At 63.5% G+C, this 230686-nt stretch carries 204 protein-coding genes, 1 tRNA gene and 1 pseudogene (1 of these 206 running past the window's edge); 97 read left to right on the top strand and 109 right to left on the bottom strand.

From position 1 onward, the window contains the following. Window positions 1–83: 83 nt before the first annotated feature. Window positions 84–1424 carry a sigma-54 dependent transcriptional regulator gene (locus XM1_RS17975; RefSeq protein ID WP_068435915.1) on the bottom strand — a complete coding sequence of 447 codons (1341 nt, stop codon included), beginning with the start codon at window positions 1422–1424 and terminating at the stop codon, window positions 84–86. A gap of 72 nt (window positions 1425–1496) precedes the next feature. On the opposite strand from XM1_RS17975, the gene XM1_RS17970 reads away from it, so the two are divergent. Beyond that, the gene (locus tag XM1_RS17970; protein WP_068435913.1) at window positions 1497–3296 is read left to right on the top strand and encodes an ATP-binding protein; all 1800 of its coding nucleotides are present in this window, start codon (window positions 1497–1499) and stop codon (window positions 3294–3296) included. 159 nt (window positions 3297–3455) lie between these two features. Beyond that, window positions 3456–3722, top strand: coding sequence for a septum formation initiator family protein (locus XM1_RS17965; RefSeq protein ID WP_068435911.1), 267 nt, complete (start codon window positions 3456–3458; stop codon window positions 3720–3722). A gap of 96 nt (window positions 3723–3818) precedes the next feature. Here XM1_RS17965 and XM1_RS17960 read toward each other — a convergent pair whose 3' ends face one another. Beyond that, complete coding sequence (locus XM1_RS17960; RefSeq protein ID WP_068435909.1) at window positions 3819–4277, bottom strand: hypothetical protein; 459 nt, start codon at window positions 4275–4277, stop codon at window positions 3819–3821. A gap of 98 nt (window positions 4278–4375) precedes the next feature. Between XM1_RS17960 and XM1_RS17955 the strand changes: the two genes are divergently transcribed. The 4 genes from XM1_RS17955 to bfr (XM1_RS17940) all read left to right on the top strand — a co-directional run bounded on the left by XM1_RS17955 (window position 4376) and on the right by bfr (XM1_RS17940) (window position 6907). Further along, a complete protein-coding gene (locus XM1_RS17955; RefSeq protein ID WP_068435907.1) occupies window positions 4376–5353 on the top strand; it encodes a bile acid:sodium symporter family protein in 978 nt (325 codons plus the stop codon). 74 nt (window positions 5354–5427) lie between these two features. Then, window positions 5428–5835, top strand: coding sequence for a Fur family transcriptional regulator (locus XM1_RS17950; RefSeq protein WP_068435905.1), 408 nt, complete (start codon window positions 5428–5430; stop codon window positions 5833–5835). Window positions 5836–5936: 101 nt separating this feature from the next. Further along, window positions 5937–6428 (top strand): bacterioferritin, encoded by a 492-nt coding sequence (gene bfr, locus XM1_RS17945; protein WP_068435904.1) that lies wholly within the window; start codon window positions 5937–5939, stop codon window positions 6426–6428. After that, window positions 6425–6907, top strand: a complete 483-nt coding sequence (gene bfr, locus XM1_RS17940) for a bacterioferritin (RefSeq protein WP_068435901.1) — start codon at window positions 6425–6427, stop codon at window positions 6905–6907. The genes bfr (XM1_RS17945) and bfr (XM1_RS17940) overlap by 4 nt, the downstream gene beginning before the upstream one ends. Before the next feature lie 148 nt (window positions 6908–7055). On the opposite strand, the gene XM1_RS17935 is transcribed toward bfr (XM1_RS17940), so the two are convergent. Further along, complete coding sequence (locus XM1_RS17935) at window positions 7056–8315, bottom strand: MFS transporter (protein WP_068435899.1); 1260 nt, start codon at window positions 8313–8315, stop codon at window positions 7056–7058. A 98-nt stretch (window positions 8316–8413) separates the two neighbouring features. On the opposite strand from XM1_RS17935, the gene gor reads away from it, so the two are divergent. Then, complete coding sequence (gor, locus tag XM1_RS17930; RefSeq protein WP_068435897.1) at window positions 8414–9766, top strand: glutathione-disulfide reductase; 1353 nt, start codon at window positions 8414–8416, stop codon at window positions 9764–9766. 84 nt (window positions 9767–9850) lie between these two features. After that, window positions 9851–10726, top strand: a complete 876-nt coding sequence (locus XM1_RS17925; RefSeq protein ID WP_068435895.1) for a radical SAM protein — start codon at window positions 9851–9853, stop codon at window positions 10724–10726. 129 nt (window positions 10727–10855) lie between these two features. On the opposite strand, the gene XM1_RS17920 is transcribed toward XM1_RS17925, so the two are convergent. Beyond that, entirely contained in the window at window positions 10856–12031 is a 1176-nt protein-coding gene (locus XM1_RS17920; RefSeq protein WP_068435892.1) for an amidase, read from the bottom strand. Window positions 12032–12143: 112 nt separating this feature from the next. Then, complete coding sequence (locus XM1_RS17915; RefSeq protein WP_068435890.1) at window positions 12144–13826, bottom strand: EAL domain-containing protein; 1683 nt, start codon at window positions 13824–13826, stop codon at window positions 12144–12146. A 274-nt stretch (window positions 13827–14100) separates the two neighbouring features. Here XM1_RS17915 and XM1_RS17910 point away from each other — a divergent pair, with 274 nt between their 5' ends. The 5 genes from XM1_RS17910 (at window position 14101) to XM1_RS17890 (ending at window position 18637) form a co-directional block, all read left to right on the top strand. Beyond that, window positions 14101–15255: an ABC transporter substrate-binding protein gene (locus XM1_RS17910; RefSeq protein ID WP_068435888.1), complete on the top strand. Its 1155-nt coding sequence runs from the start codon at window positions 14101–14103 to the stop codon at window positions 15253–15255. 80 nt (window positions 15256–15335) lie between these two features. Beyond that, on the top strand, window positions 15336–16211 hold the full coding sequence (locus XM1_RS17905; RefSeq protein WP_068435887.1) for a branched-chain amino acid ABC transporter permease: 876 nt from the start codon (window positions 15336–15338) through the stop codon (window positions 16209–16211). A 4-nt stretch (window positions 16212–16215) separates the two neighbouring features. After that, the gene (locus tag XM1_RS17900) at window positions 16216–17163 is read left to right on the top strand and encodes a branched-chain amino acid ABC transporter permease (RefSeq protein WP_068435885.1); all 948 of its coding nucleotides are present in this window, start codon (window positions 16216–16218) and stop codon (window positions 17161–17163) included. Further along, window positions 17160–17921 (top strand): ABC transporter ATP-binding protein, encoded by a 762-nt coding sequence (locus XM1_RS17895; protein ID WP_068435883.1) that lies wholly within the window; start codon window positions 17160–17162, stop codon window positions 17919–17921. The genes XM1_RS17900 and XM1_RS17895 overlap by 4 nt, the downstream gene beginning before the upstream one ends. Window positions 17922–17932: 11 nt before the next feature. Then, window positions 17933–18637, top strand: a complete 705-nt coding sequence (locus XM1_RS17890) for an ABC transporter ATP-binding protein (RefSeq protein ID WP_068437998.1) — start codon at window positions 17933–17935, stop codon at window positions 18635–18637. A 40-nt stretch (window positions 18638–18677) separates the two neighbouring features. On the opposite strand, the gene XM1_RS24595 is transcribed toward XM1_RS17890, so the two are convergent. Further along, a complete protein-coding gene (locus XM1_RS24595) occupies window positions 18678–18842 on the bottom strand; it encodes a hypothetical protein (RefSeq protein ID WP_172821940.1) in 165 nt (54 codons plus the stop codon). Window positions 18843–19102: 260 nt separating this feature from the next. On the opposite strand from XM1_RS24595, the gene padE reads away from it, so the two are divergent. The 5 genes from padE to padI are packed head-to-tail and all read left to right on the top strand — an operon-like array spanning window position 19103 to window position 23817. Further along, window positions 19103–19675, top strand: coding sequence for an NADH-dependent phenylglyoxylate dehydrogenase subunit gamma (gene padE, locus XM1_RS17885; protein WP_068435881.1), 573 nt, complete (start codon window positions 19103–19105; stop codon window positions 19673–19675). Beyond that, a complete protein-coding gene (padF, locus tag XM1_RS17880) occupies window positions 19672–19941 on the top strand; it encodes an NADH-dependent phenylglyoxylate dehydrogenase subunit delta (RefSeq protein WP_068435879.1) in 270 nt (89 codons plus the stop codon). Before padE ends, padF begins: the two co-directional genes overlap by 4 nt. A 2-nt stretch (window positions 19942–19943) precedes the next feature. Further along, entirely contained in the window at window positions 19944–21164 is a 1221-nt protein-coding gene (gene padG, locus XM1_RS17875) for an NADH-dependent phenylglyoxylate dehydrogenase subunit alpha (RefSeq protein WP_068435877.1), read from the top strand. A gap of 5 nt (window positions 21165–21169) precedes the next feature. Beyond that, window positions 21170–22405 carry an NADH-dependent phenylglyoxylate dehydrogenase subunit epsilon gene (padH, locus tag XM1_RS17870; protein WP_082700594.1) on the top strand — a complete coding sequence of 412 codons (1236 nt, stop codon included), beginning with the start codon at window positions 21170–21172 and terminating at the stop codon, window positions 22403–22405. A gap of 2 nt (window positions 22406–22407) precedes the next feature. Further along, window positions 22408–23817, top strand: coding sequence for an NADH-dependent phenylglyoxylate dehydrogenase subunit beta (gene padI / locus XM1_RS17865; protein WP_068435875.1), 1410 nt, complete (start codon window positions 22408–22410; stop codon window positions 23815–23817). A 256-nt stretch (window positions 23818–24073) separates the two neighbouring features. Here the strand turns inward: padI and XM1_RS17860 are convergent, their stop codons facing one another. From XM1_RS17860 to XM1_RS17850, 3 genes are all read right to left on the bottom strand, one after another. Beyond that, window positions 24074–26179 (bottom strand): 3-hydroxyacyl-CoA dehydrogenase NAD-binding domain-containing protein, encoded by a 2106-nt coding sequence (locus XM1_RS17860; RefSeq protein ID WP_068435872.1) that lies wholly within the window; start codon window positions 26177–26179, stop codon window positions 24074–24076. A 53-nt stretch (window positions 26180–26232) separates the two neighbouring features. Next, entirely contained in the window at window positions 26233–27438 is a 1206-nt protein-coding gene (locus XM1_RS17855) for a thiolase family protein (RefSeq protein WP_068435871.1), read from the bottom strand. Between the two features lie 180 nt (window positions 27439–27618). Further along, window positions 27619–28122: a MarR family winged helix-turn-helix transcriptional regulator gene (locus XM1_RS17850; protein WP_068435869.1), complete on the bottom strand. Its 504-nt coding sequence runs from the start codon at window positions 28120–28122 to the stop codon at window positions 27619–27621. Between the two features lie 174 nt (window positions 28123–28296). On the opposite strand from XM1_RS17850, the gene XM1_RS17845 reads away from it, so the two are divergent. After that, a complete protein-coding gene (locus XM1_RS17845) occupies window positions 28297–29073 on the top strand; it encodes a DUF2189 domain-containing protein (RefSeq protein ID WP_068435867.1) in 777 nt (258 codons plus the stop codon). 114 nt (window positions 29074–29187) lie between these two features. Continuing rightward, a complete protein-coding gene (locus tag XM1_RS24245; protein WP_156428780.1) occupies window positions 29188–29382 on the top strand; it encodes a hypothetical protein in 195 nt (64 codons plus the stop codon). A 7-nt stretch (window positions 29383–29389) separates the two neighbouring features. Here XM1_RS24245 and XM1_RS17840 read toward each other — a convergent pair whose 3' ends face one another. From XM1_RS17840 to XM1_RS17820, 5 genes are all read right to left on the bottom strand, one after another. Continuing rightward, a complete protein-coding gene (locus XM1_RS17840) occupies window positions 29390–30763 on the bottom strand; it encodes an FAD-binding oxidoreductase (protein WP_068435865.1) in 1374 nt (457 codons plus the stop codon). Between the two features lie 32 nt (window positions 30764–30795). After that, window positions 30796–31974, bottom strand: coding sequence for a CynX/NimT family MFS transporter (locus XM1_RS17835; protein WP_068435863.1), 1179 nt, complete (start codon window positions 31972–31974; stop codon window positions 30796–30798). Further along, the gene (locus XM1_RS17830) at window positions 31975–32256 is read right to left on the bottom strand and encodes a hypothetical protein (protein WP_068435861.1); all 282 of its coding nucleotides are present in this window, start codon (window positions 32254–32256) and stop codon (window positions 31975–31977) included. A 121-nt stretch (window positions 32257–32377) separates the two neighbouring features. Next, the gene (locus tag XM1_RS17825) at window positions 32378–32707 is read right to left on the bottom strand and encodes a four-helix bundle copper-binding protein (protein ID WP_068435859.1); all 330 of its coding nucleotides are present in this window, start codon (window positions 32705–32707) and stop codon (window positions 32378–32380) included. A 71-nt stretch (window positions 32708–32778) separates the two neighbouring features. Next, window positions 32779–33879, bottom strand: a complete 1101-nt coding sequence (locus XM1_RS17820) for a branched-chain amino acid ABC transporter substrate-binding protein (protein ID WP_068435857.1) — start codon at window positions 33877–33879, stop codon at window positions 32779–32781. 171 nt (window positions 33880–34050) lie between these two features. Between XM1_RS17820 and XM1_RS17815 the strand changes: the two genes are divergently transcribed. Next, entirely contained in the window at window positions 34051–34497 is a 447-nt protein-coding gene (locus XM1_RS17815; protein WP_068435855.1) for a hypothetical protein, read from the top strand. 28 nt (window positions 34498–34525) lie between these two features. On the opposite strand, the gene XM1_RS17810 is transcribed toward XM1_RS17815, so the two are convergent. Then, a complete protein-coding gene (locus XM1_RS17810; RefSeq protein ID WP_068435853.1) occupies window positions 34526–37018 on the bottom strand; it encodes an EAL domain-containing protein in 2493 nt (830 codons plus the stop codon). 10 nt (window positions 37019–37028) lie between these two features. Beyond that, window positions 37029–37475 carry a response regulator gene (locus XM1_RS17805; RefSeq protein ID WP_068435851.1) on the bottom strand — a complete coding sequence of 149 codons (447 nt, stop codon included), beginning with the start codon at window positions 37473–37475 and terminating at the stop codon, window positions 37029–37031. Window positions 37476–37696: 221 nt separating this feature from the next. Between XM1_RS17805 and sodC the strand changes: the two genes are divergently transcribed. Further along, a complete protein-coding gene (gene sodC, locus XM1_RS17800; protein ID WP_068435849.1) occupies window positions 37697–38227 on the top strand; it encodes a superoxide dismutase family protein in 531 nt (176 codons plus the stop codon). Window positions 38228–38297: 70 nt separating this feature from the next. Here sodC and XM1_RS17795 read toward each other — a convergent pair whose 3' ends face one another. From XM1_RS17795 to XM1_RS17765, 7 genes are all read right to left on the bottom strand, one after another. Then, window positions 38298–38987 carry a cyclic nucleotide-binding domain-containing protein gene (locus XM1_RS17795; RefSeq protein WP_231920573.1) on the bottom strand — a complete coding sequence of 230 codons (690 nt, stop codon included), beginning with the start codon at window positions 38985–38987 and terminating at the stop codon, window positions 38298–38300. A gap of 231 nt (window positions 38988–39218) precedes the next feature. Next, window positions 39219–40103 carry an ROK family protein gene (locus XM1_RS17790; protein ID WP_068435845.1) on the bottom strand — a complete coding sequence of 295 codons (885 nt, stop codon included), beginning with the start codon at window positions 40101–40103 and terminating at the stop codon, window positions 39219–39221. After that, a complete protein-coding gene (locus XM1_RS17785) occupies window positions 40100–41308 on the bottom strand; it encodes a citrate transporter (protein WP_068435843.1) in 1209 nt (402 codons plus the stop codon). The genes XM1_RS17790 and XM1_RS17785 overlap by 4 nt, the downstream gene beginning before the upstream one ends. Before the next feature lie 118 nt (window positions 41309–41426). Then, complete coding sequence (locus tag XM1_RS17780; protein ID WP_068435841.1) at window positions 41427–42680, bottom strand: class I SAM-dependent methyltransferase; 1254 nt, start codon at window positions 42678–42680, stop codon at window positions 41427–41429. Between the two features lie 6 nt (window positions 42681–42686). Then, window positions 42687–43034: a DUF86 domain-containing protein gene (locus XM1_RS17775; protein WP_068435839.1), complete on the bottom strand. Its 348-nt coding sequence runs from the start codon at window positions 43032–43034 to the stop codon at window positions 42687–42689. Then, the gene (locus tag XM1_RS17770) at window positions 43031–43324 is read right to left on the bottom strand and encodes a nucleotidyltransferase family protein (RefSeq protein ID WP_068435837.1); all 294 of its coding nucleotides are present in this window, start codon (window positions 43322–43324) and stop codon (window positions 43031–43033) included. Before XM1_RS17770 ends, XM1_RS17775 begins: the two co-directional genes overlap by 4 nt. Window positions 43325–43448: 124 nt before the next feature. Continuing rightward, entirely contained in the window at window positions 43449–43850 is a 402-nt protein-coding gene (locus XM1_RS17765) for a RidA family protein (protein WP_068435835.1), read from the bottom strand. A gap of 208 nt (window positions 43851–44058) precedes the next feature. Here XM1_RS17765 and XM1_RS17760 point away from each other — a divergent pair, with 208 nt between their 5' ends. Together XM1_RS17760 and XM1_RS17755 are read left to right on the top strand one after the other, a co-directional pair. Further along, a complete protein-coding gene (locus tag XM1_RS17760) occupies window positions 44059–46311 on the top strand; it encodes a bifunctional salicylyl-CoA 5-hydroxylase/oxidoreductase (RefSeq protein ID WP_172821939.1) in 2253 nt (750 codons plus the stop codon). 134 nt (window positions 46312–46445) lie between these two features. Beyond that, on the top strand, window positions 46446–48080 hold the full coding sequence (locus XM1_RS17755) for an AMP-binding protein (RefSeq protein ID WP_068435833.1): 1635 nt from the start codon (window positions 46446–46448) through the stop codon (window positions 48078–48080). Between the two features lie 102 nt (window positions 48081–48182). Here XM1_RS17755 and XM1_RS17750 read toward each other — a convergent pair whose 3' ends face one another. From XM1_RS17750 to XM1_RS17725, 6 genes are all read right to left on the bottom strand, one after another. Then, the gene (locus XM1_RS17750) at window positions 48183–48656 is read right to left on the bottom strand and encodes a MarR family winged helix-turn-helix transcriptional regulator (protein ID WP_068435831.1); all 474 of its coding nucleotides are present in this window, start codon (window positions 48654–48656) and stop codon (window positions 48183–48185) included. Between the two features lie 214 nt (window positions 48657–48870). Next, complete coding sequence (gene gatB, locus XM1_RS17745) at window positions 48871–50328, bottom strand: Asp-tRNA(Asn)/Glu-tRNA(Gln) amidotransferase subunit GatB (RefSeq protein ID WP_068435829.1); 1458 nt, start codon at window positions 50326–50328, stop codon at window positions 48871–48873. A 1-nt stretch (window position 50329) separates the two neighbouring features. Further along, entirely contained in the window at window positions 50330–51802 is a 1473-nt protein-coding gene (gene gatA / locus XM1_RS17740; protein ID WP_068435828.1) for an Asp-tRNA(Asn)/Glu-tRNA(Gln) amidotransferase subunit GatA, read from the bottom strand. 2 nt (window positions 51803–51804) lie between these two features. Next, window positions 51805–52092, bottom strand: a complete 288-nt coding sequence (gene gatC, locus XM1_RS17735) for an Asp-tRNA(Asn)/Glu-tRNA(Gln) amidotransferase subunit GatC (protein ID WP_068435826.1) — start codon at window positions 52090–52092, stop codon at window positions 51805–51807. Between the two features lie 84 nt (window positions 52093–52176). Beyond that, window positions 52177–52587 carry a hypothetical protein gene (locus XM1_RS17730; protein WP_068435825.1) on the bottom strand — a complete coding sequence of 137 codons (411 nt, stop codon included), beginning with the start codon at window positions 52585–52587 and terminating at the stop codon, window positions 52177–52179. A gap of 30 nt (window positions 52588–52617) precedes the next feature. Beyond that, window positions 52618–52923, bottom strand: coding sequence for a winged helix-turn-helix transcriptional regulator (locus XM1_RS17725; RefSeq protein WP_068435823.1), 306 nt, complete (start codon window positions 52921–52923; stop codon window positions 52618–52620). A 200-nt stretch (window positions 52924–53123) separates the two neighbouring features. On the opposite strand from XM1_RS17725, the gene ruvX reads away from it, so the two are divergent. Beyond that, the gene (gene ruvX, locus XM1_RS17720) at window positions 53124–53591 is read left to right on the top strand and encodes a Holliday junction resolvase RuvX (protein WP_068437990.1); all 468 of its coding nucleotides are present in this window, start codon (window positions 53124–53126) and stop codon (window positions 53589–53591) included. A gap of 69 nt (window positions 53592–53660) precedes the next feature. Beyond that, window positions 53661–54095 (top strand): hypothetical protein, encoded by a 435-nt coding sequence (locus XM1_RS17715; RefSeq protein ID WP_068435821.1) that lies wholly within the window; start codon window positions 53661–53663, stop codon window positions 54093–54095. A 154-nt stretch (window positions 54096–54249) separates the two neighbouring features. Here the strand turns inward: XM1_RS17715 and aroC are convergent, their stop codons facing one another. The 5 genes from aroC to XM1_RS17690 form a co-directional block, all read right to left on the bottom strand. After that, window positions 54250–55341 (bottom strand): chorismate synthase, encoded by a 1092-nt coding sequence (aroC, locus tag XM1_RS17710; RefSeq protein ID WP_068435819.1) that lies wholly within the window; start codon window positions 55339–55341, stop codon window positions 54250–54252. Window positions 55342–55345: 4 nt separating this feature from the next. Next, on the bottom strand, window positions 55346–56164 hold the full coding sequence (gene fabI, locus XM1_RS17705; protein WP_068435817.1) for an enoyl-ACP reductase FabI: 819 nt from the start codon (window positions 56162–56164) through the stop codon (window positions 55346–55348). 90 nt (window positions 56165–56254) lie between these two features. Further along, window positions 56255–56692, bottom strand: coding sequence for a cyclic nucleotide-binding/CBS domain-containing protein (locus XM1_RS17700; RefSeq protein ID WP_068435815.1), 438 nt, complete (start codon window positions 56690–56692; stop codon window positions 56255–56257). A 121-nt stretch (window positions 56693–56813) separates the two neighbouring features. Further along, complete coding sequence (locus XM1_RS17695) at window positions 56814–57023, bottom strand: cold-shock protein (protein WP_008621996.1); 210 nt, start codon at window positions 57021–57023, stop codon at window positions 56814–56816. A gap of 166 nt (window positions 57024–57189) precedes the next feature. Further along, a complete protein-coding gene (locus XM1_RS17690; protein WP_068437987.1) occupies window positions 57190–57657 on the bottom strand; it encodes a hypothetical protein in 468 nt (155 codons plus the stop codon). A 193-nt stretch (window positions 57658–57850) separates the two neighbouring features. Here XM1_RS17690 and XM1_RS17685 point away from each other — a divergent pair, with 193 nt between their 5' ends. The 3 genes from XM1_RS17685 to XM1_RS17675 all read left to right on the top strand — a co-directional run bounded on the left by XM1_RS17685 (window position 57851) and on the right by XM1_RS17675 (window position 60766). Further along, a complete protein-coding gene (locus XM1_RS17685; protein WP_068435814.1) occupies window positions 57851–58186 on the top strand; it encodes a rhodanese-like domain-containing protein in 336 nt (111 codons plus the stop codon). A 106-nt stretch (window positions 58187–58292) separates the two neighbouring features. Further along, window positions 58293–60032: a signal peptide peptidase SppA gene (gene sppA / locus XM1_RS17680; RefSeq protein WP_231920572.1), complete on the top strand. Its 1740-nt coding sequence runs from the start codon at window positions 58293–58295 to the stop codon at window positions 60030–60032. Then, window positions 60029–60766 carry an SDR family NAD(P)-dependent oxidoreductase gene (locus XM1_RS17675; protein WP_068435810.1) on the top strand — a complete coding sequence of 246 codons (738 nt, stop codon included), beginning with the start codon at window positions 60029–60031 and terminating at the stop codon, window positions 60764–60766. Before sppA ends, XM1_RS17675 begins: the two co-directional genes overlap by 4 nt. Window positions 60767–60772: 6 nt before the next feature. On the opposite strand, the gene XM1_RS17670 is transcribed toward XM1_RS17675, so the two are convergent. The 6 genes from XM1_RS17670 to XM1_RS17645 all read right to left on the bottom strand — a co-directional run bounded on the left by XM1_RS17670 (window position 60773) and on the right by XM1_RS17645 (window position 66427). Then, entirely contained in the window at window positions 60773–61099 is a 327-nt protein-coding gene (locus XM1_RS17670; RefSeq protein WP_068435808.1) for a hypothetical protein, read from the bottom strand. Window positions 61100–61198: 99 nt separating this feature from the next. After that, window positions 61199–62422 (bottom strand): hypothetical protein, encoded by a 1224-nt coding sequence (locus XM1_RS17665; RefSeq protein WP_068435806.1) that lies wholly within the window; start codon window positions 62420–62422, stop codon window positions 61199–61201. A gap of 217 nt (window positions 62423–62639) precedes the next feature. Next, window positions 62640–63776: a hypothetical protein gene (locus XM1_RS17660; RefSeq protein WP_231920571.1), complete on the bottom strand. Its 1137-nt coding sequence runs from the start codon at window positions 63774–63776 to the stop codon at window positions 62640–62642. A 242-nt stretch (window positions 63777–64018) separates the two neighbouring features. Beyond that, the gene (gene map, locus XM1_RS17655; protein WP_068435802.1) at window positions 64019–64822 is read right to left on the bottom strand and encodes a type I methionyl aminopeptidase; all 804 of its coding nucleotides are present in this window, start codon (window positions 64820–64822) and stop codon (window positions 64019–64021) included. Between the two features lie 7 nt (window positions 64823–64829). After that, window positions 64830–65540 carry a DNA/RNA nuclease SfsA gene (sfsA, locus tag XM1_RS17650; RefSeq protein ID WP_068435800.1) on the bottom strand — a complete coding sequence of 237 codons (711 nt, stop codon included), beginning with the start codon at window positions 65538–65540 and terminating at the stop codon, window positions 64830–64832. Continuing rightward, window positions 65540–66427: a methyltransferase domain-containing protein gene (locus tag XM1_RS17645; protein ID WP_068435798.1), complete on the bottom strand. Its 888-nt coding sequence runs from the start codon at window positions 66425–66427 to the stop codon at window positions 65540–65542. The genes sfsA and XM1_RS17645 overlap by 1 nt, the downstream gene beginning before the upstream one ends. A 46-nt stretch (window positions 66428–66473) precedes the next feature. Here XM1_RS17645 and XM1_RS17640 point away from each other — a divergent pair, with 46 nt between their 5' ends. Genes XM1_RS17640 through XM1_RS17630 form a run of 3 tightly spaced genes read left to right on the top strand, consistent with a single transcriptional unit; the run spans window position 66474 to window position 68331 of the window. After that, window positions 66474–67202, top strand: coding sequence for a ComF family protein (locus tag XM1_RS17640; protein WP_068435796.1), 729 nt, complete (start codon window positions 66474–66476; stop codon window positions 67200–67202). A 41-nt stretch (window positions 67203–67243) separates the two neighbouring features. Then, a complete protein-coding gene (gene grxC, locus XM1_RS17635) occupies window positions 67244–67507 on the top strand; it encodes a glutaredoxin 3 (RefSeq protein WP_068435794.1) in 264 nt (87 codons plus the stop codon). Then, entirely contained in the window at window positions 67504–68331 is an 828-nt protein-coding gene (locus XM1_RS17630) for a carbon-nitrogen hydrolase family protein (protein WP_068435792.1), read from the top strand. The genes grxC and XM1_RS17630 overlap by 4 nt, the downstream gene beginning before the upstream one ends. A gap of 1 nt (window position 68332) precedes the next feature. Here XM1_RS17630 and XM1_RS17625 read toward each other — a convergent pair whose 3' ends face one another. Beyond that, window positions 68333–68863 (bottom strand): bifunctional 2-polyprenyl-6-hydroxyphenol methylase/3-demethylubiquinol 3-O-methyltransferase UbiG, encoded by a 531-nt coding sequence (locus XM1_RS17625; RefSeq protein ID WP_068435789.1) that lies wholly within the window; start codon window positions 68861–68863, stop codon window positions 68333–68335. Between the two features lie 55 nt (window positions 68864–68918). On the opposite strand from XM1_RS17625, the gene XM1_RS17620 reads away from it, so the two are divergent. After that, window positions 68919–69332 carry a DUF1178 family protein gene (locus XM1_RS17620; protein ID WP_068435787.1) on the top strand — a complete coding sequence of 138 codons (414 nt, stop codon included), beginning with the start codon at window positions 68919–68921 and terminating at the stop codon, window positions 69330–69332. Between the two features lie 65 nt (window positions 69333–69397). Continuing rightward, window positions 69398–70171, top strand: a complete 774-nt coding sequence (locus tag XM1_RS17615; protein WP_068435785.1) for a YoaK family protein — start codon at window positions 69398–69400, stop codon at window positions 70169–70171. Between the two features lie 9 nt (window positions 70172–70180). On the opposite strand, the gene ubiG is transcribed toward XM1_RS17615, so the two are convergent. Further along, window positions 70181–70915, bottom strand: coding sequence for a bifunctional 2-polyprenyl-6-hydroxyphenol methylase/3-demethylubiquinol 3-O-methyltransferase UbiG (gene ubiG, locus XM1_RS17610; RefSeq protein WP_068435783.1), 735 nt, complete (start codon window positions 70913–70915; stop codon window positions 70181–70183). 188 nt (window positions 70916–71103) lie between these two features. On the opposite strand from ubiG, the gene XM1_RS17605 reads away from it, so the two are divergent. The 10 genes from XM1_RS17605 to XM1_RS17560 all read left to right on the top strand — a co-directional run bounded on the left by XM1_RS17605 (window position 71104) and on the right by XM1_RS17560 (window position 83376). Then, a complete protein-coding gene (locus XM1_RS17605) occupies window positions 71104–72324 on the top strand; it encodes an aspartate kinase (RefSeq protein ID WP_068435781.1) in 1221 nt (406 codons plus the stop codon). Window positions 72325–72349: 25 nt separating this feature from the next. Continuing rightward, a complete protein-coding gene (locus XM1_RS17600; RefSeq protein WP_156428779.1) occupies window positions 72350–73384 on the top strand; it encodes a nitronate monooxygenase family protein in 1035 nt (344 codons plus the stop codon). Then, window positions 73384–75657 (top strand): phosphoenolpyruvate--protein phosphotransferase, encoded by a 2274-nt coding sequence (gene ptsP, locus XM1_RS17595; RefSeq protein WP_068435777.1) that lies wholly within the window; start codon window positions 73384–73386, stop codon window positions 75655–75657. The genes XM1_RS17600 and ptsP overlap by 1 nt, the downstream gene beginning before the upstream one ends. 68 nt (window positions 75658–75725) lie before the next feature. Continuing rightward, window positions 75726–77048 carry a helix-turn-helix domain-containing protein gene (locus tag XM1_RS17590; RefSeq protein WP_082700593.1) on the top strand — a complete coding sequence of 441 codons (1323 nt, stop codon included), beginning with the start codon at window positions 75726–75728 and terminating at the stop codon, window positions 77046–77048. Between the two features lie 117 nt (window positions 77049–77165). Then, window positions 77166–78278, top strand: coding sequence for a flavodoxin-dependent (E)-4-hydroxy-3-methylbut-2-enyl-diphosphate synthase (gene ispG / locus XM1_RS17585; protein ID WP_068435775.1), 1113 nt, complete (start codon window positions 77166–77168; stop codon window positions 78276–78278). 2 nt (window positions 78279–78280) lie between these two features. Then, window positions 78281–79519, top strand: a complete 1239-nt coding sequence (hisS, locus tag XM1_RS17580; protein WP_068435773.1) for a histidine--tRNA ligase — start codon at window positions 78281–78283, stop codon at window positions 79517–79519. 13 nt (window positions 79520–79532) lie between these two features. Next, entirely contained in the window at window positions 79533–80780 is a 1248-nt protein-coding gene (hemA, locus tag XM1_RS17575; RefSeq protein WP_068435771.1) for a glutamyl-tRNA reductase, read from the top strand. 6 nt (window positions 80781–80786) lie between these two features. After that, window positions 80787–81851, top strand: coding sequence for a peptide chain release factor 1 (prfA, locus tag XM1_RS17570; protein WP_068435769.1), 1065 nt, complete (start codon window positions 80787–80789; stop codon window positions 81849–81851). Continuing rightward, on the top strand, window positions 81851–82702 hold the full coding sequence (prmC, locus tag XM1_RS17565; RefSeq protein ID WP_068435768.1) for a peptide chain release factor N(5)-glutamine methyltransferase: 852 nt from the start codon (window positions 81851–81853) through the stop codon (window positions 82700–82702). Before prfA ends, prmC begins: the two co-directional genes overlap by 1 nt. A gap of 209 nt (window positions 82703–82911) precedes the next feature. Further along, window positions 82912–83376 carry a DUF4167 domain-containing protein gene (locus XM1_RS17560; RefSeq protein ID WP_068435766.1) on the top strand — a complete coding sequence of 155 codons (465 nt, stop codon included), beginning with the start codon at window positions 82912–82914 and terminating at the stop codon, window positions 83374–83376. Window positions 83377–83433: 57 nt separating this feature from the next. Here XM1_RS17560 and XM1_RS17555 read toward each other — a convergent pair whose 3' ends face one another. The 4 genes from XM1_RS17555 to XM1_RS17540 all read right to left on the bottom strand — a co-directional run bounded on the left by XM1_RS17555 (window position 83434) and on the right by XM1_RS17540 (window position 86732). Beyond that, a complete protein-coding gene (locus XM1_RS17555; RefSeq protein WP_068435764.1) occupies window positions 83434–83811 on the bottom strand; it encodes a hemerythrin domain-containing protein in 378 nt (125 codons plus the stop codon). 99 nt (window positions 83812–83910) lie between these two features. Beyond that, window positions 83911–84876, bottom strand: a complete 966-nt coding sequence (locus tag XM1_RS17550) for a molybdopterin-binding protein (protein WP_068435762.1) — start codon at window positions 84874–84876, stop codon at window positions 83911–83913. Next, entirely contained in the window at window positions 84873–86057 is a 1185-nt protein-coding gene (locus tag XM1_RS17545; RefSeq protein WP_172821938.1) for an NnrS family protein, read from the bottom strand. The genes XM1_RS17550 and XM1_RS17545 overlap by 4 nt, the downstream gene beginning before the upstream one ends. A gap of 168 nt (window positions 86058–86225) precedes the next feature. Beyond that, complete coding sequence (locus tag XM1_RS17540) at window positions 86226–86732, bottom strand: MarR family winged helix-turn-helix transcriptional regulator (RefSeq protein ID WP_068435758.1); 507 nt, start codon at window positions 86730–86732, stop codon at window positions 86226–86228. A gap of 220 nt (window positions 86733–86952) precedes the next feature. Between XM1_RS17540 and bcrB the strand changes: the two genes are divergently transcribed. The 3 genes from bcrB (at window position 86953) to XM1_RS17525 (ending at window position 90529) form a co-directional block, all read left to right on the top strand. Then, entirely contained in the window at window positions 86953–88254 is a 1302-nt protein-coding gene (gene bcrB, locus XM1_RS17535) for a benzoyl-CoA reductase subunit B (RefSeq protein WP_068435756.1), read from the top strand. Between the two features lie 70 nt (window positions 88255–88324). Further along, complete coding sequence (locus XM1_RS17530; RefSeq protein WP_231920570.1) at window positions 88325–88687, top strand: RidA family protein; 363 nt, start codon at window positions 88325–88327, stop codon at window positions 88685–88687. Between the two features lie 219 nt (window positions 88688–88906). Next, window positions 88907–90529: an ABC-F family ATP-binding cassette domain-containing protein gene (locus XM1_RS17525; RefSeq protein ID WP_068435752.1), complete on the top strand. Its 1623-nt coding sequence runs from the start codon at window positions 88907–88909 to the stop codon at window positions 90527–90529. A gap of 514 nt (window positions 90530–91043) precedes the next feature. Here XM1_RS17525 and XM1_RS17520 read toward each other — a convergent pair. Next, complete coding sequence (locus XM1_RS17520) at window positions 91044–92315, bottom strand: site-specific integrase (protein ID WP_068435750.1); 1272 nt, start codon at window positions 92313–92315, stop codon at window positions 91044–91046. An 89-nt stretch (window positions 92316–92404) separates the two neighbouring features. After that, the gene (locus XM1_RS24240; RefSeq protein WP_156428778.1) at window positions 92405–92953 is read right to left on the bottom strand and encodes a helix-turn-helix domain-containing protein; all 549 of its coding nucleotides are present in this window, start codon (window positions 92951–92953) and stop codon (window positions 92405–92407) included. A 374-nt stretch (window positions 92954–93327) separates the two neighbouring features. Here XM1_RS24240 and XM1_RS23575 point away from each other — a divergent pair, with 374 nt between their 5' ends. Both XM1_RS23575 and XM1_RS17515 read left to right on the top strand, forming a co-directional pair. Then, window positions 93328–93807, top strand: coding sequence for a response regulator (locus XM1_RS23575; RefSeq protein WP_158497756.1), 480 nt, complete (start codon window positions 93328–93330; stop codon window positions 93805–93807). A 261-nt stretch (window positions 93808–94068) separates the two neighbouring features. Then, window positions 94069–94458 carry a hypothetical protein gene (locus XM1_RS17515; protein WP_156428777.1) on the top strand — a complete coding sequence of 130 codons (390 nt, stop codon included), beginning with the start codon at window positions 94069–94071 and terminating at the stop codon, window positions 94456–94458. Window positions 94459–94487: 29 nt separating this feature from the next. On the opposite strand, the gene XM1_RS24235 is transcribed toward XM1_RS17515, so the two are convergent. The 5 genes from XM1_RS24235 to XM1_RS23570 all read right to left on the bottom strand — a co-directional run bounded on the left by XM1_RS24235 (window position 94488) and on the right by XM1_RS23570 (window position 99743). Continuing rightward, entirely contained in the window at window positions 94488–94637 is a 150-nt protein-coding gene (locus tag XM1_RS24235) for a hypothetical protein (RefSeq protein WP_156428776.1), read from the bottom strand. Between the two features lie 252 nt (window positions 94638–94889). Beyond that, window positions 94890–97004 (bottom strand): ferrous iron transport protein B, encoded by a 2115-nt coding sequence (feoB, locus tag XM1_RS17510; RefSeq protein WP_068435746.1) that lies wholly within the window; start codon window positions 97002–97004, stop codon window positions 94890–94892. A gap of 35 nt (window positions 97005–97039) precedes the next feature. Further along, window positions 97040–97294, bottom strand: a complete 255-nt coding sequence (locus XM1_RS17505) for a FeoA family protein (protein WP_231920569.1) — start codon at window positions 97292–97294, stop codon at window positions 97040–97042. A 74-nt stretch (window positions 97295–97368) separates the two neighbouring features. Next, window positions 97369–98766 carry a carbohydrate porin gene (locus XM1_RS17500; RefSeq protein WP_081608856.1) on the bottom strand — a complete coding sequence of 466 codons (1398 nt, stop codon included), beginning with the start codon at window positions 98764–98766 and terminating at the stop codon, window positions 97369–97371. 281 nt (window positions 98767–99047) lie between these two features. Continuing rightward, window positions 99048–99743 carry a Crp/Fnr family transcriptional regulator gene (locus XM1_RS23570; RefSeq protein ID WP_082700589.1) on the bottom strand — a complete coding sequence of 232 codons (696 nt, stop codon included), beginning with the start codon at window positions 99741–99743 and terminating at the stop codon, window positions 99048–99050. 140 nt (window positions 99744–99883) lie between these two features. Here XM1_RS23570 and XM1_RS23565 point away from each other — a divergent pair, with 140 nt between their 5' ends. The 3 genes from XM1_RS23565 to XM1_RS17485 all read left to right on the top strand — a co-directional run bounded on the left by XM1_RS23565 (window position 99884) and on the right by XM1_RS17485 (window position 104896). Continuing rightward, complete coding sequence (locus XM1_RS23565) at window positions 99884–100735, top strand: CZB domain-containing protein (protein WP_082700588.1); 852 nt, start codon at window positions 99884–99886, stop codon at window positions 100733–100735. A 1005-nt stretch (window positions 100736–101740) separates the two neighbouring features. Further along, complete coding sequence (locus XM1_RS17490) at window positions 101741–103585, top strand: ATP-binding protein (RefSeq protein WP_172821937.1); 1845 nt, start codon at window positions 101741–101743, stop codon at window positions 103583–103585. 357 nt (window positions 103586–103942) lie between these two features. Next, entirely contained in the window at window positions 103943–104896 is a 954-nt protein-coding gene (locus XM1_RS17485) for a hypothetical protein (protein WP_068435740.1), read from the top strand. Window positions 104897–105216: 320 nt separating this feature from the next. On the opposite strand, the gene XM1_RS17480 is transcribed toward XM1_RS17485, so the two are convergent. From XM1_RS17480 to XM1_RS25050, 3 genes are read right to left on the bottom strand one after another with little or no spacing between them, the layout of a single operon-like run. Next, on the bottom strand, window positions 105217–106596 hold the full coding sequence (locus XM1_RS17480) for a hypothetical protein (protein ID WP_156428775.1): 1380 nt from the start codon (window positions 106594–106596) through the stop codon (window positions 105217–105219). Next, window positions 106488–107681: a DUF4347 domain-containing protein gene (locus tag XM1_RS17475; protein ID WP_082700587.1), complete on the bottom strand. Its 1194-nt coding sequence runs from the start codon at window positions 107679–107681 to the stop codon at window positions 106488–106490. Before XM1_RS17475 ends, XM1_RS17480 begins: the two co-directional genes overlap by 109 nt. A 29-nt stretch (window positions 107682–107710) precedes the next feature. Continuing rightward, window positions 107711–108298 (bottom strand): hypothetical protein, encoded by a 588-nt coding sequence (locus XM1_RS25050; protein ID WP_231920568.1) that lies wholly within the window; start codon window positions 108296–108298, stop codon window positions 107711–107713. On the opposite strand from XM1_RS25050, the gene XM1_RS17465 reads away from it, so the two are divergent. After that, complete coding sequence (locus XM1_RS17465) at window positions 108275–109858, top strand: malate synthase G (RefSeq protein ID WP_369816009.1); 1584 nt, start codon at window positions 108275–108277, stop codon at window positions 109856–109858. The genes XM1_RS25050 and XM1_RS17465 overlap by 24 nt on opposite strands. Before the next feature lie 546 nt (window positions 109859–110404). Here XM1_RS17465 and XM1_RS17460 read toward each other — a convergent pair. The 3 genes from XM1_RS17460 to XM1_RS17450 are packed head-to-tail and all read right to left on the bottom strand — an operon-like array spanning window position 110405 to window position 113712. Continuing rightward, on the bottom strand, window positions 110405–112432 hold the full coding sequence (locus XM1_RS17460; RefSeq protein WP_068435731.1) for an AAA family ATPase: 2028 nt from the start codon (window positions 112430–112432) through the stop codon (window positions 110405–110407). A gap of 52 nt (window positions 112433–112484) precedes the next feature. Next, complete coding sequence (locus XM1_RS17455) at window positions 112485–113150, bottom strand: hypothetical protein (protein WP_156428773.1); 666 nt, start codon at window positions 113148–113150, stop codon at window positions 112485–112487. Beyond that, window positions 113107–113712 (bottom strand): hypothetical protein, encoded by a 606-nt coding sequence (locus XM1_RS17450; RefSeq protein ID WP_068435728.1) that lies wholly within the window; start codon window positions 113710–113712, stop codon window positions 113107–113109. Before XM1_RS17450 ends, XM1_RS17455 begins: the two co-directional genes overlap by 44 nt. 56 nt (window positions 113713–113768) lie before the next feature. On the opposite strand from XM1_RS17450, the gene XM1_RS23560 reads away from it, so the two are divergent. Then, a complete protein-coding gene (locus XM1_RS23560) occupies window positions 113769–114074 on the top strand; it encodes a helix-turn-helix domain-containing protein (RefSeq protein ID WP_369816008.1) in 306 nt (101 codons plus the stop codon). Between the two features lie 345 nt (window positions 114075–114419). On the opposite strand, the gene XM1_RS17445 is transcribed toward XM1_RS23560, so the two are convergent. The 3 genes from XM1_RS17445 to XM1_RS17435 form a co-directional block, all read right to left on the bottom strand. Beyond that, window positions 114420–115697, bottom strand: a complete 1278-nt coding sequence (locus tag XM1_RS17445) for a site-specific integrase (protein WP_068435726.1) — start codon at window positions 115695–115697, stop codon at window positions 114420–114422. Window positions 115698–115786: 89 nt separating this feature from the next. Beyond that, window positions 115787–116269 (bottom strand): helix-turn-helix domain-containing protein, encoded by a 483-nt coding sequence (locus tag XM1_RS17440; protein ID WP_068435724.1) that lies wholly within the window; start codon window positions 116267–116269, stop codon window positions 115787–115789. Between the two features lie 349 nt (window positions 116270–116618). Further along, window positions 116619–118904 (bottom strand): ATP-binding protein, encoded by a 2286-nt coding sequence (locus tag XM1_RS17435; RefSeq protein ID WP_068435722.1) that lies wholly within the window; start codon window positions 118902–118904, stop codon window positions 116619–116621. A gap of 261 nt (window positions 118905–119165) precedes the next feature. Between XM1_RS17435 and XM1_RS17430 the strand changes: the two genes are divergently transcribed. After that, window positions 119166–120965, top strand: a complete 1800-nt coding sequence (locus XM1_RS17430; protein ID WP_068435720.1) for an ATP-dependent endonuclease — start codon at window positions 119166–119168, stop codon at window positions 120963–120965. Between the two features lie 819 nt (window positions 120966–121784). On the opposite strand, the gene XM1_RS17425 is transcribed toward XM1_RS17430, so the two are convergent. From XM1_RS17425 to XM1_RS17375, 11 genes are all read right to left on the bottom strand, one after another. Further along, window positions 121785–123023, bottom strand: coding sequence for a benzoate/H(+) symporter BenE family transporter (locus XM1_RS17425; RefSeq protein ID WP_068435718.1), 1239 nt, complete (start codon window positions 123021–123023; stop codon window positions 121785–121787). A 94-nt stretch (window positions 123024–123117) separates the two neighbouring features. Next, window positions 123118–123417 (bottom strand): hypothetical protein, encoded by a 300-nt coding sequence (locus XM1_RS17420; RefSeq protein ID WP_156428772.1) that lies wholly within the window; start codon window positions 123415–123417, stop codon window positions 123118–123120. Window positions 123418–123455: 38 nt separating this feature from the next. Then, window positions 123456–125561, bottom strand: a complete 2106-nt coding sequence (locus XM1_RS17415) for a site-2 protease family protein (protein ID WP_068435714.1) — start codon at window positions 125559–125561, stop codon at window positions 123456–123458. 2 nt (window positions 125562–125563) lie between these two features. Next, on the bottom strand, window positions 125564–126874 hold the full coding sequence (locus XM1_RS17410) for an efflux RND transporter periplasmic adaptor subunit (RefSeq protein ID WP_068435712.1): 1311 nt from the start codon (window positions 126872–126874) through the stop codon (window positions 125564–125566). After that, the gene (locus tag XM1_RS17405) at window positions 126871–127614 is read right to left on the bottom strand and encodes an efflux RND transporter periplasmic adaptor subunit (RefSeq protein WP_068435710.1); all 744 of its coding nucleotides are present in this window, start codon (window positions 127612–127614) and stop codon (window positions 126871–126873) included. Before XM1_RS17405 ends, XM1_RS17410 begins: the two co-directional genes overlap by 4 nt. Next, window positions 127614–127841, bottom strand: a complete 228-nt coding sequence (locus tag XM1_RS17400) for a hypothetical protein (protein ID WP_068435708.1) — start codon at window positions 127839–127841, stop codon at window positions 127614–127616. The genes XM1_RS17405 and XM1_RS17400 overlap by 1 nt, the downstream gene beginning before the upstream one ends. After that, on the bottom strand, window positions 127838–134002 hold the full coding sequence (locus tag XM1_RS17395; RefSeq protein WP_068435706.1) for a putative Ig domain-containing protein: 6165 nt from the start codon (window positions 134000–134002) through the stop codon (window positions 127838–127840). The genes XM1_RS17400 and XM1_RS17395 overlap by 4 nt, the downstream gene beginning before the upstream one ends. Before the next feature lie 29 nt (window positions 134003–134031). Beyond that, window positions 134032–135771, bottom strand: coding sequence for a TolC family protein (locus tag XM1_RS17390; protein ID WP_231920567.1), 1740 nt, complete (start codon window positions 135769–135771; stop codon window positions 134032–134034). A 19-nt stretch (window positions 135772–135790) separates the two neighbouring features. Beyond that, complete coding sequence (locus XM1_RS17385; protein ID WP_172821936.1) at window positions 135791–139936, bottom strand: DUF4347 domain-containing protein; 4146 nt, start codon at window positions 139934–139936, stop codon at window positions 135791–135793. A gap of 4 nt (window positions 139937–139940) precedes the next feature. Continuing rightward, a complete protein-coding gene (locus tag XM1_RS17380) occupies window positions 139941–140618 on the bottom strand; it encodes a helix-turn-helix transcriptional regulator (RefSeq protein ID WP_172821935.1) in 678 nt (225 codons plus the stop codon). Between the two features lie 139 nt (window positions 140619–140757). Beyond that, complete coding sequence (locus XM1_RS17375; RefSeq protein WP_068435701.1) at window positions 140758–141723, bottom strand: helix-turn-helix transcriptional regulator; 966 nt, start codon at window positions 141721–141723, stop codon at window positions 140758–140760. A gap of 308 nt (window positions 141724–142031) precedes the next feature. On the opposite strand from XM1_RS17375, the gene XM1_RS17370 reads away from it, so the two are divergent. Both XM1_RS17370 and XM1_RS17365 read left to right on the top strand, forming a co-directional pair. Next, on the top strand, window positions 142032–143039 hold the full coding sequence (locus tag XM1_RS17370) for an AraC family transcriptional regulator (protein WP_068435699.1): 1008 nt from the start codon (window positions 142032–142034) through the stop codon (window positions 143037–143039). A 140-nt stretch (window positions 143040–143179) separates the two neighbouring features. After that, the gene (locus XM1_RS17365; RefSeq protein ID WP_156428771.1) at window positions 143180–143794 is read left to right on the top strand and encodes a hypothetical protein; all 615 of its coding nucleotides are present in this window, start codon (window positions 143180–143182) and stop codon (window positions 143792–143794) included. A gap of 141 nt (window positions 143795–143935) precedes the next feature. Here the strand turns inward: XM1_RS17365 and XM1_RS17360 are convergent, their stop codons facing one another. Further along, entirely contained in the window at window positions 143936–144952 is a 1017-nt protein-coding gene (locus XM1_RS17360) for a helix-turn-helix domain-containing protein (RefSeq protein ID WP_172821934.1), read from the bottom strand. Window positions 144953–145171: 219 nt separating this feature from the next. Between XM1_RS17360 and XM1_RS17355 the strand changes: the two genes are divergently transcribed. From XM1_RS17355 to XM1_RS17340, 4 genes are all read left to right on the top strand, one after another. Then, the gene (locus XM1_RS17355) at window positions 145172–146980 is read left to right on the top strand and encodes a TolC family protein (protein ID WP_231920566.1); all 1809 of its coding nucleotides are present in this window, start codon (window positions 145172–145174) and stop codon (window positions 146978–146980) included. Window positions 146981–147060: 80 nt separating this feature from the next. Next, entirely contained in the window at window positions 147061–152487 is a 5427-nt protein-coding gene (locus XM1_RS17350) for a DUF4347 domain-containing protein (protein ID WP_068435693.1), read from the top strand. Continuing rightward, window positions 152484–153215 (top strand): efflux RND transporter periplasmic adaptor subunit, encoded by a 732-nt coding sequence (locus XM1_RS17345; RefSeq protein ID WP_231920565.1) that lies wholly within the window; start codon window positions 152484–152486, stop codon window positions 153213–153215. The genes XM1_RS17350 and XM1_RS17345 overlap by 4 nt, the downstream gene beginning before the upstream one ends. Next, window positions 153212–153526, top strand: coding sequence for a hypothetical protein (locus XM1_RS17340; RefSeq protein ID WP_068435692.1), 315 nt, complete (start codon window positions 153212–153214; stop codon window positions 153524–153526). Before XM1_RS17345 ends, XM1_RS17340 begins: the two co-directional genes overlap by 4 nt. On the opposite strand, the gene XM1_RS24220 is transcribed toward XM1_RS17340, so the two are convergent. Together XM1_RS24220 and XM1_RS17335 are read right to left on the bottom strand one after the other, a co-directional pair. Further along, entirely contained in the window at window positions 153480–153887 is a 408-nt protein-coding gene (locus tag XM1_RS24220; RefSeq protein ID WP_156428770.1) for a hypothetical protein, read from the bottom strand. The two genes, XM1_RS17340 and XM1_RS24220, sit on opposite strands and share 47 nt — an antisense overlap. A gap of 214 nt (window positions 153888–154101) precedes the next feature. After that, the gene (locus XM1_RS17335; protein WP_068435690.1) at window positions 154102–156057 is read right to left on the bottom strand and encodes an ATP-binding protein; all 1956 of its coding nucleotides are present in this window, start codon (window positions 156055–156057) and stop codon (window positions 154102–154104) included. A gap of 462 nt (window positions 156058–156519) precedes the next feature. On the opposite strand from XM1_RS17335, the gene XM1_RS17330 reads away from it, so the two are divergent. Then, window positions 156520–156948, top strand: a complete 429-nt coding sequence (locus tag XM1_RS17330; protein ID WP_068435688.1) for a DUF123 domain-containing protein — start codon at window positions 156520–156522, stop codon at window positions 156946–156948. A 67-nt stretch (window positions 156949–157015) separates the two neighbouring features. On the opposite strand, the gene XM1_RS17325 is transcribed toward XM1_RS17330, so the two are convergent. The 4 genes from XM1_RS17325 to XM1_RS17315 form a co-directional block, all read right to left on the bottom strand. Continuing rightward, the gene (locus XM1_RS17325; RefSeq protein ID WP_068437980.1) at window positions 157016–157507 is read right to left on the bottom strand and encodes a helix-turn-helix domain-containing protein; all 492 of its coding nucleotides are present in this window, start codon (window positions 157505–157507) and stop codon (window positions 157016–157018) included. A gap of 20 nt (window positions 157508–157527) precedes the next feature. Continuing rightward, a complete protein-coding gene (locus XM1_RS17320; RefSeq protein WP_068435686.1) occupies window positions 157528–157941 on the bottom strand; it encodes a MucR family transcriptional regulator in 414 nt (137 codons plus the stop codon). Continuing rightward, window positions 157931–158209, bottom strand: a complete 279-nt coding sequence (locus tag XM1_RS23555) for an HU family DNA-binding protein (protein ID WP_082700581.1) — start codon at window positions 158207–158209, stop codon at window positions 157931–157933. Before XM1_RS23555 ends, XM1_RS17320 begins: the two co-directional genes overlap by 11 nt. Window positions 158210–158874: 665 nt before the next feature. Further along, window positions 158875–160953: a hypothetical protein gene (locus XM1_RS17315; RefSeq protein ID WP_068435684.1), complete on the bottom strand. Its 2079-nt coding sequence runs from the start codon at window positions 160951–160953 to the stop codon at window positions 158875–158877. Window positions 160954–161792: 839 nt separating this feature from the next. On the opposite strand from XM1_RS17315, the gene XM1_RS17310 reads away from it, so the two are divergent. Next, on the top strand, window positions 161793–162179 hold the full coding sequence (locus tag XM1_RS17310) for a phasin family protein (RefSeq protein ID WP_068435682.1): 387 nt from the start codon (window positions 161793–161795) through the stop codon (window positions 162177–162179). A 307-nt stretch (window positions 162180–162486) separates the two neighbouring features. Here the strand turns inward: XM1_RS17310 and XM1_RS23550 are convergent, their stop codons facing one another. Both XM1_RS23550 and XM1_RS17305 read right to left on the bottom strand, forming a co-directional pair. Further along, complete coding sequence (locus XM1_RS23550) at window positions 162487–163101, bottom strand: response regulator transcription factor (protein WP_082700580.1); 615 nt, start codon at window positions 163099–163101, stop codon at window positions 162487–162489. A 150-nt stretch (window positions 163102–163251) separates the two neighbouring features. Beyond that, on the bottom strand, window positions 163252–163464 hold the full coding sequence (locus XM1_RS17305) for a hypothetical protein (RefSeq protein ID WP_231920564.1): 213 nt from the start codon (window positions 163462–163464) through the stop codon (window positions 163252–163254). Window positions 163465–164348: 884 nt separating this feature from the next. On the opposite strand from XM1_RS17305, the gene XM1_RS17300 reads away from it, so the two are divergent. The 4 genes from XM1_RS17300 to XM1_RS17285 all read left to right on the top strand — a co-directional run bounded on the left by XM1_RS17300 (window position 164349) and on the right by XM1_RS17285 (window position 168540). Continuing rightward, window positions 164349–164927, top strand: coding sequence for a PAS domain-containing protein (locus XM1_RS17300; protein ID WP_082700579.1), 579 nt, complete (start codon window positions 164349–164351; stop codon window positions 164925–164927). A 16-nt stretch (window positions 164928–164943) separates the two neighbouring features. Further along, window positions 164944–166275 (top strand): methyl-accepting chemotaxis protein, encoded by a 1332-nt coding sequence (locus XM1_RS17295; RefSeq protein WP_068435678.1) that lies wholly within the window; start codon window positions 164944–164946, stop codon window positions 166273–166275. Between the two features lie 61 nt (window positions 166276–166336). Then, window positions 166337–167500 carry an ATP-binding protein gene (locus XM1_RS17290; protein ID WP_068435676.1) on the top strand — a complete coding sequence of 388 codons (1164 nt, stop codon included), beginning with the start codon at window positions 166337–166339 and terminating at the stop codon, window positions 167498–167500. Between the two features lie 77 nt (window positions 167501–167577). Continuing rightward, window positions 167578–168540 (top strand): response regulator, encoded by a 963-nt coding sequence (locus tag XM1_RS17285; protein WP_082700577.1) that lies wholly within the window; start codon window positions 167578–167580, stop codon window positions 168538–168540. 11 nt (window positions 168541–168551) lie between these two features. On the opposite strand, the gene XM1_RS23545 is transcribed toward XM1_RS17285, so the two are convergent. Continuing rightward, a complete protein-coding gene (locus tag XM1_RS23545) occupies window positions 168552–169046 on the bottom strand; it encodes a response regulator (RefSeq protein WP_082700576.1) in 495 nt (164 codons plus the stop codon). A 597-nt stretch (window positions 169047–169643) separates the two neighbouring features. Between XM1_RS23545 and XM1_RS17275 the strand changes: the two genes are divergently transcribed. From XM1_RS17275 to XM1_RS17255, 5 genes are read left to right on the top strand one after another with little or no spacing between them, the layout of a single operon-like run. Continuing rightward, window positions 169644–172295, top strand: coding sequence for a bacteriohemerythrin (locus XM1_RS17275; protein ID WP_068435670.1), 2652 nt, complete (start codon window positions 169644–169646; stop codon window positions 172293–172295). Window positions 172296–172306: 11 nt separating this feature from the next. After that, the gene (locus XM1_RS17270; RefSeq protein WP_068435668.1) at window positions 172307–173542 is read left to right on the top strand and encodes an HDOD domain-containing protein; all 1236 of its coding nucleotides are present in this window, start codon (window positions 172307–172309) and stop codon (window positions 173540–173542) included. After that, window positions 173539–174696 (top strand): HD domain-containing phosphohydrolase, encoded by a 1158-nt coding sequence (locus XM1_RS17265; RefSeq protein WP_068435666.1) that lies wholly within the window; start codon window positions 173539–173541, stop codon window positions 174694–174696. Before XM1_RS17270 ends, XM1_RS17265 begins: the two co-directional genes overlap by 4 nt. A gap of 14 nt (window positions 174697–174710) precedes the next feature. Next, window positions 174711–175547, top strand: a complete 837-nt coding sequence (locus tag XM1_RS17260; protein WP_068435664.1) for a phosphate/phosphite/phosphonate ABC transporter substrate-binding protein — start codon at window positions 174711–174713, stop codon at window positions 175545–175547. Continuing rightward, the gene (locus XM1_RS17255; protein WP_068435662.1) at window positions 175544–177406 is read left to right on the top strand and encodes an ATP-binding protein; all 1863 of its coding nucleotides are present in this window, start codon (window positions 175544–175546) and stop codon (window positions 177404–177406) included. Before XM1_RS17260 ends, XM1_RS17255 begins: the two co-directional genes overlap by 4 nt. A 46-nt stretch (window positions 177407–177452) precedes the next feature. On the opposite strand, the gene XM1_RS17250 is transcribed toward XM1_RS17255, so the two are convergent. Continuing rightward, the gene (locus XM1_RS17250; RefSeq protein ID WP_068435660.1) at window positions 177453–179003 is read right to left on the bottom strand and encodes an HD domain-containing phosphohydrolase; all 1551 of its coding nucleotides are present in this window, start codon (window positions 179001–179003) and stop codon (window positions 177453–177455) included. A gap of 1377 nt (window positions 179004–180380) precedes the next feature. Next, the gene (locus XM1_RS25165; RefSeq protein WP_255360603.1) at window positions 180381–180515 is read right to left on the bottom strand and encodes a hypothetical protein; all 135 of its coding nucleotides are present in this window, start codon (window positions 180513–180515) and stop codon (window positions 180381–180383) included. Between the two features lie 193 nt (window positions 180516–180708). On the opposite strand from XM1_RS25165, the gene XM1_RS17245 reads away from it, so the two are divergent. The 4 genes from XM1_RS17245 (at window position 180709) to XM1_RS24210 (ending at window position 183913) form a co-directional block, all read left to right on the top strand. Beyond that, complete coding sequence (locus tag XM1_RS17245; protein ID WP_068435658.1) at window positions 180709–182316, top strand: ATP-binding protein; 1608 nt, start codon at window positions 180709–180711, stop codon at window positions 182314–182316. A 408-nt stretch (window positions 182317–182724) separates the two neighbouring features. Further along, window positions 182725–183201, top strand: coding sequence for a Spy/CpxP family protein refolding chaperone (locus XM1_RS17240; protein WP_068435649.1), 477 nt, complete (start codon window positions 182725–182727; stop codon window positions 183199–183201). 283 nt (window positions 183202–183484) lie between these two features. After that, window positions 183485–183652: a hypothetical protein gene (locus XM1_RS24215; protein ID WP_156428769.1), complete on the top strand. Its 168-nt coding sequence runs from the start codon at window positions 183485–183487 to the stop codon at window positions 183650–183652. A gap of 3 nt (window positions 183653–183655) precedes the next feature. Then, on the top strand, window positions 183656–183913 hold the full coding sequence (locus tag XM1_RS24210; RefSeq protein ID WP_156428768.1) for a hypothetical protein: 258 nt from the start codon (window positions 183656–183658) through the stop codon (window positions 183911–183913). 147 nt (window positions 183914–184060) lie between these two features. Here the strand turns inward: XM1_RS24210 and XM1_RS24590 are convergent, their stop codons facing one another. Next, complete coding sequence (locus XM1_RS24590; protein ID WP_068435645.1) at window positions 184061–184618, bottom strand: hypothetical protein; 558 nt, start codon at window positions 184616–184618, stop codon at window positions 184061–184063. Here XM1_RS24590 and XM1_RS25315 point away from each other — a divergent pair. From XM1_RS25315 to XM1_RS23530, 5 genes are all read left to right on the top strand, one after another. Further along, on the top strand, window positions 184553–184993 hold the full coding sequence (locus XM1_RS25315; RefSeq protein ID WP_369816053.1) for a multiprotein-bridging factor 1 family protein: 441 nt from the start codon (window positions 184553–184555) through the stop codon (window positions 184991–184993). The genes XM1_RS24590 and XM1_RS25315 overlap by 66 nt on opposite strands. 172 nt (window positions 184994–185165) lie before the next feature. Beyond that, window positions 185166–186023, top strand: coding sequence for a tyrosine-type recombinase/integrase (locus XM1_RS17225; protein ID WP_068428055.1), 858 nt, complete (start codon window positions 185166–185168; stop codon window positions 186021–186023). Window position 186024: 1 nt separating this feature from the next. Further along, the gene (locus XM1_RS17220; RefSeq protein ID WP_369815998.1) at window positions 186025–187233 is read left to right on the top strand and encodes an IS91 family transposase; all 1209 of its coding nucleotides are present in this window, start codon (window positions 186025–186027) and stop codon (window positions 187231–187233) included. Continuing rightward, complete coding sequence (locus tag XM1_RS17215) at window positions 187230–187478, top strand: hypothetical protein (RefSeq protein WP_068428062.1); 249 nt, start codon at window positions 187230–187232, stop codon at window positions 187476–187478. The genes XM1_RS17220 and XM1_RS17215 overlap by 4 nt, the downstream gene beginning before the upstream one ends. Before the next feature lie 150 nt (window positions 187479–187628). Continuing rightward, a protein-coding gene (locus tag XM1_RS23530) for an IS630 family transposase (RefSeq protein WP_156428594.1) occupies window positions 187629–188580 on the top strand; the annotation gives its coding sequence in 2 pieces (ribosomal slippage) (window positions 187629–187966 and window positions 187965–188580; 954 coding nt in all). 340 nt (window positions 188581–188920) lie between these two features. On the opposite strand, the gene XM1_RS17205 is transcribed toward XM1_RS23530, so the two are convergent. From XM1_RS17205 to thiE, 3 genes are all read right to left on the bottom strand, one after another. Beyond that, window positions 188921–188995, bottom strand: a tRNA-Val gene (locus XM1_RS17205). 259 nt (window positions 188996–189254) lie between these two features. Next, window positions 189255–189836 carry a TIGR00730 family Rossman fold protein gene (locus XM1_RS17200; protein ID WP_068435643.1) on the bottom strand — a complete coding sequence of 194 codons (582 nt, stop codon included), beginning with the start codon at window positions 189834–189836 and terminating at the stop codon, window positions 189255–189257. A gap of 1 nt (window position 189837) precedes the next feature. Continuing rightward, a complete protein-coding gene (gene thiE, locus XM1_RS17195; protein WP_156428871.1) occupies window positions 189838–190491 on the bottom strand; it encodes a thiamine phosphate synthase in 654 nt (217 codons plus the stop codon). A gap of 182 nt (window positions 190492–190673) precedes the next feature. On the opposite strand from thiE, the gene XM1_RS17190 reads away from it, so the two are divergent. Next, entirely contained in the window at window positions 190674–190967 is a 294-nt protein-coding gene (locus XM1_RS17190) for a hypothetical protein (protein WP_068435641.1), read from the top strand. 67 nt (window positions 190968–191034) lie between these two features. Here XM1_RS17190 and fliD read toward each other — a convergent pair whose 3' ends face one another. The 5 genes and pseudogenes from fliD to XM1_RS25045 all read right to left on the bottom strand — a co-directional run. Then, window positions 191035–192315, bottom strand: coding sequence for a flagellar filament capping protein FliD (gene fliD, locus XM1_RS17185; RefSeq protein WP_068435639.1), 1281 nt, complete (start codon window positions 192313–192315; stop codon window positions 191035–191037). A 146-nt stretch (window positions 192316–192461) separates the two neighbouring features. Then, a complete protein-coding gene (locus XM1_RS17180) occupies window positions 192462–194021 on the bottom strand; it encodes a hypothetical protein (protein ID WP_068435637.1) in 1560 nt (519 codons plus the stop codon). A gap of 2 nt (window positions 194022–194023) precedes the next feature. Continuing rightward, window positions 194024–195262, bottom strand: coding sequence for a RimK family alpha-L-glutamate ligase (locus tag XM1_RS17175; protein WP_231920563.1), 1239 nt, complete (start codon window positions 195260–195262; stop codon window positions 194024–194026). A 52-nt stretch (window positions 195263–195314) separates the two neighbouring features. After that, window positions 195315–196730 (bottom strand): pyridoxal-dependent decarboxylase, encoded by a 1416-nt coding sequence (locus tag XM1_RS17170; protein WP_068437972.1) that lies wholly within the window; start codon window positions 196728–196730, stop codon window positions 195315–195317. A gap of 15 nt (window positions 196731–196745) precedes the next feature. Beyond that, window positions 196746–197474 (bottom strand): annotated as a pseudogene (locus tag XM1_RS25045) (alpha/beta fold hydrolase); the annotation flags it as partial. A gap of 93 nt (window positions 197475–197567) precedes the next feature. Here XM1_RS25045 and XM1_RS17165 point away from each other — a divergent pair. After that, the gene (locus tag XM1_RS17165; RefSeq protein ID WP_068435633.1) at window positions 197568–197975 is read left to right on the top strand and encodes a CoA-binding protein; all 408 of its coding nucleotides are present in this window, start codon (window positions 197568–197570) and stop codon (window positions 197973–197975) included. 138 nt (window positions 197976–198113) lie between these two features. Here the strand turns inward: XM1_RS17165 and XM1_RS17160 are convergent, their stop codons facing one another. The 5 genes from XM1_RS17160 to purM are packed head-to-tail and all read right to left on the bottom strand — an operon-like array spanning window position 198114 to window position 203463. Next, window positions 198114–200141 carry a PAS-domain containing protein gene (locus XM1_RS17160; RefSeq protein ID WP_068435631.1) on the bottom strand — a complete coding sequence of 676 codons (2028 nt, stop codon included), beginning with the start codon at window positions 200139–200141 and terminating at the stop codon, window positions 198114–198116. A 9-nt stretch (window positions 200142–200150) separates the two neighbouring features. Next, complete coding sequence (locus XM1_RS17155) at window positions 200151–200675, bottom strand: adenine phosphoribosyltransferase (protein WP_068435629.1); 525 nt, start codon at window positions 200673–200675, stop codon at window positions 200151–200153. Between the two features lie 55 nt (window positions 200676–200730). Beyond that, window positions 200731–201702: a glycosyltransferase family 9 protein gene (locus XM1_RS17150; protein ID WP_068435627.1), complete on the bottom strand. Its 972-nt coding sequence runs from the start codon at window positions 201700–201702 to the stop codon at window positions 200731–200733. Next, window positions 201695–202312: a phosphoribosylglycinamide formyltransferase gene (gene purN / locus XM1_RS17145; protein WP_068435625.1), complete on the bottom strand. Its 618-nt coding sequence runs from the start codon at window positions 202310–202312 to the stop codon at window positions 201695–201697. Before purN ends, XM1_RS17150 begins: the two co-directional genes overlap by 8 nt. 56 nt (window positions 202313–202368) lie before the next feature. Continuing rightward, entirely contained in the window at window positions 202369–203463 is a 1095-nt protein-coding gene (gene purM, locus XM1_RS17140; protein WP_068435623.1) for a phosphoribosylformylglycinamidine cyclo-ligase, read from the bottom strand. Between the two features lie 63 nt (window positions 203464–203526). Here purM and XM1_RS17135 point away from each other — a divergent pair, with 63 nt between their 5' ends. Genes XM1_RS17135 through XM1_RS17120 form a run of 4 tightly spaced genes read left to right on the top strand, consistent with a single transcriptional unit; the run spans window position 203527 to window position 207128 of the window. Continuing rightward, window positions 203527–204603, top strand: coding sequence for a DUF2066 domain-containing protein (locus XM1_RS17135; RefSeq protein ID WP_068435620.1), 1077 nt, complete (start codon window positions 203527–203529; stop codon window positions 204601–204603). A 2-nt stretch (window positions 204604–204605) separates the two neighbouring features. Further along, a complete protein-coding gene (locus XM1_RS17130) occupies window positions 204606–205682 on the top strand; it encodes an AI-2E family transporter (protein WP_068435618.1) in 1077 nt (358 codons plus the stop codon). Next, a complete protein-coding gene (locus tag XM1_RS17125; protein ID WP_068435617.1) occupies window positions 205679–206374 on the top strand; it encodes a DNA replication protein in 696 nt (231 codons plus the stop codon). Before XM1_RS17130 ends, XM1_RS17125 begins: the two co-directional genes overlap by 4 nt. Then, window positions 206349–207128 carry an SDR family oxidoreductase gene (locus XM1_RS17120; protein ID WP_068435615.1) on the top strand — a complete coding sequence of 260 codons (780 nt, stop codon included), beginning with the start codon at window positions 206349–206351 and terminating at the stop codon, window positions 207126–207128. The genes XM1_RS17125 and XM1_RS17120 overlap by 26 nt, the downstream gene beginning before the upstream one ends. Here the strand turns inward: XM1_RS17120 and XM1_RS17115 are convergent. Then, the gene (locus tag XM1_RS17115; protein ID WP_068435613.1) at window positions 207125–209311 is read right to left on the bottom strand and encodes a tetratricopeptide repeat protein; all 2187 of its coding nucleotides are present in this window, start codon (window positions 209309–209311) and stop codon (window positions 207125–207127) included. The two genes, XM1_RS17120 and XM1_RS17115, sit on opposite strands and share 4 nt — an antisense overlap. Before the next feature lie 40 nt (window positions 209312–209351). Continuing rightward, entirely contained in the window at window positions 209352–209897 is a 546-nt protein-coding gene (locus XM1_RS17110) for a histidine phosphatase family protein (RefSeq protein ID WP_231920562.1), read from the bottom strand. Window positions 209898–209986: 89 nt separating this feature from the next. Between XM1_RS17110 and XM1_RS17105 the strand changes: the two genes are divergently transcribed. From XM1_RS17105 to XM1_RS17090, 4 genes are all read left to right on the top strand, one after another. After that, window positions 209987–212125, top strand: a complete 2139-nt coding sequence (locus tag XM1_RS17105; protein ID WP_068435609.1) for an RNA degradosome polyphosphate kinase — start codon at window positions 209987–209989, stop codon at window positions 212123–212125. A 6-nt stretch (window positions 212126–212131) separates the two neighbouring features. Then, entirely contained in the window at window positions 212132–213616 is a 1485-nt protein-coding gene (locus tag XM1_RS17100; protein WP_068435607.1) for a Ppx/GppA family phosphatase, read from the top strand. Window positions 213617–213739: 123 nt separating this feature from the next. Next, on the top strand, window positions 213740–214201 hold the full coding sequence (locus XM1_RS17095) for a YaiI/YqxD family protein (RefSeq protein WP_068435605.1): 462 nt from the start codon (window positions 213740–213742) through the stop codon (window positions 214199–214201). 93 nt (window positions 214202–214294) lie between these two features. Next, window positions 214295–215683 carry an ATP-binding protein gene (locus tag XM1_RS17090; protein WP_156428766.1) on the top strand — a complete coding sequence of 463 codons (1389 nt, stop codon included), beginning with the start codon at window positions 214295–214297 and terminating at the stop codon, window positions 215681–215683. On the opposite strand, the gene XM1_RS17085 is transcribed toward XM1_RS17090, so the two are convergent. The 3 genes from XM1_RS17085 to XM1_RS24200 are packed head-to-tail and all read right to left on the bottom strand — an operon-like array spanning window position 215667 to window position 218134. Next, complete coding sequence (locus XM1_RS17085) at window positions 215667–216296, bottom strand: YkgJ family cysteine cluster protein (RefSeq protein ID WP_068435601.1); 630 nt, start codon at window positions 216294–216296, stop codon at window positions 215667–215669. The two genes, XM1_RS17090 and XM1_RS17085, sit on opposite strands and share 17 nt — an antisense overlap. 1 nt (window position 216297) lies before the next feature. Continuing rightward, entirely contained in the window at window positions 216298–217491 is a 1194-nt protein-coding gene (gene rnd / locus XM1_RS17080; protein WP_068435599.1) for a ribonuclease D, read from the bottom strand. 49 nt (window positions 217492–217540) lie between these two features. Further along, window positions 217541–218134: a response regulator gene (locus XM1_RS24200; RefSeq protein ID WP_068435597.1), complete on the bottom strand. Its 594-nt coding sequence runs from the start codon at window positions 218132–218134 to the stop codon at window positions 217541–217543. 184 nt (window positions 218135–218318) lie between these two features. Here XM1_RS24200 and aspS point away from each other — a divergent pair, with 184 nt between their 5' ends. After that, on the top strand, window positions 218319–220115 hold the full coding sequence (gene aspS, locus XM1_RS17070; protein WP_068437971.1) for an aspartate--tRNA ligase: 1797 nt from the start codon (window positions 218319–218321) through the stop codon (window positions 220113–220115). A 549-nt stretch (window positions 220116–220664) separates the two neighbouring features. Further along, window positions 220665–221348 (top strand): hypothetical protein, encoded by a 684-nt coding sequence (locus tag XM1_RS24195; protein WP_156428765.1) that lies wholly within the window; start codon window positions 220665–220667, stop codon window positions 221346–221348. Window positions 221349–221510: 162 nt separating this feature from the next. Here XM1_RS24195 and XM1_RS17060 read toward each other — a convergent pair whose 3' ends face one another. Together XM1_RS17060 and XM1_RS17055 are read right to left on the bottom strand one after the other, a co-directional pair. Beyond that, window positions 221511–221996, bottom strand: coding sequence for a hypothetical protein (locus XM1_RS17060; protein ID WP_068435593.1), 486 nt, complete (start codon window positions 221994–221996; stop codon window positions 221511–221513). Then, window positions 221993–222253, bottom strand: a complete 261-nt coding sequence (locus XM1_RS17055) for a hypothetical protein (RefSeq protein WP_068435591.1) — start codon at window positions 222251–222253, stop codon at window positions 221993–221995. The genes XM1_RS17060 and XM1_RS17055 overlap by 4 nt, the downstream gene beginning before the upstream one ends. Before the next feature lie 221 nt (window positions 222254–222474). On the opposite strand from XM1_RS17055, the gene XM1_RS17050 reads away from it, so the two are divergent. Together XM1_RS17050 and XM1_RS17045 are read left to right on the top strand one after the other, a co-directional pair. Then, entirely contained in the window at window positions 222475–223281 is an 807-nt protein-coding gene (locus tag XM1_RS17050) for a cell envelope integrity EipB family protein (RefSeq protein WP_068435589.1), read from the top strand. 85 nt (window positions 223282–223366) lie between these two features. Next, window positions 223367–224434 carry a hypothetical protein gene (locus tag XM1_RS17045; protein WP_068435587.1) on the top strand — a complete coding sequence of 356 codons (1068 nt, stop codon included), beginning with the start codon at window positions 223367–223369 and terminating at the stop codon, window positions 224432–224434. Window positions 224435–224601: 167 nt separating this feature from the next. On the opposite strand, the gene XM1_RS17040 is transcribed toward XM1_RS17045, so the two are convergent. The 3 genes from XM1_RS17040 to XM1_RS17030 form a co-directional block, all read right to left on the bottom strand. After that, a complete protein-coding gene (locus XM1_RS17040; protein WP_231920561.1) occupies window positions 224602–225555 on the bottom strand; it encodes a GGDEF domain-containing response regulator in 954 nt (317 codons plus the stop codon). 127 nt (window positions 225556–225682) lie between these two features. Continuing rightward, window positions 225683–226573, bottom strand: coding sequence for a response regulator (locus XM1_RS17035; RefSeq protein WP_231920560.1), 891 nt, complete (start codon window positions 226571–226573; stop codon window positions 225683–225685). A 174-nt stretch (window positions 226574–226747) separates the two neighbouring features. After that, window positions 226748–228574 (bottom strand): long-chain fatty acid--CoA ligase, encoded by a 1827-nt coding sequence (locus tag XM1_RS17030; protein ID WP_068435577.1) that lies wholly within the window; start codon window positions 228572–228574, stop codon window positions 226748–226750. Between the two features lie 66 nt (window positions 228575–228640). Here XM1_RS17030 and XM1_RS17025 point away from each other — a divergent pair, with 66 nt between their 5' ends. Together XM1_RS17025 and XM1_RS17020 are read left to right on the top strand one after the other, a co-directional pair. Then, the gene (locus tag XM1_RS17025) at window positions 228641–230428 is read left to right on the top strand and encodes a M3 family oligoendopeptidase (RefSeq protein ID WP_068435569.1); all 1788 of its coding nucleotides are present in this window, start codon (window positions 228641–228643) and stop codon (window positions 230426–230428) included. A gap of 58 nt (window positions 230429–230486) precedes the next feature. Continuing rightward, window positions 230487–230686: the start of a fumarylacetoacetate hydrolase family protein gene (locus XM1_RS17020; RefSeq protein WP_068435567.1), read on the top strand. Its footprint extends 823 nt past the window's final position; 200 of the gene's 1023 nt are visible here — the first part of the coding sequence; it begins with the start codon at window positions 230487–230489; its stop codon lies beyond the right edge, outside the window.

Raw genomic sequence — 230686 nt, 5'->3', positions numbered from 1 at the left:
AAGGCTTTGAATTAATTCGCATGTCTAGGGTTTGATCGGCGGAATTCCGCCGAACGCCCAGGATGGGATCGGCGGAATTCCGCCTATTCCAGGAAGTGGCGGCGGTCGATGCCGTACCTGGCCATCTTCTCGTTCAAGGTGCGGCGCGGCAGGTCGAGGCGGGCCATGACCAGGGCGACGTCGCCCCTGGCCGCCCGGAAGGCCTCCTCGATGCGGCGCTTCTCGAAGGCGGCGACGCTGGCCTGCAGGCTTTCCCCGTCGCCGGGGGGATCGGGCGGGCGCCCGAGCCGCAGGCCGAGGCCCAGCGCGAAGCGCTCCGCCTCGTTGCGCAGCTCGCGCACGTTGCCGGGCCAGCCATGGGCCAGCAGCGCCCCGGAATCGCCTTGGGACAGTTCGGGCGGCGTGCGCCCATGGGCCCCGGCGGCGCGGGCGGCGAAGGCTTCGAACAGCGGCACGATGTCGTCTTGGCGCTCGGCCAGGGGCGGCAGGCGGATTTCCGCCACATGCAGCCGGTAGTACAGATCCTCGCGGAAACGGCCCGAGCGGACCTCGTCTTGCAGGTCGGCCTTGGCGGCGGTGATCACCCGGATGTCGACGGGAAGGCTGCGGTTGCCGCCCAGCGGTTCGACGCATTGTTCCTGCAGGACGCGCAGCAGCTTGGCCTGGAGCGCCAGCGGCATGCTTTCCACTTCGTCCAGGAACAAGGTGCCGCCGTCGGCGTGCTCGATCTTGCCGGCGCGGCGCTGGGCCGCCCCGGTGAAGGCCCCCGCCTCGTGGCCGAAGAACTCGCTTTCGAACATGGTTTCGGGGATGGCGGCGCAGTTGACCGCCACGAAGGGCTTGGGCGCGCGCGGGCCGTAATCGTGCAGGCAGCGGGCCGCCAGCTCCTTGCCGCAGCCGGTGTCGCCGAAGATCACCACGTTGAGCGGCAGACCGGCCAGCGCCTGAATCTCGGCGCGCACCCTTTCCATGGCCCGGGACGGGCCGATCAGGCGGCGCGCCATGTCGTCGCCGGCCCCCATGGCGCGCAGGCGGCGGTTCTCCATCACCAGCCGCCGCTTCTCCGCGGCGCGGCCCACCGCCTCGGCCAGGCGTTCGGGGACGAAAGGCTTCTCGATGAAGTCGTAGGCGCCGAGCCGCATGGCCTCCACCGCCAGGGGAATGTCGCCGTGGCCGGTGACCAGGATCACCGGCAGGTCGGCATCCTTGGCCTGGGCCGCCTTCAGGAGTCCCAGCCCGTCCATTCCGCCCGGCATGCGCACGTCGGTGACCAGGATGCCGGGAAAGTCCGGGGACAGGCGGGCCAGCGCCGCTTCGGGCCGCGCCAGCACGGCCACGTCGAAACCCGCCAGGCCAAGCCACTGCTTGACGGCGATCCGCATGGGTTCTTCGTCATCGACGAACAGAATCTGGCCGGCGCTCATCCTTAGGACCATAACCGAGCCGGGGCGAAAATCAAATTGCCGGGGGAAGGCGCCTGTGATTGCCTCTTGCCCATGACCTCGCCCGACACCCCTTCCGCCGCACCGCCCAGCCGTCCCGTTGTCGGGATGCTGGCGCTGGCGGCCTTGCTGGGCGGGCTGGTGGTGGCCTGGGTCTACCAGCGCGCCCGCGCCGAGGCGCTGGACGGCGCCCTGGTCATGGGGCAGCAGCGGTTGGGCCTTTATGCCTCGACCATCCGCGCCGCGCTCGACCGCTTCTCCTACCTGCCCGCCACCATCGCGCTGGACCGCGAGGTGATCGAGGTACTGGAGGGCGAGCCCGACCGGGCCGATGCCTTGAGCGCCAAGCTGGAGACCATCAACGCCGGCGCCCGCTCGGCCTCGCTCTACGTCATGGACCGCAAGGGCGTGACCGTGTCGGCCAGCAATTGGCGCACGCCGCTCTCCTATGTGGGCAACGATTACAGCTTCCGCCCCTATTTCACCCAGGTGATGAGCGCCGGTGCGGGCCACTTCTTCGGCATCGGGGTGACCACCAAGCTGCCGGGTTATTTCCTCGCCTCGGGCGTGCGCGGCCGGGCGGGCGACATCATCGGCGCCGTGGTGGTCAAGATCGACCTGGAGACCCTGGAGGAGGATTGGGGGCGGGGCGGCGACGCGGTCATGGTTACCGACGAGGACGGCGTGGTGATCCTGACCAGCCGGCCGGAGTGGAAATACGCGGTGGACGGGCCGGTCACCGAGGAGCTGCGCCGCAAGCTTGACGCCATCCAGCGCTACGGCGCCGTGCAGCTGCGGGCGCTGGAGCGGCGGGTCCTGCTCTCCCTGGGGGACGCCGCCCGGCTCGAGCGCAACGGCGACGCCCGGTTCGTCGCCCAGGCCCAGGCGCTGGACGAGGAGGGCTGGACCATCCACTACCTGGCCGACTGGGAGGCCATGGAAAGCAACGTGCGCTCCACCGCCGCCCTGGCCGGGCTGGGCTGGATCGCCTTCATCCTGCTGCTGCTCTATCTGCGCCAGCGCCGCCTGGTGCTGAAGGCCAAGCTGGACGCCCGCGACACTCTGGAAGCGCTGGTGGCCCTGCGGACCGAGGCGCTGAGCGCCGAGATCGTCGAGCGCCAGCGGACCGAGCACCATCTGCGCGAGACCCAGGACGAACTCATTCATGCCGGCAAGATGGCGGCGCTGGGCCAGATGTCGGCGGCCATCGCCCACGAGTTGAACCAGCCGCTGGCCGCCATCCAGACCTTCGTCGCCAGTTCCCGCATCTTCGTCGAGCGCGGCGACGCGGCGACGGCGGGAACCAACCTGTCCATGATCGACGATCTGTGCCGCCGCATGGCCGAGATCATCCGCCACCTGCGGGTCTTCGCCCGCAAGAGCCCGGTGACGCCCCAGGTCACCGATCCCGCCGCCTCGGTCAGCCGGGCCGTGGCGCTGCTGGCGGTGCGGCTGCGCCAGGCCGAGATCGATCTGGTCTGGAACCCGCCCGAGGGGCTGATGGTGTCGGGCGATCCCGGACGTCTCGACCAGGTCTTCGTCAACCTGCTGGCCAACGCCATCGACGCGGTGGCCGATGCTCCGGCGCGGCGCATCGTGATCGACGCGGTGCGGGTGGGAGGCGAGGTGGCGGTCTCCGTCGCCGACAGCGGTCCCGGCCTGCCCTCCGACGTGGCCGACCGCGTGTTCGAACCGTTCTTCACCACCAAGGAGGTGGGCGAGGGGCTGGGGCTCGGCCTGTCGCTGTCCTACGGCATCATCCGTGACATGGGCGGGTCCATCCGGGCCGACAACCGGGCCGGAGGCGGGGCGGTCTTCGTCATCACGCTCCCCAATGTGAGCGTCTCCACATAGCCATGAGAAAAGTGAGTCATTTATGCAACACCGGTGACTCGCCCGATGGAAAAGTGAACGTGGTGTGAATGCATGTGTTGACGCAATGAATCAGCATGTGATTCCATCCCCTTCATGTTGCAAGAACTTCTCAGCCGTTGTCGTCGTGTCGTCGGACCGATGATCGGGCTTGGCGCCGTGGCGTATTTCACCTACCACACCGTTGAAGGTGATCGCGGAGTGCTGGCCTACTTTCGGCTGCAGGCAGAGATTCTCGAGGCCGAGATGCACCTGTCCCGGGTGGCGTCCGAACGCACCGAGATGGAACACCGGGTACAGCTTCTGCGGCCCGACCACCTTGACCCCGACATGCTGGAAGAGCGGGCGCGCATCATGCTGAACATGGGGCGCGAGGGCGAGGTGGTGGTGTTCGACAAGCGGCGCTGACGCGCTCTTTGCTTGCCCCTTGGCCTTAGCGCTCGCCTCCGCGAGCTTGGCCGCCGCCGCAATGGCGGCCGGGCACGATCTAGGATCGTGCTCCAACTAGCCGCTTTTCTTCGGAACCTTCCTGCACTTGGCCCGGCCCATGCCGGTGATCCGGCATTCGGTGGTCTCCTCCCACAGGCGGATGACCAGGAAGATTTCCTGTCCCCGATATTCGATCAGCACGTTCTGGAACGAGGTGGTTTCCAGGATGGGCCGCGCCGTCAGGTCGCGGAACACCAGCAGCGGGCAGGCCTTGACCCGGTCGCAGACGGCCACCGATTCCAGGCTGATCAGGGTGGTCCCGCGCGAGCGGCCGACGCTGACGCGGATGGGCCGTCCCGCCGCCTTGGCCTTGGCGAAATGGGGCCGCGCCCATTTCTCGGCGGCGGCCATTTCCGGCGTGCTGGCGTCGTAGGCGAATTCCACGAAGATGCGGTTGCCCTCGATGGTCTCGGCCCTGGCCGGGTGAATGGTCAGAGCCAAGGCGGCCATGACGGTCAAGAGAAGTCCTCGCATGCCTCCCTCATGCCAGAGCGGGGGGTAAAAGTCGATGACATTGGGGGGGGCGGTTGGGGTAGTGTCGCCGCCACGGCGCAGCCAGTTCGAGGTCCGGTGTGTTCAAGCTTCTCGCCCGTATCGGTATCGACGGCTTTCTGCTGGGACTGGTGTCCATGGTCGCGCTGGCCTGGGTGCTGCCCGATTTCGGCAAGAGCGGCGGGCATCTGCACATGGATGCCATCACCGTCTACGGCGTGGCGCTGGTCTTCCTGCTCTATGGCCTGACGCTCCCGCCCGAGCGCATGAAGGCCGGTCTGGTCAACTGGCGTCTGCATCTGGTGGTCCAGACCTCCACCTTCCTGCTGTTTCCCGCCCTGGCCTGGGGGGCGGCCCTGGCGCTGGGCGGGCGGGTTTCCCCCGACCTGATGCTGGGCTTCTTCTTCCTCGCCGCGCTGCCGTCGACCATTTCCTCCTCGGTGGCCATGACCTCCATCGCGCGGGGCAACGTGGCGGGCGCCATCTTCAACGCCACCCTGTCCAGCCTGCTCGGCGTGGTGCTGACGCCGCTCTGGGTCAACTGGTACCTGTCGTCCAGCGGCGCCTCCCTCGACCTCGGCAAGGTGCTGCTCAAGATCGTGCTGCTGGTGTTGCTGCCCATCGTGCTGGGCCAGGTGCTGCGGCCGTGGCTGCGCGGTTGGCTCGAGCGCAACATGAAGTGGCTGAAATCCCTCGACCGCCTGACCATTTTGCTGATCGTCTTCAATTCCTTCTCGGATTCCGTGGCCGAAGGTGTGTGGGAAGGGCAGGGGAGTGGTTTCGTCCTTCAGGCGGTGGGCGGGGCGGCTCTGCTGTTCGCCTTCGTCTTCCTGTTGCTGCGGCTGGTCTGCCGGGGGCTGGGCTTCAACCGCGAAGACGCCATCGCCGGGGTGTTCTGCGGCACCAAGAAGTCGCTGGCCACCGGCGTGCCCATGGCCAAGATCATGTTCGGCGCCTCGCCCGTCCTGGGACTGATCATCGCCCCCACCATCCTTTACCACCTGATCCAGCTGATCGCCGCCGGCATCATCGCGCGGAAGTGGCAGGACGAGGTCTGACCGGCAAAAGCGCCTTGCCGGGAGGAGGCGTTCGGGTTAATTAGTGCAAGTCACTCGCAATTGCACATGAGCCCATGACGTCCTCCGACTCCACGCTCCGCGATGCCGGTCTGCGTCCCACCCGCCAGCGGCGGGGCATGCTCGACGTGCTGGGCGGCCTGGGGGCCTGCAACATCTCGGCCGACGAGGCCCACCGGCTGTCGGCGGAGCAGGGGCTGCGGCTGTCGCTGGCCACCACCTACAACATCCTCAACCAGTTCGCCAAGGCGGGGCTGGTCCGCCGCATCGACCTGGGCGAGCGGACGTGGTTCTGCACCTGTCCGGCCGGGCATCATCATTTCCTCGACCTCTCCACCGGCCGCCTGAGCGATATCGCCGGACGCCAGCCGGTGCTCGACCACCTGCCCGAACCGCCACCCGGCTATGAACTGGACGGAGTGGATATCCTGATCAGGATAAGACCGGCCGAGAATCGCGAATAAGTCTTAGATGTATGGCGATCTATTTGATTTTAAATGAAAAATCTTGATAACCCGCAGGGTGCGCCGCATCATCCCTCCAACAGTTGAAGGAGGGCATTGCCATGCAGGGCAGTAAGAAGGTCATCGATTGTCTCAACAAGCTGCTGACGGCCGAGCTGACCGCCGCCGACCAGTACTTCGCCCATTCGCGGATGATGGCCAATTGGGGCTTCAACCGCCTCTTTGAGCGCATCGCCCATGAGCGCGAGGAAGAGCTGGAGCATGCCGACAAGCTGATCCGCCGCATCCTGTTCCTGGAAGGCACCCCCGACGTGGGCAAGCGCGGCAAGCTGGCCATCGGCAAGGACGTCGAGGAGATGCTGAAGAACGACCTGGCCTACGAGATCATGGTGGTGGGCGAGCTCAAGGCCGCCATCGCCCTGGTCGAGAAGGAGCAGGATTACGAGACCCGCGCCATCCTGCGCGAGCTGCTGTCCGACACCGAGGAAGACCATACCCACTGGCTGGAGCAGCAGGTGGGGCTGATCAGCCGCCTGGGCCTGCAGAACTACCTGCAATCGGCGGCCGGCGATCTGGTCGGAGGTGCCTCATGAAGGGCGACAAGGCCGTCAACAAGGCGCTGAACGAGGTCTTGAAGGTCCAGCTGACCGCCATCAACCAGTTCTTCCTGCATGCCCGCATGCTGAAGAACTGGGGCATCAAGGACCTGGGCAAGGCCGTCTACAAGCTGTCCATCGAGGAGATGAAGCACGCCGACGAGGTGATCGAGCGCATCCTGTTCCTGGAGGGGCTGCCCAACCTGCAGGATTTGGGCAAGCTCTATATCGGCGAGGACGTGCCCGAGATCATCGCCAACGACCTGGCCATGATGGTCAAGGAACGCACCGCCCTGGTCGCCGCCATCGCCCTGGCCGAGGACAAGCAGGATTTCGTCACCCGCCACGAACTGGCGGAAGTCCTGGAAGAGGCGGAGGAGGCCATCGACTGGCTGGAAAACCAGCAGGGCCTGATCGCTTCCATGGGCCTGCCCAACTACCTGCAATCGGCCATGGGCGAACTGGCCGGGGGCTGATGACGACGGGACTGCCTCATGGCGAGGAATCTCGTCATGAGGCGGCTAGGCCCAAGGGGCCGCGCGGCTTATGCCGCGGACCGCAGGGAACGCGCAGCGGACAAAGCCAAGGGTTTCGGAGAAATCCGCCCGGCGCATGAGGGACATATCAATGCTTCTTCGGGCTGGGCAGGAAGGCCGAACCGGCCAGGCCCAGCCCCGCCACCGCCGACGCCATGACGAAGGCGCCGGAGAAGCCGCCCCAGGCATCGGCCATCCAGCCGGCGATGGCCGGGCCGACGATCTGGCCAAGCGCGAAGACCATGGTGATGGTGCCAAACGAGGCGGCCGCCTGTTCCGGGCCGAGATAGTCGCCCACCGCCGCCGCCATGATGGACGGCACCGCCCACAGCGCCAGACCGTACAGCAGGATCGAGGCGTAGAGGAAGGGCTCGGGCAGCGGCGCCGCCACCAGCGCGTAGGCGCAGGCCTGGAAGCCGAACACGATCATCAGCCCGGCCCGGCGGCCCAGCCGGTCCGACAGGCTGCCGAATACCGGTCCCGAGGCCAGGGACAGCAGGCCGATCCACGACCAGAAAATCCCAGCGGTGGACTCGGGAAAGCCGCGTTCGCGCACCAGGGCGGTGACGATGAAGGTGGCGTAGATGACGTAGCTGAAGCCGAAGGCGGCGTAGACCAGCCCCAGATGGGCGAGGATGCGGCGCTTGGCCCCGGGCGGCGCGGCGGCGGCGCACAGCGGTGCGGCTTCTTCCGTCGCGGCCTGGCTTTTACCCGTCACCGGTCCCAGGCCCAGTTCGGAGGGGTGGTTGCGGATCACCAGCCAATCCACCAGGGCGGCCGCCAGGACGATCAGGCCGATGACCAGCCAGGACAGACGCCAGCCCTCGGCGCCCTGGACGGCATTGATGGCGGGGACCAGGGCGCCCGCCACCATGATGGCGAAGCCCGATCCGATGACCGCGAAGCCGGCGGCGCGGCCCCTGACCCGGCGGCCGAACCAGTGGGCGATCAGGCCCATGATGGGCACATTGCTGCCGCCGCTGCCGAAGCCGGTCAGGGCATAGAGGATCAGGACCTGAGAAAAGCTCTGGGCGTAGGACACCGCCATCATGGACAGGGCGACCAGCACCAGCCCCGCCGCCACGGTGCGCCGCGCTCCCAGCCGCGCCACCATGCGCCCGCCCAGGGTGACGGCCGACAGGTAGCCGATGAAATTGGCGGTGGAGATGGCCCCCATCTCCGAGCGCGAAAGGTCCAGCGACGCCCCCATGGAGGGCAGCAGCATGCCGAGCGCGAAACGCCCCATGCCGAGGCACGCGAACAGGCCGAGACAACCGGCGGCGACGATGGCCCAGCCGTAATGGAACGGCAGGCGGGCGACGAGGGGATGCTCTGGGCGTTCCGACATTGTTGTCCTGGTCAACGAATCCTCTCGCACCTTGGCACGGCCGTTCCGACATGCCAAGTTGAATGCGACGACCGCATTGCAGCAACCGGGGACGTCCCATGACCGCCTATGATTTCGACCTGATCACCCTGGGTGCCGGCTCCGGCGGCGTGCGGGCCTGCCGCATGGCGGCCCAAGCGGGGCGCAAGGTGGCGGTGGTGGAAAGCAGCCGGGTGGGCGGCACCTGCGTCATGCGCGGCTGCGTGCCCAAGAAGCTGCTGGTCATGGGTGCCAAGTTCGCCGAGGACCTGACCGATTCGCTGGGCTTCGGCTGGAGCCTTGAGGGCGCCGATTTCGACTGGGCGCGGCTGGTCTCGGCCAAGAACGAGGAATTGCAGCGCCTGGAAGGCGTCTACATGCGCCTGCTGAAGGATTCGGGCGTCACGGTGGTGGAGGGCAGGGGCCATCTGCTCGACGCCCACACCGTGCAGGTGGGGCTCAAGGTCTATACCGCCGAGACCATTCTGGTCGCCACGGGGGGGCGTCCGGCTTTGCCTGAGGTGCCGGGCATCGAGCATGCGGTGACCTCCAACGAGGCGCTGGACCTGATGCAATTGCCGGAGCGCGTGGTGATCGTCGGCGGCGGCTATATCGCGGTGGAATTCGCCGGCATCTTCAACGCGCTGGGCAGCGCCGTCACCTTGGTGCTGCGCGGCGACACCCTGCTGCGCGGCTTCGATTCCGACATCCGCGCCACCCTGGCCGAGGAGATGGCGAAAAAGGGCGTGATGCTGCGCACCACCACCCAGGTGCGCGGCATCGAGCGGCGCGGCCACGGCTATGGCGTCGAGCTGTCGGACGGCCAGACCATCGAGTCCGATCTGGTGATGTACGCCACCGGAAGGGTGCCCAACACCGAAGGCCTGGGCCTGGAACAGGCCGGGGTGGTGCTGAACGCCAAGGGCGCCGTCATGGTGGACCGCCTGTCGCGCACCTCGGTGCGCAACATCTGGGCGGTGGGCGACGTCACTGACCGGGTCAACCTGACGCCCGTCGCCATCAACGAGGCCATGGCCTTCGTGCGCACCGCCTTCCTGGGCCAGAGCACCGCCATGGATTACGACAACATCCCGTCCGCGGTGTTCTCGTTGCCGCCGGTGGGCACGGCGGGGCTGACCGAGGCTGAAGCGGCCAAGCGCTATGGCGTCGTCGATGTCTATCTCACCCGCTTCAAGCCCATGCGTAACCTGTTGGCCGGCCGGGACGAACGCACCATGATGAAACTGGTGGTCGACCGCGCCACCGACCGGGTGCTGGGCCTGCACATGGTGGGCGCCGACGCCCCGGAAATCGTCCAGGGCTTCGCCGTGGCGCTGAAATGCGGCGCCACCAAGGCCCAGTTCGATTCCACGGTGGGCATTCACCCCACGGCGGCCGAGGAATTCGTCACCATGCGCGACAAGCGCCCTTAGACGTCGTCGGCGGGCAGGATGCCCGCGCTCCACGGATGCACGGAGCGCGGCCGTCCCGGCCGCATCCCGGCGAAGGATAGGACTATGCTTGAGTACGATTTTCCCCTGTGGCGTCCGCCGTCGGAAGGCGACAACCTGATCATCCAGGCGACGCTGGGCTGCCGCTACAACCAGTGCAGCTTCTGCTCCATGTACAAGACCAAGACCTACCGGGCGCGAAGCCTGGACGAGGTCTTCGCCGACATCGACGAGGCGGCGCGCGACTGGCCCGACGCGCATCGGGTCTTCCTGGCGGACGGCGACGCCTATTGCCTGCCTACCGCGACGCTGGCCGCCATCTGCGACCATCTGGCGCTCCGCTTTCCTGCGCTGCAGCGCATTTCCGCCTACGCTACCCCCTTCGACATCCTGGGCAAGGGCGAGGACGACATCGCGCTGTTGAAGTCCAAGCGGCTGGGGCTGGTCTATCTCGGCATCGAGACCGGCTCGGACGCGCTGTTGAAGCGCATCGCCAAGGGCTCGGCCAGGCAGATGGAGGCGGCGCTGGCCAAGGCCCGCCAATGCGGCCTCAAGGTTTCGGCGACGGTGATCCTGGGCCTGGGCGGCAAGACCGGCTGGGAGGCGCATATGGACGAGACGGCCGAACTGGTCAGCCGGGCGCCGCCCACCTATCTCTCCACCCTGCAATTGGGCCTGGAAACCAACGTTGCGCCCCGCTTCTTCGAGCGCTTCGGCGAGGAGTTCCAGTGGCAGGACGATCGCGGCGTTCTGGTGGAACTGCGCCGCCTGCTCGAACGCCTCGACCCGCCCGCCCCGGTGATCTTCCGCTCCAACCACGCCAGCAACGCGCTCGCCCTGGCCGGCAATCTGCCCCGGGACAGGGACAAGCTGCTGGCCCGCATCGACGCCGCCCTGGACGAGGGCGCGGGCGTGCGGCCCCGGTGGATACGGGGGTTCTAGGGGGGCGCTGCGCTGATCGCGTCATGCGCGGGCTTGACCCGCGTATCCACGTGGTGCCGCAATCTTCGGACAATGACCGTGCGGGCGGGCGTGGATGCCCGGCACAAGGCCGGGCATGACGAAATGGAATTAAGCCTTGCCGATCCGCTTGGCCGCCGCCAGCAGCATTGCGTCGGAGCCGCGCGGGCCGATCAGCGACAGGCCGACCGGCAGGCCGCCGGCCTTGCACAGCGGCAGGCTGATCTGCGGGCAGCCGGCCATGCCGGCGATGGTGGTCAGGCTGACGATGCGATGCCTGATCTCCCACATCACCGAGCGCGGCGAGTGGACGGGCGGCGCGGTCACGGGCGTGGTAGGCAGCAGCAGCACGGCGTTGCCTTCCAGCGCTTCCTGTACCCAGCGCTTGGCGCGCAGGCGAAAGCCCCGGGCCGCCGAAAGCGTGCGCTGCGACACCTTGGAGCCGCGCAGGAAATTGTCCGCCACCTCGAAGCCGAAGCGGGGATTGGAATTGTTGATCCACTCGCCGAAGGTCTCCCAGGCCTCGCGGCCCTGGATGGCATTCTGGTGCTCGACCCAGTCGGCCAGCGGCACGGGCGAGAGCTTGCGGCCGCGCACGATGGGGGCCACAGCCTCCTTGATGCGGGGCAGCACAGCCTCGATGGCGGCGGCCACCGCCGGGTCCGAGGCTTCCATGGCGTCTTCCAGCACCACGACCTGGGCGGGGCGGACGTCCTTGATCTTCTTGCGCAGCAGCGCCTCGCCCATACGGCTGAGGATCTCCGGGTCGTCGGCCAGCAGGCCGACGGTGTCGAAGGTGTTGGACTGGGAGAGCACGCCGTCCATGGGAATGACGCCCAAGGTCGGGCGCAGGCCGAACACGCCGCAGAACGAGGCCGGCACGCGGGTCGAACCGGCGGTGTCGGTGCCAAGCGCCATGGAGCAAAGCCCGCCCGCCACCGCCGCGGCCGAACCGCTGGAGGAGCCGCCGGGCACGTGGCCGGGGGCGCGGGGGTTGTCGGGGGTGCCGTAATGGGAGTTGTCGCCGAAGATACCGCGCGTCAGCTCGTCGGTGTGGGTCTTGCCCACCAGGCGGGCGCCCGATTCCAGCAGGGCGCTCACCGCCCAGGCGGTGTGCTTGGCGGGCTCGGCCAGTCGGCGCCAGTCGGGATTGCCCGCCCCGGTGACATAGCCCGCGACGTCGAAGACGTCCTTGGCGGCGAAGGTGAGGCCAGCCAACGGCCCGGTCTCGGCGCCGTTCAGGTAGACGTCGCCGCCCAGGGCGAATGCGTTCAACGGATCATGCATGTCGGAAAGCCCCCACTACATCGCCGCCGGCGCGGCCTGTAGGGAAAAATACCAGATCACCGGACGGGGTCCAGTCCCATGGAGGCATTGCGGGGATGTCGGATGGGCAGGGCTATTCGGCGGCGGTCGTTTCGGCCACCTTGATATGGTCCTTGTAGTACTTGATCTTGCGCGCCGCATCCACGGCGGGCGGCGCGAAGAAGAAGCCCTGGGCGTATTCGACGCCCACGTCCTTGAGGATGTTCAGCATGGTGCTGTCCTCGATGCATTCGCCGATGGCGGTCATGCCCAGTTCGTGGGTCAGGCTGACCATGGCGCGCAGCACCGAGCGGCCGCGCTTTTCCCGCGCGTCGAAGATGTAGTCGCGGTCGATCTTGACGTAATCGGCGGGCAGGATCTTCAAGATGTCGAAGGCCGCGCCGCCCGAGCCGAAATCGTCCAGCGACAGGCGCACGCCCATGCGCTTGATGCGGGCCAGCAGCCGCCGGGCCTCGTCCAGGTTGTAGATCCGGGCCACGTCGGTGATTTCCAGCACCAAGCGGGCGAGAACCGGCTTGTTCTCCTCCAGAATCTTGATCAGCGAGTGGTAGAAGGCGGGATTGCCCAGCGAGGTGCCCGACACGTTGACGGCGACGGAGGCCAGCGACGAGATGTCGGCCCCGGCCTTCATGGCGTCCACCGCCTTTCTCACCGCCATCAGGTCGAACTCGCCGATGACGCCCACGTCGGTGGCGAAGGGGATGATCTGGGACGGCGCGAAGAACCCCTTGTCATGGGCGATGCGGCCGAACGCCTCGTAGGCCAGTACCGTGCCGGTCGACACGTTGACCATGGGCTGGAAGAAGAAGGTCAGCTTGTCCGAGCGGATCATCTTGCGGAAGTTGCGCACCCGGACCAGGGTGTCCTCCACCGCCACCTTGGCGCCCTCGGCCAGGGATTTGATGGCGAACTTGGCGCTGTCCCTGACGAATCCGTTGATGATGAAGGTCAGCGCCTTGCCCAGGTCCTCCTCGGACATGGCGGAATCGTCCATGTCCAGCGAGGCGCTGTGCATCTTGAGGCTGGCGCCCTTGACCTTGCCGCTGAACTGCCGGAAGACCTCGTTCACCTTCTCGTGGACGTCGCCCGAGCTCATGCCCTTGTCGTGGACCAGGCCGAAGGCCCGCTCGTTGAGCGCGCCGGCCGAGGACTGGCGCACCGAACAGCCCTCCAGGGTGTGGTGCAGGGTGGAGAAGAAGCTCTGCAGCAGGGCCGGCTCGGTGCCGCCGAACTTGGACGCCGACAGGTCGAACATGGTCAGCGTGTAGTCCTCGCCCAGGCGGTTGGCCTCGTTCAGGCGCTGGCGCACCATGTCGACGAAGCGCACCCGGGGGTCGGCGGTCTGGCCGGACTGGTCGTTCTCGCTGGTGGCAAGCGGCGAGATGCGCGACAGCACCAGATGATAGCCGGTGGGGAACTGGGGCAGCTTGATGCCGGCCATGCGCATGCGCGACACCGCGCCCGACGCGCCGATCATCGACAGCGGCGTATGATCCAGGCGGCCGGAGTTCCGAAGGCGCTGGATGGCGTCGCTGAACTTGTCCTTGTCGCGGGTGAAGATGAAGTCGGACAGCGGACGTCCCAGCAGTTCCGCGTCGGAAATGCCGTACAGCGCCTCGCCCGCCCCGGCGGAATAGGTGACGACGTCCTCGTCGTTCAGTTCCAGCAGCAGGTCGGCCCCGGCGAACGCGAAGGCGATGAAGCGGTCACGCTGCAGCTTCAGCTTTTCAACAAGTGATGCATCCCCGCTTCCCATAGCCTTCCCGACCTCCGAAGCATTTTCGCCCAAGGTACTAATCCCCCAGAAGTAAGTTACAAAATGACACATATCGTTTCAACATGATTACGCATTCCGGAGGGTGGGGCATACGGATGGATGGGCGGCAGATTGTCGCGGATTCGTCAATAAGCAATCCGGTACTCAAATGCGTATTTTTTTCCTGGCGTAATGCGTTGCTCTCGGGTTAAATAGCTCATTAGATAGGCTACGCGGCGGAACAAGCCGTGAGCTGCTTCTGGGAGGAAAATGAATGCGTAACCTCATGAAATGGGGCGCGACGGCCGTCGTCGTCGCCGGTTGCTCCACCTTCGCCGGTCTGGCTCAGGCCGCCGATCCCATCAAGATCGGCTCCATCCTGTCGGTCACCGGTCCGGCCTCCTTCCTGGGCGAGCCCGAGAAGAAGACGCTGGAAATGTACGTCGAGCGCATCAACAAGGAAGGCGGCGTCATGGGCCGCAAGATCGAGCTGGTCGTCTATGACGACGGCGGCGCCGGCGAGAAGGCCTCCACCTTCACCAAGCGTCTGATCGAAAGCGACAAGGTCGACCTGCTGATCGGCGGCTCCACCACCGCTACCACCATGGCGGCCGTGCCGCTGGCCGAGCGCAACGAGATTCCGTTCATCTCGCTGGCCGGCGCCGTGGTTATCGTCGAGCCGGTGAAGAAGTGGGTGTTCAAGACTCCCCACACCGACAAGATGGCCGCCGAGAAGGTGTTCTCGGACATGAAGAAGCGCGGCATCACCAAGATCGGCATGATCTCCGAGGATGCGGGCTTCGGCAAGTCGGGCCACGACCAGTCGCTGGCCGTGGTGAAGAACTATGGCATCGAAGTGGTCGCCGACGAGATCTACTCGCCGAAGGACCCCGACGTCACCGCTCAGCTCACCAAGATCAAGAATGCCCCCGGCGTCCAGGCGGTGTTCAACTTCGGCTTCGGCCAGGGTCCGGCGATCGTGACCAAGAACTTCAAGCAGCTGGGCATCGCCCTCCCGCTGTATCAGTCGCACGGCGTCGCCTCCAAGGACTTCATCAAGCTCGCCGGCGACGCGGCCGAGGGCATCCGCCTGCCGGCTGCCGGCCAGGTGGTCCCCGACCAGCTGCCCGCCTCCGACCCGCAGAAGCCGGTGGTGACCGCCTTCAAGAAGGATTACGAGGCCGCCTTCAAGTCGGATGTCTCGACCTTCGCCGGTCACGCCTATGACGGTCTGCAGATCGCGCTGGCCGCCATCAACCGCGCCAAGTCCACCGACAAGGCGAAGGTCCGCGACGAGATCGAGAAGACCTCGGGCTATGTGGGCACCGGCGGCTTGGTTTCCATGAGCCCCACCGACCACATGGGCCTGTCCCCGTCGGCTTTCCACATGCTGGAAATCCGCAAGGGCGATTGGGTCCTGATCGACTGATCCCATGGTTTGCCGGCGGTTTCGTCCCCATGTTCGGGGCGGGCCGCCGGACGACCCCGCCGATTAGAGTTGGGGGAAGCATGTTCGCCGCATTCCTGCAGTATCTGTTCTCCGGGCTGACCTCGGGCGCCATCTACGCGCTGGCCGGTCTCGGTTTCGCCATCATCTACAACGCCAGCCACGTGATCAATTTCGCCCAGGGCGAGTTCATCATGATCGGCGGCATGGCAACGGCCACCATGGTGGCGGCCGGCGTGCCCATCTACCTGGCCATTCCCCTGGCCATGGCCGCCTCCATGCTGGTGGGCGTCGCCATGGAGAAGTTCGCGGTCGAACCGGCGCGCAACGCCGACGTGGTCACCATCATCATCATCACCATCGGCGCCTCGATCTTCCTGCGCGGCGCCGCCCAGATCATCTGGGACAAGGAATTCCACTCCCTGCCGGCCTTCTCGGGCGAGACGCCCATCGCCGTGCTGGGCGCCACCCTGATGCCTCAGAGCCTGTGGGTGTTCGGCATCTCGGCGGTGGCCATCGCGGGGTTGTGGTACTTCTTCAACCGCACCATGTTCGGCAAGGCCATGCTGGGCACCTCGCACAACCGCCTGGCCGCCCAGTTGGTGGGCGTGGCGGTGAAGAAGGTGCTGCTGGCCAGCTTCGCCCTCTCGGCCCTCTTGGGCGCGGTGGGCGGCATCGTGGTCACCCCCATCACCTTCACCAATTACGAGGCGGGGATCATGCTGGGGCTCAAGGGCTTCTCGGCGGCGGTCCTCGGCGGACTGGGCAACGGCACCGGCGCCATCGTCGGCGGCCTGATCGTCGGCATCGCCGAAGCCATGGCGTCAGGCTACCTGTCGTCAGCCTACAAGGACGCCATCGCCTTCATCATCATTCTCTTCGTTCTGTTCTTCATGCCCAGCGGCTTGTTCGGCAAGCGCGGCACGGATCGGGTCTGACGCCATGAATCTCATGACAGCACGAACCGGCGGGCTGGCGGCCCTGGCGATCATCATCACCGTCGCTCCCGTCGGCTTCTCCAACAGCTATTTCTACGACGTCGCCGTCAACGCCATGTTCAACGCCATCGTCTGCGTCGGGCTGAACCTGCTGATCGGCTATGCCGGCCAGATCAGCCTGGGCCACGCGGGCTTCTTCGCGCTGGGCGCCTATGGCAGCGGCATCCTGACCGAGAAGTACGGCATGCCGGCCATCGGCGCGCTGACCCTGTCGGCGGCGGTGGTGGGCGTCCTGGCCTTCGCGGTGGCGCGGCCCATCCTCAAGCTCAAGGGCCATTACCTGGCCATGGCGACGCTGGGCATCGGCATCATCATCCACATCGTCTTGAAGACCGAATCCGGCATCACCGGCGGTCCCGACGGCATGAGCCTGGGCAATTTCAAGATGCTGGGCTTCACCATCAAGGGCGACCAGATGTGGTACTGGGTGGTCGGCTTCCTGCTGGTGCTGGCGGTGTGGCTGTCGCTCAACCTGATCGAATCGCCGGTGGGCCGCGCGCTTAGGGCGGTGCATGGCTCGGAGGTGGGGGCCGAGGTGGTCGGCGTCGACACCTCCAGCTACAAGGTCCTGGTCTTCGTGGTCTCGGCGGTGTTCGCCTCGGTGGTCGGCTCGCTGTTCGCCCACAAGAACGGCTTCATCACGCCGGACATCGGCAGCTTCTTCCACTCGGTGGAACTGGTGACCATGGTGGTGCTGGGCGGCATGGCCTCCATCTACGGCGCGCTGATCGGCGCGGTGATCCTGACCCTGCTGCCCCAGGTGCTGGCGGCGGTGGAGCAGTACGAAGCCATGATCCTGGGCGCCATCATGATGGGCACCATGATCTTCATGCCCAAGGGCCTGCTGCCCAGCCTGCTGGTCAGCCTCAAGCGCCGGGGAGGCGGGAAATGAGCCTTCTCAAGGTCGAAAAGCTCTCCAAGGAATTCGGCGGCGTGCATGCGGTCGAGGACCTGTCCTTCACGGTGGAGGCGGGGCACATCCACTCCATCATCGGCCCCAACGGCGCCGGCAAGACCACCCTGTTCAACCTGATCACCGGGGTCTACACCCCCAGTTCGGGCCGGGTGCTGTTCCAGGACCGTCTGGTGTCGGGCATGAAGCCCTATGAGCTGGCGGCTCTGGGCATGAGCCGCACGTTCCAGAACCTGCAGATCTTCTTCAACATGCAGGCCATCGAGAACGTGATGGTCGGCCATCACCTGCATCTGGACCGCCGGTTCCTGCCCTCGCTGCTGCGCCTGCCCAAGGTGACGCGCCGCGACCGCGAGTGCCGCGACTACTGCGCCGGGCTGATGGAGTTCGTCGGTCTGGCCAAGTACATCGACGCCGACGCCGCCTCCATGCCCTACGGGGCGCTGAAGCGGCTGGAAATCGCCCGGGCGCTGGCCGCCCAGCCCAAGATGCTGCTGCTCGACGAGCCGGCGGCGGGCCTGAACGCCACCGAAAGCCGCGAGATCGACGAGGTCATCAAGAAGGTGGCGTCGTCGGGCATTACCGTGGTCCTGGTGGAACACGACATGAAAATGGTGATGGGCATCTCCGACCAGATCACGGCTTTGGATTACGGACGCAAGTTGGCCGAGGGTACTCCGGCCGAAGTGCGCGCCAATCCGGAAGTGGTCAGCGCCTATCTCGGCACGCACGGGTGATGGACATGGGAATGCTGCTCGAAATCTCCAATCTCACCAGCCATTACGGCCGCATCCAGGCGCTCAAGGGCATCGACGTCCAGGTGGCCGAGGGCGAGCTGGTCGCCCTGGTGGGCGCCAACGGCGCCGGCAAGACCACCATGCTGCGTTGCATCTCGGGCGTCCAGCCGGTGAGCGGCGGAACCATCAAGTTCGCCGGCCAGGACATCACCAGGATGGCCCCGGAAAAGCGGGTGGGCCTCGGCATCTGTCAGTCGCCCGAAGGCCGCCAGGTGTTCGGTCCCATGTCGGTGGAGGACAATCTGCGCCTGGGGGCCTATCGCCGCCACGGTCCGGACGTCAAGGCCGACATGGACCGCATGTACGAGATGTTTCCCATCCTGCACAAGAAGCGGGACCTGCCGGCCGGCACCTTGTCGGGCGGCCAGCAGCAGATGCTGGCTATCGCCCGGGCGCTGATGGCCAATCCCCGCGTGCTGCTGCTCGACGAGCCCAGCATGGGTCTGGCGCCGCTTCTGGTGGCGGAAATCTTCCGCACCATCCAGGCGCTGAAGGATCAGGGAACCACCATCTTCTTGGTGGAGCAGAACGCCTATGCCGCGCTGGCCATCGCCGATCGCGGCTATGTGCTGGAGACCGGCTCCGTGGTCCTGACCGACCAGGGTTCGCGTCTGCTCAATGACGACAAGGTGAAGGAAGCCTATCTGGGGCTGTGACGGCGCCCCGCCTTAAGGCTTGAAGGCTAACAGATCGCCGTCAGCGTCCGCTGGCGGCGATTTGCTTTTGCGACGGGCCGAGATCGTAGAGGCCCGCGGCCGGCGAGAACAGCACCGTGATGGCCAGGGCGCCCAGGCCGACGATGCTCAGCGCGATCCAGTTGCGCTTATTGGATTCATTCGAGTTGATCGCGGATTCGTACATGCTTACAGATCTCTACGTAAAGTTACCTACCCGAAGGAAGTATTAAACTATCCAGAAGGAGTAGCTACCCCATATCGCCCCGGAAAATCCACTAAATTCGTTCATCTGCGCGCCGCGGGAGGGGTTGCGGATTTTGCAACGCAACGTGATACGAAACTTGCTTTTCCGATGTGAAATCTGTAATAGGTAATGAAATACCGAATTAACCGGCCGCCAAGTGCCGGTAACGGCTTAGAGGTCTACGGGAGGATCGGGAAACCATGCATGAAGTGCGCCTTCATGGCCGTGGCGGACAGGGTGCCGTCTTGGCTTCCGCCATTCTTGCCGCCGCTCTGGTGGAGGAAGGCCGACACGTCATGGCCATTCCCGCCTTCGGCTTCGAACGCCGCGGCGCGCCGGTCGTGGCGTTCCTCCGGCTGTCCGATACGGAGATCCGCCGTGTCACGAACATCTACACTCCCAACATCGTGGTGGTGATCGATCCCACGGTGGCCCGGGCGGTGGACGTGTTCGCCGGCATGCCCAAGGGCGGAACCCTGATCATGGCGACCTCCAAGCCGCCGGGCGACATCGAGGTGCCTTCCATGGTCAACCGGGTGGCGACCTGCAACGCCATCCATATCGCCATGGACATCTTCAAGCGCCAGATCACCAACACCATCATGCTGGGCGCCTTCGCCAAGGCCACCGGGCTGGTGAGCGTGGAATCCCTGGAGAAGGCGCTGGAAGAGGCCCATTTCCGCGATGCCGGCCTCAAGCAGAATATCGAGGCGGTGCGGCGCGGCTACGCCGAAACCGTTGTGCTGGACCTCGGCAAGGAGAAGGCGGCATGAGCCTCCGCAACGTTCCCGACAACATGTGTCCCATCGCCACCGAGTACACCACCATGCTCACCGGCGACTGGCGGGCGCTGCGTCCGGTGGTCGACCGCGACCGCTGCGTCAAGTGCGCCACCTGCTGGCTGTATTGCCCGGTGCAGTGCGTGGTCGAGAAGGCGGCGTGGTTCGACTTCAACTACGACTACTGCAAGGGCTGCGGCATCTGCGCCGAGGAATGCCCGCATCGCGCCATCAAGATGGTTGAAGAGGCGGAGGGCTGACCATGAACAAGGTTTCGACCGGCAAGGTCATCGTCTGTGACGGCAACGAGGCGGCGGCCTGGGGCGCCTGCCTGTCGCGTCCCGACATGGTCGCCGTCTACCCCATCACGCCGCAAAGCTCGCTGGTGGAGTATCTGGCCCAGTTCATCGCCGACGGCCGCATGGACGCCGATCTGATGGACGTGGAGGGCGAGCATACCGTGCTTTCCGTGCTGCACGGCGCGGTGCTGGCCGGGGCCCGGACCTATTCCGCCACATCGGCGCAAGGCCTGGCCTTCATGTTCGAGCCCTATTTCCGCACCCCGGGCCTGCGCCTGCCCATGGTGGTGTCCCTGGTCACCCGCGACGCGGTGTCGCCCACCTGCGTGTGGGGCGGCCAGCAGGACGCCATGACGGTGAAGGAAGTGGGCTGGATCCACATGTACTGCGAGACCCAGCAGGAAATCCTCGACACCATCCCCATCGCCTACAAGGTGGCGGAGCATCCCGACGTGATGCTGCCCGTCAACGTCAACCATGACGGCAATTACCTGTCCTATGGCGTGGCGCGGGTGGAATTGCCCGAGCAATCGGTGGTCGACGCCTTCCTGGGCGAGAAGCAGGTCAACTGGCATGCCTGCCTCGACCCCGAGCGCCCCATGGCGGTGGACCCGCTGACGGGCGGCGCCGGCGGTATCGGGCCAAGCATGTTCGTCAAGTACCGCAAGGGTCTGTGCTCGGGCATGCAGACCGCGCTGCAGGTGATCGAGGACGCCCACGCCGATTGGGGCAGGCGCACCGGGCGCTACTGGTCGCCCCTGATCGAGGAATACCGCATGGAGGACGCCGAGGTGGCGCTGGTCACCATCGGCTCCATGACGGGCGCCGCCAAGGACGCGGTGGACGAGGCGCGCCTCGACGGCAAGAAGGTCGGTCTGGTCAAGATCAAGACCTTCCGCCCGTTCCCCGCCGCCCGCATCGCCCAGGCGCTGTCCAAGGTCAAGGCCATCGGCGTGGTCGACCGCTCGGTCAATTTTGGCTGGAACTGCGGCCCGGCCTTCCAGGAGGTGCTGGCGGCGCTCTACGCCCACCAGACCGCCCGCATCCCCATGATGAGCTTCATCGGCGGACTGGCCGGGGCCGACATCACCGTCGAGCATTTCGCGAGCGTGGTGCGGCGTACCTTCCGTCTGGCCGGGGGCGAAGCCGCCGCCGGTCCCGTGTGGCTGAACGAGAACGATTGAGGTCGATGATGCCCGAGGCCAAATACCTTCTCGTCGGCTCCAGCCATGCGGCGCTGGAAGCCTTGCGCGCCATCCGTCTGGTCGATCCCGACGGCACCATGGCCATGCTGACCCGTGACGGGCGGCTGCCCTACTCGCCGACCATCCTGCCCTATGTGGTGTCGGGACGCTCGGCCCCGGAACGGGTGCTGCTGCGCGATCCGGCGTTCTTCGCCGCCAACAACTGCACCTATGTGCCCAACGCGCGTGTGGTGTCGCTCGACCCCAAGACCAAGGCGGTCAGCCTGGAGAGCGGCGAGGTCTGGCGCTACCAGACCCTGCTGATCGCCACCGGCGCGGCGCCGGCCATTCCCCCGGTCAAGGGGCTGGACAGCGTGCGCTATCACGTGCTGCGCACCCTGGCCGACGCCGAGGGCTTGCGCTCGGCCATGGGCGCGGCCAAGTCGGCCGTGGTGCTGGGCGCCGGCCTGGTGGGCCTGCACGCCGCCGAGAACCTGGCCGAAGCCGGCCTCAAGGTGACGGTGGTGGAGATGCAGGACCACGTCCTGCCCGGCTATTTCGACGCCAAGGCCAGCACGCGGATCGAGGAGGCCTTCACCAAGCACGGCGTCAACCTGCTGCTGGGCCGTAGGGTCACCGAGGTGGCTCCGGGCAAGGTGACGGTGGACGACGGCGGCGTGCTCGACGCCGACCTGCTGCTGGTCGCCACCGGCGTGCGCCCCGTGACCGACTGGCTGGAAGGCTCGGGCGTCACGGTGGACAAGGGCGTCCTGGTGGACGAGGCCATGCGCACCAACATCGACGGCGTGTGGGCGGCGGGCGACGTGGCCCAGGCCACCGACTTCGCCAGCGGTAAGCCGGCCCTGATCGGCATCATTCCCACGGCGGTGGAGCAGGGCAAGATCGCCGGCCAGGGTATGGCCGGGGATTCCTACCGCAAGGATTACGCCGGCGGATTGCCGGTCAACACCTACCGCTTCTTCGGCCGGGTGGCGCTGTCCATCGGCCGGGCCGCCGCCACCGAAGGCGTCGAGGCGGTGGAAACCGATGGAAGCGCCTATCGCCGCCTGGTCCTCGAGGACAACCGGCTGGTGGGCTATGCCAGCGTGGACGAGCCCTTCGATGTCGGCATCATGGGTGAACTGATCCGCCGCCGGGTGGATCTGAGCGCGTGCAAGGACGCCTTCCTGGCCCGGCCGGTGGAAACCGGACGGCGCCTGATGAGCGAGCAGTGGAGGTAAGAATGGGCGCGGCATTCGACAGCATCAGCTTCAAGGCCTCGCTCTGCGACGGCTGCGGCGACTGCATGACGGCCTGTTCCACGGCCAAGCAGGGCGCATCGCGCATCTCCATCGTGCCCGGCGCCAAGGTCGGGACCTTCGAGACCGCCATCTGCCGCCAGTGCGGCGATCCCAAATGCGTCCAGGTCTGTCCCTCGGGGGCGCTGGACAAGGACGGCGGCAACGGCGTCATCGGGTGGGACGCGTCCAAGTGCGTGGATTGCCTGCTGTGCACGGCGGGCTGCGCCTATGGCGGCATCGCGGTGGACGAGACGGTGGCCCGCGTCGCCAAGTGCGACCAGTGCGACGGCGACCCGGCCTGCGTCAAGGTCTGCCCGACGGGGGCGCTGGAGTACCGCAAGGCGGGAACCATCTTCAATCAGTACGGGGACAAGGAAGACCTGTTCGTTCCCGGCCTGTCCGGCTGCCAGGGCTGCAATTCCGAACTGATCATGCGCCACACCATGCGCAAGATCGGCCGCAACTCGGTGCTGGCCACGCCGCCGGGCTGCATCCCCGGCATGGGCTCGGTGGGCTATAACGGCAAGACCGGCACCAAGGTGCCGGTGTTCCACCCGCTGCTGACCAACACCGCCTCCATGCTGTCGGGCATCCGCCGCTATTACGACCGGGTGGGGCGCAAGGACATCGTGGTGATGGCCCTGGCCGGCGACGGCGGCACGTCCGATTGCGGCTTCCATGCGGTGTCGGGCGCCGCCGAGCGCGGCGAGAAGGTTCTGTATGTCTGCGTCGACAACGAAGGCTACATGAACACCGGCATGCAGCGCTCCGGCACCACGCCCTACGGCTCGTGGACCTCGACCACTCCGGTGGGCGAGCACATGAAGGGCAAGACCCAGGACGCCAAGAACCTGCCGCTGATCATGACGGCCCACAAGTGCCGCTACGTGGCCACGGCGTCGACCGGCTACATGGAAGACCTGTACGAGAAGCTGGACCGCGCCGCCAAGGCGTCGTTCGAGGGCTTCGCCTATCTTCACATCTACTCGCCGTGCCCCACCGGCTGGCGTGTTCCCTCGTCCAAGGTGATCGAAGCCTGCCGCATGAGCGTGGACAGCAACTTCAATCCCCTGTGGGAATACACCAACGCCACGGGCCTGCGCTTCACCCACTCGCCGGATAACGCCTATCCGGTCTCCGAATACGTCAAGATGATCGGCAAGTACCGTCATCTTTCCCCCGACCAGCTCGCCCACATCCAGGCCAAGGTGGACGAGCAGGTTGCGCTGCTCAAACTGATGGCGGCGGAGTCCCCTCCGCCTCACGCGGCGCACAGGGCTCCGGCCGGATTCTCCACCCCGGCCGGAGCCGAACCTACCCAGTCCGTACGGCGAGAAATCGCCCGGAACTGACATTCAACTCCCCGCTTCGGCGGGGAGTTTTTTATGTGGGTTAAGAAGATGCCGCCTTTCCATTTCATTCGTCATCACCGGGCTTGACCCGGTGATCCACGTGACGCCGTTCGGCACAGTGCCGGATGGATGCCCGGATCAAGTCCGGGCATGACGAGGGGATGGGTGGTGCAGATTTACGCCTCGACGGCCCTCAGCCGAAAAAAAGGACCCGCGGCCGAAGCCTGCGGGTCCAGTGTTCATCCGGGAGGATGATCTATTTGCCCTGGGAGGCATCCCATTGGGCGAAGGTCGATCCGGCCTTGGCCAGCTTCTCCAGCAGGGGCGCGGGCGTCCAGTAGCGCGGGTCCAGGGTCTTGCCGAACTCGACGATCTTGTCGTAGATGACCTTGAGACCCACGGTGTCGGCATAGAACATCGGGCCGCCGCGATAGCGCGGGAAGCCGTAGCCGGCGGTGTAGACCACGTCGATGTCGGAGGCGCGCAGCGCGATGCCTTCCTCCAGCAGCTTGGCGCCTTCGTTGATCATGGAGTACAGGCAGCGCTCCAGGATCTCCTGCTTGCCGGGCTTCCTCGCCGGCACGTTTAGACGCTTGCCTTCGGCGTGCATCATCTCGATGACCTCGGGGCAGGAGGCGCGCTTGCCGCCGTCATAGCGGTAATAGCCACGGCCCACCTTCTGGCCCAGCCACTTGTTGGCCACCAGCAGCGAGGAGCAGCGGTAGAAGCTGGGGTCGTCGGGAACCATGTGCGGATTGGCGATGCGGGTGTTGTCGCCCACCTCGACGCCGGCCATGTCGTAGACGGCCAGGATGCCCATGGCCATGCCCCATTCCTCGAGCGCGCCGTCGATCTCGACCGGGGTGGCGCCTTCCAGCACCATGCGCTCGGCCTCGCGGCCGTAGGGGTCCATCATGCGGTTGCCGATGAAGCCGTAGCAGACCTTGGAGACCACGCCGGTCTTCTTGATCAGCTTGGCCATGTCGAGAGCGGTCAGCAGCACGTCCATGGAGGTCTTGGCGCCCTGGACGATCTCCAGCAGCGGCATGACGTTGGCCGGGCTGAAGAAGTGCAGGCCGATGACGTCGGCGGGGCGCTTGGTGATATTGGCGATCTCGTCGATGTCGAGCGTCGAGGTGTTGGTGCCGAGGATGGCGCCGGCGGGCAGCACGGCGTCGAGCTTGGTGAAGATGTCCTTCTTCAGCTCCATCTTCTCGAACACCGCCTCGATGGCCAGATCGGCATCCTTGAGGGCGGCATAGTCGGTGGACGGGGTCAGCAGGGCCATGCGGCCCTCAAGCTGTTCCTGGGTCAGCGAGCCGCGCGACACCGAACGCTCGTAGTTCTTGCGGATGACGGCGAAGCCGCGGTCCAGGTTCTCGGTGGACACGTCGATGATGGTCACCGGCACGCCGATATTGGCGAAGCACATGGCGATGCCGCCGCCCATGGTGCCGGCGCCGATGATGCCCACCTTGCGGATGGGGCGCGCCTTGATGTCCTTGGTGATGCCGGGGATCTTGCGCACTTCGCGGTCGGCGAAGAACAGGTGGCGCATGGCGCGGGCCTCGACCGCATGCTCCAGCTGCTTGGAGATGTCGGCTTCCAGCTTCAGCCCTTCCGCGAAGGACAGCGTGGCGGCGGCGGCCATGGCCTCCAGCGCCTTCAAGGGCGAGGTGCGGTTGCGCATGGTCTTGGCCACCTGGGCCTGACGGGCGGCGATGATCTCGGCGGCCTTGGCGGCATCCTTGGGCGTCATGTCGCACGTGCGGCGCACACCCTTGCCCTCGGCCACCAGCTTCTTGGTGAAGGCCAGCGCGGCGGCGTTGACGTCGGACGCGACGACCTCGTCCACCAGACCCAGCTCCAGGGCCTTGGCGGCGGGGGCCGGCTTGCCCGACAGCACCAGGTCCATGGCGGCGTCCAGGCCGATCAGGCGGGGTGCGCGCTGGGTGCCGCCGGCGCCGGGGATGATGCCCAGCGACAGCTCGGGCAGGCCGATGCGCGCACCCTTGTCGGCGACGCGGTAATGACAGGCCATGGCCAACTCGGTGCCGGCGCCCAGCGCGGTGCCGTGCAGGGCGGCGACCACCGGCTTGGCGCAGGCTTCCACCAGATTGAACAGGTCCTGGTGGTGGGGGGCCTTGATACCGGTGTCGAATTCGCCGATGTCGGCGCCGGCCATGAAGGTGCGTCCGGCGCAAATGACCACCACCGCGTCGAAGTCGGAGCGGCCGGCCAGGTCGTTGAAGGCCTTCTGCAGCCCGGCGCGCACCGGATGATCGGCGGCGTTCACGGGCGGAGAATCGATGGTGACGGTGGCGATACGGTCAGAGACGGAAAGAGTGACGACGTCGCTCATGATGTCGGTTCCTTGGAAGAATGCGATTCGGTTCGAAATCAGGCGCCCGTGAATCAGGCGTCCGTGACCTGGAGGACCACGGCCATGGCGGAATCACCGGCGGCGCAGCCGGAGAACAGGCCGTAGCCGCCGCCCTTGAGGGCCAGCTCCTCGATCACCTCGATGATGCCGCGGGTGCCCATGGGCGACTGGGGATGGCCCCACAGCAGCGACGAGCCGAAATTGTTGAAGCTCTTCACGTCGATCTCCAGCGCGCGGGCGAAGGCGAAATCGTTGGCGGTGAAGGGGTTGTGCAGCTTGATGACACTGACCTGGGACAGGCTGATGCCGGCCTGCTTCAGGGCCATCTGGGCGGCGGGCGCCGGGGCCTTGGGCATGTAGGCGGGCTCGACCCGCTTCTGGCCGAAGCCCAGGACGCGGACCCGGATGGCCTTGTTCTTCGACAGCTCGCGCGCACGATCGGGATTGGCGACGATGATGGCGGCGTTGCCGTCGGCCGGATGAGTCTGGCAGCCGAAGGTGATGGTGCCGTCGGGCATCACCGGCTTCAGCTTGGCCAGGCCTTCGGCGGTGGAGACGCTGACGCCCTCGTCGCCCGACAGGGTGGCGACGGTCTTCTTGAAATTGGGGGCGGGCACGTCGAAGGGCAGGGTCATGAAGCGCTTGAGGAAGGCGCTGTCGTTGGCGGTGGCCGCGGCGTACTGCTCCTGGCGATAGAGCACCAGATCGTGCTGTTCCTGGGTGTTGAGGCCGAATTCCCGGGCGGTGTTCTCGGCGGTGACCAGCATGGACTTGGTGGTCACCGGGTCATAGCCGAAATTGTCCATCACCCAGTTCTCGGCATCGCCGGTGCCGCCGGGGGCGGCGGGCTTGGGATAGAACACGTGCGGGCCGTTGGAGGTGCGGTCGCAGGTCAGCACCAGGGAAACGCCGGCGATGCCGTCGTTCACTTCCTGGGTCGCGGCCTGCAGGCAGCGCACGCCGGTGGCGCAGGCCTGGGAAATGGTCGGGCCGCCCACCTGTCCGGCGCCCAGCATGGCGGTCAGCCAGGGGGTGCCGAAGAACGAGTGCTTCTGCGGCACCGAGATGCCCATCACCGCCGCGTCGAACACGGAAGCCGGGATCTGGCGCTTGGCCAGTTCCGCCTTGGCCACGTGGGCGGCGAATTCCATGGAATGCAGGTTGGCATAGGCGCCCTGCCAGCGGGCGAACGGCGTGGACCAGTAGCAGCCGTAGGGGATCTCGACATTGTAGGACATGACGCACTCCCAGATGTTTTTGCCGCAAAGGATGCGGTGACGCGGGTAACTCCCGGATTGCCACCACTCTAGCGATCTTCAGAAATGCGGTAAAGGTAAATATTTGCTCTTCACAACAGTTGACCAGGTCAACAATCTTGGCGAGGGGCGGGCGCAGCCAGCGCTGACGCGGGTTCCAGCCTAGAACTGGGGCGTATACAGGCGGTGCAGCAGGTCGCGCAGCTGGGTCCGCTCGGCGTCGGAAAGCTGCGAGGTGATGCGCAGATCGTGCTCGGCCACCAGCCGCTTCAACTCGGCCAGGGTCTTCTGCCCGGCCTCGGTCAGCATGATGGCGTAGGTGCGGCGGTCCACCGGCGAGGGGACTCGGCTGGCCAGTCCCTTGCCCTCCAGCGCGTCGATCAGGATCACGGCGCCCGAGCGGTCGATGCCCATGGTGGCGGCCAGCGTGGTCTGGGACAGGCCGGGATTGGCGCCGATGATGGTCATGGCGGCGAATTGCGACGGGCGGATGTCGAGCGAACCGACAGTGCGGACATAGTCCTGATAGACCACGACCTGGGCACGGCGCAGGCGATAGCCGACGATGTCGTCGAGAATGTCCAGTTCCATACCCGACAGCAGCGAGGGCTGCGTCTTGACTTCCGCCTTGTCCGACGCGGTCTTTCTGGTGCGCTTGATCGCCAAATCAGCCTCTTTCGACAATTGCCGGCACAAATGTGTATTGCTTTTACGCCGGGTGCACAACTGCAATACGGATGGACGGCCTTGTTTAACTCCGGCGGGATTTCCATATGCAAGGCGGCAGTGCTTCGCGCCAGGGCGCGAAGATCGGGACACTCCTTCCAACAGGGGGACGAGATGATTTCCATGGCCATCCATTCCCATCCTCATGACGCCCGGCTGGTGACGCCGGCCCAGGCATCCGAATGGCTCAACGCCGGCTGGCGCGACACATGGCGCGATCCCGGCCTCAGCCTCGGCTTCGGAGCGCTGTATGCCGGCATCGGCATGGCGCTGTTCCTGGTGCTGAACGCCATGGACATGGGCTCGCTGCTTTTCCCGCTGGCCGCCGGCTTCATGCTGGTGGGGCCGCTGGCGGCGGTGTTTCTCTACGAGATCAGCCGCCGGCATGAAAGCGGCCAGCCCGTCAGCCTGGGGCTGGTGGTGGGTGGCGTCAGGTCCCGCCTGGACCAGATCGGCAATATGGGGCTGGTCCTGTCCATCCTGCTGATGGCCTGGCTGCTGGCCGGGCTGGTGGTGTTCGCCCTGTTCTATCCGCCGGGCATGCCGCTGCCGCTGGACAATTTCATCGAGGACGTGGTGCTGCGCCCCGCCTCCTTCCGCTTCTTGGCGGCGGGAACGCTGGTGGGCGGCGTTCTGGCGGTCATCGCCTTTTCCATCAGCGTCTTCGCCATGCCCATGCTGCTCGACCGCGACGTGGGCGTCATCGAGGCCATGGAATTCAGCGTCCAGGCGGTGCGGCTCAACTGGCGCACCATGATCGGCTGGGCGGCCACCATCGCGGTGGTGACCTTCTTCGGCATGGCGACCGCCTTCATCGGCATGGTGGTGGCCCTGCCGGTCATCGGCCACGCCAGCTGGCACGCCTATCGCGACGTGATGGGACGCCGCTGATTCCTTGCGTCACAGGGGCTTACAACTTCTTCCTGTTCGTTGGTGGATCGTGCTGCGGGGACGAGGCAAGGTTGCAGTGTAGAAGCTGCAACCTTTTTCGTTCATAGGCCGATCATGGACCCATCGCTCAGAGAGATCATCGCCCACGCGGTGATGGACGCCCGCAAGGGGGGGCTGGATCCGGTCGCACAGCGCGGCGCCGCCGCCACCCTGCTGACCGCCATGATTCCCTCCCTCGACGCCGACACCATCCGGCTGATCGTCGATCAGCTTTACCCCTTCATCGCCGAGCTGGGCGCCGCCGCCTGACTTCGGTTCACGGAATGACGATCTTGCCGGGATTCATGATCCCGGCGGGATCGATGGCGCGCTTGATGGCGCGCATCACGTCCAGGGCGTCGCCGTATTCCTCCTCCAGGAAGGCCATCTTGCCATGGCCCACCCCGTGCTCGCCGGTGCAGGTGCCGTCCATGGCCAGCGCGCGGCGCACGATGCGGTGGTTGATGCGCTCGGCCTCGGCGATCTCCTCGGGGCGGGCGGGATCGACCAGCAGCATGACGTGGAAGTTTCCATCCCCCACATGGCCGACGATGGCCGAGGTCAGCGGGGTGGACTTCAAGTCCTCCTCGGTTTCCAGCAGGCATTCGGCCAGACGCGAGATGGGCACGCAGGCGTCGGTGGTCCAGGCCCGGCAGCCCGGCCGCATGGCCACGCCGGCGTAATAGGCGTTGTGGCGCGCCGCCCACAATCGGGTGCGCTCCTCGGCGCCGGTGGCCCATTGGAAGCCCTCGACCCCGAATTCGGCGGCGATGGCCTCGACCTTCTCGGCCTGCTCCTGCACGGAAGCGGGGCTGCCGTGGAATTCGAAGAACAGGGTGGGCGCCACCTTGTGGCTGGTCTTGGAATAGCGGTTGACCGCGTCGATCATCACCTTGTCCAGGAACTCGATGCGCGCCACCGGCACGCCCGACTGGATGGTGAGGATCACGGTGTTGACCGCCGCCTCGATGGAGGGGAAGGGGCAGATTGCCGCCGAAATGGCTTCGGGGATGCCGTGCAGGCGGAGCGTCAGCTCGGTGATGATGCCGAGCGTGCCTTCCGAGCCCACGAACAGGCGGGTGAGGTCGTAGCCGGCGGCCGATTTGCGCGCCCGCTTGGCGGTGCGGATCACCCGGCCGTCGGGCAGCACCACCTGGAGCGACAGCACGTTCTCGCGCATGGTGCCGTAGCGCACGGCGTTGGTGCCCGACGCCCGGGTCGCCGCCATGCCGCCCAGGGAGGCGTCGGCGCCGGGATCGATGGGAAAGAACAGCCCGGTGTCGCGCAGGTATTCGTTCAACTGCTTCCTGGTCACGCCGGGCTGGATGGTGACGTCCAGATCCTCGGCCCTGACCTCGAGGACACGGTTCATGCCGCTGACGTCGATGCAGACGCCGCCCGAAAGCGCCGCCACATGCCCTTCCAGCGAGGTGCCGGTGCCAAAGGCGATGACCGGAACCCCATGGGCGGCGCAGGCCTTGACGGTGGCCGCCACCTCCTCGGTGGATTGGGCGAAGACCACGGCTTCGGGCGGGCAGGGGGCGAAGTGGGATTCGTCCTTGCCGTGCTGCTCGCGCACGATCTGGGCGGTGGAGAAGCGCTCGCCGAAGCGGGCGGCGAGATCGGAGGCAAGGTCGGCGGGAAGGGGCATGGGGACGGGCCTTCGTGGTAGGACCACTTAAATTAAGGCTCCTTGCCCGCCCGGCGCAAGGCCAGCGCCATGCCGATGCCGCACAGGGTGGCGGCGCCCAGGACGAGCGAGGCGGCGGACCAGCCTTGGGACGAGACGGCGGCGCCCACCACCACCGGCCCCAGCAGCTGGCCCCAGTTGCTGCCCTGCATGTAAAGGCCCAGCGTCACCGGCACCAGGGTCAGGCGCGGCGCGTAGACCGAGGCCGAGCCCAGGATGCAGCCGGGCAGCAGGCCCGAGCAGGCGCTGACCATCAGGCACAGGCCATAGGCGGCGGCGGGCGGGACCCAGGGCTGGAAAATCCCTAAGCAGCCGACCATCATCACCGCGAAGGCGGCGGCCATCACCTTGCGCCGGGGCAGACCGAGGCGGAGCGCCGGACCCGACGAGACGTTGCCGATGATGTTGACCCCGGCCACCAGGGCGGCCATCAGCCCGGCGGTGCCGGGGCTGACCTCCATGCGCTCGATCAGCAGGGTGGGCAAAAAGCCGGTAAGCGCCGCATAGGCGGCGGAATAGGGGATGAAGGTGGCGGCCAGCAGCAGCGGACCGGGGGCCCGCAGCGTGTCGGCCACGTCGTGCAGGATGTGGCTGTCCTGCCGGGGCGGCCTGGGCGGGCGCGGCATGCGGAAATGGACCAGCAGGGCGTAGCCCAGCAGCAGCGCGGCCATGCCCAGCCACAGGCCGCGCCAGCCGACCAGGGGAAGCGCGGGGGCGGCGGCCATGGACACCGCCATGCCGAACGGCATGAAGGCCCCCCACAGGCCGAAGGCCATCTGGCGCTGGCTGGCGGTGGTCAGCAAGGTGATGAGGGCGGGCGCCGAGATGACCACCAGCATATAGCCGATACCCTCCACCACCCGGGCGGCCAGCAAGGCTTCGAAGCCCGGGATGAGGCCCCCCGCCAGGCTGCCGGCCGCCAGAATGCCGAGTCCCACCGGCAACAGGCGGCGCGAGCCCAGGCGGGTGACCAGGGTGCCCATGCCGGCGCCGACGGCGGCTCCCATCAGGGCGAAGATGGAGAGGATCCAGGCGGCGTGGGACAGGTCGAGGCCCATCTCGCCCCGGATGAAGGGCAGCGCGATGGGGGCCTTGCCCACCTGGAAGGCGGCGGCGACTCCCGCTCCCACCGCCATGAGGACGGCGGGCCACGAGGTACGTTCGGGATTCATCTACTTGGAATCGCGCTGCGTCAGGGCGTCGAGCCAGGGATTGCCGCCGCCGCCCAGCGCCTGGGTCCAGGGGGTGAGCCACGCCTGGGTCATGCAGGTCCACAGCGCCAGGGGATTGCCCCACATGGCGGGCGACAGCAGGGTTTCGGCGGCCTGGAAGGACGGCGTGGCCGAGAGATGAATGCTCACATGCTCGGCCGCGCCGTCGGGGTCCTGGCGATGGACGATCTCCATGCGAAGGTTGGGCAGATTGCCAACGATGCGGGTTTCGTCCTTCACCATGATCTCCTGTGTCCTCGGGGCGACCTGCGGGCAGGATGCCCGCGCTCCGATAAATTCAGCGGGCAGGATGCCCGCGCTCCGGGGCGGCGATGCCCCTTGGAGCGCGGCCGTCCCGGCCGCCTTAGTTCTTGATGGTCTTGCGGCAGGCCGTGGCGGCCCGGCGGCAGGCTTCGGCGCATTCCTTGAGCCGCACGTCCTCCTTGGCCAGCTTCTCGCAGGCGCTGGCGCACTTGTCGGACACCTCGGCCGCCACCTGGCAGGTGAGGTGGTGCAGGCGCGATGAACGCAGCATGAAGTCGGCGGCGGTCTCGTTGATGTCGGCGCAGTCGAGCAGCAGCTGGACCAGTTCCCATTCGGCGGCGCTGCCGCCCTGTTGCATGCCGTGGATCACCGACTCGGTGCAGGCCCGGTGCGCCAGTTCACAGGCGTCAATGCAATCGGACAAAGGCATTTTGCGTTTCTCCCCTGTACGGGCCGGACGAGTCCGGCCCGTTTCCTTGGTAGACCCGGTGGGCGGAGGCGTCAATCCGCGTAATCGTACTTGCCGCCCTTCCAAACATACATGACGTAGCCGGGAGCGGCGACGTCGCCCTTGGCGTCGAAGCCGATCTTGCCGATGGCGGTGTCGAACTTGTCGGCCTTCAGCGTGGCCGCCACCTTCTTCCAGTCGGTGGACTTGGCCTTCTCGGCGGCCTGGGCCCAGGCCTGGATGGTGCCGTAGGTGTACAGCGTATAGGCCTCGGGCTCGTATTTCTGGGCGCGGTAGTACTTGACCAGGTCGGCGTTGGCCGGGTTCTTGCGGGGGTCGGGGCTGAAGGTCATCATGGTGCCCTCGCCGGCAGCCCCGGTGATGGCCCAGTATTCCTCGGTCACCAGGGCGTCGCCGCCCATCAGCCGGGTCTGCATTCCCTGGTCGCGCAACTGGCGGACGATCAGGCCCGCCTCGGTCTTGTAGCCGCCGAAATACAGCAGGTCGACCTTGGCCGCCTTCAGCTTGGTGACCAGGGCGGAATAGTCCTTCTCACCGGCCGAGATGGCCTCGTACACCGCTTCCTTGACGCCGTTCTTGCCCAGGGCGTCGCGGGTCTGGTCGGCCAGGCCCTTGCCGTAGGCCGACTTGTCGTGAACGATGGCCACCACCTTGCCCTTCATGGTCTTGGCGATGAATTCGGCGGCGATGACGCCCTGCTGGTCGTCGCGGCCGCAGGTGCGGAACACGTTGGGCAGGCCGCGTTCGGTGAACTTGGGGTTGGTCGAGGCGGGCGAGATCTGCAAGATGCCGGTCTCTGCGTAGACTTCCGACGCGGGAATGGACGAGCCCGAGCAGAAGTGTCCGGCGACGAAGGGCACCTTCTTGGCGGCCATCTCGTTGGCCACGGCCACCGCCTGCTTGGGGTCGCAGGCATCGTCGCCCATGGCCAGAGCCAGCTTCTGGCCCAGCACGCCGCCCTTGGCGTTGATGTCCTCGATGGCCTTCATGGCGCCGCGCTTGAACTGCTCGCCGAAGGCGGCCTCGCTGCCCGACAGCGGTCCGGCCACGCCGATGGTGATGTCGGCCCGCGCCGCGCCGGCCAGCAGCAGCGCCGTCGCCAGACTGATCCCCGTAATCCCGATCCTGCCCATGTCTGTCTCCTCCCTGAGATATGAAATATCCGGATTTCAGTCTACCAGCGGATGGGCGGCGCGCCACAGCGGAATCCCGCCAGCGGAATTGCTTGAAAAAGCGATATCGCTTCGATATACAATATTCCCGTGGCGCCGAGGGTGGCGCCGACCGGATGCGGAGTAGGATCGATGTCGGACGAGAACAAGACCAAGGCTGCGGCCGTACCCAAGCCCAAGGCGGCCGCCGCCAAGGCCGAGGCCAAGCCCAAGGCCGAGGCCAAGCCCAAGACGGTGACGGCGGCAAAGCCCAAGGCTGCGGCGCCCAAGAAGGAAAAGGCGGCGCCTGCCGCCAAGGCCGAGATTCCCGCTGCGGCTCCCGTCGCCGCGGCGCCCGAAGCTCCGGCGCCCGAGGCCGCGGCGCCCAAGCTCGACAAGAAGGACGCCAAGCCCAAGAAGGAAAAGAAGGAGAAGAAGGAAAAGAAGGGCCGCAAGAAGGAGAAGCGCAAGAAGGAGGCGGTGATCATCCGCTTCGAGGATGCGCAGCTGCCGCAGATCGACGCCAAGGCCGAGGCCCTGGGCCTGTCGCGGGCCGCCTGGGTGCGGATGGTGGTGGCTCAGGCGCTCGCCAAGGGCTGAGCATTGTCGGCGCCGCCGGCCAGTTCCCTCAGGCCGGCGGCTTGACCGGAAGGGAGGCCGGGGGTTTGCCGGCAAGCAGGAACGCGGTCAGCTCCTCGGCCGGCATGGGATGGGCGAACAGGAAGCCCTGGACCATGTCGCAATCGTACTTGGTCAGATGATCCAACTGCTCCTGGCTTTCGATGCCGGGGGCGACGACCGACAGATGGAGGCCGCGCGCCACCGCCACGATGGCGGTGACGATCTCGGATTCCTCGGCGCCCGAGGCGGCGTCGCGCACGAAGCTCTGGTCGATCTTCAGCGTGTTGCTGGGCAGTTTGCGCAGGAATGAGAACGAGGAATAGCCCGAGCCGAAGGCGTCGATGGCCATGCGCACGCCCAGCGTCTTGAACTGGGTGAAGATGGCGTCGACGTCCTGGCCCTTGTCGATGATGGCGCTTTCCGGCACGTCCAGCTCCAGGGCGCCCGGGGGCAGCGCGCTGGTCTCCAGGGCGGCGGCGATGTCCTCGATCAGTTCGGGGGCGCGCAACTGCCTGAGGCTGAGATTGATGCCGACCTTGAGGCCGGCGTGACCGGCATCCAGCCAGGACTTGGCCTGGCGGCAGGCCTGGTCGAGCACGAAGCGGCCGATGGGAAGGATCAGGCCGGTCTCTTCCGCCAGCGGCAGGAACTGGTTGGGCATGATCAGGCCGAAATCGGGATGGCGCCAGCGCAGCAGCGCCTCGGCCGCCACCACGGCGCCGGTGCGGGCGTCGAAGATGGGCTGGTAATGCAGCAGGAATTCGCCGCGCTCCACCGCGTGGCGAAGGGCGCTTTCCAGGGCCAGACGCTCGAAGGCCAGGGCGTTGACGGTCTCGGAATGGAAGCGGCAGGCGTTGCGGCCCTGGTGCTTGGCCCGGTACATGGCGGCGTCGGCCAGCTTGATCAGGGTCTGGGCATCACCGCCGTCGGACGGGTACAGCGCCACGCCGATGGAGGACGAGATGCGGGCTTCGTGCCCCTGCAGGTCGAAGGGCTCGGCCAGCAGCGACAGGATCTTGTGGGCGACCACGGCGCCGTCGCGGGGTTCGCCGATCTCTTCCAAGATGACCGTGAACTCGTCGCCGGCCAGACGGGCCACGGTGTCGCCCTGGCGAATGCACGACGACAGGCGTTCGGCCACCTGCTGCAGCAAGATGTCGCCGGCCAGATGGCCCAGCGTGTCGTTGACCTGCTTGAAGAAGTCGAGGTCGATGAACAGCAGGGCGACGATGGACTGGTTGCGGTGGGCGCGGGTCAGCGCGCGCGACAGACGCTCCTGGAACAGGGTGCGGTTGGGCAGCCGGGTCAGGGGATCGTGGTTGGCGGCGTAGCTGAGGCGCTCCTCGTCCTGCTTGCGCGACGTGATGTCCGAGAACACCGCCACGTAATTGGAAAGCTCGCCCCGCTCGTTGCGCACCACCGAGATGTTCAGCCACTCGGCGAACATTTCGCCGGTCTTGCGGCGGTTCCAGATCTCGCCCTGCCACTTGCCGGTTTCGGCCAGGGTCTTGAAGATGACGTCGTAGAATTCCGGCGGATGGCGGCCCGAGGCCAGGAATCGGGGCGTGCGGCCGATCACCTCGTCGGCGGGATAGCCGGTCAGCTCGGTGAAGGCCGGGTTGACGTGGATGATGCGGCGCATCTCGTCGGTGACGAACAGCCCTTCGCCGGTGCTCTCGAACACCGTGGCGGCCAGGCGCATATGGTCCTCGAGGCGCTTTCTTTCCGTAACGTCCTCGACCACCGCCACGGTGAAGCGGGTCTCGTTGTCGGGACCCTCGCGCATGGCGGTGACGGTGAGGCGCGCCCAGACGGTGGCGCCGTCGCGGCGGATGTAGCGCTTGGTCAGCTCGTAGCTGTCCAGGCGCCCGGCCATCATGTCGTCGCGCATCTGCCGGTGGGCGTCCACGTCGTCGGGATGGGTGATGTCCCGATAGGTCATGGCCTGCAATTCGGCGTCGGAATAGCCGACCATGGTGCAGAAGGCGGGATTGCAGTGGATGTAGTTGCCGCCGGCATCGGACAGGATGACGCCGGTGCCGGCATTGTCGAACAGGGCGCGGAAGCGCGATTCGCTCTGGCGCAGCGCGGCGTCGGCGGCGGAGCGGCCGATGGCGTAGCGGATGGCGCGGCGCACCAGTTCGCCGTCGCCCTGGCCCTTGACCAGATAGTCCTGGGCGCCCTGGCGCAGCGCTTCAAGCGCCAGCGCCTCGTCCGAGGTGCCGGTCAGCACCACCACCGGAACCGTGGGGCTGGCCGTGCGCAGTCTGGCTAGGCTGTCCATGCCGAAGGAATCGGGCAGCGACAGGTCGAGAAGGACCACGTCGATGGGCTGGGCCTGCAGCGCGGCCAGTCCTTCGGATAGCCGGGCGGCCTTCACCACCTTGAACGGACGGGCGGGGTCCTCGTGGAGGTACAGCTCCACCAGCCGGGCGTCGCCGGGGTTGTCTTCGACGACGAGGACGGTCAGCACGGCGGGGAGGGGGCGGGGACCGCTCATGGCGCGGTGCTCAGCGCGGCGGCAGCGTGACCACCGAGCACCAATATTCCTCTATGGACCTGACGACCGAGATGAAGCGGTCCAGGTCGACGGGCTTGGTGATATAGCAATTGGCGTGCAGGTCATAGCTGCGCAGGATGTCCTGCTCGGCCTGCGAGGTGGTCAGCACCACCACGGGAATGCGGCGCAGATCCTCGTCCGCCTTGAGCTCGGCCAGGACCTGACGGCCGTCCTTGCGGGGCAGGTTGAGGTCCAGAAGAATCAGATTGGGGCGCGGCGAGCCGGCATACGGCCCCTCGCGGCGCAGGAAAGACATGGCCTCCACGCCATCGACCACCACCTTGAGGCGGCTGGTCATGCGCCCTTCCTTCAGGGCTTCCTGGGCGAGACGGGCATCTCCCGGATTATCCTCGACCAGCAGGATTTCAAAAGCTTCCGATGCGTTGCGCAGGGTCAAGACCGACTCCCCCTTCTCCCGCCAAACGGGGTGAGCGGGAACTATATTACGGGTTTAGCCGTATGGAAACCGGCTTACGTGCAGAATGAGACATTTGCGGGGATTATTTCTGTGGGGCTATGGCGGAGGCCCGGTTGATTATCCCCCGGAGCCTCATCACCTTAGCTTGAACGAGGTGCCGCCGCGCCTGGCGGAACCGCTTGTGGATAGCGGGAGGAAACATGGTACGGACACTACTTTTCGCCGGTCTGGGGCTGGTGCTGGCCACCGGACAGGCGCTGGCCGCCGAACTGGTGATTCCGGTCAACGCCATCGACGCCAATGGAGTCGGAGCCGGAATCGGCACCGTCACGGTCAAGGACACTAAGGGCGGGTTGATGGTCATGCCCAAGCTGTCCGGGTTGACCCCCGGACCGCACGGCTTCCATGTCCACGAGAACCCGAGCTGCCAGCCCAAGGAGCAGGACGGCAAGATGGTGCCCGGCCTTGCCGCCGGCGGCCATTACGATCCGGTCAAGGCGGCAAAGCACGAAGGCCCGTGGGGGCACGGACATCTGGGTGACCTGCCGGCCCTGGCGGTCAACGGCGACGGCACCGCCACGGATGCGATGACCGCGCCCAAGCTCAAGGTGTCCGACCTCAAGGGCCGGGCCGTCATCGTTCATGCCGGAGCGGACAATTACGCTGACCAGCCCAAGCCCCTGGGCGGCGGCGGCGGCCGGGTGGCCTGCGGCGTGGTTCCCGCCAAATAGAGGAGAGATCGGCCGAGGGGGCGGTATCGCGCCAATCCCCCTCGGCTCCGACGGCCCTTGCGCTCGGCCGTCAGATGATTTCCTCGCCTTCGTGGCAATAGGCGCGCAGCGCGGGAATGTCGGCGATGGACACCGCGTTGCCGTCGACCACCACGCCGTGGCCCTTGAGATGGGCGAAGGCGCGCGACAGGGTCTCGGGCCGCACGCCGACGCGGGCGGCGATGACGCTCTTGGAGTGGGGCAGCCGCACGATGGTCGAGCCCTCGCGCTTGGCGGTCAGCCCGATCAGGTACAGCGCCAGACGCTGCGCCGCCGATTTCAGCTTCAGGTCCTTGACCTCGCGCACCAGGGTGCGGAAGTGCCGCGACAGCGAGGTCACCATGACGTAGGCCAGATCCGGTCTTTCGCGCACGTCGCGGCGGAAGCGCTCGCCCGGCAGCGACAGGATGCGCGACGGGGTCAGCGTCACGGCGCTCATCAGGAACGGCTTTTCGGTCAGCACCGCCGCCGGGATGAACATCTCGCCCGCCTTGAGGATCTCGACCATGGTCTCGCCGCCATCGGCGATGGTGCCGGTCAGCCCCACCTGTCCGTCCAGGACTACGCGCAGGGCGTCGGGGGCGTCGCCCTGGCGGAAGATGACGTCGTTGCGGGCGTATTTGGTGACTGAGGCCTCGACGGTGATCTCGGCCAGGACGGCCGGACTCAGGTCGCAGAACAGCGGCAGGCGGGCCACCGCCGCCAGATCCTCCGGCCGCAACTTATGCCCTTCAGAGGTGGAGTTTCCCCGTTGCTGTGCGTTCATGTGCATTCCGACGAATTTCGACTAATTGACCATCAGAATGCGAAATAACAGAGGCGAGACACTTGACGTCGGTCAATTGGCGGAGAAAACAATAGGGTTGTAACGCTTTAGTGTAAGAGAAACGTCTTATTGGATCTGGTCAAACTCGCATGCTGCACTGCGAATACAGGCCGTTTCTCAGGTCTTCTACTGAGGTGGCCACAGCCATGCCGCGCCGCGGACACCCGAGGAATCGCCATGAAGCGGCGGACGCAGCATGGTGTCCACGTGATCGGAGAAGACGAAACCCGACCACAGGGCGGGGACGGTGCGGTACAGGCGTTCCAGTTTGGACAGGCCGCCGCCCAGCACGACGACGTGCGGGTCCATGACATTGATCACGGCGGCCAGGGCGCGGGCCAGGCGGTGCTCGTAGCGCTCCAGCGCCGCCTGGGCGGAAGGGTGGCCCGACGCGGCCACCTGTTCGGCGGTCCATCCCTCGCCGTGGTCGCGGGCGAGGTCCGGGCCAGACAGGAAGGTCTCGATGCAGCCCGAGCGGCCGCAATAGCAGGCGGGGCCGGGGCGTTCGTGGTCCATGGGCCAGGGCAGGGGATTGTGGCCCCATTCCCCGGCGATGGAATTGGGGCCGGCCAGCAGGCGGCCGTGAACGACGATGCCGCCGCCCACCCCGGTGCCCAGGATGACGCCGAACACCGTGGCGAAGCCGGCGCCGGCCCCGTCCGAGGCCTCGGACAAAGCGAAGCAATCGGCGTCGTTGGCCAGCCGCACCGGGCGGCCCAGGGCGGCCTCCAGGTCGCGGTCCAGCGGCTTGCCGATCAGCCAAGTGGAATTGGCGTTCTTGATCAGCCCGGTGCGCGGGCTAATGGTGCCGGGGATGCCGATGCCGACGCTGCCCTTGGCGCCCAGGCGGGCATCCAGGCCCTCGACCAGATCCTTGATGGTGGCGACGGTGCCCTCGTAGCTGCCCTTGGGCGTCGGCACCCGCAGGCGGGCCATTTCCCGCCCGTCGGGGCCAAGGGCGATGGCCTCTGTCTTTGTGCCGCCAAGGTCAATGCCAAAGCGGAGGTTCACGGCAGGCCGTCCGGCCGCCAGGGCACCAGCGCCGCCATCACCGCGAAGCCGACCACATAGGCCAGGGTCACGTGCCAGCCCTGTTTCAGCCACTGCGCCACCGACTTGGCCTCGGGGTACATGTTGGACAGCGCCACGCCGGCCGACGAGCCGAACCAGATCATCGAGCCGCCGAAGCCCACGGCATAGGCCAGGTAGCCCCAGTCATAGCCGCCCTGCTTGATGGCCAGCGCGGTCAGCGGAATGTTGTCGAACACCGCCGAGACGAAGCCCAGCTGCAGCGCCGTGAAGGCCGAGGCGGGGGGCAATTGCTCCACCGGCATCATGGAGGCGCACAGCACCAGCGACAGCAGGAACACCGAGCCCTTGGCGGTCTCGGGCATGATTTCCCAGTCCGGGCGGCGCACGCTCATGGTCGCCACCACGGCGATCCACACCGCGCCGCCGATGAAGGGGAACTGGTCGGCCATCTGCGGCGCCGACAGGTTGACCGCCACATTGGCCATGATGGCGGCGCCCAGCATCACCGCCACGATGCCCACCCGGCCCCAGTCCACATGGGTGTGGGCGTGGGTGCTCTTGAGGATGGGGGAATAGGCGTGCTGCTGCTTGGCGCCGATCACGCCCACGATCAGCAGCGATACGCCGGCCGCCACGTAGGCCTCGAACACCTGCCCCGGATGGACGCCGGAGATCCACAGCATGGTGGTGGTGGTGTCGCCCACCACCGAGCCCGAGCCGCCGGCATTGGAGGCGGCGACGATGGCGGCCAGGAAGCCCACATGCACCTTGGCGCGGAACAGCTGGTGGGCCATGGCGCCGCCGATCAGGGCGGCGGCGATGTTGTCGAGGAAGCTGGAGATGACGAACACCATCACCAGCATGACGAAGCCGCCCTTCCAGTCGTCGGGCAGGTATTTGGGCAGCACCACGGGGACGTGGCTCTTCTCGAAATGGCGCGCCAGCAGGGCGAAGCCCATCAGCAGGCAGAACAGGTTGGCGACGGTGACCCATTCATGGCCGAGATGGGCGGCAAAGCCCGCCAGTCCCGCTCCCTCCTTGAAGCCGGTGACGGCGATCTTGTAGAGCGAGATGACCCCGAACCCGGCGAGGCCCACATACAGGGTGTGGTTGTGCAGCAGCGCCACCCCCAGCAGGGTCGCCGCGAACAGCACGAATTCGAGGGGAATGCCGAAAAGCGTCATCACGTCACCGTCCCTGTTGCCGCGCCGGGGTTCGCCCCGATCTCCATCGACGATAGCCTCACCTCGCCCCAAAGGCGAGGGGGAGGGCAAGGCAATGCGGAAATCCGAAATGAGGAGGTCAGCCGATCAGGATGGCCGTCTGCTTGCAGGACGGATTGACGGCGATCACCCGCCAGCCGATTCCATGGGCGGCGGCGAATTCGGTGAAGGCACGGTACTCGTCGTCCCGCCAGGTGCGGTTGCCGATGAATTCGTCGAAGACCAGCACCGACCCGGCTTCGATGCGGCTGGCCAGGGCGTTCAGCACGGTGCGGGCCGAGGAATAGATGTCGCTGTCGATATTGGCGAAGCGGACCGGGCCGGGATGGTCGGCCAGGAAGGCGGGCAGGGTGTCCTCGAACCAGCCGGGATGCAGCCGGGCGTTGTCGCCGACATTGGGCAGGGCGCCGCCGGTGGTCAGAACCCCGGCCTGGGTGGCGCCCCAGCCCTCGGGCAGGCCCTCGAAGGAATCGAAGCCGTGGACCTCTTGCTCCGCATGGGCGGCCAGCACCGCCAGCGACGCGCCCCGGCGCACGCCGAATTCCAGCACCAGTCCGGGCTTTCGCGCGTCGCCCAGCGCCCAGGCCAGCAGGGCGGCGCTCATGCCGAACAGCCGCCAGCCGGGGGCCAGATGGGGCACCAGGGCGGCGGCCGAGTCCACCACATGGGCATGCTTGGGGCCGAACAGGCGGGGTTTGCGGCCGGCCAGCACGTCATAGGCGGCGCCCAAGGCCTCGTAGCGGCCGTTGGCCTTGGGGCAGGCGGCGGCCCGCATCAGACGCCGCTCGGCGTCGGCCCAGCCCAGCCGGTCCAGCGCCGGGCCGTGGCTGCCATACCACGCGGCCGCCAGATCGGGGGCACGGGCGATCAGCCGGTCCCAGGCCTCCAGCGCCGCTTCCGTCCGTCCCAGGCCGTTCAGGCTCATGGCGCGCTCGAACACCATTTGGTCGGTGGGGGCGACGGCGGCCTCCACCAGCCTCAGGCAGTCATCAAAGCGGGCATCGCGGCGATAGGCGCCGGCCAGCGCTTCATCCCGGTCGGGGGCTGGGGGCAGGGACTCGAACAGGGCGATCGCGGCGGCGGGATCGTTGGCCAGCAGGCGGGCCTTGCCGAGAAGCAGCGTCAGCCTTTCGTCGCCGGGGGTTTCGGTCAGGGCGCGGGTGAGGTGGAGGGTGGCCGCCCGCGCCTCCTTACGGCCCAGGCGGGCGGTGCCCAGCAGGGCGTCGAGGCCCGGCTCGCCCTCGGGCAACGGTACGAGCAGCTTCAGCGCGCCGTCGAAGCGTCCGGCGGCAATCAGGCCGGCGGCCTGGGCGAGGAGGATGTCGCGGCTCATCCGGGCCTACTCACCCTTGGCCGCCGCGATGGCTTCCGGCAACAGGGCGATCAGGTCCGACAGGTTGGCCGTGGCGGTGCGATGGATGATCTTTGGATCCGCGCCCTCGTAATTGTGGGCGAGGATGTTGCGCATGGCGACCATTTGCCGCCAGGGAATGGCGGGAAAGCGATCCCGGAACTCGGGCGGGATATGGCGTGCGGCTTCCCCCACGATCTCGATGGCGCGGACGGTCGCAAGATAGGTTTTCTCGTCCGCCGACAACTCGCCTGGGGTCATGGCTCCGACAAAGGCCCTGGCCTTTTCCGCATAGTCCAGCATGTCGGCGAGATAATCCACGAAATCGCGGGTCACAGCATTTGCACCTCGGCCAGGATGCGCTGGCCGATGCGGGGTTTGAGGGCCGCCCTGTTCACCACGTCCACCGGCATACCGAGCGTGTCGCTGAGTTCGAGTTGCAGGCCGGCATACTCGAACAGCCCGGCGGCGTCCCCGAATTCGACCAGCACATCGAGGTCGCTGTCATCCCTCTGCTCGCCGCGCACGTACGAGCCGAATACTCCGATGGAGCGGATCGGGTAGCGGCGATACAGATCCGCCTGCATGGCGCGGAGCTGCTCCAGGATGTCGTCGAGCCGGCGCATGGCGCTGTTCCTGTCGGGTCCAGCCCATACTATACCCCGCCTGGGGGCAGCGTGCCAGCGGCCACGGCAAAGCAAAAGCCCCCGAAAGCGTCCGCTTCGGGGGCTGGGGGGGCATGGACCGCCCTCAGGCGCCGGGGATGACGGCGGTGGCTTCCAGCTCGATCTTGGCGGGATGGTCCAGCAGGTCGGCCACGAAGATCATGCTCATGGCCGGATAGTGGTTGCCGATCAGCTCGCGCCAGATGCGGCCCAGGTCGCGCCGGGACGCCAGGTATTCGTCGCGGGCGATGCAGAACGCGGTGATGCGCACGATGTGCTCGGCCCGGCCGCCGGCGGTTTCCAGGACCGCCAGGATGTTCTTCAAGGCCTGTTCGAACTGAGGGATCAGCCGCTCGCTCTCGAAGACCTGCTGGGCGTTCCAGCCCACCTGCCCGGCCAGGTACAGGGTCCGGCCCGGCTCGGCCAGGATGCCGTTGGCGTAGCCGATGGCCGGCGCCCAGCCTTCCGGAAGGATGTTCTTGTGCATGGTTCCTCCTATGGCCCACAGGATTGGGATTGATAATAGTTTATGCATAAGATAATGCCGGATGCAACCTGCTGGAAGGGGGCTCTTCCGTATGGGCGGGGTTCCCCTGATTCCAAGGGATAGGTCGCTAAGATTTGGATTGACTACAAACTGATCGCGGCGCTAATATTTTATGAATAAACTATCGCAGCAGCCCGGAGGGTTTGCCATGAGGATAGCCTGTATCGGCGGTGGCCCGGCGTCCCTGTATTTCTCCATCCTGATGAAGAAGCAGCACCCAACGGCGACCATCCGGGTGCTGGAGCGCAATCCCGTCGACGTCACCTGGGGCTTCGGGGTGGTGTTCTCCGACGCCACCATGGCCAATTTCGCCGAGGCCGATCCCGAAACCTACCGGCGGATCACCGAGGCCTTCGCCCATTGGGACGACATCGAGACCCATTACCGGGGCAGAGTCCTGGTGTCGCGCGGCCATGGCTTCGCCGGGCTGTCGCGCCTTCGGCTTTTGCAGATCCTCGAGGCGCGGGCTTTGGAGCTGGGTGTCGAGGTGATCCACGACGCCAATGTCGCGGACGTCGACGCCTACCGCGACTGGGATCTGGTGGTGGCCGGCGACGGCATCAACTCGGTGGTGCGCGACCGCCACAAGGTGCATTTCGGCCCCGACATCGATCTGCGGCCCAACAAGTTCATCTGGCTGGGCACCACCCGGCCGTTCGGGGCCTTCACCTTCTTCTTCCGCGAGAACGAGCACGGGCTGTTCCGCTCCCACTGCTATCAGTTCGAGAACGGGCGTTCGACCTTCATCATCGAATGCACCGAGGACACCTGGCGCAAAGCCGGGCTGGACCGGGCGGACGAGGCGGAAAGCGTCGCCTATTGCCAGCGCCTTTACGCCGCCGAGCTGCAGGGCCATCCCCTGATCTCCAACAATTCCATCTGGCGCAGCTTTCCCCGGGTGCGGAACCGGCGCTGGCACCACGGCAATGTGGTGCTGATGGGCGACGCGCTGCATACCGCCCATTTCTCCATCGGATCCGGCACCAAGCTGGCCATGGAGGACGGCATCGCGCTCGCCGCCGCCCTGGCCGCCAATCCCAGCCTGGAAGCCGCGCTGGCGGCCTTCGAGGCCGAGCGCCGCCCGGTGGTGGAAAGCCTGCAGCGCGCCTCGCAGACCAGCATGGAATGGTTCGAGCAGACCGAGCGCTATCACGGCCGACTCGATCCCATCCAGTTTAACTTCTCCATGCTGACCCGCTCGTTGCGCATCACCTACGACAACCTGCGTCTGCGCGATCCCCAATACGTGGACGGCATAGAATGCTGGTTCGCCGCCCAGGCGGCGGAGCAAGCGGGGACGGCGCCCCCCGACCGGCCGACGCCGCCCATGTTCACGCCGTTGCGGCTGCGGGGCATGACGCTGTCCAACCGGGTGGTGGTGTCGCCCATGTGCATGTATTCCGCCGAGGACGGCACCATCGGCGACTTCCATCTGGTCCATCTGGGCAGCCGCGCCATGGGCGGGGCCGGGCTGGTGATCGCCGAGATGACCGACGTCAGCCCGGAAGGCCGCATCACGCCCGGCTGCGCCGGTCTTTACAGACCTGAGCACGTGGCGGCCTGGAAGCGGGTTTGCGACTTCGTCCACGCCAACACCCAGGCCAGGATCGCCGTGCAGCTGGGCCATGCCGGGCGCAAGGGCTCGACCAAGCTGATCTGGGACGGCATCGACCAGCCCCTGGAGGATGGGAACTGGCCGGTGATGGGGCCGTCGCCCATTCCCTACCGCCAGATCAACCAGACGCCCCGGGCCATGGACCGCGCCGATATGGACAAGGTGGTGGCCGATTTCGTCCGTGCCGCCCACATGGCCGACGAGGCGGGGTTCGACATGGTCGAGGTCCATTTCGCCCATGGCTACCTGCTGTCCACCTTCCTGTCGCCCCTGACCAACCGGCGGACCGACGAATACGGCGGCTCGCTGGAGAACCGCATGCGCTTCCCGCTGGAGGTGTTCCGGGCAGTGCGCGCCGCCTGGCCGGCGGACAAGCCCATCTCGGTGCGCATCTCGGCCACCGACTGGGCCGATGGCGGCTTCACCCCGGAAGACGGGGTGGAGGTGGCGCGCCGCCTCAAGGAACTGGGCTGCGACATCATCGACGTCTCGGCGGGCCAAGTGGTGGCCGAGCAGCAGCCGGTCTATGGCCGCCTGTTCCAGACCCCCTTCGCCGATCGCATCCGCCTGGAAGCCGGGATTCCCACCATGACGGTGGGTAACGTCCAGTCCCATGCCGACGTCAACACCATCCTGGCCGCGGGGCGCGCCGATCTGTGCGTGCTGGCCCGCACCCATCTGTTCGATCCCTACTGGACCCGCCACGCCGCCGCCGAGCAGGGCTACGCCATGCCCTGGCCGAAGCAATATGCCTCCATCGACGGCTTCGTGCCCCGGTCGGGGTGATAAATTTTATGCTTGAAATAATTTGGGGTCAGCGGCGATCATGGAATTCGTCCGGGTGAATGCCCACCTTGAGATTATCCGGGGCGGGACTCGGATTTCCTCTGTGGTTTAGGCGTAAAGAGGAGGGCGTGAAGATGGCGGATTCCCTTGGCCGTTCGGCCCATCTGGACACCTTCGCCCGCGACGGATTGCCGCCCCGGGAGCTGTGGCCGGTCATGGATCCGTCGCTGCCGCCGCTGTGCGATTATCCCGACGACCTCAATATCGGCACGGTCTTGCTGGACGACGCGGTGGCGGCGGGACGGGGCGAGCGGCCGGCGGTTCTTTACCGCGACCGGGTGTGGACCTACGCCGACCTTCTGGACAAGGCCAACCGCATCGCCAACGTGCTGACCCATGACATGGGGCTGGTTCCCGGCAACCGGGTGCTGCTGCGCGGTCCCAACACGCCCATGCTGCTGGCCGCCTGGTTCGCGGTGGTCAAGGCGGGCGGCGTCTGCGTCGCCACCATGCCTTTGCTGCGCGGCCGCGAACTGGCCTATATCGCCGCCAAGGCCAAGGTCACCCATGCGCTGTGCGACATCCGCTTCGCCGAGGAGCTGGAGGTGGCGCGGACCGAGTCTCCCGGCCTTGCCCACCTGATGCATTTCAGCGCGCTGGGTGAGGGGGGCGAGAGCCTGGACCTGGCCATGGGCGCCGCACCGGCCACCTATGCCGATGTGGCGACCTCGGCCCTGGATGTGGCGCTGATCGCCTTTACCTCGGGCACCACCGGCCCGGCCAAGGCCACCATGCATGTCCATCGCGACCTGCTGGCGGTGTGCGACTGTTTCCCCCGCCATGTGGCCGGGGTGAGGGAGGACGACCGCTTCTGCGGCTCGCCGCCGCTGGCCTTCACCTTCGGGCTGGGGGCGTTGGCCCTGTTTCCCTTGCGGGCTGGCGCCTCGGTGGTGCTGGTGGAAAGCTTCACGCCCGAGACCATGCTGAAGACCATCCAGGATTACCGGGTGACCGGGCTTTACACCGCGCCCACCGCCTATCGCGCCATGGCTGCCCTGGCGCTGGACTGGGACCTCACGTCGCTGCGCCTGTGCGTGTCGGCAGGCGAGCATTTGCCGCTGGCCACCTCCAACCTTTGGGACCGGGTCACGGGCATCCGCATCATCGATGGCATCGGCAGCACCGAGCTGCTGCACATCTTCATCTCGGCGGCCGGCGACGACATCCGGCCGGGCTCCACCGGCCGGGCCATCTTTGGCTATGAAGCGCGCATCGTCGACGCGGCGGGCCAGCCGGTGCCGCCCGGCACGCCGGGCCGTCTGGCGGTGCGCGGCCCCACCGGATGCCGCTACCTGGATGACCCCGAGCGCCAGCGCAAATACGTGGACGACGGCTGGAACCTGACCGGCGACGTCTACACCATGGATGAGGACGGCTATTTCTGGTACCAGGCCCGCTCCGACGACATGATCGTGTCGGCCGGCTACAACATCTCGGGGCCCGAGGTGGAAGGCGTCCTGATGGAGCATCCCAAGGTGGTGGAATGTGCCGTGGTTGGCCTCGCCGACGAGGAACGCGGCCAGGTGGTCTCGGCCTTCGTGGTGCTGAAGGACCCCGCCGACGGCGGCGAGGCGCTGGTCCAGGAGCTGCAGGCCTTCGTCAAGGACCGGATCGCGCCTTACAAGTATCCCCGCCGGGTCAAGTTCGTCCATTCCCTGCCGCGCACTCCGACGGGCAAGCTGCAGCGTTTCGCGCTTCGGGATCTGTAAAGCCTATCGCGGGGCTCCCGCCCCGGTCCCTGGATTCTATTGATAAAATGAAAGGGGGGCTGGGGCATCGCCCCAGACGGGTCTGGGCGGCAGCCCGATACCCTACGTCCCCGCCACCGAGGCCTTCAGCTTGGCGAGCAGGGCGTGCAACTGGCGCAATTCGGCATCGGTCATGGCCGACATGGCCTCGGTCACCCAGGCCTGATTGGCGGGGGCCATGCTGGAAAACAGCTTGTCGCCCTTAGGCGTCAGGCGGACCCACTGGACCCGGCGGTCGTCGGCATCCTGCAGGCGGTCGACCAGCCCTTCCTCCACCAGCCGGGCGATCAGGCCGGTGACGTTGCCGTTGGTGACCATCAGCCGGGCCGAGATCTCGCCCATGGTCAGCCCGCCCGGCGAGCGGTAGAGCTGGGACAAGAGGTCGAAGCGCGGCAGGGTCGAGCCGAAGGATTCCCGCAGGTTGGTGCGCACCACCGCCTCGATCTGCTTGACCGAGCCGAACAGGGCCAGCCAGACCCGCAGGGGCAGGAGCTGGTCGTCGGCGGCGCCGGTCTCGCTGTTGGCGGTTTCGTCCATGGGTGCAGGCATTCCCTGATGGTGATTGAGACATAAAGCTCGTCACCTGGCCGATCAAGGCCGATTTTTGCAACCCTGCCCGCGGTGGCGGGGCGGCAAGAGACCTGCTGTGTTTCAGATATGAAGGGTACTCCATTCACCGTCACCCCCGGACTTGATCCGGGGGTCTGGATTGCCGGGTCAAGCCCGGCAATGACGGGAAATGGAGGTGATGCTAGCCCAGGATCTTCTTGGACAGCATCTCGTTGACCATGGCCGGGTTGGCCTTGCCCTGGGTCGCCTTCATCACCTGGCCGGTGAACCAGCCGAGCAGGGCGGTCTTGCCGTCCTTGACCTGCTGGACCTTGTCCGGGTTGGCGCTGATCGCCGCGTCCACCGCCGCCTCGATGGCGCCGGTGTCGGTGACTTGGCGCAGGCCGCGTTCCTCGACCAGCACGGCGGGGGCCTTGCCGGTTTCCACCATCAGGGCGAAGACGTCCTTGGCCAGGCGGCCCGACAGCGTCCCGTCCTTGATCAGGTCGATGAGCTGGCCCAGATTGGCGGCGGTCACCGGCGGGTCCTCGATGGTCTTGCCCGTGGCGTTGAGCGACGCGAAGAAGTCGCCCATCACCCAGTTGCAGGCGATCTTGGAATCGCGGCCCTTGGCCACGGTCTCGAAGAACTCGGCCGAGGCCTTCTCCGCCACCAGCACGCCGGCGTCATAGGAGTTGAGGCCGTATTCCGCCATGAAGCGGGCCTTCTTCTCGTCGGGCAGTTCGGGCAGGCCGGCCTTGATGCCGTCCACGAAGGACTGCTGGATCACCAAAGGCAGCAGGTCGGGATCGGGGAAGTAGCGGTAGTCGTGGGCATGCTCCTTGGAGCGCATGGAGCGCGTCTCGCCCTTGACCGAATCGAACAGGCGGGTCTCCTGCCTGATCTCGCCGCCGGTTTCATAGACGTCGATGTGGCGCCTTGCCTCGTACTCGATGGCCTGCTGGACGAAGCGGATGGAGTTGACGTTCTTGATCTCGCAGCGGGTGCGAAGCTCGGTCGAGCCCACGGGGCGCACCGACACGTTGGCGTCGCAGCGCATGCTGCCTTCCTGCATGTTGCCGTCGCAGGTGCCGAGATAGCGCAGGATGGAGCGCAGCTTGGTCAGGTACAGACCGGCCTCTTCCGGCGAGCGCAGGTCGGGCTTGGAGACGATCTCCATCAGCGCCACGCCCGAACGGTTGAGGTCGATGAACGACTTCGACGGATGCATGTCGTGGATGGACTTGCCGGCGTCCTGCTCCAGGTGCAGGCGCTCGATGCCCACCGTGCGGGTGCCGCCGTCGGGCAGGTCGAGGATCAGCTCGCCCTCGCCGACGATGGGCTGGTCGAACTGGCTGATCTGATAGCCCTGGGGCAGGTCGGCGTAGAAGTAGTTCTTACGCGCGAACACGCTTGTCAGGTTGATCTTGGCCTTGAGCCCTAAGCCGGTGCGCACCGCCTGCTCGACGCAGATTTCGTTGATCACCGGCAGCATGCCGGGGAAGCCCGCGTCGATGAAGCTGACCTGGGTGTTGGGCTCGGCGCCGAAATCGGTGGCGGCGCCGGAAAACAGCTTGGCCTTGGAGATGACCTGGGCGTGAACCTCGAGACCGATGACGATCTCCCAATCGCCGGTGTCGCCCTGAATGATGTACGCCATGTCAGATCCCCTCCGGCTTCGCGGTGAAGTTCGCGGCCGTTTCCATCACGCCCGCCACGCGGAACACCGTCTCCTCGTCGAAGGGACGGCCGATCAGCTGCAGGCCCAGCGGCAGGCCGTCCTTGGACAGGCCGGCGGGAAGCGACAGGCCGGGCAGGCCGGCCATGCTGGTGGGGATGGTGAATACGTCGTTCAGCCACATGGTTACGGGATCGTCGGTGCCCTCGCCCATGCCGAAGGCGGCGGACGGCGCGGTGGGAGTCAAGATGACGTCCACCGTCTCGAAGGCCTTGCGGAAATCCTCGGCGATCAGGCGGCGGACCTTCTGGGCCTTGGCGTAATAGGCGTCGTAATAGCCCGCCGACAGCACATAGGTGCCGATCAGGATGCGGCGGCGCACTTCCGCGCCGAAACCGGCGGCGCGGGTCTTCTTGTACATGTCGTCCAGCGTCTTGCCGGGCACCCGCTGGCCATAGCGCAGGCCGTCATAGCGCGCCAGGTTGGACGAGCATTCGGCCGGGGCGATGATGTAGTAGGTGGCCAGCGCGTACTTGGTGTGGGGCAGGCTGATCTCCACCGGAGTGGCGCCGGCGGCTTTCAGCCATTCTAGCCCCAAGTCCCAAACCTTGGCCACCTCGTCCGACAGGCCGTCGGGGCGGTATTCCTTGGGGATTCCCACCTTGAGGCCCCGGATGTCGCCGGTGAGCGCCTTCTCGAAATCCGGCACGGCCATGTTGACCGAGGTGGAATCCTTGGGATCATGCCCGGCCATGGCGCCCAGCATGATGGCGCAGTCCCTGACCGTGCGGGCCATGGGGCCGGCCTGGTCGAGCGAAGAGGCGAAGGCCACGATGCCGAAGCGCGAGCAGCGGCCATAGGTCGGCTTGATGCCGGTGATGCCGCAGAAGGCGGCGGGCTGGCGGATGGAGCCGCCGGTGTCGGTGCCCGTCGCGCCCAGCACCATGCGCGCCGCCACGGCCGCCGCCGAGCCGCCGCTTGATCCGCCGGGAACCAGCTTGGCCTTGGGATCGGAGGTCTTCTTCCAGGGATTCTCCACCGCGCCGAAATAGCTGGTCTGGTTGGACGAGCCCATGGCGAATTCGTCGAGGTTGAGCTTGCCCAGGCTGACGGCGCCCGCCGCCTTGAGCTTGCCCGAGACCGTGGATTCGTAAGGCGGCTTGAAGCCTTCGAGGATATGGCTGGCCGCCGTGGTCTGCACACCCTCGGTGCAGAACAGGTCCTTGATGCCGATGGGCAGGCCGTCCATGGGCCCGGCCTTGCCCGCCTGACGGCGCGCGTCCGAGGCCTTGGCCTCGGCCAGGGCCAGATCGGGGGTCTCGACGATGAAGGCGTTGAGATGGCGCTGGGCCTCGGTCGCCTTGATGTGCTCGGACACCAGCTCGACGGCGGTGAACTCGCCCTTGGCCAGGCGGTCGCGGGCCTCGGCCATGGTCAGATCGGTCAGCTTCGTCATGATTATTCCACCACCTTCGGCACGGTGAAGAAGCCCTCGGCGGCTTCCGGCGCGTTGGCCAGAACCTTGTCCGGATACCCGCCGTCATTGACCACGTCGGCCCGCATGGGCGCCGTGATGTCGGCCACCGAGGTCATGGGCGTGACGCCGTCGGTGTTCACTTCCGCCAGTTGCTCGACGAAGGTGAGGATGTTGGACAATTCGCCGGCGAGGTGGTCGAGTTCCTCGTCCTTGACTTCGATGCGCGCCAACTCGGCGATGGCGCGGACGGTGGCTTTGTCGAGCGACATGGGCTGCGGAAAACTCCGGTAAATCAGGGTGGCCGGACGTTAGCACCGGGGGGGATAAGGTGCAAGCGGGGGAGGGGGCTACCCTTAGGGATCGACGACCGGAACGATCCTGTTCGCGACGAAATACCGTCGATAGTCCATGGAGACGCTGGTCAGCACGCTGATCCACAGACTCTGGTATTCAAGCCAGGCTTTGGCGGTCCTGGCGACCTCGCCGGAAGCCGCGGCGGCCCTGAAATTTTCGAACTGGGTCACCAGAGTGGCGTGGGCCGTGGCCATTTCGCCGTGACCGGCGTAGCCGTAGCGCTCCAGGACAGCGACCTCACGCGCGGCGTGACGGGCCATCTCGCCGCAATACTTCTCGATCATCGCTCCAAGGTGATAGCCCGAGCCGATCTTGTTCTCGATCTCATTGATCATGGCCATCAGGGCCATGTGGTCCCGGTCCAGTTCCGGAACACCGACCGAGAAGATGGGGGACCATTCCAACGCCATTGCGTTCGTTCCGCGTCACGAGTTTCGCATTTAATACTGTATGCGTGAAATTACGGCACTCATGTGTCTTTGCCCCCGGTCGGTCAGGACAACAATCGACGATTTTTCCGAGGCGTTCAATTCGGCGAAGCCCAGTTTCTCCATTCGGCCGATTCGCCTGGCAACCGTGCTCCGGCTGATTCCCGTCAGGGCGGCGATGCTTGTGATGTTGGCCGTCTTTCCCTTCAGGTGTTTCCGGTGCAGGGCCAGTGCGATCATCAGGTCGGTGGCGTCGTCGATGGGAGGGGCCTTCCAAAGTGCCGAGTCGGCAATGTTATGAATCTTGCAGCCGTCCAAAACGCCCTCCTTAGGTGCCACCGGCTGCTGTCCCCATCCATAAGGCCTGTGTCATTGAGGAGAATGTGCGATACCACATTCCAGATTACAACGACGCCATGGCTCAAAATGGGCGATTAACGGTAGCGAAAAGGGGGGGGCTGCCGGCCAGGAAGCCTGAAGGGTGGTGCCGCCAAGGGCCATCCGGTATGGTGCGGGTCATGCCCATTCTCTCTCCCGCCGAACTCCTTTCGTCCCTCACCCGCGATCAGCGGCTCCTGGGGCTCGACCTGGGGTCCAAGACCATCGGGCTGGCGCTCAGTGACGTCAGCCGCACCATCGCCACCCCTTTTGATACCATCCGCCGCACCAAGTTCACCAAGGACGCCGAGCTATTGCTGGCCGTGGTGGACAAGCAGGGTGTCGGCGGGCTGGTCCTCGGCCTGCCGGTCGAGATGGACGGGTTCGAGGGGCCGCGCTGTCAGTCGGTGCGATCCTTCGCCGCCAATCTGGCCCGGCTTCGCGACATGCCTATCGCCTATTGGGACGAGCGTTTGTCCACCTCGGCGGTGACCCGCACCCTGCTGGAGGCGGATTCGTCGAGAAAGCGCCGGGCCGAGGTGGTGGACAAGATGGCAGCCGCCTACATCCTGCAGGGGCTTTTGGACAACCGGACGGGCTTCGCTTGACGAATGTCAGGTCGCGCCCCGGCGCCGTGGTCTAGGATGCGTCCGCTTCAACGGGGAGGAATGCCCAACATGATCCGTCGTCTTGCCTTTGTCCTGTCGCTGGTTTCGCTGCCCGCTTTGGCCGGCGAAGTGACCTGCCCTGACCTTGCCGCCGTCCAGCAGGTGGGCACCTGCTCTTCCGAGCAGGAGCTGAAGTGGGGTTTCACCGGCTATTGCAGCGACAATCAGCGCATGTACGACAAGGAAGACGGCTCCTGCCTGTCGCTGGAGCATTACAAGAAGATCAAGGACGTCTCGCTGTGGGAAGCCGGCGAGTTCCAGGGCTACCTGCACTGCTCGCTGCCGCCCGAGACCATCAAGGCGTCCAAGTTCAAGCATATCGGCGCCATCCGCATCGGCGCCATGACCCGGGTGGTCTGCTCCTACGACAACGGCCTGGACCTGACCTACCGCACCAAGAGCGCGTGCAAGGTCGAGGGGAATAAGGCCGTCTGCGCCGATTGAGGTGGTGACGAGGCTGGGCTGCCGCCCAGACCCGTTTGGAGGCGCAGCCTCCAAACCTCCAGTCATTTCATGAAATAATAATCTGAAGGGTTGGGGAGGCTGAGCCTCCCCATCGGGGGATCGGGGGCGAAAGCCCCCGCTTCGAAGCGTGTTTTCAGGCCAGCCGGGGCTGGGCGGCTGAGCGCAGCAGATGGTCGGCCAGGGTGCAGGCCATCATGGCTTCCGCCACCGGCACGGCGCGGATGGCGACGCAGGGGTCGTGGCGGCCCTTGGTGGAGACCTCCACCTCGTTGCCCTTGGCGTCGACGCTCTTCTTGGGCGTCAGGATGGACGAGGTGGGCTTGACGGCCAGGCGCACAACCACCTCCTGGCCGGTGGAGATGCCGCCCAGGATGCCGCCGGCATGGTTGGACAGGAAACGCACCTGCCCGTCGTTGCCCATGCGCATCTCGTCGGCGTTCTCCTCGCCGGTCAGCGCCGCGGCGGCGAAGCCGTCGCCGATCTCGACGCCCTTGACGGCGTTGATGCTCATCATGGCCTTGGCCAGGTCGGCGTCCAGCTTGTCGTAGACCGGGGCGCCCAGGCCCACGGGCACGCCCCCGGCCACCACTTCCACCACTCCGCCGATGGAGGAGCCGGCCTTGCGGACGGAATCCAGATAGTCTTCCCAGGCCTTGGCGGCGATGGCGTCGGGGCACCAGAACGGGTTGTTGCCCACCTCCGCCCAGTCCCAGGCGGCGCGGTCGATGGCGTGCGGCCCCATCTGCACCATGGCGCCCCGGATGGAGACCCCGCCGGGGACAAGAGCGTCCAGCACCTTGCGGGCGATGGCGCCGGCGGCGACCCGCATGGCGGTTTCCCGCGCCGACGAGCGTCCGCCGCCGCGATAGTCGCGGATGCCGTATTTCTGCTGGTAGACCCAATCGGCGTGGCCGGGACGGAAGGTGTCCTTGATCTCGCCGTAATCCTTGGACCGCTGGTCGGTGTTCTCGATCAGCAGGCCGATGGAGGTGCCGGTGGTGCGGCCCTCGAACACGCCGGAAAGGATCTTCACCTCGTCGGGCTCGCGCCGCTGGGTGGTGAAGCGGTTCTGTCCGGGCTTGCGCAAATCCAGGTAATGCTGGATGTCGGCCTCGGCCAACGGAATGCCGGACGGCACCCCGTCGACCACGCAGCCGATGGCCGGGCCATGGCTTTCGCCAAAGGTGGTGAAGCGGAAAAGATGCCCGAATCCGTTTCCGCTCACCGCATTAGTCCTTGGCGACGGTGATGTCGGGGGCGTCCACCGCCTTCATGCCGACCACGTGGTAGCCGCAATCCACGTGATGGCACTCGCCCGACACGCCGGACGACAGGCCGGACAGCAGGTAGAGGCCGGCGCCGCCGATGTCTTCCAGGGTGACGTTGCGCTTCAGCGGGCTGTTGTACTCGTTCCACTTCAGGATGTAGCGGAAGTCGCCGATGCCCGACGCCGCCAGGGTCTTGATGGGACCGGCCGACAGCGAGTTGACGCGGATGCCCTGGCCGCCCAGGTCGACGGAGAGGTAGCGCACGCTGGCTTCGAGAGCCGCCTTGCACACGCCCATGACGTTGTAGTGCGGCATCACCCGCTCGGCGCCGTAATAGGTGAGCGTCAGCAGCGAGCCGCCGTCCGGCATCATGGCCGAGGCCCGGCGCGCCACCGAGGTGAACGAGAACACCGAGATGTGCATGGAGGTGAGGAAGTTCTGCAAGCTGGTGTCGGCATAGCGGCCGCGCAGCTCGTTCTTGTCGGAATAGCCGATGGCGTGGACCACGAAGTCCAGCTTGCCCCAGCGCTTTTCCAACTCGGCGAAGACGGCGTCGATGGAGGCCTCGTCCGACACGTCGCAGGGCAGCACGATGTCCGAGCCGACGCTTTGGGCCAGGGGACGCACCCGCTTCTCCAGCGCCTCGCCCTGATAGGTGAAGGCCAGTTCGGCGCCTTGGGCGCGGGCCGCCTGCGCGATGCCCCAGGCGATGGAGCGATCGTTGGCGACGCCCATGACAAGGCCCTTCTTGCCGGCCATCAGGGGAGCGGGAGCGGTCATGCGGTCCTCGTATCGTGGGTGAACGGATTGGTGGCGCGAGAATCGGGCCACGGCACCCCTACATACACGAAAGAGGCTTAGCGGCAAAGGCTATCCCAGGATTTCGCCCAGTTCCTTTTTCTTCACCACTTCCCGCTCGAAGTTGCTGAGTTCCGAGCCCAGCGCGTCGCGGATGGAGACCATGCCCACCGGAATGCCGTGGTCCACCACCGGGATGTGGCGAAAACCGTTGTCGTGCATCATGTGCAGCGCGTGGCCCAGTTTGCGGTCGGCGGTGATGGTGTAGGGATCGGCGGTCATCACCAGGGCCAGCGTGGTGGTGTCGGGGTTCACCCCCTCGGCCAGGACGCGGAACAGGCAATCGCGTTCGGTGAAGATGCCCTGCAGCTTGCCGTGGTGGTCGACGACCATCACCGCACCCACCTGACGAGCCTTCATATGGCGGGCCGCCTCGCGCACGGTGGCGGCGGCGGGCATGGTGAGAACGGTCTGGTTGCGGATGACGTCCCTGATCAATCGAACCGGCATGTGAGCCTCCCAGCTCTCCCCAGGATGCCTTCACTATGAACCCGCCGGCGGGGATGGGCAATCGGCACGAAAAAGGGCGCGGCCCCAAGGCCGCGCCCCTTCCCAATCAGTCTCGAAAGGCTTAGAGGGCCTTGAGATTGACCGCAGAGCTCTTGCCCTTGCGCGGATCGCGCTCGGTCTCGAAGGAGAGCTTCTGGCCTTCCTTCAGGTTGCCGATGCCGGCCCGCTCGACGGCGGAGATGTGGACGAAGATGTCGGCCGAGCCGTCCTCGGGCTGAATGAAGCCGTAGCCCTTGGTAGCATTGAACCACTTAACGGTGCCGTTCGGCATAGGAACCTCCAAATAACTAGTAGTACCCCGCATGCTCTCATGCGAGGGGTTCAATCGTTCGACCGGCGATGACACCTGAAGCGGCGCCGGATTCCCTGGCGGGAATCTGCGGCAGGTAGAAAGACGTGACTCAGAATGGACCGGCCCGGCGCGGAACACAAGGAAATTAACGCCGGTCGATGGCCTGATAGCTCTTTCCCACCCGCTGCAGCGCCTGGGTGGGAGTCTGGATGGTGGCCCAGCCGTCGATGCGTTCCGAGGTGACGAACACGCTGTCGGAATCGGCGAAGCCCCAGCCGATGGCGGTCCAGCCCTTGGGCGTCCAGCCCGCCACCAGCAGCGGAAAGCCCTTGGCCGAGGCCCAGGCGGGCGAGTCGATCAGGATGAACAGTTCCGCCTGGCCGTCCTCGTTCAGGTCGATCCGGCCGGCGCGCACCTGATCGCGGAAGAAGCCATAGGTTCCCCCGGCGTTGTAATAGGCCTTCCACTGGGTGCGCAACAGCAGGTCGATGTCCGGCGTCTCGGCTTCGGGCAGCGGCTGCAACGCCACCTGCGCCACCAGCCGGCCGAAATCCTGGGCCGGGGCGGAGAGGGGCAAAAGCAGCAGGGCGAGGAGGGCGAGTGCGGTGCGCATGGTCATGTCTGCCGGGAACCGGTGGACATTAAGGGGCTGGGCGGCGGGCGTCAATGCTGCGACGCAAACACACTAAAAATAATGTTGTATATATGGATAAAGTTATTTTACGGCTGTTATTTGTGTTGAATTCAAGATTGGTGTGGTGTATCACGGTCTCAAGCATGGGAAATAAGAGCGCGAGGACCCCGTCATGAGCGTTTCCGAAGTCGGTCTGATCGAATTGGAACCCACCCAGGTCCAGGCCTTGCTGGCCTCCGGCGAGGCGGTGCTGGTCGACGTGCGTGAGGACGAGGAGTTCGCCGAGGAGCATATCGAGGGTTCGGTGCTCTATCCCATGAGTGATTTCGAGCTGGAGACCTGGCCCAGCTATCCCGGCCGCAAGATCATCATTTCCTGCCTGGGCGGCGTGCGCTCGGCGGCCGTGGCCCGCAAGCTGATCGCCTCGGGGCAGGGCTGGGCCGTCCATCTGAAGGGCGGGCTCAACGCTTGGCGCGACGCCGGCCTGCCCACCGTGACGGCTGCTTAAGGTTTTTTCTTCCTCTCTCAAGCATTTCCCCACCTTGCGGGCGGCTGCTGGACGTAGCCGCCCTTTTTCTTTTTAATCCAGGGGCAATGGTCGGAGTGAAATGAGCATGCGCCGTCTCGGTCGAATCCTGGTCACCTTCCTGGCCGTGTCCGGTCTGGTTTTCCTGGGGCTGATCGGCCTGGGAAGCTGGGCGGCGATCCACATGGCCGGGGGCGACGCCGACGAGGTGCCCGAGCGGGTGGTCCTTAGCCTGGACCTCGACGCCAAGTTCCGCGATACCGCCGAGGGCAACCCCCTGGCCGAACTGGCGGGCGAGCGCTCCTACGGCCTGCGCCGCGTGGTGGAGGCCATCGACCGCGCCGCCGCCGACAAGCGGGTGACCGGCCTGTTCGCCACCATGGGCCATTCCGGCCTGGGACTGGCGGGGCGTCAGGATCTGCGCGACGCGGTGACCCGTTTCCGCGCCAGCGGCAAGCCGGCGGTGCTGTTCGCCGAGACCATGGGCGAGGGCGGTTCGGGCACGCTGGACTACTACCTCGCCACCGCCTTTTCCCAGGTGTGGCTGCAGCCCTCGGGCGACGTGGGCCTGACCGGGCTGTGGGTGGAAAGCCCGTTCATCAAGGGCACCCTGGACCTGTTGGGCATCAAGGCGCAGTTCTCGGGCCGCCACGAATACAAATCGGCCATCGACATGTTCACCGAGACCGGCTTCACCCCGGCGCACCGCGAAAATCTGGGGCGGCTGCTCGACTCCTGGTCCGAGCAGATCGTCGCCGGCATCGTCGCCGGGCGCGGCCTGCCCGAGGCCAAGGTGCGAGAGCTGATGGGCCAGGGGCCGTTCCTGCCCGCCGAGGCGCTGGCCGCCCGGCTGGTGGACCGGGTGGGCTACCGCGACCAGGCCCTGGAGACCGTCGTGGGCACCGGCTCCGAGATGGCCGAGGAGATGGATCTGGCCGACTACGCCGCCAGCCTGGATCACCCGCGCGGCGCCCGCGTGGCCCTGATATCCGGGGTGGGGGCCATCCATCGCGGCGAATCCCATCGCGGCCTGGACGGCGAGGGCGATTTCGGCGCCCGCACGGTGGCCGAAGCCTTCCGCGACGCCGTGGACGACGACAAGGTCAAGGCCATCCTGTTCCGGGTCGACAGCCCCGGCGGCTCCTACACCGCGTCGGACACCGTGCATCACGAGGTGGCCCGCGCCCGGGCGGCGGGCAAGCCGGTGGTGGTGTCCATGGGCGATTACGCCGCCTCGGGCGGTTACTTCGTCGCCATGGGGGCCGACCGCATCATCGCCGCGCCGGGAACCATCACCGGTTCCATCGGGGTGTTCACCGGCAAGGTGGTGCTGGACGAATTCTGGAAGAAGCTGGGCATCAGCTGGGACGAGATGCACCGGGGTGAAAACGCCGGCATCTGGAGCGCCAACCGGGCCTTCAGCCCCCAGGCCAAGGCCCGCATCGACGCCCTGCTGGACCATATCTACGCCGATTTCACCGGCAAGGCGGCCGACGCGCGGCGCATGGACGCGGCCAAGATGGACAAGCTGGCGCGCGGGCGCATCTGGACCGGGGCCGACGCCAAGGAGTCCGGTCTGGTGGACGGATTGGGCGGCTGGGCCGAGGCGCTGGCCCAAGTGCGGCAGGTGGCGGGGATCAAGGCCGAGGACCCGGTCACCCTGGTGGAGTTCCCCCGCCCGCGCAAGCCCTGGGAGATCCTGGCCGAGAGCCTGGGCGGCGGGGTGGCGGAACGGCGCATCCTGGCCCGCCTGCAGCCGCTGCTTGACGTCCTGAGCTCGGCGCCGGGCGCCCAACTGCGGGCCCCCGACCTGAGGGGGCCGCGATGAGCGAGACCAAGACCGTCGTCGTCACCGGCGCGTCGCGGGGCATCGGCCACGCCATCGCCCGGCGTTTCCTTGCCGAGGGCTGGCGGGTCATCACCTGCGCCCGGGCCGACGTGCCCAAGGAATGCATGATCGACCGCAACTGGGCCTGCCATATCGTCGCCGATCTGGCCGATCCCGCCGGTGCCCAGGATTTCGTCGCCAAGGCCAATGCCTGGCTGGGGTCGGAGCCGCTGCACGCCCTGGTCAACAATGCCGGCGTCAGCCCCAAGACCCCCTACAAGGAGCGCCTGGGGGTGCTGAACGGCCCCATCGACGGCTGGAAGGACGTGTTCGAGCTGAATTTCTTCGCACCGCTGCGATTGGCGCGCGGCTTCGCCAGCGCCCTGCACCGGGGCCGGGGCGCCATCGTCAACATCACCTCCATCGCCGGGCATTACGTCCATCCCTTCGCGGGATCGGCCTATTCCACCTCGAAGGCGGCGCTGTCGGGCCTGACCCGCGAGATGGCGGCCGAGATGGCCCAATTGGGGGTCCGGGTCAACGCGGTGGCGCCGGGCGAGATTCGCACCGAGATGATCTCCGCCGAATACGAGGCGCTGGTGCCGCGTATTCCGCTGGAGCGCATGGGGACGACCGGGGACGTGGCCGGAACGGTGTTCCGGCTGTGCGGCCCGGATTTCGAGTATGTCACCGGCACCGAGGTCTTTGTCACCGGCGGCCAGCACCTGTACTGAGAGAGGTCAGCGGAAATAGGCGGGCTCGGCCCCGGTGATCTCGCCCAGATGGGCGACGATGTAGCGCATCAGCTTGGCAGTGGGGGAAAATTCGCCGCGGATCACGCCGCCTTCGGCCACCTTGACGGTGACCATGGCTTCGACGCAATCGTCGAGGGAGCGCACCGCCGCCAAGGTCAGCCGGACGCGGTCGCCCGGCCGCATGCCGTTTCCCTGGAAGCTGAGACCGGCAAGGGAAACGTCCAGCAGCGGGAAAACCTTCCCGTCGATCAGCACAGCGAGGCCATCCCCCATCTTGCGGGCGTGCTGCCGCCGCTCCTTGATCTGCGTCACCCTGCCGGCTCCCTGCTCGTGAACATACGATGGGTATAGCGGATGGGGGTAAACGGCATTTGCGCTACATGTAAACAGCTGATCACCGACAAGGGATGGTCACTGCGCGGCGCGCGGCGCGTTGGCGAAGGTCTTGCGGGTGAAGGCGGAAATTTCGCCCAAGGCGGTTTCCTGGGTGATGCCGGCGGCCTTGGCGCGCTCGACGAACTTGGCGACGTATTCCAGGTTGCCGGGAATGCCGAACGAGCGCTTGAACATCTCCTCGCCCATCAGGTCGTAGATGATCAGCGTCATCACCGCCAACTGGTCCATGCGCAGGCCCAGCTCGCCCACCAGCATCTTGGTGGACAGGCCGCCCACCTCGGCCAGCAGGCCGGTGATGCGCACCGTCTGGTCGGCGTTGGGCAGTTCGGCGCGCACGGCGGGGTCGAGCAGCACCATGGTGAAGGCGGCCGAGCGCAGGCGCTTGCCGTCGGGGGTCAGAATATCGGCGATGCGGGCCCGGCGATCGCCGCTGGCGGCCGGAGCCGCGGCACCGCCGGCCTTGACCTCGTGGACCTGGGCGGGAACGTCACCGCCCGAGATGGCGGCGGGTTTGGGCTTGTCGGCGGGCTTGGTGGCCTCGGCGCGAGCGGCGGGCGGCACCAGGAAGGCGGGGATGTTTTCCGGCAGGGTGGACGGCACCGGCAATTCGGCCGGGTTCTCCTTCAGGCGGCGGATGTCCTCGGGCACCTTGTAGTCGAGAATCCGCTTGCCCAGGCGCTTCACCAGCGCCGGCGACAAGGTTGAATATTCAGGGACGAGCGCCACCTGCCAATCGTGAATCAGATGCTCCTGCATGGCGTCGTAGAGCACTTCGCCCCGGCTGCGCTTGGGTGCCTTTTCGGTGGCGGACAGGGACAAAAGGCGCATCAGCTTGCCCATCAGGCCCTTGGGCGCCGCCGAGCGCTCGGCCCCGCCCTTCAAGGGGCGGGTGTCGCCGTCCAGGCGCTTGCGGAAGTGCCGCTTGGCGCAGGTCCGCACCACCATGGAGACCACGTCGTCCAGGGACCGGCCGCAGGCGAGCAAAGCGTCGGCCTGTTCCACCGGCACGTCGTGCTCGTCCACCAGCAATTGACGGAAGCGTTCGGTATTGGCGCGGAAGGCCTTGAAGCAGCGGTCCAGCAGGTCCGGGTCATCGAGGACGCATTGCAGCACGCCGCGGCGCGGCAGCTTCTTCAATTCCGGAACCAGCTGCGCCATGACGTCGGCCACCGGACCCTCGAGGGTCAGGTTGATCTGGCGGACGATCCGGGCTTGGGCCTCGGACGGAAGGCGCGGCATGGTGAAATCCGATCGAATCGCTACCTCCCCGAAAGGTAAGCCGAACGGGTCAAATTCCCAAGTGACGATATGTCAGGCCTTGAATGCTTATGCAATAAGACTGAATCCATTCAGCCTCCGGCGGGGGCGGGGCTGAGTTCGTCTCTTATCCATAAAGTATAAGCCGATTCAAATAGTAGGCCGGCGCTGGACCGCGCCGGCCCGTTGCCGTCACGGTCTAGTCGCGCCTCGAACGGTGGCCGAAGCGGGCGAAGACGCCGCGCATGAAGATGGCGCATTCGATGACCTCGGTGGTGGGGCCGATGCCGCGCAGCCTGGCCCGCTCGACGATGCGGGTGACCAGCTCGGGGTCGGCGCGCGGGCCGAACAGGCGGCCGAACACCGTGCTGCCGATACAGTCCTGGGCCACCATCAGCATGACCGCCAACTGGTCCTTGCGCAGTCCCAGCCCTTCGACCAGGGCGGTGGCGGGTTGGCCGCCGACGCCGCGCAGAAGGTCGCCGATACGCACGATCTGGTCGGCGTTGGGCAGCACGGCGCGGACTTCCGGATCCAGCAGGGTCTCGGTGAAGGCCTCGGCGCGCAGGCGCTGCATGTCGGGGGTCAGCACGTCGTCAAGGCTGGCCGTGCGGGGATGGACCACCGGCTGGACGGGTGTGAGCGGGGCCTTGGCCGCCGGGGCGAAGGGGGAGATGAACGGCGCGGCGAAGGTGGACGGCGTGGTCGCCGGGCTCCCTTCCGTCATGGTCTGGACCGGCGCGTCGGGGTCGGCGATCAGGCGGGCCAGGGTATCGGCCTCGCGGCAATCGAGAAGCTTGGCTCCCACCCGGCGGACCAGGGCCGGGTCCATCTCGGAATAGGCCGGAACCAGCGGCACCTGCCATTCATGCAGAAGGTAGGCCTTGATGGCGTCATAAAGCTCGTCGGCGGGGCTGCGCGCGGCGGCCTGGGCGCGCGCTTCCTCGGCCGCGGCCTCGGCCTCGGCCTCGGCGCGGGCGGCGGACGGCGACAGCTTGCGGCGGAAATAGCGTTTGGCGGCGGTGCGCACCACCATGGCGATGACTTCGGCCAGGGTGCGGCCGCAGGAAAGCGGGACGTTGTCCTCGCTCACCGGTCGGCGGCGTTCGTCCACCAGCACGTAGCGGAAGCGGGGGCGTTCCTTGCGGAAGATCTGGAAGCAGCGGGACAGCAGGTCCAGGTCGTCGAGGGTTCGGTCATAGGCCTGCTCACGCGGCAAGGCCTTCAGCTCCGGCAGGAACTGTCCGAGAATATCGACAACCGGCCCCTGGAGGGTCCCGTTGATTCTGAAGACCGCTGTCGCGGTATCCGTCATGGCGTCAACCTTAACTCCCATCGCGCCTCAAATCCCCGTAAGGAAACGTTAACACGCGATGAATTGCCCATCACCAAAAATGATGCGGACCTGATCGCATCACCGCCACAATACCCCCATTCGGCATAGGCTAATGTGAAGGACCTCACATAGCGACGGAGAAAAAGCATAAGCTCCTCACCCGAGGCGGGGGGCCCAATGCCGCATGCCTCCGCCATCCCGCCCAATGGGCGGGGCGAGATGGGGGCGGGCGCCTTCGCAAACTACTGATATGGGGGGCAGTGCAGCCCGGCGGGCGAAAGGGTGAAGATCTCGCAGCCGGTGGCGGTGACGCCGATGGAGTGCTCGAACTGGGCGGACAGGGACTTGTCCTTGGTCACCGCCGTCCAGCCGTCGGCCAGGATCTTGGTTTCATAGCGGCCGGCGTTGATCATGGGCTCGATGGTGAAGAACATCCCCTCGGCCAGCACGGCGCCCTCGCCGGGATTGCCGTAATGCATGACGTTGGGCGGCTCGTGGAAGATGCGGCCCAGGCCGTGGCCGCAGAAGTCGCGCACCACCGAGAAGCGGTGCTTTTCGGCGAAGCTCTGGATGGCGTGGCCGATGTCGCCCAGCGTGGCGCCGGGCTTGACCACCTCGATGCCGCGCATCAGGGATTCGTAGGTGACTTCCACCAGCTTGCGGGCCTTCACGCCCACCTTGCCCACGTAGTACATGCGCGACGAATCACCGTGCCAGCCGTCGACGATGGGCGTCACGTCGATATTGACGATGTCGCCGTCCTCCAGGCGCTTTTCGCCGGGAATGCCGTGGCAGACCACGTGGTTGACCGAGGTGCAGATGGATTTGGGGAAGCCGCGGTAGTTCATGGGCGCGTTGACCGCGCCGCGGGAGGTGATGAACTCGGCGCACAGGCGGTCCAGCTCGGCGGTGGTCACGCCGGGCACCACGTGGGGGGCGATGAAGTCCAAGGTCTGGGCGGCGAGAAGGCCGGCCTTGCGCATGCCTTCGAAATCGGCCGGGCCATGGCGGCGGATGCGGGAATATTCCCTGTCTTCGTGTTCCATCGGTCCTTCAGATCCGTTCGCTCAAATCCATGCCCAAGGGCTCGCCCAGCTCGATGCCGCCGGTCGACAGGCGGCAGGTATAGCAGATCGCTTCGACGCCGTCGCGTATCGCCTGGGCCAGGGCTTTCGCATAGGTCGGGTCGATGTCGGCGGCGGGCCGGAACGCGGTGCAATCGGCCCGCTGCACCAGATAGACCATCACCGCGCGCTCGCCCGCTTTGACCCGGTCGGTCAGCTCGGCCAGATGCTTGGCGCCCCGCACCGTGACCGCGTCGGGGAATTCGGCCCAGCCGCCGCGCTTTAAGTGGACGTTCTTCACTTCCACCCAGCATTTGGGGCGGCCTGGGCTTTCCAGCAACAGGTCGATGCGGGAATTCACGCCGTATTTCACCTCGCGGCGGATGGATTCATAGCCTGCCAGCTCGGGGATCAGCCCGGCGGCCACGCTTTCGGCGACGATGCCGTTGGGATGCGCGGTGTTGACGCCCACCAGATGGCCGTCCACCGTCACCAGCTCCCAGTTCCATTTGAGCTTGCGCTCAGGCTTGGAGGCGGGCGACAGCCACACTTCCATACCCGGTACGGCGGTGCCCAGCATGGCGCCGGAATTGGCCACGTGGGCGGTGGTCTCGGTGCCGTCGTCGAAGCGGACATCGGCCAGGAAGCGCTTGTAGCGCTTGATCAGGGTGGCGCGGACCAGGGGAGCGGAAAAGCGCATCACTCGGTCTCGGGGCTCATGCGGCTGTTGAGGCCGTTCAGTCCCGGCACGGCGCAGCCCTGGGGCGCGGGGGCGGGCTGGCAGGGATGGGGCGCCCAGCCGGTCATGGTCAGCACCTGGAAGGTGGCGGGCAGGCGGCCGTCGGGACCGGCGAAGCGCTCCTGATAGAGCGCCACGGCGTGCAGCAGGGTGGCGCGCCGCGTCAGTCCCTTGCGCTGGGCGGCCACGGCGTTGGTTTCGCCCATGCCGCGCAGGTCGGCCATCAGCCGCATGGGATCGGCATAGCTGACCGAGACCGCATCGGCATCGGCCACCGGCAGGGCGAAGCCGGCCCGCTGCAGCAGGGCGCCCAGATCCTTGACGTCGGCGAAGGGGGCGATTCGGGGGCTTAAGCCCCCTTCCTCGGCCAGTTCGGCGTCGGCCAGGCATTGGCGCAGCTCGGCCAGCGTCCCGGCTCCCAGCAGGGCGGCGACGAACAGCCCGTCGGGCTTTAAGACCCGGCGGATCTGCAGCAGGGTGCCCGGCAGGTCGTTGACCCAGTGCAGCGACAGGCATGACACCACCAGATCGAAACTGTGGGCGGCGAAGGGCAGCCATTCCTCGTCGGCGGCCAGGGTCGGGTGGCCGTTGGCCGCCGCCTTGGCCGCCATGGCGGGCGACAGGTCGCACTGCACCAGGGTCTCGATGCCGCCGCGCCCCCGCAGGGTGTCGGCCATCTCGCCGGTGTGGCAGCCGAGATCCAGCGCCATGGGAAAGCGCCGCTTGACGTCGTCCAGGCGATCGGCCAGCCGCTCGGCGACTTCGCGGATCAGGAAGTCGTGGGCGACGAAAGTGCCGGCGGCACGGTCGCGGCGCTTGCGCACCAGCTGGCGGTCGAAGATTCTCATGTCAGGGTGTATGGCATGTCCGCACCAAAAGAGGGAAGGGGAGAAGATGCCGGTCAGGTTTGCACGTCTGGTGATCGACGCGCTGCTGCCGCCGCTCTGCCTGTCCTGCGGCTCGGAGGTGGCCGAGCCCGGCAGCCTGTGCCCCCAATGCTGGTCGGCCATGGTGTTCCTGGGCGATCCCGCCTGCACCTGCTGCGGCCTGCCCTTCGAGCTGGACGCGGGCGACGGCGTGGTGTGCGGGCAATGCGCCCGCCAGACGCCGCGCTATGGCCGGGCGCGCGCCGTGCTGCGCTATGACGACGCGTCGAAGGCCTTGATCCTGCGTCTCAAGCATGCCGACCGCCTGGAAGGCGTCGAGGCCTTCGCCCGCTGGATGGCGCGGGCCGGAGGGGCGATGCTGGCCGAAGCCGATCTGCTGGTCGCCGTGCCGCTGCACCGCTGGCGTCTGTTCGCCCGGCGCTACAACCAGGCGGCCCTGCTGGCCAACGCCATCGGGCGGATGGCCAAGGTGGCGGTCGAGCCGGGAATGTTGGTGCGAACGCGGCGCACTCCGCCCCAGGGCCATCTCGGCCATGACGCGCGGGCCCGCAACGTGGCCGGGGCGTTCAAAGTGGCCGAACGTCTGCTTCCTCGCCTCGACGGGCGCCGGGTCGTTCTGGTCGATGACGTCATGACCAGCGGCGCCACGGTGGACGAATGCGCCAGGGTACTGCTGCGGGCCGGTGCCGCGTCGGTGGACGTGCTGACCCTGGGACGGGTGGTGCGGGAAGGCTAGCTGCGCTATATAAAGGCGGCACTGAAACCTGGAGCCCAGTCATGGCCGAGATCGAGATCTACACCACCGACGTCTGCCCCTATTGCGTCAAGGCCAAGAAGCTGTTCGACAAGAAGGGCGTGACCTATTCCGAGATCAACGTCTCGACCGACGACGGCCTGCGCCAGTACATGACCAACCGGGCCGGCGGGCGGCGCTCGGTGCCGCAGATCTTCATCGACGGGGTGCATGTGGGCGGCTGCGACGATCTCTACGCGCTCGACAAGGACGGCAAGCTCGATCCCATGCTGGCGGGCGGGGCATGAGAAGCTTCAAGGCGGCCTGCCTTCAGGTCAACGCCTCCAACGACCTGATGGCCAATTGCGAGGCCGCCGCCGCCCTGGCGGTCGAGGCCCGCGCCGCCGGCGCCGACCTGATCCTGATGCCCGAGAACGTGGCGATGATGGAGTGGGGGCGTTCCAACATCGTGCTGAAGGCCCAGCCGGAAGAGGACCACCAGGCGCTGAAGTTCTTCCGCGATCTGGCGCGCGAGATCGGCGTCTGGCTGCATGTGGGCAGCCTGCACGTCCTGCTCGAAGGCGGCATGGTCGCCAACCGCACGTATGTGCTGCGTCCCGACGGCGAGATCGCGGCGCGCTATTCCAAGATCCACATGTTCGACGTGGATCTGGGCCTGGGCGAGGTCTACAAGGAATCCGCCACCTTCCAGCCCGGCGACGACGCGGTCTGCGTCGACCTGCCCTGGGGGCGGCTGGGGCTGTCCATCTGCTATGACGTGCGCTTTCCGCACCTCTATCGGGCGCTGGCCCATGCCGGATCAAGCTTCCTGGCGGTGCCGGCGGCCTTCACGCGGACCACCGGCAAGGCCCACTGGCACGTCCTGCTGCGCGCCAGGGCCATCGAGACCGGCTGCTACGTCTTCGCCCCCGCCCAGTGCGGCGAACACGTCAACGACCGCCAGACCTACGGCCACGCTTTGATCGTCAGCCCGTGGGGCGAGGTTCTGGCCGACGCCCTGGAACGGCCCGGCTGGGTGATGGCCGACATCGATCCGGAAAAGGTCAAGGACGCAAGGCGCAAGATTCCCTGCCTCGACCACGACCGGCCGTTCGGGGTGCCGAAGCGCTAGGTCAGGACAGCGTCCCCGGCCCCGGTCCGTTGATGGCGGCGATGCGGCTCACCACCTTGGCGCCGCCCTCGATTCCGTCCTCGTAGGCGACGACCGTCAGGTCGCGGGCCAGATCCAGCAATTCGCCGCGTCTCAGCAGGTGGTCGGGATTGGCCGGGCGGCCGAATTTCTCGTTGCCGGCGGCGAAGGTCTCGTAGAGCAGCACGCCGCCTGGCTTCAACGAGGCCAGGATGGCCGGGAACAGCGGCCGCCACAGGTAATTGGTCACCACCACCGCGTCGAAGCTCCGCCCCGCCAGCGGCCAGGGCGAGCCGTCCTCCAGGTCGGCGGCGATCAGTTCCGCGCCCTCGGCCAGCCGGGCCTGGGCCACGTCGCGGTCAAGCGCGGTGACCTTGTGCCCAAGATCGAGGAACAGGCGGGAATGCCGCCCTCCGCCGCAGGCGAGGTCGAGCACCGTTCCTCCCGCCGGAACCAAGGCGGCGAAGCGGGCGATCCAGGGGGAGGGGGCGACGCGGAAAGGGTCGGTGCCCATGGCTTTTACGGACCGTATCTGTTACCAAGAACGCGGATAGCGGATATCAGCGGCCATGATCCTGTTCGAATTGCGCTGCAAGGCCAAGCATCATTTCGAAGCCTGGTTCAAGGACGGCGCCACCTATGACAGACAGGCGGCGGCGGGCGAGATCGCCTGCCCGGTCTGCGGCGATTCCCACATTGAAAAGGCCCCCATGGCGCCCCGTCTGGCCAAGGCGCGCGGCGATGCGCTGGACGCCAAGGCGGCGGCGGGCGAATTGCGCAAGATGCTGGTGGACCTGAAGCACAAGGTGCAGGCCAGCTGCGACTACGTGGGGGAGAAATTTCCCGACGAGGCGCGCAAGATCCATTACGGCGATGCCGAGGCCCGGCCCATCTACGGCGAGGCCACCCCCGACCAAGCCCAGGAGCTTGAGGAGGAGGGAGTCGCCGTCGCCCGCATCCCCTGGGTGGCCGAAGGGAATTAATCTTTCAATCCGGGGAGTGGAGGGCCTATGCTGCGCCGCAGCAAGGTTCCCTGTTCCGGTGCGTCATGCCCATCTTCTACCTGCGCAGGCTTTCGGGCCATCGGCGCACATCTTCGGCCAACAAGCATCTCGGCTATTCCCTGGCCTTCATCGCCGGCGCCATCAATGCCGGCGGCTTCCTGGCGGTCCAGCGCTATACCTCGCATATGACGGGCATCGTTTCGTCGGTGGCCGACAACCTGATCACCGGCGATCTTTCGGCGGTGCTGCTGGCCTTCGGCTCGCTGGCCGCCTTTGTCGCCGGCTCGGCCTATTCGGCCATTCTGATCAATTGGGGGCGCCATCACCGCACCCACAGCAAATACGCCTATCCCCTGCTGTGGGAGGCGATCCTGCTGCTGGGCTTCGGGCTGATGGGCGGGTCGCTGGAACTGCACGAAAGCGCCTTCATCCCGGTGACCGTGATGCTGCTGTGCTTCATCATGGGCTTGCAGAACGCCATCATCTCGAAGATTTCCAACTCGGAAATCCGCACCACCCACATGACCGGCATCGTCACCGATATCGGCATCGAACTGGGCAAGGCCTTCTATATCAATTCCCAGGCGGAATCCGAGCATTACAAGCCGGTCCGGGCCAACCGGGCGCGGCTGGCCGTGCTTTCGGGCCTGCTGCTGTCCTTCCTGGCCGGCGGCGTGGCGGGGGCGGTAGGCTTCAAGTATGTGGGCTACGCCTCGACCATTCCGCTGGCGGTGTTCCTGGTGTTCCTGGCCATCGTGCCGCTGGTCGATGACGCCCGCACCCGGTTGCGGATGTTCACCCGCCACCGGCTGCATTGACGTCTGCCCTTACCCCTTCACTCCGAACAGCATGTAGTTGACGTCGAGGTTTTCCGTCTCGCGCCAGATGTCGGACAGCGGGTTGAAGGCCATGCCGGCCATCTGGCGCACGGTGACGCCGTGGTCGCGGAGCATGGCGGCGAATTCCGAGGGACGGACGAATTTGTGCCAGTCGTGGGTGCCCTTGGGCAGCCAGCCCAGCACGTATTCGGCCCCGACCACCGCCAGGGCCCAGGCCTTGGCCGTGCGGTTCAAGGTGGCGCCCATGAAGACGCCGCCCGGCTTCAGATGCGCCGTCGCGTGGCCGAGGAAGGTGGAGACGTCGGGGACGTGCTCGACCACTTCCATGGACAGCACCACGTCGAAGGTCTCGGCAGGGGGCAATTGCTCGGGCGTCGCCACCCGGTAATCCACCGCGACTCCCGATTGCTCGGCGTGCAGGCGGGCCATGGCGACGTTCTTGTCGCCGGCGTCGATGCCGGTGACGGCAAAGCCCATGCGGGCCAAGGGCTCGGACAGCAGGCCGCCGCCCGAGCCCACGTCCAGCAGGGTCAGGCCCTCGAACGGGCGCATCAGGCTTTCGTCGCGGCCGAAATGGGCGGCGAAGTGGCGGCGCATGAAGGCCAGCCGCACGGGGTTGAAGCGATGCAGCGGCTTGAACTTGCCGGCCGGGTCCCACCAGGCTTCGGCCATGGCGGTGAACCGGGCGATTTCCTCGGGCGATGCGGTGCCCAACTGAACCATGAATTTTCACTCCGCCTTCGACATTCACCCGTCAACATTTCGTCAGGGGGCCGCGCTTGCGTCCCGCTGGGCGACAGAGTATGAATACGCGCCCTTCCGGCGGCAACCGCGCAAACGAGAGTTTTTCGCGGGCCATCGGCGAGGGAGGATAAGGAACAGCCCGGGGCTGCGACAACAAGGGTTTTCTCATGGCTCGCATCGTTATGAAATTCGGCGGCACCTCCGTCGCCGACATCGAGCGCATCAAGAATGTCGCCAACCGCGTCAAGCGGGAATTCGACGCCGGCAACGAGGTCGCCGTGGTGGTCTCGGCCATGTCGGGGGCCACCAACCAGCTGGTCGCCTGGTGCAACCAGGTCGCGCCGCTGCACGACGCCCGCGAATACGACGCGGTGGTCGCCACCGGCGAGCAGGTGACCACCGGCCTCCTGTCCATCGCGCTGCAGGAACTGGGCGTCAATGCCCGGTCGTGGTGCGGCTGGCAGCTGCCGATCCGCACCGACGGCGTCCATGGCAAGGCGCGCATCATGTCCATCGAGACGGACGAGATGATCGAGCGCATGGGCAAGGGCGAAGTGGCGGTGGTCGCCGGCTTCCAGGGCTTAGGCCCGGACAACCGGATCTCCACCTTGGGCCGTGGCGGCTCGGACACCTCGGCCGTGGCGCTGGCCGCCGCGCTGAAGGCGGACCGCTGCGACATCTACACCGACGTGGACGGCGTCTACACCACCGACCCGCGCATCGTTTCCGTGGCCAAGAAGCTCGACAAGATCACCTATGAGGAGATGCTGGAGCTGGCCTCGGTGGGCGCCAAGGTGCTGCAGACCCGTTCGGTGGAAATGGCCATGAAGCACCGCGTGCGCGTGCAGGTTCTTTCCAGCTTCGAAGACAAGCCCGGTACTCTCGTTTGCGATGAGGATGAGATCGTGGAAAAGGAATTGGTGAGCGGCATCGCCTATAGCCGCGACGAGGCGAAGATCACCCTGGTGCGCGTGGCCGACCGGCCGGGCGTCGCGGCCTCCATCTTCGGCCCGCTGGCCGATGCGGCGGTCAACGTGGACATGATCGTCCAGAACGTGTCCGAGGACGGCAAGTCCACCGACCTGACCTTCACCGTCGGCAACGCCGATCTGGAGCGGGCCAAGAAGGTGCTGGAAGACGCCAAGGGCACTCTCGGCTTCGAGAAGCTGCTGGCCGATCCCAACGTGGTCAAGGTCTCGGTGATCGGTGTCGGCATGCGCTCGCACGCCGGCATCGCCCAGAAGATGTTCCAGACCCTGGCGTCCGAGGGTATCAATATCCAGGTGATCTCCACCTCGGAGATCAAGATCAGCGTGCTGATCGAGGAAAAGTACACCGAACTGGCCCTGCGCGCGCTTCATACCGCCTACGGTCTGGACGCCGCGTAAGCGGGGGCACTTGCCAGAGGGCCTGATGGATAAGGCGAGGCAGCGGCTCGAACACCTGTGGCGGCGCGGACGGGAATTTCTCGGCACCGAATACGCCATCATGGGTGGGGCGATGTCGTGGATTTCCGAACGCCGGCTGGTCGCCGCCATCTCCAATGGCGGCGGCTTCGGCGTGCTCGCCTGCGGCTCCATGCCGCCCGCTTTGCTGCGCGAGGAGATTCGCGCCACCCAGGAGCTGACCGCCAAGCCCTTCGGCGTCAACCTCATCACGCTCCATCCCCAGCTGGACGCCCTGATCGACGTCTGCGGCGAGATGCAGGTGGGTCACATCGTGCTGGCCGGCGGCCTGCCCAGTGCGGCGGCCATCAAGCGGGCCAAGGACACCGGGGCCAAGGTGATCTGCTTCGCGCCCGCCGTGGTGCTGGCCAAGAAGTTGCTGCGCTCGGGCGTCGACGCCCTGGTGATCGAGGGCGCCGAGGCCGGCGGCCATGTGGGCCCCGTCGCCACCAGCGTGCTGGCCCAGGAGATCCTTCCCGTCGTCGAGCAGGTGCCGGTCTTCGTGGCCGGCGGCATCGGCCGGGGCGAGGCCATCGTCTCCTACCTGGAGATGGGGGCGTCCGGCTGCCAGCTGGGCACCCGCTTCGTCTGCGCCACCGAGTGCATCGCGCATCCCAATTTCAAGCAGGCCTTCATCCGCGCCGCCGCCCGCGACGCGCTGCCCTCGGTGCAGGTGGACCCGCAATTCCCGGTGATTCCGGTGCGCGCGCTCTCCAACAACGCGACCAAGCGCTTCATCTTGTTCCAGCTGGAGGTGATTTCCCGCTTCAAGGCCGGCGAGATCGAGCAGAAGGACGCCCAGCTGGAGATCGAGCATTTCTGGGCCGGAGCGCTCAAGCGCGCCGTCATCGACGGCGACGTGGAGAATGGTTCGCTGATGGCCGGCCAAAGCGTCGGCATGGTGACCCGCGAACAGCCCACCGCAGATATCCTGCAGGAATTGCTTTCCCAGGCCCTGGCCGCCCTGGCCGACCGCCACGGCTCCGTTCCGGTGCAAGCCTGATGCAGAGCGCGGGGATGACCTCCGTGTCGCGCCGCCTGCTGGGACGTCTGCGCGACGTCATGGCGGGCAGCGGCTCGGCCCAGGACCGCCTGGACAAGGTGGTCAAGCTGATCGCCGCCGACATGGTGGCCGAGGTGTGCTCGTGCTACGTCATGCGCGCCGGCGAGGTCCTGGAACTGTTCTCCACCGAGGGCCTGAAAAAGGAATCGGTCCACCAGACCCGCCTGCGGGTGGGGGAGGGCCTGGTCGGCGACATCGCGGCCCATGCGCGCCCGCTGGCGCTGGCCGATGCCCAGGCCCATCCCAATTTCGTCTTCCGCCCGGAAACCGGTGAAGAGATCTTCCACTCGCTGATGGGCGTGCCCATCATCCGCGGCTCGCGCGTCGTCGGCGTGGTGGTGGTGCAGAACCGCACCATGCGCCACTACACCGACGAGGAGATCGAGACCCTCGAGACCGTGGCCATGGTGCTGGCCGAGCTGGTGGTGTCGGGCGAGCTGGTCAACCGCGCCGAGCTGGTGCCGGTGGACGGCAACGCCCTGCTGCCGCTGCGCATGGAGGGCGTCAAGCTCAACGGCGGCGTCGGCGTCGGCGTGGCGGTTCTGCACCGGCCGCGCATCACCATCCAGCGGCTGGTGGCCGAGGACCCGGACGCCGAGCTGGAGCGCCTGAAGAAGGCGCTGACCGGCATCAAGCTGGCGCTGGAGGAACTGTTCTCGCGGCCTGAGATGCGCGACGGCGAGCACCGCGACGTGCTCGAGACCTATCGCATGTTCGCCGAGGACAAGGGCTGGCTGAACCGCATCAGCGAGGCCATCCGCACCGGGCTGACCGCCGAGGCGGCGGTGCAGAAGGTCCACGACGACACCCGTGCGCGCATGAGCCAGATCACCGATCCGTACCTGCGCGAGCGCATGCACGATTTCGAGGACCTGGCCAACCGCCTGCTGCAGCATCTGGCCGGCGGCGAGGGCGAACAGCGCCCGGGCTCCAACGACCTGCCCGAGGGCGCCATCCTGGTGGGCCGCAACCTGGGGCCGATGGAGCTGTTCGACTACGACCCCAAGCGGCTGCGCGGCCTGGTGCTGGAGGAAGGCTCGGCTACCTCGCACGCGGCCATCGTGGCGCGCGCGCTGGACATTCCGGTGGTGGGCCGGGTCAAGGACGTGCTCGACAAGATCGAGCCCCTGGACCCGGTGATCTGCGACGGCGACAACGGCCAGGTGTTCATCCGCCCGCCGGACGACATCCGCGAAACCTATATCGACGCCATCAGCCAGCGCCAGATGCGCCAGGCCGTCTATGCCCGCCTGCGCGAACTGCCCGCCGTCACCCGGCAGGGCGTGCGCATCGGCATCCACATGAATGCCGGCCTGCTGCTGGATTTGCAGCATCTGGTGGAATCGGGCGCCGACGGCATAGGCCTTTACCGCACCGAGCTGCCCTTCATGGCGCGGTCCAGCCTGCCCGACGTGGCGGCCCAGACCCTGCTCTACAAGAAGATCCTCGATCAGGCCGAGGGCCGGCCGGTGGTGTTCCGCACCCTGGACGTGGGCGGCGACAAGGTCCTGCCCTACTGGAATCCCTACGACGAGGACAATCCGGCGCTGGGCTGGCGCTCGATCCGCATCACGCTGGACCGTCCGGCGGTGATGCGCTCGCAGTTGCGCGCCCTGTTGCGCGCCGCCCAGGGGCGCGAGCTGTCGGTGATGTTCCCCATGATCGCCGAGGTCTCGGAATTCGTTCAGGCCCGGCGCATCCTCGACAAGGAGCTGGAGCACGAGCGCCAGGCGGGCAATCCGCTGCCCTCCAAGGTGCTGGTGGGCACCATGCTGGAAGTGCCGGCCCTGGCGCTGCAGTTGGACGCCCTGCTGCCCATGGTGGATTTCGTCTCCATCGGCTCCAACGACCTGACCCAGTTCCTGTTCGCCGTCGACCGCGGCAATCCGCGCATCGCCGAGCGCTACGACCCGCTGGCCCCGGCCATGATCCGCTTCATGCGCTACGTGGCGGTGAAGTGCGGCCAGTACGGCGTGTCGCTGTCGGTGTGCGGCGAGATGGCCGGCCGTCCGCTGGAGGCCATGGCCCTGATCGGCGCCGGCATCCGCAACCTGTCGCTGTCGGCGCCCAATATCGGCCCGGTGAAGACCATGGTGCGCAGCCTGGACATCGGCGCGCTGGAGGCCTACCTCAACACGCTGCTCAAGTCGCCGGATCATTCCCTGCGCAACAAGCTGAAGACCTTCGCGCTGGATCACGGCGTGGTCTTGTGATGTTGCCACCCCGCTCGGGGATTTGCTAAACAAGGTCGCCACACGCATTGCGAAAAGGCTCGCCCGACGTGGACAGCACTGATTCCGATCCCCAGCAGACCGAGATTTCCGCCGAGACTCCCGCCGAGGCTCCCCTGCCGGTGAGCGTCGCCGAAGCCGTGCCCGAGCCTGAGCCTGAGCCCGCACCGGCCGTGGAGTCCGCCCCGGAACCGCCGCCCGCGGCCGAGCCGGTGCCTGCCGCGACCCTTGCCGTCACGGCCGGGGTGGGGGCGACGCTGCGCGCCGCGCGCGAGGGCATGGGTAAGGCCCTGCCCGAATGCGCCAAGCTGCTGCGGATCCGCCAGCCCTTCCTGGAAGCCCTGGAAGAGGGGCGCCACCGCGACCTGCCGGGCGGCACCTACGCCGCCGGCTTCCTGCGCTCCTACGCCGAGTTCCTGGGCCTGGACAGCGAGGAGATGGTCCGCCGCTTCCGCGAGGAAGGGGCCGGCGGCTTCAAGAACCGCACCGAACTGACCTTCCCCTCGCCGGTGTCCGAGGGCCGCATTCCCGGCGGCGCCGTGATCTTCCTGGGGCTGATCCTGGCGGCGGTGGCCTATGGCGGCTGGTATCTGCTGTCGTCGTCCGAGACCAGGGTCACCGAGATGGTGCCGCCGCTGCCCGACCGGCTGGCCGGCGTGCTCAACCGTCAGGCCAGCCTGACCGGCGATTCCAAGCCGGCGACCGAGGCCGCCAAGCCGACGGAGGAAAAGGCCCGGGAAGAGGTGGTTCCGCCGCAGGAGGCGGAGGAGGAGAAGCCCACCGCCATCCAGTCCCCGGCGCTGCCGCAGACGCCCGCCGCGCCCGAACCCGCCAAGCTCGAGCCTCCGAAGACCGAGCCCGCCAAGGTGGAGCCCGCCAAGGTCGAGCCTCCCAAGACCGAGGCTCCCAAGGTGGAGCCGGCTAAGGTCGAGCCGACCAAGGTTGAGCCTCCGAAGACCGAGCCCGCCAAGGCGGAGCCGGCCAAGGTCGAGCCTCCCAAGGTTGAACCTGCCAAGGTGGAACCGCCCAAGGCCGAGCCTCCCAAGGTCGAGGCGGCCGCTCCCGCCGTCTCCACGCCCGACGGCAAGGTCTATGGCACCGAATATGCCGATGCCCGTGTGGTGCTGAAGGCGACCGGCGACGATTGCTGGATCCAGGTGCGCGAGGTGGACGGTTCGCTGCTGATGAGCCGCCTGCTGCGCAAAGGCGACAGCTTCCGGGTTCCCAATCGTTCCGGCCTCAACCTGATGGTGGGCAATGCCGGCTCGCTGGAGGTCAGCGTCGACGGCCGCAAGGCTCCGGCGCTGGGGTCGGCGGGGCAGGTCCGGCGCGACATCCGGCTTGATCCCGACAAGCTGGCGTCCGGCGGCTGATAACCATAAATAGGTTGTCGCTTTCGGAGCTTGGTCTGAATGCGTTATAACGCCTCGCCCCGACCGGCCTCGTCGCCGGTCGGGGCGAAGGCCCCTTTTGTTCAGCGAGAGTGTCCCATGAGTCTGCGGCCCTACCGTGAAATCGCCCGGCGCAAGTCGCGGCAAATCCGTGTCGGTTCGGTGCTGGTCGGCGGCGATGCCCCCATTTCGGTGCAGACCATGACCAACACGCTCACCACCGACGTCAAGGGAACGCTGGAGCAGATTCGCCGCGCCGCCGATGCCGGCGCCGATCTGGTGCGCGTCTCCTGCCCCGACGAGGAGTCGACCAAGGCGTTCAAGCAGATCGCCAAGGAATCGCCGGTGCCGCTGATCGCCGACATCCACTTCCACTACAAGCGCGGCATCGAGGCCGCCGAGGCCGGCGCCGCCTGCCTGCGCATCAATCCCGGCAATATCGGCTCGCACGAGCGGGTCAGGGAAGTGGTCAAGGCCGCCAAGGATTACGGCTGCTCCATGCGCATCGGCGTCAATGCCGGTTCGCTGGACAAGCATTTGCTCGACAAGTACGGCGAGCCCTGCCCGGAAGCCCTGGTGGAAAGCGCGCTGGAACACGCCAAGCTTCTCGAGGACAACGACTTCTTCGAGTTCAAGATCGCGGTCAAGGCCTCCGACGTGTTCCTGGCCGTCGCCGCCTATCAGGGTCTGGCCAAGGCCTGCGACTATCCCCTTCATCTCGGCATCACCGAGGCCGGCGGCCTGATCGGCGGCACGGTGAAGTCGTCCATCGGCATCGGCTCGCTCTTGTGGCAGGGCATTGGCGACACGCTGCGCGTCTCGCTGTCGGCCGATGTGACCGAGGAGGTCAAGGTCGGCTTCGAGATGCTGAAGGCGCTGGACCTGCGCCATCGCGGCGTGCGCATCGTCTCGTGCCCGTCCTGCGCGCGTCAGGGCTTCGACGTCATCAAGACGGTGGAGACCCTGGAAAACCGCCTGTCGCACGTGCGGGCCCCGGTGACGCTGTCCATCCTGGGCTGCGTGGTCAACGGCCCCGGCGAGGCCCGCGAGACCATGGTGGGCATCACCGGCGGCGGGGCCGACAGCCACAAGGTCTATATCGGCGGCTCGCCCGACCATAACGTCGATGGCAAGTCCATGGTCGATCACATCGTCGAACTGGTCGAGGCCCGCGCCGCCGAGATCGAGGCCGCCAAGCAAAAGGGAAGTTGATTTTGTCCAGCCTGCAACCGGTTCGCGGCACCCACGACCTGCTGCCCGACGAGTCCCGCCGTCACCGCAAGGTGGAGGAGATCGCCTTTTCCGCCGCCCGGCGTTACGGCTTCGGCGAGATCATGACCCCCATCTTCGAGTTCACCGACGTGTTCGCCCGCACCTTGGGCGAGACCTCGGACGTGGTGACCAAGGAGATGTACACCTTCTCCGACCGCTCGGGCGAGTCCATCACGCTGCGTCCCGAGGGCACCGCCGGCGTGGCGCGCGCCTTCATCTCGGGCGGGCTGGCGCAGTCGCTGCCGCTCAAGCTGTTCTACCGCGGCCCCATGTTCCGTCACGAGCGTCCCCAGAAGGGGCGTCTGCGCCAGTTCCATCAGGTGGGGGTCGAGCTGCTGGGCATCGAATCGCCGCTCGCCGACATCGAGGTCATCGCCCTGGCCTGGCGGGTGCTGTCCGAACTGGGCCTGGCGTCGAAGGTGCGGCTCGAGATCAACACGCTGGGCGACGCGGAAAGCCGCGAGGCCTACCGCAACACCCTGGTGGCCTATCTGTCCGGGTTCCGCGCCTCGCTGTCCGAGGACAGCCGTAACCGGCTCGACCGCAACCCGCTGCGCATCCTCGATTCCAAGGACGAGGGCGACCGCCGCATCGTCGAGAACGCGCCCCTGATGACCGATTCGCTGTCGCCGGCCGCCCGCGAGTTCTTCACCCAGGTGACCGACGGGCTGCACGCGCTGGGCATCCCGTTCATCATCAATCCCAAGCTGGTGCGCGGCCTGGACTACTACTGCCACACGGCGTTCGAGTTCACCACCACCGAGCTGGGCTCGCAGGGGACCGTGCTGGCCGGCGGCCGCTATGACGAACTGATCGCCACCATGGGGGGAGCGCGCACTCCCGGTATCGGCTGGGCGGCCGGCGTCGAGCGCCTGTCCATGCTGGTGGGCGAGGTGGCCGACGAGGTCCGCCCCATCAGCGTCATTCCCATGGGCGATTCCATGGCCGCCCTGGTGGTGGCCGAGCGTTTGCGCCGCACGGGCCGCAGCGTCGAGATGGGCTTTTCCGGCAACATGAAGAAGCGCATGGCCCGGGCCAGCAAGGTCAACGCCCGCTTCGCCGTCATCTTGGGCGAGGAGGAGGCGGCCAGGGCCGCCGTCACCATCCGCGACCTGGACGCTTCCACCCAGGACGAGGTGCCGCTGGCGCAGCTGGAGGATTACCTCGGCCGCAAGTCGTAGCGGGGCTTCGGGGGTGAGTGGGTCCGCGCATCGTCTGGTCGTCGTCGGCGCCAACCATCGGTCGGCGTCGTTGTCCCTGCGCGATGCGCTGTTCGTCGACGACGCCGCCGCTCCGGCCTTTCTCGAAGGCCTGAAGCGGGCCGGGCTGGCCGAGGCCCTGGTGCTGGCCACCTGCGACCGCGTCGAGATCTGGGCCGAGGACATGGACCCCGCCCACGCCGCCCGGCTGGTGGGCGAGGCCCTGGCCGTCCGGGCCGAATTGCAGCCCGCGGTGCTTTCCTCCCATCTCTACACCCTGTCGGGCGGCGACGCCGTGCGCCACGGCTTCACCGTCACCGCCTCGCTGGATTCCCTGGTGATCGGCGAGCCCCATGTCACCGGTCAGGTCAAGGCCGCCCACCGTCTGGCCCGCGACGCCGGATGCTGCGGCGGCGAGCTGGACCATTTCCTCCAGGCCGCCTTCGCCGTGGCCAAACGGGTGCGCAGCGAGACCTCCATCGGCGAGGGCCCCGTCAGCATCGCCGCCGCCGCCGTTCAGACCGCCCGCGACCTGCACGGCGACCTGGGGGGCTTGCGCGTCCTGCTGGTGGGGACCGGCGAGATGGGCGAACTGGTGGCGGAAAGCCTGCTGGCCGCCGGGGCGAAGGACATCTCGGTCACCGCGCCCCGCGCCGCCCGCGCCGAGGCGGTGGCCAAATCCCTGGAAGGCCATGTGCTGGCCTTCGAGGAGTTGCGGGAATCCCTGGCTTCCTTCGACGTGGTGCTGACCTGCGTCGGCGCGCGCACCGTCTCGGTGACCGCCGAGATGGTGACCAACGCCCTGAAAAAGCGCCGCAGGAAGCCGGTCTTCCTGGTGGATGCCGGCATTCCCGGCGACATCGAACCGGCGGTGAACCGGGTGGACGGCGCCTTCCTCTACGATCTGGCCGACCTGGAGAAGGTGGCGCTGGAAGGCCGCGCCACCCGCGAGGCTGCGGCGCGGGCGGCCCGCGACATCGTCGAGGCCGAGGCTCAGGCCTTCTTGCGGGGCCGTGCGGCGCGGGCCGCCGTGCCGGCCATCGTCGCCCTTCGCGCCCGCTTCGACGAAGTCCGTGAACAGGTCCTGGCCGAGGCGGGCAATGACGCCGCCGAGGCCACGAGGCTGCTGGTCAACCGCTTGGCTCACGCGCCATCCGAGGCCATGAAGGACATCGCGTCCGAAGGGGCCGAGTGGCGCGCCATGGAAAAGACGCTGCGGATTCTGTTCCGCCTGGATGAGTAGGATCCCATGAATCTCGAACCGCAATTCGACAAGGTGCTGTATCGCCACGACGAGGTCCGGGCGCAATTGTCCTCGGGCGAGGGGCTGGATTCCCAGACCATCCAGCGCCTGTCCAAGGAATTGTCCGAGCTGGACCCGGTGGTGGCCGCCATCCAGGCCTTCCGCAAGGCGCGCGAGGACATGGTCCAGGCCGCCGAGATGATGAACGACCCGGACATGAAGGATCTGGCCGAGGAGGAGTTCTACGGGCTGAAGGAGCGGCTGCCCGCGCTGGAGCGCGAAGTGCAGATCATGCTGCTGCCCAAGGACGAGGCGGACGAGAAGAACGCCATCATCGAGGTCCGCGCCGGCACCGGCGGCGAGGAGGCCGCCCTGTTCGCCGCCGAACTGTTCCGCATGTACGAGCGCTATGCCTCGATCCACGGCTGGCGCTTCGAGGTGATGGACGTCAACGACACCGGCATCGGCGGCGTCAAGGAGGCTTCGGCCACCATCACCGGGCGCAACGTCTTCGCGCGGCTCAAGTTCGAATCCGGCGTCCATCGGGTGCAGCGGGTGCCCGCCACCGAATCCCAGGGCCGCATCCACACCTCGGCCGCCACCGTGGCCATCATGCCGGAAGCCGAGGAGGTGGACATCCAGCTCAACGATTCCGACCTGCGCTTCGACGTCTACCGCAGCCAAGGCTCGGGCGGGCAGTCGGTCAACACCACCGATTCGGCGGTGCGCGTCACCCACATCCCCACCGGCCTGGCCGTGGCCTGCCAGCAGGAAAAGAGCCAGCACAAGAACAAGGCCACGGCCTTGAAGCTGCTGCGTGCCCGGCTCTACGAGCGCGAGCGCTCGGCCAAGGACGCCGAGCGCGCCGCTGCCCGCAAGAGCCAGGTGGGCTCGGGCGACCGCTCGGAACGCATCCGCACCTACAACTTCCCGCAGGGCCGGGTCACCGACCACCGCATCAACATGACGCTCTACAAGATCGACGCGGTGATGAGCGGCGACGCCCTGGACGAGTTGGTCGAAGCCCTGGTCGCCGCCGATCAGGCCGAACGTCTGGCCGAGATGGAATGATGGCCACCGCCGGCCAGACCATCGACGCCGCCGCCCGGCGGCTGGCGGCGGTGGGCATCGACACCGCCCATTACGACGCCCGCCTGATGGTGGCCGAGGTGCTGGGCGTCGAGATGCGCCGTCTGCCCGCTTCCCACCATGCCGAGCTGAACGGTGGGGAAAGCGCCCGTCTCGCCGCCATGCTGGAGCGCCGGCTGGCCCGCGAGCCCATGTCCCATATCCTGGGCCGCCGGGGGTTCTGGACGCTGGAATTCGAGGTGACGGCCGATACCCTGGATCCGCGCCCCGACACCGAAACCCTGATCGAGGCGGTGCTGGGCGCCCTGGACGACAAGGGGCGGCCCCGGCTTCTGCTGGATTTCGGCACCGGTTCGGGCTGCATCCTGCTCACCTTGCTGTCGGAGCTGGGCCACGCCACGGGCTTAGGGATCGACGCCAGCCAAGCCGCTTTGGCGGTGGCGGAGCGCAACGCCCGCGCCCTGGGGCTGGAGGGGCGCGCCGAGTTCCGCCTGGGCGACTGGGGGCGGGGAGTGGAGGGTGCGTTCGACGTCATCGCCTCCAATCCCCCCTATATTCCCGACGGCGACATCGACGGCCTGCAGCCCGAGGTGGCGCGCTACGAGCCGCGTTCGGCCCTGGCCGGCGGCCCCGATGGCCTCGACTGCTATCGCCGCCTGATCCCCGACATCGCCCGTCTGCTGGCGCCGGGCGGAATCGCCGCCCTGGAGGTGGGAGAGGGCCAGGCCGCCGATGTGTCCGCCCTGCTGGCGGCGGCCGGGCTGCCCGGCGCCGTCGCCCGGTGCGACCTGGGCGGCGTCGAGCGCTGCGTCATGGTGCGGCGCATAAAATAATTGTTGGAATAAGGGCCGGCGGCGACTAGTGTTGGCCCACGCGCGCCATTTCGAACCGTGGGTCTCGTCGAGCCTTTCGCTCCGCCCTGGTTCAGCGCCGTGAACTCCCCCATCGCCGCCCCGATTTCGGACGCGGACAGGCCGTGCAGAGATGCCGGCGGGGAAGCCTCTAACGGAGAGCACTCGTGAACCATGAAGGCAGGTCTTCTTTGAATCCCAAGCAGCGTTCCCGTGGACGGGGACCCAATGGGGGCGGTGGCAAGAAGCACGGCGGCGGCGGTGGTGGCGGCGGCGGCGGTGGCGGTGGAATTCCCAACCGTAATCAGGTGTTCGACAGCAACGGTCCCGAGGGCCGGATTCGTGGCAACGCCCATCAGGTGCTGGAGAAGTACCTGTCTTTGGCCCGCGACGCCTCGTCCCAGGGTGACCGGGTCGCCGCCGAGAATTACTACCAGCACGCCGAGCACTATTTCCGGGTGATCAACGCCCAGAACCAGAACAACGGCCGTCCCCGCCAGCAGATGCCGACCCCCGCCGAGGATCAGTCCATGGGCGCCGAGGGTGAGGAAGACGGCGGCGGGGAGAGCCAGGCTCGCCAGCAGGCCCAGGCTCCGGTGCCGGGCGAGGGCGAGCAGCCCGACGTGGTCATGCCGGTCGAGCCCGCCGAGGGCTGAACGGATCTTGCCGGGACAAGGGGCCTTCGGCGGCCTTGTCCCGGAATGGACCGGCTTTCAGTGTTTGCGTGAAAAGAGCGGCGCGTCCACGTTGTTGTCGTGGCGTGTCAGCGCTTCCAGGAAATCGGTGAACAGCCTGCGCCGCGCCTCGCCGTCATGGGGTGGAATGTCCGCCAGGGCGGCCAGCATGCTCAACAAATCGCGGTGATCGCGGATCATCACCTGGCGCGACGCCCAGTCGGCGGTGATGAACAATTCCTCTTCCATCTGGAAATGGTCGGCCATGCGCTCTTGCAGCATGTGGATGGCGCGCGCCACCTTGGCCTCGCTCCGTCCTTCGATGATGACCGGCTCCAACCGGTTCATCATGCGGTACAGGCGGGTATGTTCGGCCTCGATGACCGGGTCGCAATCATCGTGATCCCAATTGGGCATGACGGCGTCTCCCCTTCTTGCACTGGTTCCAATCTGGGGATCGGCCGCCTGGAATTCCAGATGGTCCCGGCATTTGATGGGGCTTGGAATGGGAACGCGCTAATCCAGCAGCCCGCCCACGCCCATCTCCATGACGCTGCGGGGGCTGACCGGGATGTCGGCCATGATGCGGCGCAGGATGAGGTCCAGGCCGTTGAGGGCCTGGGAGCGGGCGCAACTGGGCAGGACCAGCACCGGAACCTCGCCGATCCGGGCCAGCAGCAGCATGTTGCCCGGCTCGGCCGGCATGCCGAAATGGATGATGGCGCCGCCGGCCCGGACGATGGCGTCGGGCACCATGTCGCGGCGGTCGGTGGTCACCAGGGCGCCGGAAATCAGCAAGAGCTCGCAGCCGCCCTCCAGGGCCTGGGGAATGGCCTGCTCCAGCGCCTCGGGATTGTGGGGGCAGCGCACCTCCCGCCCCAGCCGGCCGCCCAGTCCTTCGACCCGCTGGCGGGCGACGGCCGCGGCTCCGTCCAGATCGGCTTGCGAGGTGGTGGGCACGGCGGTCAGCACCAGGCCGACCGGGCGGGGGCGGAACGGGTGGATCCGGATGGGTGTCGTGCCGGCGGCGGCGATTGCGGCGTGGACAATCCCGGCCTCCACCGCGAAGGGAATGATCTTCACCGTGGCGACGCGCTGGCCGGGCTCCACCACCGACCAAGGCTGGGCGGTGGCCGTCGTCACCGCCTCGTCCACCCGGTTGAGGCGACCGATACGCTCGGCGTCGATCGCCAGAACGCCGTGATGGCGGGAGAACAGGTTGCAGCGCCCGGTGGAGGCGGGGCTGAGCTTTACCCCTTCGCCGGCCAGGGCCTGGGCAACCTCCCTGGCGGCCTCGTTCTCGTCCAGGTCGCCCGGCCCGACCATGCAGCCGGTCACTTCCGACAGGCCCGCCGCCCGCAGGGCGTCCAGGTCGTCGGCGCCCAGCCGGCGCCCCTTGATCAGCTTGTGGCCGTCCACCAGCATGGTGTGGGCCAGGATCAGTCCTTCGGCCCGCTCGAGGGGAACCGCCCCGAAGATCACCGCACGGCCCCTTTGGGCAGGCTGGGCGCCAGCAGGAAGCGGCCGTAGAGCGCGAGATAAAGGGCGATGGCGGCGGCCCATGACAGAGCCGCCATGGCCAGCAGGGCGCCGTCGACGGCGATGGTCCTGAGCAGGGCGGCCACTCCCATGGCGACGAAGGCGGCGATGGCGGCGGCGGGCAGGTGCAACGAACGCCCGGTATGCTTCAGCGCCACCCGGGTCATCAGGCTGATCTTGGTCAGTCCCATGGCGCCCAGGGTGAAGGCGTGGATCGAGGCCGAGGCGGGGATGCTTGCGCCCTGTTCCGCCGCCTGCAAGAGCAGCGAGACGATCAGGCAGGCGTAGCCGGCATGCATGGCGGCCAGCAGGGGAGAGCCGAGGACAGCGGCGCTTCGCCACGTCGCCATGCGCAGCGCATGGACGAGGGCGGTGGCCAGCGCCGCCGCGGCGACGGCCGCTCCGCCCAGGCCGGCCAGCTCGGTCAGGGCGGTGAGCAGCAATCCGGCCGGGGCCAGCACCTCCAGCGGACGGCGAAAGCCGATGGCGGCGGCCGGCTCGCTTTCACGCAGGCGCGATTCGGTGAAGATGGGGGTCAGCAATCCGCCGACGAAGCTGAACAGCAGCATCAGGGCGTAATAGGCGGCGCGGATGCCGCCATGGGCCAGTCCGGCATCGCCCCGCAGCACGCCGAGATGGTAGGCGAGGTTGCCGAGCGTCAGCAGGACCAGGATGGGAACCAGCAGGCGGTAAAGGCGGTTGGAGACTCCCCAGACCTGGGAGCCGGCCACCGCCAGCAGCAGCGGTGCGAAGGCCAGGTCGAGCAGGGCGGCCGCCAGGGGCGGAATGGCGGGTGCGGCCAGCATGGCGGCGCGGCCCAGGCCCCAGACCCCCACCAGCAGCATCAGCGGGCGGCCCCGGATTGTGGCGGTTCCCGCCCAGCTGGGCAGGGCGGTCAGGATGAAGCCGCCGCACAGGGCGGCGACGAAGCCGAAGATCATCTCGTGGGCGTGCCACAGCGGGCGGCCATAGGCCGTCGCCGCGCCGTCGCCGAAATGCCCGGCCGCCCACAGCCCCACGGCGAGCAGGCCGTACAGGCACCCGGCCAGATAGAACGGCCGAAAGCCGCCGCACCACAGTGGCGAGGAGGGCTGCAAGACCCCTGGACGAGGCTGCGCGGACATCGGCTGACGCTCCATTCCGTCGTGGCGCGGTCGAGCGCCGATAAAAACTTTATGAGTAAATTATTGCCAATTCAACGGTGATCGTGAAATTCAGCCCGTTGGCATATCCCCTGTGGGCGGTCGGGGGGCGGGTGGCTGCTTTAGGCATAAAGAGGAATGAGGGAGGTTCTAAGGCTCCGCGCGGGCAGCGCCGGGAGAAGTCTCCGTCCCCGCCACCGAGGCCTTCAGCTTGCCCAGCAGGGCCTGCAACTGGCGCAATTCGGCATCTGTCATGGCCGACATGGCTTCGCTGACCCAGGTCTGGTTGGCCGGCGCCATGCTGGAAAACAGCCTGTCGCCCTTGGGCGTCAGGCGGACCCACTGGACGCGGCGGTCGTCGGCGTCCTGAAGGCGGTCCACCAGCCCTTCGTCCACCAGCCGGGCGATCAGGCCGGTGACGTTGCCGTTGGTCACCATCAGTCGGGCCGAGATCTCGCCCATGGTCAGCCCGCCCGGCGAGCGGTAGAGCTGGGACAAGAGGTCGAAGCGCGGCAGGGTCGAGCCGAAGGATTCCCGCAGGTTGGTGCGCACCACCGCCTCGATCTGCTTGACCGAGCCGAACAGGGCCAGCCAGACCCGCAAGGGCAGGAGCTGGTCGTCGGCGGCGACGGTGTCGTTGATCGCGGTCTCATCCATGGGTGCGAGATCCCCCTGATGGTGATTTAGGCATAAAGATATGCGGTCGCCCAATCAAGGGTAAAATTTACTCCCTTGGTGGTGCCGCTGATTTCCGTCATCTAGGCCGTATGGCGGAAGGGGAGGCATGGCGGTTGCTCCGGCAAGATGTTTTATGTATAAACCATTTCGTGGGGCGCCAGCGCCCCTGCCGATCCCGTCACGGTGTGGAGCCCAAACCATGAGCGCCGATGTCATCAAGGAAATGTCCATGGTCAAGCAGAAGGCGATGATCGCCCGCAACTATGACCTGCTGACCAGTACCCAGGACCACGGCCGCAAGGTGGTTTCCACCTTCGTGCCCGGCAATCTCAACGAGCTGATCATGTCGTTCGGCATGCTGAACAACCTGCCGGAGATCAACGCCATCCAGGGCGGCATGCGCAAGCTGTCGGGCGCCTACATCATGGACGCCGAGAAGAACGGTCATTCCGAGGACGTCTGCACCTATGTGAAGGCCGATATCGGCATGATGGGGCGCGGCAACCTGGCCCCCAACGGTCAGCCCTTCCCGGCGCCGGACATGCTGCTGCTCAGCTATACCGGCTGCTACACCTTCATGAAGTGGTTCGAGCTGCTGCGCGAGGAGTACAAGTGCCCGACCGCCATGCTGCACGTCCCTTACGAGGGCGACGGGCATTCGACCAGGAACATGCGCGACTACATCGTCAAGCAGCTGAAAGAGGTGGTCATTCCCACCATGGAGCAGGTGTCGGGGGTCAAGTTCGACATCGACCGCCTGCGCGAATGCCTGAAGCTGTCGGCCAAGGCCGAGGAGGATCTGGTCTGGGTGCTGCAGAGCGCCAAGAACAAGCCGTCGCCCATCGACGCCTATTTCGGCGCGGTCTATTACGTCGGTCCCATCTTCACCGCCTTTCGCGGCACCCAGGACGCGGTGGAGTTCTACCAGATCCTGCGGGCCGAGATCGAGGACCGCATCCGCCAGGGCAAGGGGCCGATCACGCCCGAGGGCGAGATGGGGCCCGAGCGCTATCGACTGGTCACCGAAGGCCCGCCCAACTGGACCCATTTCCGCGAATTCTGGAAGATGCTCTACGACGAGGGCGCGGTGGCGGTGGCCAGCTCCTACACCAAGGTGGGCGGCGTCTACGATTACGACGGCTTCCGCCACGATCCCGACCATCCGCTGGAGAGTCTGGCCGATTACTGCCTGGGCTGCTACACCAACCGCAACCTGCCCGAGCGCATCGACATGCTGTCCAAGTATGTGCAGGATTACGAGGCCGACGGCCTGCTGATCAACTCCATCAAGAGCTGCAACAGCTTCGCCGCCGGCCAGTTGATGATCATGAAGGAAGTGGAGAAGCGCACCGGCAAGCCCGGCGCCTTCGTCGAGACGGATCTGGTGGACCCGCGCTACTTCTCGGCGGCCAACGTCAAGAACCGCCTGGAAAGCTACTTCCAGATGATCGAGCAGAAGCGCCGCGGCGGCGGTTCGGTGCCGCTGGCGGCAGCGCAATAGGGGAGGGCTGAACCATGTTGCGGATCCTTGCTCCCGGCCACTGCCGAAACCGCGCGGCTATGCCGACGGCGTGGCCGCCAAGGGCACGGTGGTGGCCGTCGCCGGGCAGGTGGGGTGGACCCCCGACCGTCGGCTGGCCGGGCCGGATTTCGTCGCCCAGGCCGCCCAAGCGCTGGAGAATATCCGCACCGTGCTGGCCGAGGCGGGGGGAAAGCCCGAGCACATCATCCGCATGACCTGGTTCGTCACCAGCAAGTCGGCCTATCTTGCCGACCGCGAGGGGCTGGGCCGGGTCTACCGCTCGGTGATGGGCAAGCATTATCCGGCCATGACGGCGGTCCAGGTGGTCGCCCTGATGGTCCAGGACGCCCTGGTGGAAATCGAGGCCACTGCGGTCATTCCCGACCGGGAGGACGGCGCCACGGGAGCGTGACGCCGCCTTTCCCGCCCGTTGCCGGCGCGTATTTCGCGGCCATTGCCAGAGGCGCAACCCGGTCCTGACGCCATGGGGATGGCATTTCAGGGCAAAGCTGATACTTTCCTGCGCCACCGTCGCCCGGCATGAAATCCAGACGATCCATGCCCTCGCAAACAAAGCCGGGGGCCCTGGGACGAAAGTTCCGGGGCCCTTCTCCATTTTTCAGGTAAGCCCATGATCCGCCTCGAGAACATCAGCAAGCAGAACAGCCACCGCATCCTCTTCCTCGATTCCTCGGCGGCGCTCAATCGGGGCGAAAAGGTCGGCCTGGTCGGCCCCAACGGCGCGGGCAAGACCACGCTGTTCCGGATGATCACCGGAGACGAGCTTCCCGATGCCGGCCAGGTCTCGGTCGAGAAACTGGTCACCATCGGCTATTTCGACCAGGACGTGGGCGAGATGTCGGGGCGCAGCGCCGTCGCCGAGGTGATGGACGGCGCCGGGCCGGTCAGCAGCGTGGCGGCCGAGCTGGCCGAGCTGGAAGCGGCCATGTGCGACCCCGACCGCGCCGACGAGATGGATGCCATCGTCGAGCGCTATGGCGAGGTGCAGGCCCGCTTCGAGGAACTGGGCGGCTACGAGCTTGAGGGAAGGGCGCGCGAGGTGCTGGCGGGGCTTTCCTTCAGCCAGGAGATGATGGACGGCGACGTGGGCAAGCTGTCGGGCGGTTGGAAGATGCGGGTGGCGCTGGGGCGCATCCTGCTGATGCGGCCCGACGCCATGCTGCTGGACGAGCCCAGCAACCATCTGGACATCGAAAGCCTGATCTGGCTCGAGGACTTCCTGAAGGGCTATGACGGGGCGCTGCTGATGACGTCCCACGACCGCGAGTTCCTGAACCGCATCGTCACCAAGATCATCGAGATCGACGGCGGCTCGCTCAACACCTATGCTGGCGACTACGCCTTCTACGAGCGCCAGCGGGCGCTGAACGAGAAGCAGCAGCAGGCCCAGTTCGAACGCCAGCAGGCCATGCTGGCCAAGGAGCTGAAGTTCATCGAGCGCTTCAAGGCCCGCGCCTCCCACGCCGCCCAGGTGCAAAGCCGGGTGAAGAAGCTGGACAAGATCGAGCGTTTCGAGCCGCCCCGACGTCGCCAGACGGTAGTCTTCGACTTCCCGCCGGCGCCCCGTTCGGGCGAGGACGTGGCGGTTCTGAAGAACGTCCACAAGGGCTATGGCAGCCGGACCATCTACCAGGGCCTCGATCTCACCATCCGCCGCAAGGAGCGCTGGTGCGTCATGGGGGTCAATGGGGCGGGCAAGTCGACGCTCTTGAAGCTGGTGGCCGGCGCCGCCGACCCCGACAGCGGGACCGTGACGGTGGGGGCCAGCGTCAGGATGGGCTATTTCTCCCAGCACGCCATGGAACTGCTCGACGGCGATGCCACGGTGTTCGAATCCCTGGAAGGCGCCTTTCCCCAGGCCAACCAGGGGTCGCTCAGGGCCCTGGCCGGCTGCTTCGGCTTTTCCGGCGATGACGTGGAAAAGAAGTGCCGGGTGCTGTCGGGCGGCGAGAAGGCCCGTCTCGTCATGGCCATCATGCTGTTCAACCCGCCCAACTTCCTGGTGCTGGACGAGCCCACCAACCACCTCGACCTCGACACCAAGCAGATGCTGATCAAGGCTCTGGCCGCCTATGAGGGCACCATGCTGTTCGTCTCCCACGACCGCCATTTCCTGGCGGCGCTGTCCAACCGGGTGCTGGAACTGACGCCCGAAGGCATCCACCAGTACGCCGGCGGCTACACCGAATACGTGGAGAGCTCGGGACACGAGGCGCCGGGGCTGCGCAGCTGAGGGGTTTCTCCTCCCCCCTCGCCCGTGTGCGGGACCCTTGCGAAATCTCGATAATTTTCATCGTCATGGCCGGGCTTGACCCGGCCATCCATGCGGCTCCGCAAGGAAGCTGCCTGAATCAATGAGATAGGCGGATCCATGTGGATGCGCGGGGCAGGCCCGCGCATGACGGACAAGGGAGATCTGGCGCTTTACAAAGGTCGCGCACGCGGGCGGGGGCTTAAAAGTCCCGATTCCGGCTCCGGCGAGGCGGAATACGGATCGGTGATCCTTAAGCGAAACAAGGAGAAGAGATGGTGGGCGATGTAGGGATTGAACCTACGACCCCACCCGTGTGAAGGCGGCGATAGATTGTAACTTCAATCCCTTACGTTTTTTTGCAATGACCGCAGAGTGCCGTTTATAGCCGTGTGTTTACCTGGTTTCGGGACAATTGTCCTGATTCGATTGCTCGGGTATTCAAGGATTCTGGGACAGCCGTGGGGAATCTGCGGGAGTTGTCCTGATTGGCCCTTTAGGCTGCCGCCTCGGTCAGCAGCGCCGAGGCGGGCTGCCAGTCGATCCGCTGAAGGTGTTCATCGAGGGCTACGGCGTCAGCCACATCCGCGGCGGCGTTCAGGTCGACGTGACCATATGTCCTGCGCAATGTCGCCGATGAGGTGTTCATGATCAGGGCGATCTCCTCGTAGCTTTTTCCGCTCTGAAGCATCCAAGAGACGAAGGTGTGTTTCATGATGTGGCCAACAACATCCTCGTTCGGATCGAAGCTCTTCAAGCCAGCCTTCTCGATGGCGGAGCGCACGGACTTCTTCACGTTGCCAGCCTGCCGCCCACGGAATTCGATGACATAATCCGAGCAGGCAACCTGCTTTGCGTTCCACAATTCGCGCCGCAATTCAGGTGTCATCTGGATCAGTGGGCGCTTCTTGTTGTTGTCGGTCTCGACTTGGCCGAAATCGACCAGATTGCGGTCGAAGTCGATTTGGCCCCAGCGCAGTTGTTCGATTGCTTCCTTCCTGGCACCAGTCGCCAGGGCAATACGGAAAAACAAGCGGATATGTGGCAGGTGGCAACTGGCGATCAGCTTGGCTGCTTCGGTCTTGGTCAACCACCGGATCCGGGCCCGGGCACCGGAGACCGGCATGGTGAAGGCGGGAGCCTCAACACCTCCCAGCCAACGGCAGCGGTCATCCTTTTCGGCCCAGCGTAAGGCTGCGCGCAGAATCACCAATTCCTTTTCAATGGTTGCGTCAGCGATCCTGCGGATAATTTGGCCGGTGGATCTTCGGGAGATGCCAGCATCCCGGCGGCGGATGGCGTATTCCTCGACCACCGATTGGCTGATGTGCCCGGGCCGTAATGGGCCAAAATATTCCTTCAAATGCTTCATGACGAAGCGATCATTGCCGATAGTGGTGACGTCGGCTTCCGCTCGCTTGGAGGCGAAGTCGGCCTGTGTATGCGCTTCGGCTTCGTCAATCCCGTGCTTCAGCAGGGCGATCCTGGTCTCGCCATAAACCGCGCGATTTTTCTTCTTCTTCAATTCATTAAGGCGGCTGATCTCATATCCCTCAAGGATGTGTTTGATCAGCACATCTGCGTTCGCCGATGGAACGCCAGCCTTTGCGCGATGGTTTGCTGTTGCCTTGCCGGCTTCGTATTGCGCCAGGGCGCGCCGAGCCTCGCCTTCGTCGCGGGTGCCGCAGGCGATCTTCTGGCCTTCGTCGACGATGTACCAGCTGGCTCCCCTTAGTACGAGCCGCGGTGGCTTCGATGCTCGTCCCATGGCGGACCTCCATCATGATGTGAAGGCGCCATTGTAGCATGAATCAGATTCCAGGTCAGATTTCAGGACAGAGTTTGTCCTGAAATTCGCTAAAGGCCATTTCCGCCCCTGCGGCCATCAACCCCCAGGGTGAAGAAATCCGGCTTGAGCCGTGGGCGAGGGGAGGAGCCATGATCTTCCTCGATGGTGGGGCAAGGAGGCTTCAATGGCGGCCGAACTGATGGCCGGACACCCTGGGTGAACAAGCTATCCAGGAAGTTGGCCCAGTCGCCACGATGGATACGGTATTCGGTCCCGCCCGGCAAGATTCCTGCCCGCACGACGCCTGACTTGATCCATTCATAAACGGTCTTGCGCTGGACCTGGATTTCCTCGGCAGCGTCGCGGACGGTCATATATGTGGGTGACGGCGAAGTTGCGCAGTTGCGGCTGCGGGGAATCTGGGCCACGGCCCCAATGGCCGTAACGGTACCAAAGCTTGCGGCAGGGTTTTCGGTGAATTGCACCGCGATCCGATGGTTTGAAAATGTTGGCCCGAGTGAGAGTTGAGAAAAAATGTTGTGGGTTGTCATGATGAAATTCACGCGCTGTTTCAATCCCATCAGTATGGCGATTTGAATTGTGTTGGGCCAGTTCATCAAGTTGATGGCATGTTATTTTCTGCACAGCCCTTGTCCGGATGGGTGGAACTACCTTTACCTCCAAGCCGGCGTCGCACACACGGCTCCAACCGCTTTGCGCCCAAGTGCATCATCCAACCGCCTGAGCGCAGCGCTCGAAAGCGGCCATTGGGATGAGTGCCATGGATGGCTGAGATGTGCCATGAAGAGCCATACGCAGCGGCGATGATCAGGCCGCAGCGGAACCATCCTGAAGCATGAAGAAGAATGTCGTACCAGTACGGGGTTCAAGGCGTAAAGCGTCTTCGCCATGAAGGCCTCGATGCTCTTGAGATAACCAATGTTTATGACAATATATGTTGAGCGGCTTGGGTCGGCTCATGGGGAAAGCTTTGGATAATCTCGCCAAGTTCGATTCCAACAACGTCTGCATACTAGTCATTGATGATGACGTAACCACCCGGACGCTGCTTAAAAAGCTTCTAGCCGCAATGGGGGCGGCAAGAATTTGGGAGGCAGCAGATGGGATTGAGGGGCTGCAAATTGCCTTTGGAGATCTCACCCCTGATTTAATCTTGTGTGACTTGGGTATGGAGCCTATTGACGGTTTGGCGGTGATTGGGGCAATCAGAGCGACCGGAAAGACGCATCTCTCCAAAGTCCCCTTGGTTGTTTTCACTGGATCTCACGAAAAAGCAATTTTAGATGGAGCATTAAAAGCTGGTGCCACCGGGGTCATTCCCAAACCTCATACTCCAAGAGATTTGGCCAAATACCTTTGTGGGCTTGTGAGTAGGACAAAGCCATCATCGGATGACCTGAAGGAGTTCCGTGACGCGGCTAAACAGGATTCTGATGAACCTAAGCCGTAATAGGGCCACTTGTGAATGATCCTGGGTTTATTCGTCATATCGTCTATCGCTGTCACGGTGGCATTCTACGTCAAAGGGCCGCTTCCTTGGACTTGTGGGAAAACGAAGCGGTGCGCCATGTACAAGCGGCCCATATGTCCCGTTGCCAACGGGAAGTGGAAGGTTCGTAAGTCCAATGACTGCCCGTACTTCACGCAACAGCTGGTTATGGTTCCGGCAGATAAGCCTTGATCCTCACTTTAGACCGAGTCAGCATTGAGCATGACCAGCCTCTCGCCCATTCGGCATCCATCTTCATTCTTGATGTCGAGAAAGGAGATGGCGCTCCACTTTTTATTGTTGCCAACAGTTTTGGTCGGCGAACTTCACGCCTTCTCTCTTTTGCAGAAAATTGGCATCATCACCTCCATGTTGCAAAGTCAGCTCCACCTATTTGAAGAGCGAGCCCCATCGGCGAAGGCTTCATCGCGGGCCGATGGCCGCGCGCCTACCGATCTCTGCTCGCTATCGAATCAAGAATTGGTAGCAGGAATCGCCACCGCTGGGATCGCGGAAATCTTCGCCCGGATGACCGAATGTGGGCGGCGTAAGTTGACCGCGGCTGTGCCAGCCCTTGAGGGTATCTGCAAGAGATTCTCCGGCTTTGGCTGACCGTCGTCGTTTTTGTGGGGCGTTGCTGATCACATACGGCGCCACCAATCGAGGGTGCCGCGCAGCAAGGCGGGGCCGCTATCGACAATTTCGATGATGCCCATGGCCACGGCAGCCAACCCCAGCAGAATGCCTATCTTCAGCCTGCCGTTCCGAGGCAGTTGATCGCGAGAGATCATTGCCGCATCCCCATGGCGGGGGTCAGCCACAATCGGTGCGGTCGCCGTTTCGCTTGGCGCCGCAACTGCATCCACCGCCACACGACGCTCCGTCGGACGGCCGCCACATCCGCCACAGATGACGGATGACCACGAAGGCCGCCCCCGCTCCCACGACAATAATGGCGCCTATATCCCAGAGTGATCCCCAAGCCATGGCGCAACGCTTCTTTCATCAAGAGGTGGCGGAGCAACTCCGCCACCCGAACAAGCCTACAGGAAAGTCCCGCCGATGCGGCTGGCGGCCAGGGCCAGCAGCCAGGCGAAGGTCAGGGAATAGGCCACCGAGAACCCGGCCCACCGCCAGCTCTGCGCCTCCTTGCCGATGATGGCGATGGTCGACAGGCAAGGCGCGTAGAGCAAGGTGAAGATCATGAAGGCGATGGCCGTGGCGGGCGGCATGGCGCCCCTCAAGGTCTCGGTCAGCTGGTCCGACCCCTTCTCCTGGGCATAGATGACGGCATAGGTCGCCACCACCACTTCCTTGGCGACAAAGCCGGTCATGATGGCCGCCGAATCCCGCCAGGAAAAGCCCAGCGGCTGGAATAGCGGCGTCACCGCGATGGCCGAACGCCCCAGATAGCTCTTTTCCAGTTTCTCCTGCGCCTGGGCACTTTTCAGCGTCTTCAGCGCTGTTTCCTTTTCCGAGCTGTCGGGAAGCGCGGTCTGTTCGGCGATGACGGTCTCGAAATCCTGGGAATAGGTGATGTCGCGGGGGAATTCCTGGAGGAACCAGATCACGATGGAGCCCACCAGGATAACGCCGGTGACCTTGGCGACGAAGCCCTGAGCGCTGTCCCACATATGGTGCAGCACCGAATGCAGGGTCGGCAGACGATAGGGCGGCAGTTCCATCACGAAGGCGTCGCCACCGCTGCCGGGAATGATGCGATTGAGCAAAACCGCCGACAACATGGCGGCGGCGAGGGATAGCATATAGATGCCGAAGACCACGGTCCCGGCGATATCGGCGAAGAAAGCTCCGGCGAACAGGATGAAGACCGGCAGGCGGGCTGAGCAGTTCATGAACGGCGCGATCAGCATGGCGATCAACCGTGCCCGCTTGTTGGTGATGACGCGGGTGGCCATGACGGCGGGGACATTACAGCCGAACCCGGCCACCATGGGGATCAGGGTGGTGCCGTGCAGGCCGAAATGGTGCATCACCCGGTCCATCAGGAAGCTGGCGCGGGCCAGATAGCCGGTGCCGCTGAGGATGGCCATGAAGAAGAACAGGATGACGATATTGGGCAGGAACACAATGGTTCCGCCAACGCCGGCCATGACGCCGTTGACAACGAGATCATGGAACATGCCCTCGGGCAGCGTCTTGTCCACCAGATCGGTGGCCAGTTGCACCCCGGCCTTGATCCAGTCGGTGGGAATGGCGCCCAGGGTGAACGTAGCCTCGAACATGACCCACAGGATGCCCAGCAGCAAGGGAAGGCCCAGAGTGCGGTTCAGGAAGAAATCGTCGAGGATACGGGTCAGCTTGAACCCGGCGGTGGGATCGCCCTCCTGCTGGCGGACTTCTCGCAGCAGGCCGTTGGAAAAGGCGAACCGCGCCGAGGCCAACAGGCTGGCGGTGTCTTCATCATGCTCGTGGGCCAGGGCCGATTGCTCGCCCTTGATCTCCTCGACCAGTTCGACATGGTTGCTTTCGTGGCGCAACACCTCGTCATCGCCTTCCAGCATCTTGATCGCCAGCCAGCGCGAGCGCACCGGGCTCAGCTCCTGGGGGTGCAGCTTGGACAGATGCTGCTGGACGCGCTCGATGGCCGCCTCCAGGTGGCTGTCATAGTGCAGCCGCAGCGGGGCGGCGGCGGGGGTTGTCGAGGCCATGGCCGCCACCGCGTCCAGCAGGGCATCGATGCCCTCCTTCTTCAGGGCGCAGGTCTCCACCACCGGCGATCCGAGGGCCGAGGCCAATAGGGCGGTGTCGATGCGAATACCGGCCCGCCGGACCTCGTCCATCATGTTCAGCACGGTGATGCGGGGCAGCCCGGTCTCGATCAGCTGGGTGGTCAGGAACAGGCTGCGGTCCAGATGGCCGGCATCCAGCACGTTGACGATGATGTCGGGTTCCTCGCCGTGAATATAGTCGCAGCCGACCTTCTCCTCCGGCGATTGCGACGAGGTGGAAAAAATGCCCGGCACATCGACGATGCGTAAGGGAACCCCACCATGGGTAATCTCGCGCACATTCAAAGAGGTGGTCACCCGTTGATAATTGGCGACGGCGGATTGGGCGCCCGTCAGGGCATTGAACAAGCTGGTGGAACCGGCATTGGGGTTACCCACCAGTGCCACGGTGACGGGGGATTTCATGTGCGGCTACCCTTGGATCGAGGTCGGTGGGGTGATTATTTGACGCGGATGCGGATCTGCTGGGCCTCGGCATTGCGCAGGCCCAGGCTGTAGCCCATCAGGCTGTAGATGCGCGGATCACCTAACGGGGCCGAACGATCCAAGGTGACGGGAGTACCGGCCACTACACCAAGAGACTGCATGCGACGCTTGAAAACGCCGTCCTCGGTTTCGATCTTGACGATCTCACCCTGCTGCTCGGGGCGAAGGTCGGCAAGGGTGAGAGTGTCGGAATTCATCTGCTGCGCCACGGGACGACTCCTCTGAAACATGGTATCGCGGCCCTGGATGATTTTCTGGCTGTCCAGGGCCGGCACGAAAACGGCTAAAGCTTGAAAGAGGTCCTGAGGCCCAGCACGCTGGCATCGGGAATGGTCTTGGAGGTGTTCTCGGGCAAGGTGGTGGTGCCGCCCGGATGGAACAGGTACTGGCCAAAACCGGTAACGGACCACCAAGGGGTGACGGCGTAGCTGTACATGATCTCGACCACGGATTCGAAGTCGTGATCCGGCGCGGTGGCGGTGCCAAAGCGGCGAGCATCGGCATCGCGCGACGCCAGTTCGTCACTCATCTTGCCATAGGCGAACGAGATGCCGGTGATGTCGTCATCACGCCCCTCGAAGGTCCCCTTCAGGGTCAGGCCGGTATCAAGCCAATAGGACATCTGATTGCGGTCGTCAGGCATGTATGTCGTGCGGAAGAAGGCGCCGACCCCGCTGTCCACCGTGCCTTCGCGCTTCCACAGCATGTGATCGACGATGCCGTAAACGGCCCAGTTGCCACGCAGATTCCGGGCGACGCCCGAGCTGGCGCCGCTGCCCAGGGACAGGCCGGTATTGTCGAAATGCTGATCGGCAGTCCGGCCGTTGTAATACCAGCCACCAAGCTTGAAAGTCGCCGGCAGTCCTGGCGAGTCCTTGTCCTGGTTGATGGAATAGGCAGCCTCACCGAACCATACCGGGGGAGAATCGAAGGAGAAATCCGTGCCGCTGCGATTGCGCTTCTGGGCATCGTTACCCACATTGGTGCCAGGCGCCACGTTGCCGGAGAATACAGCGGCCATCAGGCTGATCTCTTCGGTGGGCTTGACCTTCAGGCGGGTGCCCATGTTAGCCAGGGGATAGCCGCCACCGCCCGATGGCATGTTGGCGGCATAGATGGCTGGCCAGCCGAAAGCGCTGTTCACCATATAGGCCGCGTAGGTGCTGGTGAAGAACTCCTCCTGCATGGGGATCTGACCGAAGCGCAGGGAAGCCCTGTCATCGAGCACGCTTTGCTCGAACCACAGCGAGAACAGACGGGTGGAAGGCGCAGCCTCTACACTGGAGACCGGGATCAGGCCGCCGATAAAGTTGGAGGTCAGCTGACGGCCCTGGATATGGAAGGCTGTAGCGTGGATTTTGCCGCCCTGCCACCCAACCAGCTTATCCAGATTGACGTCCAGATCACCTTGCAGAAGGGCCGCGCCAACAGCGCGCCGCTTGATGCCGCCCGAGGGGTTGCCAAGGGTTTCCGCGGTGTAGGTCGCGGTCAACTCGACGCCCCTGTCGGCCAGATCCGTGCGAATCCCCCCCCAATCGCCGGTCAGCTTCTCACGATCCCAGAACCCCTTTTCTACCTCAGGAGCGACTTCATCTGCAACGGCAGGTAATACGGCAAGGACGAGGGAGGGAAGGACAAGGGCTCCAGCCAAAACGTTCGACAAACTGGCAATCTTCTTCATTAGAATACCCAGCGCAATTAAGTGGTGCGATTAGCTCGCATCTTCAATAGCGCAGCCCCCCCTCCTGACAAGGTCCCATATGGGACTAAAATATCTAACAGAGCCAACTGGTTGGCGACACACAGCCGTTCAACCAGGGCGCGACAATTTCCCGCTAATTTTCCACCCATTTTGGATGGAGGGTCAGGCTGAGATAAACCCCATGCGGATCATGATTGGCCATTGACGCAATGAGAGGGGCAACCCAAAACGAGGCTCCGAGCGATAGACCGGGCAGGAGATTAAATCCCGTCGGCAATTTTCTTTAGTGCCGCGATATTACGTGAAAAAACGTTGGCCGAAATCTCTGAAATCGCCTTTCTTCTTTTCAGGTCTGAAACCATTCTGCAAGCAGTCTCCGTGGTAATGCCCAACAGCGCCCCTACGTCCTCGCGGCCAAATATGCGGCACCTTTCCATGGCGGGAGGCGCAAGCATCAGAAACAACCGCGCCACCCTTTGCCGGGAACTACCAGTGGATAGCTCTCGCACGCAATGGTGAGAGCGCAGCACCATATCATGCCATTTTTCCATCAGTTGGCGGTTCAGCTTCGGCGACAATCTTGATACGACTTCGCGGGGTAGGCGACAAACTTGCGTTGGCAGCAGCGCGACGGCGGCATGCTCATATTTGTCGGCGACTGTTGCCTCTAACCCGGCAACGTCTCCTTGGCTCAAAAGGCTGACAATTCGGAAATTTCCGTCGGGTAGATACTGCTCAAGCTTGACCAGCCCTTCGCGGATCGTGAAAAGCGCCGAAGCTGGCTGATCCTGTTGGTAAAGGTTTGCTCCAGGTGGAAGCCAAATGTCCTCTATTGGAAGATGAACATGGCTAAAGTCTTCGCTGGTCAGGTCTGCAAACAAGACCAGATGGCGAATGGCACATTTTTCACAGGCTTCCAGACCATACCAAGCGGCTTGAATTTGGCTCTCTCGCATAATCCGCTCGCCCTATCTTAAAAATATTTTTGCTTCGGTCGGGTCGCTGACAAATGTCAGTGATACCGCCCCCATTGCTGCTTATACAGGGGGCGCTTCCACACTAGACAGGCATCCTAGGCACTCAAGGACCGAATACGATGATCGCTACCGAACTAGACGTCAACGCCGCCAGGCTGGCTCATCTTCGTTGGGAGGCAGCATTGGAGGCCACCGTGAACGGTGAAGGGACGCAAGAACCGTTAATGGGTCATGAGGATTGCGATCTTGGTACCTGGATTTACGGTACTGGCCTTAGTCGTTATGGCAAATTGGGAGCTGTCTGGCAGTTGAAAACTGCTCATAAGCGTTTTCACCATCTTGCCGAAGAAACTTTGTCTGCATGCGCAGCTGGCAAGGCGGAGCGCGCTGCGGAAAAGCTGGCAGCCGTTCGCAAGCTTAGTGGCGAAATACTGTTTTTACTGACCTCACTTGAACTCGATGTCATTGAGGCCGCAATCAGCAGCGCCCAACCCAATGACATTCCGTCTCGGTTGATGAGAGTGCTTTTCCCAAAACCACTCCCCCTCAACATCATTTCTATTCAGGCTTTAGGCGAGGCTGGCAGTGGTCGTCATACTTTGAACGTCACAGGTGCTCGGCTTGTCCATCTAAAATGGATCCGCGATCTTCAATCGGCATTCCGCGGCCATGGTAAAGCTATGCGTGCCCAACCAAGCGATGAGTGCAGCCTCGGAATTTGGATACATGGTACCGCCATGAGGGAGTTGGGTGCCACCGAGGCATTAAAAAGCCTTGATGCCGTCCACAAGCGATTCCATCGGGAGGTTGACATGGTCATCTCATCTCTCAATCACGGAAAGCTTCGCACTGCCGACGAGGCTTATGAGGAAGCTCTGGTTCTGAGTGGCGAGATCATCACCCTCCTGACACGCCTACAGGCTGAGCTGGCTGATTCCCAAGTTCTATCGGCGGGAAGTTCAAAACTTTAAGCCTGCCACAAGCTGCCTTGAAGGATAGCTCATCATGCCTTTGCGTCTTCATTCTATGCCCGCTGGCCAGGGTTGCCCTATGAACGGAAGCTCCGCTTTAGGGAGCAAGGCGGGTGCCTTAAAAGGTCTTGGTGCAAAGACCGGGTCCGGGGCGGGGTTGGGCCTAGGGCAATGCAGTACCACGACAGTTGGCAAAATAGCTGTGGGTGCCAAAAGCATTCCAATAGGATGGGGTGCAGGCGCAGGAACCGGAGCAGGTACCGGTCTGGGCGGCATTGGGCCATGTGGCACCGCCGTCGGCAAGGTGGTTGTGGGAGCCAAGTCAGCTACTCCCATAGTGTGGAGCACCGGAGCTGGTGCTGCCTCTGGTCATGGGATCAGTTTGGGCCTAGGCCTTGGACTTGGGGCATGGGGGCCGGTTTTACTGGGGGCTGGCATTGCTGCACTCGGCTATTACCTCTATGCCAACCGGAAGCGAAAGCCCGTCCCTAACAAAGACGAATTGGCGGTAGCCTTGAACGACGCAGCCTGCTGATCTGGAAATTTTTCCCAAAATGCGAGCGGCTCCTGTGGGTCATGGACGGCCGGCTGGCCACAGCGCTGCGTCTGGCCGCTCACCCCAGACACCCGTCATTCACGGCGAAGGGCCTCTGCGGCCCTTGGGTGCCAGGAGCGGTCGAACGTGCGCGTGGCCGGGTACGGCAGGGATGGGCCGAGAGCGGACGGGCGGGTTTGGGAGGTGGGATTAAGATAAGGTGACGTAGCTTTCGTCCGTTGAATCAGCCAAAGCAGGCAAGATGCGGCTCATAATCTCCTTGTGAGTTCTGGACGTTCAGAGCCATTAGGCGATGGCTACTCTGGTACAACGCTGAGATTCTCCCATTCCGAATGCGTCATTCCATTCGCACCTTAGACTTCTGCCACAGCAATAGCGTCTAGCCAACCATTGCGTGCGCCACGATTGCGACATACAATGTTCATGATAACGCAAAAATGGGTGTGAATATGAAGCTCGTAGGTCTGAAGATCAGCAATTTCAGGTCGTATAAAACGCCTGTGAATCTCAGCATTAACGACTTCACCGCCATTGTTGGGCGTAATGATGTCGGAAAGAGCACGCTTCTCGAAGCGCTTGATATCTTCTTCAATCACAAAAATATCAAGCTAGATCAGAGCGATCCGTGCGTTCACAGCGAAGATAAGGTGGTCAAGATTACCTGTCTCTTCGAAGATCTGCCTGCGGCCCTCACTATAGACGCTCGGTCCGAGACGACGTTGGAGCGCGAAAAGCTATTGAACGGCCAGGGCCAGCTGGAGATTCAGAAGCGCTTCGACTGCCGAGGCAAGACACCCAAAGAGGAGGTTTTCGCTTGGGCTATTGCGCCTTCAAACCCTCAGTTGGCGGATCTTCTCAAGTTGAAAAACCAGGCGTTGAAGGAGCGCGCCCGGGCGGTGAATGCGGATCTATCGGAAGTTGATGAGCGATCAAATGTGGCACTCAGGCAGGCCATCCGGGCTGCCGTCGGCGACGTTGATATGGCCGAGCAGTTCGTCCCCTTGAGCGAGGAGGACGGGAAGAAAGCCTGGGATCAGATCGAGCTTGAGATGCCAACCTTTGCGCTATTTCAGGCAGACCGCCCGAGCAAGGATGATGACCCCGAAGTGGCGGACCCGATGAAGGTTGCTATCGCTGAGGCGGTAAAAGCCGTTCAGCTCGAATTAGACGAGATTAAGGAAAAGGTCCGGCAGAGCGCGATGGATGTGGCGAACCGTACCTTGGAAAAGCTTCGAGAAATGGACCCTGAGTTGGCCAAGGAGCTTACGCCGTCGTTCAAGGCCGAACCCAAATGGGATGGCTTTAAGCTCACGTTGGCAAGCGACAACGAAATTCCAATCAACAAGCGTGGCAGCGGCGTGCGTCGGTTAATCCTGCTCAGCTTTTTTCGTGCCGAAGCAGAGCGGAGGCGGGCGGCATCGCCGGCCAAACAGGTTATTTATGCGATTGAAGAGCCCGAGAGCTCACAGCACCCCGACAGCCAGCAGCTTTTGATCCGGACGCTTCTGGAGCTTGGCGATGACCCGAACACCCAGGTACTCATCACAACGCACGTCCCAGGCGTCGCGGGATTGGTTCCGACTGAGGCTGTCCGCTTGATCACGAAGCGTCCGAACGATTCACCGCTGATCGAGATGGGCGCCGATGACGTATACCGGCGCGTCGCGGATACCTTGGGTGTCCTGCCAGACAAGAGAGCCAAGGTAGCAATCTACGTTGAGGGTCCGAATGACGTAGAATTCCTGCGACGCGCATCTCGGCTTCACCGAACCTTAGATACCTCACTCTTGGATCTGGACGCTGATCATCGGGTGGTCTTCGTTGTGACTGGCGGCGGCAATCTGCAGCATTGGGTCAACCATCAGTATCTAGAGAACGCTCAGATGGTCGAGGTGCACATTTGCGACGCCGATGATCAAGCCAGCCCAAAATACCAGGAGGCGATTAATACCGTGAATGCTCGCGGAACCAAAGACATCGGTTTCCTGACTTCCAAACGCGAAATGGAGAACTACATCCACTCCGACGCTATTTACGCAGAGTTTGGACATCAGATCGTGGTGGATGACTGGTGCGATGTGCCAGACCTTATTGCAGAGCAGATCCATGTTGCTGGCGGCGGCATCACTCCTTGGGCGCAACTCGATGAGGAAAAAAAAGGCAGGAAAGTCAGTCGCGCCAAGCGTCGCCTCAATCGTGGGGCTATGGACAAAATGACCCTGGCGCTCCTGCAGACTATGGACAGTGGTGGAGAGATCATCGGCTGGCTTCAGGCGGTCCGTGATCGCGCATGAACCATCCAACTGAGGATCAAATGCCTATAGCCGAGGGAGAAGCCTGCGACCGCTAACCAGAATCGACACAGTCGTCTAAAACTTCTTAGATGGGCGCGGAGCCGTCATGATGGGGCCGGAAGGAGACTGGCGATTTCGGGACGAACTTACGGGAAAATCGCCATTCGCCCAGGTCGTCGGCGGGAAGGATTCGAAACCTTGGCCCACGGCTTAGGAAACTATGATTTTCCGTGCTCATTCAATGGGCGAGCCCCCGAATGCCGCACGCCTGTTGCACTCATCAGCCTATCCGGCAGGCCGTTGACCGAAAGCCGTGTGCTGCCTAACGTTCGGAGATGACGAGCTTCCGGGGGTTTCATGCGGATCGTACACACGGACAGTTTCAACGCCCAGGAGATTGAGGCCCGTTTCGCCGACGCGCCGAAGCTCGATGCTCCCACAATGGCGCGGGACTACATTCATAAAATGAATGAGTTAGCCAAGCTTGCGGGCGTGTCTCCGCGAAAGGCCGAAAAACACCCTATTTACGAGCATCTTGATGTGCTTGAGGCGATGTTCACCCAGGGCGAAGCGGCAAATGGGTTGAGGCCTGTTGGCCGCTTCGGTCCAGATCCACAGAGCATTATTCGGAAATTGGAGGAACAGCTCGCAGCAGCTTCCCACTTCGGCTACGACAACCTCTACTGGCTGAACGATGCCCTGTATAATGAACTGTGTTCCGACGCAGAGAACCTGAAATTCATCCGCTCACGGCTTCCCCGCCCGGAGCTCTTTGAAGCTACGATCGCAGAAATTTCGTATTGGGGGTGGCTTAGACAACGCGGGCTTGCGCCGAAGTTAAGCCAAGCCGAAGGGCAGCCAGACATTTTGGTCGGAGTCGATAAACAGGACGCCCCGATCTACTGCGACGTGAAAGCCCTGCTGCCAGGGACAAAACCCTCAAGAGTGGAAGAGGTCATTAGCAAGGCGAATAGCCAACTAAAGGTGGCTGGCGGCGACGGCGTGAAAGGATATTGCGTACTTAAGGTCGTGCCTGGGTCGGCTTATGCCGACATTGATGTAGTGCGCGCATATGAGCGCGAGGCCACTAGAGTAATGCGCTCAAAGCATTGTCGATCGGTCAATTTCGTTCTGCTAGTTTGGGAGGCCATGGAAGTAAAAGGCAACATCCCCGGTTGGCTAACCGTGGTCGGCACTCGCCGAACGACGAAGGTCTCGCATGCAGCACCGCGCGCCAACGTGAGACTAGTAGGCGACCTGGAGCCGGCGGCGACGATAAAATTCGACCTGTACCTAGCGCCACAAGATTAAGCTGTCCTCACTCACCGAGATCGGCGTCCGTTATTGACAATCACTCCATGCCCGCTCATGGCCGGTTCTGTCTGCGGGGCGCATTTCAGTACAATGTCCGCTGTTGGGAATTGGCGTCAGCCCACGGAACGGCGTAGATGGGCGCGAAGAAGTCCTCCGACTGCCCCTTGTGGAGCGTCCGCTTCGGGTCATAAGCAGCCGGATCACCATTCGACGGCACTGTCCGCTTTACCTGTTCAACGCCAGAAAGCCGAACATCCGGTTTCGGCCCAACCAAGTCATTAGTGGAGGCACTCGCGTCTTCGGGCTTGGGAGGGCGGCTATGGTGCTGGGTAGTCTTCAGGATCCAACAGAGTCTCATTTAGGTCTGGCCGGGGGGCCTCCTGGCATGGATCATTGATCTGGTTGTCCTCACTATTCGGCTTGGGATGAAGAAGCGCGTCATCCAAAACCCCAATGAATTCGATTCTTTCGGTTGTGATCTCAGCCTCATCTGAGGCCATTGCATGAGCGAAAGTGGCCTCGACGGTTGCAGCCATTGGTCCTGGCTCATGTGGTTCCGTGGTCGTGTCGGGAATGCGCTCTATGGAATGGCCGGCATCTTCCAGGCGGGTTGACAGCCACGGGCTGTCGACGACCTGAATGAGTGCAGAGGGGTGGCAGGCGAGCATATGGCGAAGGGCTTTGCTCTCGCCGTCTCCACCGGTTGAGACATATAGAGTAGCGGCAGGTAGTCGCTCCGCCTGCGCGCTTTGCAGCGCGGATACCGCATTGTCAAAAATTACGATCCTTTCCGGAGACTGGGTGTCGCCCATGGCGATGATGCCATTCTGGCTTCCGCCGACAGACAACCGATCCTGACGGATATGGTGATAGCGTTCATACCCCGTCGGATGGCCACGTTCATCTCGGCGTTGGAAAACAGCATAGCCGAGATCGTCACAGCGGCAGACATCACCGGCCCAGGTCTTGGTCGCTTCGGTGATACCCATTTCCTTGAGGTAGCCGTGCAGCCAAGAAGGATCCGCCGAAGTCCATTGCTGCCGAGCCGAGGTGTGGTCGTGCCTGACCTCATCGCGTCGCATGGCCATGGACTGGCGGATGGCATCGGCCTGGAGGAGCATGATTTCCTCGTCCAGTTGCTTCATTGCGTCGGACAGGTTATGCGCGAACCCAAAATGGATGAGGAAGTGCGAGGCATTTCCCGACGCGTTCCTGAGGCCGAATGGGGCGTCAAAGGACCATTGAACCCAATGCCATATTCCGACCGGGTTCCTTTGAACGAATATGGTGGTGAGGCTGCCATCGGCTGTGCGCATTGAGAATGGAACCCCAGACTCCGGGGCCGCATCATTGTCGGAGACGAACCCATACCTAGGCAGAATCTCCGTTAGATCGACCATGTTGATGGCGAACCGGCGCTCACTTTCGGACAGGCGCGCGCCGAGCACGGGGTCGTCCGACATCGGGGAATTATTCACACAAATCCCAGCGGAGAGGGCAATCTGGGCCGCCCGCCGAATGAACGATGGTTCGCCGAACGTCTCGATCCCTGAAGGCCATTTGATTCGTGCAACATCTAGGGCTTGAGTCAGCGTCGGCTCACCGATTGCGACGTACCGCCGACGAAGCTCGGCACGGTGTTGGGATTGATGGCGCGCGATCCGGTCGCCGACCCGCTGCCGGTAATCGAGTTCCAAGTCCAATCAAGACCGACGACCGAACTTATGTAGAAAGTTCCGGCATAGATCGGCACGAAATCCGTGGTGGCAGTCTGAGGATTGTTTCCAATCTTCATCGTCGCACCACCACCGGTTATCGTGGTCTTGTACGGATAGGATGGACTTGGAGCAAAGCCGTCATAAGCTGGGGGCGGCGAGGAGACGAAATCCTGAAAACCGACCAAAAAGACGGTTTGTCCGGAGCTTGGGCCGACGCTGTATGTATAATATCCGTTGAACTCGACTCGGTAATTCTGATTGGTCGCGCTGCTGTCGAAATAGAATGAATAAGAACCGTTGATGTTGGCATACAGCGTGCCATTCGGCGCGTAGACAAGCGTCACACCGGTGCCCATGGCAAAGTAGCCAGCCGTCAGATCGTGGTCATAGCCACCCAGGGCTCTGGCATCGAGCGGCGTCCCCCGGTCGATAGAACCGGACTGGTATTCCAGTGTCCAATTGCCATGAATGCCGGTCACGTCTGCCGAGGCGGCGACGTCAGCGCCGGTGGCGGTGGCCAGATCGTTGACGAAGGCCTTGCCGTCACTGTCCCCAGCGATGTCGCAACCATACAGAAGCAAATCGCCCCCAGCCTGCAGCGCATGGCCGATCTGAGCCAGTTCGGCCTGGGTGGTCGCGTCGGACAGCATCGACTCGGTCAGGACATCGGCACCGACCTTCACCATACCGTCGTTGCCGTGCGACATGATGGAAATGCTGTCAAAGCCGGAATGGGTCTCCGCCCATTTGGCCATCTGCGCCAACCCGCTCTGGCCGCTGTCGATCTCCTCGATCTCGATGCCCGGCTTCACCGCCGCTTCCAGGGCCTTGTAATCGGCCACCGAGGTATCGACGAACACCACCTCCTTTTTGCCACTGTTCTGGGCCGGATCGGCAGTCTTGACCTCCACCGGGGCAGGAGCGTCTGGAATCAGCGCCTTCGCCGCAGGCTCGGGGGCGGCATGGGCAGCGTCCGCCACTGCTGCCCCGTCGAACATCCAGCGCGGCTCCAGGGCTATGAGCCCCAGATCCATCTTCCGACGTTTGCGCTTGATGGGCCCCATGCTTCACCGTCTAATCGAGCTATTCGCGCTTATTCGCTGACCCGATCGGCAAGGCGGCTGATCTTGCCACCCAGCCACGCCAGACCGTCACCCAGCGAGTCCTTGCGTTCTGGCTCGGGAGCGGCAACCGGCGCGGCCTCGGCCGGCTTGGCGAGGCCGTTGGAGATGAACGTCCCCAGCCAGGCCATGGCGTCCTGATGCTCGGGCTTGGGCGCGGGGGTATCGGGCGTCACCGTCTCGATCACGGCAGGCGCCGCTACCGGCACGGCATCGGCTTTCACCACCGGCGGCATGGCCAGCACGATGGCGCCCGACAGACCGTCCAGCGACTGCGATGCCACCCTTTCGGGCACCGGATCGGCGCCGAGGGTGGATTGCAGCTTGCCATAGGCCGATTGCATCTGAGCATAGGTCTGGAAGCGACGCAGTTCGGCGGCGATGGCCGAGGTCTCGGTGCTGATGCGCTCGATCTCGTTCTGGGTGCCGCCGCGCTGCTGATTGCCAGAGGCTTCGGCCAGACGGCTCTCGATCCCCCACAGTTTATCGGCCCGCTCGAACTGCTTGGCCGCGCTGGCGAACTGATGCGAGATCACATGGACCTGGGCCAGCACCGCCATGCGCAGCGCGATGCGCTTGGCGGCGATACATCGCTGGCGGATCCGCGCCAGTTCGTCGGCTTTATCGGCGGCGAGCAGCCCTCGTCGGTGCTGCTGCGCCATAACGGCCTGCATCTGGAAATCCAGATCGACCGCAGCCATCAAATTGGCTCCAGCGTTGCATCCGGGGTTAAGGATGTGGTGCTGGAGGCAGCGTTGACCACCATCCAGGATTTGGAGGATTCCATTGCCGCCGTCGATGCCGCCGACAAGGTAGTGGCCTACCGCAATTGGTTGGGCCTGATGAAGGGCGACCTGTCGGAGCGGTTCGTCAAGGGCGGCAAGACCCTGGCTCGGGCCATGGCTCCTGACCGTCGCTTCACTGCGCCCGATGGTTCCCAATTGGTCCTCCACGGCCGATCGCTTCTGCTGGTGCGCAATGTCGGCCATCTGATGACCACCGACGCGGTCTTGGATAAGGATGGTCGCGAATGCCCTGAAGGCTTCTTGGATGCTATGGTCACCACCTTGGCGGCTATTCACGATTTCAAGGCCCTGGGTCGCATTCGCAACAGCCGTACCGCCAGCATCTACATCGTCAAGCCCAAGATGCACGGTCCCGAGGAGGCCAAGCTGACCGACGAACTGTTCGCCCGCGTCGAGGATGTGCTCGGTCTGGCGCGCAATACCATGAAAGTTGGCGTCATGGACGAGGAGCGCCGCACAACCGTCAATCTCAAGGAATGCATTCGCTCGGTGAAGGATCGCATCGTCTTCATCAACACTGGTTTCCTTGACCGCACCGGCGATGAGATTCACACCAGCATGGAGGCCGGCCCCTTCCTACCTAAGGAGGAGATCAAGAAGCAGCCGTGGATCGCCGCCTACGAGGACTGGAACGTGGATATCGGCCTAGAGTGTGGATTGAAGGGCCGCGCACAGATCGGCAAGGGCATGTGGCCCAAGCCCGACGAGATGCGCCAGATGGTCGAGGCCAAGATCGCCCATCCCAGGGCCGGAGCCAACTGCGCCTGGGTGCCGTCGCCCACCGCCGCCACCCTGCACGCTATGCATTATCACGAGGTGGATGTCGCCGATCGTCAGCAGGAACTGAGCGGGCGTAACCGCGCCAGTCTCGATCACATCCTCACCGTGCCGCTGCTGGACGGTCGCAATCTTTCCGAGACGGAAATCCAGGCCGAGTTGGACAACAACGCCCAGGGCATTCTTGGCTATGTTGTGCGCTGGATCGATCAAGGAGTCGGCTGCTCCAAGGTTCCCGACATCAACAATGTCGGCCTGATGGAAGACCGCGCGACACTCCGTATTTCTAGCCAGCATCTGGCCAATTGGCTGCATCACGGCATCTGCACCGAGGCCCAGGTGATGGCGACCATGAGGCGCATGGCCGCTGTGGTTGATAGCCAGAATGCCGGTGATCCCGCCTATCGCCCCATGGCAACCAATTTCGACACCTCCGTCGCCTTCCTGGCCGCCTGCGATCTGGTGTTCAAGGGCCGCTCCCAGCCTAACGGCTATACCGAGCCGGTACTGCACGCACGACGGCGCCAGGCGAAGTGAGTTAATATTAGAATGTTGGTGAGACTTTTGGGAGGTCAAACCGAGGTCCGCCGCGTGCGCTGTTCTGGTTTTCTTATGTTGCTCCCCATAGTGGTGTCAGCTGTAAATGGCCGGTGTCGGAGCGTGATCGGCCCCCAATGTAGGCTTCCGATCGCATGATAGTGAAACATGGGCGACATACGTCTAAGGCGATCTCGCAGAGCGGTCGTCATCTTGGTGACACCGAACACCACCGGAAGCATGTGACGCACAGCCCTCGGGCTGCGCTTAAATCAGCTCCACCTCAAATGCTTTGGCCCGCAGTGACGGATGTAACGCGTTACCATGATGCGCGCTCACTGAAGCAGGTCGGCGATGAGCGGTAACGCGTTACCAGAGCCAGGGCGTGTAAAATTGTTCCGCAACCTGCGTCTGAGGGGCACTATTTTGTCACCCAAAGACTTCTCTCCATTCCACGTCATCGGTGCTCTGGACGGGAGTGCTGGGAGCGGCAATCGTTCAGATTGGCCACCAGCAATCGTCCCCGCCGATTGGATCAGTGCCTCATCATGCCGAACGGTGTCCGTGTAGCGGGGGCGGCATGATGGTGGCCAGTTCTTCTCCCGACATAGTCTCGATATCCAGCAGGCGCTCGACAATCAATTCGAGGGTGGTCCGGTTTGCCGTGAGCAGGTCCATAGCGGCGGCATAAGCCCGCTTGATGCGATCTTCAACATGGAGTGAGATGTCGGGACGCCTAATCAGCAAGAGGTCAAGGCTTTCCGGTGTCGGAAGGCCCGACCAGATTGGAACTGACTGCCCTCCAAGACCCAGGGCTGTAATAGCTGTAGTCGCAAGCATTGTCGCGCGGGCCAAGTCACTGTTGGGTCCACCGCCGGACCCGCTCGACACCTGCCCAAGCACAAGCTCTTCGGCAGCTCGCCCAGCGAGGGTCGTTATCAGCAACTGGTCGATGTCTGCGCTGGTTGCCAGTTCCATTTCCGGCCGATGGCTGATCACGCCGCCTCCCGTCGCCTCAGTCTGACGAATGCTGACATGCATGACCGCTTCTGGCCGATGAAGGGCGATTGCGAGGGCGTGCCCTGCTTCATGAACCGCGCAGCGACGACGAATTTCGGTGCTGACGGTCTGGGCGCTGCCCCGAATTTCAGCAATCAAGTCTTCGAGGTGCATCGGACGGTTGTCCTGGCGACCCCTTCGCCTCGCGCCTCGGACCCACTTCGCAATATCGGCCCCCGATCCGCCAAGTGCCAACATGGCGGCTGGAACAAGGTCGTCATTGATGAGCTCGCGACCAAGATGATGTCGAAGAATTTGTAAGAGTGCGGCTTGATCCGGCAGGCCAATTCGGATGTGGCGGTCTAAGCGACCTGCGCGAGTGATCGCCGGATCGATCCGATCTGGATTATTGGTTGCCCCAACGACGACGACGCCGTCCCGTGCCGAGGTTCCATCAAGAAGTTCCAGAAACGCATTGACGACCTGAATTGAATAATCCTTATAATCGCTCTTGAATTGAGTGCGGCTGCCGAATCCATCAATCTCGTCAACAAGCAAAATACTTGGTGACAGAGCGCGAGCTTGAGTAAAAGTCTTCCTCATGGCTTTTAGAAGGTCGCCTAGATGCCCCGCTGACTGCCATTCACCCAGGGACGATGCCACCAGCGGCACCCCGCAAGTGCCAGCCAGCGCCTGAGCAAATGTCGTTTTTCCCGTGCCGGGTGCGCCTGAGAGCAGAACGCCACGATCGACATCGGACCATTCAAGCTTTCCATTACGATAGTCGGCCAGATCCTTGGCCAGCGCCTTTCCCCACGCAACGGCCTCCACCATTCCTCCCATCGAGTCCAATGTCAGCGTGGGCAACTTCTGACGGCCGTTAATCATGGTGATCAGTCGGCGAATCATACCATCGGCGTTTTGATCAGGACGTGCCACCAGCCGGAGGTCCACGGGCCCAATCTTACCGGCGATTGCGTTCGGGACGGCTTGAGATGGCTTCGTGACGGTGAGGTCCGTGATGATAGTGCCAAGCAGGCCGCCATCGAGTGGTGGAACGGTGATCTTTCCATCCACGGATTCCAGCAGCGCAGCCGGAAGATGCTCGGCAGGAACTGCTGCGAAACCGACAACAGTGCCGCCAAAAACCATGGTTGTTGCGATGACCGCCGACGCTTCATCGCGCCGCGGGGCCGTAGTCTCCCCATCACGAATAAACGCGACGTGTGGGACAGGGGGGAAATCGTAGCGCCCAATATGCGCGGCAGTGGCAGTGTCGCCGTTGATCATTTGTTGGCCGTCATAAAATCGGTCTGCCCAAGCCTTGGCGACTCGACTTGCCCATGGGGCTGGAACCGTGACGACGATAGTCACCCCATTCCGACAGGCAAGATCGATGACATCCGGGGCTGCGGCAAGAGCCGCATCCAGCATATGCCGGGCTGCAACTTCGCCTGGGTCGCGGGGAAGTTGCGGTTCTTCCTCAGGAGGGAAGTCAGATAGCGTAAAACTCTCATCGTCACGACCAGGGTGACTTTGCTCGATCTTGTTGGCACTGGGGCGCATCTTTTTCATTTTTATCTTTCCTATTGTGTGCAAATAATTTTCGCTAATATTCAGGCAGGGATCAGGCGTGAGTATTGACCGGCCCGCCGCTAATCGTGACCCTGGCGGTACCTCCGTTGGACATATTGCTGGGCAGCCAGGGCTGGATCTTGGCGCCCCATGAACCGGCATTATCCAGGGATTCAATGCCACGCAGTCGTGCTTCTCGGTTCGCCATCCGGCTCAGCAACTCCCAGCGATGCTTTGTCTTCGTTGGGTCAATCGAGACCAGGGCCATCATCGTCCTGATGGCCGGATAGGCAGAAAGGTTCTCCCCCCTGGACCAGCGAGACGCTGCCGATTCCTCGCGGCCCAGGGTCAAGGCAATGGTGCGAAGATCCGGCGGAGCGGGCAGAACGGCGTCAAGGTGATCGACAAATTCGCTGACAGTGGGAAAGGCGAGCGGCAGAACAAGATCCTGATCGGTCGCGAGGAAGCGAGCCAAAATGGCCCGTGGCGGGGTAACTAAATGTGCGAGGCCCTCCACGCCACTGTCGGCGCGCAGCCTACCAACAGCGTTTTGAGAGAGGCCGAAAATGCCGAACTTGATCGGTGATGGCAGAGGCAGATTGTCGATCGCCGACAGGAGAATATCGGCGGAGACGGGGCGGTCAGCAGGGATAAACATAGTGTAGGTTCCTTGATTAGTGGGTTTGGGTAATTGTGGTGGTCTGGTGTTCGAAAGCATCGGTCATGGCCTCGAATGAGGGCCTAGCCAATGGTCGGGAGTCAGGGCGGAAAAAGTGTCCACCAAGAAAAGTGCCGCCGCTCCAGCCAGAAAATGGCAGGACCAGCACATGGTCCACGACGCACCGCAACAAAGGCGGGATGTCGCGTCCGTCCCGCGCGCCCAGTTCGATTGCCAATCGGCCGAACCGACTTTCGGCATAGACGTCAACGAACGTGTGGGAATCGCGAATTGGTGCGCGGTGTTCTTCGATGATCATTGAAAGCGGATCGATAGCTGCGGCCAGCGACAAGCCGAGGAGGCGTAGGCGACGGTGAAGGGGGCCTTCCTGTCGGCGCACGGCGGGTAGTTCGGCCTCATCGATGCCAACAGGGCACGGAATGGCGAAAGGAGCGAACCGGATCAGCCCTGCTGTGAGGCACATGGAAAGCAACTGGGCATCACACCCAGCCCGGATGCCGCCTGTGGCAGTTTTATGCAGAATGTCCGGCAGCCAAAGGTCCGGGCGACGGCTGAGCCAGGGTTCTGGTGGAATCGGGGGGTGGAAATTGGATGTAAACATCGTCATACTCCGTCAGCGCTAATGTCTTGTGGCATCAATAGTGCCATTTTGCGCCAATGGTGTCAATGCTGTTTTTTGTGGATCTGCAAATGTGGATTTCGCCGGAACAATGCCGCGCTGGAAGGGCTCTTCTCGGTTGGTCCCAAGACGAGTTGGCAGAGCGATCACATGTTAGTAAGCGATCGATCGCTGGCTTCGAATCAGGGGCTAGAGCAGCCCAGCCGCGAACGGCGCTAGATCTGCAGCGAGCCCTTGAGGCCGCGGGTATTCATTTCTTGATGAATGACGCTGATGGAGGAGTCGGGGTGAGGTTCTCTCAGCCTTCTCCGGAGCCAAATGCGGAAACCAAGGTTTCTGATTAGGCTTTCTCAGTCTCTTGTCGAGCGCATTTCAATAGTTATGAGCCCGTCCGCTGGGAAGCCGACGACCCGGCTGATGCAACAGGAATTTCCGGACAAAAATTGTCCGGTTTTCATAATGTGCATCGATCTAATTGATTGAAAAATAAGAGGTAGATGGTGGGCGATGCAAGGATTGAACTTGCGACCCCTCCCGTGTGAAGGCGGCGATAGATTGTAACTTCAATCCCTTACGTTTTTTTGCAATGACCGCAGAGTGCCGTTTAGAGCCGTGTGTTTACCTGGTTTCGGGACAATTGTCTCGATTCGATTGCTCGGGTATTCCTTGATTTCCGGACAATGGTGATGTCAGGCGGCCGCATCCTTGGCCAGGAGGAGGGCTGTCGTGGGCTGCCAGTCGATCCGCTGAATATGCTCGTCCAAGGCCACCGCATCGGCGACGTCGGCCGCCGCAGTCAGGTCGGCATGGGCATAAGTGCGCCTCAGCGTTGCGGCAGAGGTATTAAGGATCAGAGCGATATCCTCGAACGCCTTGCCGCTCTGGACCATCCAGGAGACGAAGGTATGCTTCATGATGTGACCAACCACATCTTCGCTCGGGTCGACGCTCTTCAGGCCAGCCTTCTCGATGGCGACTCGTACGGACTTTTTCACGTTACCTGCGCAGCGGCCGCGAAATTCAATGACATGGTTGGAGCAAGCCACCTGCCGAGCATTCCAAAGCTCCCTGCGGATTTCCGACGTCATTTGGATCAGCGGGCGCTTCTTGTTGTTGTCAGTCGCAACTTGGCCGAAATCGATGAGGTTTCGATCGAAATCGACCTGATCCCAGCGCAGTTGTTCAATTGCTTCCTTCCTGGCGCCAGTCGCCAGAGCAATACGGAAAAACAACCGGATATGGGGCAGGTGGCAACTGGCGATCAGCTTGGCTGCTTCGGTCTTGGTCAACCACCGGATCCGGGCCCGGGCGCCAGACACAGGCATGGTGAAGGCCGGGGCTTCGACACCTCCAAGCCAACGGATGCGGTCATCTTTTTCGGCCCAGCGTAAGGCAGCGCGCAGGATTACCAATTCTTTTTCAATTGTTGCGTCAGCAATTCTGCGGATAACTTGGCCGGTGGATCGCCGGGAGATGCCAGCGTCCCGGCGGCGGATGGCGTATTCCTCGACCACCGATTGGCTGATGTGCCCGGGCCGCAATGGGCCAAAATATTCCTTCAAATGCTTCATGACGAAGCGATCATTGCCGATAGTGCTGACGTCGGCTTCCGCTCGCTTGGAGGCGAAGTCGGCCTGAGTATGTGCTTCGGCTTCGTCAACCCCCTGTCTCAGCAGGGCGATCCTGGTCTCGCCATAAACCGAGCGATTTTTCTTCTTCTTCAGATCATTAAGGCGGCTGACCTCATATCCCTCAAGGATGTGTTTGATCAGCACATCTGCGTTCGCCGATGGAACGCCAGCCTTTGCGCGATGGCTTGCTGTTGCCTTGCCGGCTTCGTATTGCGCCAGGGCGCGCCGAGCCTCGCCTTCGTCGCGGGTGCCGCAGGCGATCTTCTGGCCTTCGTCGACGATGTACCAGCTGGCTCCCCTTAGTACGAGCCGCGGTGGCTTCGATGCTCGCCCCATGGCGGACCTCCATCATGATGTGAAGGCGCCATTGTAGCATGAATCAGATTTCAGGACAGATTTCAGGACAAAGTTTGTCCTGAAATGCGCTAAAGGCTCTTTCCGGCCCTGCGTCCCTCGGCGCCCAGGGTGAAGAAATCGGTCTTAAGGTGCAGGCGAGGGGAGGCGCCATGATGCTCCTCGATGGTGGCACAAGGAGGCTTCGGCGAATGCCTAGTCTGTGGCCGAATGCCCGGGGTGAAAAGACCATCGAGAAAGATGAGCCAGTCGCGACGATGAATTCGGTATTCGGTTCCGCCCGGCAGGATGCCAGCCCGCACGAGGCCTGCCTTGATCCATTCATACACGGTCTTACGCTGGACCTGAATTTCGTCAGCGGCCTGGCGCACGGTCATATATGTGGATGCCGCCGACGTTGCGCGGGGCAACTGGACCACGGCCCCAATGGCAGTGCCGATTCCAAAGCTGGCGGCGGGGTTCTCGGTGAACCGGACTGCCATCTGATGGCTTGAAAATGTCGGGCCGGACAAAAAGTGAGAGAAATAGGTCTGGGTTGTCATGATGAAATTCACATGCTGTCTCAACCTAATCAGTATGACGATTTGAATTTTGTTGGGCTAGTTCATCAAGTTGATGGCATGTGCTTTTCTGCACTGCAATTGTTCGGATGGGCGAAAATAGCTTTACCTCCAAGCCGGCGTCGCACACACGGCTCCGACCGCTTTGCGCCCATGGCGGACGCTCCAATGCACTGCGCCCGCTCTCAAGAGCGGACCTCATACCTGGACAATTAGAAGATCAGAAGGGATGCGGCGGATAGCTGGCAGCCTTCACGGCAACCGGGGCAAGTTGTCGGGTCGAGAGTCGCCTGTCTGCAATTGGCCCCATCGGGACTCCCCGCCCATTGAAGCCGTTCAAATACTATTGGGATAGAAGGGGCGCGAAAAGGTTTTGGATTGCGGTGTCGTCGAAGGGTTCGTTCTCCTGCTTTCTGCGACCGATTTCGGGTGCGTCAGCGGTTGTGATTTCTTCCTCTATGGCCTCGATCCGCTCTTTTACGATCTTTTCGGCCCGTGCGATGACAGATTCCGGGACCCCTGCTCGGGGACCAAGAACGCCCAGATAGCCCATGTGGTCGTTTAGCGTGGACTCTGAATCCAACTCCGCAACGCGGTCAGATATTTCCTCAATTTCGCGGACGATGGCCCGGTCCATGGCTGCTATAATGTTCGGAGAGACGATTGTTCGATGCTCCTCAATCACGTCGGAGATTGTCTGCAGGTCGTCCGTTCCTATGTAACCGTTGAGCAAGCCGATGAGACCGGCCTCTAGGTGCCCAATCATTTCCTCGACAAAGGGAAACCCTTCGAAGTAGTCTGGGGCGGGCAGCTCGCGCAGGAGTTCAATCATCTCCGCTCCGTCCCGCCATGCGTTAAATCCGCCCGGAGGGCTTGCCGCCAGTTTGACCGCGAGAACCGCGAACTGGGTTTCGTCGCTGGCCGACCACCAAGCCAGAAGCAGCTTGAGCCGATCGATGATCCCTAAATCCGACAGGATGAATGAGTTGGGCTTCCCCGAATTTGTGCCCCACATCCTGATGGTCGGGAAAGTTTCGGCCAAGGACTGGAATGCAAGCGCCAATTCTCGCCGAGCTGAGGCGTTGGAACTGTCTTTGCTCCCAAACTCCCAGACCGCTTTCGCGTAATCAGCTTTCTGCGAAGCGCGGGCAATCTCTCCCAGCAGTACGTAGTCGCTCAAGTACTCCGCCATATAGTCGCGGACTGAAGGATTTATGTATCTGATCGACCTATCGCTGATATTTATGAAACCGCCTTCCAGCGTCCGTATTGCCTCCTCAAAATCTTTGGGGTCGTGCGCAACGCCGTAGCGTGCGCACAACGCCGTGTGGAGCGGATCATAGGCTTGCCGGAGCGTATCGCGCTTCACGCCGTACTCAGAGCAGAAGAACATCGCGAAAAGAAGGTGACGACACTTATCATCGATGTGGGTTCGAAACGCATTGTCCCACAACCGCGAAGGATTCTTGAGCGTGGTCAGGAAGGCGTTCGCATAGTCGTTTGGCTCGACATCCTGGATGTGAATGGCGTCGGTCATCCATTCGATGATACGCGGATTGTAGTTCCTGTGGTCGACGATCTCGGGAATTTTCCCGCTGCGGATGAGCGCCTGCACATGCGCGATCGGCGTGCCTGCGACGACGAGATGATTGTAGAGAATTCGCGCCCGGATACGTCGCGCATAGACGCCCACGTCCAGCACGTACTTGGTAACGTCGAGGCGGTGGTCGGCGAGGTTCTCAGACAGCCGCCTTGCGTCTTCGAAAATGTAGGCTCGTGTCGTCAGAATGAATCGGGCGTTAGGCGACCTGCGCACCCGGTTCATGAAGCGCGTGAGGTCCGAATCTTTTGAGGCGAGCGCCTGCTTGTCGAGGGCGATCTTTCCAAGAAAATCGTCGAAAAGAAACACCTGCTTCTTGGTGTCGATAATGGCGGCAAAGCCGTCTTCAAGGCTACGGATGGGTACGAGCTCCCAGTCTTGGCCGAGATAGGCATAGGCGATCATTTCACCTAGCGTGGTTTTGCCTACGCCGGGCGGTCCGGAGATGATAAGGAGATGGTGTTTTTCCAGCCTCTCGGACGCCTCCGCGAAGCTGGGGTTTTGGACATAGACCTTTAGCTTCGCCTCGATCTCTTCTTTCGTGATGGCGACGTAGGCGTGCGATGCGGATCGTACCACCCGGTCGAGAATGGCGGCACTGGACAGCCAAAGCTTGATATGAGCCTTTTCGATGCTCGGAAATTTGCGAAGCAGCGCCTCTAGATCGTCAGGGCCGAAGATATCGCTTTCCGACATAAGGGCCGGACCGATTTCACTGGCGAGCGACGCCTTATTCGCAGGGGTCAGCGGCCGTGAGGTGGCCAGCACATAGCGCGAAGGCCCAAGTTTATCGATCGATGCGCGCTCTTTTCGCATCACGGTCTTAAGCGCGGCGAAGGTCGAACGTTCCATGTGCTTGGACTGGAGAACAATCGCCCCCTTGGCAGCGGCTGGGGCGTGCCGTCCATCGATCCCACCGTCCGGCCCGGCACAGAACGCCTCGAAACGAACACCGAGTTCCTCACCGATCAGATCGCGCGCGAGATCTTCGAAGTCTGCTCCGTTGAGGGGGGAGAAGTTTCTACTCAAGCCTATTCATCTTTCCCGTCGGGATTGTAGCTTGATGTTAAGCCCGTGAGCGCGCGTGGATCTAGGTCTTTTAGTCGGTTGCGTGAACTGCTTGTCCGGGAGCCGACCTTCGCAGTGTCTGCCGACCACTCATTCCGAACCTGTCTCGCAGCAAGCGGCCCGAAGCCGTGCGCCCACCATGACATGCCCGTTCTTCGTAGGCAGTTTTTCCGTCTTTTGGCATACTCGCCATAAATTAATTCCACCGTAGGGGTAGGTCAGATGAAGGTCCGTCGGGTCAAAATAAGAAATTTCCGCTCGGTCCAAGATGCGGCCTTCGATCTCTACGACTACACCATGCTGGTCGGCGCCAACAATTCCGGCAAGTCGACGGTCGTAAATGCCCTGCGGGTTTTCTACGACGATCTTGCATGGACGTCCGGTGACATGCCGAAAATACCAGGCGCCGACGAGGAAGCGTGGATCGAGGTCGAATACGTCCTGACCGCCGATGAATACGCCTCGCTTCCAGCGAAATACCAAGCAGGACCTCAGGTGTTGAAGGTCCGGAAGATACTGAATTCTGAAAAGGAGCCCAATCGGGTCAAGGCCAAACAGAGCAACATCTACGCCCATCTGCCAGACGGGACACTCGAAGACACTCTGTTCTTCGGCGCCAAGAACATCAGCCAGGCGAAGCTCGGAAGCGTGATCTACGTCCCCGCCCTCAGCACACCGGGTGAGACCTTTAAGGTGTCCGGCCCCTCGCCATTCAGGAGCGTCATCTCCTTCCTGCTCAAGAGGGTGGTCGAGAGCAGCAAGGGGTACGCCGAGCTCGGCAAAGCGTTCGCCCTCCTGAACGAAGAGGCCAAGGGCAAGACCGGATTTCTCACGCAGCTGTGCGACCCCATGAACACTGCCCTTGAGAAGTGGGGTGTGAGCATGGTGATGGACGTGAAGCCCGTCTCGCCGGAAGACATTGTGAAGAACCAGATCGAACACGCCTTCAGGGACTCAACGTTCGACGCGAACCTTCCCATCGACCGCTTTGGCCATGGCTTCCAGCGGTCGGTGATCTACGAACTCATCAAGCTTGCCCCGCGCTTCCAGGACGGCAAAAAATCCGAAAAGAAGGAGTTCGACCCTGACTTTACCCTCGTCCTCTTCGAGGAGCCCGAGGCGTTCCTGCACCCCAACCAGCAGGAGACCATGTCCCACAGCCTTCGGCGGCTGGGCGCCGATGGCGAACAGCAGGTTCTGGTCACAACCCACTCGCCGATCTTCGTCGGCAAGGCAGCGAACGACTTGAAGCAAATCGTAAGGCTTGTCCGGGAGGGCGGCGTGAGCAAAGTCTTTCAGCCGGCGGAGACCGGCTTGGAAGAAATTCTCACCGGGGCGAAGAAGCTACGGGACACCTTAGATGCATTCGTGAACGACGGAACCATCGACGAGACAAAGAAGAAGAAGGCCCGCAAGCTCGTGGCCGCATTCCCGGCCGAGGAGGTGGCGGTCCAGGAGGACAAGTTCCGGTTCCAGCTTTGGCTCGACGGCGAGCGTGCCGCGGCGTTCTTCGCGGGGCGCGTACTCATCTGCGAGGGAGCCTCAGAGAAGGCCCTACTCAACTACCTTCTGGAGAACGACTGGTCCGACCTAAGGGAGGCGGGTCTGTTTGTCCTGGAGGCCCTCGGCAAATACAACTTCCCCCGTTACCTGCTTCTCCTTGAGGCTTTCGGTATTCCCCATGGAGTACTGCTGGACGGCGACGCCGATCAGAACGAGCACCAGGCCATTAACGACCTCATCCATTCGCTTCAAGGGAGCCATACGATCGGCATCCACAAGTTCGACCTCGACCTCGAAGACTTCCTGGGCACCACAAAGCCCGGCAACGACCGGGACGACAGGAAACCTATCGAGATCATCAAAGCCATGGCCGCAGGCGACATCGACGCAGCGAAACTGGCTGCATTGAAAGGGATCCTCGCAGGAATCTGCGACATACCCCTGCCTAAGGCAGGGGCCCCCACCGAGGCCATCCCTGCACCAAAAGCGGAGGGAATGCTCGCCGACGTGGTCGCCTGAGCCACGGAAACAGGCACACCACCGCCCAGACCTGTTACCGGGCAATCCTAGGCAGAGTGACACAAAACCTGTTCTGAATGACCCAGGACCCAAATGGGGCGCCTCAGAACGGGATATCCTCGGGGGTGCCGTCGGCCATGGGCCGGGCAGATCTGGCCTCGATTGAGCTCACCGAAAGCAGCGATGCAAAGGAGCCCTAGGTCTGATTGACCCCGGGCGTCGCCGAAAGCAGGCATTCCCCTTCCGGCCAAACCAGGGCATCGGTGGGCGCGCTCGGTCTTCGGGCTTGGGAGGGCGGCTATGGCGCAGGGGAGTCTTCAGGATCCAACAGAGTTTCATTTAGGTCTGGCAGGGGGGCCTCCTGGCATGGATCATTGATCTGGTTGTCCTCACTATTCGGCTTGGGATTAAGACGCGCATCATCCAAACCCCCAATGAATTCGATTCTTTCGGTTGTGATCTCAGCCTCATCTGAGGCCATTGCATGAGCGAAAGCGGCCTCGACGGTCGCAGCCATTGGTCCTGGCACATGCGGTTCCGTAGTCGTGTCGGGAATGCGCTCTATGGAATGGCCGGCATCTTCCTGGCGGGTTGACAGCCACGGGCTGTCGACGACCTGAATGAGTGCAGAGGGGTGGCAGGCGAGCATATGGCGATGCCCATGACAATCACCGTCGAGACACCGATTTTCATTCGTCTGATCAGCTCTTCTCGCAGCTGGCCACCTCACATGGAATGACCATCTATGAAGCTGCGGCGTTGTTGAATATGAGGCATGAGATGGCCGTCAAGCGGCTCCCACGCGAAAGGGCAGCCCAATCAGGCTTTGGCGGCAAGCTCGGCAAAATCGTGCTGCTCCATCATTGAGGAGACTACGAATCCCGCCACCAATCCCCAGAATGCAGCCCCGATATTCAGCAGGCTGATGTCGGCGACTGTCACCAGCAAGCTGATCAGAGCGCCCAACGTGAACTTACCGGCACCGAAGGATGAGATGAACGAGCCCTGCAGCACTCTCAGCATGGCAAGACCTCCCAGCACCATGATGTATTCCTTGGGCGTAGCCAGCATCAATCCGGTGAAGGTAGGCGCAAAGATGCCGAACAACACGCCGAGCAAGCCGAACGCCAGGGCGGCGGTATAGTGCCGATGCAACTCTCCCGACGAGATCAACAGGGCGTTGGTGGGACCGGTCAGGCAGCTGCTGACCGCGCCGACCAGGGCGCTCAGCATGGCGCCCACCCCCGACATGAAAGCGATGGTGTTGACCGGGGGCTCGTGCTTTCCGGTGCGCAGCACCGCCACCCCTTGGCCGTTCTGTACGACCAGCACGGTGATCGCCAGCGGCACCACCAACTCCACCAAGGCCGCCACGGAAAAGACCGGAGCCTGAATCACTGGATGGGCGATGGTGAAGGTCCCCAGCGTCTCTGGATGGAATCGCCCCGAAACGGCGATGCCCAGCGCGCCGGCGACCAAGGCGCCGATCACCGGGGGAAAACGCCGCCCCCAACTGGGAATAGCCGATAACAGAATGAAGGCGGCGACCATCGGCACGCCGATGAACGCGTCGCTATGAACCGCCCGCACCAGATCCAGACCAAAGCGCAGAAAGACGCCGGCCACCATCCCCATGACGATGGGCATGGGCAGCAAAGCCATCAGCCGCTTCACCCAGCCGGTGGCCCCCATCAGCATGATGACCAGACTGGTCGCGTAATAGGCGCCCACCACCTCGGCGATGCTGAGATGGTGCAGAGCCTGGCCGACCAGCACCGTGCCGGGAATGGTCCAGGCGAAGCCGAGGGGCATGCGGTAACGCCAACTGAGCACAATGGTGATCAGGCCGTTGATGAAGAAGACCCCGAACACCCATGAGGCCAGTTCCGCCTGGGTCAGGCCGCCTCCCATTCCCGCCGAAAGGATGATGGCCACGGGCCCGGTGGCGGCGAAGATGAAGCCGATCAGGCCATTGGCGAAATAGGCTGGGCCAGTATCGGCCAGGATCTCAGAGAATCCACCAGCCTTCGCATGGGGACGATCAAGATGCATCAGCATGTCTGCTCCCTTGCTCTCTGCCCCGCTAATGGTCTTATTTCTCACCATTTCGGCTTAGGCCACAAGCTTTGAACCAATCAAAGGGAGCCGTGTGTCATTGCTCTCCGGCAGCGATTTTCAATCGGGTGATCGCCATTTCAAGTTCGGCAGCGATCTTGCGACGCTGATCGGAAGCCTTGGCCTCCTTCAACCGTCGCAAAGTGCCCTCGGCCTCGTTGAGTTCCTGAATGGCTGCTGCCGCGGGACGGGTCGCCAGTTGCAACTTAACCGATGAAATTTCTGCAGCCTTGCCATCCTCATAAGCCTTGTCGATGGGGGCATTCCCCTGCGCCATGGCTACAGGAGCAAGGGCCAGAAATGCCGCCATGGCGGCCAGATTGAGTAACTTGCGCATCATTGGTCTCCCAGATCTGAGTTGGTCATCTTGACAGCTTACGCCCCCCATTCCCGGACCAGCACCACCAGGGCCGAGCGGCCGGCGCGGCCAATCAAGCTTTGGCCCTGGCCGCTGATCCGGACATGACCGATCAGCTTCATATCGGGCGCTGTACCGTCGAGGCGGATCGTGACGCGGAAGAAGCCGCCCTGGGGTACCAGGGTCTGGCCTGTCGCTCGTACCGGAATATCGCCGCCATGGAGCGAGGCCAGGGCCGGATCGGTCAGGACCTTGACCGGATTGCGGTCGATGGTCAGCACCGTGCCGGTCATGCCGGCATGGTCTAGGCCGTGGGGAATGAAACGGGCCTCGTTGCCCGGCTTGATTCGGTCCAGATCATCCTCGGCCACATAGGCGATGGCGATGGTCGGACCGTCGGCGCGAATCAGGCCCAACTGCTGCTTGGGCGACAGCCAGGCGCCGGGCTTGAGATCGGGCAGCGGGTCGAGGAAGAGTCCGGCATGGGGCGCGGTAATGGTCAGGCGCTCGGCTTCGGCGTCCAGGGCCGCCTTCTCGGAGCCGAGCCGCGACAACTCCTCGGTCAGGGCCGACAGGCGTTCGCGGCCGAAGGGATCGAGCTTGACCGCCTCCAGCTCGGCGGATTTGCCCGCCAGCCTTGCGGCGGTGATGGCGCGTCTGGCGTCGATATCGGGGGCGACGAAGACCAGCAGCTTGGTCCCCGCCGCCACATGCTGGCCGCGCTCGACCAGCACCGTTTCCAATCGGGCCGGCGCGGGCAGGAACAGCGGCGCGTTGATCTCGGCGGCGACCGAGGCCGGAGCCTCGATGCGGGTGCGCCAGGGAATGATCGCCACCACCAAGGCGAGGCCGATTCCCAGTAACGGTCGCTTCCATCGGGAGTTCTTGAAAATGCCGTCGCGGCGCTTGGCCCATTCCTTGACCTCGTTCCAGATGGGCAGGAACACGAACCAGCCGATCTCGACAGCGAACAGCAGCACGCCCACCGCCTTGATGAAGAAGTGATAGACCAAAGCGGCGATGCCGAGGAACAGCACGAGGCGATAGATCCAAACCGCCATCGCAAAGACAACCATGGCCCGCAGGCGGCCTGGGTTCATAGCTTCCGGCGGTGGCTCGCCCAGATCGAACAGCGCTTCCCTCAACCACCACTTGGCCATGGCGAAGGAACGCGGATGCAGGTTGGGCAATTCCAGGGCGTCCATGGCCAGGAAGTAGCCATCGAAGCGCATGAACGGACTGAGATTGATCGCCAGGGACGACACCCAAGTGAAGGCGGCCAGCACAAACACCGCTTGGCGCATGCCACCATCGGGCAGGAAGGCCCAGAGTAGGGTGGCCCAGGCCGCCACCGCCAGCTCGGCCAGTATGCCGGCCGAACCGACAAGCAGGCGCTGACGCCGCGACGCAAGGGTCCAGGTCTCGTTGACGTCGGTATAGAGCACCGGCCACATCACCAAAAAGGCGAGGCCCATTGTCGGCACCCGGCACCCGAACCGCTTGGCAGTAAGGCCATGTGCCAGTTCGTGGATCACCTTCACAAATGACAAGGCGATGCCGTAGCTGATCATGCCGCTGATGCTGAGTGTATCGACCAGGGTGGTGGTGAAGACATCCCATTGCCGCACCACCAGCATCAGGCCGAGCAGCAAGGCTCCCATGGTGGTCCAGCGGAACCAGACACTGCCCAGCCACGCCACCAGCGGCAGCATCATTCCCAGAAACCGGTCGGGCCGCACCAGCGGAATGCGGAAGAACAGGTAATGGTGCAGCAGCCAGTTGAACACCGAATGCTGTTCCGCCGCCGCCTGCTCGGACAGCCGCAGTGTGTCGGCGTGGCTGCCCACCTGGGTCAGCTGGTTGCCGAACAGGAATTTGGCGACATCCACCACCTCGTCCTCGCTCATGTCGATGGTGGTCTCGGTCCGCACCGATTCGGCCACCTCGCCGGCGGTGCCGCCCCAGCGGCTCAGCGCCTCGAAGGCGGCCCAGCCGATGCGGAAATAGCGATTGCGCACCGGATCGCGGATGGTCCAGGTCGGCGATCCGTCCAGGCTGGCCGGGCCGGGATGCAGCGACAGCTCGTCTCGCAGGGCCGGCAGCATCGTGGCGGCGGCGTCCATGGCTACAGGCCCATGACAGTGCGTATGACCGCCAAGGGCCGTCGCGCCAGCCAATAGATCAGCGCCACCCGGTGACCGTCGAGCCGGGCGGTGCCCTTCAATCCCAGCCGGGGACCAGCCTCGCCCTTGGCCAATTCAGCCCGCACCCGATGGCCCAGCGTGCCGTCGGGCTGGGGGATGGCTTCATAGGTGACATAGAGCAGCTTGGCCGACACAGTCGATAGCGGATCGGCGTTGAGGAACAGGCTGACCGGATCGCCCTTCTCCAGCGCGATGACATCGGCGGGCGCCAGCCAAGCCTCCACCTCCACGTCGTTGGGCGCGGCCACCGCCAGCACCTTCTCGCCCACATTGACCGGGCGGCCCTGCCATTCGGCGGGATCATCCAGCACCGCCACGCCCCCGCGGGACGCCTTGACCTGGGAGCGATTCATCAGATCTTCGAGTTGCGCCGCCTCGGCGCTCCGCTCCTCAATACGGGCGCGGATGATGGCAAGCTGCCCCTTGGCCTTGGAATCGAAGAATGCCTGCTGGGTCGCCTGATCCAGCTCGGCCTGGGCGGTGGACAGCGCCTTCTTGGCCACCTCCAGCTTGCCGGTGAGCGTGGTGCGGTCCAACTCGAACAGCACATCGCCCTCGGCCACTTGCTGGTTGGGCCGGACATGCACCTTTTCGATGACGCCCTCTATAGGCGAGCGGATCACCGCCGGGTCGTGGGCCACCACCTCGGCCGGAGCCAGCACCGACAGGCGTACCGGAAACAGCAGGGCCAGGACGATTCCTACCGCCAGCTTGAGACGCCATTTCGGGATGGCGATCAGCCTAGCCCGCCAATGAGCGATCGGGGATGGCCGGTGCAGCACTGCCCAGGCATGGCCGTAGAAATCCGAGGCGCGGGTCAGCAGGGCGATGTCCTGATCGCCCCATTCCTCGTCGCGGGCCAGCAACAGAGTACCAAGCCGTTTGCCGTCCCGGTCCTTCAGCGGCAGCAAGAGGGCATGGGGCGGCAGCCATTCCGACCATTGCTCGGCATCGGCTCCCTCCAGATCAGCGGGACCGGCTTGGCGCACGTCATCGGAGGCTAGACGCTTAAACACCCACTCCAGCCAAAGGGTGAAGGGTGCTCCGCTCTCGATCCCGGCGACGCCGGACACCGCCTTCAAGCCCTCACCGTCCATGAACAGCGCCGCTTGGCGATAGACCGCCAAGGCCCGGCTGTCATTGACCACGACGAAGCCCAGCTCGGTGGAATTGGCCGCCCGACGGGCGTGTTCCTCCAGGCCCAGCAGAGTGATGAGCGGGTTGTCGCTCATGGTGCCGGCATCTGCACTCTGCCGGTCATGCCGGCGATCAACTCGGGATAGTCGCCCCGCACTTCCGCCACCACCTTGACCGAATGGCTGACCGCGTCGACCTTGGCGCCGATGCGGGCGATCTTGGCGGGATAGACCTTCTTGACCTCGTCCACTGCCACCTGGACCACCAGGCCGGGCTTGAGGTTACGCACCCAGCCCGACGGCACGATGAATTCGGCTTCCAGGGTCGAGTCGTCCAGGATATCGAGAATGGGCTGGCCAGCTTGGACATATTGATGGGCTCTGGCCTTCTGCTCCACCACTCGGCCGGAGAACGGTGCGGCGATGCCGCATTTGGTGGCGACGGCGCGGGCCGAGTTGAGCTTGGCCTGGGCCACGGCGGCGTCCGACGCCGACTTCTCGGTCTCCAATGTGCCGGCGGAGTTCAGTTCCAGCAGGCGCTTATGCACCGACTTGGACTTCTCCGCCGCCCCCAGCACCGCCTGGGCCTCGTCCAACTGCGCCCGCTGGATGACGCAGTCGAAGGCGACCAGTTGCTGGCCCTCCTTGAAGCGGTCGCCTTCCTTGACGGCGATGCGGTCGATCTTGCCCGGCAGTTCCGCCGATAGGGTCGTGAACTGCACCGCCACCAGTTGGACCGGGATCACTGGCTCCTGTGCTGCCACCCCGCAGGACAGCAGGCACAGGGCCGGAACCGCCCATCCCAGGCGATTCGGAGAAAAAGGCAACGTGATCATCACGGCGTAATCCCTAAAGCGGCAAAACAGTCCGGATCGCGGAGAACCGATTCCGCCACCGTCATGCGTCGACCGGTATTGATATCCACCAACCGGGCATGGTGCGGCAGGCCGGGGGGCTGGAAGATCTCCTCGACCGTCCAGACCGATCCCCACAACCCGACCTTCTCGAAGCGGTTGCCGGGTTCCAGAACGGTATTGGCTTTGCGCAGTCCCAGCATGGTCATGCCCACCGCGCCAGACGGGCCATGGCCGCGTGGCGACCGGCCTGCTTGAGTTGCTGGGAGAAGGCAAGCTTGCCGCTACGATGGATGTCGCCACTGCGCTGTCCCTGCGGTGCCGGGCGTTCTTGCTCTGCCGGTTTGGTCGGAGCCTCCCCGCCATCCTTGACGGCGCCGCCGCCGACCTGGATACGGAAGGTTGTGGCCACCTCGTGCCCGGCACTGTCACGGGCCACCACTGTTACCGACAGGGTTCCCTTGAAGCCGGGCGGGGCCTCGCCGACGAAGGCGCCCTTGGCAGGGTCGAACAACACCCAAGCCGGCAACGGCCGACCATCGGTCAGCTTGGCAGCCAGTTGGACGCCGGCATCGGCATTGGTATGGCCGAAGGCATCGTTGGGAATGGCGAAGCTGATGACGTTGGTGTTGGTCACCTCGACGGTGGGAATACCCTTGGCGACGAACAGCGAGCCGTCCCGCACGGCATTGACCGAGGGCGCTCCCAACGACACCTGGAAGCCGCCGCCGCTGGTCACGGGAGTTCCAGCAGCGATACCGGCATTGCCGCCCTGGCTCCCTTGGGCGAAGGCGCCATTATCCGATACCGCCGCCCGGATCGACGTAATCAATGCCGGTCCCTCGGACGGCGGAGGAGGAGGCGGCTTGGGAGCCTCGACGACCGGCGGCGGAGGTGGCGGAGGAGGAGGTGGTGGTGGCGGAGACGGATTGTCATAGGTGAGCGTCATGGTGGACGATGCCGTCGACCCTGATGAGTCGGTCACCGTCACCGTCACCGGAATGGAGCCGCTTTGTCCCTGGGGCGGGGTGCCTGTAAAGGTTTTGGTGGTCGGATCGAACCTCACCCAGGACGGCAACGGCGTGTTGTTGGGCCCTTTGGCGGTGTAGGTCAGGGGGTCACCATCGGGATCGCTGAAGGTGCCGCCGGGGATCGGCGCCGAGCCGCCCTTGCCCAAGGCTCCAGAGATCGTCGGTGAACTGACGGTGGGCTGATCGTTGGCGTTGGAGATGTATTCCCGGAAGGTGGTGGATCTGGCGCCGCCATTGCCGTCCGAGGACGTTACCTTGAGGTCGATATAGGACAAGCTGGAGGGCGGGTTGCCGGAGAAGGTCCGCGTCGAGCCGGTGAAGCTGAGCCAGGACGGCAGGGCGGTACCATCCGCCTGAGTGGCGGTATAGGTCATGGCATCGCCGTCGGCGTCGTTGAAGACGTTGGCGTTGAACTGGAAGGTCTTGTTCCCCGCCCCGCTCCAGCTCTGATCGGTGATGGCGTTGGCCACCGTCGGGGTATCGTTGGCGTTGGTGACCGTCAGGTTGAAGCTGTTGGCCACGGTGGAGTTCTGCGGATCGGTGGCCGTCACCCGGATGGCGAAGGTTTGGCCGTTGACCGAGGCCGGCGGATTGCCGGAAAACGTCCAGGTCGAGGCATTAAAGCTGAGCCAGGACGGCAGGACGGCACCGCTGCTCAAGGATGCGCTCAGGCTCACCGGGGTGCCGTCGGCGTCGAAGAAGGTGTTGGCCGGAACCTGATAGGTCCAGGTTCCCGAGCCGTCCTTGGTCTGGGCGGCAATGGCGTTGGCGACCACAGGCGCGTCATTGGTGGTGTTCTGGTCGATGGAGAGCTGGAACGACGAGGCGGCGCTGCCGCCATGGCCGTCATCGGCGGTGACCTTCAGCGCCACGCCGGGCGCCCCCCAGGGGGGATTTCCGGAAAAGGTGCGGGTGCTGGCGTCGAAGGACAGCCAGGACGGCAGGGCCGAACCATCCACTTGCGTGGCGGAATAGGTCAGGGTGTCGTTGTCGGCATCAGTGAAAGTGTTGGCCGGAACCTGATAGGTCCACGACCCCGGCCCCGACATGGTCTGCCCCGTCAGCCCATTGGCCACCACCGGCGCGTCGTTGGAATTGGAGACCCGAAGGGTGAAACTGCTGGACACCGCCGCCGCCGAGGGATCGGCCCCCGTCACCTTCAGCAGCACAGTCGAGACGCTGGACGGCGGATTGCCGGAGAAGGTGCGGGTATTGGCGTCGAAGGACAACCAGGACGGCAAGGCGCTGCCGTCGGACTGGGTGGCGCTCCAGGTGATGGTGTCGCCGTCGGCATCGGTGAAGGTGTTGACCGGAACCTGATAGGACCAGCTGCCGGAGCCCGTCATGGCCTGATCGGCGATGCCGACCGTAAGGGCCGGAGCGTCGTTGGCGCTGGCGATGGTCAGGCCGAAGGCGCCGGTGATGCTGCCGCCCTCGTTGTCATTGGCGGTGACCGTGATGGCATAGGTCTGGCCGTCGGCGGTTGCGGGGGGATTGCCCGAGAATGTCCAGGTTTGGGGATTGAAATGCAGCCAGGAGGGTAGCGCCCCGCCGCCAGTCAGGGTGGCGGACAGGGCCAGGGTGTCGCCATCGGCATCGATGAAGGTGTTGCCGGGAATCTGATAGGTCTTGGCCCCCGATCCGGTCCAGGTGGTGTTGGCGATGGCATTGGCGAGGACCGGGGCGTCATTGCTGGTGTTCTGGTCGATGTTGAGGCGGAAGGACGAAGAGGCACTGCCGCCATTGCCATCCGACACGCTGATCTTGACGTCCACCTGGGGAAGATTGTTGGGGGCGTTGCCCGACAGGACACGGGTGGCGGCATTGAAGCTCAGCCAGGAGGGCAAAGCGCTGCCGTCGGCCTTGGTGGCGCTCCAGGTCAGCGTGTCATTATCGGCGTCGGTGAAGGTGTTGGCCGGAACCGTATAGCTCAACACCCCCGGCCCGCTCATGGTCTGTGGCCCCAGCGGATTGGCCAGAACCGGCGCGTCGTTGACGGTGGTCAGTGTCAGGGTGAAGGTGGAGGCCACCGTGCCGCCATTGCCGTCATTGGCGGTGACGGTCAGATTGTAGGACCCGACGCCTGAGGGCGGATTACCGCTGAAGGTGCGGCTGGCGGCATCAAACGACAGCCAGGAGGGCAGCGCTCCGCCGCCCTGTAACGTTGCGGAATAGCTCAGCGCATCGCCGTCGGGATCGGCCGAGAAGGTGTTGGCCGGCACCTGATAGCTCTTGGCCCCCGATCCGGTCCAGGTCTGGTTGGGAATGGCGTTGGCCAAGGTGGCGGTATCGTTGGCATTGGCGATGCTGATGGTGAAGTCGTTGGTGGCGCTGCCGCCGCGACCGTCATCGGCGGTCACCCGAAGGGCGATGCTGGCGACGCCTGAAGGCGGATTGCCGGAAAAGGTCCGGGTGGCGGAGTTGAACGACAGCCAGGACGGCAGGGCGGAGCCATCCTGCTGCTTCGCCGAATAGGTCATGGCATCGGCATCGGCGTCGGTGAAGACGTTGCTGGCGAACTGGAAGGTCTTCACCCCGGAGCCCGACCACGACTGATTGGCGATGGCGTTGGCCACCACCGGCTGGCGGTTCACGGTGATGGCGAAAGTGGTGCTGGCGGTATCGTTAGCGGCGTTGTCGGTCACCTTGAAGACGAAGTTGTCGCTGGCGCCGCCCCCACCGCCATGGGTGTAGGTGATGTTACCAGCCCCCAGATCCGATTGCAGGAAGGTGTCGCCGTTGTTCAGCGCCACGCCACTCTTGTAAAGGGTTCCACCGGTGGGCTTGGTGATGACGGTATAGCTCAGGGTGCTGGATGCCTGCTCACCATCATAGGAGGACAGCTTGGCGTTGGAGATGGTCACCGACTGGCCTTGGACCACCGTCGCGCCCTCGTTGATGGTGACGGTGGCGGCATCGTTGACATTGGTGATGGCGATGGTGAAGGCCTTGTCATAGGTCAGGCCGCCCTGGTCGGTGGTCCGCACTGTCACGCTCTGGCTGGTGGCGGACTCGTAGTCCAGATTGGCCCCGGCCTTGACCTGTAACTGATTGCCGACGATCTGGAACTTCGACGTGGCGCCGCCCACCAGCGAATAGGTGAAGGTGTTGCCCGCATCCTGGTCGGTGCTGGACAGATTACCCACCACTGTTCCGGCGGCGCTGTTTTCTGCCACCGAAGCGGCCGAGAGGGCGATGTCGGTGGGCGCCTCGTTGACGTTGGTGACGGTGATGGTGAAGGCCTTGTCGTAGAAAGCCCCCTGGGAATCGGTGGTTCGCACCGTCACGCTCTGGCTGGTCGCGGTCTCGTAATCGAGACCCGCTCCGGCCTTGACCTGCAGCTGGCTGCCGACGATCTGGAACTTGGTGGTGGCCCCGCCCACCAGCGAATAGGTAGTGCTGTCGCTGGTATCGGCATCGGTGGTGGACAGAGTACCGACCACCGTGCCAGCGGCGCTGTTCTCGGCCACGCTGGACGACGACAGGGCAATATTGGTCGGCGTGTCGTTGATCGAGGTGGAGACCACCGTGGTGGTGGCGTTGCTGGTAGTGGTGATGCCGTCATTGACCGCTACGGTGAAGGTGGTGGTCTCGGTCGAGCCCGGCACCACCCGGTTTGCGGTGGGGGTGAAGACCAAGCCGCGAATCGCCGTGGTCGCCGCCGCTGCCGTGCCGGTGAAGGTATAGGCGCCGCCACCCGAATTGCTGAAACCGTTCAGGGTGGTGAAGCTGCCCTTGGCCGCCGCATCCAGGGTGACGGTCACCGTCTCGGTCTGGGCCGGTGCTCCCGTATCGGCGATGGTAACGCCACCGAACGGCGACACTGTGGCGGTGTCGTTGACGGTCTGCCCTGCGCCAGCCCCGGTGATGGTCGGCGCGTCGTTGACGGTGATGGTGAAGGTCTTGGTGGCCGTGGCGGTGCCGTCGCTGACCTGAATGCTGAACGTGTCCGTGCCAGTGTATCCGGCTGTCGGCGTGTAGGTGATTGTTCCGCCCGGCGTGATGTCGGTGCTGCCCGATGAGGCGGTGGCGCTAGATATGTTCAAGGCGCCGTGGCTGGGCCCGCTGCTTTGCGTCCAGGTCTCGGTCTGGCTGGAATCGCTGTCGCTGACATGCAGATAAGATTTCAGATCCATCGCCGAGGCGCCGACCGCTACCGTCACCGATTGCGACGTACCGCCGACGAAACTCGGCGCGGTATTGGGATTGATGGCCCGCGATCCGGTCGCCGACCCGCTGCCGTTAATCGAGTTCCACGTCGAGTCAAGGCCAACGACTGAACTTATGTAGAAGGTTCCGGCATAGGTCGGCACGAAATCCGTAGTGGCGGTCTGAGGATTGTTGCCGACCTTCATGGTCGCGCCGCCACCGCTTATGGTTGTCTTGAACGGGTATGATGGATTTGCGAACCCGTCGTAAGCCGGAGCCGGCGAGGACACGAAATCCTGGGTTCCGACGAGAAAGACGGTTTGTCCGGTGTTGGGGCCGGCGCTGTACTGGAAGGATCCATTGAACTCGACATGGTAGGACTGAGTGGTTGAATTGGTATTAAAATAGAATGAGTAAGAACCGTTGATGTTGGCCCATAATGTTCCGTTCCAGGCGTAAACGAGCGTCACGCCAGTTCCCATATCAAAATAAAGGGCCGTCAGATCGTGGCCGTAGCCACTGAGGGCACCGTCATCGAGCGGCGCCCCCCGGTCGATGACGCCGGTTTGGTATTCCAGTGACCAATTTCCATGAATGCCGGTTACATCGGTCGAAGCGGCGACGTCAGCGCCGGTGGCGGCGGCTAGATCGTTGATGAAGGCCTTGCCGTCACCGTCCCCAGCGATGTCGCAACCATACAGAAGCAGATCGCCCCCAGCCTGCAGCGCATGGCCGATCTGGGCCAGTTCGGCCTGGATGGTCGTGTCGGACAGCATCGACTCGGTCAGGACATCGGCGCCGACCTTCACCATGCCGTCGTTACCGTGCGACAGGATGGAAATGCTGTCATAGCCGGAGTGGGTCTCCGCCCACTTGGCCATCTGGGCCAGACCACTCTGGCCACCGTCGATCTCCTCGATCTCGATACCCGGCTTCACCGCCGCTTCCAGGGTCTTGTAATCGGCCACCGAGGTATCGACGAACACCACCTCCTTTTTGCCACTGTTCTGGGCCGGATCGGCAGTCTTGAGCTCCACCGGGGCAGGAGCGTCTGGAATCAGCGCCTTCGCCGCAGGATCGGGGGCGGCATGGGCAGCGTCCGCCACTGCCGCCCCGTCGAACATCCAGCGCGGCTCCAGGGCCATGAGCCCCAGATCCATCTTCCGACGTTTGCGCTTGATGGGACCCATGCTTCACCGTCCAATCGGGCTGTTCGCGCTTATTCACTGACCCGATCGGCAAGACGGCTGATCTTGCCGCCCAGCCACGCCAGACCGTCACCCAGCGAGTCCTTGCGTTCGGGCTCGGGAGCGGCCACCGGCGCGGCCTCGGCCGGCTTGGCGAGGCCGTTGGAGATGAACGTCCCCAGCCAGGCCATGGCGTCCTGATGCTCGGGCTTGGGCGCGGGGGTGTCGGGGGTCACCGTCTCGATCACGGCGGGCGCCGCCACCGGCGCGGCATCGGCTTTCACCACCGGCGGCATGGCCAGCACTATGGCCCCCGACAGCCCATCTAGAGATTGCGAGGCCACCCGCTCGGGCACCGGATCAGCGCCGAGGGTTGATTGCAGCTTGCCGTAGGCCGATTGCATCTGGGCATAGGTCTGGAAACGTCGAAGCTCGGCGGCGATGGCCGAGGTCTCGGTGCTGATGCGCTCGATCTCGTTCTGAGTGCCGCCGCGCTGCTGATTGCCAGAGGCTTCGGCCAGACGGCTCTCGATCCCCCACAGTTTGTCGGCCCGCTCGAACTGCTTGGCCGCGCTGGCGAACTGATGCGAGATCACATGGACCTGGGCCAGCACCGCCATGCGCAGCGCGATGCGCTTGGCGTCGACCACCTTTTCGGCGCTGTCGGCATGGGCGAGACGGTCCGGCGCCGCCAGCAGATTGATGAGGTTCCATGTAACCTTTGTGCCCACGTCGTTCCAGCGGTTGTCCATCAGGAAGGAGTTGGAGTCGTACTGGCGCGAGAACGACAGGGTCACGCCCGGCAGCAGCTTCAGGATCTCCTTGTGAGTGTCATCGATGGCGATGCGACTCTGGTAATCTTGCTCGCGCAGATCGGGGTTGTTGATCAACGCCGCTTCTTCCATCTGCTCGATGGGTATGTCCCAGGCGGGGATGGTCATGCCGCCATTGGCGGGCACGTCCAGCTTGAAGTCGCTGCCGGGAGCCACGTTGATCAGGGCGGCCAGTTCCGACTTGGCGGTGGTCAGCTCCTGGTCGATGGCCTCCAACTGGCGGATGCTTTCCAGCAGGGTCTTCTGAATGCGCAAGCTTTCAGTGGGGTTCTTCAGCTTCTCCGCCTCGACCCGCTCGGAATCTTTCAACGCCCGCTCGGCATTGGCGATGACATCCGTGACCTTGCCCTTCAGCACCTGGGCTGCAGCGGCCCGCCAGAAGGTGAAGCGCACTTCCTGGACTAGATTGGCCACGGTCTTGCGCCGCTTTTCCTTGGCGATCAGAGCGCGATCGGCATTCTGCTGGGCCGTGAAGTAGGACACGCCGAAATCCAGAATGTTCCAGGTCAGGCCCAGATCGTTGGTGATGGAGAACCGATCCGCCGAATAGCTGGGATTGGACGTGCTGGTGGTCTGGGTATAGAGGTCGCGCGACCGCGTCGCATTGGGGGCCGAGCGCTCGGTATAGCCGGCATTAGCCGCCAGCTTGGGCAGCAGGTCGAAGCGGTCGAGGTCGAGCTGCCCCAGGGCCAGGGCCTCGTCCATCATCTTGGCCCGCTTATCCAGATTATACTTCAGCACGCGGGCCACCGCATCGGACAGGGTAAGCGGCTTGGACATCACCTCCTGGCCGTCGAACATGGCGGCGCGGTCGGCCTTGGCCTTGGCCGAGAATTCATCCTGGGTGAACGGCGTCGGCGTCACGGCGCAAGCCGACAGCAGGGCGGCGGTGGAAACGGCGGCCAGAAGGCGGGCCATGCGAGCGGAAACGATGGTCATGGTGATCTATCCCCTGGTCTTAGGAAAAGCGGACGGCGGCGTTGCGGGCAGCCAGCTTGAGTTGTTGGGTGAAGGCGATCTTGCCCACCGGCTTGTCACGGAGGTGATGGCCCAGCTTGATGACGTTGCCGTCCCGGACGGCGCCGGTCTTCTCCGGCAACCCGTTGATGCGCACCGTGATGGTGGCTTCCTGGCCCTTGTCGTCGCGGGCGATGATGCGGACCACCATGGTGCCCTTGAAGTCGGCGGGCGGCTGCCCCGCCAAGGTGCCGGAGCGGGAGTCGAAATTGAGCCATGACGGCAACGGCTGCCCCGTCACGCGAGCCGCGCTCAGCGTGACCACGGCATCGGAACGGCTATGGACAAAGGCATCCGCCGGAATTGTGACCTTCATGGGGCCATCGGCGAGTGGAGGCACCTGAACCTCGGGGCGAAGGGCGAGCAACCCCTCGACCGGAGGCCCGCCTTGGGTTGCGGTAACCACCGGCACACGGAATCCGCCATCCGCCGTCGGAGGCGTAAGCTGGGTCGTCATGACGACCGGAATGACTGGAGGCGCCACCACGACCGGGGTAACGGGAGCCACGGCCTTGGGGGCCTCGCTGATCTGCGTCTTCGAACTGTCGCCGACCGGTCCCGCAACGGGGGCCTTGGGCGCATCGGCAACGGGGGCCGCGACCGGAGCTTGTGACGGCGCTGAAATTGGAGCGAACACCGGTGGTGGGGTGGTGTCGCGAATGATGGTCTGTGGTTGTTCAACTGGCGGCGGCGCCGGTTGTGGCGCCACAACAACAGGAGCTGGGGCGGGAGCCTGCTTCGGCTCGGGCGGCGGCGGTGGTGGCGCGACAACAGCAGCAACGAAGTGGTTCACATTAACCGTGACGTTGTGATCCGCATTCGTGTTGCCGTCGGTTTCGCGGATCGCCAAGGTATAGGATGGCGTGGTCGCGAAATTGAACTTGGTGGCGTCCGCGACGGTAATGACGCCGGTTGCGGTATTGATGGCGAACAGTCCAGAGGCGTTGCCACCCTGAATCGACCACGTAACACCGGTTGTGTCGCCAGTCCCGGTCAGTGTCGCCACCGTGACGCCGTTGGCACTATTGTCATTCAGGGTGACGGGTGCCGGAGCGGTCCAGGTTGGAGCCACATCGGTAACGGTGATGGCGACGGCCTTGGACGAGGTGCCGTTGTTATCCGTGGCGTTGATGGTGATGTTGTAAACATTGGAATTAGCGGCACTGGCCGGATTTTCAAAATTCGGCGGCACCTTGAATGTCACTGCGCCGGTCGTGCTGCTGATGTTGAACTTACCGGCATCAGCTCCCGCCAAGGCATAGCTCACCGTGCCACCACTGGCGGTCGCCGCCGCCGTATAGACAGTGCCGGCACCGTTCTCGGCAAAATTGGTGGTGGCGCCCGAGCTGAAGGTCGGGCCGACATGGCTCACATTGACGGTGATATTGTGGTCCGCGTTGGTGGTGCCGTCGGTTTCGCGCACGCTAAGGGTATAGGACGGCGTCGTTCCGACATCGAACTTGGTGGCGTCGGCGACGGTGATGGCGCCGGTGGTTGCGTTGATGGCGAACAGACCCGAGGCGTTGCCGCTCTGAATCGACCAAGTAACCCCACTGGTGTCGCCGGTCCCAGTCAATGTCGCCACTGCGGCGCCGTTGGCGCTGTTATCGTTCAGGGTGATGGGAGCCGGAGCCGTCCAGGCGGGAGCCACGTCGGTGACGCTGATGGTCACGCCTTGCGACGCCGTGCCATTGTCGTCGGTTGCGCTGATGGTGACGGAATAAGAGTTGGAGCTGGCGCCGCTGCCCGGAGCCTCGAAATTGGGGGCGGCCTTGAAGGTCAGCACGCCGGTCGAGGTGTTCAGATCGAACTTGCCGGCGTCGGTTCCGCTCAGGGCATAGGTGACGGTGCCGGTTCCGGTGGCCGCCGCCGTATAGGCGGTCCCCGTGCCGTTCTCGGCGAAATTGGCGGTCGCGGACGAGGTGAAGCTGGGGCCGGGGGGCGGCGTGCCGCCGAAGGGGGTGCCATCCGAGGCGTATCCCTCGACAAACCCGGCATTCCAGGCGTTGAACGTCATGGAGGTTCCGGAGTTGCTGAACGATCCCAGGGTTCCCACCCCCATGTCGCCGACCAATCCGATCTTGCCGCCGGTCAAGAGAATGTCGCGCGCGTTGATTTGGGCGCTGCTCGTCCCGGTTTTGCCCCACACATAGGCGCCGGACGAGTCCAGCTTTACCTGGAACAGGCTATAAGAGCTCAGGCCCGAGACGGTGCCCCCGCCAGCAGGATTCAAGTCAATGGAACTTCCATTGGTCACGCCGCCGACATAGACGTTGTTCGATGCGTCGGCGATGACGGCGATACCGTTGCCGCCGTCGGTCCCCGCACCACCGATGCTGTCGGCCCAGATATAGGCCCCATTGACGCCGCTATATTTGGCGACATAGGTATCCGTCGATCCGCCGGAAGAGCTAAGGTTGTGCGTGGCCACGCTAGGGTCGAAATCCTTCGTCCCGCTGTAAACGCCGGCGACGATCACGTTACCAGCCGCGTCATGGCTAAGAATGCTGTGTCGAGAACTTGGCGAGAACGGAAGCGCGAAGGCCCACTGATTGATGCCGCTGGAATTGAGCTTTTGCACGAACATCGTGTCTCCGCCCAGAGACGACGTCAGGTCGGACGCCGTGCCTTGCGGGTTCATGTTCACGGTCGAGCCGCCGGAGATCAGGCCGGAAACGAAGATGCTGGTTCCGTCCGAGTCCACCGCGTAGCCCCGCTCGGTTCCCTGGGCCTGCGATGCCGGGTAATTGTAGGCGTCGTAGGCATTCACCCATTGGGTCGCGCCAATGGCATCAAGGCACAAAACATAGGCGGCGTTGCCGCCGCCCCGGTCCGTGACCGTTGTTCCACCGAAATTCACGCTGGTATTGAAGGTTCCGATCAGGACGATGTTGGTTCCGCCCACCACGGCCACATCCATGGCGTTGTCACTGCCCGTGCCGCCAAAGGTCTTGGTCCAACCATAGGTTCCATCGGATGCGAATTTCGTTACGAATATGTCGTAACTGCCATTGCTGGTGATGTTGTCATTGGTCGATCCGGGATCGAACTTGGCCGTTTTCTGGAAGCTGCCGGTGACAATGACATTGTCGCTGCTATCGACCGCGACACCAAGGCAGGACGTGAATGGATTGTTTGTCCCCAGCGGAGAGACGCTGTCGCCCACGATCTTCGACCACAGGAAGGATCCCGACGACGAATATTTGGCGATGAAACCGGCCTGGTTGCCCGCGCGCTGCGCCGCCGAGGTTATTGTGGCGGGACTGGATGAATCTAGGGCGACGCCGGTGTCAAAAGAACCGGCAACATATATGTTGCCGCTGGAATCAACCGCCGAGGCATTGGTGTTGATATAGGCATTGGTGTTCGAGGGATGGTCGATCTTGATCTGGAACGCCGATGGGCCGACAAGGTCGTGGCCGTAATTGGCAAGACTGGAGGCGTCCAGCGGCGAGGCCGTCACCTCTCCGATGGTCTTCTCCAACGTCCAATCGCTCGAGGCGCCGGTGGTGTTGTCGGACGCGGCCACGTCCGCTCCGGTCGCGGCGGCCAGTCCGGCGATGAATTGCTGGCCGTCGTCTCCCTTGGCCAGATTGCAGTTGTAAAGCAGGATGTCGCCCCCCGCCGCCAGGGCGTGGCCGATCTGGGCCAGTTCCGCCTGCACGGTCGCGTCGTTCAGCGCTGTCCAGGTGATGTAGTCGCTGCCCAGGTTCAGGACGGCTTCACCGCCATGGGACAGCACCGAGACGCTGTCATAGCCGGAATGGGTCTCCGCCCACTTGGCCATCTGGGCCAGGCCGCTCTGGCCGCCGTCGATCTCCTGGACCTCGACACCGGGCTTCACGGCCGCTTCCAGGGTCTGGTAATCGGCCACCGAGGTATCGACGAACACGACCTCCTTCTTGCCGCCATCCTGGGCGGGATCGGCGGTGCGGACCTGCACCGGCGCCGGGGCGTCGGGGATCAGTGCCTTGGCCGCCGCATCGGGGGCGGCATCGGCCATGGCGGCGCCATCGAACATCCAGCGCGGCTCAAGGGCCATCAGGCCGAGATTCAGACGTTTGCGTCGGGAAGGAACAGAAGTCATGGCATCAATCCTGATTGCGACTCGCCTGGAAGCGGGTCGGGGGCATGCCGAAACGGCGGGTGAAGGCGGCGGAAAAGGTGGGGACGTGCGAATAGCCCAGTGAAAAGGCGATATCCTTGATGGAGGCGCCGCCATCCATCACCAGGTCGCGGGCGCGAACCAGACGCCAGTCCACCAGCCATTCAAAGGCGGTCATCCCGAACACGGCTCGGAACTGGGCGTTGAGCTTGCGGGGCGGCACGCCGACCATGCGGGATATTTCGGCCATGGACGGGGGAGAAACCGGATCGGTCAACAGAATGTCGCGGACGGCGAAGGCGTGCCGCTGGTCATCGCTCTCGTCCGAAGTCGAAACCTCGTCCACCAGCAGTTCGATGACCTTGCTTTGGACATACAGATTGAAGGCCGATCCACGATAAGGCGTGCGAGAAAGGTCCTCGGCGACACGGCGCACCAGGGCGGAATTGGCGATTTCCACCTGCTCGCACCCACCGGACAGCAGCCTCTCCAGGCTGGAACCGTGACCGTTGCCATGCCCCAGAATGATGCGCAGCCGGGCGGGAGAAACACATGCCACCAAGGCGTAATCACCGCCCGTCTCCGCCAAGCGTCCATCGGAGACCGACAACTGGACCATGGCTTTCAGACGCTCTCTCCGCGCATGGGAGAGCCTCAGGATCACCTCCAATCCTTGGCCGACCTGGATATGTTGAATATCGCTTGGCATGCGCTCTCCGCGTCGAATGTCTCGACAGCGGGATTAGAGCGCAGAGGGTGGCCCGAATTGAACCGAGGTGGTGTACGAAATCCTGCCTAAAGTGTTAGGAGGGCGTGCCGGGAGCGTAATATACGCTCGCCCGCTCATCACGGAATCCGGCTGGCGGCACTCCGAAACGCTGGGCAAAGGCCGCAGCGAAGGCACTGCGGTGAGAATATCCCAGCCGATAGGCGATTTCCTTGATGGATAATTCGCCGACAGCCAGGAATTGGGCGGCCTGCGCCATTTTCTGGTCCAACAGCCATTGCTGTACCGTCATGCCAAATTCGCGTCGGAACGCCTCGTTCAGGCGGCGGGGCGAAGTTCCCACCTGGCGGGCGACATCCATCAGATCCGGCGGAGAGGCGAGATCGGTCAGCAGCAGATCACGCGCCGCCAAAAGGCGGTGACGCTCCCGGCCCAGCACGCGGTCATCGCCGGAATCGCCCTCATCCATGAGATCGACCACCGCCGACAGCATTTCCAGAACCTTGCCCTGCAGGAAGAAACTCAAGGCATTCCCGCGATAAGGGGCGGCGCGAACATCTTGCACGATACGCCCCAAATGGGCCGTTCGAGCCGGAGTGAGGGCCAGCGTCTCGGGGCGATCATCCAGCATCCTGGCCAAGGGACGAGGGCAACGCGTATCGCCGAAGAAATCACGCAGCCGATCCGGGGTCAGCGCCAAAGCGACATGCTCGAAGCTGCCCCCTCCCGGCAGGGCTCGATAGAATGACGCGGGATGGCGGCAGATACCAACGCTGAACCGCTCCTCATCAGTCACAATGGGGGCGCTGATTCCAGGCCGGATACATTCGTCGCCACCCGCGAGAAACACCCGAATCCAGAGCTGGGTGTCATGGGGCATCACGACTTTCTTGTAGTTGATGTTCGGCACCCCTTTGGCGAACACATGAAAGAAATCCGCCCCATCCCCCAAGGAATGATGGGCGAAGGTCTCCGGGTGGCGACGGATCACCGTTTCGCGCCCCACCTCCGGGGCATCAACCCAATGTTCGACGATCGACATGCCTGCTCAGCCTAATCACAACCAGGATGCGGAACTCTTTTGAGATTCTGATTTCACCATCAACGCCTCATCCGCCCTTGTGCCCGCATTTCAGGCCCATTGATCGGAAATCCCCGCATCACGAGGTCAGACGCGACGAGGGGGTGACTCTACCTGAAACTGGGTCGAAGTTGCGAGCCGAAGAAGATACGTGAAATGGAAAGGTTAAGACGCGCCAATGCACGCTGGCTGATGAATGGCCAATCGCATGTAGACTCCACCGGCCGCTCCCGATGATATTGAGCGGACGCTAATCCCGGAGACGGCCGATGCGCTCCGCCTATGAATTCTTGAAATTCAACTGGCTTCTGGAAGACGAGGAGGCGACCTTCCTGCCCCTGGACGGCGACGTCGAGCGGCATCCTTATCCCATGTCGCCCGAAACGGGCGAGGCCAGCTTCACAAAGATCGAACTGGCCATGGGCATGACGCTGTTCCGCACCACCCGGCGTTTCACCCCGGCATCGTTGGGGCAATTGATCCATATCGGGCATGTGGAAGGTTCTTTTCCCGGCGAATCTCTGATGATCCAGACGGTCACCGGCGGCCAGGTCATTCATCACGAGAAATACCCTGCAGCCGAGTTGATCTTTCGCCCAGGCATCGATTTGTTCCGCCTAGCCGACCGATTGGAAGTCGATCCCGTGGTCGATGGCTCCACTGACGTCATCATGACGGCGCTGACCATCAGCCGGACAGTGCTTGGCCACCTGGTCGGCCATGACATCGCCGAACGCACCCTGGAAGCCTTGGATCTGACCCCCGCCCCCAGAATCCGGGTGCGAGCGATGCCTCACCATGTCTCCGCCCATTTACACAACGCCATTCCCCATGACGTCGCCGGGGCCAGCCGTCGCCTGCTGTGCCAAGCCCGCGCGCTGGAATATCTGACAGCGCTGATGGAACACCTTGGCGCCAATGTCGCTGCCCCTCCGCCCCTTTCGTCATCGAGACGGCAGGCACAGACGCTTTATCAGCAGCTCATAACCTTGCAAGGAAAGTTGCCGACGCTGGAAGAACTGGCCATGCAATTCAATGTCTCGGCGCGGTCGCTCAACAACGCGTTCAAGGCCGAATACGGGCAGCCCATTCATACATTCATCGCCGAGCATCGTCTGGCCGAAGCCCATACCGCCATCGAGAGCAGCGACATCCCCTTGAAGACCCTGGCCCAGCGCCTGGGCTATATCCACACCAACCACTTCCTGGCCGCATTCCGCAGGAAATTCGGCTATCCGCCGGGAAGCTTAAGGAAGAGGCACACGCGGGAACCATAGCGCCGCCTTCTAAGACGGCTCGGGTGAGAATAGCGCAGGTTGACGCCCCGGCCCGCCAGGGTGCTATCGCAAATTATTCGCAGAGCCGGTTGAACTCTGGACGCCGCAGGCGCATCTCCTATGGGGATGAGGTGCGCCTTATGTCGATTCGATCCATCGCCCGGAATGTGATCATCACAACCTTGGCAGGTTGGCTATCCCTGTCATCGGTATGCGCGGCCGAGATGAGTGTGACGGCGGATGGCCGGACCTTGTTAATCAGCGGCTTCATTCAGGAATGGGACCATTGCGTCGCCGCCCGCCTCCTGGCCGCCAACCCGACCATTCGACAGGCTCGCATCAATTCCCCCGGCGGGCATGCCTGGGCCGGAGCCTATATCGGCCGGCTGTTCGGTTGGGCCGGGCTGGAGGCGGTGGTGCCCAAGGGAGCGGTGGCGGATTCGGCGGCGGGCGTGGCGGTGCTCGGCGCGCCGCGCAGGGTGATTGCCGGCGAGATCGGATTGCATGGCCCGTGGCTCTCGCGCCCGGATCAATCCTCTTTGTCGCGAGTTACCTTGGCCGAAACTTCGGCGGAGATGTCCTCGGTGCTGGAATTGGGCGGCATGCCGCCCGAACGGATCAACAGGGCCATGAAAACCGCCCGAGATCGCCTGTACCGGATCGACGGCGTTGCGGCGGCCTCATTCCACCATCGCGGCCAGCCGGACCCCGCCATGATCCAGCGCACGGCCGCCACTTGCCGTGCGATTTCCTGACGTCAGGCATTGGAACGGACACTGCCCTTGGGCGGATCTTCGGAGATTGATGAACGGCATCGTTTCGGCACTGCGGTTCTTGTTTATGCGTCATGCATCGCGACGGTTGGCTATTCCCTGGCCAGCATGCGATCAAACCGATCAACTCAGTTCCCGTTTTTGCCTTTTCCTTAAGTTCCCTGGTGGATATCCGTACTTCTTGCGGAATGCCGCCAGGAAGTGATTGACGTGGGAATACCCCAGACGCTCAGCCAAGGTCTTAAGGGGAATATCGCTTCCTTCTATCGCGGCGTGGGCTTCTGACAAGCGGTGTTCGGCGATGAATGTATGGATGGGCTGGTCGTATTCTGCTCGGAAGTCATTATTCAGGGTGCGAACCGATACATTGAACTGGGCAGCCAGCGTTTCCAGGGTTGGCAATTTTCCGTAGGTGTTGATGAGATATTCGTGCAGGTCCCTGGCCCGTTGGGTCGCGACCTTAACAGGCGGGGCGTCGTTCTCGTTCGTGCCCAAGTGATCAATCAACGCGGTCAGGTAATCAAGGACCCGAGCTTGGATGAACAGGGTGCGCATCAAGCCTGTCATGTTGTTTGGAATGGCTTTCTGCAAAATCGATGAGACGCTTGAGGGCATGGCCCGAACCACCACTGCGGGGGCTACGCCCAGACCAAGGGCGACCAAGGTTCTATCGGCAACCGTTGGCCCCAGAAGATTGGCCAAAGCGGGGCGTCCCACAGCCAGGACCGTGGCTAGGCAATCAAAGGTGCAGTCAACGGCTGGGGTGACGGCTATTTCTTGGCTATAGCGAAACAGGTCAAACCCAACGCCATAGCTGAAAGTTTCTTTCATGATGTGATCGTCTTGGATGCTGCGCCCATGACTCAGCGAATGCAGCATTAGCGTTTCTACGGGCAAAGAGGCTTCCAGCCTTGCGGTCTGCACCAGCTTTCCGGTGGCCGAAGAGTTGAAGCGATAATCGGCGCGCAAGACCGACATTCCCATGGGCAGATCGTATTTGGATATCCAGCCCACGCCTAATTCGAGGGGGATGGGGGCCCGTTTGCATTCTATGTCCCGATCGACGGCGCGAATTTCCGTCGAACTTTGCTGGGGGTCGATCAGCCAATTCAGAACGATGCTGTCGTATCCGGGTTTCATCCTGACGGGTACCTTTTTTGGGCCTGACATGCCAATTCGCTACAATAGGTCACTACTCGTGCCATACGTCCATCTGAAGATAAACAGGCTTGCTGGACATTGCCTGATCTCGTGGAAATTTGGGCGTTTCGCGTAGAACAGATGGGTCGAGTTGCCTCTTCCGAATGGCGTACACAATACGAACGATTTATGTTTTGTCGTGCGCGGGAGAGCCACGCTATGAGTTTTTCTGGTTTCAGAGCCGGCCGTCTGCTGGCCTCCGTCTCTCTGGTCGCCCTGCTGGCCGCCTGCGCGGTTACGCCCGAACCATTCACCAAAGATGAATTGGCGGCCCAAGCCAAGGAGGATCGTGCCGATATGTTCAAGGGCGGCGAGCCCCTGACATCGGCCCTGACGGTGTCGGACGCCATCGCCCGCGCGGTTCGCTACAACCTGGACAAGCGCTCAAAGATGATGGATGAGGCGCTTGCGCTTGGTCAGACCGATGTGGATCGCTGGGACCTGCTGCCCAAGCTGACCGCCAATGCTGGCTATAATGAGCGTTCCGAACCCAACTCGACCCGCTCGCGCGATCTCTATACCCAGACCACCTCCACCTCCAATCCTACCTATTCCGCGGATCGCTTCGCCAAGACGGCCGACCTGACCATGTCCTGGAATGTGCTGGATTTCGGACTGACCTATTACACCGCCAAGGCCAATGCCGACCGCGCTCTGGTGGCGACCGAGCGTCGGCGCAAGGCAGTTCACAACCTGATCTCCGAGGTGCGTTTCGCCTTCTGGCGCGCCGCCGCCTACCAGACTCTCAACGGCGAGGTCAATGCGGCGGTGGCCGAGGCCAAGGTGGCGCTGGACAAGGCCCGTCTGGTGGAGCGCGAGAACCTCAAAGCTCCGGTCGAAAGCCTGCGCTACCAGAAATCCTTGCTGGAAACGCTCCGTCAGCTGACCGCGATCCAGCAGGAATTGTCCACTGCCCGCATTGAACTGGCGGCACTGATCAACGTGCCGCCGGGGACCGATCTGGTCCTGAATGTTCCGGCCGATATGAAGCTGCCCGACTGGCAGATGGGCTTGGAGCGCATGGAAGAGACGGCCTTCGTCAACAATCCCGATCTGCGCGAGCAGGGCTACCTGACCCGTATCGCCCTGGATGACACCAAGAAGGCCATCATCCGCATGCTGCCCGGCGTCACCTTCACCGCCAGCCGCAATTACGACTACAACAGCTTCCTGATGGACAATCACTGGTACGAGGCCGGTGCCAAGTTGTCGTGGAACCTGATGAACGTAATCTCGGGCCATGACGCGCTGAAATACGCCGATGCCAATGAGGAGACCGCCAAGGCCCGGCGTCTGGCATTGCGCATGGCGGTGCTGGCCCAGGTCCATGTCTCGGAGCGGCAGTTCCGAAATGCCAGCAGCCAGTTCACGCAGTCGGACGATCTGTGGAAGGTGGACCGGCGGCTGTTCGAGTTGTCGGATGCCAAGGCGGCCAACGACGCCAGTGGCATCCTGGAGCGGGTGGCCGGTCACGCCTCGGCCATCGCCTCGCAATTACGGCGCTTCCAGACCTATGCCCAGGTGGAACAGGCCTATGCCAAGATGCAGGCGACGCTCGGCGACGATCTGCTGCCTGACAGCGTCAAAGCGGCTGATGTGAAGAATCTCAGCATCATTGTCGCGCGGCGGCTGGAGCAATGGGGCAAGGGCGAGATGGCGATCCCGATGGGAGCGGAGGAGACGCCCGTCGCTCCGACTCCGGCTATGGATGCCGCCGCCCCCGCCAAGGGCACGCCCGATCTGTTGTCCGGCATGGTCCGCTTTTTCCAAGATGGACTGAAGCAGCCCGAGGAGGTTGCCACTCCTTCGGTGAGCGCCCCCCAGGATGCCATCAAGCTCTCTCCGTCATCACAAGTTGAGGCGCGTGACCAGCTCTCCGGCATGTTCGACAAGGCGTTTCGCTTTCTAAAGGACGGCCTTGGAATGGATCAAGGCGCCAGGTCGGATGACCTCGCATCGGCGCGGTAAGTGCGGGGATCGCTCCCATGGGGGCAGCCCTAATAACGGCTGGCCACCGGAATGCCGGTCTGGAAACGAGGAACACGGTCATGAGCCACATCAAGCGCAACAATTCGCGAATTAATCTGGCGGCGGGCATTCTGGCCCTGGAACCCCGTATGATGTTCGACGGCGCCGCCGTGGTCGACGCCGCCCATGCCGCCGCCGATGCCGCCGCCAAGGCGTTGATTCCCGTTGTCGCCGCTCCGTTGGAGGTGAGAGCCGCCGATCCCTCCAAGGATGGTGGCAAGAAGGAGGTGGTGTTCATCGACACCAGTGTCGCCGATTACCGGACCCTGGAGGCGGCGGTGAAGGACGGCGTCGGCATCGTCGAGGTCGACGGCGGCCAAAGCGGTCTGGCCCAGATGGCCAAATGGGCGGAAATCCATGCCGGGTATGACAGCATTTCCATCTTGTCGCATGGTTCAGAAGCCACTTTGAAGGTGGGAACCGATGTGCTGATCGCGTCGAGCCTGTCCAATACAACCGTTCAGGCCGAACTTGCCGATATCGGCCATGCCCTGACGGCTGGCGGCGACCTGTTACTGTATGGCTGCGACGTGGCCAAGGGAGAGGATGGCCAGCAGTTTGTCACGGATCTTGCGGCGGCGACCGGAGCGGATGTGGCGGCGTCCACCGACACCACCGGTCACGGTGGAAACTGGACGCTCGAATACTCCAGCAATTCCGACAAGTATGTCTCAGGCCAGCTGGTCGATGTTGTATATGAATATTCTTATGACCTGCTCTCCGTTGGTAATGGTACGTTAACGATCTACAGTATTTGGAATGTATCTCAGACAGCAACCGGCATAAAATTTTCATTCAATATCTATAATTCATCTACAAACACGGATGGGCCGTTCACAATAAAAGGGCAGTGGGGGGCTCAAACTGAACATACTCTTATAAATTATTTTAATAGCGCATGGGGGGACTATACGGCCCATGACTGGGGAGTCACATGGGCCGACCTTGGCGGCGCCCCCACTGGCGGAGCAGGCACGAAATACGTCACGTTCTATTTGTATGCCAGCGGTACTGGAATACCTCTGACCGGCCTTTCATATCAGGAAAGCTTTGGTTACAACCCCAATGCCACTCCGGCCTTCGTCTCTTCCGGCACCACCAATCTGACCTTTTCCCCAGGCGCCACGGCCCACGACATCACCTCCTATCTCGGCGTTACCGATTCGGACTCGAGCCAGACCGAGACATGGACACAGAGCGTCGCCCCCAACAATGGCGGTAATTTGCTCTTCACCTCCGCCACCGGTACTTCGGGGGCTGGCACCATCTCGCCCACGGGAACCGTCACCTACACCCCCAACGCCTCATTCGTCGGCACGGAAACCTTCACCGTCCAAGTCAGCGACGGCACCGCCACGGCGACTAAGGCCTTCAGCGCCCTTGTTGACAATGCGCCCACGGTGACGGCGGGCAGTACCACCGCCTACACAGAACGCACTCCGACCACTGTGGCTCCCGCCATCACCGTTACCGATGCCGACGGCAATTCGGAATGGAATGGCGGGACGCTGGCAGTGAACATCAGCGCCAATGCCGATGCCACCGACAAGCTGTATCTGGCCACCAGCCAGCCGGGATCGGCGGGGTACTGGGTCGATGCCGCCAGCAGCAACGCCATCAAGTATTGGGATGGCAGCGCCAACACCACCATCGGCACCGCCAGCGCTACCCAAGTGACCGGTTCGTCCACCTGGACCACGACCTTCAACGCCAGCGCCACCAATGCCTTGGTCAGCGGGTTGGCCCAGGCGATCTTGTACGACGACAATACCCACGCTCCCGGCACGTCGAGCCGGACGGTCCATTTTGCAGCCACCGACAAATGGGGCCTCGCCACCGCCGCCGACCAGACCGTCACCATCGCCGCCATCAATGAGGCTCCGACCCTTTCGGGCATGTCCAATGCGGTGACCTGGTATCAGGGCGTCGGCGCCGCCACCATGGATTCCGGGGCGGCCATCGCCGATGTGGAGCTTGACGCAGCCAATTCCGGCAACGGCAATTATGCCGGAGCCTCGGTCAGCATCGTCAACCATGCCGGGGCCGATGCCAACGACGTGATCTCGGTGGCCAACGGCTCGGGCTATACGGTCAGCGGCGGGAATATTTCGGCGGGTGGCCATGCCATCGCCACCTTCTCCGAGACCGGCGGCACCTTCACGCTGACCTTTGCCGATAACGGCACCAAGCCGACCACAGCCCTGGTCAACGATGTGCTCGACCACATCATCTATTCACGCACCAGCCCGCCCTCGGCCGATGGTGCCCAGACGGCGCAACTGGACTGGACCTTCCATGACGGCAACAGCGGTGGCCAGGGTTCCGGCGGCGATCTGACGTCTGCGGGTTATTCCACCGTCACCCTCAACCGTGCTCCGGTGGTCAGTGCCGCCCAGTCGACCCAGACCTCGGTGACTGGCGTGGCCTTCACCTATCAGGTTCCATCCGGCACCTTCCATGACGCCGATGCCGATGCCCTGACCTATAGCGTCCAGCGGGTCGATTCGTCGGGGACGCTGGTCAATGGCGGAGCCTTGCCGGGATGGCTAAGCTTTACCGCCGGAACCAGGATCTTCTCTGGAACCTCGGCCGCGTCGGATGCGGGGGCATCCTATTTCAAGGTCAGTGCCTCGGACGGCCACAGCACCACCACCGATACGGTCCGGATCGACGTCTATAATGGCCCCAGCGTGTCATCTATCGATCGGGCCGCCGGAACCACTGCCTATACCAACGCGACCAGCCGCGACTGGACGGTTACTTTCAACGCGGCGGTTTCCGGGGTGGATACCACTGATTTCTCGCTGGTCACCACCTCGGGAACGGCGACGGGCGCGGTCTCATCCGCCACTACCGCCGCGGGCGCCATCGCCAGCGTCACCGATAGCGGCGACCACAAGACTTATACCGTCACCGTTACCGGGGTCACCGGCGACGGCGATCTGGCGCTGAATCTCAATAATGCAGGGACCGGCATCACCGATATCTCCTATGGCAAAGCCATCACCGGCGGCTTCAGCGGTCAGGCCTATACCGTCGATCATACCGTGCCTTTGATCTCGTCGATCAGCATTCCCAGCGCCACCAACAAGGTGGGCGACGTCATCACCGCCACCATCACCCTTGCCGCCGACAGCGGTAATGACAGCTACTATACCCTGGGCTCGGCGAAGACCGTCGACGGCTTCACCTTGGGGAGCCTGAGCACTGTGGACGCCACCCATCTGAGCGCCACCTTTACCGTCACCGATGGCGGCGGCGATGTCGCGGCCAGCGGCGGGCAGATCCCGGTCAATCTGGTTCTGGTGGACCGCGCCGGCAATTCCAGCGCGGCTTACACTACCGCTATGGTAACGACCACCGGGCGTATCGACGCTAATGCGCCGTCGAATCTCGCCCTATCCACCACGGATATCAATCAGGCGGGGAATGCCAACGCTACCGTCGGCACCTTCTCCACCACCGATCTGTCGTCCAATTCCACCTTTACCTACACCCTGGTGGCCGGGGCGGGCAGCACCGACAACGCCAAGGTTTCTATTTCCGGCAATACTCTGTCGGTGAATAACCAGACCCTGACTGCCGGGAATAGCTATTCCATCCGGGTCCGCACCACCGATATCGGCGGCAACAGCTTTGATAAGGTTCTGACTTTGCGTGCCAATACGGTGCCACAGAACGGGCCGGTGCCCAGCGCGCCAAAGGGGGTGCAGGGTGTCAACTTCAGCTATCCCCTACCACCCGGCACCTTCACAGATGGCGACGGCGATCCGTTCACCTATACCGCTACCAATTTGCCGCCGGGTCTGACCATCAATCCGACAACCGGCGCCATTTCAGGCACTCCCTCCGGGACTGGTACTTATACCGCCACCATTACCGCCAGTGACGGCCACGGCGGCACGACCTCGCAGACGGCGACGTTCAGTTTCGATGCGCCGCCCCATGCCTCGCCGCCGCCATCGACCTCTGGCGGGGTCGGCCTGAACGGCGGCGCAACCCTTGGCGGTGGCGGGGTTACCACCGGAACCGGCACGGGAACGGGAATATCCACCGGTGGTGGCTTTGGTGTGCCGAATGATGGCGGCGGATCGGGCTGGGGTGGGACGTCTGGCGGTATTGGGTTTGGCGGCGGCGCCACGGCCGGCGGATACAGCTTTGGCCCGTCCACGGGCGGAGCCGGAAGTGGTGTGGGCGCTACGTCTGGTGGGGTGGGAACCTTTGGCGGTACCACTGCCGGAGGCCCCAGCTTTGGTTTGTCCACGGGTGGGGCCGGAAGTGGCACGGGCGGTACATCTGGCGGGGTGGGCTTCGGCGGAGGAGCCGCGGCCGGCGGCACCGGTGTCGGCTTCGCGGGCGGCACAGGAACCGGCGGCACGACCACGGGCGGGACCGGTGGCGAGAATGGTGGAGTGGGCAGCTCGGGCGGCGCCACGGCGGGTGGTCCGGGGGTCGGCTTTGCGGGCGGCACCGGAGCCGGTGGCACGACCACGGGCGGGACCGGTGGCGAGAATGGTGGAGTGGGCAGCTCGGGCGGCGCCACGGCGGGTGGCCCGGGGGTCGGCTTCGCGGGCGGCACAGGAACCGGCGGCACGACCACGGGCGGGACCGGTGGCGAGAATGGTGGAGTGGGCAGCTCGGGTGGCGCCACGGCGGGTGGCCCGGGCGTCGGCTTTGTGGGCGGCACCGGAGCCGGCGGCACGACCACGGGTGGTGGCGAAAATCGCGGTGTCGCCACCAGTGGGAACTCCGCAGGCATTTCTGGCGGTACCAGTGTTGCAGGTGGTGGAGGAAGCGCTCCGGGTGGAGCAGCCGCCAATGGTTCCACCGGGGCCGCGCAGGCCGGGGTGGGGGGCTCTGGCGGGGTGGCGGTGATCGCTGAGGCTAGGACAGCTTCGGCTCCCAGCGCTTTCCAGGTCGCGGTTGCGGCCAAGAGCGCCAGTGGCGGAGATGCGCTGGTTTCCGCCGCTCCAGTTAAGGATGCAGCGGTGGAACTTGGGAGCCGAATTTCCGTTCAGATTCCGGCCGACTCGTTTGCCCATACCAAGGCCGATGCGGTGGTGACCTTGAGCGCTCAGCAGGCGACTGGTGCCCCCCTGCCGGGCTGGATGAATTTCAATCCTCAGAGCGGTACCTTCGAGGGCACTCCACCGCCCGGGTTCAAGGGAGAAGTTTCCGTCAAGGTTGTGGCGCGCGATGCCGAAGGACGCGAGGCAGTCCAGACATTCACTATCAAGGTGGGAGACGGCGGACAGGGCCAGGCTGCCCCCAACTCGGACGGTCAACCTCAGGGCGGGCAACCCCAAGCCCCGGGCCGAACGGGAATGCTGAAGCCGTTGGGACGGTCATCGCTGACCCAACAGCTTCGCGAAAGCAGTCAGCACGGGCGCTTGGCCAAACAATTTGCCCTATTCCAGGTCGTCAAGGCAAACGGTAGGGCGGCGTGATAATTCGTTCCCTGGTCCTGACACTGGCGGCGCTTGCGCCTGTCGCCGCCTTTGCCCAGGTGCCTCAGAGCGACATACGCGCTCAGCTGACACCGCGCGACTACACCACCCTGGCTGCCGAAATTGGTGCCAAGGTGGAGCGGATCGCAGTGCGGGAGGGCGAGCATTTCACCAAGGGCCAAGTGCTGGTTGGGTTCGACTGCTCGATCCAACGCGCCAATCTGGCCGAGGCTCGCGCCAATTCTTCATCTGCATCCAAGACGGTCGCGGTCAACAAGCGTCTGCTGGAGCTTCAGACCATCGGCAAGCTTGAGAACGATGTGGCGATGGCCGAGATGGACAAGGCGGCGGCCAAGGAGGCCGCCAGTGCCGCCGTGGTGGGCAAATGCCAAGTGTCCGCCCCCTTCGAAGGCCGGGTGGTGGAGCAGAAGGTGCGGTCCCAGCAATTCGTCCAGCCCGGCCAGGCACTGCTGGATATTTTGGATGATTCCGAACTGGAGCTGGACTTCGTGGTTCCCTCCAAGTGGTTGGTCTGGTTGAAGCCGGGACATAGCTTCCAGGTGGTCATCGACGAGACCGCCCGGACCTATCCGGTCAAGATGGTCCGGGTCGGCGCCCGCATCGACCCGGTCAGCCAGACGGTGAAGGTCACCGGCACCATCGGCGGACGCTTTCCGGAATTGTCGGCGGGGATGAGCGGCAAGGTGCTGCTGGCCCCGCCGCCATGAACGAGGTCTTCCTTACTCTCCTGGACCTTCAAGGCCGCATCATGGCCGCCAGGCGTCCGATCGAGACCGCCTTCCTGGCCGTCGATCTGGTCCATACCCTGGTTCCCTACCGGCAGGCGGCCTTGTGGGGCAAGGATGACGGTGTCGTGGCGCTTTCCGGGGCGGCGACAGTGGAGGCAGGGAGTCCTTACGTGTTGTGGCTGGGTCAGATGTTTCGGAAACTGTCGAACCTGTCCGCTCCTACAGTTCTGACCGCTCGCGATCTTACTCCCGCATTGGAGGAACAGTGGGCGGATTGGCTGCCCGCCTAACGTAACCCTGCTGCATCAACTGACGCAGCATGTAGGCTGGATTCATCAAGGTCAGGTGCTTGCCGTCCGTTGTCACCACGTCACGATTGGGCGCGGTCAGGTAGGGATTGGGGGGGGTCTGTTCGTCGGGCGGAACATAAACGCCGCCGTGAGACGTCGCCCAGCGTCGAAAGCCGATATCGGTTTGAACCGAGGTTCTGGCTTCATGCGTGGCGAGATCGACGGCCTGTCTTTTCTCGTTTTCTGCGGCAATCCAAAAGGATATTCCCACGGCGAAGGTCCAGAAGACCGCGGCCCCAAATATAAGCCTTCTGAATGCGGAAAGGGATATTGCCGCTGAAGAGAGGGCGTGGGTGGGCATGAAAATCTCTCCTCAGCAGAGGATCGCCTGCCATGCGCAGCTGATTGCTCTACGGTAGCATTTAGATAAAAAGTATAGGCATAAGTTTTCCTCATGCCCGACCCCAAATTTTGCTGCGACAGCCGCTTCCGTTGCTGGCATACGTCCAATAACTCTGATTTTGGTTGCCACCGGATGCCTCGGCACTTTCGACGATCACTTGAAAGTTGAACCTTCAAGGCGCATCAGCGATGGGGGCGTCTGACGCCGATCGTGGGAGGGTAAATCGGAACCACGTTCCCACGTCGATTTCGGACTCGATCCAGATGCGGCCGTGGTGATGTTCGACGATCTTCTTACAAACGGATAGGCCGATGCCGGTCCCTTCGTAGGCCTCGCGGGGAACCAGCCGCTGAAAGACGCTGAAGGCGCGCTGAAAATCAGCCTCGGCGATGCCGATTCCGTTGTCGTGAACCCAGAATTCCCAGACGGAGCCCTTGTTGCGACACCCGATCTCGATGTGAAGCGGGCGCGCGGTGGAACGATATTTGACAGCATTGCCGATCAAGTTCTGAAATAGTCGGCCCAGTTCCTGACGGTTTCCCCATACGGTCGGAAATGGGCTGACGACGTCAATCCGCCCGCCGGCTTCGCTGATGGAAACATCAAGGAGATGGAGGCTTTCGGCGACCACTTCGCCCAAGTCCACGACGTCCAGGGGGCGGTCGTCCCTGCCGGTGCGGCTATAGTCCAGCAGATCAAGAATCAACTGATCCATCCGCTTGGCGCCGCCGATGGCAAAGCCCAAAAAATCCTTGGTATCCTCATCAAGGGCGCCACCCAGCCTGCGCTCAATCATCGCAAGATAGCTGCTAACCATCCGCAGAGGCTGACGCAGATCGTGCGACGCCACATAGGCGAATTGCTCCAACTCGGCATTGGCGCGGGTCAGTTCCTGGGCCTGGGTTTCCAACTGCCGGTTCGCATCTTCGTATTTTGCCGCAGTCGCCTGGACCGTGCGCTGCAAGGTCGCGGTGTGATCGCGCACTGTTTCCGCCATGATCATGAAATTTCGGGACAGCCGTCCCAGTTCGTCGCTGGAATCGGAGGTGAGCTTCACCGAGTAATCCCCCGCCGCGATGTCGCGGGTCGAGGCATCCAGTCGGGACACTCTGGCCAGCACCAGTCGATCAAGTAAGATCGTCACGGATGCCAGAGCTGCAAGCAACGCGATTCCAAACAGGCCGGCGACCAACAGGAAACGGCCCTGCTGCATAAAGACATCCCTGTCGATAAGGGCGATGGCGAACCAGCGGATTTCCCTCAGATAGGCCACACCGACCAAGTGCCGCCGGCCGTTGACCGACAAGAACAGGGATTCGACCTTATCCTCCGAACTTTCCAGCCGCCGCATCGCCGTTTCCAGTGCCTGACGTCCGGCATCGTCATCAATCATGCGGAAAACGGTCTTACGCTCCGGCGAAGCCTTGGTCAGGCTGGCGAAGTCGATTCGGCTGGTTTCCCGATCTGCCTGGATGGCGCCGCTGGCATCGACGAAAATATTGCTGGCGCCGGGCTGATCGCTTTGGACGACCTCGCGAATGAAATCCGAAAGGTCGATGCCCGTGCCGAGAACGCCGAGAAGGCGCTGGCCGTCGCGGATCAGGACGTTGATCCACACCTTGGTAACGTTCAGGTGCTCGTCCGGATTGACGTTGATCTGGTATTCGTCCTCACTCTTCAGCGTGGCGAAATACCATCGGTCTGCGGCTTTGTTCGGGTCAAGGGCGTACCGCAATTCCTGCCCACGATAGGAACCCTTGGCATCGTTGAAGTAGTAGTTGCCGGACTCGGCGATGGCAAAGAAATAGCTTCCATCACGGAAGGACCGCCGATAGCTCTCCATTTCCGTCAGCGCCCGTTTCCGCAGTTCAGGAATGGTCTCTGCTGCAGCCCACTCGCGAAGAATTGGAGAATCCGCCATCTTTCGCGCCAGCGCGATTTCGCGCAGAAGCGGCGACAGGCTTTGCATCTGGCTGAGTCGGACCTGGCGCTCGGCGAAGCCGCTGCCCAACTGCGCGACAATGCCGCCCGCCACCCAGTTCAAAACCCCAAGAAACGCCAGAGCCGTGATGAGATAGATGGCGACGATGGAGAGAAGGAAGCGTCTTTTCAGACCGGAGAACGCCATGAATCAACCCCTGGGGCGGATCACCTGCCCACCCAGGAGTAGAATAGCTCTGAACAATTGGCTCGGAAACTCCGGAATATGATTTTAGTATTAATTTTGACCGAGAGGTTTGGTTCGGGCGGTGGACCTGCGGCTGTTCATGGTACTGACCGGGCGAAGCATTTCGATGAGACTGATGTCGCGGTGGAGGGGATCCCGCTTCGTTTGGTCGCCAGGAGATGTGACGGTGTCTTTGGCTGGGCGGTCGGGAACGCAAGACGGGGCAAGCAACGAGATGTCCGCTTTCGCTGCCGATGGCCAGAAGCAAGATAAAGCCCTGTGCGACGAACGTCTTTGCGACGAACGTCTTTGCGACGATAGAATGCCTGAGATTCTTGCTTTTTCGAACCCAGATACAGTGGCATTCTGGGAGAGGGTAAAAGCCGAAGAAGGCGACGGTTCCTAGTCGAGTTGCCTAATGCCATGAACGGCCCTGATTTTCATGCTGATGCGCTAGACCTCCCTTCTGTGTCGGGGGCCTATGTGCTGCTGATCCATCTGGCCGACAGTCTGCCGGTGAATCTGGTGGGGCGGCCTGAGGCCATCCTGGCTCCTGGTCATTACTTGTATTGCGGTAGCGCTCGAGGTCCCGGCGGCATCAAGGCCCGCGTGGGTCGCCACATGCAGAAGGACAAGTCCATCCGGTGGCATGTGGATAGGCTCACGGTAAAGGGCACCGCGTTGGGGGCCTGGGTGTTTCCCGGCAGGGATGAATGTGAACTGGTGGCCATGTTGGCCGGAATGCCGGTGCCGATTCCGGGGTTTGGTTCCAGCGACTGCGAGACTTGCGCATCTCATCTGCTGGCATGGCCGACCGGGACGGCGTTGCCGTTTGATAGCCGGTCAAACTGAGGGGCCATTGACATAGCTGTCCTCACGTTCTGTGGCAATCAAGGCACAGGTCAAGCTGCTTAACGAATCAAGAAGCCAACGCCTTGGCCATTGCCAGAACCTGATCTCGAACCTTGGGATCGGCGATGGTGAAATAAGCCCGGACCAATTCGAGGGTTTCCCGCTTCGTCATTGGGTTCTCGTCAGGGGCATTAACGGATTTTGTGACGTTGCCCCTAATCACCTCGACTGGCGATGCCGCCTGTGCGGTCGCAGAAATTTCCTCGAAAAAATAGCCAACCCGCACATCCAGAACACGGGATAGATCGAACAGCCTGGAGGCTCCGACCCGATTGGCCCCGCGTTCGTATTTCTGCACCTGCTGGAAGGTCAGTCCCAGACATTCGCCGAGCTTTTCCTGGCTCATGCCCAGCAGGGTACGACGAAGCCGAATGCGGGCACCAACATGGACATCAATGGGATTGGCGCTGCCATCTGCCAACCGGCCACGGGTAGACCGCCCCGCCTTCTTGGCAGGCTTAGGGGTAGTCGCGGGCTTGGTGCTCTTACGTGGCGGCATGCTGAACGCCTCCTTATTCATCAGATGGCTGATTTGGGCCGACGATTCTTCCGCGTATAGCCAAGGCCAGCCGCTTTAGCGAGTTCCGATCGGCGTGCTGCATATTCCGGGGCGACCATGGGGTAATCCCTGGGCAAGGACCACCTAGCCCGATACTCGTCGGCGGTCAGTCCGTGGCTGGTCTGGAGGTGTCGCTTCAACATCTTCTGGTGATCACCACATTCCAGACAGACGATATGGTCGGGGGTCACCGACCGCTTCACCGAAACGGCAGGTTGCTTCTGCTCTGTCTGTGTAGATGTCGGGGCATCCGTGCTGACCAAGGTCGAATAAACGGACGTGATCAAGGTTGGAATTTCCGTGGCCGCCAGAGTGTTGCTGCCTAAGTAGGCAGCAACAATTTTGGTGGTCAGAGACTTGAGATCATCGGCCATTGATGGTGTCCTTCAGCCCCTTACCGGCAGTGAATTTCGGCGACTTGCTTGCGGGAATGACGAGGGTTTCACCAGTACGCGGATTTCGGCCAGTGCGATGAGGGCGCGATGCAACAGAGAAAGACCCGAAGCCAACCAGACGCACATCATCGCCTGATTTCATGGCGGTGGTGATGGCTGCAAAAATAGCATCAATTGCATTACCTGCATCGGCCTTGGTCATGTTGGCACCATCGGCGACGGCGGCGATCAATTCGGACTTGTTCATGTGCCCCTCCCTGCAAAAAGTATAGCTTCATGAATTGCACGAGGCGCTTGGACCGTCAAGTTTCCCCGGACACTATTGATGGAGCCGCCTTAAAGAACTCCGGGTCTTCCAGGGTGCGAATCGACACCATCATCGTCTCGTGCTGATTTAGCTGCCCAGTCGGGACTTCATCGTCTGGGAGCGCCCATTCTCACCAGCGATGCCTCATGGAGAAACCTTTTGAGCACGCCTAACTCCCAGAGGCGGTTCGTCACTCCTAGAGGAAGTGAGCCTCGTGTTGATATGCCCCATCGCCTCATACCAATTTGTCGCGGTTGGTTACCTCACAGCAGGCACCGCACGCAGCCATTATCAAAACTTCCAGCATGCAAAAATGCTCAATCAATCAAAATGGAGCTAATGCTCCTGTTGATTCCTACCGAATCAACAAAAGCGCGCGGGCGAAAAGCGCAAAATTGCGGTGTGTTTGTGATATGAGATTCCCTAATTAATTGCAATACTTGTTGTCGCGTTAATTCCGAAATCTAAGAGTTTCAAGATTGTTGGCTTACTTGATGGTGCGTTTATTCGCAGTTTTTGGCGAATTGCAGTCAAGCTGTATCGGCGAATTTTACAACCTCGTATTTACGCCAATGCATTTGATGGTTCGACGCCAACCGCAGCGCCTATTTCTTTTGCTTCGCTCGCCAAGCCGCTTTCCGTTCGGCATCGCTGCCCCACTTGCGTGGACGGCCGCTGCATTTGATTTGGGCGCCGCCTAAGGCCTCTCGCTCGGCCACCCGCCTTTTTGCCGCCCATATGCGCTTCCGCTCTGCTTCATCTGCGTGGATACGCGGTCGGCCTCGCGGGCTGCAGACCTTGTTTGCGACGAGCTCATTCGCTGCTGAATTCCTGCGATGCTGGACGTTCGAGGTTTCAATTACGTCGATTGCAGTTTCGACGTTTCCACTACAGGTCATGGGATTGGGGTGCGCATCACGACCTTCTTCACCATGACTTTCGTCACATTTCGTCGCGGTCGAAACGTCACCTGATGCCCTATTTACGTCGGCCTGACATTCTGGACGGCCCTCCATCATCTGGCTTGCCAGATTCATCAATTGCGGCGGACAAATCGCATGCTGGTCAAGCTGCCGAACGGCCTCAGCAATATCGTCGATTCGAATTCGTCCTGAATCGGCCGCGACCAGGATTTCGGTGCGGCGCGTGGCCAACACTGAGTCGAAGGCCGTCTGCCGGACGGCGGTCGAGACGGGAGACGCATCCTCGTCAATATTTTCGGTCTTCGCTGTGCCGGTGAGCTCTGACCATGCTTGGTCTGCGGCCACCCGATTGTCGAAGCCGACGGCATCAATGAGAAAATGCTCGGCAAGCAGCCGTCGTGCCATCTTATCGTCAGTCCCTCCTAGAGCCAGTACCGCGTCCCGCAATTGACTGACGGATCGTGCGCCATAGCCGCCCTCCAACTGAGCACCGGTACTGATGTCGGTTACATACCATCCATCGGCTTGATCCGGCTCGCACTTGCTTGCACTGAGGATAACCCAGCTTCGACGAGGGATCTGTGGCGGGGCCATAAGTTTGATAGGAGGCAATGCGACAGCCATCATCGCAATGCCTCCTTCGGGCAGGTGGGCTCGCCGGATGATCAACCAGATTGCCCCACACCGTTCATCGCGAAGTCGGCGGCGCAGGTCGGCCTCGATCACGGCCGTGAACTTGTCGCGCGCGATAAACTCGTTAAAGCCACGCCGATCTGGAAGCTGGTTCAGCAGCGCGCGAGCGGCGCGTAACGGCGAGATCAGAAAAACCCATTTGTCGTCGCCAGCCAATTTGGCCTGAAGACGTGATGATAGGCCGATCGGTCGGGTCTCCATAACATGCCAGCCCAACGGGGTATGCAGCAAATAGGCTGGCCGATCACCATCATATTGCTCTGCGATTTGAATGTCCTCACCATACGGCTTGCTGTCTGCCGGGGTTATGGCGCTAACCCGCCGATCAGCGATCTCCTCTCCAGCGATGGCGGCATCAAAGTCGACGATGGCATCGGCCTCGCAGTCCCAGCCACAATCGATGTTGGCAAGTAGCGCGGCCAATTGCCCATGATGCTCCGATTGAAGAGCCTTGAGCAGTTTGGGTGGTTCGACTGTGGAAATGATGGTTCCGCCGAAACCACTGCGGGCGGCAACGGCCGCGGGATTAAATTCGGGCACCACGAGGACGACATGCTCCGTTCCAGCAGCCAGACCTTCCACTTCGATGCATGACAATCGCGCAGCAAAGCGGCCATCGCCAAGAACCGCAAGGTCGCGAATCTCCCATTCTCGTTGTTGCCGCAACTGGCGCTGCTGCGCCAGCCGGTCGTCGCGGTTAAGAACCTGGAGGTCTTTCGCGGCGACATTTCGGCCCGCTCGGGCGATCTTCGGACGAAAGGCGATGAGTTCTGCCAGAGTGCTGACCAGGTCGCGTCTGATTGGTGCCTCGATGAAACTCGGGATGATGTCGTCTGGATACTGAAATTCCAATGGACCTGCGGGCATGGCTGCGACCGTATCCGGCACGCAGACGGCCAGGGTGCCGCGACGTCCAGAAGCGATTTCGCTGGCGGGGTGGTGGCGGACCGCGAAGTAGCGCGGCAGACCTTCGATCGTTGCCTGAATTAAAAGATCAAATCCGTTGTCGAGGCGCGGTCGCTTTTCAAGAACCTCGAGATCGCCGAGGTGTAATAGCGGGAAGGCCATAGCTTATCGTCTCCTTCGTTTCGTCCGTTATAGGGCAATTCGACGGGGATCTGAGTGTTTTCGTCCATCGCATATCGTCTTTTCTGCGCGACATATCGGGGCATTTGATCCGTGACATGGTCTGACCATGCCGCGAACGATGGATCTGGGGAGGCTAAGCTCTGCGTTGTGGAGACGGCTTGGCATCTTTTGGGGCTACGACATCCCCGATGCATTAGACGGAATGGACCGCGCCGAGGTTCGGCATTACCTGCGGGTGCCAAAATTTGCGTTCATGCAGCACCTCCATAGGAGGTATGCAGCGATAAAAAGCGGTAAGAAAGTCATTTTCGGCTACTTTAATGCTACAAAAACACCATGATAAGACAATCAGGGTATCTTGATGTTTCTAAAAGTTAATAAAATTGTCTTTTTGCGGAGTTTTCGTGGTGTCATGGTGTCTTTGCGTTGTTATAAAGTATTTTTAGATGGCGTTTGAGCATCTTTGTATCGATTCAAAGTGTATGTGCGTGGTGTTTTTCTGTCTTTGTGTGCATGATAAGTCTCATATTTTCTATGTAATCTGGCGATTTCAGTGTGCTGCCTTATCGCATTGGGGCCTGGGTGACCGGCAGCTTGTGATGTGATACGCAGAAAGGCTTACTCGGCCGAGGCCAGTGCGAGCCACTTCCCAGGAAATTAGCGGTTTCAGAAGTTCCGAGGGGCGAGCATTCATGCAAAATGCTGCGTTGCAACAAAAGTCTTGCGCCCCATAGGGAGGGCATGTATAAAGGCGTCATGTTGCAGCGCAGCAATCGGCCGCCGATTGACTGCCCCACCCAATCTAAGGAGCATGCATTATGGCTGCCGCCACCATCGAACAGTTCAGCACCGCTGCCAAGGCCAATGTCGAGAAGCTGACCATTGTCGCCAAGGACAACGCCGAGGCCCTGACCAAGAGCGGCAACTTCGCCCTGGCCGGTTTCGAGAAGCTGTCCAAGGCCTATCAGGATCTGGCGAACCGCAACGTCGCCAAGTTCAATGACGCGGTCAAGGCGCTGTCCTCGGTCAAGTCGCCGGTTGAGTTCGTTGAGCTGCAGGCCAAGCTGGTGAAGGAAGGCTTCGATGCCGCCGTCGCCGATAGCCGCGCCATCGCCGAACTGACTACCTCCGTCTTTACCGCCGCTTTCGAGCCGGTCAAGAAGCAGGCCGAAGCGGTCCAGGCGATCGTGACGAAGGCCGCCTAATCTCTGATTAGAGCTACCGTGGCAAAGGGCCGCTTCCCGAAAGGGAGGTGGCCTTTTCAATTTCCATGACTTCCTCGAGGCAATTCCCTGCAACGATGGGGCCGAAAGTCCGGACACAGCACAAGGGGGCCGCAGCAGCCGTTTTCGCCGAACGACGGGTATCTGGGGTAGGGCGGTCGGCCGCATCGTACCGGCTGACCAGCTCAGGCTGACCCGATTGGGTCATTCGGCGAGACAGCACCTCACACGGGCCGCACGATCAACCCCAGGCAATCCGCAGTCATCTGCAAACAGATTACAGCAACTTTTAAGCAAGCAAAGCGGCTTGTGTCCTAGATCGAACCGACAGAGCCTTTAGAATGCTTGTAACATGAAGTTTCACAGTGCCCTCAGCCAGACCAAGATCTGTGGCTATTTCCCGGTTCGACTTTCCAGTCTTTAATTGGCTGAGAATCTCACGTTGCCTCGGAGTGAGGTGAGTAATATTCGGCACCTCAAATGAGGCAGTAACCAGCTGATTAGCGGAATCGGCATACTCCGCAGGAAGGTAAATGCCGCCAGCCAAAACCAAGTTTAGCGCCGCCAGAAAAACTTGGCTAGATGATGCTTTTGTGATGAATCCCGACGCTCCGAGGTCGATAGCTAGATTGACGGCGGACCGGTCAGCGACGTCAGAAACGATTACGATGTGCGCTGGCGACGGAAGCAAATGACGCAATTTTCTTAGACATTCAGGCCAAGGCCCACCGGACATTGTCAGATCGAGCAGAGCCAAGTCGATGCCAGATACACGTTCTCCCGCCTCAATGACTTCTGCGAAAGTGCTCGCTTCCACAATTTGCGAAGCTTCCACGTACAGGGTGAGGATGTGACGCAGACCCTCGCGAAACAACTGGTGATCATCGGCAATAAGGATCTTCATCGGAAATGCCAAGCCCACTTTTCACGCCATTGGCTATATGAGAGCCACGCCCAAAGTATGCTTCGATTCCGTCTGGAATGCACCCGATAATGCAGATCCACTTGAAATTCGGGCACACACTATAAACACGCAGTTCCATCATTTGGCGTGTCAACGGGCCTGGATGAGGACCTCATCGATCTTGGTGAAGCCGCTGCCGACTCCCAGTTGAGACAGATGGACGGTTACCGAGCCATAACCATCAATCTTCGCCAGCCGCACCATGGTTCCCGACTTCGGGACGTCGATGATGCTGTCCACCGACCAAACCGTCCGGCTCCGACCGTCACTCTGATAAAGATCGCCAAGGGCAACTGCTTTCATGATCCACTCCCCTTGGGAGCGTTTCATTGCATACTGACGACGGTCTGATCAAGTGACAGATTGAAACCAAGATTATGGGATCAGCCCAACCTGGGGGGCATAGCGGTCACTTGCTGCGCGGCTGCCAACGGGCTCACCGCGCGTCTTGTCTGCTGGTATCAATTGCTTGACTGCTCTTGGAGATAGAGCACAATTCCTTCAGGGGAGCAGTTTCGCCAATTCGGCCCCCCGCGAGGCCGACCGGGCCGCCTTCGACAGCCACCCGGTCGGCCATCTGCATTTTGGAACACTCATGCGTCACTTTGGTCTATCTGCGCCTCCGCCAATTCGCCGCCGCTCCAAGCCATGGTTTGCGTGGATGGCTGTGATGGCAGCTATTGCGGGGGTGGTGGCAGTCTGGGTCCGATAGCGACACTGACCCGGCATAGCGGGCGTTCCCGCTGACTGGCGGTTGCCGGGGCACAGCTGTCGCCTGCCGCGCCGTGGCCGACCGGCTCAGGTTGACCCAACCCGGTCGCTGATAAGATCACTGTTCCACCACTCGACGCCATGCGCCTCTCCACCATTATCTCGGAGCTCGCCTGTTCAACTCCCACAAATCTCCCGAGCGAGGATGTTTGCCGTCGCGTATCGATATACGAGCTCTGCCTCGCGCGTCGGCCGGGTGAAGATGCCGATGCTATCACCACTCGGCTGACGCGCGCGCACACATCAACAAACCGAAAAGCAGTTTGACGCCACAATAACAACACTCAACGTCTGCATTTTGGCACTCCCATTTGGGAGTATCGGCGGCAGGCCTTCTGCATAAAGGTAGAGTTGGACCTGCCGGTGTTCATTCGGCTCGGTACTTCTTGATCTTTGGTGGATGGGGGCATGGCGTTATGCGGATTTCTACATTCAAGGGGGCAGTAACCACGGCGTCCAAGGAAGCGTTTCTCCAGGCGAAGGCCATCCGGCAGAATGTGACCGGGACGGAACGGCATCTCGATTCCGGGGCAATGCTCGTCTCAAAGACGGATGTGGGCGGGTTGATCACATACGTCAATTCAGAATTCTTGAAAATCAGTGGCTATGAGGAGCACGAGGTTCTTGGCGCGCCCCACTCGATCATCCGTCATCCCGCCATGCCGAGGTCTGTCTTCAAACTGCTGTGGGAGACTATCAGCAAGGGTGAGGAGGTCTTCGCATATGTGATCAACCGGGCGAAGTGTGGTGACCATTACTGGGTTTTCGCGCACGTAACCCCGACAGTCAATCGAACGGGCAAGATCATCGGCTTTCACTCCAACCGGAGAGCTCCGTCTCGCACGGCCATCGACGCGATCAGCCCGTTGTATGACGCGGTCAACGTAATCGAGAAATCTCATGATCGCTACGGCGTCGAGCGCGGTCTGGAATTCCTGTTGTCAAAGATCGCGAAATCCGGCCTCAGCTACTCCGAGTTCATTTTCTCGATATAGATGAGGAAATTTCAGTATGAACTTCATCGTGCGTCATCCACTGTTTACGTCCCCTCTGAACACGCTGACATTGACAATGATCCTGTGCTGCGTTCTCGGGGGCGGCGCCACGATAATCGCGATTGCCACCCTGCCGGTCTATGGATTGGTTCTGGCGGCTGGCGGTGTAGTAGCCTTTGGCTGGAGCATGTACGCGCTTCGGCGCACGTATTCCACCGTCGAACTGGTCGTTCGCGTCCTGGAAGGTGGTGCCGTCGGCAATCTGGAGCAAAGGCTGGTCGATATCGGGCGGGGGCGCGATACCCTGAGTCGATTGTGCCGCGCCACCAATAACGTGCTTGATGCTGCAGATTCCTTCGCGCGTGAAAGCAATGCCTCGCTAAGGGAGGTAACGGCGGGACGGTTCCACCGACGCATACTCGTCGCTGGCATGCATCGGGCCTATCGGCATTCAGCGACGACCATCAACCGTATGACCGAAAACCTGGGCATCAGGATCCGCGAAAATAGCTCTCTCGCCGGCCAATTCCGCGATGCGGTCAATGCGCGGGTCGACGAGGGCGTTAGCATCAGTAAGGGCACCTGGGTCGAAGCCGACGCCATGAAGGCCGAGGTGAACAGCGCATCGGCCCTGTCCGCCAAGGTGTGCGACGAGGCGCAGGCGACGCTGCGCGAGGCAGAATCCGTCGCGGCGTCGACCAAAGGGCTCCATGCGGCGCTGATCGATGTGCGCGGCCAGGTATCCCGGGCATCCAGCATTGCCAATGACGCCGACGCCGATGTGGATGCCGCCAATGCGGTCTTCGCCAATCTGGCCGACACCGCCCGACATATCGAGAATGTGGTAGACATTATCAGCGACATCGCTGGCCAGACGAACCTGCTGGCATTGAACGCGACAATTGAGGCGGCCCGCGCCGGGGAAGCAGGCAAGGGCTTCACGGTGGTGGCCCATGAGGTAAAATCGCTGGCCATTCAGGCGGTCAAGGCGACGGACGATATCCGCGAGCGGATCGCTCTGATCCAAAGCTCGGTGGCTGGTGCCGTTGACGTCATGGCAGCGATTGGACGAACCGTTCTACAGATCAGCCAGATAACCCAGAAGGTCGACGGCGCCATCGACCAGCAGACCGCAGCTACCGACCTGATCGCCAAGGCCACGGCCCAGGTGCGACAAAGCGTAGAGCATTCCGCATCCTCCATTCAACTAGTCTCGACAACCTCGAGGCAGGCGGCAACCGTAGCCGAGCGCCTGTTCGAACGCGCGGCTGCAGGTGCCGAAAATGCCGAAAAGCTGAACGGAGAGATCCGCGATTTCATGGCTAGGGTTAATCTGGTCGGTGCGTGATGAAAGGAAGCTCGGGAAATGAACTTTGCCGAGTGCCGCAAGGGAATAAATGGAAATTACCATGGACCACGACAATCCAACGATATTATTCATTGATGACGAGCCGAATGTGCTTGATGCCTTGAGGCGCAAGCTCCGCGAATATGACAAACATTGGACTATGATATTCTCCCATAGCTGCGTTGAGGCGCTAGAGATCATCGGAAAACGGGCAGTTGATGTGGTGGTGACCGACCAGACCATGCCGAAAATCACAGGACTTGAGTTGCTGCACGAGCTCCAGATACGGCATCCCGATATCATTCGCATACTGTTGACTGGGAATAGCGATCAGGAGACGGCTGTGGCGGCTATCAACGAAGGCAAGGTTTTTCGCTTCTTCACTAAGCCATGCCCCATTCCCGTCCTGATCGAAGGGATCGATCTGGCAATCCGCTCACGTAAGGCGATGGAAGAGGCGGAGAAGGCCAATGCAAAAGCTCTTTCGCGTAACAATGCCATGCTGCGTCAGTTGGTGGTGGACTTGACTGAGGCCAAGCAAGAACTGGAGAGATTGAGCTTTATCGCGGCGCACGACCTGCGAGAACCGCTTCGCCAAGTCATTTCCTATGCTCAGCTACTGGATCGGCACCATGCTCCGTCCTTAAGCGGTGAGGCTGCGGAGTATGTCCAATTCATCGTCAGCGGCGTCAATCGAATGGATGCTCTAACCGGAGGCTTTTTGGCCTACACCCAGATCGCTACCGACCACACGGCATTTGCTGATGTTAACATGGGACGGGCTTGTGCACTGGCCTTGGAGCCGCTGATGAGTGACATTTCTGATTCCTGCGCACTGGTGGAAGTGTCCGCACTACCTTCTGTTTTCGGCAGTGAACGGGCTATTGTTCAGTTATTACGGCACCTTATTGAAAATGCCATCAAGTTCAGCCTTCCGATGTCAATTCCTCAAGTGCGCATTTTTCACACAGAAGTCGAAGGTGTTATGGTATTTAAAGTAGCCGATAACGGTATAGGTGTTGAAGAAACTGGCCACAATATCTTTGACATGTTCCGGCGCCTTCATGGGCACGGCCATTATACTGGCCACGGTGTCGGGCTGGCAATTTGCAAGCGGATCGTGCACCATCACGGGGGCAGGATCTGGTATGAGGCGAATCCATCTGGCGGGACAATCTTCAACTTCACACTGCCCAAAAGTAGCCGAGGGTCTCTCGGGAGATAAGTTTTTACTTTGGTCATTGACCAGAGAAGTGGAGAGATCGGCCACAAAACGTCACCACATCAAGGTGAGCGCCTAAAATGACTGGCAAGCCATCCATTATATTTGTTGATGATGAGAGCCATGTCCTAGAGGCTCTATCAAGAAATTTAGCGACAGAATATTTTCGCTGGGATTTGACATTTTGCGACTCCCCTGAGAGGGCTCTTGAACTCTTTAGGTCCCAACCGTTCAACGTCGTTGTTGTTGACATGATGATGCCCGGGCTCAATGGGATTGAGCTTGTGGTGAAGATGAAGCAGGTGTCCCCGCGATCCACTTACATAATGCTAACCGGCGTTTCGGACATGGGAGTGGCCGTAGAGGCCATTAATCGTGCCGAGATTTTTAGGTTTTTTCCCAAGCCCTGCCCAAAGCATTTGCTGGTGGAGGGCATTGCGGCCGCCTTAGATGACCAGAGCAAGGCACAATCCCTTCTGGGCTCATCTCCGGAAAGAATAGCACTGGACTCCCTTGCTGTCGGAGTTCTCGTTCTCGACATAAAGGCCCATGTTCTGTTTATGAATAGCGTGGCGGCGCACTTATGCGCTGCGGCCGATGGTCTGTACGTCGGTGCGGACCGGATTCTTCGCCTAGCGGCCATAGTGGGGACCGCCCAATTGCATGAATTGATTCGTGGCACAGCCTTAGGTGATGGTGGTGGGACCATTTTGATCGAACGCCCTAAGCTTGGCACATCCTTATCTGCAACAGTCAGTCGCGCACCGAATAGTCAGGCGATGGATGCCCAAGTAAGTGTTTACCTCCGCGACCCCCTCAGCAAAAGCATTCCAGGGGCTGAGCAATTGTCGACGCTGTTCGGCCTGACCCCAGCGGAGGCACGGATTGCCCATTCTCTCGTATTGGGTTGCTCATTGGAGGAGGCGGCAGCCGTCTCTGGCATCGCCGTTGGAACTGCCAGAAACTATCTCAAGAGGGTCTTTCTTAAGACTGGAGCAACTCGTCAATCTGATGTTGTCAGGATGATCCTCGGCTACTTTTAGAGACAGAGAATTCACTCTGCATTTGGGATGACGGCTATCCAACTGGCGGAATCAGGTTTGTTCAAGTTCTGTGAATGCGGATCTTGGACGCTTGGTCGTGGTTGTGCGATCTCTAGAAGCGTGGCGGGTGACAAGCGCGCATCAGTGACTGCGTCTTTAAGCGCCCAGACCAGCAGGTCATGATTAATAGGCTTGCTGAGAAAACGAACATTAGGACCAAGTTCACGCAGCGATGTGGCGATGTCCCAATGGCCTGATAAAACAATTGGAATGGTATCTGGAAATAACTCATGAAGCCTGTAGATTAACTTTTTCCCATCCATTTCAGGCATGGCCATGTCAGTGACAATGACATCGACGACGTTGTTGGCCATAAAATCTAGAGCATCATTTCCGCTGCTGGCGAAATTTATATCCCATTTATCTCTGTGCGGATTAAGGATGCGATTGATAGCCGATAAAATGTTCGGCTCATCGTCAACGAATAATACGCTAGGCTTTTGCATTTGATGGCCTTACGAGTTGCTTATGTCTTTATCTAAAGAAAAGTGGCCGAGGCCCAGTGATCTCGCCAAAGTGCCCAAGTAAAAATTTCATAAGACGAAAAGTTGGCCTGAACTCCGCTCTAATCGAGTTTTCATCGGCAGCGCGCACGATTATTTTACAATCGACGAAATCGTTCATGTTCTGAAGGCAAGCAAGCCGGAACCTGATGATATCCCCCACTTGTCGGCCATCGCCCTGAAATCGGATGCCCGAAACTGAGATGTCGAAGATTGGGAATATCCGATTATCGATAATGACAACCATTCCATCACCGATTCTGCGGCTGTGGCGCCGTCGGTCTTGCCCTAAGAACTTGACCGATGGGGATTTCGTACTTCCGGGGCCCATGGAGGCAGTCGAATTAGGCTGGGACTGGGCGTTCATATGATGGGGTCCTTTAGTAGACGGGCTGCCACGCCTATCGGCGATCATGGGGCATTATGGCCATCGTCACCTGCTGCTTGATAAGTCCCATATGGGAGTAGCTGGATCATTGGAAGCCGGTCACTTTCAGACCCAGCTAAGGACCGATCTAATCATTTCCGAGGACAATCCTGATGGCTCTTCTCCACTGGGCGCCCCAATACAGCGTTCAGATTCCAGAAATTGATGCCGAACACCAGGCGTTGTTTGGCGTTCTTAATGATCTCTGGGCGGCTACGGAACGGGGCAGTGACAAGCAAGCCACCGCTGATGCAATTCATCGTGTGTCCGAGACGATGCGAGATCACCTCCGCCACGAGGAATCACTGTTGGAGGAATGGGGGTATCCGCGGTTCGGCGAGCATGTTCTCGAACATCAAAAGCTACTGTTAGAATTGGACGCCCTAGTTGCCAGTGCCGACAGCAATGACAAGCATGAATTGGAGATCGGCGAGCTCGATTTCATCAGCAATTGGCTGTGCTCTCATATCGAGAACAGCGATAAAGACTACGCCCGCTTTATCGCGAGAAAAGAGGGGGGGGGCGAGATTGCGAAATCGTCTCCAAGCTGGCGACAGCGTATTGCCGCCAGTGTAACGTTGTCCCGGTCGGTAATGGCTGCTCTGATCTTGATTACGATGGCGGTCGACATCACCGTTGTTGGGCTGCTCTCCTATGGCTTGAACGCCACGAGAAATCTTCAGGAAAGAGAGATCCGCGCCACGGTGGAAAGTACGGCTCTCCTGCTCGATCACAATATTTCGGAATCAGTCAGTAAAATTGACCTGACCCTCCACGAGATCGAGGACTGGCTGGAGCACGAGCTTCGAGTAAAGGGGCGCATCGAGGACCGGGAAGCCAAAATGTTTCTGGACAAGCGAAAGTCCTGGCTTTCGGGTTTGGCCAATTTTCGCGTAACTGATGAGCACGGCACCATCTTGTATGGCTCCGGCACCTTACCCTCTGAATCAACATCCATTTCTGATCGCGACCACTTCATTGTGCACCGCGAGAATAGCCGTTCCGGACTTTTTGTCAGCAATCCCATATTGACGCGTATCGGCCATGAATGGGGTATCTCGCTGTCACGGCGTTACAACAGCCAAGACGGTAGTTTCGCTGGCGTGATATCCGCGACAGTTAATATTGATTACTTCAATAGCCTGCTGTCAGCGGCGAGACTTGGGGCAAATGGTGTCGCTCTGTTACGCGACGGCGATACAGGCATGATCACCCGGTATCCGGCCAGCTCGTCTCCATCCCAGCAGATCGGCACCAAGGTTTTTTCTGACGAATTGGCGCAGGCCATCGCCTCGAGCGATCAGGCTAGGTCTTTTCATACACAGCGAACCGGCGACGGGGTCGAACGGCTCAACGCCTATCGCCGCCTGTCGGCGGCACCGTTCCATCTCGTCGTTGGGATGGGAACAGAAGATTACCTTGCCCAATGGCGCTCAGATGTCACTAAAGCCGTTGTTATCGTCTCGGCATTTTTGCTGTTGTCGGTCGGTTCGGTCTGGTTGTTGTGGCGGCTATTCGGTCTGACTAAGAAGGCAAACAACTCGGCCCAGCTGGTCAGGGAAATCGCTAGGTCGAAGCAGCAACTAAGCGAGGCACACCGCATCGCAAGGCTTGGATTCATCGAGTTGAATCTGATCACTGGCGTTTATTTGCTTGGCGAGGGCACCCAGGACATGCTCGGGATTGATCCCGCCCGGAAGTCTGGGTCGGAGGAGGATGTGTTTTTCAATGTCGCATCCGACGACAGGGTCAGGCTTATGGACCTGCTTTCGAGAAGGTCGGGATCGTGCTTTGAACTCGAATTGCGGATTGGGGTGCGGACACTCCACGTTCTGGGCGAGGTCAGCAGCGACTCCGCCGCCCCCGCGATGGTCGTCATGACGCTTCAGGACATCACCGACCGGATTATCGCCGAGCAAGAGCGAGCGGCCATGATCGAGCGGATTGCAGAGTCGGACAGAATGGAAGCCCTTGGCACCCTTGCCGGCGGCATTGCCCACGAGATCAACACGCCGACCCAATATGTCAGTGACAATATCGCCTTTATGAGTGACGGAATTTCAAGCCTCCTTGATCTGGCCGAGAGCGTGAAGGCTGCAAAATCAACGGAAGCCGATTTGGTCACCGTGACAAAAAATCTAGACGGCGTTGACCTGGACTTTCTCAAGGCCGAGTTGCCCGCTGCCGCGGCACAGGCCCAGGACGGGACACTTCGCATCGCCAAGATTGTTCAGGCAATCAAGGAATTCTCATATCCCAGTTCCAAACTGCCGCATCCCATCGATCTCAATCACCTGATTGACGTGGTTGCCACTGTCACCCGGAATCAATGGAAATATGTGGCAGAGTTGGAATTTGATTTAGACCCTGACCTGCCGAAAATTTCTGCTATCGAAGGCGAGATCAACCAAGTGCTCGTTAATCTGCTGGTTAACGCCACGCATGCCATAGCGGAACTGGGCTCTTCATCTCTAGGCCGGATCAAAGTGAAGACACAGAGTTTGGGTGATGGCGTCGAATTAACCGTCAGGGATTCTGGCGTCGGGATCGAGCCGGAAAATCTCAAGCAGATCTTTGAGCTGTTTTTCACCACGAAAGCTCCTGGCCAGGGAACGGGGCAAGGACTGGCGATTACCAAAGCAATCATTCATCGCCATGGGGGCCAGATCACCGCAGAGTCCGAACCCGGGTCAGGAGCGTGCTTCCGGATCCGCCTGCCTATTGAAATACCCGCAGCCTCGTCTGAAGACGCTAGTTTATCGTAAGGATAAGGTTCATGACCACATCCCTTCCCACCGTTCTGTTTGTCGATGATGAGAAAAGCGTCTTGGACGGCTTACGCAGAAGCCTTTATGGCCAACGCAATGAATGGAATCAGGTGTTTGCCACCAGTGGCGCAGAAGCTCTCGAAATTCTTGCTCGGGAGCGAGTGGCTGTAGTGGTCAGCGATATGCGCATGCCTGGAATGGATGGGGCAACACTGTTGGACCGGGTCAGAATGATACAGCCTGAAGCAGTTCGAATAATTTTATCCGGCTTTTCTGAACGCGAAGCAATCTTTCGTACCATTGGCCCGGCACATCAGTACTTTGTGAAGCCCTGCACCCCTCATGCCCTGGCTGAGGCGATTAGGCGCTCCTTGGGCGTGCGCCAGATTATTCGATCAGCAGATTTGATGGCCCTGGTGGGAGGGGCGACCTCCATTCCGGCCCTCCCAAAAGCTTTGACGGACTTGTTCAGTGCGCTGCAGTCTCAAGACGGATCGACTGCCGAAGTCGCACGGATTATCTCATCGGACACTGGGCTGACAGTCAATTTGCTTAAGCTGACCAATTCCGGGTTTTTCTATCTGCCGTCATCCATTTCGGATGTAATGCAGGCCGTGAAGTTACTTGGTTTCGAAATGGTTCGAACCTTGACCGTCCTCGGGACCGTGTTCGAATCGTTCAGTTGTACCGGTATCGACTGCCTTGCCGTCAAGCAATTGCAAAAAAGAAGCCTGCAGATCGGGCTGTTGGCTCGCAGGATCGCTGAAAGCGACCGCCTTGACCCGCATGAAATTGATCTCATTCAATGCGCCGGGATGTTATCCCATGTCGGGTCCCTGCTTTTATTTGCGAAATGTCCGGTCCAAATGGCTGATCTACGTAATACGCTGGACCGCTCAGGCGGTGGCATCGTAGCGGCTGAACGGAACGCACTGGGAGCATGTCATGCAGAATTGGGGGCGGCACTTCTGGGGCTGTGGGGGTTTACTGATCCGGTTGTTGAGGCGGTACTTTTTCATCACGAACCAAGTCGCTGCGAGTTTTTCTCGCCCCACACTATGGGGGCCATTACCGCCGTGCATGCGGCTCAGCATCTGGTGAAACCTCCGCCCTCAGGCAAAGCGGAAAAGGCCGAATGGCTCAATGGGTTGGATATGGTGTTTTTGCAAAAAACTGGCGCTGTTTCCAGAGTTGAGGATTGGATTGCCGTCGCCGAGCGCGCACGTGAGGAGTACGAATCATGAGGCTGGCCGAAAAGATTTTGATCGTCGATGATGACGTCAACCTGCTGGCAGGCCTGCGCCGTCACCTCGGGCAAAAGTTTGATCTGATGACTGCTGAGGGCGGTATTGAGGCATTGGGTCTTGCCCAGAGTTCTGGACCTTTTGCGGTCGCCGTTTGCGACATGCGCATGCCCGGCATGGACGGTGTAGAGGTCCTCCGTCGGCTTCAGGAGATATCGCCAGATACAGTTAGGATCATGCTGACCGGCAATGCGGACCAGAAGACAGCTATCAATGCCATCAATGACGGGAAGATTTTTCGTTTCTTTAACAAGCCTTGCCCCATGGCGACGCTTATCGACGGCATCGAAGCGGCTATCCGCCAGCACCAGTTAATTCAGGGGGAGCGAGCTCTTCTGGAAGGAACTTTGACCGGTAGCATTTCCTTGCTGAGTGATGTTCTGTCGCTGGTGGCCCCGGACATTTTTCACCGTTCCCGACGTATTCATGGCTGGGCCGTAGAGATTGCGCGTCATATGAAGCTTGGTGATGCGTGGGTTGTAGAAATGGCGGCGGAGTTGTCTCAACTGGGAGCCATTGCAGTTCCTCCCGAAGTGCTTGCTCGGCATCATTCAGGCCAGCATCTTTCTGCGATGGAACAAGAGATGATCCACCGCGTTCCTGCCGTCGGAGCGGCCCTTATCAAGAAGATTCCCCGCCTTGAGCCAGTCGCTCGGGCCGTACAATTCTCCGCCGGGGGAGAACGTGATTTTGATCAACGCTCCCTGGCCACTCTGCCTGGGCGGATTCTCAAAGTACTGCTCAATTTGGATCGGATCGCTGGAGCTAATCCGTCCAAGGAGGCCCTTGTCGCGCTCGAAAAAGAGGGCGGATATGATCTCGCTGTTCTTGCCGCAGTTGGGGCCTGTCTTTTAACCCCTAGCGGTCAGTCTGATGACGGGGCTGAAATCCGCATTGCCGTTCCCGCAACTGGCATTTGCGCTGGTGATGTCTTGGTAAGCGATCTGACGCTCGAGAGTGGACGGCTGGTACTTGCCGCCGGTGAAACCATCAGTGATCTGCTGTTTCTGAGACTGCAAAACATCAACGCGATGGCGCGGCTGAAGGAGCCCATCATGGTGCGCCGCTTTGCCTCGAGGCCCAGGGCTAACTAAGTCAGGAGAGGGTTATGCCGGGTTATCGCAAAGCAGTTGCCATCTTGATGTTCGCCGTGACGGCCTGGTATTCGGAAGCTCGGGCAGGCGATACTCCGACATACAGTATCTCGATCGTGCCTCAGTTCGATCATCGGCGCATCGAGGCCATTTGGCGTCCAATTATCGAACGGCTTGAACCCATGACCGGGTTTCACTTTCAACTAGTGATGGAGCCGACCATACCTGCCTTTGAAAAAGCCCTCAATGCCGGGGCTTATGACTTCGCCTATATGAACCCCTATCATTACGTGGTCGCCCATCGCCTCCAGGGATATCAGCCAATTGTCCGCGATGTGGAAAACGATCTGTATGGTGTCGTTGTTGTGGCGAAAGGCACTGGCCTGATCAATGTGGCGATGCTGGATGGCCGTAAAGTTGCGTTCCCTGCGCCCAATGCCATGGGAGCTTCATTGATCCCACGCGCCGAATTCGTCCGCAAGTTCCATATCAAAATCTCCGAGGTCTATGTAAAGTCCCATGATTCGGCCTATTTGAACGTCTTACTGGGCCAGACGGATGCGGCGGGGGGAATCCGTGCGACCTTCGATCAGCTAAAGCCGGAAATCCGAGATGGCTTAACCATCATTCACGAAACAGAACGCTTTCCACCGCATCCGCTGGCGGCTCACCCGCGGGTTCCCCCCGCAGACGTCCTTCGTATCCAGAAGGCATTGCTGGAACTCGGACGGGATCGTCACGGGGCGAGGCTTCTCGCCGATATCCCGATCAAGTCGGTCGGGCCCGCCAGAGATCAGGAGTATGAGACCTTACGTCATCTTGGGCTGGAGGCGTTTTACGTCGACCAATGAACATTCGCGTCAAGCTTCTCGTTCCTCTGCTCCTCGTCGCAGGCAGCGTACTTGCGGTCATGCATTTCATTGCCTTCGCCTCATTGAAGCAGATTCTGGTGGTGGAACGGGTGAATGGAGAGAAGCGCGCGTTGACCCTGGTCGGTCTGGCCATCGTTCCGGACCTTCTAGCCAGCGATCTGGCCAAGATTTATGAGACGCTCTCCGAAGTTAGGCAAAACCATCCCTGGTGGAGGTCATTAACCCTGACGACCCCAGCGGGAAGGCAGCTCTATCCCCTGGGTAGGCCAGAGCGGAGTGAGGCGATGACCCGGCTTAGCGTTCCGCTGGATTGGGCGGGGCGGTCACTGGGAATGCTCACGGTCGATCTTGAGGAAAATAGCCTAGTGGCCCCTGCCTTTGCCGTTTTGCAGCAGCTTGAACTTATGGTCGCGCTGATCTTGTTGCTTGGAACCTTGGCCGTGGTGTGGCTTCAAAACAACTCGGTAGTCCGGCCGATGAAAAAGCTGGCCAAGGCCAGCCACCTTCTTTCGGAAGGCAGTTACGATGTCGCCTTACCCATGTCGTCCGGCGACGAGGTCGGAAAGTTGGTTCGCGCCTTTCAGATCATGCGTGACGCCGTCGGCAGTCGCGAAGCAGCGCTTCGGCAAAGCGAGCGGCGGTTGGAAGCGGTCATCGACAATTCGGCGGAAGCTATCTTGTCGCTGGATGATCAAGGCAGAATTGTATCGTTCAATAATGCCGCCGAACGCATTTTCGGTGTTCCGGCCAGCAGAGCTATTGGGTCTGATGTAAATCAGTTGGTCCCGTTCGAAGGCATAGTGGGGGCGGGAGGTGTGGAGATCGAGGCTGTTCGTTTTGATGCGAGCCGCTTTCCCGCCTTGATTACTGCCAGTCGGGTGGCGGTGGATGGTCTGACGATGGTGGTGGCAACCGTCGGCGATCTAACCCAGCGACGCCAATATGAACGTATCCGGGCCGACCAGCATGCCGAGCTGGAGCATCTGGTAACGGAACGGACTGCCGCTCTCAAGGAAGCCCAGCGTGAGGCTTTGCAGGCGTCTCGCCTAGCCAGTGTCGGACAATTGGCGGCAGGTATTGCTCACGAGATCAACACCCCGATCCAGTATATCGGCGACAATCTCAGCTTCATTCAAGACGCCTCCAAAAACATTCTCCCCCTTCTGGACGAGGCACGGAAAGTGGCCAGTGATTTGGAGCGTTACTCCAGCCGGGATGCGCTTGTCCTGGAGTATTTTGAGCGCGTTAAACAGGCCAATCTAGACTTTTTGATAAATGAGCTGCCCCCCGCAATTTCCCAGTCGTTGGAGGGAGTGGCGCAGGTTGCAAGAATCGTATTGTCCATGAAAGAGTTTTCCCACCCAGGAACGACCCAAAAATCAGTGGTCGATCTCAATCGTGCCTTAGAAAATACCGTAACGGTTTCACGGAACACGTGGAAACATATTGCAGACCTAGAGACCAGACTTGACCCTAAACTGCCAAGAGTTAATTGTCATCCCGGCGAGATGAATCAGGTGTTTTTAAATCTCATCATCAATGCGGCCCACGCCATCGATGAATCAGGAAGGCTTAAACCAGGCAAAATTACCGTCGAAACTCTTAGTCTCGGGGATTTTGTCGAAGTCCGCATTTCCGACAGTGGTACGGGTGTACCGGACGACATCAAGGACCGGATTTTTGACCCTTTCTTCACCACCAAGGACGTGGGAAAGGGTACAGGTCAGGGGCTGGCAATTTGCTATGACGTAGTTGTCGTTAAGCACGGCGGCCAAATTATCGTCGGAGATTCGAAGGAGGAAGGAGCCGTATTCACAATCCGGCTCCCGGTGGCATAGATTTCCACCGTTGGAAAATCAATGATTGAAAGACGGGGGCTTGTCCTCATTCCTCCTCGGCTTTCTCGTTGGCCTGGTAGGGAGTCCACGCTAAAATGTTCGCGTTCTGGGAGTCGCACTGCTTTGATATGGAAGTGCCTGTAACTCGCTGGGCAACCAGCCCGTTGATGCTAAGCATTCCGGTCTTAATAAGCTTCCAACTGACCTGAATACAGGCTGATCGCGGAATACTATCTACTTGGATATGGCCGTCCTTGACCAACAACTTTCCACCGTAAACATTGCTCGCAGCAGCAACATCACCTTTCGCAGCCATTTGCATTTGCAAGATTAATTCGGATGCACTGACCTCGTTGAGCGGCGGTGATGATCTCTTGTCGTACAAGATTGCTATGCTTCCTATGGCGGTAAGAAAAATAGAAGCAATAGTGACGGCGATTATGCGGTGGCGCCGACGCTTTCTAGATAATGAGGCTTTGCGGCCGGTCTCTGTCGTGGGAAAAGAGCTGATTCCGGATATATTGCGGGCAGCTTTATTTTTGATTGGTAAGGAAGATCCGGAGCCTTCATCTACCGGTCTGTCTATGCCATCGGCAGTCGGATTGCGATCGTCATCGGAAGAGTTTTGGCCCTCCGCCAGAGGCACTTCAAGACATTTACGGATTTTATCAAAGATATCGGGGTCGTATTGCGCCTTCTTGCCCTCTAGAAGGGCAAAAGATTTTTCGTTGGGCGCGCCAATCTCATCGACGGCCTCGCTGAGGTCTTTAAGCACCTTGAGGATCCGTGCATCCCGAGGAATATCCGCTCCAACAGGGCCGCCGTCAGGGAAGCCGCTACCGTCAAATCCACGATCCTGGAGGTAAATGGATTCGGCTACCTTCCCCAAGCGCGGAATATTGGTGATGAGGTTGCTGGCTATTTCCGGGGCACTGGCCAACGTTGATTGTTCATCAACGCTCATGGATCGGCCAGCGTGCCGCTTTTGAACCAATTCGACTGGGAGCGATAGCTGGCCGATCAATGCAAGGGACGCTGCAATTTCCAACTGCCAGTGACGGGGGAACTGGCCATCAGAGGTCAGCTTCCTGGCATAGTCACGTATCCGTCTTGCATGACTTGATATGACTGGATTAGTAGAAGATACGAGATCGATGAGAACCTTGATGCTACCTGCCAGGGTCTTTTCCAGAATCTCGTGTTCTGCTTGAAGCATTTTGAATTTTGTGATGGCCTCGCTTATTCCGCTTTCGAGAATCGGAATTGGACATGGCTTGTTATAGAACCTGAAAATATGGCCACTGTTGATGGCGTTGATCGTTGTCTGCTGGTCTGAATTTCCCGTCAACATCAACAAGATGGTTTGGGGCGAAATTTCGTGAATATGGGCTAGTGTCTGAAGCCCATCCATTTCAGGCATCCGCATGTCGCAGACGACGACGGCAAAAGACGCGTTTCGATCTTGAGCTGTTCGCACCAACTCAATGGCTTCCGGCCCGCCTTGGGCCGTTGCTAGGTTAAATTTACCGACAAATTGGCGACGCAGCGACAGCAGCAAATTGGCATCGTCGTCGACTATGAGAACTGGCCCTTCCATTGGCAGAATTCCCTATTTCAAAATGCACTATCCCTCGCAGATCGCTTTCGATTCTAGCATTAGGTCATGCTTAATCTGCAAAGCAGCATAACAATATTTTAAAATATATAAATAAAATGGCTGCGCATATTGTTGTGGCTAGTGCAAATTAATTAATATTGCAATTTTTAAGAATATATTTTAACGAATATTCTTTTCTCCATGCGCTCCCGGCAGCCAACTCAATCATTGCCGACTTGCAGGATTCTGGCACCATATAAATAGCCCCAGATGGCACATGCGATGCTTGTGTTTTTAGTCGAATGAGTGACGCGGCTGCGGAATCTGTGACTATAGTCGAATATACAGCGCCGCACACCTTCATGTATAAAATGAGGCCGATATCAATTTTTTTATGTGTGATTTCCATTGATGGCGACCGAACAAGGGAGCTGCTGTCCATAACAACTTTATTGAAATATTTTTTTCACACTAGTCCCGTTTGACACTGCCTCTTCGAGATTTTGTAAAGTTGAAATTTTGGATTAGGCACGGGAAATGTGGTGGTTGCTCATTGGAGTCCCGGACACAACTCGCAGTAGTAACTCATTGCCACCAAGGAGGCTGCTAAGTTGGCAGGCAGAACCAAGTGGGGCTTGTTCATAGGGATCGTGGATGACCGCAAATGGCACAACGGGGCCGTAGCAGTCCGTCACCCCGAATGACGGCTGTTGGGGGTACTACAGTCGTCAACCGCAGTGCCGGGGTAATCCTGCCTTGTTTCAGGTGTGATCTTGCCGTTTTTGCCGATGGTGTTGGGGTGGGGGAAGGGCGGGGGAAATCCGAGTTCGGTATAAGCCAAGGCGTGTCCCTGCAACCAAATCCCCTGCGTTTCATTCAGGTGGAAATATGCTCTAGCAAACCGCCTTTTGTGGCAGTCTGAGTAATTCTGCCTACTCGCCGGAAGTTAAGCAGATGTTGTCCCGTTGTTATAATTCAGGAAGCACGTCTATTTCACCGAAATTGATTGTCTAAAATATTCAATGGAAGTCTGCCGTATACGGTCAGTTGCGCAGAAAACACTCTGCCTTGAATGCGGCCACATAGACCTTTTCAGAGCTCAGTGCCACATTAAGTAGGTGCGGAGTTATGATATGGTTTGTTACGTCAAGCGCGGCAAAGCTGACATCAAGGCTTATTGGCCTGCGAAGGATCGGTGTGAGGCGACGGCTGCCGCCAAATTGGAGAGACAGTTCTTCAGGCTCATGGAGTTAAGAGGAGATTGATCTGCTATTTGTTGGGCTTGAATCTCGAAGAAGCAACGGAATGAGGTGTGCTGATCCAATACAGATCGGATTTGCATCCGTAGCAACTACGGAGACGTGGGGAGCTGTCGTGTTACACGACAGCCGCCTTCTTCACCAGCAAGCCAGCTTCCATGGCCGCTGCAATCACAGCATCCCCCATCGGGATCGCACCTCGGCGAGCACCCTTTGCCCGTAATTCGGTTAAATTTACGCGCAGGCTGGTCATCGTCACCTATTGACCGCCCAGCGCTATATCGAGGCCAACGACCAGATGATGAAGGCTGCTGTGGATGGCCTGTGATTTGAAACTGCCGCATATAGTTTCCCCTCTTGACCCTGCTGCCTTGACGAAAGACATAGCGGGACATCTTCTTGAGGGATAATCTGGCTATCCCAATGACGCTTGTCAGGATGAGGCTGTGACCATCAGCAGAGCATTCTTGCGTGATGGCGCGCTCTTGATGCTGGCCTATGGATTGGCGTCCATATTGGTCATCAAAGTCTTCGGCACCAATGATGTAATGCGCTTTCCGTGGCTGCTGCTCGGTCCAGCGGTCTTTCTGACCATGCGTCACGGATATGGCGTAATTACCTTGGCAGTCATTGGGGTGGTCCTTGGACGCTGGCTACAAGACGCAAGCGCTTCCATGTTCGTAGATGGAGGGCGCTACGGCTTGGTACTCTTCATGGGCGCTTGGATTTACAGGCGCACGGGTGGTGCGGCACTGACCTTCAGCAATGTCGCAGATTACCTTCGGCTTTATGGGGTCGGCTTGCTCATGGGGCTCTCCGTGGCCGCCATCAGCACCCTTCAGGTGCAAGTTGGATTTTTGGAAGCCGCTTCTCAAGATGCTGTCCATCGGACGGCTGGAGCCGCCTTCGGGTTCATTATCACAATGCTGCCCCTGCTCGCCGCGCGAGAATGGCCCAATATTGAAAGGACAAAGCAAGGCTTGTGGGAAGGCCCACTGATCATTGGCCTATCATTGTTATTTGGGCAGGTAATTTTTCTCGATTGGCTTCATGGGACAGTCGGTCAGGTTGCTCGCGGATATTGGATGTTTCTGTTTGTGACCTTGGCAGCCCTGCGTTTGGGCCCAATTGGCACGACGATCACCATAACCGTAGCAGCGGCACAGGCATTCATTGGGGCGATATATGGCCTCGGCTTTTTTTCTGACGATATCTCCAGGACGCATCTATCAAATTACTACTTCTACATAATAAGTCTTTCATCTGATGGCGCATTGGTGGCTGTGTTGTTCATGAAAGGACAGCAGGACCGAAAGGCATTGGAAACCAGAAGCACTGAGTTGGAAGCTTTAAACGCGGACTTGAAGCGCACAAACACAGATCTCGAGCAATTTGCCTATGTCGCGTCCCATGACCTCCGCGAACCTTTGCGCATGGTGAGCAGTTACATGTCACTGCTGGATCGTCGCTATGGCAGCTCGCTCAATGCCGAAGCTCATGAGTTTCTGGATTTCGCCGAAGATGGGGCCAAGCGCATGGACGCCTTGGTTCAGGACTTGCTTAGCTTCTCGCGGATCGGTCGCGTTGCCGATCCATTGCAGCCAAATTCCATTGCTGACCTTGTTGCCCAGGCTGTTCATGTTCTCCATACCTCCATTGAAGAGGCGGAGGCGGATGTCAGAATATGTTCCGACCTACCTGTCATCGTCTGCTCAAAAGACGAGATTACACGGGTGTTCCAGAATTTGATTGGAAATGCGATCAAGTTCCGCGCCGAGGGGCGGAAGCCAGTTGTAGAAATTACCTGCCAGCGACAGGGCGAGTTTTGGCAATTCTCAGTGTCTGATAATGGAATTGGCATTGGTTCGGACTATTTTGACCGTATCTTCCTGATTTTTCAGCGGCTGCACACACGCGAAAAATTTGACGGAACAGGCATTGGCTTGTCTGTATGTAAGAAGGTCGCTGAGCAGCATGGTGGTCGTATCTGGCTGCGATCAACGGTCGGTGAAGGAAGCAGCTTTTTCTTTACCTTGCCGATCCAATGCGCGTGACCGACTGACGTGTTACACGACCGCGGCTTTCTCCACCAGCAAGCCAGCTTCCATGGCCGCTGCAATCACAGCGTCGCCCCATTGGCCCAAGCACCTCGTTGGGCAGCGTCACGGCGGCCTTCCATGAACCGTCGGGCGCTCGATAATTGGGAAGGGTGATCTCGGTCTTGCTGGCATCGGCGCGAACTTGAACGCCGTGAATGACCAACGACACGCCATCGAGGATCAATTCCACATCGGCTATGGATCGTGCAACCGCCAACCGTGACGTGGCCGGCCAGGCGCTGGGGTTCGAGTTTCCATTGGCGAAGGCGTAGCGGCTGTTCCAAGTGCGCAGAAATGGTGGTTCCACCATCTACATTAGGGTTCTATAATGCTAAGGATGAATTCCCCCCTGGAGGTAGCACTATGAAGATTCTTTCCTGCTGCGCCGTTGCTATGGCTGTTGTAATGGCCGCGACTGGTGCCGCCCGTGCCGCTGATCATATGGATCATATGGCTCATATGGCGACCAATCCAGTCACGCCGGACCACATGCAGGTCATGTGCGGTGACATGGACGCCAAGATGGCGGGCCATCTGGCCTATGCTGAGGTAAAGCTGGGGTTGGGCGAGTCTCAGAAGGTGGCTTTTTCCAAGCTGAAAGAAACCATGAAGGCGGCTCACGAACCCATGAAGAAGGTCTGTGCCGAGATCGTTGCCCAGCCCCCCGCGACCACACTCCCGACCCATATGGAGCGTATGCGCAAGATGATGGAGGTGCGTGTCAGCGTCATGGGTAAGGTGATCCCCGCCATGACCGGCTTCTACGACACACTGACCCCAGAGCAAAAAAAGACTGCCGACGCTCTGATGATGAGCCATCACGCGGGCATGGGGCACTAATCAAGAGTTGGAAGGCCAGAAACAGAGACTAAAATATTTTGGGCTATGTTTCTGGCCTCTTTCGAATGACATCGCTGGCGATGAGCTTTTCGCTAGTTGCTAAGTGGAGCGGCCTTAACAGCAATTGATCGCTCCATTTATGCCGATACTAAGCCACTGGTTCATGGCAATTGATCACAGCACCTGTGAGTCTGACTTGGCGACATGGCCTCCGGGTGCCGGGCTACCTTTTGAAGCTTCGCAATGAGGGGCGACGAATTTGCGAAGCAAACAGGAGCGTTTGATGCAGGCTGCCGTGAAAACCATTCGTCACGAGTTGGAGACGGCCATCAGTCTTGCCAAGTGCCGGAAATGTGGCTGTCTTGTCGAATTTCTTGACGGTCTGGCGGTGGTGGCAAACCTGCCCAGTGAAGCGATGACCTTGGCCGAAGAGGCTCGGGCGGGGCGGTAGCAGATGGAGGCCGTCGCGTATCCTTGCCTCGGCTGTTCCCACTGCTATCCGGCGGTGGCCTCCAATGCCCTGGCCCAGGCGTTCCCACAGATCGACCTCCATGCCGCCTGCGGCTTCGAGGTCCGGGAGGGTTGGCCGCCGGTTCCTGGTGATTACTTCGTGCTGTGCCATGGTGCTAATTGCACCGTGGCCGTCTCCACCCTGGGCGATGTCGCCCTGGCGGCACGGATCGCCGATCTCAGCCGACCAACAGCGTTTTGAGAGAGGCCGAAAATGCCGAACTTGATCGGCGACGGCAGATGCAGGTTGTCGATCGCCGACAGGAGAATATCGGCGGAGACGGGGCGGTCAGCAGGGATAAACATAGTGTAGGTTCCTTGATTAGTGGGTTTGGGTAATTGTGGTGGTCTAGTGTTCGAAAGCATCGGTCATGGCCTCGAATGAGGGCCTAGCCAATGGTCGGGAGTCAGGGCGGAAAAAGTGTCCACCAAGAAAAGTGCCGCCGCTCCAGCCAGAAAATGGCAGGACCAGCACATGGTCCACGACGCACCGCAACAAAGGCGGGATGTCGCGTCCGTCCCGCGCGCCCAGTTCGATTGCCAATCGGCCGAACCGACTTTCGGCATAGACGTCAACGAACGTGTGGGAATCACGAATTGGTGCGCGGTGTTCTTCGATGATCAATGACTGCGGATCAATGGCTTGGGCCAGCGACAAGCCGAGGAGGCGTAGGCGACGGTGATGTGGGCCTTCCTGTCTGCGCACGGCGGGCAGTTCGGCGTCATCGATGCCAACTGGGCAAGGAATGGCGAAAGGAGCGAACCGGATCACCCCAGTGGTGAGGCAGATGGCAAGCAATTGAGCATCACACCCAGCCCGAAGGCCGCCCGTGGCAGTCTTATGCAAAATGTCCGGCAGCCAAAGGTCCGGGCGACGGCTGAGCCAGGGTTCGGTAACAGATTTCATCTGGGTTGCTCCTGCTTCCAGTGGCGCGAGACATTATTTGTCATTGCCTCGCCGCGTGATAACCTTGCATTTATAATGGCAGGTTCGAGCGCCAAGGACAACATAAATAATGGAAGGTTGGGTAATAAAATGGATTCTGCGCAGTGTCGAGCCGCGAGAGCGCTCTTGGGATGGGCGCAAGATGAACTTGCTGCGGCATCAAAAGTGAACAAGAAGACCATTGCTGATTTTGAGCGTGGGGCTCGCCGCCCCTACGATCGGACGCTCCGAGATCTTCAGGAGGCAATGGAGGCGATGGGGGTTAAATTCTTAGAAGATGGAGAGGTTGCTGGCGGAGGAACTGGGGTTCGTCTAAGCCAAACTTCCGTGCCATAGGTCTCAGATAATCTTGCGGGCGCTCGATATGCTAGAGCGGTTCGCGATCTAACGGAATCGCAGGGGATTGAACGAAACCGCTGGCGCGGTATTGGAGCCTGAGGGGACGGCGAAGGCTCCTGTCTGAGAAGGTTGGTTTTCCACGCCCCCCCCTACAGACAGGAGGCCCCCGATGGCCGAATTGAGCCCTTTGCGTCGCCGCATGATCGAGGACATGACGGTCCGCAATCTTTCGCCGGCGACGCAACGATCCTACCTTCATGCGGTTTCGAAGTTCAGCCGCTTCTTCAATCGATCGCCGGATCGGCTCGACCTTGAAGACGTGCGCACGTGGCAGGTCCACTTGGTGTCGCAGGGGATTTCGTGGGCCAGCCTCAACCAGTTTGTGGCGGCGCTGCGGTTCTTCTACGGGGTGACGCTGCGGTGCCCCGAGACCCCGGAGCGGATCACCTATGCCCGCCAGCCGCGGCGGTTGCCAGTAGTATTGAGCGCCGACGAGGTGGTGCGCTTCCTGGAGGCGGTGCCCAGCCTGAAGAACCGCACGGCGCTGACCACGGCCTATGCCGCCGGGCTGCGAGTATCAGAGGTGGTGGCGCTCAAGCTGGCCGACATCGACAGCGGCCGGATGGTGATCCGGGTCGAGCAGGGCAAGGGGCGCAAGGACCGCTACGTCATGTTGTCGGCGCAGTTGCTCGGCATCCTGCGCACCTATTGGCGGCTGGCGCGGCCCGGGCATTGGCTGTTTCCCGGCCGCGAGGACAAGCCGATCGAGCCGAATGTGCTGAATTGCGCGTGCCGCTCGGCCTGTGCCGCCGCCGGGATCGACAAGTGCGTCACCGTTCATACCCTGCGCCACAGCTTTGCCACCCATCTGCTGGAAGCGGGCACCGACATCCGCATCATTCAGGTGCTGCTCGGCCACAACAATCTGTCGACCACGGCCCGCTACACCCAGGTCTCCAACGCAATGATCGCCAAGACGACCAGCCCACTCGACGGCCTCGACCTGATGGTGGTGCCGCCGTCCTGAGATGGCAGCCATGGCCGGGGGACTGGAGGTGGCGGACGTGTTCCGCCGCTTCGGCAGTGCATGGCGGGCTGCCCAGGATGGACATCTCGACCGCGGCCGCCGCCGGGTGATGGCCGCCATCGAGGCTTGCCGAACGGCGCAATTGGGCGGCCATAGCGAGTCCTGTGGTGCGTGCGGGCTGGTGCGCATCGCCTACAATTCCTGCCGCAACCGGCATTGTCCCAAATGCCAGGGGCTGGCACGCGCCCAGTGGCTGGCCGACCGCCAAGCCGAGTTGCTGCCGGTGCCATACTTCCACGTCGTCTTCACCGTGCCGGCCGAGATCGCCGCCATTGCCTTCCACAACAAGGCGGTGGTCTACGACATCCTGTTCAAGGCGACAGCCGAGACACTGCGCACCATCGCCGCCGATCCCAGGCATCTCGGCGCCGAACCCGGTTTCGTCGCCGTGCTGCACACCTGGGGACAGGCGCTCCAGCACCATCCCCATCTCCATTGCGTGGTGCCGGCCGGCGGCCTGTCGCCGGACGGAAGCCGCTGGGTCGCCTGCCGTCCGGGCTTCTTCCTGCCGGTGCGTGTGCTGTCCCGGTTGTTCCGCCGCTTGTTTCTGGCCCAAATGACGGCGGCGTTCCTGGCGGGCAAGCTCGCCTTCTTCTCCGACCTCGCAGCCCTCGCCGAGCCGGCCGCCTTTGCCCGCCATCTGGCGCCGCTGCGCAAAACCGACTGGGTGGTCTACGCCAAACGCCCATTCGGCGGCCCCGAGCAGGTGCTGGCCTATCTCGGCCGCTACACCCACCGCGTTGCCATCGCCAACAGCCGCCTGGTCGAGATCGCGGACGGCTCGGTCCGTTTCCGCTGGAAAGACTATCGTCATCACGACAAGCAGAAGGTGATGACGCTGCAGCCCGGCGAATTCATCCGCCGCTTCCTGCTCCACGTCTTGCCCGACGGCTTCCACCGCATCCGTCATTACGGATTCCTCGCCAACGGCCAGCGGGCGGCCAAGCTGGAAAACTGCCGTCGCCTGCTGGCCGTGCCGGCGCCGGCAACGGTCACGGCGGGGACGCCCGACGACTACCGCGACCGCCATCACCGCCTCACCGGCCACGACCTCCGCCGCTGCCCATGCTGCGGCGGCACTATGGCGCCGCTCGGCGCCATCCCTCGATCACCGGCCGGCCATGCCGCCTACCGGATCGACACGTCATGACCGCCGTACCGTGCCTGCTCTTGGGAACCGTGCTCGCACCGACGCTGGCCGTCGGCATCGCGCTCGGTCGCCCACATCGTGTCCTGGCGCCCATCATGGTCAGCGCGATTGCCGCCGATCGGCACCTCACGGCAACCGCCGCCGCAATTTTGGTCCTGGCCGCCGCGCCCGTGAACGCCCCCTCGGCCGTCATCTCACCGCCCCAGCCGCCCGGCGCACCCACCGCCACGGCCAAATCCCCATAGACCTCGTCTGCGTCCCGCGGTTTCGTTCAATCCGGCTTCTCAGAGGTCCGGCTCCTTTGAGGCTGCCGTCGTACCGGCCGGACCTCAGAGAACCCTCCAGATTCACAGGCGCGGCTAATCGTGATTCACTTCCTGTGGAGGTGGCCCACGATGACTCGACCTTTATCCGTAGATCTGCGCGACCGTGTTGCGCGATATGTTCTGGCTGGCCATTCGCGCCGACAGGCGGCCAGTGTCTTCAATATCTCGGTGAGCTCGGCGGTACGCTATGTGGCGCAATATCTGTCGAGTGGGACGGTGGCGCCAAAGCGGCAAGGCGGTGATCGGCGCAGTAAATTGGGCGACCATCGGGCCTATGTGCTGCTGCGTGTTAAGCAGGTTCCGGATATCTCGCTGGCCGATTTAACCAAAGAACTGGCCGAGCGGGGCGTTCAAATCCATCTTTCCAACCTTGCCCGGTTTCTCCGGGCACAGGGGCTGACCTATAAAAAAAACTTTGGTCGCGTCCGAGCAGATGAGGCCGGACGTCCGGTTGCTGCGCGAGGAGTGGATTAAAGGCCGCCAACCGCTGATGCGGCGTCAGGCCCATCGCCTGGTGTTCCTCGACGAGACCGGAACCAATACCAAAATGACCCGTCTGCGGGGCCGCTCACCCAAAGGGGCGCGGTTGAAAGCCGCTGTGCCCTTCGGACATTGGAAGACGGAAACATTCATCGCCGGGCTGCGTCATGATGGCTTGGTGGCGCCCTTTGTCATCAATTGCCCGATGAACCGGAAGATGTTCGAGGCCTATATCGAGACCCAACTGGCCCCAACCCTGGAGCCGGGCGACGTCGTGATCCTCGACAATCTCTCAGCTCACAAAAGTCCTCGGGCAGAACGGATCATCCAAGATCGTGGTGCCTTCATGCTGTTCTTGCCGCCGTATTCCCCCGACCTCAATCCCATCGAAATGGCCTTCTCGAAGCTCAAGGCACACCTCAGAAAAACGGCTGCCAGGACCATTCAGGACCTATGGGACGCCATCGGCCGAATCTGCGATCTCTACGAACCTCAAGAGTGCCGAAATTTCTTCAAGGCTGCCGGATATGAACCAGTGTGATCGCGAATTGCTCTAAAGCGCAGATTGAAGAGTGGTTCGCCCAAGGAGTATGGCGACGCTATTGGCCGAAGGGAGCGGCCAGATTTTGGCAGAATCGGGGAATTGGTGGGAAAGAGGCTACTGCCGTCGGGGCTGCAATCGGATGAGTGGGCCAGGGCGGTAGCCACTTAATTCCGTTTAACCTTCTGAGTTTTTGCTTCCATGCCCCGACAGGGAGCAAACGATTTCCGCAGCGGAATGCGAACTCGCTTTTCGACGATAATGTCGGAAATTTCCGGACAAAAATTGTCCGGTTTTCGTAAGCCGTGTAGATCTAACTCATTGAAAAATAAGAGGTAGATGGTGGGCGATACAAGGATTGAACTTGTGACCCCTCCCGTGTGAAGGGAGTGCTCTCCCGCTGAGCTAATCGCCCATCTACATCTTCAACCGTTGGAAGTCCAACGGCGCTACTGGGGCAAAACCGGTACTTGTCCGGAAATCTGTCCCGATTGGCTCCCCGCAAACTGGCGGATTGCCTTAACGTATCACTCCCGTGTGAAGGGTGTGCTCTCCCGCTGAGCTAATCGCCCATCTCTTCCATCGGAGGCTTGCCTCCGTATTCCCTTGGCGGAGCGGACCGCCGGGGAAGGGCCGCTTTATATGGCGCGCCGCCGGGCCTGTCAAGCGGGCTTTCACGCGGTTTCGCGGTCGATGACGCGAATGGTCTCCGGCGGCTGGTAGCTTTCCAGCAGGGCGAGCAGGGTGACGGGGTCGTGATGGGCCGCAGTCATGCGGCGGTGGCGGGGTTTGACGAAGCCTTCATCGGCCATGTGATCGAGGAAAGCGTGCAGGCGCTCGAAATAGCCCGCCACGTCCAGGAAGCCCAGCGGCTTGGCGTGCAGGCCCAGCTGGCCCCAGGTCCAGATCTCGAACAGCTCCTCCATCGTGCCGACGCCGCCGGGCAGGGCGATGAAGGCGTCCGACAGCTCGGCCATGGTCGCCTTGCGCTCGTGCATGCTGGCCACCACCCGCAGCTCGGTGAGGGCGGGGTGGCCCACCTCCCATTTCAGCATGGATTCGGGGATGACGCCGATCACCTGTCCGCCCGCCTCCAGGGCGGCGTCGGCCAGGATGCCCATCAGGCCCACGTTGCCGCCGCCATAGACCAGGGCGAGGCCGCGCTGGGCCAGCAGCCGGCCCAGCTGGACCGCCGCCTCGGCATAGGCCGGATTGGCGCCGGAATTGGAGCCGCAGAAGACGCAGACCCGCTTCATCTCAAGCCCCTTCGGCCAGAATCTTGGCGAAGGCGCGCACCGCCGCCTCGGGGCCTTCCGCGTGGTTCCACACGCCGCCCGACACCGCCAGGAAATCGGCGCCGGCCGTCACCAGGGGGCGGCAGTTCTCCACCGTGATACCGCCGATGGCGACGCAGGGCACGGTGAACAGGCCGTGCCACCAGTCCAGAATCTGGATGTCGGCGCGGGTGGGGGCGTCCTTGGTCTCGGTGGGGAAGAAGGCCCCGAACGCCACGTAATCGGCCCCGGCCTCGCCGGCCTCCATGGCCAGGTGCCTCGAATCGTGGCAGGTGATGCCAACGATGCCTTCCGGGCCCACCGCCTGGCGGGCCGCCTTGTAGGAGGCGTCGGACTGGCCCACATGCACGCCGTCGCAGCCCGTCTCGAAGGCCAGGTCGGGGCGGTCGTTCAACAGCACCGCCACGCCACGCCGCTGGGCGGGCGGGCGCAGCACGTCCACCACGCGGGCGATGGCATCGTCGTCCAGGCCCTTCAGGCGGATCTGCAGGCAGGCGACGTCGCCGGCATCGAGGGTGGCTTCCAGGGTCTTGACCCATTCGAAGGGCTTTTCGATGACCGGGGGCGTGATCAGGTAGAGACGGCAGGAATCGGCGGAAATGGCGGGCCTCGTCATGGCGAAGGGTTGCGTCAGGATTGCGTCCACCATGGCACCGTGGCGATTGTGGCGCAACTGCCCTGATCTGCCCTGAAAGAATCACAATTCGTCCCTTATTCCGCCACGGGCGGGAGCGACCTTTATGTCTACCGAACGCGCCATGACGGCCGTCGGAAACGAGATAGAAAAGGAAGCCTCCCATGCGTGCCACCCGTTTCCTCGCCACCGCCCTCGTCGCCGCCTCGCTGCTCCCCGTGGCCGCCTGGGCCCAGGGCAGCACGTCGACCACCACCGCCGTCCCCGCCGCCCCGGCCGCCACCAGCCAGACCACCGGCGCCGCCGCCGCCAAGATGGAAAAGGGCAAGAGCGACGCCGCCCACGCCAAGAAGGACGCCAAGGACCACGGCAAGAAGGCCGAGCATGCCGCCACTCCGGCGACCCCGGCCACCCCTGCGACCCCCGCCACCCCGGCCGCCCCGGCGACCGGCAAGTAATACCCCTCAAATGACGACGGCCCCCTTCCCGGCGCGAGGAAGGGGGCCGTTGATGTTTGTTTGAGGATCAGCCCAGCGCGGCGAGCAGGCTGTTGGCGTTGCCGGCCAGGCCGCTGCCGGCCTTGGAGCCGCCGCCCAGATAGTCGAGCAGGCTGGAGCCCCGGCCCAGCAGCGAGCCCAGCACCGTCACCTGCGACGAAATGGCGCCCTTGTTGCCGAGATAGGGCCGAATGGCGTCGTCCATGCCCTTGGCGGCCTGGGCCACCAGGGACTGCACGGCGGCCGGGTCCTTGCCCAGCGCCTGGGCCAGGACGGACTGGTCGATGGAAAGCGTGCCGTCCTTTTCCACCGAGATGCCGATATCGGCCAGCGTCGAGACGTCGCCGCCGGTGGAATAGCTGGCCATGGCGGCGTCGCCGATGCGCTTGAACATGCCGGCGGCGAGATTGGCGTTGGCCGCCAGCTCGCCCTTGTCGCCGGTCATCTCGACGATGGCCTGCTGCAGCCCGTTGAAGGATTTCATCATCGTCTGCACGGTGTCGGTCAGCGACGATTTCGGCACGCTCTGCGATCCGGTCTGGGTGAAGGCCGCCGTGGTGCCGAAGGCGACCGGCACGTCGGTGTTGGACGGCCAGGTGAAGTCGGTGCCGTCGATGGTGTAGACGGCGTCCTGGGCCTCGTTGGTGATGGTGAGCGGCGAGAGGTTGGGCCGCGATGGGTCGAATTCCAGTTCGCCGAGGCCCGACAGAGAGAAGGCCTTGGCCGCGCCGGTATCCTTGCCGCTGATTTCCAGCTCAAAGCCGCCGCCCGATTCCACCACCTGGGCGGACAGGCCGATTGCGGCGTCGTTGATGGATTTGGCGATGTCGTTGAGCGAGCCTCCGGTGATGGCGATCTCCACCGGCTCGCCCGTGGCGTTGAAGGCCCCGGTCTCGCCGTCCAGCTCGCCCAGCAGCACGCTGAGGGTGCCGGTGCCCAGCGACACCGAATCGGGATCGCCGAACAGGGACGTCACCACGGTCTGGGCCTGGGCCAACTGGCCCACCTCCACCTGAACGGAACCGGAGCCGCCCGAATCCGTGGCGTGGGCGGCCACCGACTGCAGGTCGCTGTCCACCTGCGCGCCCAGCGTGGCGAGGCGGGTATAGCCCATCATGGCCTGTCCGCTTTGGGCCGAGCCCAGCGACAGGGAATAGGCCTCGTCGCGCCCCAGGCTGAGCGGGCTGGCCAGCGCGTTGGCGACGGTTGCCGCCGTCGTCGCGCCGTCGCCCTTCTGGGTCGGGTTGGCGTATTGCTTCAACAGGCCGGCAAGGGCGGTCGGCAGGGCGGATACGGCGTTGGTGCTCATGGCCTTGTGCTCCGGGGCGCAGGCAGCGCCCGCTGAAGAGAGAATCCTTGCGGATTATCCAAGCAACGGCCGTGCCATTTGGTAGAGCATTGAAAATGTTGAGTGTTTATTTTGCCGGATGCCGCTCACCCGGCAAACTCTGCCGGTCAGGCGGTTCGCGACAGGTGCCGCCAATGGCGCAGCAGCATGTCCAGCTTGGCCAGCACCAGCTTGGCCTCGGCGATTTCCAGGTCGAGGAAGGCTTCCACCGAACGTCCGGCCAGCATGGCCTGGCGGGCGCCGGAGACCAGGCGGGCGCCAGCGGCAAGGCGCAGGCCGCTCAAGGCTTCGCCCACCGTCACCGGCTGGCCGATATGGCAGGCCAGGGCGGCGAGGCGGCGGTCCCGCTCCCGCGCATTGTCCGGCAACAGGGCCGAGACGTCGCGGTTGAGCCACAGATGAAGGCGGCGCAGATCCTCCATGCCCAGCGGCGCCTTGGCCTTGGGCGGCGTGGCGGTGAAGGTGAGGATGGTGGCCAGCCCGTCCCAGGATGCCGCCTCGCCGCGCTTAGGAGCCGGGCAGGGAAGCAGACGCAGGCGGGGCGCGGCCTCGATTGCGGCGCGGATCGAGGCGAGGAAACGCTCCAGGATGCGCCGCGCCTCGGGCGGCGGCACGGCGTGGAAGGCGGCCATCTCCCACAGCGCCGCCCACCAGCGCATCAACAGGCCGATATTGGGCTCGCCGCCCATGGGCCGGCACCAGTTCTCCCAGGCATCGGGCCAGCAATGGCGTTCGGTATAGGCGTTGTAGCCCTGGGGCAGGGCGGCCTGGCCCAGCAGCACCCGTCCGCCGATGGCGGGCGGCACCAGCAGGGCGCCGGCGAAGGGCGGGCCGGTGAAGAATTTCGAGCCGGTGACGATGACCATGAAGCCGTGGCCGAGATAGCCGGCGACGCTTTGCCGGGACAGGCGGAGCTGCGAGGCGTCGACCACCACGTCCAGATGGCCGGCGAAACGCTGGGCCAGTAGGGCGGTGAAATCGGCGCCGGGCGCCACCAGCCCGGTCTTGGAGGTGTCGAGCAGATGGAGCAGCACCCGGCGGCCCCGCGCCACCTCGCGCTCCACCAGGGACTCGGCCGCCCGGTTGATCTCCGCCACGGGCAAGGGGCGTCCCGATTCGTCGCGGACCTGCAGGATGGCCAGTTCCACCCGGGCGGCGGTGGCCTCGTCCACGGCCGCGTCCACGGCGACATGGTGGCCCATGGCGGTGGTGGCGTTGTAATGGCGGCCCGAGGCGGCCTGCAGCACGTTGCTGGCGGTTTCCCTGGGCGCGATGACGATGCTGGTGAGCGGGCTGCGGTCGGCGGCCAGGGCCAGATGCAGGGCGTAGAACTCGGCGTCGGTACCCGATGGCGTGACGATGGCCTCGGTGCCGGGCACCATGCCGCACTGGCGGGGAATTTCGGTCCGCACCTCCTCCATGGCGGCGGCGTATTCCGCGTCCAGGCGGCCGGAGCGGGCGGCGTCGGCCAGACGGCGGCGCAGGGCCTCCACATGGGCGAAGGCACCGTCGGACACCGAGGTGGCGGTGGTGGACGCGAAGGTGATGGCCCAGGGCCGGGGCTTGGGCGAGCAGCCGTAGCGGTTCAGCCCGCTGTCGGGATCGACCCGCAACCGCTCGTCGCCGCCGGTGGTGAGCCAAAGGTCGGTAGGCCCGTCCAGGTCCATGATCAGGCGGTCTTGGACTGCTTGATCCGCCGCAGCATGTCCTGGAAGGCCTTGAAGATGCGGCGCATCTGCGGGGCCTTGTAGGGGAAGATGTCGGGCGGGTCCATGGCGTGGACGATCATGGCGGTGTCGGCTTCGAACACCAGCAACTGGCCGTCCGGCGTCTCGGCGCAATCCATGGCGAAATAGTCGAGCCCGATGCGTTCGGCCATGGCGGCGAAGGCGCCGGCGTGGCGGGCGGCGAATTCCTCGTCGAAGGTGGCGAAGGCCCGGGCCTCCTCGGCGCGCTTCTCGGCGCTTTCGCGCATGTCGGCGTTGAGGTAGTGGATCATCCAGTGGCTGGATACCGCCATGTGGCAGACATAGGGCCGCCCGTCGATCATGGCGATGCGGTATTTGCGGAACATTCCGCCTTCGCCGCGGTAATCCACGAAGCTGGACAGGTAATAGGCCTCGGCCGGATGGGCGGCGAGGTAAAGGCCGATGGTCGACGGCGCGTCCAGCTTGGCCAGTCCCTTGCCGGCATGGGAATCCACCGGCCGGGTGATGACCGGGAAGGTGCCGTCGGGCAGCAGGTCGGACAGCGCGATTTCACCCCGGCCCAGGCGGGCCAGGTCCTCCGGATCGATGCGGGTGGTTGCCGGGATGCGGATGCCCGGCGCCCCGGCCAGCAGGGTGCTCACCCCGTCGCGGGACAATTGCAGCACCTTGCGCGGATCGTTCAGGACCGGCGGGCAGGGCCACAGGTCGGCGAAGGCGGAGATGCGTTCGAGAATTTCGCGGTTGGCCTCGGATTCCCCGACGATGACCATGGCCATGTCGTGGCCGGGCACCCGTTCGGGCAGATCCTCGCCGGGCACCACGTAGAGCAGGTCCAGGCGGATGTCGGACTCTTCGAGCAGGAACTGGATGGGCACGTTGGACATCAGGTTGCCCGGCGCCGCGAAGGCCAGCAGCCGGACCGTGTCGTCGTCGTCGGTGGCGGCGCTGGTCTGCTCGCGATAGACCTGATCGAGCGCCAGGGCGCGCTCCTGGTAGGTCAGCCCGGCTTCTTCGTGCCCCAGCAGGAAATGGATGGTGGCAAGGTCGAGCAGGGCGGCGGAATCGCCGTGATCGGCCTCGCTCCGTTTCAGCAGCGAGATGGCCGACGGCACCATGTTCTCGCCATGAAAGGCCATGGTGGTCAAGCGGGCCATGCCCATGGATTGGGGCGGCCAAGGCCTGTCCTGTCCTGCGGTCACGGGGATTCCTTGGGCAATGGGACGCTCTAGACTATCTCGAAATGGTTAAGCATTACTTCGTTGACACGCGTAGAACCTCATCGACCATGCGATCGACATCGTTTTTCCTGGTGCGGTGATTGACGATGGCGGCGCGGATGGCCAGTTTTCCGTCGATGGTGGTGGTGGACGGCGCGGCGATGCCGCTTTCATGCAGATCGGCGACGATTTGGGCGCAATCCGCTCCCGGGCGGTGGAAGCAGACGATGTTGAGCGCCACCGGGGCGAGGAGCTCCAGCGACGGCTCGGCCTGGATGCGGGCGGCCAGGTGGCGGGCCACCTCGCAGCAGCGGGCCATGGCCGCGCCCAGCGCGTCCATGCCGTGGGCCTTCAGCGTGATCCAGGTCTTCAACGCCCGAAAGCCTCTGGACAGGTCGGGGCCGTAATCGCAGGGCCAGGGCGAACCGGCGGCCAGTCCCCGCGTCTCGCGCCTCAGGTAAGCGGCGGGCGAGGCGAAGGCGGCCCGGTGGGCCTCGCCGTCACGGACCAGCAGGTAGCCCGCGTCATAGGGCACCTGTCCCCATTTGTGGAAATCGAAGGCGATGGAATCCGAGCGCTCGATGCCGGCCAGCAGCGGCGCCAGTTCGGGCGACATCATGCCCAGCGCCCCGAAGGCGCCGTCCACGTGGAACCACATTCCTTCCGCCTCGGCGAAGGTTGCCAGGGCGCCGAGATCGTCGATGGCGCCCACGTCCACCGTTCCGGCGCTGCCGACCACCATGAAGGGCCGCCGCCCGGCGGCGCGGTCGGCCGCCACCGCCTGGCGCAGCGCCTCCATGTCGAGGCGGTGGGCGGAATCGGTGGGCAGCAGGCGCAGGGAAGCCGCGCCCAGCCCGCTCATCTCGAAGGCCTGGGGGATGCAGCCATGGGCGGCGGCGGAAGCATAGGCGACCAGCCCCTCGGCCCCGGACAGGCCGGTCCGCCGGATGCCGGTCCCCAGCGCCCTGGTCCGCGCCACCAGAAGGGCCAGGAAATTGGCCATGGAGGTGCCGGTGACGAACAGGCCGCTGGCCCCCTCGGGATAGCCGAACAGGTTCCGCATCCAGCGCAGGATCTGGCGCTCCACCTCCATGGGGGCGTGGTCGCGGCCGCCCAGATTGGCGTTGAGGCCGCCGGCCATCATCTCGGCCAGCATGCCTTCAACCGTGCCGCCACCATGGACCCAGCCCATGAAGCCGGGATGGACGTTGCCGGGGCCGAAAGGTTCGACCAGTTGGCGGAATTCTGAATCGATGGCGGCAAGCTCCTGGCCCATCCTGGGTGGGGGGGCGTCAAAGGCGGCCCGCACCTCGGCGGGCATGGGCCGCCACACCGGGTGCCGGCGCACGTCCCGGATGAAGTCCAGGCTTTCGTCCAGCATGCGGTGGGCCTGGGCGCGCAGGCCTTCCCAATCGGCGGGGTCGAGGCCGGAATCGAGCGCGTCGGCCATGGCCGCCAGGGTGGCCTGGGGATGTCCGGCCATCATCAGGTGTCCGGCCCGCTCCAGCACCACGGCGCGGCCCTGGGGCAGGCGCGCCGCCAGGGCGCGCCCGGCATCGGGCGAGGCCATGCGGTCCTGGCCGCCGACGATCACCGTGGCCGGGCAGCCGACCCTGGCGGCGGCGGCGTCGCCCCCGTCATAGGCGCTGCAGGCGGCAAGGTCGACGTGCAGCACGCCGGGCGCGGCCTGGGCCAGATGGGCGGCGGTCGCGGTGATCAGCTCCGGGGGCGCGGGCGGCTCCTTGGCAAACCCCCATTTGGCGATCAGGGCGCAGGCGGCGTTGGGATCGTCGCGGGCCATGTCCAGCAGCGCCTGGTTGACCGGCATGGACGCGGCGGCGCCCAGCAGCAGCAGGGAACGGACCCGGTCGGGATGGCGGGCGGCACACTCGAGCGCGGCCAGTGCTCCCATGGAATGACCGGCCAGGACGGCCTTCTCCACCCCGGCGGCGTTCAGGAAATCGGCCAGCCAGCCGGCCAGGGCGGCGATGGTGTCCAGGGCGGGGCCTTGCGAGGCGCCGTGGCCGGGCAGGTCGGGAACCAGCACGCGCCAGCCTTGGGCGGCCAAGCCCTGGGCGATGCCGCTCCAGGTGGAATGGCTGCCGCCGGCGCCGTACGCCAGCAGCACGGCCGGATCGGAGTCCTTGCCGAACGCGCTGGCGAACACCGCCTTGCCTTGAACCGTGACGTCCATCCCTTCCTCCCCGGCCAGTGCGCCACTTTAGGAAGGCTGGCGAAAGGCGGCAAGGCCGCTATAGTTTCCTTCGGACTTCCGGGAGAGACGCACGTGCCTGCCAGCGACAGCCTGATCGACCATATCTTCAAGACCGTCCGCACCATCGCCGTGGTGGGCTTCAGCAACAATCCCTCGCGGCCCAGCCATTACGTTGCCGCCTATCTCCAGCAGCGCGGCTATCGCGTGGTGCCGGTCAATCCCGGCCTGGACGGGCAGGAATTCCTGGGCGAGACGGTCTACAAGGACCTGGCGTCCATCCCGTTTCCGGTGGACATGGTGGACATCTTCCGCAATTCCGACGCCGCCGGCCCCATCACCGACGAGGCCGTCGCCATGGGCGCCAAGGTGGTCTGGATGCAGCTGGACGTGATCAACGAGGAGGCGGCCGCCCGCGCCGAGGCGGCGGGACTGGCGGTGGTGATGGACCGCTGTCCCAAGATCGAGCTGGGCCGGAGGTAGGGATAGAGTCCGCTCGGCTTAGAAGGAAGCATCTCCATTGGCCGTCATTGCCGGGCTTGACCCGGCAATCCATGGACCCCCGGATCAAGTCCGGGGGTGACGAAACGAAAAATCGATTCTGTGAAACCCGGGCAGACTCTAGATATCGACCGCCGCCATGTTGTCGGTGACGATGCGTGACGCCGGGAAGGTGACGGTCACGGTGGTGCCGCGTCCCGGCTCGCTGTCCAGGGCCAGCGTCCCGCCATGGGCCGTGACCAGGGCCTTGGTCAGCGGCAGGCCGAGGCCGCTGCCCTCGTATTTGCGCGACAGCCTGGTGTCGGCCTGAACGAAGGGTTCCATCACCAGCCGCATTTCCTCCGAGGTCATGCCGATGCCGGAATCGGTCACCGTGATGGTGAACCCGGCCTTGGCGACGCGGGCGCCGATGACGACCCGACCGCCCTCGTCGGTGAATTTCACCGCGTTGGAGCCCAGGTTGAGGATGATCTGGCGCAGTCGCCGCTCGTCGGCCAGCAGCAGCGGCAGCGAGGGGGGCAGGTCCTCGACCAGGCTGATGCCGGCATTGTCGGCCCGGCGGCTCAAAAGCCGTATGGCGGTGCGGATCATGTCGGGGACATGCACCGCCGCCTCCATCAGGTCGGTCATCCCGGCCTCGGCCTTGGACATGTCCAGAATGTCGTTGATCAGTTCCAGCAGGTGCTGGCCGCTTTCGTGGATGTCGTCCACGTAGGTGCGGTAGCTGGCCGGCTCCAGCGGCCCGAAGATCTCGTGCTTCATCATCTCGGAAAAGCCGATGATGGCGTTCAAGGGGGTGCGCAGCTCGTGGCTGATATTGGCCAGGAAGGTGTTCTTGGCCCGGTTGCCGCGCTCGGCCTCCTCCTTGGCGTCGCGTAGCGTCTGCTCGGTGTGCTTGCGGAAGGTGACGTCGGTGAAGCTGAGGATCAGCCCGCCGCCCGGCATGGAAGAGGACCGCACCTCCATGATGATGCCGCTGGGGGCGAAATGCTCGAACACCATTTCCGGACGTTCGCGGATACTTTCGGCCAGATCGGCGGTCAATTGGGCGCTGTGACGGCCGGGCGGAGTGTCGTTGGCGGCCAGCAGCGCCATGAACAGCGAGATGTCGATGGTGCCGGGCGTGATCTCCGCGTTGGGCAGGCCCAGCATGCGGATGGCCGATTCGTTGAGCGCGATCAGGGCGTCGTCCGAGGCGAACACCGCCACGCCCTGGGGCATGTTGTCGATGATGGCCTGCAGCCGGTCCGCCTCCTGGCGCAGGCGGTCCTGGCTGTCCATCAGCGCCTGTTCATTCTTCTTGCGCTCGCTGATGTCGCGGATCACGCCGATGAAGGTCAGCATGTCGCCCTGGTGCATCTCGGCGATGGCCAGTTCCATGGGAAAGCGCGTGCCGTCCCGGCGCAGGCCCTCCACCTCGCGCCCCGCCGAGCCGATCTTGCGGATTCCGGTCTCGAGATAGGAGCGGATGTAGCCGTCATGGGCGCTCTGATGGGGATCGGGCATCAGCATGCTGACGTTGCGCCCCACCACCTGGTCGGCGGTCCAGCCGAACAGGCGTTCTGCCGCCGGATTGAAGCTCAAGACCGTGCCGGTCTCGTCGATGGTGACGATGCCGTCCACCACCGTGTCCATCACGCCCTTCAGCCAGGACACCGTGCCTTCCAGCGAGATCTGCGCCTGCTTGCGCGGCGTGATGTCGCGCAGGATGCGCAGCTGGCCTCCTTCCTGGGTGGCGTAGGCGGCGACGCTGATCCACTGTCCGTCGCGGAACTTGTCGTCGCCGGCGGTGGCGTCGGTCAGCCCGCCGCCCGACATCTTGCGCCCCAGCCAGTCCCCGCCCTTGTTCTCGCGCCGGGCGAGTTCGGCCATCAGGTCGTCGAAGCGCGCACCCGGAACGATCAGATCCTTGATGGGCGACAGCAGCTGGCGATAGCGCTCGTTGCAGGTGATCAGCAGATTGCCTGCGTCGTAGAGGGCGACGCCGTCCCGGCTGTTGCCCAGGGCCTCGACCAGAAGCCGCTGGGCGTCCAGCGCTGCCTCTCCGTTCGTCGCGGGGCGGGCACGGCGACGGCCGAGCGCGAGCAGCGTCACCGCCGCTCCCACCGCCATTCCGGCCAAGGCCGCCTCGATCCCCGCGAAGGGCATCTCCCGCTCCTATTCGTCGTAGGAGGCGAGGCAGGTGAAGGGAACGTCCAGTTCCTTGAGCCGCTGCTTGCCCGGCAGGAAGGCCAGGTCGATGATGGTGGCCGCGCCGGTGACGTGGGCTCCGATCTTGCGCAGCAGCTCGACGCCCGCCGCCATGGTGCCGCCGGTGGCCAGCAGATCGTCGAGGATCACCACCCGCTTGCCCTCCTCGATGGCGCCCTTCTGGATCTCGATGGTGTCGGTGCCGTATTCCAGGGCGTAGTCGTGGCGGATGGTCTCGCCCGGCAGCTTGCCCTTCTTGCGCAGCATGACGAAGCCGCAGCCCAGCTTCAGCGCCAGCGGCGCCGCCACCAGGAAGCCGCGCGATTCGATGCCGGCCAGCACGTCGGGCTGGAACCGGATGATGTCGCGGGCCAGGCGGCCCATGGCCACCTGCCAGGCGTCGGGATGGGCCAGCAGGGTGGAGATGTCGTAGAACAGGATGCCCGGCTTGGGGAAGTCGGGAACGCCGCGGATATGGTCCTTGATATTCATGACGGCACTCGGTGTTGCGGTTGCGGGAATATGGTAGACCCAGCCTTGACCTGGGTCAAAGTAACAACGGCAGAAGGGCCTTTTCCACGGCCTCCAGCGGAATGGAGTCCATGGCCTCGCCGCCGAAATCCTGGGCGCGGACGATGGCCGCCCGGCGGGTGTGGGGCGCGAACTTGTGGGCGGCCGTGGGCCCGAACAGCGAGACCAGCGGAATGTCGGCGGCGCCCAGCATGTGGCCGGTGCCGCTGTCGTTGGCCACCGCCGCCGCCAGCCGGCGGCCCAGCGCGATGGTCAGCATGGGGGTGAGCCTCGCCGTGTCCTGCAGCGGCAGCAAGGCCTGGGGCAGGGCGGCCCGGATGGTGGCGGCCCAGTCCTCGGCCTCGGCGGGACCCAGCAGGAAGACCGGCACGGCGTCCTTCAGCCCGGCGGCCAGCGCGATGTAGCGCTCCAGCGGCCAGCATTTCCAGCGCCCGCCCGCGCCGGGCGCCAGCCCCACATAGCGCGGCCCGGCGGGCAGCAGGCGTTCGGCCTCGGCCTCGATGGCCGCATCGCGGGGCAGGGGGGAGGTTTCTGCCACCTTGCGGCCCGCCGCCGCCTCGACCAGCTGCATCAGCTGGCCGATCATGGCCGCCGGCCGGGTGGTGTCGGCGGGCTTGCCGTCCGAGAACAGGAAACCGGCGGTGGCCGAGATGAAGCGGCCATGGCGGATGCGCTTCAACACCAGGGTGGTCAGGCCGCGCCGTTGGGTGTCGATGATCAGGTCGAAAGAACGGCCGGGCAGGGGGCGGCGGCCCATCAGTTCCAAAGGCCGCTCTCCGATGCGGGTGAAGGGCAGGATCTCGTCGATCAGGCCGGTGACCAGCGGCGCCAGGATATCCTCGAACACCGTCGGTCCCTTGCCCGACATCCAGGTGATGCGGGCTTTGGGGAAGGCGGCGCGCAAGGCGCGGATGAACGGCAGCTTGATCAAGCCGTCGCCGACCGCGTCCAGGCCGACATAGATCAGGATGGAGGCGGGGTCACTCACGGATGAGGGCACGGTTGCCTTCGACGGTGACGCGGCCCTCGGCCAAGAGGCGCAGCGCTTCCGGGTAGGCCTTGTGCTCCTGCTCCAGCACGCGGGCGGCCAGCGTGTCCTCGTCGTCTTGGCTAAGGACCGGTACCGCCTTCTGCACCAGGATGGGGCCGTCGTCCAGTTCCGGCGTCACCAGATGGACGGTGCAGCCGTGCAGCTTCACCCCCGCCTCGATGGCGCGGGCGTGGGTGTGCAACCCCTTGAACGAGGGTAGCAGGGCGGGATGGATGTTGATCATCTGGCCCCGCCAGCCTTCGGCGAAGGGTGTGGACAGCAGGCGCATGAAGCCGGCCAGGCAGACGATCTCGATGCCGGCGGCCCGAAGCGCCTTGTCCATCTCGGCGTCGAAGGCCTCGCGACTCGGAAAGCCCTTGTGCGGGATGGTCAGCGTCGGCACGCCGGCCTTCTCGGCGCGCTCCAGGGCGTAGACGCCGGGCACGTTGGAGATCACCAGGGAGATCTCGGCCGGGAAGGAGGGATCGGCGCAGGCGTCGAGCAGGGCCTGGAGATTGCTGCCCCGGCCCGAGACCAGAACGCCGACCTTCTTCTTCTTCAAGCTCATCGTCCTCGATCCTTGACCGTCATCCCTCGGCTGCGCCTCGGGATGACAAGCGGGCGCTACACCCAATCGCCCTGGTTCAGCACCTGGGACTGGGCCTCGTCACCCTTGCGGGCGCGGATGCGGCCGATGCGCACCACGGTCTCGCCATGCGCGCCTAAGATGCGGGCGGCCTCGTCGGCCTTGGATGCCGCGACCACCACCACCATGCCGATGCCGCAATTGAAGGTCCGCGCCATCTCGTGGGCGACCACGCCGCCCTCCTTGGCCAGCCACTTGAACACCGGCGGCAGGGCCCAGGCGGAGCCGTCGATCTCGGCGACCACGCCTTCGGGCAGGACGCGGGGCACGTTCTCGATCAGGCCGCCGCCGGTGATGTGGGCCATGGCCTTCACCGTGCCGGCCTTGATGGCGGCCAGCGTGCTCTTCACGTAGATGCGGGTGGGCTCCAGCAGGGCCTCGCCCAGCTTGCGGCCCGGCGCGAAGGGCGCGTCGGAATCATAGGACAGGCCGCCCTTTTCCACGATGCGGCGCACCAGGGAATAGCCGTTGGAGTGCACGCCCGACGAGGCGAGGCCCAGCAGCACGTCGCCCTCGGCCACGTCTTCACGGGGCAGCAGGGCGTCGCGCTCGGCGGCGCCCACGGAAAAGCCGGCCAGGTCGTAATCGCCGTCGGAATACATGCCGGGCATCTCGGCCGTCTCGCCGCCGACCAGGGCGCAGCCGGCCTGGCGGCAGCCCTCGGCGATGCCTGACACGATGGCGGTGCCCGCCTTCACGTCCAGCTTGCCGGTGGCGAAATAGTCGAGGAAGAACAGCGGCTCGGCGCCCTGGACCACCAGATCGTTGACGCACATGGCCACCAGGTCGATGCCCACGGTGTCGTGCTTGCCCGCCTCGATGGCGACGCGCAGCTTGGTGCCGACGCCATCGGTGGACGACACCAGGATCGGGTCCTTGAACCCGGCGGCCTTGAGGTCGAACAGCGCGCCGAAACCGCCGAGGCCGGCGGCGCCCCCCGAACGGGCGGTGGACTTGGCGAGCGGCTTGATGGCCTCGACCAGGGCTTCGCCGGCGTCGATGTCGACGCCCGCATCGCGGTAGGTCAGGCCGGTGCTTTTATCTTGCGCGGGAATGGGCTTCCTCGTGGGCATGGGTGTGGTATGGTCTCGGCGAAAATCGAGTGGGTCAAAATACTTCATCCCGGACGGTTTGCAATGTCTTCTCGCGGTCTCCGGCTCGGTTGGCTGGTCCTTGTTGTCGCGCTGCTGGCGCTTCCCGGCGTCTCCATGGCCGCCGACGCCTTCGCCGTGCGCGGCATCGAGGTGGACGTCACCGCCCAGGGCGTGGCGGCGGCCAAGGAACAGGCCATCGCCGAGGCCGAGAGGGTCGGCTTCCGGCGTCTGCTCGAACGTCTCACCATGCCCGCCGACCATGGTCGCCTGCCCCATGCCGACGCGCTGCAATACGTGCGCGACGTGGCCATCGAGCACGAGCGCTCGTCGGCGGTGCGCTACATCGCCACGCTCACCGTCCGCTACAATCCGCAGGCGGTGAAGAAGCTGCTCCAGGGCGCCGGCGTCAAATATGCCGAACCCCGGCCCCGTCCGGTGGTGATCGTGCCGGTGTTCCGTCCCATCGGGGTCGGCCGCGCCCTGCTGTGGGACGATCCCAATCCGTGGCGGGCCGCGTGGCTGGGCCTGGGCAGCGGCGGTCTGGTGCCGCTGGCGGTGCCCACCGGTGACATCGCCGACATCCAGTCGCTCACGGTGGAGAAGGCGCTGGCCGGCGATTCCGAGGCGCTGGCCGGTCTCGGCGCCCGTTTCCGCACCCCCGACGTGCTGGTGATGACCGCCATGGTCAACGGCGCCACCAACGCCGTCGACGTGACCGCCACCGGCATGCCCGGGGTGATGAAGCCCTTCGACACCCGCTCCTATCCCATCGGCGAGGCCGGTCTGGACGCGGCGCTGCGCCAGGCGGCGTCCGAAGCCGGCCAAACCCTGGACAACGCCTACAAGCAGTCTAACCTGCTGTCCTTCGACCGGGCGGCCTCCATGGCGGTGATGGCCCCGCTCAAGGGCCTGGAGGACTGGATCGCGGTGCGCGAAAGGCTGGGCCGCGTCACCTTGGTGCGTCGCTGGGAGATCGTCTCGCTGTCTCGGGAAGAGGCGGCCCTGATGCTGCACACGGTGGGCGAGCCCGAGCAGGTGAAGACCACCTTAGGTGCCGCCGGGCTGCTGCTGGATTGGAACGAGGGATTCTGGGTGATGCGGCTCAAGGGGGTGCCATGAGCATGAGTTCGGGGCAGCGGCTGCGCTTCTGGCTGATCGGCGGCGCCGTCTTCCTGGTGCTGCTTTACATGCTGCGCGGCGTAATGCTGCCGTTCGTGGCCGGCATGGCGGTGGCCTATTTCCTCGATCCGCTGGCCGATCGCATGGAGCGGGCCGGGCTGTCGCGCACGCTCGCCACGGGGATCATCTGCCTGGTGTTCTTCGGCGTGCTGGGAATCGGCCTGACCCTGCTGGCCCCGGTCATCCAGAGCCAGGTGGTGACCTTCGTCCAGAAGGTCCCGACCTATGCCCAATCCCTGCATCAGCGCGCCCTGCCGCTGCTGGAGGAGGTCTATCGCCACCTGTCGCCCGAGGATCTGGACAAGCTGCGCGCCTCGGCCGGGGCCTATGCCGGCACGGCGGTGGAATGGGGCCTGGGCGTGGTCAAGGGCGTGCTGTCGGGCGGCATCGCCGCCATGAGCATCCTGTCGCTGCTGTTCATCACCCCGGTGGTGACCTTCTACCTGCTGCGCGACTGGGACCACATGGTCGTCAAGGTGGATCACTGGCTGCCCCGCCACCATGCCGACACCATCCGTCATGAACTCAAGGAGATCGACCGCACCATCGCCGGCTTCGTGCGCGGCCAGGCCATGGTCTGCATGATCCTGGCCGTGTTCTACGGCGTCGGGCTGACGCTGACCGGTCTGGACCTCGGCCTGATGATCGGCCTGGGCACCGGGCTTGGAGCCTTCGTTCCCTATGTGGGCATGCTGATCGGCCTGATCGCCAGCGTCGGGCTGGCCTTGGCCCAGGGCGGCGAATGGCACCTTTTGGGCGGCGTCGGCGTCGTGTTCCTGTTCGGCAACATCCTGGAAGGCAACTTCCTGACGCCCAAGCTGGTGGGCGACCGGGTGGGGCTGCATCCGGTGTGGATCATCTTCTCGCTGCTGGCCGGCGGCGCCCTGTTCGGCTTCGTCGGCATCCTGCTGGCGGTGCCCGCCGCCTCGGTGATCGGCGTGCTGGTCCGCTTCGCGCTGCAGAACTACATGCGAAGCTCGCTCTACGACGGAATCGGGGACGATTACAGCAAGTCATGAGCGACGCCCAGCTTCCCCTGGCGTTCGGGCATGTGCCCTCGCTGGCCGCGGACGACTTCCTGGTGGCGCCTTGCAACGGCGAGGCCCATGCCTGGGTGGCCGCGCCCGAGCGCTGGCCCGGTCCGGCCAGCATCCTGGTCGGCCCGGCCGGCAGCGGCAAGACCCATCTGGCCCATCTCTTCGCCCATGACGGCGGCGGCGTGCTGGTCTCGGCCGCCGAGTTGACGCAAGAGGCGACGCGCCCCCTGCTGGAAACGGTGCCGGTCCTGGCGGTGGAGGATTGCGACCGCGCCCCCCGCGACGAGGTGGCGCTGTTCCACCTGATCAACCAGGGCCGCGAGCTGGGACGCCGGCTGCTGCTGACCGCGCGCGTGCCGCCTTCCGCCTGGGGCGTGGGGCTGCCCGACCTGCGCTCGCGGCTGCTGGCCATGCCGGTGGCGTCCATCGGGGCGCCCGACGATTCCCTGCTGGCCGCCCTGCTGGTCAAGCTGTTCGATGATCGCCAGTTGCGCATCGGCGAGGATGTGGTTCACTTTCTGGTGGGCCGCATGGAGCGCAGCTTCGCCGCCTGTGCCCGGGTGGTGGAGCGTCTGGACCGCGCCGCCCTGGCCGGACGGCGCGCCGTCACCGTGCCGCTGGCCCGGCGCATTCTGGAGGGTGAGGATCATGGATCTGGGACTGAAGGGCCGTAGCGCCATCGTCTGCGGCGCGTCGCGGGGCCTGGGCCGCGCCTGCGCCGAATCCCTGGCCCGCGAGGGCGTCAACGTGGTGATGGCGGCGCGCCGCCCCGACGTGCTGGAACAGGCCGCCAAGGAAATCCGCGCCAGGACCGGGGCCGCCATCAAGACGGTGCCGGTGGACGTCACCACGCCCGAGGGGCGCGGCGTGCTGCTCTCCATCCTGCCCGATCCCGACATTCTGGTGACCAATGCCGGCGGCCCGCCGCCCGGCGATTTCCGCGACTGGGACCGCGCCCAGTGGATCAAGGCGCTGGACGCCAACATGCTGACCCCCATCGAGCTGATCAAGGCGAGTGTGGATCACATGATCGCGCGGAAGTTCGGCCGCATCGTCAACATCACCTCGGCGGCGGTGAAGGCTCCCATCGACATCCTGGGCCTGTCCAACGGGGCCAGGGCGGGGCTGACCGGCTTCGTCGCCGGGCTGGCGCGCCAGACGGTGCGCCACAACGTCACCATCAACAACCTGCTGCCCGGCCCCTTCGACACCGACCGCCTGCGCGTCACCATGGAAGGCCAGGCGGCCAAGCGCGGGCTTTCCGTTGATCAGGTGCTGGACGAGCGGCGCGGCGCCAATCCGGCGGGACGCTTCGGCGACCCGGCCGAATTCGGCGATGCCTGCGCCTTCCTGTGCTCGGCCCAGGCCGGCTACATCACCGGCCAGAACCTGCTGATCGACGGCGGGGCGTTTCCCGGCACGCTTTAGGCGGGGCGCGCCACCGACTTCAGGAAGGCGGCCAGCCCGGCTGCGGGGGCGGGGTTGTCGAACACGCCGGGGCCGTTGGCCCGCATGACCTGCGAGACCTGCTCGCGGTAGGCCGGGTCGGTCGCCAGGCGGGCGGCCAGGGCCACATAGGCTTCCTCGTCCGGCGCCACCAGTTCGCCCAGTCCGGCGGCGCGCAGGATGCCGGCCGACACGCGGCCGCGCAGCAGGCGGCCGTTTCCCGCCACGATGGGCGTGGCGCAGGCCAGGGCTTCCATGGTGGTGTAGCCGCCGGACCAGTCCAGGCTGTCCAGCGAGATATCGGCGGTCTTGATCATGCCGAGAAATTCCTTGGACGTGACCGCGCCGTGGATGCGCACGAAGTGCCTGGCGTCGAGACCATGGGCGGCGAAGGCGTGCTCCATGCGCTTCAGGAACACTTCCTTGTAGATGCCGAAGCGGTCGATGAACTCGATGGAGCATTCCCCCACCGCCTTGGCGATGCGCGGGAACAGATGGTCGCGGCCGGGCAGCATCTTGTACAGGCTTTGGGCGCAGAACAGCCGTGGACCCTTGCGGTCGGGATCGGGCTGAGGCTCGACGGCCTCGTCCACCTTGGGAGGCGCAAGATTGAAGCCGATGCCCGGCAGGCGGACCAGCCTCTCGGTGTAGTGGGCGTCGGCATCCTCGGGCTCGATCAGCTCGCCGCTGAGGAAATAGTCCATGCTCTGCATGCCGGTGGTTACCGGATGGGCGAAGGCGGCGCACTGGATGGGGGCGAGGCGCAGCATGGCCAGGCGGTCCATGCGCGGGTCCAGCCCCACGTCGGGATAGATCAGCACGTCCAGTTCCGCCTCGGCCACCTTGCGGGCGAGCTGGTCGGTGGGCAGGTAGGCGTCGACCAGATGCTCGGCGATGGCGGCGGTGGCCTCCGTCCCCTGGTCCCAGGTGGCGCCGGCGTGGAAGACGAAGACCTCGAAGGTGTCGCGGTCCAGGCCCGCGATCCAGCCCCGCATCAGCTGGTTCACCACATGGAAATGGAAACTGCCGGACAGGAAGCCGACCCGGATGCGGGGGCGGGCGGGGCGGGGCGGAACCGGAGCGCCGAAGCCGTGGCAGGCCTGGGCGACACGGGTTTGGGCGCCGCGCAGCTGACGGTTGAGGTCGCGGTCGTTTTCGCCCTGATAGGCCAGGAAGAACACGTCCAGCTCCAAGATGCCGGCCTGGGCGGGCAATTGCGCCGCCGGCAGGGCGTGGATTTCGGCCGCGACGGCTTCCAGCTTCTCGGCGAAACGGCGGCGCCATTGGGCAACCTGCTCTTCGGTTTCGTACTGGTTGGGCAGCACCAGCGCATTCCACCAGCGGGCCTCGATACAGCCGCCCTTTTCCAGGAAGGCCGTCGATTCCACGGCCCGGCCGGTGCGGGCCAGGAGCTTGCCGAGATTGAGGTTGACCTCGGCCGCGTCGGGAAAGCGCTCGAGCAGGGAGCGGTACTGCTGTTCCGCATCCTCCTGACGGCCGAGGACGCGCAACGCCATGGCCCGATTGTTGGCGGCCACCGGGTCGGCCGGATTGAGGCGGAGCAGGCGCTCGAAACAGTCCAGCGCCTCCTGGCCCTGGCCGCAGGCGTAGTGCAGCAGGCCGAGATCGTTGACGGCGGCGGGAAAGTCGGGCTGTGCCGACAATACCGCCTGAAAGGCCGCCAGGGCCCCTTCCACGTCGCCGGTGTCCCGGAGCGCCCGGCCGAGGAGGTGGCGGCTCGGCACCCGTCCGGGCTCGCGCGCCAGAAGGCCTTGGAGGAGGGGGCGGGCCTCGGCCGCCCGGCCGGTCTCGATCAGCAGGCGGGCCAGGTTGTCGGCGGCGTCGCCGAGGTCGGGGGCCAGGGCGAGGACGCGGCGGAACGACTTTTCCGCATGTCCCTTGTGGCCGCCGGCGGCCTGGGCCGATCCCAGCGCGTTCAGCGCCATGGGGTTGTCGCCGTGCTTGCGCACCAGACGGTTCAGCACCTCGGCGGCTTCGGCCGGCTTGCCGCCCGACAAGAGCGCGATGCCGAGGTAATAGAGGGGCTCGGGGGCGTTGGGATTGCGTCCGTTCAGGGTGCGGAACTGGCGGGCAGCCTCGTCCCAGCGGCCCTGCTGCAGGGCGCCCATGCCTTGGCGGAAGATCAACTGAAGGTCTGCGGACATGGGAAAGGAGAGCCCTGCTGCCGGAACTGTGCGGCGACGGTTATAGAGCCGAATCGGCGACGGGTGAAGCCGTCTCCAGATCCTTTGGGCGGACGAAGGACAGCAGCCGACCCCGCCCGGCCTCCAACTCGCCCCAATGGCCGATGTCCAGGCCGATCTCCGCCAGGGCGCCGGTGGGGAACTTGGCGGCCAGTTCGGCCAGCAAAGCGGGGTCGCCGTGATGGTCGACCAGCACCTCGGCCAGGCGGCCGATGCCGGGATTGTGCCCGACCAGCAGCACCGAATCCATGTGCTCGTCCATCCGGCGCAGGCGGTCGAGCAGCCTGGACTTGCCCGCTTCGTACAATTCCTCCTCGATGGCCACCGGGACGCCTTCCAGATGGGGCTCGATCAATTCCCACGTGGCCACGGTGCGCGCCGCCGCCGAGACCAGGGCGATGCCGGGGCGAAATCCCTGTTCCGCCATGTGGCGGCCCATGCGCTTGGCGTCCTTGCGGCCCCGCCCGTTCAATGGGCGGTCGAAATCCTCGGACGAGGGGTCGTCCCAACTGGACTTGGCGTGGCGCAGCAGAAAGAGTTTTCTCATATCCGTAACCGCCTCGGTCATGACAGGGCTTCGATCAGGATATATAAATGAACGGGGGCGCACCACGCCTCGTCCAATGGAGAAACGCCGTGACTCATGCGCAGGCCGTCGACATCCCGGTCATCGACATCGAATCCAAGGATCGCTTCATCAATCGGGAGTTGTCGTGGCTGGCCTTCAACGGCCGGGTGATCGAGGAAGCGTTCAATCCGCACCATCCGTTGCTGGAGCGGCTGCGCTTCCTGTCCATCTCGGCGGCCAACCTGGACGAGTTCTACATGGTGCGCGTCGCCGGCCTCAAAGGTCAGGTGGACGCCGGCGTGATGACCACCAGCCAGGACGGGCTCACTCCGGCCCAGCAATTGGCGGCCATCAATTCCGAGGCGGCCCGGCTGCTGGAAGCCCAGAAGAAGTGCTGGCGCGAGCTGAAGGTGGAGCTGCGCCAGGCGGGCATCGCGGTGATCGACCGTTCCGAGCTGTCCAAGGCCGACATGAAATGGCTGGAAGGCCGCTTCATGGAGCATGTCTTCCCGGTGCTGACGCCGCTGGCCATCGATCCGGCCCATCCCTTCCCCTTCCTGCCCAACGGCGGTTCGGCCCTGGTGCTGCATCTCTACAAGCTGGATGACGGCGAGGTGCTGCGCGCCCTGCTGCCGCTGCCCAGCCAGATCGAGCGCTTCACCCGCCTGCCCGGCGACGGCATCCGCTTCCTGCCGCTGGAAGAGTTCGTGCTGTTGTTCCTCGACCAGCTGTTCCCCGGTTTCCGTATGGAATCCTTCGGCCATTTCCGGGTGATCCGCGACACCGAGATGGATATCGACGAAGAGGCCGAGGATCTGGTCCGCGTGTTCGAATCCGCCCTGAAGCGGCGGCGGCGCGGCCACGTCATCCGCCTGTCGTTCGGCGCCGGCATTCCGCAGGACCTCAAGGATCTGGCCATCGCCGAGATGCACGCCGACGAGGAGGACGTGTTCGAGATCGACGGCCTGCTGGGGCTGGTGGATACCAAGCGCCTGATCGTCGACGAGCGCCCGGACCTGCTGTTCCCGCCCTACCATGCCCGTTTCCCGGAACGTATCCGCGATTTCGGCGGCGATTGCTTCGCCGCCATCCGCAAGAAGGACATCGTGGTCCACCACCCGTTCGAAAGCTTCGACGTGGTGGTGCAGTTCATCCGCCAGGCGGCGGCCGACCCGGCGGTGGTGGCCATCAAGCAGACGCTGTACCGCACCAGCGCCGATTCTCCCATCGTCAAGGCGCTGGTCGAGGCGGCCGAGGCGGGCAAGTCGGTCACCGCCATGGTGGAGCTGAAGGCCCGCTTCGACGAGGAGGCCAATATCCGCTGGGCCCGCGACCTGGAGCGCGCCGGCGCGCAGGTGGTCTTCGGCTTCCTCGAACTCAAGACCCACGCCAAGATTTCCCTGGTGGTGCGGCGCGAGGGCGGCACCCTGGTGTCCTACGTCCACTTCGGCACCGGCAACTACCACCCGATCACCGCCAAGGTCTATACCGACCTGTCGTTCTTCACCTGCGACCCGGCGCTGTGCCGCGACGCCGCCAAGACCTTCAACTACATGACCGGCTACGCCAAGCCCGACGGCATGGAAAGCCTGGCCATCGCGCCGATCTTCCTGCGCAAGAAGGTGCTGTCCCTGATCGAGGCCGAGATCGCCAACGTCAAGGAGGGCAAGCCCGGCGCCATCTGGGCCAAGATGAACTCGCTGGTCTGCCCCCAGCTGATCGACGCGCTCTACCGCGCCTCGCAGGAAGGGGTGAAGGTGGATCTGGTGATCCGGGGTATCTGCTGCCTGCGGCCCGGCGTGCCCGGCCTGTCCGAGAACATCCGGGTCAAAAGCATCGTCGGCCGTTTCCTCGAGCATTCCCGCGTCATCTGCTTCGGCAACGGCCACCGCCTGCCGTCGCGTCACGCCAAGATCTTCATTTCCTCGGCCGACTGGATGCCGCGCAACATGGACTGGCGGGTGGAATCCTTCGTTCCCATCGAGAATCCCACCGTGCATCGCCAGATTCTCGACCAGATCATGGTGGCCAACCTCAAGGATCAGGCCCAGACCTGGATCCTGCGTCCCGACGGCGTCTACGAGCGCTTCAAGGCCGAGGAAGGCGCGTTCAACGCCCACACCTACTTCATGACCAATCCGTCGCTGTCGGGGCGCGGCAGCGCGGGCGAACGCGGGCGCAAGTCGAAACACCTGCAGCTTGCCTAGACCGACATGAAGATCAAGCTCCGCCAGGAACCCATCGGCATCGTCGATATCGGGTCCAATTCCATCCGCCTTTGCGTCTACGACATGGCGCAGCGGGTGCCCGTGCCGCTGTTCAATGAAAAGGCGGTGTGCGGCCTGGGCCAGGGCGTGGGCAGTTCCGGCCGCCTGTCGCCCGAAGGCGTCGAGGCCGCCCTGGTGGCGGTGGGCCGTTTCGTCACCCTGTGCCGGGCCATGGAGGTGGAGCGTCTGGACGTGCTGGCCACGGCGGCCGTGCGCGATTCCGCCGACGGCGCCGATTTCGTGCGCGAGATCGAGCGGCGCTTCGATGTCGAGGTCAAGGTGCTGTCCGGCGGCCAGGAGGCCAAGATGGCCGCCATGGGCGTGCTGTGCGGCACGCCCGACGCCAACGGCATCGTCGCCGATTTAGGCGGCGGCTCGCTGGAGCTGGTGACGGTCCAGGACCAGGATTTCGGCCTGCACGTCACCATGCCGCTGGGTCTTCTGCGCCTGACCGAGGCCTCGGGTGACGACAAGGGCAAGGCCGCCGACATCGTCGATGGCCACCTGAAGAATATTCCCTGGCTGGGCGAGGGCAGGGGGCGCAACCTCTATGCCGTGGGCGGCGCGTGGCGCTCCATCGCGCGCATCTGCATCAGTCAGACCCAGCATCCGCTGACCGTGCTCGACAATTTCTCCCTCGACGCCCGCGAGGCGCTGTCCATCCTGGAGCTGGTCTCGACCCAAAGCCGCAAGTCGCTGGAGAAGATTCCCGGAATCTCCAAGAAGCGCACCAGCGGCCTGCCCATGGCGGCGCTGATCCTGGCCCGGGTGATCCGCGCCGTCGGCCCGTCGCGGCTGGTGTTCTCCATCTACGGCATGCGCGAAGGCCAGTTCCTCAAGCGGCTGCCCGACAAGCTGAAGCACGAGGACCCGCTGCTGTCGGTGTGCCGCCACATGGCCTTGCTGAATTCGCGCTTTCCCGAGCACGGCGACGAGCTGCTGGCCTGGATGGCGCCGCTGTTCCCCGCCGAGAGCAAGCGCGAGATGCAGTTGCGCCACGCCGCCTGCCTGGTGTCGGACATCTTCTGGAACGAGCATCCCGACTACCGCGCCGAACAGGCCTTCCTGCGCATCCTGCGCCTGCCGTTCATGGGGGTGGGCCACCGTCACCGCGCGGCAATCGCTTTCGCGGTGTTCTGCCGCTACCAAGGCAACGAGGACTCGCCCGAGGTGGCGCGCTTCATCCAGCTGCTGGACGAAGGCGCCTTCCGCCGCGCCCGCACGGTGGGCCTGGCGCTGCGCCTGGCCCACACCCTGTCGGGCGGCGCCCCCAACCTGCTGCGCCAGACCCGGCTGTTCGTCGAGGACAAGTACCTGATCCTGGAAGTGCCCGCCGACAACCCGGCCTTCACCTTCGAGGGCGACCGCTCCTTCGACCGGCTGGCCAAGGTTCTGGACTGCGAGGCCCTGATCTTCCGGCGGGTGACGTGATTCCGACGAAGGGCCGGCCAAAGGCCGGCGCGAGGAGGCAAGGCCAAAGGCCGCCGCGGCTTATGCCGCGTGAGCCAAGGGCCACGGAGCTGGCCCGCCCGGCGCCTGAGGGGCGAAATTGAGATGACCAAAATCTACATCGACGGCGACGCCTGTCCGGTCAAGGACGAGGTGTTCAAGGTGGCGGGGCGCTACGGCCTGGCCGTCACCGTGGTGGGCAACGCCTGGCTGCGGCTGCCCCAGGACCCGCTGATCACCATGATCGTCGTGCCCGAAGGCCCCGACGCCGCCGACGACCGCATCGCCGAACTGATCGCGGCCGGCGACATCTGCATCACCAACGACATTCCCTTAGGGTCGCGCTGTCTGGTCAAGCAGGCCCTGGTGCTGCGTCCCAACGGCAAGCCCATGACCGAGAATTCCATCGGCGACGCCCTGGCGACGCGCGACCTGATGAACACGCTGCGCGAGACCGGCACCATGACCGGCGGTCCCGCGCCCTTCGCCAAGGCCGACCGCTCGCGGTTCCTGTCGGCGCTGGACACCATGGTCCATCAGGCAAAACGGGTCATTCCCCGGCCATAGCAGCTATGCCCAGTTGCGGCTTGGCGGTTGGAAGCGTGAATACTAAAGTCTAGTGCGATGTTCGTGCTAGACGTGCCCACAGCCATATTCGCCATGGGGCTTCTGCTTATCGTCCTTGGGCTGATGTTCCAGGGCGGCTGGAGGCCGGGCGAGATTTATGCCCCCAGCCGGCAATGGGCGCCCAGCGCCATTCTCTCCGGCCTGGGCATGGTGCTGATTTCCCTCAGGGGGTACTGGCATCCATTGCTGTCGATCATTCTGGCCAACGCATTGCTGCTGGGCAGCGTGTGCCTGCTGCATCGCGGGGTTGCGGTGCATGTGGGGCGGCCGCCGGCCGACCGCTGGTACGGGCTGTCCCTGGCCGCCCTGATCCCCTCGTTCCTGTGGTTCACCTTCCATCAGCCCGATGTTCAGATCCGCATCGCCATCCTGTCGCTCATCATGGCGCCGTTCCTGGGGCATTGCGCGCTGCTGCTGCGGCACGGACCGCCCAGCTTCACCAACCGTCTGTTCCGGTGGGTACTGGGGTTCATCACCCTCTGGTTCGCGGTGCGGGCCGCTGCCGGCGGCCTGGGTGTGGCGGTGGGGGAAAGTTATCTGCGCGAAGGCGGCCTGACCGCCGTCAACGTATTCATCTCCAGCATCTCGGCGGTGGTGATGGTGGCGGTCCAGTATCGCCTGGAAGCCGAAAGGGTGGGGGCGGCGCTGGCGGCCGAGGCCGAGAGCCTGCGCCGCGACCGCGACCGGCTGGAGGAGACGGTCGCCGAGCGCACCGCCGAGCTGTCGCGATCCAATGCCGAACTGGAGCAGTTCGCCTATGTCGCCTCCCATGACCTGCGCCAGCCCTTGCGCATGGTCAGCAGCTATATCAGCCTGGTCGAACGGCGCCTGGGCGGCGCGCTGGATGGCGATTTGCGCGACTTCATCCATTTCGCCGTGGACGGGGCCCGGCGCATGGATGCCATGATCGTCGGCCTGCTGGACTATTCCCGCATCGGCCGTGGGGAGCGGGCGTTCGCCCCGGTGGATCTGGCGCGGGCGGTGCAGGAGGCGCTGAGCAATCTCGAACCGGCCATTTCCTCGTCCGGAGCGGTGGTTGAGGTGCAGCCCGGCCTGCCCAAGGTCCAGGGTGACGCCATGGAATTGCTGCGGCTGTTCCAGAACCTGGTCGGCAACGCCTTGAAATATGTGGTGCCGGGAAGCGTTCCCCATGTGCGGATCGCTTGCGCGGACCTCGGCAATTTCTGGCAGGTGACGGTCGAAGACAACGGCATCGGGGTGCCTTCCGACTCCGCCGAGCGTATTTTTGGGGTGTTCCAGCGGGCGGTTGAGCGCGAGGCCTATGACGGATGCGGCATCGGGCTGGCCATCTGCCGCAAGATCGCCGAGGGGCACGGCGGCTCGATCACCGTCGAGGCGGGGGCGGACGGCGGCAGCCTCTTTCAGGTGCGGCTGCCCAAGGATCTCACGGGCGGCGGCTGAGGCCGGCGTTCAGCGCCAGGGCGAGATTGAGCGGCGCGGCTTCCCAGCCGCCGGCCGCCAAGGCATCCAGCAGCCCCATCTGGCCATGGGCCCAGACGCCCTGCTGCGCCGCCAGGACGGGGGTGCGCACCGCCTCGCCCTCGAAGGAGCGGCGGCAGGCGTTGGCATCGGCGGAATTATGGGCGCGGCAGGGCAGCGGCCGGGATTCGTGGATGCCGCACAGCCCGTCGTCTTCCAGCAGCGGACAGCGGATGCGCGCCGCCCACCATTGCCGCTGGTCGAGGCCGGCGCCCTTGGCCGCCGCTTCCCTGGCGCGGGCGGCGATGGCGGCGCGGGCTTGCGGTTCCTTGGCGGCGATGGCTTCGGCCACCAGCTCCAGCTCGGCCGCCGAGACGGCGACGATCTGATGGCAGCACCAGGCGCAGCCGGCGGCGCAGGCCTGGCGCTTCACCTGTTCATCCAGGTTCAGCGCCCGGCGGACCTGATCGAAGAAGGAATCGGTGGCGGCGATGGCGGCGCGGGCGGCCGCGGCCAGCCCCCTGCCCTGATTAAAGGCTTCGGTTGCGGCCTGGGCGGCCCGGCGTTTGGCGTCGGAATAACCGAGCCCGGCCAAGTCAGTCGGCCGCCGCCGGCTCGGTACACGCTTCCACCGGCTCGATGGGCACGGTGCGCAGCCGCCTTCCGTCGGTGCAGAAGCCCAGGCCCAGGCGGCCGTGCTTGAGCCTCAGCGCGTCCTCGCCGAACAGCTCGCGCCGCCAGCCGTGCAGGGCGGGGACGTCGGCATCGTCGTCGGCGGCGATGGCGTCGATGTCGGCGGAATTGGCGATCAGCTTGCCCGCCACCCCGTGCTCGTCGCACTTCATCTTGAGCAGCACCTTCAAGAGCTCGACCACCGGTCCCAGGCCCTTGGGCACTTCCACCCGGTCGCCGGGCTTGGGGCAGTCGGATTCGGGCAGCGCCATGCCGCGCTTGACCGCGTCGAGGATGGCCAGGCCCATCTTGCCCTCCACCAGGCCCTTGCCGATGCCGCGCGTGCGGCCCAGCTCGGCCGTGTCGGTGGGATGGTGGGCGGCGATCTCGGTCAGGGTCTCGTCACGCAGGATGCGCTGGCGCGGCAGGTCGCGCTCCTGGGCCTCGCGCTCGCGCCAGGCGGCCAGTTCCTTCAGGACGCCCAGGAAGCGGGGCGAGGTGGAGCGGGGCTTCAACCGCCGCCAGGCGTTCTCCGGGTCCACCCGGTAGGTGCCGGGCTCGGTCAGCAGGGCCATTTCCTCGGCCAGCCATTCGATGCGGCCGTTCTTTTCCAGCTTGCGCACCAGCTTCTCGTAGGCGACGCGCAGATGGGTGACGTCGGCCAGGGCGTACTGGACCTGCTTTTCCGACAGCGGGCGCATGGACCAGTCGGTGAAGCGCATGGATTTGTCGATGCGGGCCTTGGCCAGCTGCGAGGCCAGGGTCTCGTAGCCCACCGCGTCGCCGAAGCCGCAGACCATGGCGGCGATCTGGGTGTCGAAGATGGGGGTCGGGATGGCGTCGGCCAGATGCAGGAAGATTTCCACGTCCTGGCGGGCGGCGTGGAACACCTTCAAGACGTTGGTGTCGGCCATCAGCTCGAACAGCGGCGCCAGGTCCATGCCCGGGGCCAGGGGATCGATGGCGCGTGCCTCGTCGGGGCCGGCGACCTGCACCAGGCAGAGCTGCGGCCAGTACGTCTTCTCCCGCATGAATTCGGTGTCGACGGTGACGAACGGGGCGGATTTCAGTCGGCGGCAAAAAGCCGCAAGCGACACGGTGTCGGAGATCATCGGCATGGCTGCCACAGATACACCCTGGCGGGCGATCCGGCAAGCGGGCGGCTTCTCAAGCGGCGGCGTATCCCGCACGCTTGCGGTCCAGGGCTTCGCGGGTCATGCGGATCAGGTCGCGCAACTCGTCGCGGCTCATGCCCGACAGCGTGGTCTCACGCAGGGGATTGGGCACCGGAACGCGGGCGGCGGGCGGCGAGCCGGGACGCATGCCCCGCGCCCGGCGGTCGGGGCCCACATAGGTCTCGGTGACCACAAAGCAGCGGCGCTTGCGGGTCAGCTCGGTGATACGCTCGGCGACCTTCACCGGATCGACGGGCTTTTCCAAAATGGCGTCGGGGCCGCAATCGAGCAGGCGGGCCAGATGCTCGGTCTGGGCCAGCGAGGTCATCAGCACCGTCACCGCGAAGGCGTTCTCGGTCCCCACCCCCCTGCGCATGTCGCGGACCATGGCGCAGGTGGCCTCCACGTCGGAATCTGCGTCCATCACCAGAAGATCGATCATCTCGGAATCGTCCAGGGGGTCGTCCTGGTCCGAGACGCGTAGCGTCCGGCAGCCCAGCACCCCAAGGGTGCGGGCGACCACGTCGCGGCTGCGGGAATCGAGATTGCGCAGAAGGGCGCGCATACCTGTGGCGTTGTGGGTCATGGCTCACCATCCTGGCAAGATTCGACGAACCTTCTGGTCGCCGGCATCCCGTCCACGCTCCGGCCGGGGGGCAAGAACGAGTTTGCTGCCCGACTCGTAAATAATGGGTTATCCCGCCTTGACAAAATATGGCCCGGGATGCCTTCTTCCCGCTTTGAATTGGCGCATCGCGTACGAGGGTTTCATGCACGTCTATCGGTCACACACCTGCGGTCAGTTGAAGGCGGCGGATGCCGGCATCCAGGCTCGGCTGTCCGGCTGGGTTCATCGCAAGCGCGACCACGGCAATCTGCTGTTCGTCGACCTGCGCGACCATTACGGCCTGACCCAGTGCGTCATCGACATCTCCAGCCCGGTGTTCGCCACCCTGGAGAAGGCCCGGCCCGAAAGTGTCATCACCGTCACCGGCAAGGTGGTCAAGCGCTCGGCCGAGACCGTCAATCCCCGCCTGCCCACCGGCGAGATCGAGATGCAGGTCTCCGAGATCGAGATCCAGTCCATCGCCGACGTGCTGCCCATCCAGGTGGCCGGCGACCAGGAATACCCCGAGGACATGCGCCTCAAGTATCGCTTCCTCGACCTGCGCCGCGAGGACGTCCACGCCAACATGATGCTGCGCTCGCGCGTGATCGCTTATCTGCGCCAGGCCATGATCGGCCAGGGCTTCACCGAGTTCCAGACCCCGATCCTGACCGCCAGCAGCCCGGAAGGCGCCCGCGACTACCTGGTGCCGAGCCGTCTGCATCCCGGCAAGTTCTACGCCCTGCCCCAGGCGCCGCAGCAGTTCAAGCAGCTGCTCATGGTCGCCGGCTTCGACAAGTACTTCCAGATCGCGCCCTGCTTCCGTGACGAGGCCGGCCGCGCCGACCGCTCGCCGGGCGAGTTCTACCAGCTCGACTTCGAGATGAGCTACGTGACCCAGGACGACGTGTTCAACGCCATCGAGCCGGTGCTGGAAGGCGTGTTCAAGGAATTCGGCAAGGGCCGCGCCGTCACCCCGGCGCCGTTCCCCCGCATCACCTATGCCGACGCCATGCTGAAATACGGCTCGGACAAGCCCGACCTGCGCAATCCCATCGTCATCGCCGACGTGACCGAGCCCTTCCGGGGTTCCGGCTTCGGCCTGTTCGCCAAGCTGGTGGACAAGGGCAACGTGGTGCGCGCCATTCCCGCGCCGGGTGCCGCCGGCCAGCCGCGCTCGTGGTTCGACAAGCTGAACGACTGGGCGCGCGAGAACGGCGCCGGCGGCCTGGGCTACATCCAGTTCGCCGCCGACGGTCCGAAAGGACCGATCGCCAAGAACCTGGAGCCCGCCCGGGTCGAGGCCATCAAGGCCGCCGCCAACCTCAAGGACGGCGATGCGGTGTTCTTCGCCTGCGACAAGGAACTGCCCGCCGCCAAGTTCGCCGGCGCGGTCCGCACCAAGATCGGCAACGAGCTGGACCTGCTGGAAAAGGACGTCTTCAAGTTCTGCTGGACCGTGGACTTCCCCATGTACGAGCTGAACGAGGAAACCGGCCTGGTCGAGTTCTCCCACAACCCGTTCTCCATGCCCCAGGGCGAGATGGACGCGCTCCTCAACCAGGACCCGCTGACCATCAAGGCCTTCCAGTACGACATCATCTGCAACGGCGTCGAACTGTCGTCGGGCGCCATCCGTAACCACCGCCCCGACATCATGTACAAGGCCTTCGAGATCGCCGGCTATTCCGCCGCCCACGTGGAAGAGCATTTCGGCGGCATGCTCAACGCCTTCAAGTTCGGCGCGCCGCCCCACGGCGGCTCGGCCCCCGGCGTCGACCGCATCGTCATGCTGCTGGCCGACCAGCCCAACATCCGCGAGATCATCCTGTTCCCCATGAACCAGCAGGCCCAGGACCTCCTGATGCAGGCCCCCGCCGAGGTCACCATGGAACGCCTGCGCGAGCTCCACCTCAAGGTGGACCTGCCCAAGCCGAAGAAAGAAGTGAAGGAGGGCTGAGGGCCCTTCCGTCCTGTCGAAGTGAGGAAGGGGGCCTTCATGGCCCCCTTTTTCATGGGCGCTGCCCATGCCCGCCAAAGTTTGGGAGCCCGTTGGTTGGAGAGAGTTGTGGCGAGCTGTCATCCCGACGACCATCGGGAGGAGGGATCTCATCCTGCTCCATGGTGTTCGGGTCGATTCAGGCGGAGATCCATCGGCTTCGCTCGGGATAACATGGCAAATGGAGGATGCCATTGATCCGTGTATGCGGTTGGCGTATGCCATTTTTATGGGCGTAGTGCGGAATGGAGAGAGCAAGAGTGATGGGTAGCGCTGCCGAAAGGATCATGCAGGGCCTGGGCGAAGCCCTGGTCCATGCCCAGGGGGGGCGGTTGCCGACCTGGTGCTTCACATTTTCGCCCAGACGGACGTCTCCGCCATCCGCCGCCGCACTCCGGAAGGCCCCGCCCGCCCGTGTGCTGCTGGCCATGCAGGACCGCAATCCGAGGATTGTTGAAGAGACGTTGGTGTAGGGGGATTGATCTGAGTGGTCGTGATGGGACCGATGCAATGATAGATCTTCACCGCATTTCATTACAGACCCAAGAGATTGATGATGTGGAGACATTACAGTTCTGCCATGATCTCAGATCAGTAATGACCAGCTTGCATCAAGGAATGCCTGTTGTTGGGCCTTGGATGGAAGCTAGAGTAAAACAGATGATCCGCGATTGGCTGCCATCAGGATGGTGTATTTCTGGCCCGTCCCAGATATTTAGGCGTGAGCGTGAAGGTGTTCGCTCAAGGAGTTGGGATATCATCATCCATAAAATTCCTGTAGTGGGGTGCGATATACCTCCTCCGGCTTCTGCTCATGATGGTTATCCCCTGTTGCCGGTTGAGTTGGTCGCCGCTGTGATTGATACAAAAACAAACTTCAGTGATCCAATGGCGTATGCTAGGCAGCCTGTATTTAACTTAATGAATAATTCTGTGGAGGCGCAGCTAGATTTTATTGGTAATGACATATTGAAAGTGATCTTTGCGGCGTCGTCGTTACGGAGTGCAGACTCAATATTTGAGTCTGGAAACGCCGTCGGATTACTATCAGTTTCATTGGGACGTTACCGTGCGGGGCCCGTTGCGGATGGCCTGCAAAGGAAAACGGAGTGGTGGCTTGAGCGGCTCAATGACGGCCGCTCTCCGCTTCAGGTTTTGAAGGCGGCGTTGATGGCGCGTGTCCAAGCTGCTTGAAAGATATGTCTAAGAGCTTATTCGGCCTAAATCCGAGGTTCCCAAAGGGCCGCGCCCTTTGGCGGGTTTGGGCGGAGCCCAAGAAGCCTCCGAAGGAGTCCCTCCCCCCCCTGCCTGCCGTGCGTGAAAGATCCTTCGCGCTGCTCAGGATGACAGCCTGGGTCAGGCGCTCATCTTCACCGGCGGCTGGGTTTGCCAGTTGAGTTTGGCCAGGGCGTTCTCGGCGATGCGGACCTGGTCGGCGTCGGGGTTGTATTTGCGTTCGAATTCGACGCGGGATTCCCAGCGGGCCAGCATGTCCTTGGGGTGGTCGGGGCGGGCCGGTTCGCCGGTCAGGGCGCCGATGGTTTCGTCGTAGCGGGGGTGGAGCTCGGTGGGGAAGCCGATCATCTGGAACTCGTCCCAGGACAGGGTGCCTTCCATGTAGAGCTCGTGGGTGACGTCGGCGAATTCCTTGGGCGAGATGTTGCGCAGGTCGAAGCGCGGCTCGGGCGGGGCCGAGGGCGGCGGCAGGGCGACCAGGGGCTCGGGCGGCGTCTCAGTGGCGGATTGCTTCTCGACCCCGTTGCCCAGGCGCGGCTCCAGGCGCTGCGCTTCGGGCGGCGGGCGGTCGGAGAACAGGCGCAGAAGGGTCGATCCGATATTCATGGCGTCTTTTCGGCGGGCTGCAGGGTGGCGTGGCGATAGGGTTCCAGTTCGGGGGCGGCCAGCAGGGTGTGGAACTGTTCGACGGACAAGGTGCCTTCGGCGAACAGTTCGCCGACCAGGGCGGCCACCTCCCTGGCATCGGGATGGGTGGGCGGCGCGGCGGGCGGCATCAGCGGCGAGGTGCCCATGACGGTCGAGGCGACGTCGGGGGCGCGCAGCAGGGCTTCCATCCAGTCGGGTGAAAATTCGAATGTCATTCGCCACCTCCTCCAAAAGCCGGGGCCCGAACCCAATGTCTTAAGATGCAGGTCGCGTGCCAGGCCAAACCGGCGGAAAACCGGCGTTCCGGCGGGCGGCGAGCCGCCGTGGCGGGAAAATCCTGCCGGAAGGCCAGGAAAATTCTGCCGGGCCCGGTCTGTTCTGGTGGGCGGACGCGGGCGGTGTATAATGATTACGGGATTTCCCGTCGGAGGATTTGATGAAGCGCAGTATTGGGGTGGTGTCGGGGTGCCTCGTCTCCGCATTGGCGATTGTCGGGGCCGAGGCGGCTCATGCCGCTGAACTGGCCTCCCATCGCGCCACCTACCGTATGGGATTGTCGGCTTCGCGCTCGGGCAGCGGCATGGCCAACGCCAACGGCGCCTGGACCTATCAGTTCATCGACGCCTGCGACGGCTGGATCACCGAATTCCGGCTGGTGATCACCTATGCCTATTCCGAGGGTGGGCAGGTGGCGACCACCACCGATTTCCTGGGCTGGGAATCCAAGGACGGCCTCAATTACCGCTTCCGGGTGCGCCAGTCGCGCGAGGGGCAGGTGACCGAGGAGGTGGAGGGCTCGGCCAAGCTCAAGGGCGTCGGGCAGGGCGGAATCGCCAGCTATACCAGGCCCGAGGCGCGGACCATCAAGCTGCCCAAGGGGACGCTGTTTCCCACCGCCCACACCATCCGGCTGATCGAGACCGCCAACAAGGGCGGCCGCATCCTGGCGCGGCCGCTGTTCGACGGGCAGGGCGAGGAGGGCGCGCTGGAGACCAGCGCCCAGATCGGCCGTGCCATGGCGCCGCAGCCCGCCACCATCAGCAGCCCATTGCTCAATTCGCCGGCCTGGCCCATGCGCATGGCGTTCTTCCCCATGGGCAGCACCGATCCCCTGCCGGAATTCGAGATGTCGCTCAACTATCACGCCAACGGCGTGGCGGAGGATATCGAGCAGATCTTCAAGACGTTCAGCCTGAAAGGGCGTCTTGAATCCATCGAGATCCTGCCTCGAACGAAGTGTTAACCCTGGGCGCCTAGACTACCCTCGCGAGCGCATGCGCTCGGGTTGAGTCCGGGCCCAGAAGGGGCCTCGCGAAAGGAGAATCCCATTGACCTCGTCCCCGCCCGCCGAGCCCGGCGCCGAGATTGCGCGCCTAGGCGCCCTGGCCGCCGACTTCCGCCGCCGCCTGGAATTCGATCCCGGTATCATCTATCCCGCCCATGCCGAGTGCCTGTGGCAATTGGGCAATCTGCAGATCGCCGGCGGCGACGCCGATGCCGGTCTGCTGGCGGTCTCGGAATCGCTGGCGCTTTATCGCGCCCTGGCCCAGGCCCAGCCCGAATCCTATGCGGTTCAGCTGGCCTCGCTGCTCAATTCCCAATCCAACCTGCTGGCCGAGGCCTCCCATCTGGAGGAGGCGCAGGCGGTAGGCGCCGACGCGGTGGACCGTGCCCGCCAGGCCATGGAAAGCCGTCCCGACCAGGCGCGCTTCGTCCTGGTCTCGTCGCTGATCAACCTGGCCGGGCTCAAGATGCGTTGCGGCGACACCGCCGGCACCGTCGATGAACTGGCCCAGGCGGTGGACGTCTTCAGGGGCGGCGGCGAGGTCGGTCAGCAATTTCTCGGCTCCATGGTCGAGGCCCTGCATCGCGCCGCCATGGCCTTCACCGAAATCGGCCTGTGGCCCGAGGCCATCGATACCCGCCGGCTGCTGATCGGCCTGTTCGGCGAATCGCCGCCGGCCGCCGTGATCCAATTGCTGGTGCTGACCCTGCAGCAGGCCTCGGCGGCCCTGGCCGGGGCCGGTCAGGCCGACAAGGCCCTGGCCCACGCCTCCGAGGCGGTAGATCTGGCCCGCATGCTGTTCCAGGCGGACAGCGCCGCCCATCGTCTCTCCCTGGCCCAGGCCACGGGAAACCTGGCCGGACGCTGCCACGATGCCGGACGTTTCAAGGAGGGGCTCGACCGTTCGCTCGAGGCGGTCGACCTGTTCCACGAGGTGGTCGGCGTCGACCCGGTGCATGCGGTGCCGTCGCTGATCGTGACCCTGGACAGCATGGCGGCCATCCTGGCGGCCCTGGAACTGCCGGAACAGGCCGCCACCGTGCGCGACCAGCGGGCGCAGCTGCAGGAAACCCTGGATCTCATCGCGCCCCGCTCCGAGGTTCCTGCCTAGGGCGGGCGGGACGCCCGCGCTCCCAGGGGGAGCGCTTTCATTTCGAAAGGGCGGGCGGGACGCCCGTGCTCCCAGGGGGAGCGCTTTCATTTCGAAAGGGCGGGCGGGACGCCCGTGCTCCAAGGGGGGGCGTTGTTTCGGAGCGCGGGCGTCTCGCCCGCAGGCTCTCAGGCGAAGCGGAAGCCGTTGCCGCCCAGGCGCTTGACCTGATACATGGCGGCATCGGCCAGACGCAGCATTTCCGCCGGCGTTTCGGTGTCGTCGGGATTGACGGCGATGCCGATGGAGCAGGTCAGCGGGCCGGGCAAATCCTCCTCGGCGGCGGCCTTGGCGGCGATATTGTCCTTCACCACGGCGCACAGCCGCATCAGGCTCTGCTTGTCGCGGATGTTCTTCAAGATGGCCACGAACTCGTCGCCGCCGGCCCGCGCCACCGTGTCGCTGGACCGCATGGAGCAGACCAGCGCGTTGGCGGCGGCACGGATGTAGCGGTCGCCGGCCTCGTGGCCCTTGGTGTCGTTGACGTGTTTCAGGCGGTCGAGATCGACCACCATCACCGCGTATTTCTCGCCGTGGCGGGCGGAGAAGCGGTGAACCTCGTCCAGGCGGTCGAAGAACAGATGGCGGTTGGCCAGTCCGGTCAGCGGGTCGTAAAGCGCCCTTTGGCGCAGGCGCATTTCCTTGTACTTGCGATAGATGGCGTACTGGATGGCCCGGTTCAGGTCGCTTTCGGCGAAGCGTCCCTTCACTACGTAATCGTCGGCGCCGTAGCGCAGGGCCTCGAGCATGGTGTCGCGGTCGTCCAGCGCGCTGATGACGATCACCGGGGTCTCGACGCTTCCGAAGTCGATGCGGGTCAGCACGTCCTTGGCGTTGCCGCCCTTGACCATGTAGTCCAGCAGGCAGATGTCGAAACGGCCGGAACTCAGCAGGTCGATGGCGCCCTGGCAGTCAACCGCCCGTTCCAGTTCGAGGTCTTTGCCGTACAGGCTGTGCAGGACGTGTTGGCAATAGGTGAAGTGGACCAGATCGTCCTCGACCACCAGAACGTGGAACGGCGATTTGGCGCACACTTCCTCGGGGTCTTGGAATGCCAGGGTGTCGGAATCGCCGATCAGCATATGCAGTGTCCCCCAAAAAAGCAGGGGCGACAGGGTGAAAGTCCCCGAATAACCATAATTTAGCACTGGCCCAGGACGTATTCCAGGGGCGCTTGGCAAAAGGCTTTAATACTGAAGTCGATAGTTGTTATCGCGAACTATAGGTGCCGGAAATTCGTCGCGATGTCTGCGTGACTGTTTCAATGTCTGAAAAGATGACATTGCTTGGGGTGGCTTTCAACCTGCGGCACAATTCGGTTAGCCCGTCGATGGTCTCTGTGGCGTGGCCCAGTTGCTTGGCGACCCGATTGGACAATTCCGTGGTCACCTGCTCGAGCTTCAGCAGGCTGCGATAGGTGCTCTCCGGGGTCATCTTGCCTTCGCGGGCGCTGACGGTCAGCGCGTTGCACTCCCAGTCCATGGTCGCGGCCAGGCGCTTGATGCGCTCGATGCCGATGGCGACGATGGAATCCTGCTTCAGCCGGTCGTAGCGGTCGCGGGGCAGATTGGTGCCCCGCGCCCTCACCGGGTTGGGGACCTGGAACTGGGTGGCCGAGGTGGCGCCCGGGCGCGGCGCGGCGCGGCGGTCGGGGCCGATGTAATCGTGGGTCACAACGAAGGGCTTGCGCCGCTCGACCAGCACCCTGAGACGGCTCATCAACTGGTCGGGGGCGAAGGGAATCAGCAGCAGGTCGTCAGGGCCGCAATCGATGGCCGAGCGCACCTTGGGCTCCTCGCGCGACGCCAGCAGCATCACCGTCAGGATGAAGGGATCGCGGCCCAGGCTGCCGGACCGCAACTCGCGCATGATGAAGGTGGAATCGTTGGCCTCGATTTCCTGGTTCAGCACCAGGAAGTCGTGATCGCCTTCCTTGCAGGCCTGATGGGCGGCCAGGAAGGTGCTGGCCTCCATGATCTCACGGATGCCGACATTGTTCAGCGCCAGCCGAATTCCCTGGCGGATGGGCAAGCTCGGCTCGCACACCAGGGCCTTGACCTTTGACAAGTCGACATTGGCCGGGGCCGGGGCCAGGGGCATTGCGGGGAGTGCTTGTGACATCTGTCCAGGCGGTCTCGGAGGCTCAATCTTGGAAGCGAGAACGTTTTAAAGCAAGCTTTCGTCAAAAAGCAATACGGAAGGATAGGGACGCTGCGCAATCCATGAGTGAGGGATTTTTGTTAACAGTCCATTCGCTATCTGTTGGCAAAGCTTTCACTGGAAAGCCTGATTCCGGCTCTGTGACTTCTCTTCATAAAGACCATCCAGCGCAGCTCCGTAAATCGCCCTGATTTGATGGCGGCGTATCTTGAGGGTTGGAGTCAACATTCCGTTATCTATATCGAAAGGACTGGTGGCGATCATGAAACGGCGGATTTTCTCGATTGGAGAAAGTTGGCGATTCACCCGGTCGATTACCAGGGTCAGCGCCTTGCGCAAATCGTCGCAGGTCAGCAACTGATCGACGGATTCCGTCCGGCCGTTCGCCTCGGCCCAGGATTGCGCCCATTCGCGGTCGGGAACGATCAGGGCGACCAGATGGGGGCGGCGGTCGCCGTGGACCATGGCCTGGGCGATTTCCGGCTCCAGCGTCAGGAAGCCCTCGATGCGCTGGGGCGCCACGTTGTCGCCGCCTGAATTGACGATGATGTCCTTCTTGCGGTCAGTGATGCGCAAGCGTCCGTCGGCGTCGATCTCGCCGATGTCGCCGGTGTGCAGCCACCCTTCGGAATCGATGGCCTGGGCGGTGGCGGCGCCGTCGCGCCAGTAGCCCCGCATCACCAGCTCGCCCCGGACCAGGATTTCGCCGTCGCCGGCGATCCTGAGATCGACGCCCAGCATGGGGGGGCCCACGGTTTCGATGCGGTTGTGGTCCGGCCGGTTGACGGCGATGACCGGGGCCGCCTCGGTCTGGCCGTAGCCCTGCAGGATGCGCACGCCCAGCGCCAGGAAGAAGGCGCCCACCTCGTAGGGCAGGGGGGCGCCGCCCGAGACGAAGGCCTTGAGCCGGCCGCCGAAGCGGGCGCGGACCTTGTCGCGCACCAGCCGCTCCAGCACCCGGTCGGCCAGCCGGTCGAGCGGGCCGAGGCGGCGGCCTTCCATACGCCGCGTGCCCAGGTCCAGCGCCGCCATGAACAGGCGGCGGCGCAGCGGGCTGACCCGGGACAAGCCTTTCAGGATGCGCGCCCGCATGGTCTCGTACAGGCGCGGCACCGCGGTCATGATGGTGGGCGACACCTCGGCCATGTTGGAGGCCAGAACCTCGATTCCTTCGGCGTAGCGGATCTCGGCGCCGATGGAGATGGGGAAGTAAAGGCCGGCGGTGTGCTCGTAGGCGTGCGACAGCGGCAGGAAGGACAGGAAGACCTCGTCCTCCAGGCCCAGTTCGCGCAGCACGTCGGCGGCGCCCATGCAATTGCACAGAATAGCGCCGTGGGACAGCATCACGCCCTTGGGCACGCCGCCGGTCCCCGAGGTGTAGATCAGGCAGGCGGTGTCGTCGCGCTTCAGGCCGGCGACCGTGCCGCGGATGTCGTCCGCCCTGTGCCGTCCCAGTTCCAGCACCGCGTCCCAGGCGTGGACGTCCACGCCGGGGGACTGGGCCAGGGCCAGGGGCTCCATGGCGATCAGGGCGGGCGCCTGGGCCGAGCGGGCGGCGGCGGGCAGGACGCGCTCGGCCAGCGGACGGGTGGAGACGATCACCAGCCGGGCGCCGGAATTGTCCAGGATGTGCAGGTGGTCGGCGACGGTGTTGGTGGTGTAGGCCGGCACGCTGATGCCGCCGGCCGCCATGATGGCCAGATCGGCCACGGCCCATTCGGGGCGGTTCTCGGCCACCAGCATGACCCGGTCGCCGGGTTCCAGGCCCAGGGCGCGCAGGCCGGCGGCCAGCGCCAGGACGCGCTCCGCCGTTTCGGCCCACGACAGCGCCTGCCAGACGCCGTCCGCCTTGTGGCCGAGGAAGGGGCGTGCGGAAAGGCGCTCCGCCTGGCCCAGGAACATGGCCGGCAGGCTGGTTTGCGCGGCGAAGTCAACCTCCATGCGTCGAAACTCCCTGTTCGCGCCGTGGCGGCCTCCTTATATTGTGTTGCAGCAAGGAGACAGCGAATGACCTTTGTAGCACCGGCCAACGATCTCGGCACCCTTCCCGAATGGGATCTTTCCGATCTTTACCCCGCGCCGGATTCGCCGGAGCTGGAGGCCGACCTGCAGGCGGCGTCCGCGGCCTCCCAGGCCTTCGAGGCCGCCTATGCCGGCAAGCTGGCCGGGCTGCCGGGAGCCGAGCTGGGCCGCGCCATCGCCGAGTACGAGCGTATCGGCCAGATCATCTACCGCGCCATGTCCTACGCCCAGCTGCTCTATTCCGGCGACGTCTCGGATTCCGAGCGCGGCCGCTTCTACCAGGGCATGCAGGAGCGGGTCACCGACATCTCCACCCATACCCTGTTCTTCACCCTCGAGATCAACCGTCTGGACGATTCCGTGCTGGCCGAGAAGCTGAAGGCCCCCGAGGCGGCCCATTACGGCCCCTGGCTGCGCGACCTGCGCGTCTTCCGCCCGCACCAGCTGTCGGACGAGGCCGAGAAGATGCTGCACGAGCTGCACGTGGTGGGCACGGCGGCCTGGAACCGGCTGTTCGACGAGACCATGGCCCGGCTGCGCTTTCCCCTGGGCGGCCGGGAGGTGACCTCGGCCGAGGTGCTCAACTGCCTCAGCGACAAGGACGGTGCCAGGCGCAAGGAGGCCGCCAAGTCCTTGGGCAAGGTGCTGGGCGACAACGCGCCGCTGTTCGCGCTGATCACCAACACGCTGGCCAAGGAAAAGGAGATCGAGGACAAGTGGCGCGCCTATGCCCGTCCCCAATCCTACCGCAACCTGTCCAACCAGGTTGAAGACGGCGTGGTGGACGCCCTGGTCTCGGCGGTCAAGGGCTGCTTCCCTCAATTGTCCCACCGCTACTATGCGCTAAAGGCCAAGTGGTTCGGCGTCGACAAGATGGATTACTGGGACCGCAACGCGCCGCTGCCCGACGACGACGACCGCAAGTACACGTGGGAGCAGGCGCGTGACACGGTGCTGGGCGCCTATGGGGCGTTCTCTCCGGACATGGCGGCGGTGGGCAAGAAGTTCTTCGACAACAACTGGATCGACGCCCCCGTGCGTCCCGGCAAGTCGCCCGGCGCCTTCGCCCATCCCACCGTTCCCTCGGTGCATCCCTATCTGCTGGTCAACTACCTGGGCAAGTCCCGCGACGTGATGACCCTGGCCCACGAACTGGGCCACGGCGTGCATCAGGTGCTGGCGGGCGTGCAGGGCGGGCTGATGTCCGACACGCCGCTGACGCTGGCCGAGACCGCCTCGGTGTTCGGCGAGATGCTGACCTTCCGCGCCATGCTTGAGCGCGAGACGTCCCCGAAGAGCCGCCGCATCATGCTGGCCTCCAAGGTGGAGGACATGATCAACACCGTGGTGCGCCAGGTGGCGTTCTACGAGTTCGAATCCTTGCTGCACGACGAGCGCCGCCGGGGCGAGCTGTCGCCCGAGCGCATCGGCGAATTGTGGATGAGCGTCCAGGCCGACAGCCTAGGCCCGGCCTTCCGCTTCCATGACGAGTACAAGCACTTCTGGACCTATATCCCGCACTTCGTCCACTCGCCGTTCTACGTCTACGCCTACGCCTTCGGCGATTGCCTGGTGAACTCGCTGTACTCGGTCTACGCCAAGGGCGGCATTCCCGACTTCCCCGCCAAGTACCTGGACATGCTGCGGGCCGGCGGCACGCTGCGCCACCAGGACCTGCTGGCCCCCTTCGGTCTCGATGCCGGCGACCCGCAATTCTGGCGCCAGGGCCTGGACGTGGTCATCGGCTTCATCGACGAGCTGGAGGCGATGTAGAATTCCGGACGGCTCCCCATATGGCAGTGGTCTGACCACTTCCGGAGGGAGAGCCGTCATGGATGAGAAGCGTCGCCAGTTCCTGACCCTGGGGGCCGCCGTGGCGGCGGGGGCGTTGATGCCTGCCGCTGCCGGGGCTGCCGGCCCCATTCCCAACGCCGCCGCCGGGGCGCTGCGGCTGATCACCTATTCGACGGGGGGAGGGGCGGCGCGCATCGGCGTGGTCAAGGCCTCGGGCCGCGTCGTCGACGTGGGCGC

The organism is Magnetospirillum sp. XM-1 (assembly GCF_001511835.1).
GTDB lineage: Bacteria > Pseudomonadota > Alphaproteobacteria > Rhodospirillales > Magnetospirillaceae > Phaeospirillum.
Note: the sequence above shows the minus strand (reverse complement) of the source record. Positions and strands in the feature narration are given on the sequence as shown.

What these genes read in the sequence shown, in the direction of transcription:
- XM1_RS17975 (WP_068435915.1), bottom strand. Translation starts at nt 1,424, where the DNA reads ATGAGCGCCGGCCAGATTCTGTTCGTCGATGACGAAGAACCCATGCGG.
- XM1_RS17970 (WP_068435913.1), top strand. Translation starts at nt 1,497, where the DNA reads ATGACCTCGCCCGACACCCCTTCCGCCGCACCGCCCAGCCGTCCCGTT.
- XM1_RS17965 (WP_068435911.1), top strand. Translation starts at nt 3,456, where the DNA reads ATGATCGGGCTTGGCGCCGTGGCGTATTTCACCTACCACACCGTTGAA.
- XM1_RS17960 (WP_068435909.1), bottom strand. Translation starts at nt 4,277, where the DNA reads ATGCGAGGACTTCTCTTGACCGTCATGGCCGCCTTGGCTCTGACCATT.
- XM1_RS17950 (WP_068435905.1), top strand. Translation starts at nt 5,428, where the DNA reads ATGACGTCCTCCGACTCCACGCTCCGCGATGCCGGTCTGCGTCCCACC.
- bfr (WP_068435904.1), top strand. Translation starts at nt 5,937, where the DNA reads ATGCAGGGCAGTAAGAAGGTCATCGATTGTCTCAACAAGCTGCTGACG.
- bfr (WP_068435901.1), top strand. Translation starts at nt 6,425, where the DNA reads ATGAAGGGCGACAAGGCCGTCAACAAGGCGCTGAACGAGGTCTTGAAG.
- XM1_RS17935 (WP_068435899.1), bottom strand. Translation starts at nt 8,315, where the DNA reads ATGTCGGAACGCCCAGAGCATCCCCTCGTCGCCCGCCTGCCGTTCCAT.
- gor (WP_068435897.1), top strand. Translation starts at nt 8,414, where the DNA reads ATGACCGCCTATGATTTCGACCTGATCACCCTGGGTGCCGGCTCCGGC.
- XM1_RS17925 (WP_068435895.1), top strand. Translation starts at nt 9,851, where the DNA reads ATGCTTGAGTACGATTTTCCCCTGTGGCGTCCGCCGTCGGAAGGCGAC.
- XM1_RS17920 (WP_068435892.1), bottom strand. Translation starts at nt 12,031, where the DNA reads ATGCATGATCCGTTGAACGCATTCGCCCTGGGCGGCGACGTCTACCTG.
- XM1_RS17915 (WP_068435890.1), bottom strand. Translation starts at nt 13,826, where the DNA reads ATGGGAAGCGGGGATGCATCACTTGTTGAAAAGCTGAAGCTGCAGCGT.
- XM1_RS17910 (WP_068435888.1), top strand. Translation starts at nt 14,101, where the DNA reads ATGCGTAACCTCATGAAATGGGGCGCGACGGCCGTCGTCGTCGCCGGT.
- XM1_RS17905 (WP_068435887.1), top strand. Translation starts at nt 15,336, where the DNA reads ATGTTCGCCGCATTCCTGCAGTATCTGTTCTCCGGGCTGACCTCGGGC.
- XM1_RS17900 (WP_068435885.1), top strand. Translation starts at nt 16,216, where the DNA reads ATGAATCTCATGACAGCACGAACCGGCGGGCTGGCGGCCCTGGCGATC.
- XM1_RS17895 (WP_068435883.1), top strand. Translation starts at nt 17,160, where the DNA reads ATGAGCCTTCTCAAGGTCGAAAAGCTCTCCAAGGAATTCGGCGGCGTG.
- XM1_RS17890 (WP_068437998.1), top strand. Translation starts at nt 17,933, where the DNA reads ATGCTGCTCGAAATCTCCAATCTCACCAGCCATTACGGCCGCATCCAG.
- XM1_RS24595 (WP_172821940.1), bottom strand. Translation starts at nt 18,842, where the DNA reads ATGTACGAATCCGCGATCAACTCGAATGAATCCAATAAGCGCAACTGG.
- padE (WP_068435881.1), top strand. Translation starts at nt 19,103, where the DNA reads ATGCATGAAGTGCGCCTTCATGGCCGTGGCGGACAGGGTGCCGTCTTG.
- padF (WP_068435879.1), top strand. Translation starts at nt 19,672, where the DNA reads ATGAGCCTCCGCAACGTTCCCGACAACATGTGTCCCATCGCCACCGAG.
- padG (WP_068435877.1), top strand. Translation starts at nt 19,944, where the DNA reads ATGAACAAGGTTTCGACCGGCAAGGTCATCGTCTGTGACGGCAACGAG.
- padH (WP_082700594.1), top strand. Translation starts at nt 21,170, where the DNA reads ATGATGCCCGAGGCCAAATACCTTCTCGTCGGCTCCAGCCATGCGGCG.
- padI (WP_068435875.1), top strand. Translation starts at nt 22,408, where the DNA reads ATGGGCGCGGCATTCGACAGCATCAGCTTCAAGGCCTCGCTCTGCGAC.
- XM1_RS17860 (WP_068435872.1), bottom strand. Translation starts at nt 26,179, where the DNA reads ATGAGCGACGTCGTCACTCTTTCCGTCTCTGACCGTATCGCCACCGTC.
- XM1_RS17855 (WP_068435871.1), bottom strand. Translation starts at nt 27,438, where the DNA reads ATGTCCTACAATGTCGAGATCCCCTACGGCTGCTACTGGTCCACGCCG.
- XM1_RS17845 (WP_068435867.1), top strand. Translation starts at nt 28,297, where the DNA reads ATGATTTCCATGGCCATCCATTCCCATCCTCATGACGCCCGGCTGGTG.
- XM1_RS24245 (WP_156428780.1), top strand. Translation starts at nt 29,188, where the DNA reads ATGGACCCATCGCTCAGAGAGATCATCGCCCACGCGGTGATGGACGCC.
- XM1_RS17840 (WP_068435865.1), bottom strand. Translation starts at nt 30,763, where the DNA reads ATGCCCCTTCCCGCCGACCTTGCCTCCGATCTCGCCGCCCGCTTCGGC.
- XM1_RS17835 (WP_068435863.1), bottom strand. Translation starts at nt 31,974, where the DNA reads ATGAATCCCGAACGTACCTCGTGGCCCGCCGTCCTCATGGCGGTGGGA.
- XM1_RS17830 (WP_068435861.1), bottom strand. Translation starts at nt 32,256, where the DNA reads ATGGTGAAGGACGAAACCCGCATCGTTGGCAATCTGCCCAACCTTCGC.
- XM1_RS17825 (WP_068435859.1), bottom strand. Translation starts at nt 32,707, where the DNA reads ATGCCTTTGTCCGATTGCATTGACGCCTGTGAACTGGCGCACCGGGCC.
- XM1_RS17820 (WP_068435857.1), bottom strand. Translation starts at nt 33,879, where the DNA reads ATGGGCAGGATCGGGATTACGGGGATCAGTCTGGCGACGGCGCTGCTG.
- XM1_RS17815 (WP_068435855.1), top strand. Translation starts at nt 34,051, where the DNA reads ATGTCGGACGAGAACAAGACCAAGGCTGCGGCCGTACCCAAGCCCAAG.
- XM1_RS17810 (WP_068435853.1), bottom strand. Translation starts at nt 37,018, where the DNA reads ATGAGCGGTCCCCGCCCCCTCCCCGCCGTGCTGACCGTCCTCGTCGTC.
- sodC (WP_068435849.1), top strand. Translation starts at nt 37,697, where the DNA reads ATGGTACGGACACTACTTTTCGCCGGTCTGGGGCTGGTGCTGGCCACC.
- XM1_RS17785 (WP_068435843.1), bottom strand. Translation starts at nt 41,308, where the DNA reads ATGACGCTTTTCGGCATTCCCCTCGAATTCGTGCTGTTCGCGGCGACC.
- XM1_RS17780 (WP_068435841.1), bottom strand. Translation starts at nt 42,680, where the DNA reads ATGAGCCGCGACATCCTCCTCGCCCAGGCCGCCGGCCTGATTGCCGCC.
- XM1_RS17770 (WP_068435837.1), bottom strand. Translation starts at nt 43,324, where the DNA reads ATGCGCCGGCTCGACGACATCCTGGAGCAGCTCCGCGCCATGCAGGCG.
- XM1_RS17765 (WP_068435835.1), bottom strand. Translation starts at nt 43,850, where the DNA reads ATGCACAAGAACATCCTTCCGGAAGGCTGGGCGCCGGCCATCGGCTAC.
- XM1_RS17760 (WP_172821939.1), top strand. Translation starts at nt 44,059, where the DNA reads ATGAGGATAGCCTGTATCGGCGGTGGCCCGGCGTCCCTGTATTTCTCC.
- XM1_RS17755 (WP_068435833.1), top strand. Translation starts at nt 46,446, where the DNA reads ATGGCGGATTCCCTTGGCCGTTCGGCCCATCTGGACACCTTCGCCCGC.
- XM1_RS17750 (WP_068435831.1), bottom strand. Translation starts at nt 48,656, where the DNA reads ATGGACGAAACCGCCAACAGCGAGACCGGCGCCGCCGACGACCAGCTC.
- gatB (WP_068435829.1), bottom strand. Translation starts at nt 50,328, where the DNA reads ATGGCGTACATCATTCAGGGCGACACCGGCGATTGGGAGATCGTCATC.
- gatA (WP_068435828.1), bottom strand. Translation starts at nt 51,802, where the DNA reads ATGACGAAGCTGACCGATCTGACCATGGCCGAGGCCCGCGACCGCCTG.
- gatC (WP_068435826.1), bottom strand. Translation starts at nt 52,092, where the DNA reads ATGTCGCTCGACAAAGCCACCGTCCGCGCCATCGCCGAGTTGGCGCGC.
- XM1_RS17730 (WP_068435825.1), bottom strand. Translation starts at nt 52,587, where the DNA reads ATGGCGTTGGAATGGTCCCCCATCTTCTCGGTCGGTGTTCCGGAACTG.
- ruvX (WP_068437990.1), top strand. Translation starts at nt 53,124, where the DNA reads ATGCCCATTCTCTCTCCCGCCGAACTCCTTTCGTCCCTCACCCGCGAT.
- XM1_RS17715 (WP_068435821.1), top strand. Translation starts at nt 53,661, where the DNA reads ATGATCCGTCGTCTTGCCTTTGTCCTGTCGCTGGTTTCGCTGCCCGCT.
- fabI (WP_068435817.1), bottom strand. Translation starts at nt 56,164, where the DNA reads ATGACCGCTCCCGCTCCCCTGATGGCCGGCAAGAAGGGCCTTGTCATG.
- XM1_RS17700 (WP_068435815.1), bottom strand. Translation starts at nt 56,692, where the DNA reads ATGCCGGTTCGATTGATCAGGGACGTCATCCGCAACCAGACCGTTCTC.
- XM1_RS17695 (WP_008621996.1), bottom strand. Translation starts at nt 57,023, where the DNA reads ATGCCGAACGGCACCGTTAAGTGGTTCAATGCTACCAAGGGCTACGGC.
- XM1_RS17690 (WP_068437987.1), bottom strand. Translation starts at nt 57,657, where the DNA reads ATGCGCACCGCACTCGCCCTCCTCGCCCTGCTGCTTTTGCCCCTCTCC.
- XM1_RS17685 (WP_068435814.1), top strand. Translation starts at nt 57,851, where the DNA reads ATGAGCGTTTCCGAAGTCGGTCTGATCGAATTGGAACCCACCCAGGTC.
- sppA (WP_231920572.1), top strand. Translation starts at nt 58,293, where the DNA reads ATGCGCCGTCTCGGTCGAATCCTGGTCACCTTCCTGGCCGTGTCCGGT.
- XM1_RS17675 (WP_068435810.1), top strand. Translation starts at nt 60,029, where the DNA reads ATGAGCGAGACCAAGACCGTCGTCGTCACCGGCGCGTCGCGGGGCATC.
- XM1_RS17665 (WP_068435806.1), bottom strand. Translation starts at nt 62,422, where the DNA reads ATGCCGCGCCTTCCGTCCGAGGCCCAAGCCCGGATCGTCCGCCAGATC.
- XM1_RS17660 (WP_231920571.1), bottom strand. Translation starts at nt 63,776, where the DNA reads ATGGGAGTTAAGGTTGACGCCATGACGGATACCGCGACAGCGGTCTTC.
- map (WP_068435802.1), bottom strand. Translation starts at nt 64,822, where the DNA reads ATGGAACACGAAGACAGGGAATATTCCCGCATCCGCCGCCATGGCCCG.
- sfsA (WP_068435800.1), bottom strand. Translation starts at nt 65,540, where the DNA reads ATGCGCTTTTCCGCTCCCCTGGTCCGCGCCACCCTGATCAAGCGCTAC.
- XM1_RS17645 (WP_068435798.1), bottom strand. Translation starts at nt 66,427, where the DNA reads ATGAGAATCTTCGACCGCCAGCTGGTGCGCAAGCGCCGCGACCGTGCC.
- XM1_RS17640 (WP_068435796.1), top strand. Translation starts at nt 66,474, where the DNA reads ATGCCGGTCAGGTTTGCACGTCTGGTGATCGACGCGCTGCTGCCGCCG.
- grxC (WP_068435794.1), top strand. Translation starts at nt 67,244, where the DNA reads ATGGCCGAGATCGAGATCTACACCACCGACGTCTGCCCCTATTGCGTC.
- XM1_RS17630 (WP_068435792.1), top strand. Translation starts at nt 67,504, where the DNA reads ATGAGAAGCTTCAAGGCGGCCTGCCTTCAGGTCAACGCCTCCAACGAC.
- XM1_RS17625 (WP_068435789.1), bottom strand. Translation starts at nt 68,863, where the DNA reads ATGGGCACCGACCCTTTCCGCGTCGCCCCCTCCCCCTGGATCGCCCGC.
- XM1_RS17620 (WP_068435787.1), top strand. Translation starts at nt 68,919, where the DNA reads ATGATCCTGTTCGAATTGCGCTGCAAGGCCAAGCATCATTTCGAAGCC.
- XM1_RS17615 (WP_068435785.1), top strand. Translation starts at nt 69,398, where the DNA reads ATGCCCATCTTCTACCTGCGCAGGCTTTCGGGCCATCGGCGCACATCT.
- ubiG (WP_068435783.1), bottom strand. Translation starts at nt 70,915, where the DNA reads ATGGTTCAGTTGGGCACCGCATCGCCCGAGGAAATCGCCCGGTTCACC.
- XM1_RS17605 (WP_068435781.1), top strand. Translation starts at nt 71,104, where the DNA reads ATGGCTCGCATCGTTATGAAATTCGGCGGCACCTCCGTCGCCGACATC.
- XM1_RS17600 (WP_156428779.1), top strand. Translation starts at nt 72,350, where the DNA reads ATGGATAAGGCGAGGCAGCGGCTCGAACACCTGTGGCGGCGCGGACGG.
- ptsP (WP_068435777.1), top strand. Translation starts at nt 73,384, where the DNA reads ATGCAGAGCGCGGGGATGACCTCCGTGTCGCGCCGCCTGCTGGGACGT.
- ispG (WP_068435775.1), top strand. Translation starts at nt 77,166, where the DNA reads ATGAGTCTGCGGCCCTACCGTGAAATCGCCCGGCGCAAGTCGCGGCAA.
- prfA (WP_068435769.1), top strand. Translation starts at nt 80,787, where the DNA reads ATGAATCTCGAACCGCAATTCGACAAGGTGCTGTATCGCCACGACGAG.
- prmC (WP_068435768.1), top strand. Translation starts at nt 81,851, where the DNA reads ATGGCCACCGCCGGCCAGACCATCGACGCCGCCGCCCGGCGGCTGGCG.
- XM1_RS17555 (WP_068435764.1), bottom strand. Translation starts at nt 83,811, where the DNA reads ATGCCCAATTGGGATCACGATGATTGCGACCCGGTCATCGAGGCCGAA.
- XM1_RS17545 (WP_172821938.1), bottom strand. Translation starts at nt 86,057, where the DNA reads ATGTCCGCGCAGCCTCGTCCAGGGGTCTTGCAGCCCTCCTCGCCACTG.
- XM1_RS17540 (WP_068435758.1), bottom strand. Translation starts at nt 86,732, where the DNA reads ATGGATGAGACCGCGATCAACGACACCGTCGCCGCCGACGACCAGCTC.
- bcrB (WP_068435756.1), top strand. Translation starts at nt 86,953, where the DNA reads ATGAGCGCCGATGTCATCAAGGAAATGTCCATGGTCAAGCAGAAGGCG.
- XM1_RS17525 (WP_068435752.1), top strand. Translation starts at nt 88,907, where the DNA reads ATGATCCGCCTCGAGAACATCAGCAAGCAGAACAGCCACCGCATCCTC.
- XM1_RS17520 (WP_068435750.1), bottom strand. Translation starts at nt 92,315, where the DNA reads ATGGGACGAGCATCGAAGCCACCGCGGCTCGTACTAAGGGGAGCCAGC.
- XM1_RS24240 (WP_156428778.1), bottom strand. Translation starts at nt 92,953, where the DNA reads ATGAACTGGCCCAACACAATTCAAATCGCCATACTGATGGGATTGAAA.
- XM1_RS17515 (WP_156428777.1), top strand. Translation starts at nt 94,069, where the DNA reads ATGACCAGCCTCTCGCCCATTCGGCATCCATCTTCATTCTTGATGTCG.
- XM1_RS24235 (WP_156428776.1), bottom strand. Translation starts at nt 94,637, where the DNA reads ATGATCTCTCGCGATCAACTGCCTCGGAACGGCAGGCTGAAGATAGGC.
- feoB (WP_068435746.1), bottom strand. Translation starts at nt 97,004, where the DNA reads ATGAAATCCCCCGTCACCGTGGCACTGGTGGGTAACCCCAATGCCGGT.
- XM1_RS17500 (WP_081608856.1), bottom strand. Translation starts at nt 98,766, where the DNA reads ATGAAGAAGATTGCCAGTTTGTCGAACGTTTTGGCTGGAGCCCTTGTC.
- XM1_RS23570 (WP_082700589.1), bottom strand. Translation starts at nt 99,743, where the DNA reads ATGCGAGAGAGCCAAATTCAAGCCGCTTGGTATGGTCTGGAAGCCTGT.
- XM1_RS23565 (WP_082700588.1), top strand. Translation starts at nt 99,884, where the DNA reads ATGATCGCTACCGAACTAGACGTCAACGCCGCCAGGCTGGCTCATCTT.
- XM1_RS17490 (WP_172821937.1), top strand. Translation starts at nt 101,741, where the DNA reads ATGAAGCTCGTAGGTCTGAAGATCAGCAATTTCAGGTCGTATAAAACG.
- XM1_RS17485 (WP_068435740.1), top strand. Translation starts at nt 103,943, where the DNA reads ATGCGGATCGTACACACGGACAGTTTCAACGCCCAGGAGATTGAGGCC.
- XM1_RS17475 (WP_082700587.1), bottom strand. Translation starts at nt 107,681, where the DNA reads ATGGGGCCCATCAAGCGCAAACGTCGGAAGATGGATCTGGGGCTCATA.
- XM1_RS17465 (WP_369816009.1), top strand. Translation starts at nt 108,275, where the DNA reads ATGGACCTGGGCCAGCACCGCCATGCGCAGCGCGATGCGCTTGGCGGC.
- XM1_RS25050 (WP_231920568.1), bottom strand. Translation starts at nt 108,298, where the DNA reads ATGGCGGTGCTGGCCCAGGTCCATGTGATCTCGCATCAGTTCGCCAGC.
- XM1_RS17460 (WP_068435731.1), bottom strand. Translation starts at nt 112,432, where the DNA reads ATGAAAAAGATGCGCCCCAGTGCCAACAAGATCGAGCAAAGTCACCCT.
- XM1_RS17455 (WP_156428773.1), bottom strand. Translation starts at nt 113,150, where the DNA reads ATGCTTTCGAACACCAGACCACCACAATTACCCAAACCCACTAATCAA.
- XM1_RS17450 (WP_068435728.1), bottom strand. Translation starts at nt 113,712, where the DNA reads ATGTTTACATCCAATTTCCACCCCCCGATTCCACCAGAACCCTGGCTC.
- XM1_RS23560 (WP_369816008.1), top strand. Translation starts at nt 113,769, where the DNA reads ATGGTGTCAATGCTGTTTTTTGTGGATCTGCAAATGTGGATTTCGCCG.
- XM1_RS17445 (WP_068435726.1), bottom strand. Translation starts at nt 115,697, where the DNA reads ATGGGGCGAGCATCGAAGCCACCGCGGCTCGTACTAAGGGGAGCCAGC.
- XM1_RS17430 (WP_068435720.1), top strand. Translation starts at nt 119,166, where the DNA reads ATGAAGGTCCGTCGGGTCAAAATAAGAAATTTCCGCTCGGTCCAAGAT.
- XM1_RS17425 (WP_068435718.1), bottom strand. Translation starts at nt 123,023, where the DNA reads ATGCTGATGCATCTTGATCGTCCCCATGCGAAGGCTGGTGGATTCTCT.
- XM1_RS17420 (WP_156428772.1), bottom strand. Translation starts at nt 123,417, where the DNA reads ATGCGCAAGTTACTCAATCTGGCCGCCATGGCGGCATTTCTGGCCCTT.
- XM1_RS17415 (WP_068435714.1), bottom strand. Translation starts at nt 125,561, where the DNA reads ATGGACGCCGCCGCCACGATGCTGCCGGCCCTGCGAGACGAGCTGTCG.
- XM1_RS17410 (WP_068435712.1), bottom strand. Translation starts at nt 126,874, where the DNA reads ATGAGCGACAACCCGCTCATCACTCTGCTGGGCCTGGAGGAACACGCC.
- XM1_RS17405 (WP_068435710.1), bottom strand. Translation starts at nt 127,614, where the DNA reads ATGATCACGTTGCCTTTTTCTCCGAATCGCCTGGGATGGGCGGTTCCG.
- XM1_RS17400 (WP_068435708.1), bottom strand. Translation starts at nt 127,841, where the DNA reads ATGACCATGCTGGGACTGCGCAAAGCCAATACCGTTCTGGAACCCGGC.
- XM1_RS17395 (WP_068435706.1), bottom strand. Translation starts at nt 134,002, where the DNA reads ATGGGTCCCATCAAGCGCAAACGTCGGAAGATGGATCTGGGGCTCATG.
- XM1_RS17390 (WP_231920567.1), bottom strand. Translation starts at nt 135,771, where the DNA reads ATGACCATCGTTTCCGCTCGCATGGCCCGCCTTCTGGCCGCCGTTTCC.
- XM1_RS17385 (WP_172821936.1), bottom strand. Translation starts at nt 139,936, where the DNA reads ATGACTTCTGTTCCTTCCCGACGCAAACGTCTGAATCTCGGCCTGATG.
- XM1_RS17375 (WP_068435701.1), bottom strand. Translation starts at nt 141,723, where the DNA reads ATGTCGATCGTCGAACATTGGGTTGATGCCCCGGAGGTGGGGCGCGAA.
- XM1_RS17370 (WP_068435699.1), top strand. Translation starts at nt 142,032, where the DNA reads ATGCGCTCCGCCTATGAATTCTTGAAATTCAACTGGCTTCTGGAAGAC.
- XM1_RS17365 (WP_156428771.1), top strand. Translation starts at nt 143,180, where the DNA reads ATGTCGATTCGATCCATCGCCCGGAATGTGATCATCACAACCTTGGCA.
- XM1_RS17360 (WP_172821934.1), bottom strand. Translation starts at nt 144,952, where the DNA reads ATGAAACCCGGATACGACAGCATCGTTCTGAATTGGCTGATCGACCCC.
- XM1_RS17355 (WP_231920566.1), top strand. Translation starts at nt 145,172, where the DNA reads ATGAGTTTTTCTGGTTTCAGAGCCGGCCGTCTGCTGGCCTCCGTCTCT.
- XM1_RS17350 (WP_068435693.1), top strand. Translation starts at nt 147,061, where the DNA reads ATGAGCCACATCAAGCGCAACAATTCGCGAATTAATCTGGCGGCGGGC.
- XM1_RS17340 (WP_068435692.1), top strand. Translation starts at nt 153,212, where the DNA reads ATGAACGAGGTCTTCCTTACTCTCCTGGACCTTCAAGGCCGCATCATG.
- XM1_RS24220 (WP_156428770.1), bottom strand. Translation starts at nt 153,887, where the DNA reads ATGCCCACCCACGCCCTCTCTTCAGCGGCAATATCCCTTTCCGCATTC.
- XM1_RS17335 (WP_068435690.1), bottom strand. Translation starts at nt 156,057, where the DNA reads ATGGCGTTCTCCGGTCTGAAAAGACGCTTCCTTCTCTCCATCGTCGCC.
- XM1_RS17330 (WP_068435688.1), top strand. Translation starts at nt 156,520, where the DNA reads ATGAACGGCCCTGATTTTCATGCTGATGCGCTAGACCTCCCTTCTGTG.
- XM1_RS17325 (WP_068437980.1), bottom strand. Translation starts at nt 157,507, where the DNA reads ATGCCGCCACGTAAGAGCACCAAGCCCGCGACTACCCCTAAGCCTGCC.
- XM1_RS17320 (WP_068435686.1), bottom strand. Translation starts at nt 157,941, where the DNA reads ATGGCCGATGATCTCAAGTCTCTGACCACCAAAATTGTTGCTGCCTAC.
- XM1_RS23555 (WP_082700581.1), bottom strand. Translation starts at nt 158,209, where the DNA reads ATGAACAAGTCCGAATTGATCGCCGCCGTCGCCGATGGTGCCAACATG.
- XM1_RS17315 (WP_068435684.1), bottom strand. Translation starts at nt 160,953, where the DNA reads ATGGCCTTCCCGCTATTACACCTCGGCGATCTCGAGGTTCTTGAAAAG.
- XM1_RS17310 (WP_068435682.1), top strand. Translation starts at nt 161,793, where the DNA reads ATGGCTGCCGCCACCATCGAACAGTTCAGCACCGCTGCCAAGGCCAAT.
- XM1_RS23550 (WP_082700580.1), bottom strand. Translation starts at nt 163,101, where the DNA reads ATGAAGATCCTTATTGCCGATGATCACCAGTTGTTTCGCGAGGGTCTG.
- XM1_RS17305 (WP_231920564.1), bottom strand. Translation starts at nt 163,464, where the DNA reads ATGAAAGCAGTTGCCCTTGGCGATCTTTATCAGAGTGACGGTCGGAGC.
- XM1_RS17300 (WP_082700579.1), top strand. Translation starts at nt 164,349, where the DNA reads ATGCGGATTTCTACATTCAAGGGGGCAGTAACCACGGCGTCCAAGGAA.
- XM1_RS17295 (WP_068435678.1), top strand. Translation starts at nt 164,944, where the DNA reads ATGAACTTCATCGTGCGTCATCCACTGTTTACGTCCCCTCTGAACACG.
- XM1_RS17290 (WP_068435676.1), top strand. Translation starts at nt 166,337, where the DNA reads ATGGACCACGACAATCCAACGATATTATTCATTGATGACGAGCCGAAT.
- XM1_RS17285 (WP_082700577.1), top strand. Translation starts at nt 167,578, where the DNA reads ATGACTGGCAAGCCATCCATTATATTTGTTGATGATGAGAGCCATGTC.
- XM1_RS23545 (WP_082700576.1), bottom strand. Translation starts at nt 169,046, where the DNA reads ATGCAAAAGCCTAGCGTATTATTCGTTGACGATGAGCCGAACATTTTA.
- XM1_RS17275 (WP_068435670.1), top strand. Translation starts at nt 169,644, where the DNA reads ATGGCTCTTCTCCACTGGGCGCCCCAATACAGCGTTCAGATTCCAGAA.
- XM1_RS17270 (WP_068435668.1), top strand. Translation starts at nt 172,307, where the DNA reads ATGACCACATCCCTTCCCACCGTTCTGTTTGTCGATGATGAGAAAAGC.
- XM1_RS17265 (WP_068435666.1), top strand. Translation starts at nt 173,539, where the DNA reads ATGAGGCTGGCCGAAAAGATTTTGATCGTCGATGATGACGTCAACCTG.
- XM1_RS17260 (WP_068435664.1), top strand. Translation starts at nt 174,711, where the DNA reads ATGCCGGGTTATCGCAAAGCAGTTGCCATCTTGATGTTCGCCGTGACG.
- XM1_RS17255 (WP_068435662.1), top strand. Translation starts at nt 175,544, where the DNA reads ATGAACATTCGCGTCAAGCTTCTCGTTCCTCTGCTCCTCGTCGCAGGC.
- XM1_RS17250 (WP_068435660.1), bottom strand. Translation starts at nt 179,003, where the DNA reads ATGGAAGGGCCAGTTCTCATAGTCGACGACGATGCCAATTTGCTGCTG.
- XM1_RS25165 (WP_255360603.1), bottom strand. Translation starts at nt 180,515, where the DNA reads ATGACCAGCCTGCGCGTAAATTTAACCGAATTACGGGCAAAGGGTGCT.
- XM1_RS17240 (WP_068435649.1), top strand. Translation starts at nt 182,725, where the DNA reads ATGAAGATTCTTTCCTGCTGCGCCGTTGCTATGGCTGTTGTAATGGCC.
- XM1_RS24215 (WP_156428769.1), top strand. Translation starts at nt 183,485, where the DNA reads ATGCAGGCTGCCGTGAAAACCATTCGTCACGAGTTGGAGACGGCCATC.
- XM1_RS24210 (WP_156428768.1), top strand. Translation starts at nt 183,656, where the DNA reads ATGGAGGCCGTCGCGTATCCTTGCCTCGGCTGTTCCCACTGCTATCCG.
- XM1_RS25315 (WP_369816053.1), top strand. Translation starts at nt 184,553, where the DNA reads ATGCAAAATGTCCGGCAGCCAAAGGTCCGGGCGACGGCTGAGCCAGGG.
- XM1_RS24590 (WP_068435645.1), bottom strand. Translation starts at nt 184,618, where the DNA reads ATGAAATCTGTTACCGAACCCTGGCTCAGCCGTCGCCCGGACCTTTGG.
- XM1_RS17225 (WP_068428055.1), top strand. Translation starts at nt 185,166, where the DNA reads ATGGCCGAATTGAGCCCTTTGCGTCGCCGCATGATCGAGGACATGACG.
- XM1_RS17220 (WP_369815998.1), top strand. Translation starts at nt 186,025, where the DNA reads ATGGCAGCCATGGCCGGGGGACTGGAGGTGGCGGACGTGTTCCGCCGC.
- XM1_RS17215 (WP_068428062.1), top strand. Translation starts at nt 187,230, where the DNA reads ATGACCGCCGTACCGTGCCTGCTCTTGGGAACCGTGCTCGCACCGACG.
- XM1_RS17200 (WP_068435643.1), bottom strand. Translation starts at nt 189,836, where the DNA reads ATGAAGCGGGTCTGCGTCTTCTGCGGCTCCAATTCCGGCGCCAATCCG.
- thiE (WP_156428871.1), bottom strand. Translation starts at nt 190,491, where the DNA reads ATGACGAGGCCCGCCATTTCCGCCGATTCCTGCCGTCTCTACCTGATC.
- XM1_RS17190 (WP_068435641.1), top strand. Translation starts at nt 190,674, where the DNA reads ATGCGTGCCACCCGTTTCCTCGCCACCGCCCTCGTCGCCGCCTCGCTG.
- fliD (WP_068435639.1), bottom strand. Translation starts at nt 192,315, where the DNA reads ATGAGCACCAACGCCGTATCCGCCCTGCCGACCGCCCTTGCCGGCCTG.
- XM1_RS17180 (WP_068435637.1), bottom strand. Translation starts at nt 194,021, where the DNA reads ATGGACCTGGACGGGCCTACCGACCTTTGGCTCACCACCGGCGGCGAC.
- XM1_RS17170 (WP_068437972.1), bottom strand. Translation starts at nt 196,730, where the DNA reads ATGGCCGACGCGCTCGATTCCGGCCTCGACCCCGCCGATTGGGAAGGC.
- XM1_RS17160 (WP_068435631.1), bottom strand. Translation starts at nt 200,141, where the DNA reads ATGCCCTTCGCGGGGATCGAGGCGGCCTTGGCCGGAATGGCGGTGGGA.
- XM1_RS17155 (WP_068435629.1), bottom strand. Translation starts at nt 200,675, where the DNA reads ATGAATATCAAGGACCATATCCGCGGCGTTCCCGACTTCCCCAAGCCG.
- purN (WP_068435625.1), bottom strand. Translation starts at nt 202,312, where the DNA reads ATGAGCTTGAAGAAGAAGAAGGTCGGCGTTCTGGTCTCGGGCCGGGGC.
- purM (WP_068435623.1), bottom strand. Translation starts at nt 203,463, where the DNA reads ATGCCCACGAGGAAGCCCATTCCCGCGCAAGATAAAAGCACCGGCCTG.
- XM1_RS17135 (WP_068435620.1), top strand. Translation starts at nt 203,527, where the DNA reads ATGTCTTCTCGCGGTCTCCGGCTCGGTTGGCTGGTCCTTGTTGTCGCG.
- XM1_RS17130 (WP_068435618.1), top strand. Translation starts at nt 204,606, where the DNA reads ATGAGTTCGGGGCAGCGGCTGCGCTTCTGGCTGATCGGCGGCGCCGTC.
- XM1_RS17125 (WP_068435617.1), top strand. Translation starts at nt 205,679, where the DNA reads ATGAGCGACGCCCAGCTTCCCCTGGCGTTCGGGCATGTGCCCTCGCTG.
- XM1_RS17120 (WP_068435615.1), top strand. Translation starts at nt 206,349, where the DNA reads ATGGATCTGGGACTGAAGGGCCGTAGCGCCATCGTCTGCGGCGCGTCG.
- XM1_RS17115 (WP_068435613.1), bottom strand. Translation starts at nt 209,311, where the DNA reads ATGTCCGCAGACCTTCAGTTGATCTTCCGCCAAGGCATGGGCGCCCTG.
- XM1_RS17110 (WP_231920562.1), bottom strand. Translation starts at nt 209,897, where the DNA reads ATGAGAAAACTCTTTCTGCTGCGCCACGCCAAGTCCAGTTGGGACGAC.
- XM1_RS17100 (WP_068435607.1), top strand. Translation starts at nt 212,132, where the DNA reads ATGAAGATCAAGCTCCGCCAGGAACCCATCGGCATCGTCGATATCGGG.
- XM1_RS17095 (WP_068435605.1), top strand. Translation starts at nt 213,740, where the DNA reads ATGACCAAAATCTACATCGACGGCGACGCCTGTCCGGTCAAGGACGAG.
- XM1_RS17090 (WP_156428766.1), top strand. Translation starts at nt 214,295, where the DNA reads ATGGGGCTTCTGCTTATCGTCCTTGGGCTGATGTTCCAGGGCGGCTGG.
- rnd (WP_068435599.1), bottom strand. Translation starts at nt 217,491, where the DNA reads ATGCCGATGATCTCCGACACCGTGTCGCTTGCGGCTTTTTGCCGCCGA.
- XM1_RS24200 (WP_068435597.1), bottom strand. Translation starts at nt 218,134, where the DNA reads ATGACCCACAACGCCACAGGTATGCGCGCCCTTCTGCGCAATCTCGAT.
- aspS (WP_068437971.1), top strand. Translation starts at nt 218,319, where the DNA reads ATGCACGTCTATCGGTCACACACCTGCGGTCAGTTGAAGGCGGCGGAT.
- XM1_RS24195 (WP_156428765.1), top strand. Translation starts at nt 220,665, where the DNA reads ATGATAGATCTTCACCGCATTTCATTACAGACCCAAGAGATTGATGAT.
- XM1_RS17060 (WP_068435593.1), bottom strand. Translation starts at nt 221,996, where the DNA reads ATGAATATCGGATCGACCCTTCTGCGCCTGTTCTCCGACCGCCCGCCG.
- XM1_RS17055 (WP_068435591.1), bottom strand. Translation starts at nt 222,253, where the DNA reads ATGACATTCGAATTTTCACCCGACTGGATGGAAGCCCTGCTGCGCGCC.
- XM1_RS17050 (WP_068435589.1), top strand. Translation starts at nt 222,475, where the DNA reads ATGAAGCGCAGTATTGGGGTGGTGTCGGGGTGCCTCGTCTCCGCATTG.
- XM1_RS17040 (WP_231920561.1), bottom strand. Translation starts at nt 225,555, where the DNA reads ATGCTGATCGGCGATTCCGACACCCTGGCATTCCAAGACCCCGAGGAA.
- XM1_RS17035 (WP_231920560.1), bottom strand. Translation starts at nt 226,573, where the DNA reads ATGCCCCTGGCCCCGGCCCCGGCCAATGTCGACTTGTCAAAGGTCAAG.
- XM1_RS17030 (WP_068435577.1), bottom strand. Translation starts at nt 228,574, where the DNA reads ATGGAGGTTGACTTCGCCGCGCAAACCAGCCTGCCGGCCATGTTCCTG.
- XM1_RS17025 (WP_068435569.1), top strand. Translation starts at nt 228,641, where the DNA reads ATGACCTTTGTAGCACCGGCCAACGATCTCGGCACCCTTCCCGAATGG.